Source organism: Cupriavidus gilardii, assembly GCF_013347325.1.
In the GTDB taxonomy this organism is placed as follows: domain Bacteria; phylum Pseudomonadota; class Gammaproteobacteria; order Burkholderiales; family Burkholderiaceae; genus Cupriavidus; species Cupriavidus gilardii.
In genome coordinates this window covers 2,301,029-2,526,813 of the sequence record NZ_CP054626.1, presented here as the reverse complement: position 1 = coordinate 2,526,813, position 225,785 = coordinate 2,301,029, and the positions used below count along the sequence as shown (strand labels likewise).

The 225,785-nt window shown below is 67.8% G+C and carries 196 protein-coding genes and 1 tRNA gene (2 of these 197 running past the window's edge); 87 read left to right on the top strand and 110 right to left on the bottom strand.

All coding sequences use genetic code 11. The features are described from left to right. The 5 genes from FOB47_RS21510 to FOB47_RS21490 form a co-directional block, all read left to right on the top strand. Nucleotides 1-1,994: the 3' portion of an LPS-assembly protein LptD gene (locus FOB47_RS21510; protein WP_174782079.1), read on the top strand. 430 nt of this gene lie to the left of the window's left edge; 1,994 of the gene's 2,424 nt are visible here — the last part of the coding sequence; the start codon falls outside the window, past its left edge; the stop codon is at nt 1,992-1,994. A 9-nt stretch (nt 1,995-2,003) separates the two neighbouring features. Next, nucleotides 2,004-3,509, top strand: coding sequence for a peptidylprolyl isomerase (locus tag FOB47_RS21505; RefSeq protein WP_174782531.1), 1,506 nt, complete (start codon nt 2,004-2,006; stop codon nt 3,507-3,509). A gap of 45 nt (nt 3,510-3,554) precedes the next feature. Continuing rightward, nucleotides 3,555-4,649 (top strand): 4-hydroxythreonine-4-phosphate dehydrogenase PdxA, encoded by a 1,095-nt coding sequence (gene pdxA / locus FOB47_RS21500; protein ID WP_151022260.1) that lies wholly within the window; start codon nt 3,555-3,557, stop codon nt 4,647-4,649. A 10-nt stretch (nt 4,650-4,659) separates the two neighbouring features. After that, nucleotides 4,660-5,472 (top strand): 16S rRNA (adenine(1518)-N(6)/adenine(1519)-N(6))-dimethyltransferase RsmA, encoded by an 813-nt coding sequence (gene rsmA / locus FOB47_RS21495; protein WP_053823188.1) that lies wholly within the window; start codon nt 4,660-4,662, stop codon nt 5,470-5,472. A gap of 205 nt (nt 5,473-5,677) precedes the next feature. Continuing rightward, a complete protein-coding gene (locus tag FOB47_RS21490; protein WP_174782078.1) occupies nt 5,678-6,946 on the top strand; it encodes an ankyrin repeat domain-containing protein in 1,269 nt (422 codons plus the stop codon). Between the two features lie 73 nt (nt 6,947-7,019). Here the strand turns inward: FOB47_RS21490 and gloA are convergent, their stop codons facing one another. The 12 genes from gloA to miaB all read right to left on the bottom strand — a co-directional run bounded on the left by gloA (nt 7,020) and on the right by miaB (nt 20,117). Beyond that, a complete protein-coding gene (gloA, locus tag FOB47_RS21485) occupies nt 7,020-7,427 on the bottom strand; it encodes a lactoylglutathione lyase (RefSeq protein WP_006576854.1) in 408 nt (135 codons plus the stop codon). A gap of 132 nt (nt 7,428-7,559) precedes the next feature. Further along, a complete protein-coding gene (locus FOB47_RS21480) occupies nt 7,560-8,441 on the bottom strand; it encodes a M48 family metallopeptidase (RefSeq protein ID WP_226994762.1) in 882 nt (293 codons plus the stop codon). Beyond that, on the bottom strand, nt 8,438-9,190 hold the full coding sequence (locus FOB47_RS21475) for a lysophospholipid acyltransferase family protein (RefSeq protein ID WP_053822377.1): 753 nt from the start codon (nt 9,188-9,190) through the stop codon (nt 8,438-8,440). The genes FOB47_RS21480 and FOB47_RS21475 overlap by 4 nt, the downstream gene beginning before the upstream one ends. Next, nucleotides 9,187-9,840: a D-glycero-beta-D-manno-heptose 1,7-bisphosphate 7-phosphatase gene (gmhB, locus tag FOB47_RS21470; RefSeq protein ID WP_174782077.1), complete on the bottom strand. Its 654-nt coding sequence runs from the start codon at nt 9,838-9,840 to the stop codon at nt 9,187-9,189. Before gmhB ends, FOB47_RS21475 begins: the two co-directional genes overlap by 4 nt. 67 nt (nt 9,841-9,907) lie before the next feature. Then, nucleotides 9,908-12,031, bottom strand: coding sequence for a glycine--tRNA ligase subunit beta (glyS, locus tag FOB47_RS21465; protein WP_053822376.1), 2,124 nt, complete (start codon nt 12,029-12,031; stop codon nt 9,908-9,910). 64 nt (nt 12,032-12,095) lie between these two features. Continuing rightward, nucleotides 12,096-12,689 (bottom strand): hypothetical protein, encoded by a 594-nt coding sequence (locus tag FOB47_RS21460; RefSeq protein ID WP_174782076.1) that lies wholly within the window; start codon nt 12,687-12,689, stop codon nt 12,096-12,098. Next, nucleotides 12,686-13,660 carry a glycine--tRNA ligase subunit alpha gene (glyQ, locus tag FOB47_RS21455; RefSeq protein WP_174782075.1) on the bottom strand — a complete coding sequence of 325 codons (975 nt, stop codon included), beginning with the start codon at nt 13,658-13,660 and terminating at the stop codon, nt 12,686-12,688. The genes FOB47_RS21460 and glyQ overlap by 4 nt, the downstream gene beginning before the upstream one ends. 434 nt (nt 13,661-14,094) lie before the next feature. Continuing rightward, nucleotides 14,095-15,777 (bottom strand): apolipoprotein N-acyltransferase, encoded by a 1,683-nt coding sequence (lnt, locus tag FOB47_RS21450; protein ID WP_174782074.1) that lies wholly within the window; start codon nt 15,775-15,777, stop codon nt 14,095-14,097. Then, nucleotides 15,774-16,646, bottom strand: coding sequence for an HlyC/CorC family transporter (locus FOB47_RS21445; RefSeq protein ID WP_174782073.1), 873 nt, complete (start codon nt 16,644-16,646; stop codon nt 15,774-15,776). Before FOB47_RS21445 ends, lnt begins: the two co-directional genes overlap by 4 nt. A 232-nt stretch (nt 16,647-16,878) precedes the next feature. Beyond that, nucleotides 16,879-17,625 carry an rRNA maturation RNase YbeY gene (gene ybeY / locus FOB47_RS21440; RefSeq protein ID WP_053823186.1) on the bottom strand — a complete coding sequence of 249 codons (747 nt, stop codon included), beginning with the start codon at nt 17,623-17,625 and terminating at the stop codon, nt 16,879-16,881. Nucleotides 17,626-17,641: 16 nt separating this feature from the next. Continuing rightward, nucleotides 17,642-18,637, bottom strand: coding sequence for a PhoH family protein (locus tag FOB47_RS21435; protein ID WP_053822372.1), 996 nt, complete (start codon nt 18,635-18,637; stop codon nt 17,642-17,644). A gap of 67 nt (nt 18,638-18,704) precedes the next feature. Next, complete coding sequence (gene miaB / locus FOB47_RS21430; protein WP_174782072.1) at nt 18,705-20,117, bottom strand: tRNA (N6-isopentenyl adenosine(37)-C2)-methylthiotransferase MiaB; 1,413 nt, start codon at nt 20,115-20,117, stop codon at nt 18,705-18,707. A 343-nt stretch (nt 20,118-20,460) separates the two neighbouring features. Between miaB and FOB47_RS21425 the strand changes: the two genes are divergently transcribed. Both FOB47_RS21425 and FOB47_RS21420 read left to right on the top strand, forming a co-directional pair. Continuing rightward, a complete protein-coding gene (locus tag FOB47_RS21425) occupies nt 20,461-21,999 on the top strand; it encodes a DEAD/DEAH box helicase (RefSeq protein ID WP_174782071.1) in 1,539 nt (512 codons plus the stop codon). Nucleotides 22,000-22,030: 31 nt separating this feature from the next. After that, on the top strand, nt 22,031-23,062 hold the full coding sequence (locus tag FOB47_RS21420; RefSeq protein WP_170266009.1) for a serine/threonine protein kinase: 1,032 nt from the start codon (nt 22,031-22,033) through the stop codon (nt 23,060-23,062). A gap of 123 nt (nt 23,063-23,185) precedes the next feature. Here the strand turns inward: FOB47_RS21420 and FOB47_RS21415 are convergent, their stop codons facing one another. Together FOB47_RS21415 and FOB47_RS21410 are read right to left on the bottom strand one after the other, a co-directional pair. Continuing rightward, nucleotides 23,186-23,623, bottom strand: coding sequence for a universal stress protein (locus FOB47_RS21415; RefSeq protein ID WP_006579090.1), 438 nt, complete (start codon nt 23,621-23,623; stop codon nt 23,186-23,188). Between the two features lie 298 nt (nt 23,624-23,921). Then, nucleotides 23,922-24,185: a hypothetical protein gene (locus tag FOB47_RS21410; RefSeq protein WP_174782070.1), complete on the bottom strand. Its 264-nt coding sequence runs from the start codon at nt 24,183-24,185 to the stop codon at nt 23,922-23,924. A gap of 337 nt (nt 24,186-24,522) precedes the next feature. Between FOB47_RS21410 and FOB47_RS21405 the strand changes: the two genes are divergently transcribed. Further along, nucleotides 24,523-25,557, top strand: a complete 1,035-nt coding sequence (locus tag FOB47_RS21405) for a helix-turn-helix transcriptional regulator (protein ID WP_174782069.1) — start codon at nt 24,523-24,525, stop codon at nt 25,555-25,557. A gap of 117 nt (nt 25,558-25,674) precedes the next feature. On the opposite strand, the gene FOB47_RS21400 is transcribed toward FOB47_RS21405, so the two are convergent. The 5 genes from FOB47_RS21400 to FOB47_RS21380 all read right to left on the bottom strand — a co-directional run bounded on the left by FOB47_RS21400 (nt 25,675) and on the right by FOB47_RS21380 (nt 30,575). Next, nucleotides 25,675-25,751: transfer RNA gene (locus FOB47_RS21400), tRNA-Met, on the bottom strand. A gap of 148 nt (nt 25,752-25,899) precedes the next feature. Continuing rightward, on the bottom strand, nt 25,900-27,600 hold the full coding sequence (locus FOB47_RS21395) for an MFS transporter (protein ID WP_174782068.1): 1,701 nt from the start codon (nt 27,598-27,600) through the stop codon (nt 25,900-25,902). A gap of 288 nt (nt 27,601-27,888) precedes the next feature. Further along, on the bottom strand, nt 27,889-28,209 hold the full coding sequence (locus tag FOB47_RS21390; RefSeq protein ID WP_174782067.1) for a DUF4212 domain-containing protein: 321 nt from the start codon (nt 28,207-28,209) through the stop codon (nt 27,889-27,891). After that, the gene (locus FOB47_RS21385) at nt 28,206-29,777 is read right to left on the bottom strand and encodes a sensor histidine kinase (RefSeq protein WP_053822366.1); all 1,572 of its coding nucleotides are present in this window, start codon (nt 29,775-29,777) and stop codon (nt 28,206-28,208) included. Before FOB47_RS21385 ends, FOB47_RS21390 begins: the two co-directional genes overlap by 4 nt. A 105-nt stretch (nt 29,778-29,882) precedes the next feature. Then, nucleotides 29,883-30,575, bottom strand: a complete 693-nt coding sequence (locus tag FOB47_RS21380; protein WP_053822365.1) for a response regulator — start codon at nt 30,573-30,575, stop codon at nt 29,883-29,885. 404 nt (nt 30,576-30,979) lie between these two features. On the opposite strand from FOB47_RS21380, the gene recA reads away from it, so the two are divergent. The 9 genes from recA (at nt 30,980) to FOB47_RS21335 (ending at nt 40,687) form a co-directional block, all read left to right on the top strand. Continuing rightward, a complete protein-coding gene (recA, locus tag FOB47_RS21375) occupies nt 30,980-32,032 on the top strand; it encodes a recombinase RecA (protein WP_006576703.1) in 1,053 nt (350 codons plus the stop codon). Nucleotides 32,033-32,206: 174 nt separating this feature from the next. Further along, nucleotides 32,207-32,674 carry a recombination regulator RecX gene (recX, locus tag FOB47_RS21370; RefSeq protein ID WP_053822364.1) on the top strand — a complete coding sequence of 156 codons (468 nt, stop codon included), beginning with the start codon at nt 32,207-32,209 and terminating at the stop codon, nt 32,672-32,674. A 248-nt stretch (nt 32,675-32,922) separates the two neighbouring features. Then, nucleotides 32,923-33,615, top strand: a complete 693-nt coding sequence (locus tag FOB47_RS21365) for a DUF2889 domain-containing protein (RefSeq protein ID WP_053822363.1) — start codon at nt 32,923-32,925, stop codon at nt 33,613-33,615. Nucleotides 33,616-33,717: 102 nt separating this feature from the next. Further along, nucleotides 33,718-34,884 carry an ADP-forming succinate--CoA ligase subunit beta gene (gene sucC, locus FOB47_RS21360; protein ID WP_053822362.1) on the top strand — a complete coding sequence of 389 codons (1,167 nt, stop codon included), beginning with the start codon at nt 33,718-33,720 and terminating at the stop codon, nt 34,882-34,884. Nucleotides 34,885-34,957: 73 nt separating this feature from the next. Continuing rightward, nucleotides 34,958-35,839 carry a succinate--CoA ligase subunit alpha gene (sucD, locus tag FOB47_RS21355; RefSeq protein WP_006576698.1) on the top strand — a complete coding sequence of 294 codons (882 nt, stop codon included), beginning with the start codon at nt 34,958-34,960 and terminating at the stop codon, nt 35,837-35,839. A gap of 310 nt (nt 35,840-36,149) precedes the next feature. Beyond that, entirely contained in the window at nt 36,150-36,845 is a 696-nt protein-coding gene (locus FOB47_RS21350) for a TerC family protein (protein WP_174782066.1), read from the top strand. 223 nt (nt 36,846-37,068) lie between these two features. After that, nucleotides 37,069-37,617: a pilin gene (locus FOB47_RS26305; RefSeq protein WP_174782065.1), complete on the top strand. Its 549-nt coding sequence runs from the start codon at nt 37,069-37,071 to the stop codon at nt 37,615-37,617. A gap of 160 nt (nt 37,618-37,777) precedes the next feature. Then, complete coding sequence (locus tag FOB47_RS21340; protein ID WP_174782530.1) at nt 37,778-39,568, top strand: PglL family O-oligosaccharyltransferase; 1,791 nt, start codon at nt 37,778-37,780, stop codon at nt 39,566-39,568. A gap of 159 nt (nt 39,569-39,727) precedes the next feature. After that, on the top strand, nt 39,728-40,687 hold the full coding sequence (locus tag FOB47_RS21335) for a hypothetical protein (RefSeq protein WP_174782064.1): 960 nt from the start codon (nt 39,728-39,730) through the stop codon (nt 40,685-40,687). A 127-nt stretch (nt 40,688-40,814) separates the two neighbouring features. Here the strand turns inward: FOB47_RS21335 and moaC are convergent, their stop codons facing one another. Then, entirely contained in the window at nt 40,815-41,291 is a 477-nt protein-coding gene (moaC, locus tag FOB47_RS21330) for a cyclic pyranopterin monophosphate synthase MoaC (RefSeq protein WP_174782063.1), read from the bottom strand. A 305-nt stretch (nt 41,292-41,596) separates the two neighbouring features. Here moaC and FOB47_RS21325 point away from each other — a divergent pair, with 305 nt between their 5' ends. Continuing rightward, complete coding sequence (locus FOB47_RS21325; protein WP_174782062.1) at nt 41,597-43,252, top strand: beta-barrel assembly-enhancing protease; 1,656 nt, start codon at nt 41,597-41,599, stop codon at nt 43,250-43,252. 42 nt (nt 43,253-43,294) lie between these two features. On the opposite strand, the gene FOB47_RS21320 is transcribed toward FOB47_RS21325, so the two are convergent. The 6 genes from FOB47_RS21320 to FOB47_RS21295 form a co-directional block, all read right to left on the bottom strand. Continuing rightward, nucleotides 43,295-43,903, bottom strand: coding sequence for a DUF2946 family protein (locus tag FOB47_RS21320; protein ID WP_174782061.1), 609 nt, complete (start codon nt 43,901-43,903; stop codon nt 43,295-43,297). A gap of 89 nt (nt 43,904-43,992) precedes the next feature. After that, the gene (locus FOB47_RS21315; RefSeq protein ID WP_244959488.1) at nt 43,993-44,985 is read right to left on the bottom strand and encodes a YheT family hydrolase; all 993 of its coding nucleotides are present in this window, start codon (nt 44,983-44,985) and stop codon (nt 43,993-43,995) included. Between the two features lie 120 nt (nt 44,986-45,105). After that, nucleotides 45,106-45,546 carry a YybH family protein gene (locus FOB47_RS21310; RefSeq protein WP_174782059.1) on the bottom strand — a complete coding sequence of 147 codons (441 nt, stop codon included), beginning with the start codon at nt 45,544-45,546 and terminating at the stop codon, nt 45,106-45,108. A 170-nt stretch (nt 45,547-45,716) separates the two neighbouring features. Then, on the bottom strand, nt 45,717-46,739 hold the full coding sequence (waaF, locus tag FOB47_RS21305; protein ID WP_053822356.1) for a lipopolysaccharide heptosyltransferase II: 1,023 nt from the start codon (nt 46,737-46,739) through the stop codon (nt 45,717-45,719). A 127-nt stretch (nt 46,740-46,866) separates the two neighbouring features. Further along, a complete protein-coding gene (locus tag FOB47_RS21300; protein WP_053822355.1) occupies nt 46,867-47,061 on the bottom strand; it encodes a zinc-finger domain-containing protein in 195 nt (64 codons plus the stop codon). Between the two features lie 84 nt (nt 47,062-47,145). Continuing rightward, entirely contained in the window at nt 47,146-48,066 is a 921-nt protein-coding gene (locus FOB47_RS21295; RefSeq protein WP_174782058.1) for a branched-chain amino acid transaminase, read from the bottom strand. Between the two features lie 302 nt (nt 48,067-48,368). Here FOB47_RS21295 and FOB47_RS21290 point away from each other — a divergent pair, with 302 nt between their 5' ends. After that, complete coding sequence (locus tag FOB47_RS21290) at nt 48,369-49,388, top strand: Bug family tripartite tricarboxylate transporter substrate binding protein (protein ID WP_082371531.1); 1,020 nt, start codon at nt 48,369-48,371, stop codon at nt 49,386-49,388. Between the two features lie 57 nt (nt 49,389-49,445). On the opposite strand, the gene FOB47_RS21285 is transcribed toward FOB47_RS21290, so the two are convergent. After that, nucleotides 49,446-50,201 carry an SDR family NAD(P)-dependent oxidoreductase gene (locus FOB47_RS21285; protein WP_053822353.1) on the bottom strand — a complete coding sequence of 252 codons (756 nt, stop codon included), beginning with the start codon at nt 50,199-50,201 and terminating at the stop codon, nt 49,446-49,448. A 143-nt stretch (nt 50,202-50,344) separates the two neighbouring features. On the opposite strand from FOB47_RS21285, the gene FOB47_RS21280 reads away from it, so the two are divergent. From FOB47_RS21280 to FOB47_RS21270, 3 genes are all read left to right on the top strand, one after another. Then, complete coding sequence (locus tag FOB47_RS21280) at nt 50,345-51,295, top strand: AraC family transcriptional regulator (RefSeq protein WP_174782057.1); 951 nt, start codon at nt 50,345-50,347, stop codon at nt 51,293-51,295. Between the two features lie 137 nt (nt 51,296-51,432). After that, complete coding sequence (locus tag FOB47_RS21275) at nt 51,433-52,326, top strand: AzlC family ABC transporter permease (protein ID WP_053822351.1); 894 nt, start codon at nt 51,433-51,435, stop codon at nt 52,324-52,326. Beyond that, a complete protein-coding gene (locus tag FOB47_RS21270) occupies nt 52,323-52,646 on the top strand; it encodes an AzlD domain-containing protein (RefSeq protein ID WP_053822350.1) in 324 nt (107 codons plus the stop codon). Before FOB47_RS21275 ends, FOB47_RS21270 begins: the two co-directional genes overlap by 4 nt. A 3-nt stretch (nt 52,647-52,649) precedes the next feature. Here FOB47_RS21270 and FOB47_RS21265 read toward each other — a convergent pair whose 3' ends face one another. After that, nucleotides 52,650-53,810, bottom strand: a complete 1,161-nt coding sequence (locus FOB47_RS21265; RefSeq protein ID WP_174782056.1) for a helix-turn-helix transcriptional regulator — start codon at nt 53,808-53,810, stop codon at nt 52,650-52,652. Between the two features lie 404 nt (nt 53,811-54,214). Between FOB47_RS21265 and FOB47_RS21260 the strand changes: the two genes are divergently transcribed. The 8 genes from FOB47_RS21260 (at nt 54,215) to FOB47_RS21225 (ending at nt 62,236) form a co-directional block, all read left to right on the top strand. Then, nucleotides 54,215-55,411: a phosphoglycerate kinase gene (locus tag FOB47_RS21260; protein WP_174782055.1), complete on the top strand. Its 1,197-nt coding sequence runs from the start codon at nt 54,215-54,217 to the stop codon at nt 55,409-55,411. Between the two features lie 83 nt (nt 55,412-55,494). After that, nucleotides 55,495-56,931: a pyruvate kinase gene (pyk, locus tag FOB47_RS21255; RefSeq protein WP_053822347.1), complete on the top strand. Its 1,437-nt coding sequence runs from the start codon at nt 55,495-55,497 to the stop codon at nt 56,929-56,931. Between the two features lie 11 nt (nt 56,932-56,942). Further along, nucleotides 56,943-57,089 (top strand): hypothetical protein, encoded by a 147-nt coding sequence (locus FOB47_RS21250; RefSeq protein WP_174782054.1) that lies wholly within the window; start codon nt 56,943-56,945, stop codon nt 57,087-57,089. Between the two features lie 79 nt (nt 57,090-57,168). Further along, entirely contained in the window at nt 57,169-58,233 is a 1,065-nt protein-coding gene (gene fba, locus FOB47_RS21245; RefSeq protein ID WP_174782053.1) for a class II fructose-bisphosphate aldolase, read from the top strand. A 164-nt stretch (nt 58,234-58,397) separates the two neighbouring features. Next, nucleotides 58,398-59,306, top strand: coding sequence for a phosphoribosylaminoimidazolesuccinocarboxamide synthase (locus tag FOB47_RS21240; RefSeq protein WP_174782052.1), 909 nt, complete (start codon nt 58,398-58,400; stop codon nt 59,304-59,306). 40 nt (nt 59,307-59,346) lie between these two features. Then, a complete protein-coding gene (purE, locus tag FOB47_RS21235; protein ID WP_151022272.1) occupies nt 59,347-59,844 on the top strand; it encodes a 5-(carboxyamino)imidazole ribonucleotide mutase in 498 nt (165 codons plus the stop codon). A 108-nt stretch (nt 59,845-59,952) separates the two neighbouring features. Beyond that, nucleotides 59,953-61,197 (top strand): 5-(carboxyamino)imidazole ribonucleotide synthase, encoded by a 1,245-nt coding sequence (locus tag FOB47_RS21230; protein ID WP_174782051.1) that lies wholly within the window; start codon nt 59,953-59,955, stop codon nt 61,195-61,197. A 61-nt stretch (nt 61,198-61,258) separates the two neighbouring features. Then, nucleotides 61,259-62,236: an L-threonylcarbamoyladenylate synthase gene (locus FOB47_RS21225; RefSeq protein ID WP_053823178.1), complete on the top strand. Its 978-nt coding sequence runs from the start codon at nt 61,259-61,261 to the stop codon at nt 62,234-62,236. 12 nt (nt 62,237-62,248) lie between these two features. On the opposite strand, the gene dacB is transcribed toward FOB47_RS21225, so the two are convergent. The 8 genes from dacB to FOB47_RS21185 form a co-directional block, all read right to left on the bottom strand. Next, the gene (dacB, locus tag FOB47_RS21220; protein WP_174782050.1) at nt 62,249-63,859 is read right to left on the bottom strand and encodes a D-alanyl-D-alanine carboxypeptidase/D-alanyl-D-alanine endopeptidase; all 1,611 of its coding nucleotides are present in this window, start codon (nt 63,857-63,859) and stop codon (nt 62,249-62,251) included. 99 nt (nt 63,860-63,958) lie between these two features. Then, on the bottom strand, nt 63,959-64,903 hold the full coding sequence (locus FOB47_RS21215) for a hypothetical protein (protein ID WP_174782049.1): 945 nt from the start codon (nt 64,901-64,903) through the stop codon (nt 63,959-63,961). A gap of 88 nt (nt 64,904-64,991) precedes the next feature. Next, the gene (locus FOB47_RS21210; protein WP_174782048.1) at nt 64,992-66,428 is read right to left on the bottom strand and encodes a hypothetical protein; all 1,437 of its coding nucleotides are present in this window, start codon (nt 66,426-66,428) and stop codon (nt 64,992-64,994) included. 366 nt (nt 66,429-66,794) lie between these two features. Further along, the gene (locus tag FOB47_RS21205) at nt 66,795-67,334 is read right to left on the bottom strand and encodes a MarR family winged helix-turn-helix transcriptional regulator (RefSeq protein ID WP_174782047.1); all 540 of its coding nucleotides are present in this window, start codon (nt 67,332-67,334) and stop codon (nt 66,795-66,797) included. A gap of 35 nt (nt 67,335-67,369) precedes the next feature. Next, nucleotides 67,370-67,879 carry a DUF3237 domain-containing protein gene (locus FOB47_RS21200; protein ID WP_174782046.1) on the bottom strand — a complete coding sequence of 170 codons (510 nt, stop codon included), beginning with the start codon at nt 67,877-67,879 and terminating at the stop codon, nt 67,370-67,372. After that, the gene (locus FOB47_RS21195) at nt 67,876-69,036 is read right to left on the bottom strand and encodes an ABC transporter substrate-binding protein (protein ID WP_151022283.1); all 1,161 of its coding nucleotides are present in this window, start codon (nt 69,034-69,036) and stop codon (nt 67,876-67,878) included. Before FOB47_RS21195 ends, FOB47_RS21200 begins: the two co-directional genes overlap by 4 nt. A gap of 34 nt (nt 69,037-69,070) precedes the next feature. Then, a complete protein-coding gene (locus FOB47_RS21190) occupies nt 69,071-70,333 on the bottom strand; it encodes a flavin-dependent oxidoreductase (RefSeq protein ID WP_053822338.1) in 1,263 nt (420 codons plus the stop codon). Between the two features lie 144 nt (nt 70,334-70,477). Further along, nucleotides 70,478-71,209: a hypothetical protein gene (locus tag FOB47_RS21185; RefSeq protein WP_174782045.1), complete on the bottom strand. Its 732-nt coding sequence runs from the start codon at nt 71,207-71,209 to the stop codon at nt 70,478-70,480. Between the two features lie 192 nt (nt 71,210-71,401). Between FOB47_RS21185 and FOB47_RS21180 the strand changes: the two genes are divergently transcribed. Then, nucleotides 71,402-71,614, top strand: coding sequence for a glycine zipper 2TM domain-containing protein (locus FOB47_RS21180; RefSeq protein WP_006579879.1), 213 nt, complete (start codon nt 71,402-71,404; stop codon nt 71,612-71,614). A 130-nt stretch (nt 71,615-71,744) separates the two neighbouring features. Here FOB47_RS21180 and FOB47_RS21175 read toward each other — a convergent pair whose 3' ends face one another. Next, nucleotides 71,745-72,197, bottom strand: a complete 453-nt coding sequence (locus tag FOB47_RS21175; protein WP_174782044.1) for a PACE efflux transporter — start codon at nt 72,195-72,197, stop codon at nt 71,745-71,747. A gap of 149 nt (nt 72,198-72,346) precedes the next feature. On the opposite strand from FOB47_RS21175, the gene FOB47_RS21170 reads away from it, so the two are divergent. Next, entirely contained in the window at nt 72,347-73,261 is a 915-nt protein-coding gene (locus FOB47_RS21170; RefSeq protein ID WP_053822335.1) for a LysR family transcriptional regulator, read from the top strand. A gap of 36 nt (nt 73,262-73,297) precedes the next feature. Here the strand turns inward: FOB47_RS21170 and FOB47_RS21165 are convergent, their stop codons facing one another. The 4 genes from FOB47_RS21165 to FOB47_RS21150 are packed head-to-tail and all read right to left on the bottom strand — an operon-like array spanning nt 73,298 to nt 82,857. Continuing rightward, nucleotides 73,298-74,764: an efflux transporter outer membrane subunit gene (locus FOB47_RS21165; RefSeq protein WP_174782043.1), complete on the bottom strand. Its 1,467-nt coding sequence runs from the start codon at nt 74,762-74,764 to the stop codon at nt 73,298-73,300. A 2-nt stretch (nt 74,765-74,766) separates the two neighbouring features. After that, on the bottom strand, nt 74,767-78,108 hold the full coding sequence (locus tag FOB47_RS21160) for an efflux RND transporter permease subunit (RefSeq protein WP_174782042.1): 3,342 nt from the start codon (nt 78,106-78,108) through the stop codon (nt 74,767-74,769). Continuing rightward, nucleotides 78,105-81,263, bottom strand: coding sequence for an MdtB/MuxB family multidrug efflux RND transporter permease subunit (locus tag FOB47_RS21155; RefSeq protein WP_174782041.1), 3,159 nt, complete (start codon nt 81,261-81,263; stop codon nt 78,105-78,107). Before FOB47_RS21155 ends, FOB47_RS21160 begins: the two co-directional genes overlap by 4 nt. A gap of 31 nt (nt 81,264-81,294) precedes the next feature. Further along, the gene (locus FOB47_RS21150; protein WP_244959356.1) at nt 81,295-82,857 is read right to left on the bottom strand and encodes an MdtA/MuxA family multidrug efflux RND transporter periplasmic adaptor subunit; all 1,563 of its coding nucleotides are present in this window, start codon (nt 82,855-82,857) and stop codon (nt 81,295-81,297) included. Nucleotides 82,858-83,140: 283 nt separating this feature from the next. Between FOB47_RS21150 and FOB47_RS21145 the strand changes: the two genes are divergently transcribed. Beyond that, entirely contained in the window at nt 83,141-83,881 is a 741-nt protein-coding gene (locus FOB47_RS21145) for a response regulator (protein ID WP_174782040.1), read from the top strand. Then, entirely contained in the window at nt 83,878-85,155 is a 1,278-nt protein-coding gene (locus tag FOB47_RS21140) for an ATP-binding protein (RefSeq protein WP_053822331.1), read from the top strand. The genes FOB47_RS21145 and FOB47_RS21140 overlap by 4 nt, the downstream gene beginning before the upstream one ends. A gap of 53 nt (nt 85,156-85,208) precedes the next feature. On the opposite strand, the gene plsY is transcribed toward FOB47_RS21140, so the two are convergent. The 6 genes from plsY to FOB47_RS21110 form a co-directional block, all read right to left on the bottom strand. Beyond that, a complete protein-coding gene (gene plsY, locus FOB47_RS21135; RefSeq protein ID WP_174782039.1) occupies nt 85,209-85,832 on the bottom strand; it encodes a glycerol-3-phosphate 1-O-acyltransferase PlsY in 624 nt (207 codons plus the stop codon). A 168-nt stretch (nt 85,833-86,000) separates the two neighbouring features. Beyond that, nucleotides 86,001-86,495 carry a Cys-tRNA(Pro) deacylase gene (gene ybaK / locus FOB47_RS21130; protein ID WP_006579148.1) on the bottom strand — a complete coding sequence of 165 codons (495 nt, stop codon included), beginning with the start codon at nt 86,493-86,495 and terminating at the stop codon, nt 86,001-86,003. Nucleotides 86,496-86,512: 17 nt separating this feature from the next. Continuing rightward, nucleotides 86,513-87,409: a site-specific tyrosine recombinase XerD gene (gene xerD, locus FOB47_RS21125; protein ID WP_174782527.1), complete on the bottom strand. Its 897-nt coding sequence runs from the start codon at nt 87,407-87,409 to the stop codon at nt 86,513-86,515. A gap of 92 nt (nt 87,410-87,501) precedes the next feature. After that, nucleotides 87,502-88,050 (bottom strand): methylated-DNA--[protein]-cysteine S-methyltransferase, encoded by a 549-nt coding sequence (locus FOB47_RS21120; RefSeq protein ID WP_244959355.1) that lies wholly within the window; start codon nt 88,048-88,050, stop codon nt 87,502-87,504. A gap of 165 nt (nt 88,051-88,215) precedes the next feature. After that, nucleotides 88,216-89,187 carry a tripartite tricarboxylate transporter substrate binding protein BugE gene (locus FOB47_RS21115; protein WP_053822329.1) on the bottom strand — a complete coding sequence of 324 codons (972 nt, stop codon included), beginning with the start codon at nt 89,185-89,187 and terminating at the stop codon, nt 88,216-88,218. A gap of 112 nt (nt 89,188-89,299) precedes the next feature. Next, nucleotides 89,300-89,941, bottom strand: a complete 642-nt coding sequence (locus FOB47_RS21110) for a chalcone isomerase family protein (protein WP_174782038.1) — start codon at nt 89,939-89,941, stop codon at nt 89,300-89,302. A gap of 237 nt (nt 89,942-90,178) precedes the next feature. On the opposite strand from FOB47_RS21110, the gene FOB47_RS21105 reads away from it, so the two are divergent. Continuing rightward, nucleotides 90,179-91,072: an AEC family transporter gene (locus FOB47_RS21105; protein ID WP_174782037.1), complete on the top strand. Its 894-nt coding sequence runs from the start codon at nt 90,179-90,181 to the stop codon at nt 91,070-91,072. 70 nt (nt 91,073-91,142) lie between these two features. On the opposite strand, the gene queG is transcribed toward FOB47_RS21105, so the two are convergent. Next, nucleotides 91,143-92,351, bottom strand: a complete 1,209-nt coding sequence (gene queG, locus FOB47_RS21100) for a tRNA epoxyqueuosine(34) reductase QueG (protein WP_174782036.1) — start codon at nt 92,349-92,351, stop codon at nt 91,143-91,145. 16 nt (nt 92,352-92,367) lie between these two features. On the opposite strand from queG, the gene tsaE reads away from it, so the two are divergent. Both tsaE and FOB47_RS21090 read left to right on the top strand, forming a co-directional pair. Further along, nucleotides 92,368-92,880, top strand: a complete 513-nt coding sequence (gene tsaE / locus FOB47_RS21095) for a tRNA (adenosine(37)-N6)-threonylcarbamoyltransferase complex ATPase subunit type 1 TsaE (RefSeq protein ID WP_174782035.1) — start codon at nt 92,368-92,370, stop codon at nt 92,878-92,880. After that, nucleotides 92,874-94,394, top strand: coding sequence for an N-acetylmuramoyl-L-alanine amidase (locus tag FOB47_RS21090; RefSeq protein ID WP_174782034.1), 1,521 nt, complete (start codon nt 92,874-92,876; stop codon nt 94,392-94,394). The genes tsaE and FOB47_RS21090 overlap by 7 nt, the downstream gene beginning before the upstream one ends. 172 nt (nt 94,395-94,566) lie before the next feature. On the opposite strand, the gene FOB47_RS21085 is transcribed toward FOB47_RS21090, so the two are convergent. Then, entirely contained in the window at nt 94,567-95,586 is a 1,020-nt protein-coding gene (locus FOB47_RS21085; RefSeq protein ID WP_053822324.1) for a bile acid:sodium symporter family protein, read from the bottom strand. A gap of 163 nt (nt 95,587-95,749) precedes the next feature. Here FOB47_RS21085 and FOB47_RS21080 point away from each other — a divergent pair, with 163 nt between their 5' ends. Beyond that, a complete protein-coding gene (locus FOB47_RS21080; protein WP_053822323.1) occupies nt 95,750-96,643 on the top strand; it encodes a LysR family transcriptional regulator in 894 nt (297 codons plus the stop codon). 250 nt (nt 96,644-96,893) lie between these two features. On the opposite strand, the gene ggt is transcribed toward FOB47_RS21080, so the two are convergent. Beyond that, on the bottom strand, nt 96,894-98,819 hold the full coding sequence (ggt, locus tag FOB47_RS21075; protein WP_174782033.1) for a gamma-glutamyltransferase: 1,926 nt from the start codon (nt 98,817-98,819) through the stop codon (nt 96,894-96,896). Nucleotides 98,820-98,975: 156 nt separating this feature from the next. Next, complete coding sequence (locus tag FOB47_RS21070) at nt 98,976-99,734, bottom strand: 3-hydroxyacyl-CoA dehydrogenase (protein ID WP_174782032.1); 759 nt, start codon at nt 99,732-99,734, stop codon at nt 98,976-98,978. Between the two features lie 350 nt (nt 99,735-100,084). Here FOB47_RS21070 and FOB47_RS21065 point away from each other — a divergent pair, with 350 nt between their 5' ends. Then, nucleotides 100,085-101,812: a hypothetical protein gene (locus FOB47_RS21065; RefSeq protein ID WP_174782031.1), complete on the top strand. Its 1,728-nt coding sequence runs from the start codon at nt 100,085-100,087 to the stop codon at nt 101,810-101,812. Between the two features lie 75 nt (nt 101,813-101,887). Here FOB47_RS21065 and adk read toward each other — a convergent pair whose 3' ends face one another. The 6 genes from adk to FOB47_RS21035 all read right to left on the bottom strand — a co-directional run bounded on the left by adk (nt 101,888) and on the right by FOB47_RS21035 (nt 106,288). Beyond that, nucleotides 101,888-102,553: an adenylate kinase gene (gene adk, locus FOB47_RS21060; RefSeq protein WP_053822320.1), complete on the bottom strand. Its 666-nt coding sequence runs from the start codon at nt 102,551-102,553 to the stop codon at nt 101,888-101,890. 344 nt (nt 102,554-102,897) lie between these two features. Beyond that, nucleotides 102,898-103,707: a 3-deoxy-manno-octulosonate cytidylyltransferase gene (kdsB, locus tag FOB47_RS21055; RefSeq protein ID WP_174782030.1), complete on the bottom strand. Its 810-nt coding sequence runs from the start codon at nt 103,705-103,707 to the stop codon at nt 102,898-102,900. An 11-nt stretch (nt 103,708-103,718) separates the two neighbouring features. Further along, complete coding sequence (locus FOB47_RS21050; protein ID WP_006579104.1) at nt 103,719-103,907, bottom strand: Trm112 family protein; 189 nt, start codon at nt 103,905-103,907, stop codon at nt 103,719-103,721. Beyond that, nucleotides 103,888-105,003: a tetraacyldisaccharide 4'-kinase gene (gene lpxK, locus FOB47_RS21045; RefSeq protein ID WP_174782029.1), complete on the bottom strand. Its 1,116-nt coding sequence runs from the start codon at nt 105,001-105,003 to the stop codon at nt 103,888-103,890. Before lpxK ends, FOB47_RS21050 begins: the two co-directional genes overlap by 20 nt. A 220-nt stretch (nt 105,004-105,223) precedes the next feature. Further along, nucleotides 105,224-105,652, bottom strand: coding sequence for an ExbD/TolR family protein (locus FOB47_RS21040; protein WP_174782028.1), 429 nt, complete (start codon nt 105,650-105,652; stop codon nt 105,224-105,226). A 15-nt stretch (nt 105,653-105,667) separates the two neighbouring features. After that, nucleotides 105,668-106,288, bottom strand: a complete 621-nt coding sequence (locus FOB47_RS21035) for a MotA/TolQ/ExbB proton channel family protein (protein WP_174782027.1) — start codon at nt 106,286-106,288, stop codon at nt 105,668-105,670. Nucleotides 106,289-107,251: 963 nt separating this feature from the next. On the opposite strand from FOB47_RS21035, the gene xseA reads away from it, so the two are divergent. Together xseA and FOB47_RS21025 are read left to right on the top strand one after the other, a co-directional pair. Next, nucleotides 107,252-108,637, top strand: a complete 1,386-nt coding sequence (gene xseA, locus FOB47_RS21030) for an exodeoxyribonuclease VII large subunit (RefSeq protein ID WP_174782026.1) — start codon at nt 107,252-107,254, stop codon at nt 108,635-108,637. A 207-nt stretch (nt 108,638-108,844) separates the two neighbouring features. After that, complete coding sequence (locus tag FOB47_RS21025) at nt 108,845-109,426, top strand: superoxide dismutase (protein ID WP_053822315.1); 582 nt, start codon at nt 108,845-108,847, stop codon at nt 109,424-109,426. Between the two features lie 166 nt (nt 109,427-109,592). Here FOB47_RS21025 and FOB47_RS21020 read toward each other — a convergent pair whose 3' ends face one another. Both FOB47_RS21020 and FOB47_RS21015 read right to left on the bottom strand, forming a co-directional pair. Next, nucleotides 109,593-110,615, bottom strand: coding sequence for a tripartite tricarboxylate transporter substrate binding protein (locus tag FOB47_RS21020; protein ID WP_174782025.1), 1,023 nt, complete (start codon nt 110,613-110,615; stop codon nt 109,593-109,595). Nucleotides 110,616-110,820: 205 nt separating this feature from the next. Continuing rightward, nucleotides 110,821-111,735 (bottom strand): LysR family transcriptional regulator, encoded by a 915-nt coding sequence (locus FOB47_RS21015; protein ID WP_174782024.1) that lies wholly within the window; start codon nt 111,733-111,735, stop codon nt 110,821-110,823. Between the two features lie 258 nt (nt 111,736-111,993). Here FOB47_RS21015 and FOB47_RS21010 point away from each other — a divergent pair, with 258 nt between their 5' ends. After that, the gene (locus FOB47_RS21010) at nt 111,994-113,988 is read left to right on the top strand and encodes an aconitase family protein (protein ID WP_174782023.1); all 1,995 of its coding nucleotides are present in this window, start codon (nt 111,994-111,996) and stop codon (nt 113,986-113,988) included. A 156-nt stretch (nt 113,989-114,144) separates the two neighbouring features. Here the strand turns inward: FOB47_RS21010 and FOB47_RS21005 are convergent, their stop codons facing one another. After that, the gene (locus FOB47_RS21005; protein ID WP_174782022.1) at nt 114,145-117,765 is read right to left on the bottom strand and encodes an indolepyruvate ferredoxin oxidoreductase family protein; all 3,621 of its coding nucleotides are present in this window, start codon (nt 117,763-117,765) and stop codon (nt 114,145-114,147) included. 180 nt (nt 117,766-117,945) lie between these two features. Between FOB47_RS21005 and FOB47_RS21000 the strand changes: the two genes are divergently transcribed. After that, the gene (locus tag FOB47_RS21000) at nt 117,946-118,938 is read left to right on the top strand and encodes a LysR substrate-binding domain-containing protein (RefSeq protein WP_244959354.1); all 993 of its coding nucleotides are present in this window, start codon (nt 117,946-117,948) and stop codon (nt 118,936-118,938) included. Nucleotides 118,939-119,069: 131 nt separating this feature from the next. Next, entirely contained in the window at nt 119,070-119,999 is a 930-nt protein-coding gene (ppk2, locus tag FOB47_RS20995; RefSeq protein ID WP_053822312.1) for a polyphosphate kinase 2, read from the top strand. A 15-nt stretch (nt 120,000-120,014) separates the two neighbouring features. Here the strand turns inward: ppk2 and FOB47_RS20990 are convergent, their stop codons facing one another. After that, entirely contained in the window at nt 120,015-121,106 is a 1,092-nt protein-coding gene (locus FOB47_RS20990) for a substrate-binding domain-containing protein (protein ID WP_174782021.1), read from the bottom strand. A 120-nt stretch (nt 121,107-121,226) separates the two neighbouring features. Here FOB47_RS20990 and FOB47_RS20985 point away from each other — a divergent pair, with 120 nt between their 5' ends. The 5 genes from FOB47_RS20985 (at nt 121,227) to FOB47_RS20965 (ending at nt 127,485) form a co-directional block, all read left to right on the top strand. Further along, nucleotides 121,227-121,817, top strand: a complete 591-nt coding sequence (locus tag FOB47_RS20985) for a formate dehydrogenase subunit gamma (RefSeq protein ID WP_390884844.1) — start codon at nt 121,227-121,229, stop codon at nt 121,815-121,817. Further along, on the top strand, nt 121,814-123,409 hold the full coding sequence (locus tag FOB47_RS20980) for a formate dehydrogenase beta subunit (protein ID WP_244959353.1): 1,596 nt from the start codon (nt 121,814-121,816) through the stop codon (nt 123,407-123,409). Before FOB47_RS20985 ends, FOB47_RS20980 begins: the two co-directional genes overlap by 4 nt. A gap of 17 nt (nt 123,410-123,426) precedes the next feature. Continuing rightward, nucleotides 123,427-126,351 carry a formate dehydrogenase subunit alpha gene (gene fdhF / locus FOB47_RS20975; RefSeq protein ID WP_390884843.1) on the top strand — a complete coding sequence of 975 codons (2,925 nt, stop codon included), beginning with the start codon at nt 123,427-123,429 and terminating at the stop codon, nt 126,349-126,351. Between the two features lie 103 nt (nt 126,352-126,454). Next, a complete protein-coding gene (gene fdhD / locus FOB47_RS20970; protein WP_174782523.1) occupies nt 126,455-127,261 on the top strand; it encodes a formate dehydrogenase accessory sulfurtransferase FdhD in 807 nt (268 codons plus the stop codon). A gap of 2 nt (nt 127,262-127,263) precedes the next feature. Beyond that, nucleotides 127,264-127,485 carry a formate dehydrogenase subunit delta gene (locus FOB47_RS20965; protein WP_053822308.1) on the top strand — a complete coding sequence of 74 codons (222 nt, stop codon included), beginning with the start codon at nt 127,264-127,266 and terminating at the stop codon, nt 127,483-127,485. Nucleotides 127,486-127,541: 56 nt separating this feature from the next. Here FOB47_RS20965 and FOB47_RS20960 read toward each other — a convergent pair whose 3' ends face one another. The 5 genes from FOB47_RS20960 to FOB47_RS20940 form a co-directional block, all read right to left on the bottom strand. After that, nucleotides 127,542-127,856 (bottom strand): HigA family addiction module antitoxin, encoded by a 315-nt coding sequence (locus FOB47_RS20960; protein ID WP_174782522.1) that lies wholly within the window; start codon nt 127,854-127,856, stop codon nt 127,542-127,544. 31 nt (nt 127,857-127,887) lie between these two features. Further along, nucleotides 127,888-128,169 (bottom strand): type II toxin-antitoxin system RelE/ParE family toxin, encoded by a 282-nt coding sequence (locus tag FOB47_RS20955; protein WP_082371643.1) that lies wholly within the window; start codon nt 128,167-128,169, stop codon nt 127,888-127,890. Between the two features lie 143 nt (nt 128,170-128,312). Continuing rightward, a complete protein-coding gene (locus FOB47_RS20950) occupies nt 128,313-128,780 on the bottom strand; it encodes an MgtC/SapB family protein (RefSeq protein ID WP_053822307.1) in 468 nt (155 codons plus the stop codon). Nucleotides 128,781-128,932: 152 nt separating this feature from the next. Then, entirely contained in the window at nt 128,933-129,628 is a 696-nt protein-coding gene (locus tag FOB47_RS20945; protein WP_174782019.1) for a transglycosylase domain-containing protein, read from the bottom strand. Between the two features lie 313 nt (nt 129,629-129,941). Next, nucleotides 129,942-131,078 carry an HPP family protein gene (locus FOB47_RS20940; protein WP_174782018.1) on the bottom strand — a complete coding sequence of 379 codons (1,137 nt, stop codon included), beginning with the start codon at nt 131,076-131,078 and terminating at the stop codon, nt 129,942-129,944. A gap of 181 nt (nt 131,079-131,259) precedes the next feature. Here FOB47_RS20940 and FOB47_RS20935 point away from each other — a divergent pair, with 181 nt between their 5' ends. Next, nucleotides 131,260-132,078 carry a TOBE domain-containing protein gene (locus FOB47_RS20935; protein ID WP_053822305.1) on the top strand — a complete coding sequence of 273 codons (819 nt, stop codon included), beginning with the start codon at nt 131,260-131,262 and terminating at the stop codon, nt 132,076-132,078. Nucleotides 132,079-132,174: 96 nt separating this feature from the next. Here the strand turns inward: FOB47_RS20935 and FOB47_RS20930 are convergent, their stop codons facing one another. The 5 genes from FOB47_RS20930 to FOB47_RS20910 all read right to left on the bottom strand — a co-directional run bounded on the left by FOB47_RS20930 (nt 132,175) and on the right by FOB47_RS20910 (nt 136,161). Next, complete coding sequence (locus FOB47_RS20930; protein WP_174782017.1) at nt 132,175-132,852, bottom strand: sulfate/molybdate ABC transporter ATP-binding protein; 678 nt, start codon at nt 132,850-132,852, stop codon at nt 132,175-132,177. Between the two features lie 71 nt (nt 132,853-132,923). Continuing rightward, a complete protein-coding gene (gene modB / locus FOB47_RS20925) occupies nt 132,924-133,595 on the bottom strand; it encodes a molybdate ABC transporter permease subunit (protein WP_174782016.1) in 672 nt (223 codons plus the stop codon). A gap of 22 nt (nt 133,596-133,617) precedes the next feature. Further along, complete coding sequence (modA, locus tag FOB47_RS20920; protein WP_174782015.1) at nt 133,618-134,430, bottom strand: molybdate ABC transporter substrate-binding protein; 813 nt, start codon at nt 134,428-134,430, stop codon at nt 133,618-133,620. 187 nt (nt 134,431-134,617) lie between these two features. Further along, complete coding sequence (locus FOB47_RS20915) at nt 134,618-135,118, bottom strand: helix-turn-helix transcriptional regulator (RefSeq protein ID WP_053822302.1); 501 nt, start codon at nt 135,116-135,118, stop codon at nt 134,618-134,620. Between the two features lie 101 nt (nt 135,119-135,219). Beyond that, on the bottom strand, nt 135,220-136,161 hold the full coding sequence (locus FOB47_RS20910) for a 2-hydroxyacid dehydrogenase (RefSeq protein WP_053822301.1): 942 nt from the start codon (nt 136,159-136,161) through the stop codon (nt 135,220-135,222). Between the two features lie 208 nt (nt 136,162-136,369). On the opposite strand from FOB47_RS20910, the gene FOB47_RS20905 reads away from it, so the two are divergent. Then, complete coding sequence (locus FOB47_RS20905) at nt 136,370-136,882, top strand: nucleoside 2-deoxyribosyltransferase (protein WP_174782014.1); 513 nt, start codon at nt 136,370-136,372, stop codon at nt 136,880-136,882. A gap of 13 nt (nt 136,883-136,895) precedes the next feature. Here the strand turns inward: FOB47_RS20905 and FOB47_RS20900 are convergent, their stop codons facing one another. The 5 genes from FOB47_RS20900 to FOB47_RS20880 form a co-directional block, all read right to left on the bottom strand. After that, nucleotides 136,896-137,654, bottom strand: coding sequence for a PqiC family protein (locus tag FOB47_RS20900; protein ID WP_390884841.1), 759 nt, complete (start codon nt 137,652-137,654; stop codon nt 136,896-136,898). Next, complete coding sequence (locus FOB47_RS20895; RefSeq protein WP_174782013.1) at nt 137,651-139,288, bottom strand: PqiB family protein; 1,638 nt, start codon at nt 139,286-139,288, stop codon at nt 137,651-137,653. Before FOB47_RS20895 ends, FOB47_RS20900 begins: the two co-directional genes overlap by 4 nt. Nucleotides 139,289-139,384: 96 nt before the next feature. After that, nucleotides 139,385-140,185: a paraquat-inducible protein A gene (locus FOB47_RS20890; RefSeq protein ID WP_174782012.1), complete on the bottom strand. Its 801-nt coding sequence runs from the start codon at nt 140,183-140,185 to the stop codon at nt 139,385-139,387. Then, nucleotides 140,182-140,841 carry a paraquat-inducible protein A gene (locus FOB47_RS20885; RefSeq protein WP_053823167.1) on the bottom strand — a complete coding sequence of 220 codons (660 nt, stop codon included), beginning with the start codon at nt 140,839-140,841 and terminating at the stop codon, nt 140,182-140,184. The genes FOB47_RS20890 and FOB47_RS20885 overlap by 4 nt, the downstream gene beginning before the upstream one ends. 183 nt (nt 140,842-141,024) lie before the next feature. Then, nucleotides 141,025-141,447 (bottom strand): Lrp/AsnC family transcriptional regulator, encoded by a 423-nt coding sequence (locus tag FOB47_RS20880; protein ID WP_053822298.1) that lies wholly within the window; start codon nt 141,445-141,447, stop codon nt 141,025-141,027. Nucleotides 141,448-141,621: 174 nt separating this feature from the next. Between FOB47_RS20880 and FOB47_RS20875 the strand changes: the two genes are divergently transcribed. Beyond that, the gene (locus FOB47_RS20875) at nt 141,622-142,542 is read left to right on the top strand and encodes a dimethylarginine dimethylaminohydrolase family protein (RefSeq protein ID WP_174782011.1); all 921 of its coding nucleotides are present in this window, start codon (nt 141,622-141,624) and stop codon (nt 142,540-142,542) included. A gap of 41 nt (nt 142,543-142,583) precedes the next feature. Beyond that, a complete protein-coding gene (locus FOB47_RS20870; protein WP_174782010.1) occupies nt 142,584-143,660 on the top strand; it encodes an ornithine cyclodeaminase in 1,077 nt (358 codons plus the stop codon). On the opposite strand, the gene FOB47_RS20865 is transcribed toward FOB47_RS20870, so the two are convergent. After that, on the bottom strand, nt 143,657-143,965 hold the full coding sequence (locus tag FOB47_RS20865) for a hypothetical protein (protein ID WP_053822295.1): 309 nt from the start codon (nt 143,963-143,965) through the stop codon (nt 143,657-143,659). The genes FOB47_RS20870 and FOB47_RS20865 overlap by 4 nt on opposite strands. A gap of 571 nt (nt 143,966-144,536) precedes the next feature. Between FOB47_RS20865 and FOB47_RS20860 the strand changes: the two genes are divergently transcribed. From FOB47_RS20860 to FOB47_RS20790, 15 genes are all read left to right on the top strand, one after another. Continuing rightward, nucleotides 144,537-145,463, top strand: a complete 927-nt coding sequence (locus FOB47_RS20860) for a KpsF/GutQ family sugar-phosphate isomerase (protein ID WP_217488927.1) — start codon at nt 144,537-144,539, stop codon at nt 145,461-145,463. After that, the gene (locus FOB47_RS20855; RefSeq protein ID WP_174782008.1) at nt 145,460-146,254 is read left to right on the top strand and encodes an ABC transporter permease; all 795 of its coding nucleotides are present in this window, start codon (nt 145,460-145,462) and stop codon (nt 146,252-146,254) included. Before FOB47_RS20860 ends, FOB47_RS20855 begins: the two co-directional genes overlap by 4 nt. After that, on the top strand, nt 146,251-146,913 hold the full coding sequence (locus FOB47_RS20850; protein WP_174782007.1) for an ABC transporter ATP-binding protein: 663 nt from the start codon (nt 146,251-146,253) through the stop codon (nt 146,911-146,913). The genes FOB47_RS20855 and FOB47_RS20850 overlap by 4 nt, the downstream gene beginning before the upstream one ends. Further along, entirely contained in the window at nt 146,910-148,001 is a 1,092-nt protein-coding gene (locus tag FOB47_RS20845) for a KpsE/RkpR family capsule polysaccharide export protein (protein ID WP_174782006.1), read from the top strand. Before FOB47_RS20850 ends, FOB47_RS20845 begins: the two co-directional genes overlap by 4 nt. 194 nt (nt 148,002-148,195) lie before the next feature. Continuing rightward, complete coding sequence (locus FOB47_RS20840) at nt 148,196-149,833, top strand: polysaccharide biosynthesis/export family protein (RefSeq protein WP_420839252.1); 1,638 nt, start codon at nt 148,196-148,198, stop codon at nt 149,831-149,833. A 41-nt stretch (nt 149,834-149,874) separates the two neighbouring features. Then, complete coding sequence (locus FOB47_RS20835) at nt 149,875-151,872, top strand: capsular polysaccharide biosynthesis protein (RefSeq protein WP_174782005.1); 1,998 nt, start codon at nt 149,875-149,877, stop codon at nt 151,870-151,872. A gap of 77 nt (nt 151,873-151,949) precedes the next feature. Next, a complete protein-coding gene (locus FOB47_RS20830) occupies nt 151,950-153,392 on the top strand; it encodes a capsule biosynthesis protein (RefSeq protein ID WP_244959351.1) in 1,443 nt (480 codons plus the stop codon). A gap of 138 nt (nt 153,393-153,530) precedes the next feature. Continuing rightward, nucleotides 153,531-155,213, top strand: a complete 1,683-nt coding sequence (locus FOB47_RS20825; protein ID WP_174782004.1) for a hypothetical protein — start codon at nt 153,531-153,533, stop codon at nt 155,211-155,213. Beyond that, complete coding sequence (locus FOB47_RS20820; protein WP_174782003.1) at nt 155,210-156,964, top strand: FkbM family methyltransferase; 1,755 nt, start codon at nt 155,210-155,212, stop codon at nt 156,962-156,964. Before FOB47_RS20825 ends, FOB47_RS20820 begins: the two co-directional genes overlap by 4 nt. 151 nt (nt 156,965-157,115) lie before the next feature. Further along, the gene (locus tag FOB47_RS20815) at nt 157,116-159,158 is read left to right on the top strand and encodes a glycosyltransferase family 2 protein (protein WP_174782002.1); all 2,043 of its coding nucleotides are present in this window, start codon (nt 157,116-157,118) and stop codon (nt 159,156-159,158) included. 6 nt (nt 159,159-159,164) lie between these two features. Then, a complete protein-coding gene (gene glf / locus FOB47_RS20810) occupies nt 159,165-160,259 on the top strand; it encodes a UDP-galactopyranose mutase (protein ID WP_174782001.1) in 1,095 nt (364 codons plus the stop codon). A gap of 110 nt (nt 160,260-160,369) precedes the next feature. Then, nucleotides 160,370-161,239, top strand: a complete 870-nt coding sequence (gene galU, locus FOB47_RS20805; protein ID WP_174782518.1) for a UTP--glucose-1-phosphate uridylyltransferase GalU — start codon at nt 160,370-160,372, stop codon at nt 161,237-161,239. Nucleotides 161,240-161,288: 49 nt separating this feature from the next. Next, nucleotides 161,289-162,458: a nucleotide sugar dehydrogenase gene (locus FOB47_RS20800; protein ID WP_174782000.1), complete on the top strand. Its 1,170-nt coding sequence runs from the start codon at nt 161,289-161,291 to the stop codon at nt 162,456-162,458. Nucleotides 162,459-162,649: 191 nt separating this feature from the next. Further along, a complete protein-coding gene (locus FOB47_RS20795; protein ID WP_174781999.1) occupies nt 162,650-163,918 on the top strand; it encodes a glycosyltransferase family 2 protein in 1,269 nt (422 codons plus the stop codon). Nucleotides 163,919-163,965: 47 nt separating this feature from the next. After that, complete coding sequence (locus tag FOB47_RS20790) at nt 163,966-164,634, top strand: acyltransferase (protein WP_174781998.1); 669 nt, start codon at nt 163,966-163,968, stop codon at nt 164,632-164,634. Nucleotides 164,635-164,876: 242 nt separating this feature from the next. Here FOB47_RS20790 and FOB47_RS20785 read toward each other — a convergent pair whose 3' ends face one another. The 5 genes from FOB47_RS20785 to FOB47_RS20765 form a co-directional block, all read right to left on the bottom strand. Then, a complete protein-coding gene (locus tag FOB47_RS20785; RefSeq protein WP_174781997.1) occupies nt 164,877-165,632 on the bottom strand; it encodes a CatB-related O-acetyltransferase in 756 nt (251 codons plus the stop codon). A 508-nt stretch (nt 165,633-166,140) separates the two neighbouring features. Continuing rightward, nucleotides 166,141-167,469 carry a sigma-54-dependent transcriptional regulator gene (locus tag FOB47_RS20780; RefSeq protein WP_174781996.1) on the bottom strand — a complete coding sequence of 443 codons (1,329 nt, stop codon included), beginning with the start codon at nt 167,467-167,469 and terminating at the stop codon, nt 166,141-166,143. Continuing rightward, the gene (locus FOB47_RS20775) at nt 167,450-169,411 is read right to left on the bottom strand and encodes a sensor histidine kinase (RefSeq protein ID WP_244959350.1); all 1,962 of its coding nucleotides are present in this window, start codon (nt 169,409-169,411) and stop codon (nt 167,450-167,452) included. Before FOB47_RS20775 ends, FOB47_RS20780 begins: the two co-directional genes overlap by 20 nt. Nucleotides 169,412-169,647: 236 nt before the next feature. After that, a complete protein-coding gene (locus FOB47_RS20770; protein WP_053822287.1) occupies nt 169,648-170,958 on the bottom strand; it encodes a dicarboxylate/amino acid:cation symporter in 1,311 nt (436 codons plus the stop codon). Between the two features lie 418 nt (nt 170,959-171,376). Next, the gene (locus tag FOB47_RS20765) at nt 171,377-171,889 is read right to left on the bottom strand and encodes a cupin domain-containing protein (protein ID WP_053822286.1); all 513 of its coding nucleotides are present in this window, start codon (nt 171,887-171,889) and stop codon (nt 171,377-171,379) included. Nucleotides 171,890-172,218: 329 nt separating this feature from the next. Between FOB47_RS20765 and FOB47_RS20760 the strand changes: the two genes are divergently transcribed. Then, the gene (locus FOB47_RS20760; protein ID WP_174781995.1) at nt 172,219-174,015 is read left to right on the top strand and encodes a hypothetical protein; all 1,797 of its coding nucleotides are present in this window, start codon (nt 172,219-172,221) and stop codon (nt 174,013-174,015) included. Between the two features lie 28 nt (nt 174,016-174,043). Here the strand turns inward: FOB47_RS20760 and FOB47_RS20755 are convergent, their stop codons facing one another. Continuing rightward, a complete protein-coding gene (locus FOB47_RS20755; RefSeq protein WP_174781994.1) occupies nt 174,044-177,484 on the bottom strand; it encodes a diguanylate cyclase in 3,441 nt (1,146 codons plus the stop codon). A gap of 669 nt (nt 177,485-178,153) precedes the next feature. Here FOB47_RS20755 and FOB47_RS20750 point away from each other — a divergent pair. The 4 genes from FOB47_RS20750 (at nt 178,154) to FOB47_RS20735 (ending at nt 183,022) form a co-directional block, all read left to right on the top strand. Next, the gene (locus tag FOB47_RS20750; RefSeq protein ID WP_053822283.1) at nt 178,154-178,564 is read left to right on the top strand and encodes a hypothetical protein; all 411 of its coding nucleotides are present in this window, start codon (nt 178,154-178,156) and stop codon (nt 178,562-178,564) included. A gap of 266 nt (nt 178,565-178,830) precedes the next feature. Then, nucleotides 178,831-179,964 (top strand): ATP-binding protein, encoded by a 1,134-nt coding sequence (locus FOB47_RS20745; RefSeq protein ID WP_174781993.1) that lies wholly within the window; start codon nt 178,831-178,833, stop codon nt 179,962-179,964. A gap of 315 nt (nt 179,965-180,279) precedes the next feature. After that, a complete protein-coding gene (locus FOB47_RS20740) occupies nt 180,280-180,738 on the top strand; it encodes a (2Fe-2S)-binding protein (protein ID WP_174781992.1) in 459 nt (152 codons plus the stop codon). Between the two features lie 25 nt (nt 180,739-180,763). Next, nucleotides 180,764-183,022, top strand: a complete 2,259-nt coding sequence (locus FOB47_RS20735; RefSeq protein ID WP_390884862.1) for a xanthine dehydrogenase family protein molybdopterin-binding subunit — start codon at nt 180,764-180,766, stop codon at nt 183,020-183,022. Nucleotides 183,023-183,121: 99 nt separating this feature from the next. Here FOB47_RS20735 and FOB47_RS20730 read toward each other — a convergent pair whose 3' ends face one another. Beyond that, nucleotides 183,122-183,652, bottom strand: a complete 531-nt coding sequence (locus tag FOB47_RS20730; RefSeq protein WP_174781990.1) for a hypothetical protein — start codon at nt 183,650-183,652, stop codon at nt 183,122-183,124. 218 nt (nt 183,653-183,870) lie between these two features. Between FOB47_RS20730 and FOB47_RS20725 the strand changes: the two genes are divergently transcribed. From FOB47_RS20725 to groL, 7 genes are all read left to right on the top strand, one after another. Next, nucleotides 183,871-184,161, top strand: coding sequence for a hypothetical protein (locus FOB47_RS20725; protein ID WP_053822278.1), 291 nt, complete (start codon nt 183,871-183,873; stop codon nt 184,159-184,161). A 315-nt stretch (nt 184,162-184,476) separates the two neighbouring features. After that, nucleotides 184,477-186,123, top strand: a complete 1,647-nt coding sequence (locus tag FOB47_RS20720; protein WP_244959349.1) for an alpha-amylase family glycosyl hydrolase — start codon at nt 184,477-184,479, stop codon at nt 186,121-186,123. Between the two features lie 69 nt (nt 186,124-186,192). After that, complete coding sequence (locus tag FOB47_RS20715; RefSeq protein ID WP_174781989.1) at nt 186,193-187,818, top strand: alpha-amylase family protein; 1,626 nt, start codon at nt 186,193-186,195, stop codon at nt 187,816-187,818. Nucleotides 187,819-187,867: 49 nt separating this feature from the next. Further along, nucleotides 187,868-188,266, top strand: coding sequence for a sensory rhodopsin transducer (locus FOB47_RS20710; protein ID WP_053822276.1), 399 nt, complete (start codon nt 187,868-187,870; stop codon nt 188,264-188,266). 40 nt (nt 188,267-188,306) lie between these two features. Further along, nucleotides 188,307-189,284 (top strand): TIGR03885 family FMN-dependent LLM class oxidoreductase, encoded by a 978-nt coding sequence (locus tag FOB47_RS20705; RefSeq protein WP_151023418.1) that lies wholly within the window; start codon nt 188,307-188,309, stop codon nt 189,282-189,284. 347 nt (nt 189,285-189,631) lie between these two features. Further along, complete coding sequence (gene groES, locus FOB47_RS20700; protein WP_006578153.1) at nt 189,632-189,922, top strand: co-chaperone GroES; 291 nt, start codon at nt 189,632-189,634, stop codon at nt 189,920-189,922. 108 nt (nt 189,923-190,030) lie between these two features. Continuing rightward, nucleotides 190,031-191,674, top strand: coding sequence for a chaperonin GroEL (gene groL, locus FOB47_RS20695; protein WP_174781988.1), 1,644 nt, complete (start codon nt 190,031-190,033; stop codon nt 191,672-191,674). Between the two features lie 210 nt (nt 191,675-191,884). Here the strand turns inward: groL and FOB47_RS20690 are convergent, their stop codons facing one another. From FOB47_RS20690 to FOB47_RS20620, 15 genes are all read right to left on the bottom strand, one after another. Then, a complete protein-coding gene (locus tag FOB47_RS20690) occupies nt 191,885-192,685 on the bottom strand; it encodes a metallophosphoesterase (RefSeq protein WP_174781987.1) in 801 nt (266 codons plus the stop codon). 190 nt (nt 192,686-192,875) lie between these two features. Next, the gene (locus tag FOB47_RS20685) at nt 192,876-193,850 is read right to left on the bottom strand and encodes a type II secretion system F family protein (RefSeq protein WP_244959348.1); all 975 of its coding nucleotides are present in this window, start codon (nt 193,848-193,850) and stop codon (nt 192,876-192,878) included. Nucleotides 193,851-193,858: 8 nt separating this feature from the next. Beyond that, nucleotides 193,859-194,872 carry a type II secretion system F family protein gene (locus tag FOB47_RS20680; RefSeq protein WP_053822272.1) on the bottom strand — a complete coding sequence of 338 codons (1,014 nt, stop codon included), beginning with the start codon at nt 194,870-194,872 and terminating at the stop codon, nt 193,859-193,861. A gap of 12 nt (nt 194,873-194,884) precedes the next feature. Beyond that, nucleotides 194,885-196,264 (bottom strand): TadA family conjugal transfer-associated ATPase, encoded by a 1,380-nt coding sequence (locus FOB47_RS20675; protein WP_174781986.1) that lies wholly within the window; start codon nt 196,262-196,264, stop codon nt 194,885-194,887. 111 nt (nt 196,265-196,375) lie between these two features. Beyond that, nucleotides 196,376-197,560, bottom strand: a complete 1,185-nt coding sequence (locus FOB47_RS20670) for a CpaE/TadZ family protein (RefSeq protein WP_174781985.1) — start codon at nt 197,558-197,560, stop codon at nt 196,376-196,378. Nucleotides 197,561-197,621: 61 nt separating this feature from the next. After that, on the bottom strand, nt 197,622-198,092 hold the full coding sequence (locus tag FOB47_RS20665) for a TadE/TadG family type IV pilus assembly protein (RefSeq protein WP_174781984.1): 471 nt from the start codon (nt 198,090-198,092) through the stop codon (nt 197,622-197,624). After that, on the bottom strand, nt 198,089-198,595 hold the full coding sequence (locus FOB47_RS20660) for a TadE/TadG family type IV pilus assembly protein (protein ID WP_174782514.1): 507 nt from the start codon (nt 198,593-198,595) through the stop codon (nt 198,089-198,091). The genes FOB47_RS20665 and FOB47_RS20660 overlap by 4 nt, the downstream gene beginning before the upstream one ends. A gap of 95 nt (nt 198,596-198,690) precedes the next feature. Further along, nucleotides 198,691-199,956 (bottom strand): pilus assembly protein TadG-related protein, encoded by a 1,266-nt coding sequence (locus FOB47_RS20655; protein ID WP_174781983.1) that lies wholly within the window; start codon nt 199,954-199,956, stop codon nt 198,691-198,693. A gap of 56 nt (nt 199,957-200,012) precedes the next feature. After that, nucleotides 200,013-200,354, bottom strand: a complete 342-nt coding sequence (locus FOB47_RS20650) for a hypothetical protein (RefSeq protein ID WP_151023412.1) — start codon at nt 200,352-200,354, stop codon at nt 200,013-200,015. Between the two features lie 21 nt (nt 200,355-200,375). Continuing rightward, nucleotides 200,376-202,292, bottom strand: a complete 1,917-nt coding sequence (locus FOB47_RS20645; protein WP_174781982.1) for a type II and III secretion system protein family protein — start codon at nt 202,290-202,292, stop codon at nt 200,376-200,378. 83 nt (nt 202,293-202,375) lie between these two features. Then, nucleotides 202,376-203,227: a Flp pilus assembly protein CpaB gene (cpaB, locus tag FOB47_RS20640; RefSeq protein ID WP_174781981.1), complete on the bottom strand. Its 852-nt coding sequence runs from the start codon at nt 203,225-203,227 to the stop codon at nt 202,376-202,378. An 87-nt stretch (nt 203,228-203,314) separates the two neighbouring features. Next, nucleotides 203,315-204,778, bottom strand: a complete 1,464-nt coding sequence (locus FOB47_RS20635) for an ATP-binding protein (RefSeq protein ID WP_174781980.1) — start codon at nt 204,776-204,778, stop codon at nt 203,315-203,317. A 25-nt stretch (nt 204,779-204,803) separates the two neighbouring features. Then, nucleotides 204,804-205,343 carry an A24 family peptidase gene (locus FOB47_RS20630; RefSeq protein WP_174781979.1) on the bottom strand — a complete coding sequence of 180 codons (540 nt, stop codon included), beginning with the start codon at nt 205,341-205,343 and terminating at the stop codon, nt 204,804-204,806. A gap of 53 nt (nt 205,344-205,396) precedes the next feature. Continuing rightward, nucleotides 205,397-205,561 (bottom strand): Flp family type IVb pilin, encoded by a 165-nt coding sequence (locus tag FOB47_RS20625; protein ID WP_390884863.1) that lies wholly within the window; start codon nt 205,559-205,561, stop codon nt 205,397-205,399. A 99-nt stretch (nt 205,562-205,660) separates the two neighbouring features. Then, nucleotides 205,661-205,834 carry a Flp family type IVb pilin gene (locus FOB47_RS20620; RefSeq protein WP_006578843.1) on the bottom strand — a complete coding sequence of 58 codons (174 nt, stop codon included), beginning with the start codon at nt 205,832-205,834 and terminating at the stop codon, nt 205,661-205,663. 373 nt (nt 205,835-206,207) lie between these two features. Here FOB47_RS20620 and FOB47_RS20615 point away from each other — a divergent pair, with 373 nt between their 5' ends. From FOB47_RS20615 to FOB47_RS20605, 3 genes are all read left to right on the top strand, one after another. After that, a complete protein-coding gene (locus tag FOB47_RS20615) occupies nt 206,208-206,369 on the top strand; it encodes a hypothetical protein (protein ID WP_174781978.1) in 162 nt (53 codons plus the stop codon). Nucleotides 206,370-207,013: 644 nt separating this feature from the next. After that, nucleotides 207,014-208,366, top strand: a complete 1,353-nt coding sequence (locus FOB47_RS20610) for a glycosyltransferase family 87 protein (RefSeq protein ID WP_174781977.1) — start codon at nt 207,014-207,016, stop codon at nt 208,364-208,366. Between the two features lie 199 nt (nt 208,367-208,565). After that, complete coding sequence (locus tag FOB47_RS20605; protein WP_174781976.1) at nt 208,566-209,609, top strand: glycosyltransferase family 2 protein; 1,044 nt, start codon at nt 208,566-208,568, stop codon at nt 209,607-209,609. Nucleotides 209,610-209,690: 81 nt separating this feature from the next. On the opposite strand, the gene FOB47_RS20600 is transcribed toward FOB47_RS20605, so the two are convergent. The 4 genes from FOB47_RS20600 to FOB47_RS20585 all read right to left on the bottom strand — a co-directional run bounded on the left by FOB47_RS20600 (nt 209,691) and on the right by FOB47_RS20585 (nt 215,863). Further along, a complete protein-coding gene (locus tag FOB47_RS20600; protein WP_151023587.1) occupies nt 209,691-210,479 on the bottom strand; it encodes a class I SAM-dependent methyltransferase in 789 nt (262 codons plus the stop codon). Between the two features lie 9 nt (nt 210,480-210,488). Beyond that, nucleotides 210,489-212,594 (bottom strand): GtrA family protein, encoded by a 2,106-nt coding sequence (locus FOB47_RS20595; protein ID WP_174781975.1) that lies wholly within the window; start codon nt 212,592-212,594, stop codon nt 210,489-210,491. 53 nt (nt 212,595-212,647) lie between these two features. Beyond that, a complete protein-coding gene (locus FOB47_RS20590) occupies nt 212,648-214,024 on the bottom strand; it encodes a sigma-54 dependent transcriptional regulator (RefSeq protein WP_174781974.1) in 1,377 nt (458 codons plus the stop codon). A gap of 906 nt (nt 214,025-214,930) precedes the next feature. Further along, on the bottom strand, nt 214,931-215,863 hold the full coding sequence (locus FOB47_RS20585) for a LysR substrate-binding domain-containing protein (protein WP_174781973.1): 933 nt from the start codon (nt 215,861-215,863) through the stop codon (nt 214,931-214,933). Between the two features lie 134 nt (nt 215,864-215,997). Here FOB47_RS20585 and FOB47_RS20580 point away from each other — a divergent pair, with 134 nt between their 5' ends. After that, nucleotides 215,998-217,263, top strand: a complete 1,266-nt coding sequence (locus tag FOB47_RS20580; protein WP_053822258.1) for an MFS transporter — start codon at nt 215,998-216,000, stop codon at nt 217,261-217,263. A gap of 14 nt (nt 217,264-217,277) precedes the next feature. On the opposite strand, the gene FOB47_RS20575 is transcribed toward FOB47_RS20580, so the two are convergent. The 4 genes from FOB47_RS20575 to hemL all read right to left on the bottom strand — a co-directional run bounded on the left by FOB47_RS20575 (nt 217,278) and on the right by hemL (nt 220,791). Further along, the gene (locus FOB47_RS20575; RefSeq protein WP_174781972.1) at nt 217,278-217,799 is read right to left on the bottom strand and encodes a TPM domain-containing protein; all 522 of its coding nucleotides are present in this window, start codon (nt 217,797-217,799) and stop codon (nt 217,278-217,280) included. A gap of 12 nt (nt 217,800-217,811) precedes the next feature. Next, a complete protein-coding gene (locus FOB47_RS20570) occupies nt 217,812-218,633 on the bottom strand; it encodes a TPM domain-containing protein (RefSeq protein WP_174782513.1) in 822 nt (273 codons plus the stop codon). A 110-nt stretch (nt 218,634-218,743) separates the two neighbouring features. Then, nucleotides 218,744-219,388 (bottom strand): LemA family protein, encoded by a 645-nt coding sequence (locus FOB47_RS20565; RefSeq protein ID WP_053822254.1) that lies wholly within the window; start codon nt 219,386-219,388, stop codon nt 218,744-218,746. 110 nt (nt 219,389-219,498) lie between these two features. Then, on the bottom strand, nt 219,499-220,791 hold the full coding sequence (hemL, locus tag FOB47_RS20560) for a glutamate-1-semialdehyde 2,1-aminomutase (protein ID WP_174781971.1): 1,293 nt from the start codon (nt 220,789-220,791) through the stop codon (nt 219,499-219,501). A gap of 212 nt (nt 220,792-221,003) precedes the next feature. On the opposite strand from hemL, the gene FOB47_RS20555 reads away from it, so the two are divergent. Beyond that, the gene (locus FOB47_RS20555; protein WP_006577065.1) at nt 221,004-221,174 is read left to right on the top strand and encodes a rubredoxin; all 171 of its coding nucleotides are present in this window, start codon (nt 221,004-221,006) and stop codon (nt 221,172-221,174) included. A 112-nt stretch (nt 221,175-221,286) separates the two neighbouring features. Here the strand turns inward: FOB47_RS20555 and FOB47_RS20550 are convergent, their stop codons facing one another. Then, on the bottom strand, nt 221,287-221,529 hold the full coding sequence (locus FOB47_RS20550; protein WP_006577064.1) for a hypothetical protein: 243 nt from the start codon (nt 221,527-221,529) through the stop codon (nt 221,287-221,289). Beyond that, on the bottom strand, nt 221,522-222,958 hold the full coding sequence (locus FOB47_RS20545; RefSeq protein WP_053823161.1) for an aldehyde dehydrogenase family protein: 1,437 nt from the start codon (nt 222,956-222,958) through the stop codon (nt 221,522-221,524). Before FOB47_RS20545 ends, FOB47_RS20550 begins: the two co-directional genes overlap by 8 nt. 206 nt (nt 222,959-223,164) lie before the next feature. Between FOB47_RS20545 and ppa the strand changes: the two genes are divergently transcribed. After that, entirely contained in the window at nt 223,165-223,692 is a 528-nt protein-coding gene (ppa, locus tag FOB47_RS20540; protein ID WP_006577062.1) for an inorganic diphosphatase, read from the top strand. Nucleotides 223,693-223,734: 42 nt separating this feature from the next. On the opposite strand, the gene FOB47_RS20535 is transcribed toward ppa, so the two are convergent. Further along, nucleotides 223,735-225,330 carry an ankyrin repeat domain-containing protein gene (locus FOB47_RS20535; RefSeq protein ID WP_174781970.1) on the bottom strand — a complete coding sequence of 532 codons (1,596 nt, stop codon included), beginning with the start codon at nt 225,328-225,330 and terminating at the stop codon, nt 223,735-223,737. Between the two features lie 291 nt (nt 225,331-225,621). Here FOB47_RS20535 and FOB47_RS20530 point away from each other — a divergent pair, with 291 nt between their 5' ends. After that, nucleotides 225,622-225,785, top strand: partial view of a DUF294 nucleotidyltransferase-like domain-containing protein gene (locus tag FOB47_RS20530; protein WP_174781969.1) — the beginning only. 5,200 nt of this gene lie beyond the right edge of the window; 164 of the gene's 5,364 nt are visible here — the first part of the coding sequence; its start codon is at nt 225,622-225,624; its stop codon lies beyond the right edge, outside the window.

Here is a 225,785-nt window from a genome sequence, read left to right as displayed (position 1 = left end):
CGACCGGCAACGTCCGGCTCTCGCGCGAAGGCACGCTGGCGGTCGGCCCCGAGGCGAAGCTGCGCGTCGAGGCCAACGAAGGCTACATGCTGTCGCCGGACTATTACTTCCAGCAGACCGGCGGTTCGGGCACGGCCGAGCGCATCGACTTCCTGAACAAGAACGAGAGCACCATCCAGCGCGCCACCTATACCACCTGTTCGCCGGACAACGCGGACTGGTATTTCAGCGCGCGCCAGCTCGATCTGGACAGCGACCGTCAGGTCGGCACCGCGCACGGCGCCGTGCTGCGCTTCTTCGACGTGCCGATCCTGGCGGCGCCGGCGGTGACCTTCCCGCTGACCGACGAGCGCCGCAGCGGCTTCCTGGCGCCGCTGATGGCCTACAGCTCCCGTTCGGGTTTCGACCTGACGGTGCCGTACTACTTCAATATCGCGCCGAACCGCGACCTGACGCTGTATCCGCGCGTGATGAGCGAACGGGGCGTGCAGCTGGGCGGCGACTTCCGCTATATCGGCAACGGCTATGCGGGCCGCATCCGCGGCGAGTTCCTGCCGAACGACCAGAAGACCAACTCGGACCGCTGGCTGTACTCGATCCAGCATACGCAGAACCTGGCCAAGGGCCTGAACGCCTATGTGAACCTGAACCGGGTATCGGACGACCGCTATCCGGACGACCTGACGCGCACGGTCGCGCAGTCGACGCTGCGGCAGTACACGCAGGAGGGCGGGGTCACCTACAACTGGCAGGACTTCTCGCTGCTGGCGCGGGTGCAGACCTTCCAGACGCTGGCGCCGAGCCAGCCGACCTACGAGCGCGTGCCGCAGTTGAACGGCAAGTTCACGCGCTACAACTGGGGCGGCTTCGACGTGCAGATCGAGGCCGACTACACGCGCTTCCGCATCCCGCTGACGACCACCGGCTTCCAGCAGCCGCAGGGCGAGCGCGTGTTCATCCAGCCGTCGATCAGCTATCCGATCGTGCGCCCGGGCTGGTTCGTGACGCCCAAGGTCATGTTCAACGCGGCCCAGTACCAGATGGAGCCGTCGACCAACACGCCGGGGGCCAACAACACGCTGACGCGCTCGGTGCCGACCTTCAGCATCGACAGCGGCATGACGTTCGAGCGCGACGCGCCGACCATCAGCCGGCTGTTCGGCACCAGGTACCTGCAGACGCTGGAGCCGCGGCTGTTCTACGTCTACACGCCGTTCCGCGACCAGAGCGCGTTCCCGCTGTTCGACACGGTGCAGTCGGACTTCGGCTACGGCCAGATCTTCAGCGAGAATCCGTTTACCGGCTACGACCGCATCGCCGACAACAACAAGCTGACCGCGGGCGTGACCACCCGACTGATCGAGTCCGAGACGGGCATCGAACGCTTCCGTGGTACGCTGGCGCAACGCTTCGACATGAGCGGCCAACGCGTGCAGTTGACCGGCACGCTCGACGATGCGGAGAAGGGCTACTCGGACCTGCTGGGCGCCACCACCATCCAGCTGTTCCGCGGCTACTACATCAATGCCGGGATGCAGTACAACCCGGAAAACGACCGGGTGATCCAGTCGAACATCGCGTTCGCGTGGCGGCCGGAGCCGCGCAAGCTGCTGAACGTCGGCTACCGCTACCGTCGTCCGACCACGGTCACCGACAATACCGCGATCGACCAGTTCGAGATCTCGAGCCAGTGGCCGATCACGCGGCGGACCTACGGCATCGGACGTGTCGCCTACGACATGAGCGCGAACCAGCTGGTCGATACGCTGCTGGGGCTCGAATATGCCGCCGACTGCTGGGTCGGCCGGGTCGCCTACCAGCGATTCCGCAATACCACGCAGGGCTACACCGGCCGCGTGTTTCTGCAGGTGGAGTTCCGCGGCCTGTCGAAGATCGGCTCCAATCCGCTGGATATCATGAGGTTGAACGTGCCTGGCTACGAGCCTGTCTCGGCCGCGCCGATCCCTCAGACCCAGTTCGACCATTACGAATGACGGACCATGATGAAGCGTCAAGCAGTCTCCGTATTTTCCGTTACCGCGGCATCGTCGCGGCGTTCGCGCGGCATCGTGCTGTCCGCATTGCTCGCCTGCGTGGCCGTTCCGGCGGCCGCGCAGCTGAAGGCCCCCGGTGCGTCGGGCTCCACGCCGCGCGCCAGCGGCATCTTCGTGCCACAGGGTTCGCAGGCCACGCCGCCGACCTCCCCGACCCAGCCGCGCCTGGGCTCGGGCCAGCGCACCGGCCGCTCGCAGCTGGTCGACGAGGTGGTGGCGATCGTCAACAACACCGTGATCACGCGGCGCGAGCTGCTCGATAGCGCCGACGAGATCGAGAACCAGCTGCGCTCCGCCGGCCGTCCGATTCCGCCGCGCGAAGAACTGCTCGGCGAAGTGCTGGAGCGGCTGGTGATGGAGCGGGTGCAGACCCAGGCCGCGCAGGACGCCGGCATCCGCGTGACCGATCAGGAGGTCGACCGCGCGATCGAGTCGGTCGCGCAGCAGAACCGCATCAGCGTGGCCGATCTGCGTGCGCAGGTCGACCGCAGCGGCATGACCTGGGACAAGTACCGCAGCGAGCTGCGCAAGCAGGTGCAGGTGATCCGGCTGCGCGAGCGCGAGGTCGACTCCAAGGTGCAGGTGTTCGACGGCGAGATCGACAACTATCTGGCCGCGCGCGCCGCACGCAGCGGCGCCGCGCCGGCCGGCGAAGCGCAGTACGACGTCGCGCAGATCTTCGTGCGCGTGCCCGAAGGCGCCAGCGAGGCGCAGAAGGCGCAACTGCGCGCCAAGGCCGAGGGGCTGCTGAAGCAGGCCCAGGGCGGCGCGGACTTCGCGCAGCTGGCGCAGAACAATTCGGACGGCGCCGAGGGTGCCAAGGGCGGTTCGCTCGGCTATCGCGAGATCGGCCGCCTGCCCGCGCAGTTCGCCAATGCCGTGCTGGATCTGCAGCCGGGCAAGGTGGTACCGGAGGTCGTCGAAAGCCCGGCCGGGTTCCATGTGCTGAAGCTCGCCGGCAAGCGCACCGCGCCCGCCGGCGGCGATGTCGCGCCCAGCCGCATCACGCAGACGCAGGTGCGCCATATCCTGATCCGCACCGGCCCGAACATGCCCGAGGCCGAGGCGCGCCGCCAGCTGTCGACGCTGCGCGACCGCATCCAGCACGGCACCAGCTTCGCCGATATCGCCAAGCGCTATTCGCAGGACGGTTCGGCGCAGAACGGCGGCGAACTCGGCTGGGTGTCGCCGGGCGAGCTGGTCCCCGAGTTCGAGCAGGCGATGAACCGCCTGCGCCCGGGTGAAGTGTCCGAGCCGGTCACCAGCCAGTTCGGCGTGCACCTGATCCAGGTCGACAACCGCCGCGAGGTCGAGGTGTCGCCGGAGAAGCAGCGCGACTTCGCCCGCGCCGAGGTGCGCGAGCAGAAGCTGCGCGCCGCCTACGAGGATTGGCTGCGCCAGTTGCGCGAGGCCGCCTATGTCGAATACCGGACCAACCGCGAGGCGACCCGCTAAGGTATCCAGCGAAGGACCCGCCACGGGAACCGTATCGCCACCACGATGACCGCGCCGTCTGCCACATCTTCCCCGCCAACGGTTTCCGCGCATCCGGCCGCGTCGCTGCCGATCGCGATCACGACCGGCGAGCCGGCCGGCATCGGTCCGGACATCACGATCCGGGCGGTGCTGGAGCTGGCGGGCGGGAAGGCGGGCCCGCGCTTCCATGTGCTCGGCGACGCGCGGCTGCTGGCCGAACGCGCCGCGGTGCTCGGATTGGCGCAGGCATGGCAGGACAAGCTCGTTGCGGGCGAGGTCGTCGTCGACGATATTCCGCTGGCGGTGCCATGCCAGCCCGGCGTGCTCGACGCGCGCAACGGACGCCATGTGCTGGCGCTGCTCGATGCGGCGCTGGCCGGCCTGCAGCCGCAGCCGGGGCAGACCGCCCGCTATGCGGCGGTGGTCACCGCACCGGTGCAGAAGAGCACCATCAATGACGCCGGTGTACCGTTCACCGGCCATACCGAATATCTGGCCGAGCGGGCCGGTGTCGCGCGCGTGGTGATGATGCTGGCCGGCCCGCAGCCCGCGCATGCCAATGCGATGCTGCGCGTGGCGCTGGCCACCACCCATCTGCCGCTGCGCGACGTGGCCGATGCGCTCGACGTGCCGATGCTGCTCGAGACGCTGACGATCGTCGACACCGATCTGCGGCGGCGCTTCGGCCTGGCCCATCCCCGCATCCTGGTGACGGGACTGAATCCGCATGCCGGCGAGAGCGGACACCTCGGCCGCGAGGAGATCGACATCATCGCGCCGGCGCTGACGAAGGCACGCGAGGCGGGCATCGACGCGCGCGGCCCCTATCCGGCCGACACGCTGTTCCAGCCCCGGCTGCTGCGCGATGCCGACTGCGTACTGGCGATGTACCATGACCAGGGCCTGGCGCCGCTGAAATACGGCACCTTCGGCCATGGTGTCAATATCACGCTCGGCCTGCCGTTCATCCGCACCTCGGTCGATCACGGCACCGCGCTCGATCTGGCCGCCACGGGCCGCGCCGAACACGGCAGCATGATCGAGGCGATCCGCTGCGCGATCGGCATGGTCGGCCATGCCGGGCGCGACCTGCCTGGCGGCTCGCCGGCCGGACACTGAAGAGACATCGATGCGTTCCCCTGTGCACCAGGGCCATACGGCCCGCAAGCGATTCGGCCAGAACTTCCTGGTCGACGACAGCATCATTCATGGCATCGTCAATGCCATCGACCCGCACGCCGGCGACCTGGTCGTCGAGATCGGTCCCGGCCTCGGCGCGCTGACCGAGCCGCTGCTGGAGCGGCTCGATCATCTGCACGTGGTCGAACTGGACCGCGATCTGGTCGAACGGCTGCGCCGCCGCTATGGCGACCGCATGACGATCCACGCCGGCGATGCGCTGGCCTTCGATTTCGACCAGCTGAAGCAGCCCGGACGCCCGCTTCGCATCGTCGGCAATCTGCCGTACAACATCTCGAGCCCGCTGCTGTTCCATCTGATGGAGTTCGCCGATCACGTGCGCGACCAGCATTTCATGCTGCAGAAGGAGGTGGTCGAGCGGATGGTGGCCGAGCCCGGCAGCAAGGCCTTCGGCCGGCTGTCGATCATGCTGCAGGTCCGCTACCACATGGAATACGTGCTGGACGTGCCGCCGGAGTCGTTCAATCCGCCGCCCAAGGTCGATTCCGCGGTGGTGCGCATGATTCCGTGGCCGCGCCACGAGGACGGCCGGCTGCGCTCGCCGTACGCCGCGTGCGACATGACGGTGCTGGGCGACCTGGTCACCGCGGCGTTTTCGCAGCGCCGCAAGGTGCTGCGCAACACGCTGTCGATGCTGCGCGATCATGTCGACTTCGACGCGATCGGCTTCGACCTGGGCCGCCGCGCCGAAGAGGTGCCGGTGGCCGAGTACGTCGAGCTGGCCAATCGCATCGGCGGGTAAGCCCGATTTTTCTTCCCTTTCCTTCCCTCTGCGGGCCGCGGCAGTCGGCACACGGTGTCGGCACACTGTGTCCGCGCACTGTGTCGCCGGCCTGCGCAAGAACTCCACCCGAATGCTAAAGCGCGCCTTCCGGCGCGGATGAGAATCGCGCCGCGACCGGCCCAGGGCCGCGTCGCCCGATCTCTCAACCGCAAAGGAGCGCAGCATGCATGCTAGCCGTATCACGAGCCAGGTCCCGCTGTTCCAGTCCGGCCCCGTACCCGACACCGTTCACGGCGCGCGCCGCGCCACAGGCGATGAATGCACCGGCAGCGCCGGCCCCCACCACGCAGGCCGCGAACTGGCGCTGGCGCTGCGGCGCCACGACGGCCCGGCGGTGCGCGAGTGGCTTCAGCGCGAACCGGCCGCCATCCGCTGGCGCGACGAGCAGGGCAACACACCGTTGCACACGGCGATCCAGTCGCGTTGCGAACCGGCGCTGATCAATACGCTGCTCGCCCATCGGGCCGATCCCGCCATCGCCAATTGCGACGGCGACACCTGCATGCACCTGGCGCTGGGTCTGCGTCCGACCATGCCCGCGGTGGTGCAGTCGTTGCTGGACCACGGGCGCTGGTACGGCGGCGGCATCGGGCTCGGCGCCCTCGGCAAGCCGAACCGGCACGGCAGGAGCGCGCTGGAGCTCGGCAAGGACGTGGGGGGCGCGCCGGCGCTCGGCCATGCGGCGATCCTGCCGGCGCTGGAAGACGCCCTGGTCGACTGGATGAATGGATTTCGGACCAGCGTGCTGTCAGGAATCGAGGCCGACGATGCGGCCGCCGTGCGGCACCTGGTGACCAACGCCGACTGGAGCCTCGACATGCCGATCAAGGACGGGCTGGACCTGTTGCAGCTGGCCTTGCGCAACAAGGCGCCGCGCGTGGCCTGCGCGCTGATCGACCTGGCGGCGGCGGTCGACAACCGCGCCGTGCTCGAACAAGCGGAGCCCGCCATGGGCATGACGCCGTTGATGACCGCGATAGCGCTCGGCGCGGACGCGCCGTTCGCGCGCTTGCTGCTCCATGGCGTTCCCGTCGATGCCCGGGGCCCACTAGGCATCACGGCGCTGCATCTGGCCGCCGCGTTGGGCCAGCTGCGTGCCGTGCAGCAGTTGGTGGCCTACGGCGCCGACCCGGATGTCCGCGACGATGCCGGCACCTCGCCGATGATGGTGGCGGCGTCGGACGGATACCTGGACATCGTCAAGAGCTTGCGCGATGCCGGCGGCAACATCAATGGCCGCGATACGCTGGGCCGCACGCCACTGATGTACGCGCATATGAGCGACCAGCCGCCGGGCTTCATCTTCAAGATCATCGTGGCGGGGGCGCGGACCGACATGGTGGACGGCAATGGCGCCACCGTCAGGGACTATCAGCTCGAAAGCAACATGCGTCGCGTGGCGAAGGGCGAGAGCGTTTGCACCATCCTTTGAGGCCGCGCGTCGCCGCGGTGCGCGGACGGCGCAGCCCCGGGGCCTTGGGGCCCTGGGGCCCCGGGGCAGCCCGTCAGGGCCGGCTGGCGTCGCGCGTCGAGTTGCGCTCGATCAGCTCGATCTTGTAGCCGTCCGGGTCTTCGACGAAGGCGATCACCGTGGTGCCGCCCTTCACGGGGCCCGCCTCGCGCGTGACCTTGCCGCCGGCCGCGCGGATGCGTTCGCAGGCGCCGGCGGCATCATCCGTTTCCAGCGCGATGTGGCCGTAGGCGGTGCCCATCTCGTACTTGTCGACGCCGTAGTTGTAGGTCAGTTCCAGCACCGCGGTTTCGCTCTCGGGGCCGTAGCCGACGAAGGCGAGCCGGTACTTGTATTCGGGATTGTCGCTCTCGCGCAGCAGTTGCATGCCGAGCACGCGGGTGTAGAAATCGATCGAGCGCTGCAGGTCGCCGACACGGAGCATGGTGTGGAGGAGTCGCATGATGAGCCTCTGTTGGGGTGTTCTATTGACGTCTTGTAGGGGTACTGCAGGGTGCCGCAGGGAGTGCGGCAAAGGCGTTAGTGTAGAACGGATCGGCGCAGCGATCCGGGGGGCGCCGCCGGTGCCGCCGCGTCAGAATGCCGGCAACGCTTCGGGCGGATGGCTGCGCAACTGCGCGCGGGCGTCGCGGAACTCGGGGAAGATCGACGCCACCGTGTCCCAGAAACGCGGGCTGTGGTTCATTTCCTTCAGATGCGCCAGCTCGTGCGCGGCCACATAGTCGATCACCGACAGCGGGAAATGCATCAGCCGCCAGCTCAGCCGGATCTTGCCGTCCGAGGTGCAGCTGCCCCAGCGCGTATTGGCCGAGCTCAGCGCGAAGGCGCGGTGGCGCACGCCGAGCTTTTCCGCATAGATATCGAGCCGTTCGGCCAGCAGCCGCTTGGCCTGGTGCTGCAGCCAGGCTTGCACGCGGTCCTTGATCTGTTGCTCGTCGGCCTGCTCGGGCAGCGCCAGATGCAGCACGCGAGCCTGCCCATCGAACAGCAGCGTACCGGTCGGCGAATCGAGCCGCAGCGTGATCGGCTTGCCGAGGAAGGGCAGCGTCGCGCCGTCGCGCCACTGCACCGCGGGCAGCACGCGCTGCGCATCGCGCTGCTGCCATTCGGCCAGCTTGCCGAAGATCCAGCGCTGCTTCTCGGCGATCGCCGCTTCGATGTCGGCGATGGTGACCCAGCGCGGCGCGGTGATCGACAGCCCGCGATCGTCGATGACGAAGCCGATGGTGCGCCGGGACGAACGCTTCAGCGTGTAGTGCAGCGGACGTTCGCCAAGCCGCAGCAGCCGGGCGTTGGGCTGCGGCGCCGGCCACGTTGCCGTGGCCGGGCCGGCCGACGTGGTGCCGTCCAGCGCGCTGGCCGCCGGCCGCGCGCCGGCCGTGCCGGCGCCGGAGTCCATCAGCGGCAGCTCCATCTGGCCATCCGCGGGTTCCGGGGCGCGGCGGGCCGGCTTCATGCAGGCTGCCCTCGCAGATAGCTCTCCGGATCGATGCGGCGCATGTCGCGCTCGATCCATTGCTCGACCTCCTGGTTCAGCAGGTCGGCGGTCTTGTGGGCCGACGACAGCGGCGGGCCGATCGAGATCGTGATGGTGCCGGGGTACTTCAGGAACGAGTTGCGCGGCCACAGGCGCCCGGAATTGACCGCGATCGGAATCACCGAGGCGCCGGTCTCGACCGCCAGCCGGGCTCCGCCGCTCTTGTAGCGCGGGTTTTCCATGCCGGCCGGGGTGCGCGTGCCTTCCGGGAACATGATGATCCAGGCCCCCTCGGCGAGCCGCTCGCGGCCCTGGCGCACGGCCGAGGCGAACGCCCGCGAACCGTCCTTGCGGTTGATATGGACCATCTTCAGCATGCCCAGCGCCCAGCCGAAGAACGGCACGAACAGCAGCTCGCGCTTGAAGACGAAACACAGCGGCTTGGGCATCGTCGCCACCAGCGCCACGGTTTCCCACGCCGACTGGTGCTTGGACAGCAGCACCACCGGCTTGTCGATCATGGCCTGCAGGTGCTCGCCGCCTTCGATGCGGTAGCGGATGCCGCAGATCAGCCGGGCGGCGCCGATCACCAGCTTTGGCCAGCCGCGCACGAAGCGGTAGCGCCGGTTGGCGCTCATGAAGGGGAAGGCCAGGAAGCAGGCGCAGGCATAGGGGGGCGTCAGTACCAGCAGGTACAACGCGAACAGCAGGGAGCGTAGAAAGATCATCGAGGGTTCGTCGAGTCAACCGGTGACGTGGCGCGGCCCGCAGTTGCCACAGGTGCCGCACCCGCATGCGATGCCGCCGCGGCGCCGTGCTTCGCGCCATCGCCTTCCAGCAGCCAGCGCGAGAACGCGCGCAGATCGTCGTGGACCAGCGTGCCGGGCGGCAGGCCACCCTTGGCCAGCGTGCCTTCGCCCTTGCCGGTGCGCACCAGGTGCGGCGTGCAGCCGAGGGCGACGCCGGCCTCCAGGTCGCGCAGCGAATCGCCGACGATCGGCACGCCGCGCAGCTCGATGCCGAAGCGCTGCGCCGCCTGCTGGATCAGGCCGGGTTTGGGTTTGCGGCAGTCGCACGCGTCCGCGGCGGTGTGCGGGCAGAAGAAGATCGCCTCGACGCGGCCGCCGAGGCGGGCCAGCGCCTTGTACATCTTCTCGTGCATCGCGTTCAGCGCGCTCATCTCGAACAGGCCGCGGCCGATGCCCGACTGGTTGCTGGCGACCACGACGCGGTAGCCGGCCTCGTTCAGCGCGGCGATCGCTTCCAGGCTGCCGGGGATCGGAATCCATTCGTCCGGCGTCTTGATGAACTGGTCGCTGTCGAGGTTGATGACCCCATCGCGGTCCAGGATCACGAATTTGGGCGGTGTCTGCGGCATGGCGGCGCTTCGGTAACGGGTACGGTCGGTGCGGCTTGTGCGGTGCGTCCGTGCAAGGCGGCGAGGGTCAGGCGGCCAGCTTCGAGATGTCCGCGACGCGGTTGGCCAGCGCATGCAGCGAGGCCAGCAGGGCGAGGCGGTTGGCGCGCAGCTGCGCGTCCTCGGCCATCACCATCACGCCGTCGAAGAAGCGGTCCACCGCGTCGCGCAGCCGGGCCAGGTCGCGCAACGCGGCGGTGAAGTCGCCGCGTGCGAACGCCGCCTCGACCTCCGGCCGCACGCTGTCGATGGCGGCATGCAGCGCGCCCTCCGCGTCTTCCTGGAACAGCGCCGGCGCGACCTCGCCGACGGCCTCGGTATTCTTGCGCAGGATATTGGTGATCCGCTTGTTGGCGGCCGCCAGCGCGTCCGCCTCGGGCAGCGCGGCGAAGGTGCGCACCGCTTCCATGCGGCCGAGGATGTCGTCGAGCCGCTGCGGGCGCAGGCTGACCACCGCCTCCACCTCGTTGGTGGTGTAGCCCTTGTCCTTCAGATAGCCGCGCAGACGGTCGTACAGGAAGTCGGTGATGTCCTCGCGCGCCGGCTTGACCGCCGGCACGCCGGCGAAGGCCTGCTCGGTCAGCGCCAGCAGCGCGTCGATGCCCAGCGGCAGCGGCGTCTCGACCAGCATGCGCAGGATGCCCAGCGCATGGCGGCGCAGCGCGAACGGGTCCTTCTCGCCGGTCGGCTGCAGGCCGATGCCCCAGATGCCGACCAGCGTCTCGAGCTTGTCGGCCAGCGCCACCGCGATGCTGACCGGGTTCGACGGCAGCGCATCGCCGGCAAAGCGCGGACGGTAGTGTTCGGAGCAGGCCAGCGCGACTTCCTCGGCTTCGTCGTCGTGGCGCGCGTAGTAAGTCCCCATCGTGCCCTGCAGTTCGGGGAATTCGCCGACCATGTCGGTCAGCAGGTCGGCCTTGGCCAGTTCCGCGCCGCGCATTGCGGCCGCCTTGTCGACCGGCACGCCGGCCGTGGCCAGCGCGTCGGCGATATGGCCGGCGATCTGCTGCAGCCGCTGCACGCGGTCCAGCTGGGTGCCGATCTTGTTGTGATAGACCACGTTGGCGAGCTGCGGCACGCGCGAGGCCAGCGTCTTCTTGCGGTCCTGGTCGAAGAAGAACTTGGCATCGGCCAGGCGCGGGCGCACCACGCGCTCGTTGCCGCCGATGATCGACTGCGGCGTGTCGGTGGCCAGGTTCGACACGATCAGGAAGCGGTTGCGCAGCTGGCCGTTGGCGTCGGTCAGCGCGAAGTACTTCTGGTTGGTCTGCATCGTCAGGATCAGGCATTCCTGCGGCACGGCGAGGAAGGCCTCCTCGAAATGGCAGGCATAGACCACCGGCCATTCGACCAGCGCGTTGACCTCGTCGAGCAGCGCTTCGGGCATGATCACGCGATCGGCGCCGGCGGCGGCCAGCAGCCCTTCGCGGATGCGCTCGCGCCGCTGCGCATAGCTGGCCAGCACCTTGCCCTGGTCCTCCAGCACGGCGGCGTAGCGCTCGGCGTGCGGGATGTCGATCTCGCCGGCGGACAGGAAGCGGTGGCCCAGCGTGCGTCGGCCCGCCGCCAGCCCCAGCGCCGAGACGGGCACGACCTTGTCGCCATGCAGCGCGATCAGCCGGTGGGCCGGGCGCACGAAGTTGACGGTGCTGCCGTCCGGGCGCTGGTAGCTCATCACCTTCGGGATCGGCAGCTTGCCGATGGTTTCGTCCAGCGCGGCCTGCAGGCCCTCGGCCAGCACCGCGCCGCGCGCGGTGTAGCGGTAGAACAGCGCCTCGGCCTTGCCGTCGGAGGCGCGCTCCAGCGTCTGCCAGTCGATCGCGTCGACGCCGACCGATTTGGCCAGCGCGGCCAGCTTCTTGGCCAGCGGCGCGGTCGGCTCGCCGGCCGCGTCGAGCGCCACCGACACCGGCAACACCTTCTCGCGCTGCTCGCGGTCCGGGGCGCTTTCGCGCACGCCGCTGATCCGCGCGGCCAGGCGGCGCGGCGTGGCGTACGGCGTCACCGTGCTGCCGTCATCGAGCAGGCCGCGTTCGGCGAGGCCGGCGAACAGGCCCTGGGCAAAGGCCTCGCCCAGGCGCGCCAGCGCCTTCGGCGGCAGCTCTTCGGTGAACAGTTCGATCAGCAGCGAATCGGTCAGGGGTTGCGACATGAATCGGTTCCAACGGGTTGTGGCGCACGCCGGCATCGGCGGCGCCGGAAAGGTTCAGCGGCGCTCAACAGCGCGGTTCGACGCCGGACAGCAGCCATAGCCCATGCTGCTGGCGAAACTGCAGCGTGGTCGAGCGGCAGGCGGACTGGGTGCTGCCGGCCAGCTTCTCGCTGTTGGCGGAGAAGCGCGCATACAGGCGGTGATGGCGGCGATCGTAGCGGATCTCGTCGATGCGGCCGCCGATCCAGAAGTCGATCCGCGGCGGCAGCTGCGAGGCCGAATGGTAGGTGCGCACCAGGCGCCGTTGCCGGCCGTTGCGGTGTACGGTCTCGACCCAGGTCAGCGGGTAGCGGATCGCGCTCTCGTAGGCGCGCAGCGGCACGCGCCGCCAGCCCAGGTCCCTGGACCCGGACAGGTCGCACGACATCGAGCGCACCAGCTGCGTCCACTGGTCGATCGCGTTGGCGCTCGGCTGCAGATGCTTGTTGATGGCCTGCTGCAGCGCCTGCGAATCGCCTTCGCAGACGTTGGCCTGCTCGGCCGATGGGTAGAGCACCTGCGAGGCCTGGGCATAGGCCGACGGCACGATGGCGTGCGCGCCGCCCGTGGCGGCCACCGCCAGCGCGCTGCACAGCGCACGGCGTGCCATCGAGTTCATGCGGCGGCCTCGATGGTGCCGGTGGGGGCCTCGGCGCCAGCCGGCGCGCACATCGGGAAGCCCAGCGCCTCCCGCGAATCGTAGTAGGCCTGCGCGACCAGCCGCGACAGATTGCGGATGCGGCCGATGTAGGCGGCGCGCTCGGTCACCGAGATCGCGCCGCGCGCGTCCAGCAGGTTGAAGGTGTGGGCGGCCTTGAGTACCTGTTCGTAGGCCGGCAGCGCCAGCTTGACGCTTGCCGCCTGTGCCGCGTTACCCTCGGCACCGACGCCCATCAGCCGCTTGGCCTCGCCCTCGTGCTCGGCGAAATGGCGGAACAGGATGTCGGTATTGCTCTGTTCGAAGTTGTAGGTCGACTGTTCGACCTCGTTCTGGTGGTAGACGTCCCCATAGGTCAGACGGCGCGTCTTGCCGTTCTCTTCCCACTCGGTCCAGACCAGGTCGTAGACGTTCTCGACGCCCTGCAGATACATCGCGAGGCGCTCGATGCCGTAGGTGATCTCGCCGGTGATCGGCTTGCAATCGATGCCGCCGACCTGCTGGAAGTAGGTGAACTGGGTCACCTCCATGCCGTTGAGCCAGACCTCCCAGCCCAGGCCCCAGGCGCCCAGCGTCGGGTTTTCCCAGTCGTCCTCGACGAAGCGGATGTCGTTCTGCTTCAGGTCCAGGCCCAGCGCCTCGAGCGAGCCCAGGTAGAGCTCGAGGATGTTCTCCGGCGCGGGCTTGAGCACGACCTGGTACTGGTAATAGTGCTGCAGCCGGTTCGGGTTCTCGCCATAGCGGCCGTCCTTCGGGCGGCGCGACGGTTGCACATAGGCGGCGCGCCACGGCTCGGGGCCGATCGCGCGCAGGAAGGTATGCACGTGCGAGGTACCGGCGCCAACCTCCAGATCGATGGGTTGCAACAGCGCGCATCCTTGCCGGTCCCAGTAGGACTGCAAGGTCAGGATCATTTGTTGGAAGGTCAGCATAACGAAGACGACGGATCGCGGAGTGTTGGCCCGGCGGCGGGCCACCGAAGCGGAAGCGGGCGGGGACGGCGGCCGGGCCGGCCGGTCCCGCCGTTGCCAAACCCAGAATTCTAGCGGTTTTTTGCCCGGCAGCCGCCGACGGGGAGGGGCAGGCAGCTGGACGAGGACCTCGGGTAAATCCCGAGGGATCTCAAGTTCCGCAAGGGCCTGCCGTTATCGATTTTTGTATACATTATTGAAAAGCTGTTCGACAGAGGCAGCGGGCGGCGCCGTGCAGGCAGCCGCCGGCGCCAACACCACGGGGACAAACATCATGTCGCTTCTCTCGCGCAAACCCTATCTGGTCGCCCTGGCGGTGATGGCAGCGGCTGCTGCGGTATCGATCGTCGCCAGCGTGATCCAGTAAGGCTCGGCCGCCCAGGCCGGCGAAACGCTCAGGCGCCGGCGCCGCGCCGGCGCGACGCCGCGCGCCAGGCCACCACCAGCAGCACCAGCAGGCAGCCGAGCACCGCCGGTACATTGCCGACCCGCACATAGGGCGTCAGCCCGCGCGTGCCCTGCACCCGCGCGCTCAGCGTGCCGGTGGTGAAGGTCGCCAGCCGCGCCGGCACGCTGCCGTCGGGTGCGACCACCGCCGTCATGCCGGTATTGGTCGAGCGCAGCATCGGCCGGCGCGTCTCGAGCGCGCGCATCCGGGAGATCTGCAGGTGCTGGTCCAGCGCGATGGTGTCGCCGAACCAGGCCAGATTGGTGACGTTGACCAGCACATTGGCCGGCTCCCGCTGGCCACGCAGCGTGCGCGCGATTTCCTCGCCGAACAGATCCTCGTAGCAGATATTGGGCGCGACCAGCACGCCGCGCACCGGCAGCGGCGCCTGCGCAAGCCCGCCGCGGCGGAAGTCCCCCAGCGGCATCTTCATCATGTCGACGAACCAGCGGAAGCCCCAGGGGATGAACTCGCCGAACGGCACCAGGTGGTGCTTGTCGTAGCGGTACAGCCCCTTCATCTCGGGGCCGATGCCGAACACGCTGTTGGTGAAGTCGACCGGGGAGTCGGTGCCGGCGGCGCCGAACAGCAGCGCGGTGCCGGTGCGGACGCTGAACTGCCGCAGCGCCAGCGCGATTTCCGGCGGCATGTCCTGCAGGATCAGCGGAAACGCGGTCTCCGGCGTGACCACCAGGTCGGCCGGGGCGGCGGTGATCATGTCGCGGTACAGCGCATTGGAGCGGGCGATGCCGGCGGCCTCGAACTTGATGTCCTGCGGCACGTTGCCCTGCAGCAGCCGCACCGACAGCGGCGCGCCGACCGGCTCGGTCCAGGCGCGGCCGGCCAGCAGCCAGCCCGCGCCGAGCAGCACCGCCAGGCCCAGCGGGACCGCGAGCGTTGCCGACAGCGCGGCGGGGCGACCGCCCGCCGGCATATCGGGCAATTTCGCCGATGCCGGCCGCGCGATGCGCGCCAGCGCGGCGAGCCAGGCCGCGCAGACCGCGGCCAACGCGCCGACCCCGTAGACGCCCAGCAGCGGCGCGTAGCCGGCCAGCGGCCCGTCGGTATGCGCATAGCCGCTGCCCAGCCACGGGAAACCGGTGAAGATCACGCCGCGCAGCCATTCGGTCAGGCCCCAGGCGGCACCGAACGCCAGCGGCGCGGCCACCAGGCCAAACCAGCCGGCGCAACTGCCCGAAGCGGCCGAAGCGAAGCGCCGCGGCGCGGTGGCGCGATGCCACGCGGCGGCCGCCAGCGCGGGATAGAGCGCCAGGTAGCCGGAGAACAGCAGCACCGCGAGCGCGGCCATCCAGGCCGGCATCTCGCCGTAGACATGCATGCTGATATAGAGCCACCAGATGCCGGACAGGAACCAGCCCAGCCCGAAGGCGTAGCCCAGCGCGGCGGCATCGCGCACGCGGCGGGTGTCGAACAGCAGTGCGGCCAGTCCCGCCAGCGCCAGCAGCTGCAGCCACCACCAGTCGCGCGGCGCGAAGGCCTGGGTATGGGCGACGCCAAGCACGCCGGCCAGCAGCAGGCGGCCCCAGCGCGCGGGGCGGCGGCGGGTGTCGGTCAGCGGTGTCTCGAGTTCGGCGGCGGCGCCGTTCCAGCCCTGCGCCAGCCGCTTCATGCGTTGGCCACGGCGTCGGTGACGGCGGCCGCTTCGCGCCGGACCAGCAGCAGATGCAGCTGGCGCGCGTCGGCGCGCAGCACCTCGAAGCGCAGCGGCGGCAGCGTGATGATTTCCCCGCGGTGCGGCACGTGGCCGACGTGGTTGGTCAGCAGGCCGCCGACCGTATCGACGTCGTCGTCGGGGAACTGGGTGCCGAAGGCCTCGTTGAACTGCTCGATCTCGGTCAGCCCGTGCACGCGCCAGCTGCCGTCGGGCAGCGGCACGATATTGTCGTCATCCTCGTCGAGATCGAATTCGTCCTCGATGTCGCCGACGATCTGTTCCAGCACGTCCTCGATCGTGACCAGCCCGGCGACACCGCCGTACTCGTCGACCACGATCGCGATGTGATTGCGGTTGTTGCGGAATTCGCGCAGCAGGATGTTCAGGCGCTTGGACTCGGGGATGAACACCGCGGGCCGCAGCATCTCGCGCAGGTCGAACTCGCTGTCGGTGTAGTAGCGCAGCAGGTCCTTGGCGAGCAGGATGCCGATGATGTTGTCGCGGCTGCCTTCGTAGACCGGGAAGCGCGAGTGCGCCGTCTCCTGCATGAAGGGAATGAAGGCTTCCGGCGCATCGGCGATATTGACCGCGTCCATCTGGGCGCGAGGCACCATGATGTCGCGCGCGGTCAATTCCGAGACCTGGAACACGCCTTCGATCATCGACAGCGACTCCGCGTCGATCAGATTGCGGGCGTGGGCATCCTGGAGGACTTCGAGCAATTCGGCCCGCGATTCGGGCTCGGGAGAAATCAGATCGCTCAGTCGTTCGAGCAGGGACCGGGGCCGGTCGACTGGTTTCGAACTAGGGTAAGGGTCGTTCATGGCGCAAGGTGCGCGTGGTGGATACCGGAGCAAGCATACACCAATTGTTTTTCGGTTCTGACCGCGGTGGCCGCGGGCCGGCGCCGCCTGGCCGGTCGAATGCGGCGCTGGCGCCGCACCTGACTGTTTTCTTCCCCGTCGCGCTTGCGGGGGACGGAGCGGGGGAGAGAGCCGGGGAGAGAGCCGGGGAGAGGGCAAGCGGGGCCGCCCGCCGATCCCCCTCGCTGATCGTTCAGTGCCCCAGACGCGGGCCGCGGTCGTCGCGGTACGGGTCGGCAAAGCCCAGCGCCAGCAGCGTTTCGGTCTCGATGGCCTCCATCTCCTCTGCCTCCGCGTCGTCCTCGTGCTCGTAGCCCTGCGCGTGCAGCGCGCCGTGCACCAGCAGATGCGCGTAATGGGCCTCGAGCGGCTTGCGCTGCTCGCGCGCCTCGCGCTCGACCACCGGGCAGCACAGCACGATGTCGGCGGTGACCGGGTCGTCCTCGTGCTCGGCATACGCGAAGGTCAGCACATTGGTCGCATAGTCCTTGCCGCGAAAGCCGCGGTTCAGCGCGCGGCCCTCGTCCTCGCCGACGAAGCGTACGGTCAGCTGGGCGTCGGCGAACAGCGCCGAGCGCAGCCACGTCTGCAGACGCGCGCGCGGCGGCAGGCCGCGCCGGCCGCGGATGCCGTCGCCGTACTGCACGTCCAGCGTCAGTTCGGGCGGCGTGGCCGGCGTGCCGGTGGTGGTCAGCTGCGGCGTGGCGGTGACCGCCACCGCCAGCGCATCGTGGCTGTCGGGCCGGGCCAGCAGGCCGGCGCGCTGGCGCGGGTCGCTGTGCTCGGCCAGCAGCGACACCACGCCGTCGGCGGCCTGCGACAGGTCCACGGTCAGGCTGCGGCCGTCGGGCAGCTGCACGCGCAGCGCGTGCGCGGCGCTCTTGCGGGCCCGGCCTTCGCCGTCGAACAGGATCAGGCTGGGGGCGGCGCTGGGAGCCATCTTCTTGCTGGTCAAATCAGGTGTCCTTGTGCTGGGCGTGGTATTCGTCGTAGGCCTCGACGATGCGCGCCACCAGCGGATGGCGCACTACGTCGATGCTGGTAAAGCGGGTCGCGGCGACGCCGCGCACGTCGCGCAGCACGTGCTGGGCTTCGATCAGGCCGCTCTTCTGGCCGCGCGGCAGGTCGATCTGCGTGGTGTCGCCGGTGATCACCGCCTTGGAGCCGAAGCCGATCCGGGTCAGGAACATCTTCATCTGCTCCGGCGTGGTGTTCTGGGCCTCGTCCAGGATGATGAAGGCGTGGTTCAGCGTGCGGCCCCGCATATAGGCGAGTGGCGCGATCTCGATCATCTGGCGCTCGAACATCTTCTGCGTGCGGTCGAAGCCGAGCAGGTCGTACAGCGCGTCATACAGCGGGCGCAGATACGGATCGACCTTCTGCGCCAGATCGCCCGGCAGAAAGCCCAGCCGCTCGCCGGCCTCGACCGCGGGACGCGTCAGCACGATGCGCTTGACCGCGTCGCGTTCGAGCGCATCGACCGCGCAGGCCACCGCCAGATAGGTCTTGCCGGTGCCTGCCGGGCCGATGCCCAGGGTCAGGTCGTGCGCGACGATATTGCGCAGGTAGTCGCGCTGCGCCGCGGTGCGGCCGACCAGGCCGGTGCGGCGCGTATGCAGCACCGGCGATTCGTCGTCGGCATCGCCCCCCGCGTCGTTGTCCGCGCCCGGCGGGCCGGCGACATGCGCGGCGTACTGGCGCGTTTCGATCAGGCCGAGCTGCACGTCGTCGATCGACAGCGGCGTGCGGGCCTGGTTGTAGAAGCGCTCCAGCGCGGCGGCGGCCTCGTTGGCGTTGGCGCCGCGCACCGTCATCTTGTGGCCGCGCCGCTGGATCGTGACGTCCAGCGCCTGTTCGACCTGGCGCAGGTTTTCGTCCAGCGGACCGCACAGGTTCTGCAGCCGGGCGTTGTCGTCCTTGGGCGCCACGAATTCGGCGGAAGGAATTTTCATCGGGAGAGCGCTCCGTTGTTGTTCGTCGTCGGCCGTCGGCGGGCGCGCGGCGTGCCGGGGGTCCCGCTTAACCGCGCACCAGGATCTCGCCGCGCAGCGAATGCGGGAAGGCCTCGGTGATCGTGACCTCGACCATCTGGCCGATCAGCCGGTCGCGGCTCGCCTGCGGCACGCCGGGCAGCGCGAAATTGACCACGCGGTTGTTCTCGGTGCGGCCGTGCAGCTCGTTCGGGTCCTTGCGCGCCGGGCCTTCGACCAGGATGCGCTGCACCGTGCCGACCATGCCGCGGCTGATGCGCTGCACGTTCTCCTCGATGGTCGCCTGCAGCCTTTGCAGCCGGCGCAGCTTGACCTCGTGCGGCGTGTCGTCGTGCAGGTTGGCCGCGGGCGTGCCGGGGCGCGGGCTGAAGATGAACGAGAACGAGGTGTCGTAGCCGATCTCCTCGACCATCGCCATCAGCTTGTCGAAGTCGGCGTCGGTCTCGCCGGGAAAGCCGACGATGAAGTCCGACGACATCGACATGGTCGGCCGGATCGCGCGCAGCTTGCGGATGATGCTCTTGTATTCGAGCACGCTGTAGCCGCGCTTCATCGCCATCAGGATGCGGTCCGAGGCGTGCTGCACCGGCAGGTGCAGATGGTCGACCAGCTTGGGCACGCGCGCGTAGATGTCGATCAGCCGCGCGGTGAATTCCTTCGGATGGCTGGTGGTATAGCGGATCCGCTCGATGCCCGGGATCTCCGCCACATACTCGATCAGCAGCGCGAAATCGGCGATCTCGCTGGTGTCGCCCATGCGGCCGCGGTAGGCGTTGACGTTCTGGCCCAGCAGCGTGACCTCGCGCACGCCCTGGTCGGCCAGGCCCGCGATCTCGGCCAGCACGTCGTCGAACGGGCGCGAGACCTCCTCGCCGCGGGTGTAGGGCACCACGCAGTAGCTGCAGTACTTCGAGCAGCCTTCCATGATCGAGACGAAGGCGCTCGGGCCTTCGACGCGCGCGGGCGGCAGATGGTCGAACTTCTCGATCTCGGGGAACGAGATGTCGACCTGCGATTGGCCGCTCTGGCGGCGGCGCGCGATCATGTCGGGCAACCGGTGCAGCGTCTGCGGGCCGAACACGACGTCGACATACGGCGCGCGCGAGACGATGGCCGCGCCTTCCTGGCTGGCCACGCAGCCGCCGACGCCGATCACCAGGTCGGGTTTGGCGGCCTTCAGCGCCTTCATCCGCCCCAGTTCCGAGAACACCTTCTCCTGCGCCTTCTCGCGGACCGAGCAGGTATTGAACAGGATCACGTCGGCGTCTTCGGGATTGTCGGTCTTCTCCAGGCCCTGGCTGGCGTGCAGTACGTCGACCATCTTGTCGGAGTCGTACTCGTTCATCTGGCAGCCGTAGGTCTTGACGAAGACCTTCTTGACGGGCGTGGCGGGGGCGGCCGCAGGCTGGGTGGCCTCGGCGGCTTGGGGACGTGGATTCATGGTGCCGATCTCAGTGGTTGACCTGGGGGCATCGGATGCTTCAGGGGGCGGAACATGGCCTGCCGCGGGGGCCGGCGCCGGGCGCGCGGGCGGGCGGGGGCAGGGCAGGCGGGACAGCCCGCTATTCTACCCGCTCGGCTCATGGGGCGTCCGGTGCGAATGCGCCGAGGCTGATACACTACGGGCCTTCCGAACCTGGAGGCGGAGGCAGTCGTTCCGCTTCCCCGGCACCCCGCGTCCCGCCCATGCAGGCGATGACGGCGGCAGCCGGCCAGTCGCCACAATCCATGCCGGCCCCGACGATTGGCGCATCCGTGCGCAAGGGGCGGCCGAAACGAATTCCATGTCTTTTTCAGAACTAGGCTTGTCTGACAAGCTTGTCCGCGCCGTGGCGGAGCAGGGCTATACCACGCCCACGCCGATCCAGGCGCAAGCCATTCCCGCGATCCTGAAGGGCGGCGACCTGCTCGCCGGCGCCCAGACCGGTACCGGCAAGACCGCCGGTTTCACGCTGCCGATGCTGCAACTGCTGTCGCGCGCCGAGCCGCCGGCCCGCGGCGAACGGCCCCGCATCCGCGCGCTGGTGCTGACGCCGACGCGCGAACTGGCCGCGCAGGTCGAAGAAAGCGTGCGCAACTACGGCAAGTACCTGCGCCTGCGTTCGATGGTGATGTTCGGCGGCGTTGGCATCCACCCGCAGATCGACCAGCTCAAGCGCGGCGTCGATATCGTGGTGGCCACGCCCGGCCGTCTGCTGGACCACGTGGGCCAGCGCACGATCGATCTGTCGCATGTCGAGATGCTGGTGCTGGACGAGGCCGACCGCATGCTGGACATGGGCTTCATCCATGACATCCGCAAGATCCTGAACGTGCTGCCGCCCAAGCGGCAGAACCTGCTGTTCTCGGCGACCTTCTCCGACGAGATCCGCGCGCTGGCCGACCGCCTGCTCGACAATCCGGCCTCGATCGAGGTCGCGCGCCGCAACACCACGGCCGAGACCGTGGCGCAGCGCGTCTATGCGGTCGATCGCGAGCGCAAGCGCGAACTGCTGGCGCACCTGGTGCGCGAGCACGACTGGCACCAGGTGCTGGTCTTCACCCGCACCAAGCACGGCGCCAACCGGCTGGCCGAGCAGCTGAGCAAGGAAGGCCTGTCGGCGCTGGCGATCCACGGCAACAAGAGCCAGTCGGCGCGCACGCGTGCGCTGTCCGAGTTCAAGGCCGGCACGCTGCGGCTGCTGGTGGCGACCGACATCGCCGCGCGCGGCATCGATATCGACCAGCTGCCCCATGTGGTCAACTTCGACCTGCCGAACGTGCCGGAAGACTATGTGCACCGGATCGGCCGTACCGGCCGCGCCGGCGCCGAGGGCGAGGCGGTGTCGCTGGTCTGCGTCGACGAGCATGGCCTGTTGCGCGACATCGAGCGCTTGATCAAGCGCAAGCTCGAGCAGATCGTGCTGCCGGGCTTCGAGCCGGATCCGACCATCGCGCCCGAGCCGATCCAGAAGGGCCGCCAGGCGCGCGGCCAGAATGGCGGCGGCGGACGGGGGCGTTCGCAGGGTGCCGGCAATCCTGGCGGTAATGGTGCCGGTAAGGGCTCAGGCGCACCGTCGGGCGAGCGCCGTACGGAAGCGCGGCCGCCGCGCCAGCCGCGTTCCCCGCGTCCGCAGGAAGCAGGCGTTGCGCCGCAGCGCAACGGCAAGCCCGGCGGCCAGGCCAATGGCCAGGTGAAGGGCCCCGGCCGCCCGGCCGGCAATGGCGAACGTGCGCAGGCCGCGCCGCGCCCGGCGTCCGAGTCGAACGGTCCGTCGCGCAACCGCCGCCCCGGCCCGCAGGCGGCATTGCTCGGCGGACAGCGTTCGCGGCAGGGGTCCTGACGCGCGCGGTGTCCTAAGCTAGCGCTTAGCCATGGTGACGTCGCCCGATCCCGCCGCCTCGCCGGACATTCCGTTCGCGGGGCTGACGCCCGACCTGATCCTCGATGCGCTCGAGGCGGCCGGCTTCATGCCGGACGGCCGGCTGCTGGCGCTGAACAGCTACGAGAATCGGGTCTGGCAGGCCGGGGTCGAGGACGGCGCGCCACTGGTGATGAAGTTCTACCGTCCCGGACGCTGGAGCGACGCCGCCATCCTCGAGGAACATGCCTTCGTGCGGCAGCTCGCCGAGGCCGAGATCCCCGCCGTGCCGCCGCTCGAGTGCGGCGGCAGCACGCTGCTGTCGCATGCGGGCTTTCGCTTCGCGGTGTTCCCGCGCTGCGGCGGCCGCGAGCCCGAGCTCAATCGCGCCGATACGCTGACCTGGCTGGGCCGATTCATCGGCCGCATCCATGCCGTGGGCGCGACCCGGCCCTATCTTCATCGGCCCGCGCTCGATGTCGAGACCTTCGGCGTGGCGCCGCGCGACTGGCTGCTGGCGCAGGACTGCATCCCGGCCGATCTGCGGCCGGCCTGGCAGGCCGCCGCCGATCTCGCCATCGATGGCGTGCGGCGCTGCTACGAGCGCGCGGGCGACGTGGCGATGCTGCGGCTGCATGGCGACTGCCATCGCGGCAACCTGTTGTGGATCGACGCGGATCAGGCCCGCGGCGGCAGCGCCGGTCCGCATTTCGTCGACTTCGACGACAGCCGGACCGGCCCCGCGGTACAGGACCTGTGGATGCTGCTGGAGGGAGACCGCGCCGCGATGCAGAGCCAGTTGGCCGATATCGTGGCCGGCTACGAGGACTTCGCCGAATTCCCGACGCGCGAACTGCATCTGGTCGAGGCGCTGCGCACGCTGCGCCTGCTGCACTACAGCGCCTGGCTGGCGAGCCGCTGGAACGATCCGGCCTTTCCGGCCGCGTTTCCGTGGTTCGGCACGGCGCGCTACTGGCAGGACCGCATCCTCGAACTGCGCGAACAGATCGCGCTGATGGACGAGCCGCCGCTGTGGTCGGCTTGATCGCGGCTTGATCCCGAGTTGATCGCGAGTTGATCGGCCGGGCTGCCGATCGTCCCGGGCGCGACCGCGGCGCTCGTCACACTGTGGGCCTGGAATGGCCCGCATCATCAGGCCATCACACCATCACGCCTTCTCCGGCGCCTTTACCAGGATCACCGGGCACGACGCATGCGCCACCACGCGGCCGGCGACCGAGCCGAGCACCGCGTCGAAGAACGATCCGCGGCCATGGGTGCCGATCACGATCGCATCGGCGTTGACCGATTTGGCCAGCGCCACGATCCGGTCCGGCGGAAAGCCGCTCAGCGCATGCTTTTCCACGCGCAGCTGCGCGGCGGCCAGGATGTCGCAGACCGAGCGCATCGCCTTTTCGCTCTCCTCCCGATGCCAGTCGTCGATCGCGTCCTTGCTGACGAAGGCGCGGACCTGTCCGGTGACCTCCGGGGCGACGTGCACCACATGCACGGTCCGTTCGCCCTGCAGCAGCTTCCCTTCGGCGATAAAGCGGGCGGCGGCGTCGCTGAAGGCGGAGCCGTCAGTGGCGAGCACGATATGGGTCATGGCGAGGGTTCTCCTATCAGGGGCCTTGCAGGCGTTGTCGACGGCCAGGCGGTTCGGCGTTGCCGTGCCTGGCTGAATTCATGATGGCAGCTAGGCGGCGATCTCGCCATGATTCCGGTCAAAAACTCGGCACTTCGCCGAATTGCATGCCTGATCCTGCACTTACTGCGACAGCAGCATCCCCGTAAAGGTCACTAGCCAGCCACTGGCGAGGCAGGCGCCGATCCACGCCGCCACGATCAGTGCATTGTCTCGAACGCTCATCGCTCGCTCCTTCGCTTCGTCACAACGTGCCGGCTCATTCGCCGATCGGAGCGGGGTAATCGCCGCGGGTGCTGGTACGTGCGCCCTCGCTGTAGACGTCGTGCGTGCGGGCGCCGTCCCCGTAGACGTTGAAGGCGCGCCCGCCGTCGGCGAAGCGGTCCGTCGAGCGGAACGTGTAGCCATAGTCGTCGCCGGCATGCGATCCGCGCACCGGCGCGGCGAACACGCTGTTCAGCGACAGCAGCGCGGTACCGGCGATGGCGGCGCTGAGAACCAGGCGGGTGGTGGTGATCTTCATGATTTTCTCCATTTGTTGAATTTTTAAGAATCGTTTTGCGGCGGGATGTCGTCAGCCGATGTGAGAAGAATAGGCTCACATCCGGGCAGCGACGCGACGCTGCCTCGTATCAGTTATTCAAAGTTTTTAACAATGCGAATGCTTGTGCTGCACCGGCCTGGGCCTTGCCCACTCCGCGTGCCGGCGGGCATCGCATAGGCTGTTGCTCGCACTTTCGTTTCGGAGGGCCGAAGTGCGTGCCGGGAACCGTCGTTCCTTGTCCATTTCCTTCATTTCCGGACGCCCCGCTTGATAGGCTTCGCTCTCCCCACGGATGACCAACCTCTGATTGCGCTTTATGGCCCAACAGTTCGATTCGCAACTCGACGTTTCCATTCTTTCCGTCCTGCTTGACGACGGTGGTCCCCGCCGCTGGATGAGCGCCGAGGACGTGGCGCACGGCCTTGCCGCCCTCGGCGTCGCCGAGCCGCCCGCCGAGGTGCTGCAGCAGCGGCTGGTGCTGTTGCTCGCCGACGGCTCGGCGGAGTGCCGCGCGCAAGGGCGCGGCCTGATGTGGCGCCGCGCCGAAGGCGCCGGCCGGATGCTGTCCAACGCCGGCACCTGGCTCAGCGACGAGGAGGCGCTGGCCCTGCAGGTGCTGAAACGGTTCGCCGGCCGCCAGATCACCTCGGTGATGGCGACCCTGCTGCGGCCGTTGTTCGATGCCGCCGAGTCGCAACTGCGCCGGCGCAGCGGCGAGGGCGGCACCGGGCGGATCGCCTGGCATCGCAAGGTATCGGTGGTCGAGCGCAGTTCGCCGCTGGTGCCGCCGCGGCTGCGCGAGGTCGTGCTGCTGCCGGTGCTGACGGCGGTCTTCGAGGAGCGCTGCCTGGAGGTCGTCTACCGGCCGCGCTTCGAACCGGAGAGCAAGCGCGTGCTGATGCCGCTCGGCGTGGTCGAGAAGGCCGGCATGGTCTATCTGGGCGGACTGGAAGACGAAGAGCCGGCACCGCAATGCCTGCGGCTGGACCGCGTCCACGCGGCGCACGCGTTGAAGGAGCGCTTCATCTATCCCGACCATTTCTCGCTGGCCGACTACGTCGAAGAGGCAGCCGAATTCGGGCTGCACGGCGACGGCAATATCAAGCTGGCGGTGCGCTTTGCCAAGGGCTGCGGCGACATCGTGCGCGACGCGCCGATGGCGCCCGATCAGACCGAGGAGATCGGCCCCGACGGTTCGCTGGTGGTTCGCTGCACGGTGGAGATGGCCGATTGGCTGGTGCGCTGGCTGCGCTCGTTCGGGCCGCAGGTCGAGGTGCTGGAGCCGGTGGCGCTGCGCCGCGCGCTGGCGCTCGAGGTCAAGTCGATGGCGCGGGCTTACTGCCGGAACTGAGGACGGAACTGGGGGGCGGGTGGTGGGGAGGGGTTCCCGAGAGGAGCCCCGATCGGGACCCTGGAGGGCGGCGCCAAAACAAAAAGGGGTCAGCTTGCGCTGACCCCTTCGAAATACTGGTGGCGAATCAGGGACTCGAACCCCGGACCTGCGGATTATGATTCCGTCGCTCTAACCGACTGAGCTAATTCGCCGACGAAGACCGCCATTATACGGGCCGCTGGATCGCTGTCAACACTTTTGTGCGGTCCACGGGTATCCGGATGCCAAAAAAAAACCGGCGGCCCTGGCCGACCGCCGGTTTCGCCGCCGGCCCCCGGGCCGGCGTGGCGCGGTCGAAGATCAGTCGTGCGCGTAGATATCGACGTCCTTGGTCTCGCGGATGAACAGCGAGCCGATCACCAGCGTGATGCCGGCGATCACGATCGGGTACCACAGGCCGTAGTAGATGTTGCCGTTCTGCGCGACCAGGGCGAACGAGATGGTCGGCAGCATGCCGCCGAACCAGCCGTTGCCGATGTGGTAGGGCAGGGACATCGAGGTGTAGCGGATGCGGGTCGGGAACAGCTCGACCAGCATCGCGGCGATCGGACCGTAGACCATGGTCACGTAGATCACCAGGATCACCAGGATCACCAGCACCATCACCGTGTTCATCTCGGCGGGATCGGCCTTGGTCGGATAGCCGGCGGCCGTCATGGCCGAGGCGACCTCCTTCTTGAAGGCATCGATCTTCGCCTTGCTGTCCGGATCGAAGCTGTGTCCCTGCGGCACCAGCGAGGCGTTGAAGGCCTGGATCTCGCGATCGCCGATCTTGACGGTGGCGGTGGTGCCGGCCGGCGCCTCGACGACTTCATAGCTTGCCGACGACTGCGCCAGCGTGCGCTTGGCGATGTCGCAGGAGCTGCGGAAGTCGATCTCGCGCGCGATCGGGCTGCCCTGGAACGAGCACTGCTTCGGATCGGCGGTGACGACGATCTGGGCCGACTGCTGGGCGCGTTCGAGCGCCGGGTTGGCGTAGTGGGTCAGCGCCTTGAACAGCGGGAAGTAGGTCAGCATCGCCAGCGCGCAGCCGGCCATGATGATCCACTTGCGGCCGATCTTGTCCGACAGCGCGCCGAAGAACACGAAGAACGGCGTACCGATCACCAGCGCGCCGGCGATCAGCAGGTTCGCGGTCTTGGCGTCGACCTTCAGCACCTGGGTCAGGAAGAACAGCGCGTAGAACTGGCCGGTGTACCAGACCACGGCCTGGCCGGCGGTCAGGCCCACCAGCGCCAGGATCACGATCTTCAGGTTGCGCCATTGCGCGAACGATTCCGTCAGCGGCGCCTTCGACGTCTTGCCCTCGGACTTCATCCGCTGGAACGCCGGCGATTCGGCCATCGACAGCCGGATGTAGACCGACATGCCGAGCAGCACGATCGACAGCAGGAACGGGATGCGCCAGCCCCAGACCTCGAAGTCGGGACCCGTCAGCTGACGGCACACCAGGATCACGATCAGCGACATGAACAGGCCGAGCGTCGCCGTGGTCTGGATCCAGGACGTGTACGAGCCGCGCTTGCCGTGCGGCGCGTGTTCGGCGACGTAGGTCGCCGCACCGCCGTACTCGCCGCCGAGCGCCAGGCCCTGCAGCATCCGCAGCGCGATCAGGATCACCGGTGCGGCCCAGCCGATGGTGGCGTAGCTGGGCAGCAGGCCGACGATGAAGGTCGACACGCCCATGATCAGGATCGTCACCAGGAACGTGTACTTGCGACCGATCATGTCGCCGAGCCGGCCGAACACCAGCGCGCCGAACGGCCGCACGATGAAGCCGGCGGCAAAGGCGAGCAGCGCGAAGATGAAGGCCGAGGTCGGATCGAGGCCGGCGAAGAACTGCTTGGCGATGATCGCCGCCAGCGAACCGTACAGATAAAAGTCGTACCACTCGAACACGGTGCCGAGCGACGAGGCGAGAATGACCTTCCTCTCCTCGCGCGTCATCGGCGCATTCTGCGCACTGCCTCCCGGCACTGCGACATTCTGGGCGTTAGCCATCTTGTCTCCTCCTACTGTTCAGGGGTCCTTTCGCACGGCCGCGCTACGCGGGCGGCAACGCCGCGTACCGGCGGAGGCCGTCGAATGTGTGTGGATTCTGGGAGGCGAAACTTACGGCGTTCTGACAGGGAAGGGCGCGCGGGGGCCCTTATTGCTCGGGGTATACGCTAGCGCCGCGCGGCGATTGGGCTCGCCTTGCCACGGCCGGTGCGATGCTGCGATGCGGGATGGCAGGGCGCGCGAGGGGGCGGCGATCCGCGCTGCGCGCGGCAGCAGGCACGGCGGCGTTCAGCGGTGCCGCGCAGCATCGCCATCGTCGGCGTGCGCGGCATCGTCGGCGGGCTCGCCGATCTCGCGGTCGGCGCGGTTCATGCGCCAGGCGTAGGCGGCGGCCATCAGCACGTACAGGATCAGCAAGCCTTGCGCGCCGGCCCAGAACGAGAAGGGCCAGCCGAAGAAGTCGAAGCGCAGTTCGCGCGCGAACCAGCTGACGCCGAACGTGCCGGCAAACCACAGCGCGAGCAGTACCGCGGTCCAGCGCAGGTTGGTGCGCCAGGCGGCCGCGGCGCGCTGCTGGCGCGCGAGCCGGACCGGATCGGGCGCGTTCATGCCGCCTCCCCGGGCGCCGGACGCCGCAGCGTGACGCGCAGCCGTGCACCGGCCAGGCGCGGCTGCTGCTGGTAGACGTGGTCCTCGATGGCGACGTCGCCGCCGTGCTGCTGCACGATCTCGCGCACGATCGCCAGGCCCAGCCCGCTGCCCTCGGTGCTGGTGCCCAGCACGCGATAGAAGCGCTCCATCACGTGCGGCCGCTCGGCCGGCGGAATGCCGGGCCCGGTATCCTCGACGTCCAGATAGGCGAACGGCTCGAACGGATCGGCGCTGACCCGCACGGTGGCGTGGCCTCCCGGCGGCGTGTAGCGGATCGCGTTGTCGAGCAGGTTGTTCAGCATCTCCGTCAGCATCAGGCGATTGCCCCGGACCATCACCGGATGGTCGGACGCATCGAGGCCGAGGTCGATGCGCTTGGCCCAGGCCTGCGGCAGCCAGTCCTTGACCACCTCGCGCGCCAGCGCGGCCAGGTCGAGCGGCGCCATATTGCCGCTGCCGGCGAAGTTCTCCATGCGTGCCAGCGACAGCAGCTGCGTGACCAGATGCGCGGTGCGCTGCGAGCTGCCGGCGATCTGCGCCAGCGACTTGCGCAGTTCCTCCGGCGACTGCTCCCGCTGCGCCAGTTCGGCCTGCATGCGCAGCCCGGCCAGCGGGGTCTTCATCTGGTGCGCGGCATCGGCGATGAAGCGCTTCTGCGTCTGCACCGATTGATCGAGCCGCTCGAGCAGTTCGTTGAACGAGGCGACCAGCGGCGTGATCTCCTGCGGCGCGGCCTGTTCGTCGATCGGGCTGGTGTCGCCAGGATTGCGCGCGCGGATGCGCTGCTGGATCGCGGTCAGCGGCGCCAGCCCGCGCGACAGCCCGAACCACACCAGCAGCACCGCCAGCGGCAGGATCACGAACTGCGGCAGGATCACGCCCTTGATGATCTCGTTGGCCAGCCGCGCGCGCTTGTCGAGCGTCTCGGCGACCTGTACCAGCACCGGATGGCCGCCCGGCACCGCCGGCATCTCGACGTAGGTATACGCCACGCGCACGTCGTTGCCGGCGACCTGATCGTCGCGCAGCGACACCAGTCCGGCGTGGCCGCGGTCCTCCTCGACCGGCAGCGGCAGGTCGCGATCGCCCGCCACCAGCTCGCCGCGTGTGCCGACCACCTGGTAGTAGACCGCGTCGGTCTCGTCCGCGCGCAGGATCTCGCGGGCCGACAGCGGCAGCTGCAGCGTCACGCCGCCGTTGACCTCGCGCACCTGCTGCGACAGCACGATCGCGCTCGATTCGAGCGCGCGATCGTAAGGCCCGTTGGCGATCGACTTGGCGACCAGATAGGTCACCGCGATGCTCAGCGGCCACAGCAGCAGCAGCGGTGCCAGCATCCAGTCGAGGATCTCGCCGAACAGCGAGCGCGGCGACGCGTGCGCGGCGTCGTCTTCCAGATGGGGCAGCGCGTCGGCCAGCATCTCGTCGCTGACCTCGTCCTCGGCGCGGGGTGCGGAGCCGGCGCGGCGGCGGGCGTCGGTTGGCGCCGGCGACGGGCGTTTCCAGGGCAGGCGCAGCGGATACATGCGAAGGGCGGGAGCGATGAGAGCGGCCGGTGGCGGGTCAGGGTGGCAGGGAAGGCCGCGGCGTCGCCGGCGTCCGTGTCGGTGTTCGCGGCGGCGTCAGCGCAGTCAGGGATGCGCTGACGCCGGGGCCGGCTGGTATTTCTCCAGGCAGTAGCCGAGCCCGCGCACGGTGGCGATGCGGATGCCGCCGACCTCGATCTTCTTGCGCAGCCGGTGCACGTAGACCTCGATCGCATTGTTGCTGACCTCCTCGCCCCATTCGCACAGATGGTCGACCAGCTGCTCCTTCGACACCAGCCGGCCGGAGCGCGTCAGCAGGATCTCCAGCAGGCCGACCTCGCGGGCCGACAGGTCCAGCATCTGGTCGTTCAGATAGGCGATGCGGCCGACCTGGTCGAACGCGAGCGGGCCGTGCCGCATCAGCGTCGCGCCGCCGCCGGTGCCGCGCCGCACCAGCGCGCGCACGCGCGCCTCGAGTTCGGACAGCGCGAAGGGCTTGGCCATATAGTCGTCGGCGCCCAGGTCCAGGCCCTTGACCCGCTCGTCGACGCTGTCGGCCGCGGTCAGGATCAGCACCGGCACCATCGCGCCGCGGGCGCGCAGCCGCTTGAGCACCTCGAGCCCAGGCATGCGGGGCAGCCCCAGATCGAGAATCACCAGGTCGTAGGCCTGCGTCGACAGCGCCGAATCGGCTTCCATGCCGTTGGCCACATGATCGACCGCATAGCCGGAATGGCGCAGGGAACGGGTCAGGCCGTCGGCCAGCACGTCGTCGTCTTCGGCAATCAGAATGCGCATGGTGGTCTCCCCTGGCCTGGCGGGTGGGCGCTGGCGGGCGCCGCTCCCCCTGTCGTCCCGATCGGCATGCGCACTATGGAATGAAATGGGGCTTGCCAAGCATACTGTTTTTTTATACAGTACCCGCTGATTCCAGGCGGGCGCATGGGGCTGGATCGCAACCGAGGCCACGCGTCGGAGATCGCGCCGGTCAACCGGGCATTTTTGAGCCGATGCTGATTCACGGCTGCCATGCTCCGCCTCTAGAATGCGTTGCCGCAGCGCGCTCCGACGATGCAGACCGCCGGGGTGGCGCGGGTCGGGCGCGTGGGTCTGCGTAACGAGTGGCCGCACAATATCGGCTTCGAATAGCAGGCGGCGCGCCGCATGCGGCCTATTTATACACCATTGACGGAAGGACGACCATGGATGACGGCAAGAAGGCAGCTGGCGTGAGCGCCGAGAAGCAGAAGGCGCTGGCGGCCGCGCTGGCGCAGATCGAGAAGCAGTTCGGCAAGGGCTCGATCATGCGGATGGGCGATGGCGAGGTCGAGCAGGATATCCAGGTGGTGTCGACCGGCTCGCTGGGCCTGGATGTCGCGCTGGGCGTCGGCGGCCTGCCGCGCGGCCGGGTCGTCGAGATCTACGGCCCGGAATCGTCGGGCAAGACCACGCTGACGCTGCAGGTGGTCGCCGAGATGCAGAAGCTGGGCGGCACCTGCGCGTTCGTCGATGCCGAGCACGCGCTGGACGTCAACTACGCGAGCAAGCTGGGCGTCAACGTCGGCGACCTGCTGATCTCGCAGCCGGACACCGGCGAACAGGCGCTGGAAATCACCGACGCGCTGGTGCGCTCCGGCTCGGTCGACCTGATCGTGATCGACTCGGTCGCGGCGCTGGTGCCGCGGGCCGAAATCGAAGGCGAGATGGGCGACGCGCTGCCGGGCCTGCAGGCCCGCCTGATGAGCCAGGCGCTGCGCAAGCTGACCGGCACCATCAAGCGCACCAACTGCCTGGTGATCTTCATCAACCAGATCCGCATGAAGATCGGCGTGATGTTCGGCTCGCCGGAAACCACCACGGGCGGTAACGCGCTGAAGTTCTACGCCTCGGTCCGCCTCGACATCCGCCGCATCGGCTCGATCAAGAAGGGCGACGACGTGATCGGCAACGAGACCAAGGTCAAGGTGGTCAAGAACAAGGTGTCGCCGCCGTTCCGCGAGGCCTTCTTCGACATCCTGTACGGCCAGGGCATCTCGCGCCAGGGCGAGATCATCGACCTCGGCGTGGACGCCAAGATCGTCGAGAAGTCGGGCGCCTGGTACAGCTACAACGGCGAGAAGATCGGCCAGGGCAAGGACAATGCGCGCGAATTCCTGCGCGAGAATCCCGATATCGCCAACGAAATCGAGAACAAGGTCCGCGCCGCCCTCGGCGTGGTGCCGATGAACGGCACGCCGGCGCTGGCGGAAGAGTAAGCGGGTTGATGATGTTCTCCCTCTCCCCCTCAGGGGGGAGGGTCGGGGAGAGCGGGTGGTTTCAACCCGCGGCCGCATGCCAGGCGCCGCTTGCCTTTCTCCCCACCCCTCTCCCGCAAGCGGGAGGGGGAGTCTGCCCAGCATCGCGATCGCGCTACATCCCAAGCCGTCTTCATGCCCCGTCCCCCGCTGTCCCTGAAAGCGCGCGCGGTCGGCTACCTGTCGCGCCGCGAGCATAGCCGCGCAGAGCTGGCGCGCAAGCTGGCGCCGCATGCCGAGTCGCCGGAGGAACTGGAGCGCCTGCTCGATACGCTCGAGCGCGAGAACTGGCTGTCCAACGCCCGCTTTGCCGAGAGCCTGGTGCACCGGCGCGCCAGCCGCTATGGCGCTTCCCGCGTCATGCAGGAAGCCCGCACGCACCAGCTCGACGGCGAGCAACTGGCCGACCTGCAGCAGCAGCTGCGCGCCACGGAACTGGAGCGCGCGCGAGAGGTCTGGCGCAAGCGCTTTGGCGTGGCGCCGGCCACGCCGGAGGAAAAGGCCAAACAGCTGCGCTTCCTGACGGCGCGCGGCTTTTCCCAGGCGGCGATCAGCCGGGTGATCCGCGACGCCGATCTGCCGCCGGACGAGCAGCCCGAGTGAGATGGTTCGAATGAACGGCGTGCCGGATCGGCCCAGAGGCGGAGTGTGATGCAGACGCCCCGGTAGTCCGATCATCCGCGCCGACAATCCGGGCCGACACTGCACACATCCGGGTATTCCCGGCCAATGTGGCTCGGCATGTTAAACTCCACGAGTTTTCCGCAAGCGCGCCGCGAATTCGTGCGCCCGCAGCAAATCGTCTTCAGACGCCGGTTCCACCGCGTCTTCCCTTGTCACAGCCTGGTGCCATGCCGCTTTCCGCCCCCGTCAATCGCGCCCTGCGTCATCGCCGCGCCATCACGGCCGAGGCGTATCTCCGCGAAGACGGCCTGTGGGACATCGAGGCCCGGCTCACCGACACCAAGCCCCGCGACATTCCGCTGGCCGGCGGCGGCGTGCGGCCGATCGGCCAGCCGCTGCACGACCTGTGGCTGCGCGTGACCATCGACCTGCGCATGAACGTGGTCGACGCCGAGGCCTGCTCGGACTGGGTTCCCTATCCCGGCCACTGCGACACCATCGGCCCGGCCTACCGCCAGCTGATCGGCCTGAACCTGATGAAGGGCTTTCGCAAGGCCGTGCGCGAGCGCCTGGGCGGCGTGGCCGGCTGCACCCATCTGACCGAGCTGGCCGGGATCCTGCCGACGACGGCAATCCAGGCCTTTGCTGGCGACGTCTTCAAGATTCGCGACGGCGCCAGCGACGACAGCAATCCCGAACCGCCCTACCAGCTGCATGGCTGCCATGCGCTGCATTTCGAAGGGGAAGTGGTTCGCCAGTTTTACCCGCGCTGGTACGGACACCAGCCGAAACCGAGAGTCCGGGCCGATGCGCCCGCGGCCTCGCCGCCGCAGTCACCGCCGCAGTCACCGCAATCCGCGCAGGCGATTCCCGACGACGACGGCGCCGCCTCGCACCGGTCCACCGGAACCTCCGGGTGAGATGCCGGGGTCCCCACCGAGATCTCGACCTCTCCCGCTTCATCACCACGCTTTACTACCCGGCTTTTCTACCCATTTACGCCTACCCGAAAGGAAACACGCATGAATATCCATGAGTACCAAGGCAAGGAAATCCTGCGCAAATACAATGTGCCGGTTCCGCGCGGTATCCCCGCATTCTCGGTCGAAGAAGCGCTGAAGGCGGCCGAACAGCTTGGCGGCCCGGTGTGGGTCGTCAAGGCGCAGATTCACGCCGGCGGCCGCGGCAAGGGTGGCGGCGTCAAGGTGGCCAAGAGCCTGGACGAGGTCAAGACCTATGCCAGCAACATCCTGGGCATGCAGCTGGTCACGCACCAGACCGGTCCGGAGGGCAAGAAGGTCAATCGCCTGCTGATCGAAGAAGGCGCCGACATCAAGAAGGAACTGTACGTCAGCCTGGTCGTCGACCGCGTGTCGCAGAAGGTCGCGCTGATGGCCTCGAGCGAAGGCGGCATGGACATCGAGGAAGTCGCCGCGCAGACGCCCGAGAAGATCCACACGCTGATCATCGAGCCGTCGATCGGCCTGACCGACAAGGACGCGGACGACATCGCCCGCAAGATCGGCGTGCCCGACGCCAGCGTGCCGCAAGCGCGCCAGGCGCTGCAGGGGCTGTACAAGGCGTTCTGGGACACCGACGCCTCGCTGGCCGAAATCAACCCGATGATCCTGACCGGCGACGGCAAGGTGATCGCGCTCGATGCCAAGTTCAACTTCGATTCGAACGCGCTGTTCCGCCACCCGGAAATCGTCGCCTACCGCGACCTGGACGAAGAAGATCCGGCTGAAATCGAAGCCTCGAAGTTCGACCTGGCCTACATCTCGCTCGACGGCAATATCGGCTGCCTGGTCAACGGCGCCGGCCTGGCGATGGCCACCATGGACACCATCAAGCTGTTCGGCGGCGAGCCGGCCAACTTCCTCGACGTGGGCGGCGGCGCCACCACCGAGAAGGTGACCGAGGCCTTCAAGCTGATGCTGAAGAACCCGAACGTGCAGGCCATCCTGGTCAACATCTTCGGCGGCATCATGCGCTGCGACGTGATCGCCGAAGGCGTGATCTCGGCCTCGAAGGCGGTGCAGCTCGGCGTGCCGCTGGTCGTCCGCATGAAGGGCACCAACGAAGACCTCGGCAAGAAGATGCTGGCCGAGTCGGGCCTGCCGATCATCTCCGCCGACACCATGGAAGAAGCGGCCCAGAAGGTGGTGGCCGCGGCCGCGGGCAAGTAAGCCAGACGCGAAACCGAAAGCGAGTGGCGTGGCGCCGTGCGCCCGCCGCGACAGCCAAGCAAAGGATTACAGCATGTCGATTCTGATCAACAAAGACACCAAGGTCATCACCCAAGGTATTACCGGCAAGACCGGCCAGTTCCACACCCGTGGCTGCCGCGACTACGCCAACGGCAAGAACGCGTTCGTTGCCGGCGTGAACCCGAAGAAGGCCGGCGAGGACTTCGAGGGCATTCCGATCTACGCCAGCGTCAAGGAAGCCAAGCAGCAGACCGGCGCGACCGTGTCGGTGATCTACGTTCCGCCCGCAGGCGCCGCCGCCGCGATCTGGGAAGCCGTCGACGCCGACCTGGACCTGGTGGTCTGCATCACCGAAGGCATCCCCGTGCGCGACATGATGGAAGTCAAGGACCGCATGCGCCGCGAAAACAAGAAGACGCTGCTGCTCGGACCGAACTGCCCGGGCCTGATCACGCCGGACGAAATCAAGATCGGCATCATGCCGGGCCACATCCACAAGAAGGGCCGCATCGGCGTGGTGTCGCGCTCGGGCACGCTGACCTATGAAGCCGTGGGCCAGCTGACCGCACTGGGCCTGGGCCAGTCGTCGGCCGTCGGCATCGGTGGTGACCCGATCAACGGTCTGAAGCACATCGACGTGATGAAGATGTTCAACGACGATCCGGATACGGATGCCGTCGTGATGATCGGCGAGATCGGCGGTCCGGACGAGGCCAACGCGGCCTACTGGATCAAGGACAACATGAAGAAGCCGGTGGTCGGCTTCATCGCCGGCGTCACGGCGCCTCCGGGCAAGCGCATGGGCCACGCCGGCGCGCTGATCTCGGGCGGTGCCGACACGGCGCAGGCCAAGCTGGAGATCATGGAGTCCTGCGGTATCAAGGTCACCAAGAACCCGTCGGAAATGGGCCGTCTGCTCAAGTCGATCCTGTAATACGGATCGGGACCGGTCCCGCCGGTCCGATCGGGGGCGCCGCATGCGACGGCGGTGCCCCAAAGACAATGCCCTCGCTCTCTGCGAGGGCATTGTCGTTTTGGCACCACTGGAGCAGCCAATAGATCATTTTCTGATGTATTTGCCGGTTTATTGAAATCAAAACGAAAGGTTGCTGCGGTACATCTCCATGTCTTGGGCGTCAGACATCCGAAACGCCGCAGTCGCGCCGTGCGCAGACCCCCCGCGCAGACGTCCCTGACACCCCGTCTTCATTCCAATTCCAATATCGACTTCGAGGAGCCACGCAGTGGAATTGCTGTCGTCCACCACGTTCTGGATCGCACTGGGATCCATCATCCTGACCAATATCGTGCTGTCCGGCGACAACGCCGTCGTGATCGCGCTGGCCTCGCGCAACCTGCCGCCGGCGCAGCAGAAGCGCGCGATCTTCTGGGGCAGCGCCGCCGCGATCATCATGCGCGTGGTGCTGACCGTCGCCGCGGTCAAGCTGCTGAGCCTGCCGTACCTGAAGATCGTCGGCGCGATCCTGCTGGTCTATATCGGCGTGCAGTTGCTGACCGGCGATGACGACGAGGAAGGCCATGACGCCAAGGACAATATCTGGGCCGCGATCCGCACCATCCTGATCGCGGACCTGGTGATGTCGCTGGACAACGTGGTGGCAGTCGCCGCCGCGGCCCAGAAGGGGCCCGACGGCAGCCAGCTGCTGCTGCTGGTGGTCGGCCTTGGTCTGTCGATTCCGCTGATCGTGTTCGGCAGCACGCTGCTGCTGAAGGTGATGGAACGCTTCCCGGTGATCATCGTCGCCGGTGCCGCACTGCTCGGCTATCTGGCCGGCGAGATGCTGGTCAGCGATCCGGTCGACGCCGCCTGGTTCGAAGTCCATGTGCCGCATGCCCACCTGGTGTTCGGCGCGGTTGGCGCGATCCTGGTGGTCGTGATCGGCAAGCTGATGCAGAAGCGCGGCGCGCGGACCGCCTGAGGTCGCGCGCGGCCGCGTTGCCCCGCGGGGGGACGCGGCCATGCGAAACGAGCCCGGCACGCCTTGGCGTTGCCGGGCTTTTTTCATCGGCGCACTTGCCGGAAGCGATCCGTGCGCGCCAGCGTTCGGGCCAACGCCACGATGCCAAATTTTGTGAACGTCCAGCGCAGCGCGGTCGGCCGGCTCGATACTGTCGGCCTTCGTACCGTTCGGGAGCCGCTCCATGCCAGTCGCCGCTCGCTCGCCGCAGGGCTGCCACGCCCATCGCACGCATGGCGCGCATCGCGTGCATCGCGTGCATCGTGTGCCGCGGGCCTTCACGTTGATCGAACTGATGGTGGTGGTCGCCATCATCGGCATCCTCGCCGCGATCGCGGTGCCGCAATATCGGGACGATACAATTCGGGCCAGGCTGTCGAGCGTGCTGACGGCGGCCGCGCCGCTGAAGATGGCGGTCAGCCTGTGCGCGCAGGAAGCGGGCGGCGTGCTGGACGATTGCAATGGCGACAATCCCGCCGCGGCGATCCCGCCGTTTGCACCGAACCGCGAGATTGCGCAGGCCTTCGTCAGCGGCCCCGGCGTGATCACGCTGACGCTCGCCGCCAGCGGACTGGGCGCCGGGGTCGACGGCAGGGACATCACGCTGCGGCCATCGGTCAACGCGACTTCGGTCAGTTGGGAGATCGCCACCACGATCGAGAACGCGGTCGCCAGGCAGTATGTCCTCAGGAACAGCCAGTCGCCGGCCGATACATCGCAGGCGAGGGCGTAGTCGGGTAGCGGCGCGGGTGTCATCGTGGACGGCGCCAACCAGGCCCGGCTGCGCAACGATCATCCTGGCGACGCGCCCATGGGCACGTCGCCTTCGTCGGGAATCGAATGTGAATTTGCGCAGGAACATTGCGCTGGAGTGCGCGTGCCCGCTGATGGCGATGGCCGTCGCGTTGCCGCCGCTAGTGTCAAGACACACGTTGCCGCTGGCGACCTTCTACGGCGAGTGGGCGTCCGCGCTGGCTTTCGTCGTGCTGTTGCTGTGGTCCGCCACGTTGCGTCCCACGGCGCCGGCCACGGCCGACGCCACAGCTGTCGGGCCCAGTGGCGTCCCGCTGGTGACCGCATTCTGCCTGTGGCTGATCGCGCTGGGCGCCGGCGCGACGCTGGCGGGCCAGCCGGACGTGACCGGCAGCCGCGGCCTGACGTTGGCCGCCTTGCTGCTCGCCACCGGCGCCATCTGGGCCGGCCATCGCTATCGCCGCGCGCTCGACGCCGACGCGGTGCTGACCGCGTTCGCCACGGCCTGGCTGGCGGCGGGGCTGTTCGGCACGCTGGCCCAGTGGGTGCAATTGTTCCGTCTCGAGGGTGACAGCTTCGGGCTGGTGTCCGACTATTTCTACGACACCAATCGCCGGCTGTGGGGCAACCTGAATCAGCCCAACCACCAGGCAACCGTGCATGGGCTGGCGCTGGCCGCGTCGGTCTGGCTGGCCTCGCGCGGCAAGCTGCGCGCGCTGCCCTGGCTCGTTGCGGTGGCGCTGATCGAGAGCGGCGTCGTGCTGTCCGGCTCGCGCACCGGCGTGCTCCATGTGGGGCTGGCCGCCTGCTATGCGCTGGTCGCAGCCTGGCTGGCGCGTTCCGCGCAGGACCAAAGGCCGGCGTCGACGTCCGGCCGCGGGAGCCTGCGCGCCCCGGCCGGGCTGGTGTGCGCCGCCGCGGCGCTGGTCGCGATGCTGATGCTGCTGCAGCCGTCAATCAAGGCGGCGGGGCAGGCGTTCGGCTGGTCGCTGTTCGACACCATGGCGCAACTGCAGGCCGGCGACCAGATCTCCGCACGCGGCGCGCTGTGGTCGCACGCGTGGGCGATGTTCGTCGCGCATCCGTGGTTCGGGGTCGGCTGGGGCGAATTCGGCTGGGCACAGTTCGAACAGCTGGCGCGGCTCGGCATCGTCGTCGAGATGTCGCTGCACGCGCACAACGCCGTGCTGGATCTGCTGGCCAAGACCGGCATCGTCGGCACCGCCGGCGTCGCGCTGTTCCTCGCCGCGTGGCTGTGGCGCGTGGTGCGCGCGCGGCTGTGGCGGGCGGATACGGCCGAACGCGCCCGCACCGCGGCGGCGCTGACCTGGCTGGCGATGCTGTGCGCGCATTCGATGCTCGAGTACCCGCTGCACTACCTGTATTTCTTGCTGCCTTTCTGTTTCCTGCTGGGATGGCTCGAGCCGGCCGCGCTGACGGTGGGCCGGATGCCGCGCGCGCTGGCAACGGCAGCCACCGCGGCGGTCGGCTTGGCCGCCGCCCTGGTGCTTGCGACCATGTGGCAGGACTACCGCCGCGTCGAGGCGCGCGAGTACGCCAGTTCGACGCGGGTCGACACCTTGCCGGCGCCGAGCCTGTGGTTCGGCCAGCACGCCGAGGCCCACCGGGCCGAGCTGGCGCCGCTGACCGCCGACGGCGCCGATGCCTGGCTGCCGGCCCATATTGCGGCGATCCACCTGTTGCCGACGCCGACAATGATCGCGCGCGGCGCCTGGCTGCTGGCGCTGAACGGCGAGCCGGAACGGGGCCGCCAATGGCTGGAGCGGTTGCGTTACTACTACCGGGGCGACGAGGCCGAGCAGTTCGCGCGGGTCGCCGGCTATTGCGACGGCGTCGACGCCGCCCGCCGTCCCCAGCCATTCTGCGAGTGGGTCCGGCAACGCCGTGCCGCCGGACCGATACCGCGGTAGGGCGGTAGCCGGAAGGGGGAATGACGCGCTGCGGCAAGCGATGGAGGCTGTCGTTTCCATGGAAGCGCGGCCCTGCGGCATTTCATCCCTCGGCACGATTTGTCACGCCAGTTCCGGCCCATAGACTCGCCCGGTGCCTGTGTCACACGGGAGAGACGAATGCGGACTGGCAAGCGCAGGATCCTGACGGCGGCTGTCCTCGGGCTGATCGCCATCATCACCACCGAGGTGCTGGCGCGCGCCGGCCTTGGGCTGGGCGATCCGCCGCTGTACCAGGCCGATCCGGACATCGAGTATCTGCTCAAGCCCAACCAGCGGGTGAAGCGCTTCGGCCATCGCTATGTGGTCAACCGCTTCGGCATGCGCTCCGAAGATTTCGAGCCGAAAAAGCGCGCTCCCGGCGAGCGGCGCGTGCTGGTGTTCGGCGATTCGGTCGTCAACGGCGGCGCGCAGGTCGACCAGGGCCGCTTGGCCACCGAGCAACTGCGCGCGCGGCTGGGGCAGGACGGCAAGGTCGCGACCGTCGGCAACGTCGCCGCGTTCAGTTGGGGGCCGGGCAACTGGCTGGCCTATGCGCGGCGCTTCGGGTTTCTCGACGCCGATACCGCGATCATCGTCGTCAACGGCGCCGACTATGGCGATGTGCCGACCTTTGCGCCGCTGCGGCAGGACACCCACCCGTCGCAGCCGCCGCTGTCGGCGCTGGTGGAGGGCGCCACCCGCTATCTGCCCGCCTATCTGGGACTGGACCAATCGTCGGGACCGCCGCGCGAATCGACGGACGCCGACCGCGCCGCCTCGCTGCGCGACCTGGCCGAACTGATCGTGATGGCCAAACGCGCCGGCCTGCAGGTCCGGCTGGTGCAGCACTACGAGCGCGACGAACTGGACGGCGCGGGCCTGCCCGCCGGCCTGGAGGCCTTCTCGCGGCTGTGCGAGGAATACGAGGTGCCGATCGTCAGCATGCGCGACGCCGAGCGCCGGGCGCGCGACGTGGCCTATCTCGACGAGATCCACCTGAGTCCGGAAGGGCAGGACCTGCTCGCCGACGCGCTGCTGGCCGCGGCCAATCTGCCGGCCGGCGGCCGCAACGTCGCCGCTTCCGGCCTGCACCACTAGCGCCGCGGCGCGGCGCGCATGCCCGGGGCACGACTGCGCGCGATGCCGCGCGCCGACCCGTACCGTCCTGACGCCTCCTGACGCCTCCTGACGCCCTTACGGGTTCTTGCCGCGCCTCACCGGCTCTTCACTGCGCCACCCAATCCCCCGACTTGCCGCCATGCTTCTCCAGCAGGCGGATGTCGCCCATCACCATGCCGCGGTCGGCGGCCTTGCACATGTCATAGATCGTCAGCAGCGCGACCTGCACGCCGGTCAGCGCTTCCATTTCGACGCCGGTCTGTCCGCGCGTCTCGGCGCGCACGGTGCAGCGCACGGTGCTGGCGGCCTCGTCGAGCGCGAAGTCGAGCGCGACCTTGGTCAGCGCCAGCGGATGGCACAGCGGAATCAGGTCGGCGGTGCGCTTGGTGGCCATGATGCCGGCGATGCGGGCGATGCCGAGCACGTCGCCCTTTTTCGCGGTGCCGTCGCGCACCAGCGTGAAGGTCTGCGGCGCCATCGCGATGGTGCCGGTGGCGATCGCCACGCGGTGGGTGGCGTCCTTGCCGCCGACATCCACCATGTGTGCCTGGCCGGCGGTATCGAAGTGAGTGAGCTTGCTCATGGTTGGCGTCGCATGGTTCGGGGTTGAAGCGAGAGAGGACCGAAGGAAACGAGGGAAACCGAGGGAAATCTGGAAGGGCTGGACAGCGCGGCAGGCGCGCCGGCCGGCGCGGAACGGTCGCGCCAGGCCGCTATCATAGCAACATGCTGATTTTCCGCCCCGTCGCCCGGCCAGCTCCGCCCGCCGATGCTTGCGCCGATGTTCGCGCCGATGTTCGCGCTGCCGGTCGCCGGCTCCAGGCGCCCGCATCGCCTCGTGTCGAGCCCCGCCATGCCGCGCTGCGTCGCCCGCTGGCCGCGCTGCTGATGCTGGCGCTTGCCACGCCCGCCTGGCCCCAGTCCGCTTCGTCGCCGGCAGGCAAGGCGGTGCCGTCGATCGCGCCGACGCTGCCGGGTTTGGGCGGCGACGCCAGCGATCAGGTCTACGACAACCTGAACCGCAGCGTGAAGGCGGGACAGCGGTCCGACTTCGGCCTGCGCAGCGGCAATCCGGTGGTCGAGAGCAACGGCATCCAGTTGCCGGACATGGGCGATCCTTCGACCGCGGCGCTGTCGCCGGACATGGAGAAGCGGCTGGGCGACCGCATCATGCGCGATATCCGCCGCGATCCGCAGTACGTCACCGACGCGTTGCTGGCCGACTATCTGAACGCGCTCGGCTACAAGCTGATCCAGGCCGCGCGCCGCCAGAATCTGGCCGGCACCACCGGCGGCGGCACCTTCGCGACGGGCTTCGAGCTGTTCGCCGTGCGCGACCGGACCATCAACGCGTTTGCGCTGCCCGGCGGCTATATCGGCGTGCATACCGGCCTGCTGGTGCAGTCGGAGACCGAGTCGGAACTGGCGTCGGTGCTCGGCCACGAGATCGGCCACGTTACGCAGCGCCATATCGCGCGCGGCATCACCAGCCAGGATCAGTCGATGTGGATCGCACTGGCCTCGATGGTGCTGGCCGGGCTGGCGGCGACCCGCAGCCCCGACGCCGCCGCGGCGCTGGCGATGGGCGGGCAGGGCGCGGCGTTGGCCAACCAGCTGTCGTTCTCGCGGGGCGCCGAGCGCGAGGCCGACCGGGTCGGCTTCCAGATCCTGTCGGCCGCGGGCTTCGATCCGCAGGGCATGCCGGACTTCTTCCGCCGTCTGCAGCGCGTCACCGGCATCTCGGAGAGCTCGGTGCCGTCCTATGTGCGTACCCACCCGCTGACCTCCGAGCGGATCGCCGACATGCAGGACCGCGCCAGCCATCTTCCGGTGCGCAAGGTCGGCAGCACGCCCGAGTACGAGTTCGCGCGGGTGCGCGCGCGCATCCTGCAGGAAGCGAATCCCACCGACATCCAGAACGCGCGCGCCGGGCTCCAGGCGCAGCTGTCCAGCGCGTCGCCGATGCGGCTGCCGGCAATTCACTACGGCATCGCCTTCGCCGAGCAGCGGCTGGGCCGGCTGGTGCAGGCCGAGCAGGCGCTGGCCGAGGCGCGCCGGCTGTACGGCAATATCCCGGGCGCGTCATCTGGCAGCCCGATGCTGGACGTGATGGCGATCGAACTGGCGCGCGCGCAGGGCCGCGTGCCGGACGCGGTCCGCCAGGCGCTGGCCTCGATGAAGACCTTCCCGCTGTCGCACGCGGTCGCGCTGTCGTATGCGGAGACGCTGCTGGGCGCCGGCCGTGCCGACGAGCTGGTGACCTTCCTGCGTTCGCGCACCCGCGAGGAAAGCGCGCGCGCCGAGTGGTGGGAACTGCTGGCGCGCGCCTACGCGGCGCAGGGCAAGCGCGTGCAGCAGCATCAGGCGCTGGCCGAGAAATACGCGCGCGACGGCGCCTATCAGGCCGCGATCGAACAGCTGCAGATCGCGCGCAAGGCCGGCGATGGCGACTTCTATACGCTGTCCGAGGTCGATGCGCGGCTGCACCAGCTCGAGCGCCAGTATCGGGAAGAGCGTCAGGACAACAAGGGCATCCCGAACTGAGCCGCCGCGGCTGTCCGTCCGGGCACGCGCCGGCGAGCGCCGTCAGCTGGCCGGCTGCTGCTGCTGCTGCTGATCCTGCTGCGGCGCCGGCCGCGGCTGCCGCACGAAGCCGAAGCGCCGCGGCACCTCGGCCTCGCCGATCGGCTCGATCGGCAGATCGCGGCCACCGAAATGAAACACGCCAAGGTCCGTGCCGCAGGCCTCGCCGTGCCAGTCGCAACTGCCGCTGAACGCGTCGAGATCGTGGTCGTGCAGCAGCGCCGCGTGCACACCGGCTTCCCCGTCGATCTCGCCGGCCAGCACCACATTGCCGTGCTCGTCGGCATGGCAGCAGCGGGGCGTGAAGGCCCGTTGCGACGTGGTATGGAACTGGCCCTCGTGCAGGCGCACCACCCACGGCGCGTAGGCCAGTTCGACGAACACGCGCTGCGGCCCGTTCTGAAAGAACCACGCGCCTTGCTCGTCGCGCAGGTAGTTGCGTTCGATGAAGCCGGCCAGCGCCGGATGCCGCAGCGGATCGCCGGACAGGCCATGCTGCTGCGCGTATTCGTTGCGGATCCGCCATTGGCCGCGCCGGTCCAGCGCGAGCCAGCCATAGCAGTAGGGGACATTGGGCCAGCGGGCCATCGCCTGCTTGACGATCTCGTCCATGCTCGTCTCCTGTTGAACGGCTTGCGCGCACCGCATCTCGCGGGACGCGCGGTACATCCCCGGGGATGCCGATTCCAGCGTAGAACCTGTCAGCCCAGGCTATCGAAGAATCGCAGCACCCGCGCCGGCAGCCAGTCGACATGGCCGCCGCCCGGCAGCAGCGACGACAGCGGCAGATGGCGCCGCCAGTCGCGCGGCGGCGCCAGAAATCCCACATGTCCGCCATGCTCGGGCTGGTCCAGCAAGACCTGTCCGCTGACGTCCCCAGGGCCGGGCAGATAGCGCGCCGGCAGGAAGGGATCGTTGCGCGCGTTCAGCACCAGCGTGGGCACCGCGATATGGCGCAGCACCGGCTTGCTGGCGGCGCGCGCCCAGTAGTCGTCGGTATCGCGAAAGCCGTGCAGCGGGGCCGTGACCACGTTGTCGAAGGCATAGAGGTCGCGGCTGGCGAGCAGCGCGGCGCGGTCGAACAGGCCGGGATACTGGGCCAGCTTGTCCAGCGACTTGCGCTTGAGCGTCTGCAGGAACATCTGCGTATAGACGCGGTTGAAGCCGCGCGCCAGCGCCGCACCGCCGCCCGCCAGGTCGAGCGGCGCGGACACCGAGGCGGCCCCGGCCAGGAAGCCGGCGCTGGACTGCGCCTCGCCCAGATAGCGCAGCAGCGCATTGCCGCCGAGCGAGATGCCGAGCACGTACAGCCGCCGGCCGCCGCCCGCATGCCGCTGCGCGAGCCGCCGCAGCACCCAGTCGATCTCTTCGTAGTCGCCGGAATGGTAGAAGCGCGGCGCCAGGTTCAGCTCGCCGGAGCAGCCGCGGAAATGCGGGATCACGCCCTGCCAGCCCCGCTCGCGCAGCGCCGCCATCATCGCCTGCGCGTAGTGGCTGCTCGAGTTGCCCTCCAGCCCATGGAACAGCACCAGCAGCGGGGCGCCGGGCGCGACCGGATGCGTGCTCCAGTCCAGGTCGATGAAGTCGCCGTCGGGCGTGTCCCAGCGTTCGCGGCGGAAGCTCACGCGCGGCCGGCGCGTCAGCCGGGCCGGGATGATGGTCTGGCTATGGCCGCCGCGCAGCCACCATGGCATGCGCGCGTGGGCGTCGAAACCGTGCGGGTCGGCCAGCAGCGAGGGCGGATGCGGGATCAGGTCGGCGGGGCGGGACATGTCGGCGAGCGCGGTCCGATGCCGGGCGCTTCCCGGGTCGGTTCAGTGCAGGGCCTGCTTGGCGGTCGCGGTCGAGATCGTGACCTGCGCGGCGTTGGCCGGGCTGCAATGGATATGGGCGAGGCGCCAGCCCTCGTGGTTCTGCAGCAGCACGTAGGTGGTGTGCACGTACAGGTCGGCCTCGACGCGATCGGTGGCGAAGCGCAGCGCCTCGGTGACGTCGAAGATCGAGACGCCCAGCGTCGAATGGCTGCTGCTCTCGAGCACGTCGATCAGCACCGGCTGGCGGTCCAGCAGCTGCAGGAAGGCCTGGCGCAGATGATCGTGGCCGATCAGCCGCTGGCCGTCGGGCATCACGCAGGTGATCGAATCCTCGTCCAGCCACAGCTTCAGCGCGCCATCGGCATCGCGCAGCTTCAATGCCTCGCGAAAGGCTTCCAGGATGTCTTCGGCGGAATCGAACAGGCGGGCGAAGCGAGGCATGGCGGGATCGGTCGGTGGGCCCCGCCGGCAGGCCGGGCCATGAATCGAAGCCGTCCCAGTCGCCGTGTCGGTCGATCTGTGCGGGACGGCCATCGCGGGTCAATCGGTCAATCGGCGGCGCGCCGGTCGCGCCTGTGGCGCGGCGTCGGCGCGCGGCGTTCGCTACGGAATCAGGGCCGGTGCAGCAGCTTGCGCAACTCCACGAACACCATTTCCGGCTCGATTTCCCTGAGGCAGCGCAGATGGCCGAGCGGACATTCGCGCTGGAAACAGGGGCTGCACTCGAGCTGGAGCCACATGATACTCGCTGCCTGTGACAGCGGGGGCGTATGGCGCGGATCGCTGGAGCCGAATACCGCGACCTGGGGGCGGTTCAGGGCCGCCGTCACGTGCATCAGGCCGGAGTCGTTGCAGACCGCCGCCTCCGACAGCGCCAGCAGGTCGACCGCATCGTCCAGCGAGGTCTGGCCGCACAGATTGCGCACAAACGGCGCCGCGGCGCAGATCTCGGCGGCGATCTCGCTGTCCTTGGCCGAGCCCAGCGTCACGATCTGCGCGTACGGGTACGAACGGCGCAGCATCTGCGCCAGCTCGGCGAAATGCGCGGCCGGCCAGCGCTTGGCCGGACCGTATTCGGCGCCGGGGCAGAACGCGATCAGCCGGGTTTGCGGCGCGATGTCGAAACGCTCGGCGGTCTTGACCACGCGCGCCGGATCGACCCGCAGCCGCGGCTCGGGCAGCGCCTCGGGCAGTCGCGCGCCGGGCTTGAGCGCCAGCCGCGCGTAGTGCTCGACCATCGGCGGACGCTTGTCCTTCGGCGGATTGGCATGCCGGATGTTCAGCAGGCCGAAGCGCGCCTCGCCGCGATAGCCCACGCGCAGCGGAATGCCGGCCAGCCACGGGATCAGCGCGGACTTCAGCGAGTTGGGCAGCACGTAGGCGACGTCGTAGCCTTCGTTCTTCAACTGCTGCGCGAACATCAGCCGCGCCGACAGCTGCAGCTTGCCGTGCGCCAGGTCGCTGGGAAACACGCGCCCGATCTCGGGCATGCGCGCGAGGACGGGCGCGACCCATTTCGGCGCGAGCGCATCGATGGCCAGACGCGGATGGCGTTGCTTGAGCAGCGCGAACAGCGGCTGCGCCATCAGGGCGTCGCCGATCCAGTTGGGCGCGATGACGAGGGCTTTGTTCATAAGCAAGGCGCCGCCAAGCCGCCCCACGGGTTGGCGGGGCGGCAGAGCGGCGAGAGCGAAACGGGGCGTTCGGCGCCGGCGGCGGCCGCATCAGCGTGGCCGCCGCCGGGAACGGACGAGCGGACGATCAGTGGTGGCCCTTGATCACGGTGCCCGGCTTGAGCTGGTAGACGGTGCCGCAGTACGGGCACTTGGCCTGGCCGGTGTCCGCCACATCGAGGAATACGCGCGGATGGTAGTTCCAGGTCGGCGTATTGGGCGTGGGGCAGTGCAGCGGAAGGTCTTCGGCGCCGATTTCGACGACGTTTGCGGTTTGCGTCATGGTGTTGCGGGGTCAGTCTTGTCAGAGGAGGGTTCTGGCTCGTGCTGCGAAGGCCCGGCGGCGAAGGCAGCCGGGCCGCCGGCTTCAGACCAGGGTCAGCCAGTGCTGGTATTTCTCGTTGGTACCGCCGACGGCGGCGAAGAATGCATCCTGGATCTGCTTGGTGATCGGCCCGCGGCGGCCTTCGCCGATGACGCGGTCGTCGAGCTCGCGGATCGGCGTGACTTCGGCCGCGGTGCCGGTGAAGAAGGCCTCGTCGGCGCAGTACACCTCGTCGCGGGTGATGCGCTTCTCGCGCACTTCGATGCCCAGGTCGCGCGCGATCGTCAGCGTCGCGTCGCGGGTGATGCCGTCCAGGCAGGAGGCGAGGTCGGGAGTGTAGATCACGCCGTTGCGGACGATGAAGACGTTCTCGCCGGAGCCTTCGCTGACATAGCCGTCGGTGTCGAGCAGCAGCGCCTCGTCGTAGCCCAGGCTCGTCGCCTCCTGGTTGGCCAGGATCGAGTTGATGTAGTAGCCGCTGGCCTTGGCGCGCACCAGCGACACGTTGACGTGATGGCGGGTGAAGGACGAGGTCTTGACGCGGATGCCGCGCTCCATGCCTTCCTCGCCCAGATAGGCGCCCCAGGGCCAGGCGGCGATGGCCACGTGAATGGTGTTGCCGCGCGCGGAGACGCCGAGCTTTTCCGAGCCGATCCAGACCAGCGGGCGGATATAGCAGGACTCGAGCTGGTTGGCCTTGACCACCTCGCGCTGCGCCGCCTCCAGGGTCGCCTGGTCGAACGGGATGTCCATCTGGAAGATCTTGGCGGAGTTGAACAGCCGGCGAGTGTGCTCCTTGAGGCGGAAGATCGCGGTGCCGGCCGGCGTCTTGTAGGCGCGCACGCCCTCGAATACGCCCATGCCGTAGTGCAGGGTATGGGTCAGCACGTGGATCCTGGCGTCGCGCCAATCGATCAACTTGCCATCCATCCAGATCTTTCCGTCACGATCGGCCATCGACATGCTCGTCTCCCGCAAAAACGTCAAAAAGGTGCAAAGGCGACATTGTAAGCCCCGGCACACCCCGTGCCAACGCGGCGCGGGGGCAAGGAAGCGGCGGGGAAGCGGGCGCCAGGCCAACGATGGTGGGGGGCGGCCAGCGGTCGGGCCCCGCTTATATCGTCACGGCATACGCTCAAGCGAACTCAATCGTTTGGAAAGTGGCGATTCGTTGGTATCGTACTTGCTTTGGAATCCGGGCCCCGCCGCACATGCCCGCCAGGGACCGCACCTTCCCGTTCTGGTTTTTTCGACTTTCCGCCGCCATGACCCGCACTTCGACCCGCCGCCTCGTGACCCGTCTTGCCGCCACCCTGGCCAGCCTGGGCAGCCTCGCCTGCCTGTCGTTGGCACCGTCCGCGCACGCCCAGGGCCCGGGCAACTGGCCCGACAACAAGCCGATCACGATCCTGATGGGCTTCACCGCCGGCTCGGGCGTCGACATGGTCGGCCGCACGCTGCAGGACTCGCTGCAGAAGTCGCTGAAGACCACGATCCTGTACGACTACCGGCCGGGCGCCGGCGGCAACGTCGCCTCGGAAGTGGTCGCCCACGCCAGGCCGGACGGCTACACGCTGCTGCTGGGCACCGCCGCGACCCATGGCATCAACCCGGCGTTGTACAAGAACCTGCCGTTCGACGCCGAGGCCGACTTCACGCCGATCGCCCCGCTGGTCGAGGTCTCCAACGTGCTGACCGTCAATCCGGCGGTGCTCGACGTCAAGTCCGTCAAGGAATTCATCGAGAAGGTCAAGGCCAACCCGGGCAAGTACAACTACGCGTCCACCGGCAACGGCACCGGCACCCACCTGGCCTTCGCGGAGTTCAACGCGCGCGCCGGCCTGGACATGGTCCACGTGCCGTACAAGGGCGGCCCCGACGCGCTGCAGGCCGTGCTCAAGGGCGAGGTCTGCTGCATCTTCAACCAGGTGCAGAGCGTGCTGCCGCAATACCGCGCCGGCAAGGTCAGGCTGCTCGGCGTGACCACCGCCAAGCGCGTGCCCGTGATCCCCGATGTGCCGACCATCGCCGAGAGCGGCGTGCCCAGCTACAACAGCACGATCTGGTTCGGCTTCTTCGGTCCCAAGGGCCTGGACCCGCAGATCGCCCGCAAGGTCAACGAGGCCGTGCGCGTCGCGCTGGAAAACCCGGCGGTGCGCCAGAAGCTGGTCGACGCGGGCAACACGCCGCGCGTCGAAACCGTCGATCAGTTCCGCGCCACGGTCAAGGCCGACCGCCAGAAGTGGGCGAACGTCGTCAAGACGGTGGGCGCGTCGATCGATTGAGACCGGCCGGGCGGCACCGCCGCCAGCAGGCCCAGGCCATTATCCGGGGCGGCCGCCTCAGATTCCCTGACCGCCCGACACCTCGATCCGCTGGGCGTTGACCCAGCGGTGGCTCTCCGACAGCAGGCTTGCGATCATCGGGCCGATATCGTCCGGCACGCCGGCCCGGCCAAGGGCCGTCATTTCCGCGAACAGCTTGTTGATCTCCGGATTGTCGCGGACGGCGCCGCCGCCGAAGTCCGTTTCGATCGCGCCCGGGGCCACGGTATTGACCGCGATGCCGCGCGCGCCCAATTCCTTCGCCATATACCGCGTCAGCACTTCCACCGCGCCCTTGACCGCCGCGTACGCCGCGTAGCCGGGGAACGAGACCCGCGTCAGCCCGCTGGACAGGTTGACGATGCGTCCGCCGTCGCCGATCAGCGGCAGCAGCGTCTGCGTCAGGAAAAAGACGCCCTTGAAGTGCACATTGACCAGCGCGTCGAACTGCGTTTCCGTGGTGTCGGCGATCAGCGCGTGGTCGCCGTGGCCGGCGTTGTTGACCAGATGATCGAAGGTGTCGCGCTGCCAGGTCTCGCGCAGCGCCACGCGCAGCGCTTGCGCGAACGCGGCGAAGCTGCCGGCGTCGCCGGTGTCGAGCTGCAGCGCGCGGGCCTTGCGGCCCATGGCCTCGATTTCGGCGACGACGGCGTTCGCCTCGTCGGCACGGCGTTGGTAGGTCACGATGACGTCCCCGCCGCTGCGGGCGATGCTGAGGGCGGTGGCTCGGCCCAGCCCGCGGCTGGCGCCTGTCACGAGGGCAATGCTGGTCATGGCGAGAACTCCTGTGGTTCGGTTGGTGGTGCTTCGAATTATTGGAGTTCGCGGCTCGATAGTCTTTGTCAATTCCTCCCGCTTTCTTGCCTGAATCTCCGAGCCGGTTCGCCATCGCGGCACAGCAACGCTATGCTGCGGGCATGAACGCCGAGCTGCTCGATGCCGTCCGCCGCTACACGGACGCCTATGCCGATCCCGACGGCCTGGCCCAGACGCCGGTGCCGGGCCTGACCACGATCCGGGCGACCTCGCCCAGCGGCCTGGTCCATGCGATCGCGCGGCCGCTGGTCTGTCTGGTGCTTCAGGGCAGCAAGCAGGTCACCATCGGCACGCAGACCTTCACCTTCGAGGCGGGCGATTCGCTGCTGATTACCGCCGACGTGCCGACCGTCAGCCAGGTCACCCGGGCCAGCCGCGAAGCGCCCTATCTGTCGCTGGTGCTGGACCTCGAGCCGGCCGTGATCGCGGAGCTCGCAATCCAGATGCAGACGCTGCCGCCGGCGGACGGCCTGGCGGTGCGCTACCAGCCGACCGATGCGGAGGTCGCCGACGCCGCGCTGCGGCTGATGCGGCTGGTCGAGCGGCCGGAAGCGGTTCCGGTGCTGCACGCGCAGCGCGTTCGTGAGCTGCATTACTGGCTGCTGGCCGGCCGGCATGGTGCGGCGATCCGCGAACTGGGATGGCCCGAAGGCAATGCGCGCCGTGTGGCACGCGCCGTGGCGGTGCTGCGCGAGGACTTCACGAAGCCATTGCCGATGGAGCGGCTGGCCGCGGCCGCCGGCATGAGCCCGTCGTCGTTCTACCAACACTTCCGCACTGTCACGTCGCTGTCGCCGTTGCAGTTCCAGAAGCAGCTGCGGCTGATCGAAGCACGCCGGCTGATGCTGGCCGACGGCCTGACGGCCAGCAGCGCGGCCTTTGCCGTCGGTTACGAGAGCGTGCCGCAGTTCACGCGGGAATACCGGCGGCTGTTTGGCGCGCCACCGGCGCGGGATGCGGAGGCGATGCGCGCGGCGCTGCCGGCGGCCGTCGCCGGACCGTCAGTCGAACCGTCGGCCGAACACAGCGCTGGCGGCGTTGCCGGGATTTAAGCGGCCACTTACCCAATGGTCGCCAGGCACTATAATGGCGCCTTACCCGCCGCGCTCGCGGCGGGGTGTCCGGCGATGCCGGCGCGGCGCGTGGATCGCCGTCGCGCGATCGGCCGGATCCTCACCGCATCCGCTCCATGACTTCCCCTCGGCCCCCGGCCTGGTTGCGCCTTTGGCATCGTGCCACGCAAGGCGTCCTGCATCATTTGTGGACCCGCTTCCCACCCGCCGAGCGCACCGGCTTCCTGGCCGGCGCCCGGCGTTTCGCGCCCTCGCTGCCGGCCACGTTCTCGTGGGGGCTGGTGACCGGCGTCGCGATGAGCAAGTCGGTGATGACGGTGCCCGAGGCGATCGGCATGAGCCTGCTGGTCTATGCCGGCTCGGCCCAGCTGGCGGTGCTGCCGCTGTTCGCCGCCGGCATGCCGCTGTGGACGATCTGGCTGACCGCGGCCGTGGTCAATCTGCGCTTCGTGATCTTCAGCGCCGCGCTGCAGCCGCATTTCAGCTATCTGCCGCTGTGGCGGCGGACGGTGCTGGGGTCGTTCAACGGCGACCTGCATTTCGTCTTCTTCATGCAGCGCTACCAGACGCCGGGCTACGAGCCGGGCAAGGAAGGCTATTTCTGGGGCATGGCGCTGGTCAACTTCGTGATGTGGCAGGTGTCGTCGCTGGCGGGCATCCTGCTGGCGAGCCTGTTCCCCGACAGCTGGGGGCTGGCGCTGGCCGGCACGCTGGCGCTGATTCCGGTGATGGTGTCGACGATCAATTCGCGCTCGACGCTGATGGCGGTCGCGGTGTCCGCGGTGCTGGCGCTGTTCTTCTTCGAGCTGCCATACCGGCTCGGGCTGGTGGTGGCGGTAGCCGGGGCGATCGCGGCCGGCATGGCCAGCGACCAGATGGCGGCCCGGGCCACGCTGCGCGGCATCGAACGCAAGCGGCGACGGATCAAGGCCGCCGGCACGCGCCACGTCGACAACAACGCTGGCAGTCAGGCCAGCCATGCCGCTTCGTCGGCGGAGGACCGGGCATGAGCCATGGGCAGATCTGGATCGCGCTGATCGGCATGGCGGTGGTGACCATCGTCACGCGCGCGCTGTTCCTGATGGCGGGCGAGCACGTCAGCCTGCCGGACCGGCTGCAGCGGGCGCTGCGCTACGCGCCCGCCGCCGCGCTGGCGGCCATCATCCTGCCGGACCTGATGACCTGGCAGGGCCATTTCACCGTCGGCCTGGAAAACTACAAGCTGATCGCCGGCGTCGCCGCCGCGGCGTTCTATCTGGCCACCCGCAAGATGCTCGGCATGATCGCGGTCGGCATGGCGGTCTACACCGCGTTGCGGCTGCTGGCCTGACCGTCAGGACACGCGGTCCGCTGCGGCCGCCGGCGCCTTCAGCGTGGCGCTTAGCTGGGTCAGCAGGTGCGACAGCTGGGCCTGGCTGTTGGTGCCGGTCTTGATGAACACCGACTTCAGCTGGGTCCGGCTGGTTTCGCGGCCGATCTGCAACTGCTCGCAGGCCTCGGGCAGCCCGATGCCGGTGGTCAGCAGCGTCGCCAGCCGCATCTCGGCCGGCGTCAGTCCGTAAAGGTCGCGCAGCACCTGCGGCAGCAGCGGCGAACTGCTGCGGGCGTCGTGGATCGCGACCAGCGCGGCCGGCTGCTGCCCGGCCTGGCCGAGCGCGTGCGACGGCGGCAGCGGCAGCACGACGACCTGCGCGCGAGCGCCCTGGCGCGATTGCGCGATCGCCGCCTGGGCCGGCACCGGTGCGTTGGCATCGCACGCGGCGCGCACCATCGCGGCAAACGGACGCGACAGCGTCCATTCGTCGCCCCCGCCTGTGCCCGTACCCGTGCGCGGAGCGGCGGGGTTTGGCACCAGCCGGCGCACCCAGGCCTCGCCCTCGCCGTTGTGCAGCAGCACGCGCGCGTCCGCGGTGAAGACGATCACGCCGAATGCGAGCTCGTCCAGCAACTGCATCGACAGCCGCTGCAGCGCGGTCAGCGTGCTGGTGCGTTCGCGCAGCGCCATCGCCTGCCGGATGTGAGGAATTGCCCAGTCCAGCGCGCGCGCGTCCTCGGGCGCGAACAGCGGGCCGTCCAGTGGCCGCTGCAGCGAGAAAAAGACCTCGTAATAGGGCTGGCGATCGACCAGGCAAGCCATCACCGAGCCCATGCCGTAGCGATGCAGGAAGTCGCCGTAGAAAGGGTGCCGCGAGAGGGTGCCGACACCGAGCTCGCGCGCGTCGATGTACCAGCCGCCGAGCGGCATCCGCGGCGTAAACGGGCGCCCCGGGTCGAGCGCCTGAAAGGTCTGCTGGTAGGCCTCGGCCAGTCCTTCGACCGGATTGGCCAGCTCGGCCACCGACATGCGGTTGCTGCGCTTGTCCAGCACGACCATGCCCATCTGGGTGCTGCCGCTGGCACGGCGCAGGTTCTGCAGGCTGCGCTGCCACGCCTGCGGATCGACGATGCCCTCGTAGAGCCCGCGGATGGTGTCGTGGATGTCGCTATCGTTCATTGCCGCCTCCGCATGATCGACCCGATGGAGCGGCAGGCGGCGGGCGGCACATGCAAGGCTGGCGCCGCCCATGGTTGGCGCCATGGACTTTCCCTTGGTTCATCGACTTCCCCTGGTTCCGACGACAAAGTCAATCGCTGCCGGGCTCTTGTGATGACCCGGTCGGCTTTCCAACGTCTTGTTTCTTCTTGATTGGATTGGACGGCTTCTCGAGGGCAGCGCGCCGGGGGCGTCTGCGGTGGCCGAGCAGCTATGGTACGGCTTTGCCGCGGGGTCGTCAGCAGGATGTGATGAGGGTTTCACCTGCCTTTGTGCGCCGGGCGTCGCAACCCCGTTGCAATTGCGCAAAAGGGGGTCCCCCTTCAGGTAAAATGCCGGTTTTTCCGATCTTTCCCGCAAGAGCCATGACCTCTGTCCTGCGTCTATCCGACCTGATTTCCCAAGGCAAACTGTCCGGCAAGCGTGTGTTCATCCGCGCCGACCTCAACGTGCCGCAGGACGACGCCGGCAATATCACCGAGGACACCCGCATCCGCGCCTCCGTGCCCGCGATCCAGGCCTGCCTGGACGCCGGCGCCGCCGTGATGGTGACCTCCCACCTGGGCCGCCCGACCGAGGGCGAGTTCAAGCCGGCCGATTCGCTGGCGCCGATCGGCAAGCGCCTGTCGGAACTGCTGGGCAAGGACGTCAAGCTGGTGCAGAACTGGGTCGACGGGGTCGAGGTCGCGCCCGGCCAGGCGGTGCTGCTCGAGAACTGCCGCGTCAACAAGGGCGAGAAGAAGAACAGCGACGAGCTGGCGCAGAAGATGGCCAGGCTCTGCGACATCTACGTCAACGACGCCTTCGGCACCGCGCATCGCGCGGAGGCCACCACCCATGGCATCGCCAAATACGCGCCGATCGCCTGCGCCGGCCCGCTGCTGGCCGCCGAGATCGACGCGCTGGGCAAGGCGCTGGGCCAGCCGGCCCGGCCGCTGGTGGCGATCGTCGCAGGCTCGAAGGTCTCGACCAAGCTGACCATCCTGAAGTCGCTGGCCGACAAGGTCGACAACCTGGTGGTCGGCGGCGGCATCGCCAACACCTTCATGCTGGCCGCCGGACTGAAGATCGGCAAGTCGCTGGCCGAGCCGGATCTGGCCGCCGAAGCCAGGGCCATCATCGACATCATGGCCGCGCGCGGCGCCTCGGTGCCGATCCCGGTCGACGTGGTCTGCGCCAAGGAGTTCAGCGCCAGCGCCGCGGCCACGGTCAAGGACGTCAAGGACGTGGCCGACGACGACATGATCCTCGACATCGGTCCGCGCACCGCGGCGATGCTGGCCGCGCAGCTGAAGGCGGCCGGCACCATCGTCTGGAACGGTCCGGTCGGCGTGTTCGAATTCGACCAGTTCGGCAACGGCACCAAGGTGCTGGCCGAGGCGATCGCCGAATCGAAGGCCTTCTCGATCGCCGGCGGCGGCGACACGCTGGCCGCGATCGCCAAGTACGGCATCGCCGACCGCGTCGGCTATATCTCGACCGGCGGCGGCGCCTTCCTCGAATTCCTCGAAGGCAAGAAGCTGCCGGCCTTCGAAGTCCTGGAGCAGCGCGCCGCGGGCTGACCCCACAGGCCCCGTCGTCTGCCGGCCGCCGCAGCGGCGAGCGCCGGCGGACGGCCGCGACACCCCAAGGACAAGGAAACCAGATGACCCGTTCGACCAAGATCGTCGCCACCATCGGCCCCGCTTCCAGCACGCTCGAGATGCTGACCCGCATGATTGCGGCCGGGGTCGACGTGGTGCGGCTCAATTTCTCGCACGGCACCGCCGAGGACCACCTCGAGCGCGCGCGCCTGGTGCGCGAGGCGGCCCAGGCCTGCGGCCGCGAGGTGGCGATCATGGCCGACCTGCAGGGGCCGAAGATCCGCGTCGGCAAGTTCGAGCACGGCAAGGTCACACTGAAGGCCGGCGACCCGTTCGTGCTCGACGCCAACTGCCAGCTCGGCAACCAGGAGCGCGCCGGCCTCGATTACCGCGACCTGCCGCGCGATGTCGGTCCCGGCGATCTGCTGCTGCTCAATGACGGACTGATCGTGCTGGTGGTCGACCGTGTGATCGGCAACGAGATCTTCACCACCGTCAAGGTCGGCGGCGACCTGTCCAACAACAAGGGCATCAACCGCCAGGGCGGCGGCCTGTCGGCGCCAGCGCTGACGGCCAAGGACATGGAAGACATCAAGACCGCGATGGCGCTGGGCGCCGACTATATCGCGGTCAGCTTTCCGAAGAACGCCACCGACATGGAGATGGCGCGCCAGCTCGCCGCGGTGGCGGGCCAGCAGTTCGGCCACAAGGCGCGGATGATCGCCAAGATCGAGCGTGCCGAGGCGATCCGGCCGGGCGTGCTCGAGGAAATCCTCGCCGCCTCGGACGGCATCATGGTGGCGCGCGGCGACCTGGCCGTGGAAGTGGGCAACGCCGCGGTGCCGGCGCTGCAGAAACGGATGATCCGGCTCGCGCGCGAGGCCAACAAGCTGACCATCACGGCCACGCAGATGATGGAAAGCATGATCGTCAATCCGGTGCCGACCCGCGCCGAGGTGTCGGACGTGGCCAACGCCGTGCTCGACGGCACCGACGCGGTGATGCTGTCGGCCGAGACCGCCGCCGGCCGCTATCCGGTCGAGACCGTCGAGGCGATGGCCGCGGTCTGCGTCGAGGCCGAGAAGTCCGAGGTGGTCCAGCTCGACACCGATTTCCTGAACCAGACCTTCACGCGGATCGACCAGTCGATTGCGATGGGCGCGCTGTTCACCGCCTATCATCTGCAAGTGAAGGCCATTGCCGCGCTGACCGATTCGGGTGCGACCGCGTTGTGGATGAGCCGTCACCGCATCCATGTGCCGATCTACGCGATGACGCCGAACCTGGCCTCGCAGCGCAAGATGCAGCTGTACCGCAACGTGGTGGCGCTGCCGCTGGAATCGAGCAGCGACCGCGATACCGCGCTGGAACAGGCCGAGGAGCTGCTGCTCGCCAAGGGCGTGGTGCAGCGCGGCGATTTCATCGTGCTGACGATCGGCGAGCCGATGGGGCAGCCGGGCGGCACCAATACGCTGAAGATCGTCCGGGTCGGCCTGTGATGCGGATCCTCATGCTGGCGATCGAGCCGGAGGCGATGCCGATGACGCAGACGATGACGCAGACGATGACGCAGACGATGACCCGAACGATGGCGCCGGGCACGGTGCGCTGGGGAACACAGCCCGGTGCCGCGGTCCACGGAAACTTGCCACGATAGCGGCGGACCGGAGCGACAGCCCGGCAGCCTGAAGAACATCCCGATACCGAGAACCCCATTCTTTTCTTAGGAGTCTGACATGCCACTCGTTTCGATGCGCCAGTTGCTCGACCACGCCGCCGAGAACGGCTACGGTCTGCCGGCATTCAACGTCAACAACCTGGAGCAGGTCCAGGCCATCATGCAGGCGGCCGACGAAGTGAATGCGCCGGTGATCATGCAGGCTTCCGCCGGCGCGCGCAAATACGCGGGCGAACACTTCCTGCGCCACCTGATCGAGGCCGCGGTCGAAGCCTATCCGCATATCCCGGTCGTGATGCACCAGGACCACGGCCAGTCGCCGGCGATCTGCCAGGGTGCGATCGACCTGGGCTTCTCGTCGGTGATGATGGACGGTTCGCTGCGCGAAGACGGCAAGACCCCGGCCGAATACGACTACAACATCGAGGTGACCCGCAAGGTCGTCGAGATGGCCCACGCGGTTGGCGTGACCGTCGAGGGCGAACTGGGCTGCCTGGGCTCGCTCGAAACCGGTGAGGCCGGCGAGGAAGACGGCATCGGCGCCGAAGGCAAGCTCGACCACTCGATGCTGCTGACCGACCCCGAGCAGGCCGCCGACTTCGTCAAGGCGACCCAGCTGGACGCGCTGGCGATCGCCATCGGCACCTCGCACGGCGCGTACAAGTTCACCCGCAAGCCGACCGGCGACATCCTGGCGATCAGCCGCATCAAGGAAATCCACGCCCGCATCCCCAATACCCACCTGGTGATGCACGGCTCGTCGTCGGTGCCGCAGGAACTGCTGGAGGAAATCCGCAAGTTCGGCGGCGACATGAAGGAAACCTACGGCGTGCCGGTCGAGGAAATCCAGGAAGCGATCAAGTACGGCGTGCGCAAGATCAATATCGATACCGATATCCGTCTGGCCATGACCGGCGCGATCCGCCGCTTCTTCGTCGAGAACCCGAGCAAGTTCGATCCGCGCGAATACCTGAAGCCGGCCCGCGAGGCCGCCAAGCAGGTGTGCAAGGCGCGCTATGTCGCGTTCGGCTGCGAAGGCCAGGCCGGCAAGATCAAGCCGATCGCGCTGAAGGAGATCGCCGAGCAGTACAAGTCGGGCAAGCTGGCCCAGGTGGTGCAGTAAGCGGTGCAGTAAGCCGTCGCGGCCCGGCCTCCCGCGTTGCACGCATCCGGGGGCAGGGCCATGGCCGACGCCATGGCGTGGCCAATGATTCGACCGATGGGGCTTCGCCACTGCACGAAGCCCCTCATTGTTTCTCCCTCTCTCCGGCTCGCCGACCTATTTCTATGTCTGACGCTCTCTATCAGTCCTCCATCCGCTCGCTGCCGCTGCTCGGCCATGGCAAGGTGCGCGACAACTATGCCGTCGGCGACGACAAGCTGCTGATCGTGACGACCGATCGCCTGTCGGCGTTCGACGTGATCCTCGGCGAGCCGATCCCGGGCAAGGGCCGCGTGCTGAACCAGATGGCCAACTTCTGGTTCCAGAAGCTGGCGCATATCGTGCCGAACCACGAGACCGGCATCGCACCCGAGACCGTGGTGCAGCCGGACGAAGTGGCGCAGGTGCGCGGCCGCGCGGTGGTGGTCAAGCGTCTGAAGCCGATCCTGGTCGAGGCCGTGGTGCGCGGCTATCTGGCCGGTTCGGGCTGGAAGGACTACCAGGCGACCGGCCGCGTCTGCGGCATCGCGCTGCCGGCCGGCCTGCAGAACGCGCAGAAGCTGCCCGAGCCGATCTTCACGCCGGCGGCCAAGGCCGAGATGGGCGAGCACGACGAGAACATCAGCTTCGCCGAGGTCGAGGCGCGCATCGGCAAGGAACTGGCCGCGCAGATGCGCGACATCTCGATCCGCCTGTACAAGGAAGCGGCCGACTACGCCGCCACGCGCGGCATCATCATCGCCGACACCAAGTTCGAGTTCGGCCTGGACGAGAATGGCACGCTGACCCTGATGGACGAGGTGCTGACCGCCGATTCGTCGCGCTTCTGGCCGGCCGACTCGTATCAGGTGGGCACCAACCCGCCGTCGTTCGACAAGCAGTTCGTGCGCGACTGGCTCGAGGCGGTGCGCATCGACGGCAAGCCGTGGCCCAAGACCGCGCCGGCGCCGGCCCTGCCGGCCGACGTGGTGGAGAAGACCGCGGCCAAGTACCGCGAGGCGCTGACCCGGCTGACCGGGCAGGAACTGCAATAACCGGGCGGCCGCGCGCACGCCACGCAAGCGAGGATTGGAAGTGAGCCAGACAAACAAGCCGCTGGTCGGCGTCGTGATGGGCAGCAGCTCGGACTGGGACGTGATGCAGCACGCGGTGGCGATGCTGAAGGATTTCGGCGTTCCGTTCGAGGCGCAGGTCGTATCGGCGCACCGGATGGCCGACGAGATGTTCCGCTACGCCGAGACCGCGCGTGCGCGTGGACTGCGCGCGATCATCGCTGGCGCCGGCGGGGCCGCGCACCTGCCGGGCATGATCGCCGCCAAGACCATCGTGCCGGTGTTCGGCGTGCCGGTGCCGTCCAAATACCTGCGCGGCGAGGATTCGCTGCTGTCGATCGTGCAGATGCCCAAGGGCGTGCCGGTCGCCACCTTCGCGATCGGCGAGGCGGGCGCGGCCAATGCCGCGCTGCATGCGATCGCGACGCTGGCCACCACCGACGACGCGCTGGCCGCGGCGCTGGACGCCTTCCGCACGCGCCAGACCGAAGCGGCGCGCGCGATGACGTTGCCGCTGTGACCGGCTACGCCGATTCGCTTCACTGTTTCACTGTTTCACTGATTTGCTGATTCGCCCCCGCGGCCGTCGCCGGCGGCCGCAAACCGTTCCCCTGGAATCCCGACGAGCATGCCCACCGATATCCATCCCCATCTGATCGAAGCGCACACGCCCGAGTCGCGCGCCGAATTCGGCGTCGGCGGCCCGAACGCGCCGATCCTGCCCGGCGCCTGGCTCGGCATGCTCGGCGGCGGCCAGCTGGGCCGGATGTTCACCCACGCCGCGCAGGCGATGGGCTACAAGGTCTGCGTGCTCGACCCCGACCAGGACAGCCCGGCCGGCGCGGTTGCCGACAGGCATATCTGCGCGGCCTATACCGACGAGGCGGCGCTGGCCGAGATGGCAAAGCTGTGCCAGGCGGTCTCCACCGAATTCGAGAACGTGCCGTCGATGTCGCTGGAGCGGCTCGAGCAGCTCGGCGCCTTTGTTGCGCCGCGCGGCCATTGCGTGTCGATCGCGCAGAACCGCATCGGCGAGAAGAAGTTCTTCGCCGCCTGCGCCGAGCGCACCGGCGTGTCGCCGGCCCCGCACTGGGTGATCCAGCACGATGCCGATATCGACCAGCTGCCCGAGCAGCTGCTGCCGGGCATCCTGAAGACCGCGCGCATGGGCTACGACGGCAAGGGCCAGGCCCGCGTCAAGACCCGCGACGACGTGCGTGCCGCCTGGAACGCGATGCAGCATGTGCCGTGCGTGCTCGAGCAGATGCTCCCGCTGGCCTATGAGGTGTCGGTGCTGGCCGCGCGCGGTGCCGATGGCTCGACCGCGACCTGGCCGCTGGCCGAGAACGTCCATCGCGACGGCATCCTGTTCTCGACGGTGATGCCGTCGCGCCAGGTGTCGGCCGAGATCGCGGACCGTGCCCGTGCCGCCGCCGCGATCATCGCCGGCGAGATGGGCTATGTCGGCGTGCTGTGCATCGAATTCTTCGTGCTCAAGGACGGCAGCCTGGTCGCCAACGAGATGGCGCCGCGCCCGCACAACTCCGGCCATATCACGATGGATGCGTGCGAAACCAGTCAGTTCGAGCAGCAGGTGCGGGCGATGGCCCGGCTGCCGCTGGGCAGCACGCGCCAGCATTCGGCCGGCAAGATGCTGAACCTGCTGGGCGACGTCTGGTACGAATACGGGCTCGAGCGCGAGCCGGCCTGGGATGCCGTGGTGGGACAGCCGGGTGCCAAGCTGCATCTGTACGGCAAGAGCGATGCGCGGCCCGGACGCAAGATGGGTCACGTCAACTGCGTCGGCGAGCGCGCCGAAGACGCGCAGCGCGCCTTCGACGCGGCGCTGCAGTTGCTGCATATCGCGCCCTGATGTCCGCACAGTCTTTCCGCACAGCGTGATGACGATGGCCGCCGCTTCCCATCCTTCCCGGATGCCGACCGCCGCCGAACTCGACGAGGCCGCGCGCCTGCTAGAGGCCGGGCAGCTGGTCGCGTTTCCGACCGAAACCGTCTACGGCCTCGGCGCCGATGCCGAGAACCCCGAGGCGGTGGCGCGGATCTTCGCGGCCAAGGGACGGCCGTCCAACCATCCGATCATCGTCCATGTGGTCGACGGCGCCGACATCGGCCATTGGACCGACGACGTGCCCGAGGCCGCGCAGCGCCTGATCGACGCCTTCTGGCCGGGACCGCTGACGCTGATTCTGAAGCGTGCGTCGCATATCCCGGCCGACGTGGCCGGCGGCCAGGACAGCATCGGCCTGCGCTGTCCGTCGCATCCGGTCGCGCAGGCGCTGCTGTCGCGCTTCAAGCGCGGCCGCGGCGGCATCGCCGCCCCTTCGGCCAACAAGTTCGGGCAGGTCAGCCCGACCACCGCGCAGCATGTGCGCGAGGAATTCGGCGACAGCGTCTATGTGCTCGAGGGCGATGGCGTCGAGGTCGGCATCGAATCGACGATCGTCGACCTGTCGCGGCTGGACCAGGGCGTCGGCCCGGTGCTGCTGCGGCCGGGCGCGATCACGCCGGCGATGATGGCCGATGTGCTGGGCGTCGCGCCGCTGCCGCCGGATGCCGCGGCACCGCGGGCCTCCGGCACACTGAAGGCGCACTACGCGCCCCGCACGCCGCTGTATCTGGCCGATGCGCGCGCACTGGCGCGCGATCTCGCGACGCTGCCGGCCGATGCGCGCGTGGCCTGGGTCTCCGCCGCGCCGGCGGACGATCCCCGTTGTGTCTGGGTGCAGGCCCCGGCGGACGCCAGATCGTATGCCCGGGAACTCTACCGGCTGCTGCGCCGGCTCGACAAGGAAGGCTACGCACGGCTGTACGTCGAGCCGCTGCCCGAGGGGCATGAGTGGGCTGGCGTGCGGGACCGGCTGCAGCGCGCCGCCGCGGCGTTCCAGGACTGAACGCCCGGGCCGCTATTCTGCAGCCGCTGCGGCTGCGGCGGCCGACACCGGCGCGCCGCGATAGACCCATTCGAGCAGGGCGTCATGCGCCTGCTGCGCCTGCGCGGCGTTCGGGTGGTTGATCAGGCTGACCACCACGTAGCGCTTGCCATCGGCTGCATCGACATAGCCGGCGATGGCGCGCACATCCGCCAACGTACCCGTCTTCAGATAGCCATGGCCGGCGGCGCTGCTGCGCGTCAGCCGGTTCCGCAACGTGCCGTCGACGCCAAGGACCGGCAGCGAGTCGACGAAGATCGGCGCCGCCTCGCTGGCCAGTGCCTGTTGCAGCAGGCGGGCCAGATCGTAGGCGCTGATGCGCTCCTGCCGCGACAAGCCCGAGCCGTTGTCCAGCATCAGGCCCGGCATCTCCAGCCCCTGATGCGACAGCCAGCGGCGGATCACCGCCGCCGAACGCCGGGTGTTCGCGGGGCCGCGGCGATCGATCTCCGCGCCGATGGTCAGGAACAGCTGGCGCGCCATCACGTTGTTCGAATACTTGTTGATGTCGCGGACGATGTCGGCCAGCGGCAGGCCATGGTGGCGCGTCAGCCGGAAGGCGGGCCGCGGCACGCTGCCGCGCCGGATCGCCGGTGGCTTCGCGAAGGTGCCGCCGGCCGCCAGCCATTGCGCGACAAAGCCGCCGCCGATGAAGTCGTCGTGACTGAGCGCGGCGAAGTTCAGTACCTGCTCGCCGCAATCGGCCGAATAGCTGCCGTCGAACGAGGCCACCACGGTACCGTCCGTCTGCGGGGACAGCGTGGGCGTCGCGCCGGCGCGCCAGTCGCCGCAGCGGCCGTTGGTCAGCGCCAGCCGGTTGTCCAGCCGCAGCTGCGCCAGCGGCGGCATCACGGAGACCCCGACCGTTTGCGTGGCGGCATCCGGGGTCAGCGTGAACGACAGCGTCTTGAACGAATAGAGCAGCGCGTCGGGCGCCACGTTGTAGGCGCGATGGGTCTCGCCGTCGATGGTGCCGCCGTTGTCCAGCCCATTGTCGAAGTAGCTGCGATCGAGCACCACGTCGCCGGCGATGGTCGTCACGCCGGCGCGCCGCGCTTCGGCCACCAGCTTGGCCATCTCCTCCGGCACCAGCTTGGGGTCGCCCTGACCGCGCAGATAGACGTTGCCGACGACGCCGTCGGCCCCCGGCTCGCGGTCCGCATAGAGCGAGGTCTGCCAGCGGTAGCTGGGCCCCAGCAGCTGCAGGCCGGCGAAGGTCGTGATCAGCTTCATCGTCGAAGCCGGGTTCATCGGGGTCTGGGCGTTCCAGCTGACGGTCGCGGCCGGGGCGCCTTGCCGGACGATGTAGAAGCTGGCCGCGGAAAGCGGTACGCCCGCCTGCCGCAAGCCGAGCAGCACCGACGCCGGCAGGCCCGTTTGATCCTGTGACAGGGACAGCAGCCGGGCATGGGAGGGCACTGCCTTTGTCGATGGCGATTGCCGCGATGCCTTCGCGGCGGCGGCTTTTGGCTTGGACCGCTTGGGGGCGGCTTCGGAATTGGCAGCGGGACCGAATGCCAGCGCAAACGCCAGCAATGGCACCATGCTGCGGGCGAGAAGGGGGCGAGCAGGCATGGGCAGCATGGTACCGTAGTCGTCTGCAACGATGCGACCCGATGCCAGCTTCGGCTGCTCATCGTCGCGAGGAAACGCTGTCAGGTCCCGGCTTCCTGTCGTTGGCCGTCAGAGCTGGCGAAACAGCTGAAACAGCCAGATTCGCTGGTCGTCCCGCGTGTGACCCCACTTTGCCGCAGGACGAACACGGACGCGGGCCGATGACGCCGACGCTGTTGACTGACAGCTGGCGGAAGGACGTCCCGGGCTGCCGAAGGCGGTCCGGTAGAGGGCGCCATCCCGCGCGTTGCGGTTGAAATCGATGATTCGCAGGTCCATCGCGCCATAGAACCGCTTCATCATTTGCGCAAGAGCCGCGGAGTCGGCTCTTGAGCAATGGTAGGCCGCTTCGCGATCGGCGAATCCATCGAGGATCAGAAAGCGGCCGAAGCAGTCCCGATCGCACAACTGATCAAAAGCCAGTCCGAGCAGTCCACGTTCACCGAGCGCGGGCGCGATGCGAAGCAGGACGATATCGAGTTCGGAAACATGGTTGAACGCGTGCTCGTCGGCGTACGGCCGCAGCATGTTCCGATGTTCGGCCAGCTCGCCTTCGCTGAGCAACGGAAAGCGGCGCGAAAACGAGAACGTCAGCGTGTCCTTTTCGCACAGCAGATGGACGAAGGAAGGACACATGGCGTTGTAGATCCGTGGCGTCACCATTCCCAACTCCACCAGATATCGCGCGGCATTGCGGATGCCATCGATTGGGGCGCTCGTCACCTGGTCGAATACCTTCGCCAGGCCCACCAACTGGCCGGCTGTCTTTCCCGAGCGGATACCTGCCTGCAGGAAGGACCGCAGGCGGTCCGGCGAACGCTCGAAGTACTGGAAGAGCGGGCGCAGTGGCCCGTCGCAAACCAGCATCTCGAATTCATGCGTGGTATCCATCAACGCAAGCGCGGCGCCCGGATCGGCATCGATGACCGCGAGCTTCAGTTCCGTCGGCAGGGCGCCCAGATATCCGGGGGGCGGCATGGCCGTGTGCGTGGATCCCGTCGGTACCAATGACATATGCAGTTCCTCCCAGGTTGGAATCAAGGATTGCCCCGATATCGCCGTGGACCCGATCCGGGCTGCCGTTCGGTGCCCTCGTCGCTGCTCAGCCGCGGCCCGCGGGCGGATCGCCGGGTACCGGAACGTTGCTGCCGGCCGGCTTCTCGTCAAACACAAAATCCTGTGGATTGCCCGACTGCGCCAACCGGTCGACTTCGGGCGCGAACATTTCGGCGCACGCTGCAAGGATGGAGAGCGTTGCGTTGAACGTAAGCGACGTGACCTTGATGTTCCGGCCTTCCAACGCGAAGGTCGCGACGGCCTGAAGACCGGCGTCTTCCGGCGCCAACATGATTTCGCCGGCCCCCAGCGGCATGATGTACAAGGCGTTGAGGCCGAGTTCGGGCGCCGGCTGGTACAGCTTGTAGGTGATCGTGCCGCCGATGGCCCTTCCGCTTTCGTCGCATGCAATCTGCACGAGGTTGATCTTTTGCCCCGCGGCAGTGCTGAACGCTTCGGAAAGTCCGATGGCCCTGGCCAGCACAGTCATCGCCGCGTTCTCCACCGCATTGCGAGGGCGCTGCGTGATCAGATATAGCAGCGCATTGAACGTGTCGTCGTTGCCATCCGCGGCAGCGCGGATCTTGTTGATCGCGATGTCGATGGCCCCAGGGAGACGCTTGTCGATCTCCCTCTGCTGCTGCTCCGCGGGAAGCGCGGCCAGCCCGTCACGGAAGCCCGGCGGAATCAAGCGCTCGTTGGCTATCTCGCACGGATACACCAGTTCCGACTGATCCCTCGGAAGGTCGGCGTGCAGCTGAGTGGTGATATCGCGCTGCCATTCCGCCCTTTGCTGCGTGACGTCGCCTGCAAACCGATTCAGCGACATCTGCCGCTCGAGAAATTCCTGCAGATCCTTCGTGGTTCGGAGGGTCGCATTCCGCATCAACGCAGGCGCCAATTCGTCGTTGAACCGGGCCTCCAGGGCCCTGGCCTGCTCCAGCGATTGCCGGAGGGCGCCGGACACGTCGCCGTTCGCTCGTTCGAAGCCCTCGTGAGCGGAGGCGGCCTGACAGAGCTTGTGGATCAGATAACCGCCACCTGCGGCGCCGCCGGCAGCGAGCGCTCCGAGCAGTGCGAGGCCCAGGGGAGGGCAGGCGACCGTGACGACCAGCATCGCCAGCGCGCTGACGATGCCGGCGATCCCGATCAACACGATTGCCCTGGTGCCAGGGGCTTCGTTGTCCGGATAATCCCGAACGCTCGTGGCCAGCTGATCGAGATCGGCCAGCGCTTCGCCGACCGACTGCGCACACTGCTTGATATCGGCACGCAGCCGCAACAACTCCTGAGGGGAGATGCGTACGTCGTGCCCTTGCTGCAGATCCCAGGCTTCGATGCGCGCGGCGGCCGACTGCGCCTTCGCGATCTTCTTGCCGCATCGCGTCGCGGTGCTCAGGATCTCGTCCTTGCGGCTGGTATCCGCCAGCGAATGCACCGCGTTGGTCAGCTTCTGCCAGGCGGAATCGAGCAGATCGACCACGCGGGGCGCCGGCTGGTTGCGGACGGCATCGGCGGATGGCGCTGGTTCCGCGCGATGGGCGGCCACCACGGTGACGCCGGCCGGTCGGATGTCTTGCGGCGGCTGGGGTTGGACTTCGGTGTGGTTCGGAAGACCGGCCTCAAGGGAAGCGGCGGGATGTACGGCAGGGGCTGCGGCAGGATGTGCCGCAGGATCTGCGGCAGGGCGAGACGGGGCAAAGATGCGGAGCATGTCGGCGCGGTGGTGGGGTGGAGAAGGCCAACGACGGACGGCCACGTTGGCTGGAGCTTCAGGACAGCGAAGCGTACCCACCGCACTGCGGCGACGCTATTCAAATCATGGCGGCCGCTAAAGGATTTGCTACGCTCAGGCGAGCTGCGCCAGCAGCGCTCTCAACGTCTGCTGTTCCTGCGCCGACAGCGCGCGCGCCATCTTCGCGTCATGTTCGCAAACGGCCTCGGTCGCGGCCTCCAGCGTGCGGCGGCCGGCCGCCGTCAACACCAGGCTGAACGCGCGGCGATCGTTTTCCGCCGGCCGTCGCGCCACCAGCTTCATCTCTTCCAGCGCATCGACCAGCAGCACGGCTCCCGAACGTGCAATGCCCATGATCCTGGCCAGGTCGGTCAGCTTCAGGTCCGGGTTGCGCGAGATCAGGACCAGCGCAGAAAAGCGTGGCGGCGTGATGTTCCACGGCGCCAGCGATCGCACGAAGTCCTCGTAGAGCCGGATCTGCGCACGGCGGATCGCGTAGCCGATCAGGTTGTCCAGCACCCCATAGTCGACGTCCGGCAGATGCGGGTCGAAGCCTCCGGCTTCGGTGGCGGGGTCGGGCGCGAGCGTATCGCGGGTCTTGCGCGGGGAGCGGGAAGATGGGGACGAGGGTGAGGAGCGTGACGAAGCGGACATGGGCAGGGGATGGCGGCGCGCAGGCCGCCATCCGTTCAGGCGACGCGGAAGTATCGCATCTGCACGCGGTCCGGGAAACGCGCGCCGGTCGCGACAAAGGTGTGTTGCATCAGCCAGCGGTAGGCCGGTGCCTGCGTCTCGAAGCGGGGCGCGGTGCGGAAGTAGACCAGCGAGGGATCGACCGTCTCGCCGGCGGACAGGCGCGCCAGCACATCGGCGGAACCGCTGCGCAGGCCCGCGTTCACGATGTAGATCCGGGCGCCGTCGTCGGTCTGCAGCACGTAGCGCGCCTCGATCTCCGCGACCGTGACGCCGTCGCCCAGGTCCGGACGCACCAGCTGGAAGTCGGCGCCGCCGGGCAGCACGCGGCCGCGCAGCAGCGGGCCGTCGACGACGCCATCGAGAATCGGAATCACGCGCCGCTGCCCGACCGCGCTGGCGCCGACTTCGATCGCCGGATCGAGCCGGAAGCTGAAGTCGGCGACGTGCTCGAGCTTCGGCGTCGGCAAGCCGGGCAGGCCAGGCAACGTCGATTCGGCCGTCATTTCAGCAGCTTCCAGTTGCCGTTGTCGATGGTCAGCATCACGCGGCCGCGCTGGTCGAAACCGAAGTGGTCCTGGCTGGTGTAATTGAGCACGCCATGCGAGACCACGATCTCGCGCTCGCTCTCGAGCGCCGCCTTCAACGCCGCGCGGAATTCCGGCGTGCCTGGCCTGGCGCGCTTGAGCGCGACCGGCACGATCCGTTGCAGCACCAGCCCCGCATCGTAGGGATGCGCGCCGAACTGCGTGCGGCTTTCCGCGCCATATTGCTTCTCGTAGCGGCTGACATAGTCCAGGCCCGGCTTCTTCGGTGCGCTGTCGGCGGCCAGTTGCTCGGGCACGATCACCGGACCGGCCGGCAGGATGGCGCCGTCGACCGCCTTGCCGCCGATGCGGATCAGGTCCTTGGTGGCCGCGCCGTGCGTGTGGTAGATCGGCCCGCGATAGCCGCGCTCGCGCAGCGTCGTGTGGGGCAGCGCGGCCCCGGTGCCGGCGCCGGCGATCAGCATCGCATCGGGGCGCGCCGAGATCAGCTTCAGCGTTTGCGCGGTGACCGCGGTGTCCGAGCGCGCGTAGCGTTCGGTGGCGACGATGCGGATGCCGTTGGCGGCCGCGGCCGTGGTGAATTCCTTCAGCCAGGTCTCGCCATAGGCGTCGGCAAAGCCGATGAAGCCGATGGTCTTGACGCCGTTGGCCTTGGCGGTTGCCGCGACGGCTTCGGCCATCAGCTTGATCGGCTGGGCCAGCCGGTAGGTCCATTCGCCGCGGCCGGGCTTGAGCTCGATCGGCGAGAACGCCAGCTGCACGGTCTTGCTCTCGTCGGCGACTTCGGCGATCGCGATCGACGGCGCCACCGCCGACGAGCCGAGGATGATGTCGACCTTGTCCTCGCTGACGAAGCGGCGCGCCACCTTGGTGGCCTGGGTCGGATCGGAGCCGTCGTCGAGCACGACATATCGGATCGTTTCGCCGGCGATCTGCTGTGGCAGCAGTCCCAGCGACTGCTTCTGCGGAATGCCGAGCGAGGCCGAGGGCCCGGTCGACGAGATGCTGACGCCGACGGTGACGTCGGCCAGCGCGGCGCCGGACATCGAGGCGGCGGTCAGCGTCAATGCCAGTGCCGAGGCCAGGCGCGCGAGCGCGGTGCGGCGAAGTGTCATGGCTTGTCTCCCTTTCTTGTGATGGTGCGGGCGGTCAGCGTGTGCCGCCCTGCACGGACTGCCGGTCGAATCCGGCCAGCTGCTTGTAGCGCAATGCGATCGCCTCCAGCTCGGCGTGTGGAATCACCTGCTCGATATCGGTGAAGCCCTGCGGCGCGCGCAACTCGGCCAGCTGCATGACCTGCTCGGGGCCGTTGAGCCGGTTGCGCAGCACGATGCCGGCGGTGCGCGGCAGCCGTTCCGCCTCGTATTCGCGCAGCGCGTAGCCGGTATCGGGCGTGCCGAGCAGGCAGTCGACCAGATGGCGGGCATCGACGATCGCCTGTGCGCTGCCGTTCGAGCCGATCGGGTACATCGGGTGCGCGGCGTCGCCGAGCAGCGTGACGCGATCGAAGGTCCAGCGCGGCAGCGGATCCTTGTCGACCATCGGGAATTCGTAGATCGCCGCGGCGCCGTCGATCAGCGACGGAATGTCGATCCAGTCCCAGCGCCAGCCGGCGAAGGCCTCGCGGAACACCGACTTGTCGACCTGCCGGTTCCAGTCGCTGCGCGGCGGCGTGTCCGACGCGTCGTCCGGCACGCGCAGCTCGGCGATCCAGTTGATCAGCGAGCGGCCCTGCCGGCGCAGCGGCTCGGAGATCGGATAGGCGACGAACTTCTGGTCCTGATGGCCGGCCATGAACATCGAGCGGCCGTCCAGATAAGGCGGCGCCTCGGTGACCGCGCGCCACAGCATCCGCCGCGAAAAACGCGGGTCGTCGCCGCTGGGATAGAACTGCCGCCGGACCGCCGAATGGATGCCGTCGGCGCCGACCAGCACATCGGCGCTGGCCGGCACCTGCGCGCCGTCCGCGCGCCGCCGCAGCGTGAATTGCACCGGCGACCCGGGCCGCGCGCCGGTGTCGTGCACCGCCTCGAAGGCGTGGCCGGTATGGACGCGATCGGCGCCCAGCCGCTCGACCGCGGTCCGATACAGCAGCATCTGCAGCTCGCCGCGGTGGACCGAGAACTGCGGATAGGGATAGCCGGCGGCAAGCCCGCGCGGCTCATGCCAGATCCGTTGGCCGAACTTGTTGTAGTAGGACAGCGAACTCGTTTCGATCGCGATCTGCGCGAGCGCCGGCTGCAGGCCGAGTTCGGCGAGTTCGCGGACCGCATGGGGCAGCAGGTTGATGCCGACGCCGAGCGGCTTCAGGGATTCGCTGGCTTCCCAGACTTCGGCGTCGATGCCGTGGCGATGGCACAGCAGCGCGAGCGTCAGCCCGCCGATGCCGCCGCCTGCGATGGCGATGCGCATGGTGTCTCCTGTGGCGGACCTGCGCGCGATGGGCGGTCCGCTCCTTGTCTTGACGTCCGTTCGACGTTCGTTCGACGAATTGTTATGGAGTATAACTAAATCGCCGGACTGCGCAAGCGCGGGTCGGCACGAGTGCCTGCGGGCTTATTTCCCCCAGCTCGGCGACAGCAGCCGCAACCCGACCGACACGAAGCGCGTCTCGCGCGGCTGGTTCAGCTGGGTGCCCCAGGTCATGTCGACCTGCACGCGTTGCGGCACGATCCACACCCGTGCGCCGAGCTGGATCCATGGGCGGTCCCCGCTCTCGCCGAAGCTCTCGGCGATCATGGCCCAGCGCTGGCTGATCGCCGCCTCGCCGGCCACGCCCCAGGTCATGCGGGTCTGCCGTTCGGCGCGGTCGTGCGTGGCGCCGACGTTCGCATGCAGCAGCAGGCGATCGTCGCGCATCGACACCGTCAGCGGCAGATTCAGGTAGAGCCCGCCCGGCGTCCTGCGCCGCTCCGCCTTCGGGTATTCCGTCATGCCGACCGTCAGCGCGACGCCGTAGCCGTTGGTCTCGACCGGCTTGAGCACCGTCTTGCCCTGCAATTGCAGATCGGTGATCGCGTTGCCTGGTCCGTCGCCGTATCGCTGCACCGAACCGCCGAACGTCCATTCGAAGTTGCCGGTGAAGTTGCAGCCCGGCAGCGCCCACCGTTCGGTCCCGTCGCGATTGAAGCGCAGCCACGATTCGAGCTGGCACGATTGCGGGTCGACGATGCGCGCATCGTCGGTGACGAGCGGCCGCGCCGCCCATGCGTACGGGGTCAGACAGAGCAGCAGCGTTGCCGCGAAGGCGCGGCGCAGGCAGGAGAGGCGGGCGGAAATCGGCAGCATGGGTTGGCTCGCAATGGCGCCCGAAGTCTAACGCGCACCAATGACAAGGTGTCGCGAAGATGCGTGCCGACGAGCATGGTGCGCCCACCGATGTCGGATTTATCTGACACCGGCATAGGTGGTCGCCGTCTGCCGGCCGTGCGCGATCGCCTGCACAATCGGACTACCTCTCGCCCGTACAAGGAGCTTTCGATGCGTACCCTTACCCTGTCGTTCGCGCTGGCCACGCTGCTCGCCACCGCGGGCTGCGCCGACATGACCGCCAAGCAGCGCAACACCGCCATCGGCGCGGGCGTGGGCGGGGTCGCGGGCGCGACCTTGATCGGCGGACCGGGCGCCACGCTGGGCGGCGCCGCGCTGGGCGGTGTGGTCGGCAACGTGCTGACCGACGACAAGAAGAAGTAGGAAGCAGGGATCGCGCAAAGGCGCCGAAAACCGCGCCACCGCAGCGCGCGGATTGGCGGCACCAAAGCAGGACGCCCCGGCCGATGGCCGGGGCGTCGCCGTTCATGCCGCCTGTTTTGGCCGGGCCCGGTCAGGCCGGCTCGCTTCCAGACGCCTCGGCGGCGACCGAGCGGCCCGGCACCGGAAACACGATGTCGTAGGCCCAGTTGTAGACGAAGGTATAGACCACGTAGAAGCCGGCCACCGCCAGGTCCATCAGCAGCGCATCGAGCAGGCTGATCTTCAGGTACCACGCCACCGACGGCAGGAACACGATCAGCAGGCCCAGCTCGAACAGCAGCGCATGGCCGACGCGCACCGCCGGCGACTTGCGCACCGAGCCGGTCAGCCGGACCATGGTCTTGTCGAACATCAGGTTGTAGACGTAGTTCCAGACCGCGGCGATCAGCGAGGCGACCGCGGCGATCACGCCCATCTGGTACAGGGCGTAGCCGAACACCCAGCTGCCCAGCGGCGCGAAGATCAGCAGGCCGATCAGTTCGAAGCCAACGGTGTGACGGATCCGGTCCAGCGTACCGCGCATTGTGTCGCTCCATCGATGACAATGGCGCTCAGTCTATCGGAAGGGCAAGTAGATACAAGTTGGGAAGTATCGGATATTCCGATGGATCGCCGGAGTGTGGCACCATGGGGCCCTGACCCCGATCGCATGCGCCCAGCGCCAGTACTCCCATGAGCCTGTCCCTCGAACAACTGCAAGCCTTCGTCGCCGCGGCCGAGACCGGCTCGTTCTCCGCCGCGGCGCGCCGCCTCGGCAAGGCCCAGTCGGTGGTCAGCACCGCCGTCTCCAATCTCGAGATCGATCTGGACAATGCGCTGTTCGACCGCGGCGGACGCTATCCCACGCTGACGCCGGCGGGCGAGCGCCTGCTGGTCGAGGCTCGCGTGATCCTGGAGCGCTGCGAGCATTTCCGCGGCGTCGCCAAGAGCCTGGGCGAGGGCGTCGAAAGCCGGCTGGTGCTGGCCGTCGACGAGCTGTATCCCGAAGAGACGCTGGGCGTGCTGCTGGAGGAGTTTTCCCACCGGTTTCCCGCGGTCGAGCTCGAGCTGCTGTTTCCGGTGATGGAGGACGTCAGCCGGCTGGTGCTGGAGGGCGGCGCCGACCTCGGCCTGATGTGGCGGCAGGAGGTGTTGCCGCCCGCGCTGGCCTTCCGCGGGCTGGGCTGGGTGCCGATGCAGATCATCTGCGCGCCCGATCACCCGCTGGCGGCGCAGCAGCGGGTCGGCTGGGAAGAGCTCAAGCGCCATCGGCAGCTGATGGTGGCGGTGCGCAGCGACAGCGAAGAAAAGATGCGCCTGCGCGTGGCGGCCGAGGTCTGGTGGGTCGAGAGCCACTGGGTCATCGTCGAGCTGGTCAAGCGCGAACTGGGCTGGGCCTTCGTGCCGTGGCACGTCGCCGCCAACTCGCCGGCCGCCGCGCAGCTGGTTTCACCGGAGCTGGACTTCGACGACCAGGACTGGCCGGTGGCGATGGAGCTGGTCTGGCACAAGCAGCGCCCGCTCGGCAAGGCGGGCGCCTGGCTGCAGGAGCGGGTCAGCCACCAGCCGCTGCCGCAGCCGGCGCCGCGGCGGCGCAGCAGCGGTTGATTCGGCGAGGGCGGCGGCAGATCACCGCCGCGGCGCCTAGCGCGACACCGCAGCTCCTGCCTCGGATCCCGTCGCCACCGCCGTCCCGGGGCCCTGCCATCCCCCGCCCAGCGCCTTGATCAACACCACGCTGGCACTGAGCTGCCGGCCGGCGATCGACAGCGCGGTGCGCTCGGCGGTATAGGCCGCGGTCTGCGCCGTCAGCACGTCGAGCAGGCCCGCGGTGCCTGCGCGATAGCGGTTGTTGACCAGCGACAGCGCCTCGCGCGCCGAGCGCAGCGCCTCGTTCTGTACCACCGCTTCCTGCTCGAGCAGGCGCGCCGCGGCCAGGTTGTCTTCGACCTCCTGGAAGGCCGTCAGCACCGTCTGCCGATAGTTGGCCACGGTCTGGTCGTAGACCGCGATGGCCTGTTCCTTGGCCGCGCTGCGCGCGCCGCCGTCGAACAGCGTCAGCGCCAGTTCCGGCCCGATCGACCAGATCCGGTTCGGCAGCGACAGCCAGCGCTCGAGCGAGCTCGACGTGAAGCCGCCCGCGGCCGACAGGCTCAGCGTCGGGTAATACGCGGCCTGCGCCACGCCGATCTGCGCGTTGGCGGCGGCGACGCGGCGCTCCGCCGCGCTGATGTCGGGGCGGCGCTCCAGCAGCTGCGACGGCACGGCCACCGGCACGCGCGGCACCGTCTCGGCAAAGTCGATCGGTGCCAGCGAGAACGCGGCCGGCGGCTGCCCGGTCAGCACCGCGATCGCATGCTCGTACTGCGCGCGTTCGATCTGGATGTCGATCAGCTGTGCCTGCGCGCTCTTGAGCTGCGTCTCGGACTGCAGCACGTCCGAGCGTTGCGCGATGCCGGCCTGGTACTGGTTGCGCACCAGCTGCAGCGATTTTTCGTAATCGGCGACGGTCCGCTGCAGCAGCGCCTGCTGCGCATCGGCGACGCGCAGCAGGAAATAGGTCTGCGCCAGCGTGGCCTGCGTCGACAGCAGCGTCGAGGCAAGGTCCGCCTCGCTCGCCTGTGCGCTCGCTTCGCTGCTTTCGACCTGGCGCCGCACCCGGCCCCACAGGTCCAGCTCCCAGCTGGCCGACAGCGTCGCGGTCTGTCCGCTGCTGATGTTGCCGTTGCCGCTGCGCGAGCGGTCCACGCTGGCCTGGGCGCCGACCACCGGGAAGTAGCCGGCGCGTGCCGCGCGCAGGATCGCGGTGGCTTGCCGGTACTGGGCCTCGGCGGCGGCGATGGTCTGGTTGGAGATCTTCACGCGCGCCATCAGCGCGTCGAGCTGCGGATCGCCGAACACGGTCCACCAGTCGCCGCGCTGGCTCGCGTCGGCCGGCTCGGCGGGCTTCCATTGGCCCCATTCGGCCGGCGCTTCCTTGAAGGCGGGCGTTACCGGCGCTTCGGGCCGCTGGTAGTCGGGACCGACCGCGCAGGCGCCAAGCAGCAGCGCGCAGGCCATCACGACGCAGCGGGGCAGGGAGGAGGGGCGGGTCATCGCTTTCTGGGTCATCGTCACGAATCGAGTCCGGCAGGCGTGGGCGCGGACGGCGCGCCGCCGCCGCCGTTGCCACGGCTGTTGCGGTGGGCCTGCCGGCGGTTGCGCCACGCCTGCCACTTCAGGCGCCAGCGGTCCAGCGTCAGGTAGACCACCGGCGTGGTGTACAGGGTCAGCAGCTGGCTGACCAGCAGGCCGCCGACGATCGAGATGCCGAGCGGCGCGCGCAGCTCCGCGCCGTCGCCGCGGCCGAGCGCCAGCGGCACCGCGCCGAGCAGCGCCGCCATCGTCGTCATCATGATCGGGCGGAAGCGCAGCAGGCAGGCCTGATAGATCGCCTCGCGCGGCGTCAGCCCTTCGCGCCGTTCGGCATCGATCGCGAAGTCGATCATCATGATCGCGTTCTTCTTGACGATGCCGATCAGCAGGATCACGCCGATCAGCGCGATCACGCTGAACTCGGTGCCCGAGGCCAGCAGTGCCAGCAGCGCGCCGACGCCGGCCGACGGCAGCGTCGACAGGATCGTCAGCGGGTGCACATAGCTTTCGTACAGCACGCCCAGCACGATGTAGATCGTGATCAGCGCCGCCAGGATCAGGATCGGCTGGCTGCGCAGCGACTCCTGGAAGGCGCTGGCGGTGCCGGCGAAATTGGCCTGCAGCGATTCGGGCGCGCCGATCCGCGCCATTTCATGCTGGATGCGCTCGGTGGCCTGCGACAGCGACACGCCCTCGGCCAGGTTGAACGAGATCGTCGACGCGGCGAACTGGCCCTGGTGGTTGACCCCGAGCGGCGTATTGGTCGGCACCACGCGCGCGAACGCGGACAGCGGCACCCGATTGCCGGCGCCGGTGACCACATAGATGTCCTTCAGCGCGTTCGGCCCCTGCAGGTACTCCTGGCTCAGCTCCATCACCACGCGATACTGGTTCAGCGGATGGTAGATCGTCGACACCAGCCGCTGGCCGAAGGCGTCGTTCAACAGCGAATCGACCTGCTGCATCGTGACGCCGAGCCGCGACGCGGTATCGCGATCGACGATCACCGAGGTCTGCAGGCCCTTGTCGTTGGTGTCGGTGTCGATGTCCTCGAGCTCCTTCAGGTTCGACAGCGCATTGCGGACCTTGGGCTCCCACGCGCGCAGCACCTCGAGGTCGTCCGAGCGCAGCGTGAACTGGTATTGCGAACTGCTCTGCCGGCCGCCGATGCGGATGTCCTGCACCGGCACCAGGAACAGGCTCGCGCCGGGCTCCTTGGCCAGCTTGCCGCGCAGCCGCGCGATCACCTCGTTGGCGGTCTCGGTGCGCTCCGACAGCGGCTTGAGCGTGACGAACATCTGCCCGGTATTGCGCTGCGAGCCGCCGGTAAAGCCGGTCACGTTGACCACCGCGGGGTCGGACTGCACGATGCGGATGAAGCTGTCGAGCTTCTGGCGCATCGCCTGGAACGAGGTGGCCTGGTCCGCGCGGATGAAGCCGATCAGCCGGCCGGTGTCCTGCTGCGGGAAAAAGCCCTTCGGCACGATCACGTAGAGCCAGACGTTCAGGCCGATCGTCACCAGCAGGATCAGCCAGACCAGCCGGCTGTGCCGCAGCGCGACCGACAGCGAGCGCGCATAGCGCGCGTTGATCCAGCCGAACACGCGCTCGCTGGCGCGATACCAGCGGCCGGGCGGGCGCTGGTGCCGCGGCTCGCGCAGCAGCCGCGCGCACATCATCGGCGTGGTCGTCAGCGAGACCACCAGCGACACCAGGATCGCCACCGACAGCGTGATCGCGAACTCCTGGAACAGCCGGCCGATGATGCCGCCCATCAGCAGCAGCGGAATGAACACCGCGATCAGCGACAGGCTCATCGAGATCACGGTAAAGCCCACCTCGCGCGCGCCGCGCAGCGCCGCCTGCACCGGCCGCATGCCGGCCTCCAGATGGCGCGAGATGTTCTCCAGCACGACGATCGCATCGTCGACGACGAAGCCGGTGGCGATCGTCAGCGCCATCAGCGACAGGTTGTTCAGCGAGAAGCCGGCCAGGTACATCACGGTGAAGGTGCCGATCAGCGACACCGGCACCGCGACGCTGGGGATCAGCGTGGCGCGCACGTTGCGCAGGAACAGGAACACCACCATGATCACCAGCGCGACCGAGATGATCAGCGTGTGCTCGACCTCGCGCAGCGACGCGCGGATGGTCGGCGTGCGGTCCATCATCACGTCCATCGAGATCGCGGCCGGGATCATCTGGCGCAGCGTCGGCAGCATCTCGTTGACGCGATCGACGGTCTCGATGATGTTGGCGCCGGGCGAGCGGTTCAGCACCAGCAGCACCGAGGGCTCGCCGTTGGCCGAGCCGGCGTTGCGCACGTCCTGCACCGAATCGGTCACGGTGGCGACATCGGACAGCCGCACCGGCACCGCGAAGGAATTGGGGCCTCTGGTTGCCGCATTGCTGCCGGCCGCGTTGTTGACCGTGGTGGTCGTCGTGCCGCCCGCGGTCACCGTGGTCGTGGTCACGCCGTTGACGGTGGTGGTGCGCACCGTGCCGCCCGAGGTCGCGCTCGACGTGCTGGCGATCAGCGCGCCGGCGGTGGTGGTCGAATAGCTGCCCGGCGTCGCATAGCGGATGATCAGCGGCATGTAGTCTTCCGCCTTCATCGCCTGGTCGTTGGCATAGATCTGCCAGGCCTTGCTGTCGTTCTCGACCACGCCCAGCGTCCGGTTCGCATTGGTCGCGCTGATCGCGTTGCGCACGTCGGACAGCGCGATGCCGTACTTGTTCAGCGCGGTGGGATTGAGCGACACCCGCACCGCCGGCAGCGAGGCGCCGCCGATCGTCACCTGGCCGACGCCCTCGATCTGCGACAGCTTCTGCGCGAGGATGGTCGAGGCGGCGTCGTACAGCTGGCCGCGCGTCATCGTCGGCGAGGTCAGCGCGATGATCATGATCGGCGCGTCCGACGGATTGACCTTGCGGTAGGTCGGATTGCCCGGCAGGCTGCTCGGCAGCGTCGCGCGCGAGGCGTTGATCGCCGCCTGCACGTCGCGCGCGGCGCCGTCGATGTCGCGCGACAGGTCGAACTGCAGCACGATCCGCGTGGAGCCCAGCGAGCTGCTCGAGGTGATCTCGTTGACGCCGGCGATCGAGCCGAGCGCGCGCTCCAGCGGCGTCGCCACGGTGGCGGCCATGGTCTCCGGGCTCGCGCCCGGGAGCGACGCCGACACCGAGATGGTCGGATAGTCGACCTGCGGCAGCGGCGACACCGGCAGCATCCGCAGCGCGGCCAGCCCCGCCAGCAGGATGCCCAGCGTCAGCAGCGCGGTCGCGACCGGCCGGTGGATGAAGATGGCCGACAGGTTCATGGCGCCCTCGGCGGCTCGGTACCCGGCGTGCCGCCGGGGCCGAAGTCCGCGTCCCGATCGGCGTCCGGATCGCCGAAGCGGCGGCGCCGCCAGCCCTTGAGCCGGCCGGCGACCCGGTCGAACGCCAGGTAGATCACCGGCGTGGTGAACAGCGTCAGCACCTGGCTGACCAGCAGCCCGCCGACCATCGTGATGCCCAGCGGCCGGCGCAGCTCCGAACCGATGCCGGTGCCCAGCATCATCGGCAGCGCGGCCAGCAGCGCCGCCATCGTCGTCATCAGGATCGGCCGGAAGCGCAGCAGGCAGGCCTCGAAGATCGCGTCGCGCGGCGCCATGCCGCGTTCGCGCTCGGCCTCGAGCGCGAAGTCGATCATCATGATCGCGTTCTTCTTGACGATGCCGATCAGCAGGATGATGCCGATGATCGCGATGATGCCCAGGTCATGGCCGGCCAGCAGCAGCGCCAGCAGCGCGCCGACGCCGGCCGACGGCAGCGTCGACAGGATCGTCACCGGATGGATCGTGCTCTCGTACAGCACGCCGAGCACGATGTACATCGTGACCACCGCGGCCAAAATCAGCCACAGCGTGTTCGACAGCGACGCGCTGAACGCCAGCGCCGCGCCCTGGAACGTGGTCTGCATCGAGATCGGCAGGCCGATCTCCTGCTCGACCTGCTTGATCTTGTCGACGGCGTGGCCCAGCGACGCGCCCTGCGCCAGGTTGAACGAGATCGTCGCAGCCGGGAACTGGCCCTGGTGGTTGATCACCAGCGGCCCGGTGCGCTCGCTGATGCGGGCGAAGGCGCCCAGCGGCACCTGTCCGCCGGACGAGGAGGGCAGCCGCAGCTCGGCCACCGCCTGCGGGTTGTCGCGGAATTCCGGCATGGCCTCCAGCACCACGCGGTACTGGCTCGACTGCGTGAAGATCGTCGACACCAGCCGCTGGCCGTAGGCGCTGTACAGCGCGCTGTCGATCACCGCGGTGGTGATGCCGAAGCGGGCCGCCGCGTCGCGGTCGATGTCGACGTAGACGCGCAGGCCGTTGTTCTGCTGGTCGGTGGCGACGTCGCGGAATTCGGGTTCCTCCTTCAGCCGCTCGACCAGCTTCGGCACCCAGGTCGCCAGCGTCTGCGGGTCGGGGTCTTCGACCGTGAACTGGTATTGCGTGCGCGAGACCCGGTCCTCGATGGTCAGGTCCTGCACCGGCTGCATGTACAGCGAGACGCCGCCCATCTCTTCCACCGCGGCCTGCAGCCGCTCGGCGACCGTCGCGATGTCGTCGCGCTCGCCCTTGGGCTTCAGGTTGATCAGCATGCGGCCGGCGTTCATCGTGGTGTTGGTGCCGTCGACGCCGATGAAGGCGGACACGCTCTGCACCGCCGGATCCTTCAGCACGACTTCCGACACCGCGCGCTGCTTCTGCGACATCGCCTGGAACGAGATGCTCTGCGAGGCTTCGGTGACGCCCTGGATCACGCCGGTGTCCTGCACCGGGAAGAAGCCCTTCGGAATCGCCAGGTACAGCACCACGGTCAGCGCCAGCGTGCCGATCGCGACCAGCAGCGTCGCGCGCTGCCGGCCCAGCACCCAGTGCAGGGCGCGGCCGTAGCGCTCGATCACGCGGTCGAAGAAGGCGCCGGTGGCGCGGTGAAAGCGCGGCAGCTGGTCCTCGGGCACGTGGCGCAGCATCCGGGCGCACATCATCGGCGTCAGCGTCAGCGAGACCACCGCCGAGATCAGGATCGACACCGCCAGCGTGACCGCGAACTCGCGGAACAGCCGGCCGACCACATCGCCCATGAACAGCAGCGGGATCAGCACCGCCACCAGCGAGAACGTCAGCGAGATGATGGTGAAGCCGATCTGCTTCGAGCCCTTGAGCGCGGCCGCCATCGGCGATTCGCCCTTCTCGATGTAGCGCATGATGTTTTCGATCATCACGATGGCGTCGTCGACGACGAAGCCGGTCGCGATGGTCAGCGCCATCAGCGTCAGGTTGTTGATCGAGAAGCCGGCCAGGTACATCACGCCGAACGTGCCGACCAGCGACAGCGGCACCGCCACGCCGGGAATCACCGTCGCCGGCACGTTGCGCAGGAACAGGAAGATCACCATCACCACCAGCGCGATCGCCAGCAGCAGTTCGATCTCGACGTCGTGCACCGAGGCGCGGATCGTGGTGGTGCGGTCGGTCAGCACCTCGGCCTTGACCGAGGCCGGCAGCGAGGCCTGCAGCTGCGGCAGCATCGTCTTGATGCGGTCGACCACGGCGATCACGTTGGCGCCGGGCTGGCGCTGGATGTTGACGACGATGGCCGGCTTGCCGTTGGCCCACGCGGCCAGCCGCGAGTTTTCCGGGCCGTCGACGATGGTGGCCACGTCGGTGATGCGGATCGGCGCGCCGTTCTGGTAGCCGATGATGATCTGGCGGTATTCGTCGGCCGAGCGCAGCTGGTCGTTGGCGTCGATGGTCGAGGCGCGCGCCGGGCCGTCGAAGCTGCCTTTGGCGCCGTTGACGTTGGCCGCGCCGATCGCGGTGCGCAGGTCGTCGATCGACATGCCGAGCGCGGCCAGCGCGGCCGGATTGGCCTGGATGCGCACGGCGGGGCGCTGGCCGCCGCTGATGGTGACCAGACCCACGCCCTGGATCTGCGAGATCTTCTGCGCCACGCGCGTATCGACCAGGTCCTGCAGCTTGGGCAGCGGCAGCGTGTCCGAGGTCATCGCCAGCGTCAGGATCGGCGCGTCGGCGGGGTTGACCTTGCTGTAGACCGGCGGCATCGGCAGGTCGCCCGGCAGCAGGTTGCTGCCGGCGTTGATGGCGGCCTGCACCTCCTGCTCGGCGACGTCGAGCGGCAGCGTCAGATCGAACTGCAGCGTGATCACCGACGCGCCGCCGGACGAGGACGACGACATCTGCTTGAGCCCGGGCATCTGGCCAAACTGGCGCTCCAGCGGTGCGGTCACCGCCGAGGTCATCACGTCGGGGCTGGCGCCCGGATACAGCGTGGTGACCTGGATGGTCGGGTAGTCGACCTCGGGCAGCGCCGACAACGGCAGCATCCGGTAGGCGACCAGCCCGGACAGCAGGATCGCGAGCATCAGCAGCGCGGTGGCGACCGGCCGCTCGATGAATAGGCGTGACGGGTTCATGCAGCGTCCTCGGTACGGCTACGGCGCGGGCTCATTGGCGCGGTGCCGGCGCGGCGGCGGAGGCCGAGGCCGCGGACGGGCTCGCGGATGGCGCGGCGCCGGCGGCCGGCGCGCTGGCGCCGTCCTGCGGACGCGGACCGCGCGGTCCGGCGGCCTCCGGGCCCGAGGCGCCGCCGGCACGAAGTCGGCGGCCACGCGCGCGCGGCTCGCTGGCCGGCGCCACCGCCGCGGCGCGCGCCGCCGGATCGACGGTCTGCACCGTCATGCCTTCGCGCAGCCGGTCTGCGCCGTCGACCACCACGCGCTGGCCGGCCTGCACGCCGCGCAGCACGGCGGTCTGCTCGCCGTCGCTCGGTCCCAGCGCGACGGTCTGCACCTTGACCTTGTTCTGCTGGTCGACCACGTAGACGAAGGTGCCCTGCTGGCCGCGCTGGATCGCCGCGACCGGCACCACGGTGGCGCCGGGCAGCGTATCGACCCGCATCCGCACATTGACGAACTGGTTCGGGAACAGCATGCCGTCGTCGTTGCGGAACACCGCCTTGAGCCGCACCGTGCCGGTGGTGGTATCGATCTGGTTGTCGGTGGTCAGCAGCGTGCCGTCGGCCAGCTTGTTGCGCGCCTGGCGGTCCCAGGCCTGTACCGGCAGCGTCTGGCCGGCGTTCAGTTGCCTGAGCACGCTGGGCAGGTTGTCCTCCGGGATCGAGAACAGCACGGCGATCGGCTGGATCTGCGTGATCAGCGCGATGCCGTTGGCATCCGAGGTGCTGACGATATTGCCCGGGTCGACCTGGCGCAGGCCGATGCGGCCCGAGGTCGGCGCCTTGATGCGGGTGTAGCCCAGCTGCAGGCGCGCGTTGTCGACATTGGCCTGGTCGGTCTTGACCACGCCCTCGTACTGGCGCACCAGCGCGTCCTGCGTGTCGACCTGCTGCTTGGCGATCGAATCCTGCGCCAGCAGCGTGCGATAGCGCTGCTGGTCGATGCGCGCGTTCTGCAGCAGCGCCTGGTCGCGCGCCAGCTGGCCCAGCGCCTGGTCGAGCGCGGCCTGGAACGGACGCGGATCGATCTCGGCCAGCAGGTCGCCGGCCTTGACCATCTGGCCCTCCTTGAACAGCACGCGCAGCAGCGGGCCGGAGACCTGCGCGCGCACCGTGACGTTGGCGACCGGGGTCACGTTGCCCAGGCCATTGAGCACCACGTCCATATCGCGCTGCACGACCGGGCTGACCACCACCGGCGCGGCCGGGCCGCTCATGCCGCGGCCGGGACCCCCTGGGCCGCCCGGTCCGCCGGGGATGCGGCCGCCGGGGCCTGGCTGGCCCGCTTGGCCGGCATCGGACGCGCCGCGCTGGCTGTACCAGTACCAGCCGCCGCCGGCCAGCAGCAGCACCAGCAGGCCGGCGATCCAGGCGCCGCGCCGGCCGCGCCGGGGCGAGCCGGGGGCAGGCCGGACGGGGTCGCGGCCGCGATGCGGGCCGGAGCCGGAACCTTCAGCGGGCCGGCCGGCGGGCGCCTCGGTGGAGGCATCGATCGGATGATCCTCGCCGTGGGTCGTGGGTTTGGCGGGCGGATTGGAGTCGGGATTGGCCATGCACTGGGTCCTGAAGCGGTCCTGAAGCGGGGTCCTGCGCACGCTCGGTGCGCGGCCCTTCTGATCGATGGAAAGACGCAGAAGTATGCCGCAACGGTCAGGGCCGGCTCCGGATGCGGAGCGGGCCCCACCTGCGGCGACGTGGCAAGGATACGGCGTGAGGCGGGGCAGACCTATGTCGGCACGGAAGGGCTTTATTACAGATAATTACCAGCGCCCCCGGTGTAACTTGCCGAAACAACATTGCGGCGGCCCGGCCGGCGTGCCTGTTTATCATCCGGCTATGCGATCCAATCAGCCCACCCAGATCCTGGTCGTCGACGACGATCCCGACTTGCGCGACCTGCTGCGCGAATACCTGACCCAGCAAGGCTTCGCCGTTTCCGTGCTGCACGACGGCGACGGCCTGCAGGCCCGCCTCGAGCGCGAGCGTCCGGCGCTGATCGTGCTCGATCTGATGATGCCAAAGGTCGACGGCCTGACCGCGCTGCGCAAGCTGCGCGCGCGCAACGACGATATCCCGGTGATCCTGCTGACCGCGCGCAGCGACGAGATCGACCGCATCGTCGGCCTCGAGATCGGCGCCGACGATTACCTCGGCAAGCCGTTCTCGCCGCGCGAGCTGCTGGCCCGGATCAACGCGGTGCTGCGCCGCAAGCTGGCGCGTCCGGCGGCGGCTCCCGAAGACCGCGACAGCGTCAGCTTCGGCCCGTTCAAGGTCGACTTCCGCCAGCGCACGCTGGTGCGGTCCGGCCAGACGCTGCCGATCAGCGACACCGAATTCGCGCTGCTGAAGCTGCTGCTGATGCATCCGCTCGAGGTGCTGTCGCGCGAGCGCATCGTCGAACTGATGTACGGCGCGGCCAGCGGCGTCAGCGACCGCGGTATCGACGTGCAGATCTGGCGCCTGCGCCGGCTGCTCGACGAGGACGCGCAGCGGCCGCGCTATATCCAGACGGTGCGCGGGCGGGGCTACACCTTCGTGCCCGACGAGGCCGATCACGCGGACCAGGCCGCCTCATGAAGCTGCGCATCGACACGCTGTTCGGCCGCATGGCGCTGCTGATCGCAGCGGTGCTGGTGATCAGCCATTTCTCGTGGCTGGCGATCCTGCGAATGGATCGGCGCGAGCAGCGGATGGAATATTCGGTCGAGCAGATGCTGTTCCAGCTCGACAGCATCCAGCGCGCGCTCGACGCCAGGCCGCCGGCGAAGCTGCCGAGCCTGGTCGAGGTCGCCGGCGAGGCGAGTGCCGAGGAACATGCGCGCGCGCCGACCGACCGCTCGCGCCGGCTGGTCGAACGTTTCTCCGGCCGGCTGCCGCCCGGCACCCAGGTGCGTATCGAGGACGAGGACACGCCGCGCATCTGGATCAAGCTGCCGACGCGCCAGGACTGGATCGCGATGCCGATCCTGTGGGTCCATAACCCGCCGCTGGACAACCGCTTGATCCCCGGCGCGATGCTGGTGGTAAGCGTGGCGATCGTGTTCGCGCTGCTGGTCGCCTGGCAGATCCAGCGGCCGGTGCGCGAGATGGCCAATGCCGCCGGGCAGCTGTCGCGCCAGCAGCCGGTGACGCCGCTGCGCGAGCGCGGCCCGCTGGAGCTGCGCCAGCTGATCGAGCGCTTCAACAAGATGGTGGCGGACCTGGCGCGTATCGATCAGGAGCGCAACACGATGCTGGCCGGCATCGCGCACGACCTGAAGACGCCGCTGGCGCGGCTGCGGCTGCGCGCCGAGATGCTGGCCGATCCAAAGGCGGCGGCGGGCGTGACGCGCGACGTGGAGTCGATGTCGGCGATCGTCGAGCAGTTCCTCGCCTTTGCGCAGAGCGCCGAGCCGACGGCGCGCCCGGTGCCGGTCGATCGCCGCATGGCGGAACTGGCGGCCTCGCTCGCCGAGCAGGAGCGGCCGGTCGACCTGTCTCTGGAGGCCGGCGAGGGCTTCCGCATGATCGCCACGCAGCTCGATCGGATCGTCGGCAACCTGGTCGACAATGCCTACCACTACGGCGCGCCGCCGGTCAGCATCCGCACCGCGCGCGTGGCGGACGGCTGGCAGCTGGTGGTCGAGGACGCGGGCAGCGGCATTCCGGAGGACGCCTTCGACAAGGTCACGCTGCCGTTCGTGCGGCTGGACCCGGCCCGCGGCGGCAATGCGCATTCGGGTCTGGGGCTGGCGATCGTCGACCGGCTGGTGCGCCAGTCCGGCGGCCGGCTGACGCTGGGCAACCGGCCCGAGGGCGGCCTGCGCGTCGAGATGGTGTTCCCGTTCGCGCAGCTGGCCAAGGCGGCGTAAGACAGGGACGTCAAGCAGGGACGTCAAGCGCCTGCCGGCCGCGAAGCCGCAGCTTACTGCTGCGGCTTTTTCTTTTCGCCGATGCGGCTCTCCTGCCCCGACAGCAGCTTGGCGATGTTCTGGCGATGGCGCAGGATCAGCAGCGCGCTGATGGCGACGATCGCCGCTGCCATCACGTCGATCCCGAACATCAGCACGTAGAAGAAGGGCGCGAAGATCGCCGACACCAGCGCGGCCAGCGACGAGTAGCGGAAGAAGAAGGCGATGATCAGCCAGGTCGCCAGCGTGCCCAGGCCCAGCCAAGGGTGGATCGCGAACAGGATGCCGGCCGCGGTCGCCACGCCCTTGCCGCCCGCGAAGCGGTGGAACACCGGGAACAGGTGGCCGAGGAACACCGCCACCGCGACCAGCGCGATGCCGGTCTGGTCGACGCCGTAGTCGGGACCGAGGCGCTGCGCCAGCCAGACCGCCAGCCAGCCCTTGAGCCCGTCGCCCAGCAGCGTCAGCAGCGCCGCCTTCTTGTTGCCGGTGCGCAGCACGTTGGTCGCGCCCGGATTGCCCGAGCCGTAGGAATGCGGATCGGGCAGTCCCATCGTCTTGCTGACCACGACAGCGAAGGAGATCGAACCGATCAGATAGGCGAGCAGGGCAAAGACGAGATTGGCGAGATTGGCCATGGGCGGGGTTCGGAAAAGCAGCGGAAAGGCGGGGAGAACCGGAACGGTCGCAAAAAACTGGCGCGATTGTAGCGCGCCGGCGTGACGCTCACGACCGTGATTACCCGGGCATGAACCAGCGCACAGGCCAGGGCACAGAAGAGGGCACAGAAGAGGGCACCGCGCTGTTCAGCCCTCCGCCAGCCCGCATTGCACCGGCCTGGCGCCCAGCAGCGCGGTCAGCACGGCCGGCTCGATGCTGACCAGATAGCCGCGCCGGCCGCCATTGATATAGATGCGCTCGAGCGCCAGCACACCCTCCTCGACATAGACCGGCATGCGCTTGCGCGTGCCGAACGGCGAGGTGCCGCCGACCAGGTAGCCACTGTGGCGCTGCGCGACCTCGGGCTTGCACGGCTGCACGCTCTTGCAGCCGATCTGCCGCGCCAGGTTCTTGGTCGACACGGTGCGGTCGCCATGCATCAGCACGATCAGCGGCTGTGCCTTGTCGTCTTCCATCACCAGCGTCTTGACCACGTGATGCTCGTCGACGCCGAGCTGCTTCGCCGATTCCTCGGTGCCGCCGTGCTCGACATAGTCATACGGGTGCTCGCCGAAGGCGATGCCATGCTGGCGCAGCATCTGCGTGGCCGGCGTTTCGGAGATATGTCTGGTCTTTGCCATGGAGTTTGCTCGCGCGGTCAGCCGCGCGGATGATGCTGCTGATGCAGGACACGCAGCCGTTCGCGCGCGACGTGCGTGTAGATCTGCGTGGTCGAGATATCGGCATGGCCAAGCAGCAGCTGCACCACGCGCAGGTCGGCGCCGTGGTTCAGCAGATGCGTCGCAAACGCATGGCGCAGCGTATGCGGCGACAGCGGGGCGTGGATCTCGGCCTGGCGCGCATAGCGCTTGATCAGGTACCAGAAGGCCTGGCGCGTCATCGCCTCGCCGCGCTGGGTCACGAACAGCGCGTCGCTGCCGCGTTGGCCCAGCAGCGCGGGACGGGCACTGGCCAGATAGCGGCGCAGCCAGACGCCGGCCTCGGCGCCGAACGGCACCAGCCGTTCCTTGTTGCCCTTGCCGCTGACCACACGCGCCACGCCCTCGTTCAGGCCGATTTCGACCGTCTTCATCTGCGTCAGCTCGGATACGCGCAGGCCGCTGGCGTACATCAGCTCCAGCATCGTGCGGTCGCGCAGGCCGAGCGGCGTGTCGATGTCCGGCGCCTGCAGCAGCGCCTCGACCTGGGCCTCGCTCAGCGTCTTCGGAAAGCGCGGGGGCTGCTTGGCGGCGCGCAGCAGCAGGCAGGGGTCGGCCTGGACCAGATGCTCGCGCAGCGCCCAGCGGTAGAAGCGCCGGAATACCGCGAGCCGCCGGTTCGCCGACGACTCCCGCGTGTCCGGATGGCGCGCGGCGAAGTAGCCGGACAGCGCGCCGTCGTCGGCCGCCAGCAGCGCCACGCCGCGCTCGCCGCGCAGCCAGCGCGCCAGCAGCGCGAGATCGCGACGGTAGGCGTCGATGGTGTTGCGCGCGAGTCCGTCTTCGAGCCACAGCGCGTCGCAGAAGCGGTCGACCAGCGTCAGGTCCGCGGCGATGTCCGCTTCGCGCTGCGCATCGCCATCGTCGGCGCGGTCGTCAAGCGGCGCAGGCTGGTCCGCCAGCGCCGCCCTGCTGTCGTGCGCCGCGTTCACAGCAGCATCACCCGCTCGTGGCGCAGCAGCCAGCGTTTGACTTCGAGATGGAAGCCGTCCTCGCCGTGATGCGCGAAGCCGCCCAGGCCCTTGGCGCCGACCACGCGATGGCAGGGCACCACCAGCGGGAACGGGTTGTCGCCGCAGGCCTGGCCCACCGCGCGCGCGGTGCCGCCGACATTGGCCGCCAGTTCGCCATAGGTCGCGGTGCGGCCGCACCGCACCGCGCGGATCGCCTGCCAGACGCGGCGCTGGAACTCGGTGCCGGTGCCCGCCAGCGGCACGTCGAGCGGCGCGTCGGGATCGGCGTAGTAGGCCTCCAGCTGCGCCGCCAGCTGCCGGATCGGCGGCAGGTCGGCGCCGCGCAGCGCGAAACGCTCGGGCAGGAAGTGGATCGCGTGGATGCACTGCGCATCGGCACGCACGCCGATGCGGCCGAATGGCGCGGCCAGGATGGCATCGAAGCGGGCGGCGAGCCTGGCGTCGCGATCGGGCTGGAGCGAGGCCGGAGGAGAATCCGTCGACGGATTCGGATGGAGCTGCATGGGCGGGACAACGGTCGATCCGGATACCGGATTCTAGTGCGTCGGGCGCGAGGGGCGAAAAAAAACCGCGACGAGTGCGCGGCTGCCTTTGCCGAGGCTTCGGGGAGAACTCCCTCTCCCGCAAGCGGGAGAGGGGCGTACTGCCAAGGGCGACCTATTGGCCCATCACTGCTCGAGCTTGATGTTCTGCACCTTGACCAGGTTGCGCATCTTGTCGAACTCCTTCTTGATCTCGGCGGCGTGCTGCGCCGGCGAGTTGCCCGACGGCTCGGCGCCGGCGGCGATCAGGCGTTCGCGGAAGCCCTTGTCCTGCAGCGCCTTGACGGCGGCCTCGTTCAGCTTCTTGATGATGTCGTCGGGCGTGCCGGCCGGCGCCACCAGGCCGTACCAGGCCGGATCGTTCGGCTCCTTCAGGCCCATTTCGCCGAAGGTCGGCACGTTGGGCAGCGAGTCCAGGCGCTTCTCGGCGGCCACCACGATCGGGCGCAGCTTGCCGGCCTTGATGTGCGGCATCGATGAGGGCAGGTTGTCGACCATGATCGGCACCTGGCCGGCCAGCACGTCGTTCAGCGCCGGGCCCGCGCCGCGGTAGGGGATATGGACCATGAAGGTCTTGGTCGAGACCTTGAACTGCTCGCCCAGCATATGGCCGAAGCCGCAGGTGCCCGACGACGCGTACGAGTACTTGCCCGGGTTGGCCTTCAGCGCGGCCAGGAATTCCTTGTAGTCCTTGGCCGGGAAGTTCGGGTTGACCGCGATCACGTTGGCGACGTTGGCCAGGTTCGTGATGGGCTTGAAGTCCTTGATCGGGTCGTACGACAGCTTCGGATTGCAGGCGGGGTTGACCGCCATCGTCGACACCGTCGAGATGCCGATCGTGTAGCCGTCCGGCGCCGCCTTGGCGATCGCGTCGGCGCCGATCGAGCCGCCGCCACCGGCGCGGTTCTCGACCACCACCGGCTGGCCCAGGATCTTGCTCATCTGGTCGGCCGCGCCGCGGCCGACGATGTCGGTGGTGCCGCCCGGGGCGAACGGAATGATCAGCTTGATCGGCTTGCTCGGATAGTTGCTCTGTGCCTGTGCCAGCGAGGCGCAGGCGGCCAGACCCAGGGCCAGGGCAATGTGTTTGCTTTGCATGAGATCGTGTCTCCCGTCGTGAAGCCGGACGGAGAGTGTCCGTCCAGAACTGAAAATGCCGGCCAGGGACCCGGTAGGGCCCGCCACGCCGGCGCGATGCATCGGCGGCCGGTCAGCCGCCGAGCAGGCCACGCTTCAGATCGCGATCGACCGGGCGTTCGCCCAGGAAGATACGCAGCACGGCCTGGTAGAAATCCTCGCCGGGGATCGGTTTGCCGCGCGGCGTACCATTGACGGCGATCACCGTGCCGCTGTCCGGCGTGTAGTCGAAGTCGATCACGTCGCCCTTGCGCGCGGTGCCGACCTGGTTCATCGCCTGCTCCAGCTGGTGCAGGCGATCGGCGAACTTCTCCAGCTGCGCCTCGTTGTGGTTCTCGCGCATGCCTTCGTTCAGCGCCTTGACGAAGGTGCTCGATTCCACCTCGCGCAGCGGCCGGATCTGCAGCCGCTTCGGACCCTTGGCGCCCAGCACCACGGCGGCGTTGCGCACCTTCTCCGGCAGATACAGCGCGGCCACATAGCCCTTGACGATGAACACCGAACGCAGGCCGGCGCCGTTGAGCTGCAGTTCCTTGCCGCCGAGGCGGGTCGCCTCGTCCAGCCGCACGCCCTCGATCTCGATCGCGCTCGCCGCCGCCGGCAGCGCGCCCGCCACGGCCACGCAGCAGATCGCCAGCCACTGACGCAGGCGGCGTGCGGTCCGTGCGGTCCGGTCCAGCGGAGCGCGGGCGGAAGGGGGGCGGGGGGCAGGCATGGCGGGGCGGTACATCGAGGACGGAATGGGAAGCGGAATGAGATCGACGGAGATGCCGGAGCGTGCCATCTTCCGGGTTTTCTGAAACAATACCAATCCGTATCTGCCCTAGGGCGCACTCCGGGCCGCCTCGGCGCGCTGCTGGAACGCCGTCCGCGCGGGCTTCGGCCATCGTTCCTGCCATCTTCCTGACATCCTCCGACGCGCCCCCGCGTCCCCGACAACAACAAGACGCCGATGTCGCCTGCCCTGCTGATGGTGCCCGATTTCAGCCTGATCCTGATCGGCTGGCTGCTGGTGCGCTATACCTCGTTCGATCGCGGTTTCTGGTCCGGCGTCGAACGCCTGGTCTACTTCGTGCTGTTCCCCGCGCTGCTGCTGCAGGCGACCAACAGCGCGGTATTCGATTTCTCGACCACCTCGGCGATGCTCGGGCTGGCGGTGCTGACCACGGTGTTCGGCATGGCCGCCGGCTACGCGGTCAAATGGGTGCTGCGGCCCGACCCGGTCGATTTCGCCTCGGGCCTGCAGACCGCGTTCCGCTTCAATTCATATATCGCGCTGGCGCTGGCGTCGCGCCTCGGCGGCAGCGAAGGGCTGGCGATGATGGCGGTGATCGTCGGCTGCGTGGTGCCGATGTGCAATGTGGCCGCCGTCTGGGCGCTGGCGCGGCACGGCGAGGCGCGGCTGTGGCGCGAGCTGGCGCGCAATCCGCTGATCCTGGCGACCGCCGGCGGGTTGATCACCAACCTGCTCGGGCTGCATCCGCCCGAGGTCCTGGGCATGACGCTGGCCCGGCTGGGCTCGGCGTCGACCGCGCTCGGCCTGATGACGGTCGGCGCGGGCCTGCAGATGCGCGGCGCGGTCGGCACGGTCGGGCCGGTGGCCTGGTGGACCGGGGTCAAGCTGCTGGCGATGCCGGCCTTCGCCTGGGCCGTCGGCCGGCATCTGCCGCTGTCGCCGCTGCAATTGCAGATCGCGGTGCTCTATGCCGCGATGCCGACCGCGTCGAGCGCCTATATCCTCGCGGTCCGCATGGGCGGCAACGGGCCGATGGTGGCCGCGGCGATTTCCGCGATGACGGTGTCGGCGATCTTTACCGCGCCGTTGTGGTTGGCGCTGGTCAGCTAGGCGGCTGCAGGCGAGGCTGCTACCCCGACCGCGGCTGCGGCTGCCACCGGGGCGGCGGCCGTGGCCGCTGCTACCGCGGCCGTGGCTGCGGCGACTGCGGCCGCTGCGCGAGCGCCCAGGCGACGTGCTCGCGCACCAGCGCCGACGGATGTTCGGCGCGCGCCAGCAGGGCCGCGCGAATGCGCCCGGCCTGCGCCGGCGCGCCGGCTCCGCGCAGCGCATTGCCCAGCCCCACGGCCAGATTGCGCAGCCAGCGTTCGTGGCCGATGCGCCGGATCGGACTGCCTTCGAGACGCCGATTGAATTCTTCCTCGCTCCAGCCGAACAGCTCGATCATGTCCGGCGCATCGAAGCCGTTGCGCACGGCGAAGTCGGGCAGCGTCGCGCGGTGCGCGAACTTGTTCCACGGACAGGCCAGCTGGCAGTCGTCGCAGCCATAGACCCGATTGCCCATCGGCGCGCGCAGTTCCTCGGGAATCGCGCCCTTGTGCTCGATCGTGAGGTACGAGATGCAGCGGCGCGCATCGAGCCGGTACGGGCCGACGATGGCCTGGGTCGGGCAGATGTCGATGCAGCGGCGGCACTGGCCGCAATGCGCGGAGGCGGGCGGGTCGACCGGCAGCGGCAGATCGACCAGGATCTCGCCGAGGAAGAACATCGAGCCGCCGTCGCGGTCCAGCAGCAGCGTGTGTTTGCCGCGCCAGCCCAGGCCGCCCTGGCCGGCCAGCGCGACTTCCATCACCGGTGCCGAGTCGGTGAAGACGCGATAGCCGAACGGGCCGATCGCGCTTTCGATGCGGCCGGCCAGCTGCTGCAGGCGCGTGCGCAGCACCTTGTGATAGTCGCGGCCGCGGGCGTACAGCGAGATCGTGGCCGCGGTGCCGCCGCCCTCGACCTGCGCCAGCCGCGCGAACTCGCGCCCGCGCCAGTCGTTGCCATCGCCGTCGTCTTCGTCATGGGTGGAAGCGGGCAGATAAGGCATGCGCGCGACGATCGCGCGCACCGTGCCGGGCACCAGTTCGGCCGGCCGCGCGCGCTTGAGCCCATGGTTCGCCATATAATCCATGTCGCCATGGCAACCCTGCGCCAGCCATTCGAGCAGACCCGCTTCGGCATGGCCCAGGTCCACGTCGGCGACGCGCACGTCGTCGAAGCCGAGCGCCGCGCCCCAGGCGCGAATCTGCGCGACCAGCGCATGCGGATCCGCGCCGGTGGCGTGCTGCGCCGCTGGCGTCCCGCTGAGAACGGCGTCAGGCGCCTGTGCTGCTCGGTCGATCATTCCTGAATTGTACGCAATGCCCCTGCTCGAAGAACGCACCGTGATCCTGCCCGACGAAGCGGCCACCGACCGCCTCGGCGCGGCGCTCGCCGGCGCGGTGCGCGCCTTGCCGCCGCAGACGGTGCATGTTCAGCTGTCGGGCGATCTCGGCGCGGGCAAGACCACGCTGTCGCGCGCGGTGCTGCGCGCGCTCGGCCATGCGGGCAAGGTCCGCAGCCCGACCTACACGCTGTGCGAGCCATACCAGGTCGCGCGCGCCGACGGTTCGCCGCTGACCGTCTATCACTTCGATCTCTATCGCTTCGCCGATCCCGAGGAATGGCTCGACGCGGGATTTCGCGACTGTTTTGCCGAGCCCGCCTTCAATCTGGTCGAGTGGCCGGAGAAGGCCGCGTCGCTGCTTGGGGAACCCGACCTGCACCTGTTGCTCCAATCGGACACCTCGCCCAGCGATGAGGCCGCCGATCGGCGAGTCGCGATCCTGCGGGCCTATACTCCAACCGGACTTCTCCTGCTGCACGCATGCTGATCAAGCGCCTCGCCACCGACCGTCCCGATGAACTGCTGCTCGCCCGCCGCAAATGGCTGGCGCAATGCCTGAAAGCCGGCGCCGGAACGATCGTGCTGACGCTCGCGGGTCCGCAGATCGCGGCCGGCGCCGGCATCGTCGCGGTACGGGTCTGGCCGGCCGAGGACTATACGCGCGTGACGATCGAATCGGACGAGCGACTCGCCGCGGTCCACACGATGGTGCGCAATCCCGATCGGCTGGTGGTCGATATCGATGGCCTGGACCTGTCGCCGACGCTGCGCGAGCTCGTCGCCAAGATCACGCCCAACGATCCGTATATCCAGTCCGTCCGCGTGGGCCAGAACCGGCCGCGCGTGGTCCGGCTGGTGTTCGACCTGAAGGAAGACATCTCGCCGCAGGTGTTCACGCTGGGGCCGATCGGCCAGTACCGCAACCGGCTGGTGTTCGATCTGTACCCGGTCAATCCGCCCGATCCGTTGTGGAAGCTGGTGCGCGAGACCGAGGACAAGCAGCGCCGCTTCGCCTCGACGCCGGCCACCGACAGCGCCGACAGCGTGGCCGGCGCGCCGCCGAGCAGCGAAGAGGACGCGATCGCCGCGCTGGTGCGCCAGTTCGAAGACCAGGCGAAGACGCCGGCCACGCCGCCGCTGCCCGCCAATCCGCCGGTCGCCGCCACCAGACCGAAGCCGCCCGCCGGCTCGCCGGCGACCCAGCCGCCGCAGCCTCAGGCGCCGCTCGCACAGGACAAGCCGGGCAAGAACGATCCGGCCGACGATCCCGCGCCGTCGCGCTTCAAGATGCGCCGGCTGCTGACGGTCGCGATCGACCCCGGCCATGGCGGCGAGGACCCGGGCGCGATCGGCGCCGCCGGCTCGCGCGAGAAGGACGTGGTGCTGCAGATCGCCAAGCGTCTGCGCGCCAAGATCGATGCGCAGCCCAATATGCGGGCGATGATGACGCGCGACGCCGACTTCTTCGTGCCGCTGAACGTGCGCGTGCAGAAGGCGCGCCGCGTCAAGGCCGACCTGTTCGTGTCGATCCACGCGGACGCCTTCGTCAAGCCGGAGGCGCGCGGCGCCTCGGTGTTCGCGCTGTCCGAGCGCGGCGCGTCGAGCTCGGCCGCGCGCTGGCTGGCCAACAAGGAAAACGCGGCCGACCTGATCGGCGGCGCCAACATGAACAACAAGGACGCGCAGGTCGCGCGCGTGCTGCTGGATCTGTCGACTACCGCGCAGATCAACGACAGCCTGCGCGTCGGCAAGGCGGTGCTGTCAGAGATCGGCGGCATGCATCAGCTGCACAAGGCCCATGTCGAGCAGGCCGGCTTCGCCGTGCTGAAGGCGCCCGACATCCCGTCGATCCTGATCGAGACCGCCTTCATCAGCAACCCGGAAGAAGAGCGCAAGCTCAACGACGAGGCCCACCAGGAGCAGCTGGCCAACGCGATCCTGCGCGGCATCCGCGGCTACTTCGCGCGCAATCCGCCGCTGTCGCGCAGCCCGTCGGTGTAAGGGCGCCTCGCCATCGGCGCCACGATCCAAAGAAAAGGCCGGCAAATCGCCGGCCTTTCTTGTTCGATGGCAACGCTTGTCGTCCTTGCGAAGGCGGGAACCCCGGTGGCTTCTCGGGACGCCGGCGTCCCGCTTGCGCGGAAACGGCACCAGGCGGTGCCGACGTTCCCGGTCAGGCCCGCGCGACCGCGCCTTCGATCTGCTCGCGGTTGGCGTAGCGCGAGGCCATCACCGAGCATACGATCAGCTGCAGCTGGTGGTAGACCATCAGCGGCAGCACCAGCAGGCCCAGCGCCGGATGGCCGGCGAACAGGATCTTGGCCATCGGGATGCCGTTGGCCAGGCTCTTCTTCGAGCCGCAGAACACCGCGGTGATCTCGTCCTCGATCGCGAAACCCAGCCGGCGTGCGACGAAGGTGGTGGTGGCCAGGATCGCGAACAGCAGCACCGCCGCCAGCGCCATCACGGAGGCGATGGTCTGCCAGCTGTACTGGTGCCACAGGCCTTCGGCGGTGGCGTCGCAGAACGACGAGTAGACGATCAGCACGATCACGCCGCGGTCGATCTTGCTGGTGATGGCCTTGTGCCGGCCCAGCCAGGCGCCGATCACCGGACGCGCCAGCTGGCCCAGCGCGAACGGCAGCAGCAGTTGCAGCGCCACGCCGGTCAGCGCCTTGCCCAGCGGCATCGATGCGCCGCTGGCGCTGATCACCAGGCCCATCAGCAGCGGGGTCAGCGCCATGCCGATCAGTCCGGAGATGGTCGCGTTGAAGATCGCGCCGGGCACGTTGCCGCGCGCCATCGAGGTCATCGCCACCGACGACGAGACCGTCGACGGCAGCGCGCACAGGAAGAACACGCCAAGCAGCAGGTCGGCCGGCAGCTGGTCGTGCAACGCGAACATCAGCGCCGCGCCGATCAGCGGGAACACGACATAGGTGAAGACCTGCACGAAGGTATGCAGGCGCCAGTGCTTCGCACCGGCGACCAGCTTGTCGCGCGACAGCGCGGCACCGTGCAGGAAGAACACCAGCGCGACGCCGAGGCTGGTCACCAGCCCGAGATGCAGGGGACCGTCGCCGGTGCCGAGTTCCGGCGCGGCCAGCGCCACAGCGATCGCGGCCAGCATGATCAGCACGAAGCCGTCGATCAGATCGTAGAGTTTCTTGAAGGGATTCAGCAGGAAGGACATGACTGCGTGGACTGAAGCGCACCGGAGCGGCGCGCCGGGACGGATGGGTTAAAAAGAAAAGGAATAGCCAGAAACCGGTGGAATCAGGGTTAACGCTGGTATTGGACGACAGTCCTGTCTAGAATGCAAATTCATTTGTCGTATTCATTGATATGGTTGACGCATGAATTACACGTTGCGGCAGTTGCGGGTCTTCCTGGCGGTGGCCTCGCACGGCAGTTTCAGCCGCGCCGCCGACGCGGTCGGACTGACCCAGCCGGCGGTCAGCCGGGGCGTGGCCGAGCTGGAGGAGGCGCTCGGATTGCGGCTGCTGGACCGCACCACGCGTGAGGTGGTGCTGACCGATGCCGGCCAGGCGCTGGTGCCCGCGCTGGAACGGTTGCTCGGCCAGCTCGACGACACGCTGGAGGAGACGCGGCAGCTGGGCGAGCGCTACCGCGGCAGGGTGGTGATCGCCAGCGCCCCGACGATCTCGGCGCGGCTGATGCCGCTCTATGTGGCCGCCTGCGCCCGGCAATATCCGGAGGTCCGGCTGTCGGTGCGCGACAACGTGCAGGCGGACGGGCTCGAGCAGATCCGTGCCGGCGCGGTCGATTTCGGCGTGCTGATCGACCCGCTGGCCAGCGAAGGGCTGGAAACCGTGCCGCTGGGCACCGATCCGTTCTGCTTTGTCTGCCGCGACGACGATCCGTTGGCAAAACGCGACACGGTGTCGTGGTCCGCGCTCGATGGCGTACCGCTGGTGCTGCTGGATTTCGCCTCCGGCAGCCGCCCGCTGATCGATCGCGTGTTCGCGATGCATGGCGTGACGCCGCGCGTCGTGCAGGAGCTGGGCCACTCGGCCAGCGTGTTCGGCATGGTGCAGGCCGGCATCGGCGCGTCGGTGCTGCCGTCGTTCTCGCTGCCGCTGCCGGCCGCGTCGAATCTGGTCTGGCGTCCGCTGGTGCCGCAGGAGCAGCGGCGCATCGTGATGGTCCGCCGCGAGGACCGCTCGCTGTCACCGGCGGCGGCGGCGGTGTGGGAGATGGTCAGGACGATGCCGATTCCGGCGGCTTGAGGTTTGCTGGCGGGCGGCGGGAAACCACCCCTCTCCCCCGAGGGGGAGAGGGAGAACACAATCGGGGACGGCTGGCGGCGCTGGTTTTCTCCCCTCTCCCGCGTGCGCGATGTACAGAAGGGAGGGAGAACACAATCGGGGACGGCTGGCGACGCCGGTTTTCGCCCCTCTCCCGCTTGCGGGAGAGGGGCGGGGGAGAGGGCAGCGGCGGCCGTCATGCCACCGCCGCCGCCATCGCCCTCAATCCTCCTCAATCCCCCATCGCGACCCCTTCCCGCCGCGGATCGGCGCCGCCGAACCACATCGGCTTGCCGTTGACGCGCACGCGCATGATGCCCTGCAGGCCCGAGGTCTGGTCCATTACGCGCACGTCATGCCCGCGCGCCTTCAGCCCTTCGACCAAGGCGTCCGACACCCGCCCCTTCTCCAGCTCGGTCGGGCCGTTGCGCGAGCCCACGTTCGGCAGCGAGATCGCCTGCTGCACGTTGAGCCCCCAGTCCAGCGTGCCGACCAGCGTCTTGGCCACGTAGTTGATGATGGCCGAGCCGCCGGGCGAGCCGGCGGTCATCACCAGCTCGCGGGTTTGCCGGTCGAACACCAGCGTCGGCGCCATCGACGAGCGCGGCCGCTTGCCCGGCTGCACGCGGTTGGCGACCGGCTTGCCGTCTTCCTCGGCGACGAAGGAGAAGTCAGTCAGCTGATTGTTCAGCAGGAAGCCGCGCACCATCTGGCGCGAGCCGAACTGGTCCTCGATCGTGGTGGTCATCGACAGCGCATTGCCGTAGCGGTCGACCACCGAGATGTGCGAGGTCGACGGAAATTCCGGCGCGCGGTCGCGGCCCAGCGCCACCGTGGCGCCGGCCGGCGTGCCGGCGCTGGCCTTGCCCATGCTGCGCTCGCCGATCAGCACGGCGCGGCTGGCGAGATAGCGCGGATCGACCAGGCTGCGCCAGTCGCCGCCGGGCAGCGGCACGAAGTCGGTATCGGCGACGTACTGATTGCGGTCGGCGTAGGCCAGCCGGCCGGCCTCGGCGAACAGATGCGCGCCCTCGACCGAGGGCTCCAGTCCGACGTCATTGCGCTGAGGCCTGGCCGCCGCGATCTGCCGCGCCGGCGGCAGCGCCTGCAGGATGCCCAGCATCTGCGCGACCGCGATGCCGCCCGACGACGGCGGCGGCATGCCGCAGACGGTCCAGCGGCGATAGTCGGTGCAGATCGGCTGCCGCACCTTCGGCCGGTAGTCGGCGATGTCCCTGGCGGTCAGCAAGCCGGGATTGGTCGGATGCGAGCGGACCTTGGCGGCGATATCGCGGGCGACATCGCCGCGGTAGAAGGCATCGGCGCCGCGTGCGGCGACGCTGCGCAGCACCGCTGCCAGCTCGGGATTGCGCAGCACGGTGCCAGCGGCCTTGGGCGTGCCGTCGGCGTTGTAGAAGTAGGCGCGCGCGGTCGGATCCTTCATCAGGTCCTGGTCCTGCGCGATGATCGTCGCCAGCCGCGGGCTGATCGCGAAGCCCTGCTCGGCGAGCCGGATCGCCGGCTCGAACAGCCGCCGCCAGGGCAGCTTGCCGTGCTGCCGATGCGCGAGCTCGAGCATCCGCAGCACGCCGGGCGCGCCGACCGAGCGGCCGCCGACCAGCCCCTGGCGGAACGGCATCACCTTGCCGTCCGGGCCGTAGAACAGCCGCTCGGTGGCCGCCGCGGGCGCGGTCTCGCGGCCGTCGTAGGCCTGCACCTGCTTGCCGTCGAAATGCATCAGGAAGGCGCCGCCGCCGATGCCGGACGAATTCGGTTCGACCAGATTGAGCACCATCTGCGTGGCGATCGCCGCATCGATCGCGGTGCCGCCGGCCTTCAGCATGTCGTAGCCGGCCTGGGTGGCGAGCGGATTGGCGGCGGCCACCATGAACGAGCTGGCGGTCCAGCCTGGCTTGTCGGTCCAGCCGGAGGCGCCTTCGGGCGCCGGGGGAAGGGCGGTGGTGCCCGGGGCGGGGGTGCTGGCGGCGGGGGTGGCCGGGGCCGGCGCCGCCGTGGTGCCGGCGTCCTTGCCGCCCTGCGGGGCCGCGCAGGCCGCCAGCAGCAGCGCGGCCAGCGTGCCGGCCAGCCTGGCCGTCGGTGACCATCCGTTGACGGCGGCGGTGGAAAGGAACGGCGGAACCGGCGAACGTGGCGGCATGCTGCACTCCCTTTGAGGCCTATGAGGTACAGCGATTGTAGTCACTGCTGCCCATCGCCGTGCCATGGACAGCACAATCGGCCTCGCGCTGCCGTTTGTCGGCGGCCGTCAAGGGCGGCCGGGCCGCCGGGCCGCCATTGTACGGAGAGTGCCGGCTTACTTCGGTTGCATCCGGATCGCGCCATCGAGCCGGATCACCTCGCCGTTGAGCATGGTGTTGCCGATGATCGCCTGCACCAGTTGCGCGTACTCCGCCGGGCGGCCCAGCCGCGGCGGGAACGGCACCATCTTGCCGAGCGCATCCTGCACCTCCTGCGGCATGCCGAGCAGCATCGGCGTCTCGAAGATGCCGGGGGCGATCGTCATGCAGCGCACGCCATCGCGCGACAGATCGCGCGCCACCGCCAGCGTCATGCCGACCACGCCGCCTTTCGATGCGGCGTAGGCGGCCTGGCCGATCTGGCCGTCGAAGGCGGCCACCGAGGCGGTGTTGACGATGATGCCGCGCTCGCCGCCATCGTCCGGGGTGTTCTGCACCATCGCCGCGGCGGCCAGCCGGATCATGTTGAAGGTGCCGATCAGGTTGATGCGGATGGTCTTCTCGAAGGCGTCCAGCGGATGCGGGCCATTCTTGCCGACGGTCTTGTTGGCGGTCGCGATGCCGGCACAGTTGATCAGCCCCGCCAGCCGTCCCAGGCCCACCGCGGCATCGACGACGGCCTGGCCGTCGGCTTCCGAGGTCACGTCGCAGCGGACGAAGCGGCCGCCCAGCTCTTCGGCCAGCGCGGTGCCGGCGGCCTCGTTCAGGTCCGCGATGACGACCTTGCCGCCCTGTTCGGCCAGCATGCGGGCCGTGCCCGCGCCCAGGCCGGAAGCGCCGCCGGTGACGATGAATACGTTGTCTCGGATCTGCATCGATTGTCTCCTCGGGGTTGGCAGCGCCGGTCGACACCGCGCCGGCGCATGAAGATGAAGAACGAACGGCGAATATAACGTTTACGTAAACGTCAAGCATTGCGCCGTATTGTAAAGGCCCGCGCGGCGCGCCGATAGCGCTCACGAGAATCGTAAGCCCGCAACCATTCGCGCCAGATGTCAGGACCCCATCTGGCTAGAGTGCGCTCACGTCACACCTCGGGAGTCCCGCCGTGAGCGAGTTCCATGCTGGCTGGATGCGCAGCCGCCCATCGACGCCAACGCTGGATGGGGCCGAGCCTGGGCTCCATTGCGGGCCCCACCGCGGGCTCCACTGCGCCCGGAAGGCGGTGCACTGGACGCCGGGCGCCGGTGCCATCCGACTCGATCTGGCCGAGCCGCAGGGAACATTCGGCGCCGTGCGGCAGTTCATCCGCGATCTGCGCGTGGGCCGGCCAACCTTGCGGCTGGATACGACGGGCATCTCGCTGATGTCTTCCGCCGTGCAGGAGGCCGAGCCGCTGTTCGAGGCGGCCGACGCGATTTCTCCGGACCTGGTCCAGGCCAGCGACGTACTGCCGGCGGGCGACGCGGTCCTTGGCGTGGTCGACCTGGTCAGGACGGCGGCTGGCAAGGTCCGGACCGCGCAACAGCTCCGCGCCTCGGAGCCGGGCTACCGCCGCGCGGTCGCCGCGCTGGCTCGAACGCGCCTGCCGGAACACGTCGAGCGGCGCAAGACCGCGCTGAAGGCGGCGCGCCATTGGATCAGCGCCTGCCTGTCAACCCCGGCCCGGCACGATGGCACGCCGGCACCGGCCCTTGCCGCACACCGGCTGCCGCGGCACGGCGCCGCCTATCTTCCCGACACGTTCCGCCAGGCGCTGACCGCCGGCAACGGCGATGCCGTCGCGCTGGGACAGGCCGCCATGGACGTGATCGACCGCGAACTCGCCTTGATCGACGGGCAACGCGACGCCATGCTGCGGCAACATGGCGCCGATCTTCTTGGCCACGACGCCGTCACGCGAAGCGATCGTCGCGCCACGCGGCGACTGCGCGGCAGTGCCATTGCCTGCCTCCGCGACAGCAGCCTGCAGGCGCTGCGCGTCGGCTACGAAACCAGTCCGATCCCGGCGTCCGGGTGGGAGGCGCCGCTGGATCTCGGGCTGATTCCCGGCGACATGCTGTCGCTCGGCCTCGGCGCGGCGATTGGCCTGGCCCAGGTCGGTTGCGGGATCGGCGAACTGGCGGAGGCGCGGCGGCATGATGCCACGCTGCGGAAGGTGGACGCGGCGATCCGCGACAATCTGCGCCGACTGTCGGCCGATCCCGTGCGGCGCAGGCGGCTGCAATCGCCCGCCGCGACCGAGGCGCTGCACTGGTTCGCCCGCGGACAACGTCGCTGGCGCGAGCGTGCGCGCGGGCTGGCGCGCCGGGCCGCTGTCCGCATTGCCTATGGCGTCGGCACCGTGCTGCTGTCGGGCGCCGGCATGGCAACGATGGTGGTAGCCGGCACGGCGGCACTGGCGACCCCGGCAGCGCCGCTGCTGGTCGCGCTCGGCGGTGTGCTCGGCGGCGCCTGGTTCCTGTTCACGTTGATCCGCATCGCGATGCGGTTCGCACGCCGCCGTGCCGATATGTGGGAGCGCGAACGGTTGGCACACGCGATCCGAAGCGGCGCCGCGCGTGGCCTGTGCGCGGACACGCTGGCCCAGTGCAGCCTGGCGCAGCTCGAGGCCTTGCGGCACGCAAGCCAGGCGCTGTCCGGCAATCGCCATTGGCAGGCCGCCGTGCTGGCGCGACGGTTGCTGATCGACGATCCAGCCGGCAACACCGCTGGCAACTCCGCCGGCAAGATCGCCGGAAAGGCTGCCCGGCTCGAGGCCTCGGCCCTGCTGCAGGCACTGGGCATGTCCAGGATGTCCACCACGCTGCTGAAACACGCCGGCTTCGAGCTGGCCTATCGCACGATCTTCCATCATCTGCATGGCGATGGCGCGCAGGCGGCCTGGCACGACGGGACCTTTCATCGCGTGCAGGCATCCGGCGTGGCGCGCGTGCCCGCGACCGGCGGCTGACCTCGTGCAACGGCAATGAAAAAGGCGGCCAATGGCCGCCTTTGCGCTTTCCCGATCGGGCAGGGCTTCGGTGACTTACTTCAGCGCCTCGAACACGCGCGCCGTGATTTCGTCGACCGAACCGACGCCGCTGATCTTGCGATACTGCGGCGGCGCGACGCTCGCGCCAGGCGCGCCCTTGGCGGCCCAGTCCGAGTAGTAGTCGACCAGCGGACGGGTTTGCTGCGCGTAGACATCGAGACGTTTGCGCACGGTCTCTTCCTTGTCGTCGTCGCGCTGGATCAGCGGCTCGCCGGTTTCGTCGTCGACGCCGGGGGTCTTGGGCGGGTTGTACTTCAGGTGATAGGTACGGCCCGAGGCGGCATGCACACGGCGGCCGCTCATCCGTTCGATGATCGCGTCGAACGGCACGTCGATTTCCAGCACGTAGTCGATCGGCACGCCGGCTTCCTTCATCGCCTCGGCTTGCGGAATCGTGCGCGGAAAGCCGTCGAACAGATAGCCGTTGCGGCAATCGTCCTGCTTCAGGCGGTCCTTGACCAGGCCGATGATGATGTCGTCGGAGACCAGACCGCCCGCGTCCATCACCTTCTTCGCCTCGATGCCCAGCGCAGTGCCGGCCTTGACCGCGGCGCGCAGCATGTCGCCTGTGGAGATCTGCGGGATGCCGAACTTCTCGCAGATGAACTTGGCTTGCGTGCCTTTGCCGGCGCCGGGGGCGCCCAACAGGATCAAACGCATTTACGGGTCCTCAGAGTTTTGAATCCGGTATGGCGGGGGAATGGAAGGAGGGTAACGCCGAAACTTGACGTGTGGCTTACCGCGCGATGGTCAGGCACGCAGGCGCCGCCATGGCTGGTGACCGGCGCGGTCCGCATGCGGTTCGCATGGGCGCAAGCCGGACGGCTCATTCTTCATCTCCCCACCGAGCTTGCGTCGTCGCCCGCATTGACGGCGACAGCGGCTCTTTATTGGCGAGCATTATGCCACGAGGCAGCCGGGAATCGGCCTGCCGCGGCGGTCAACGGTGTGTAAACCGGAGCGGGCGAATGGCCCGCTCCGTGCGGGATTGCGCCGGTCTGCGCTCAGCGGCCGATGGGCGCCGAGGTCTCGGACCACACCGCGCGCACGCGCTCCAGATCCGCGGGCGTATCGACGCCTGGGGCAGGCGCGGCGTCGGTGGCGAGCACCGCGATGCGTTCGCCATGCCACATCGCACGCAGCTGTTCGAGCGCTTCGGTCTGCTCGACCGGCGCGGCGGCCAGCGCCGGAAAGCGGCGCAGGAAGCCGGCGCGATAGGCGTACAGGCCGATATGGCGCAGCACCGGCATGTCGGGCAGCGGCACCTGCGCGCTGGCGGCAGGGGCCGACGGCACGCCGGACCAGGCATCGCGCGCCCAGGGAATCGGCGCGCGCGAGAAATACAGCGCCCGGCCGGCGCTGTCGCACACGACCTTGACCACATTGGGATTGAAGACCTCGCCGATCTCGTGCAGCGGATGGGCAGCCGTGGCGATCGCGCAGTCGGGATGCGCGGCCAGATGCCCGGCCACCGCGTCGATCAGCGCCGGCGCGATCAGCGGTTCGTCGCCTTGCACGTTGACCACGATCGCATCGTCGTCCAGCGACAGCAGCGTGGCGACCTCGGACAGCCGGTCGGTGCCGGTGGCATGGTCGGTGCGCGTCAGCAGCGCTTCGATGCCATGCTCGGCGCAGGCGGCACGCACGCTGTCCGCATCGGTGGCGACCACGGTGCGCCGTGCCGACGAGGTGCGGGCGCGCTCGGCGACGCGCACGATCATCGGCTTGCCGGCGATATCGGCCAGCGGCTTGTTGGGAAGACGCGTCGACGCGAGCCGCGCGGGAATGACGACGGTGAAATCGGCGAGCGACATCGAGCCAGGCCTCAGGTCGGATCGATGGCGCGGCCCGGTACCGACTGGCGGGCCTCGTCGGCCAGCATCACCGGAATGCCGTCGCGGATCGGATAGGCCAGCTTGTCGGCATGGCAGATCAGTTCCTGCGCGGCGCGGTCGTATTCGAGCTTGCCCTTGCACAGCGGGCAAACCAGGATTTCAAGCAGCCGGTTGTCCATCTTGGTGTTCCTTGGTGTGGCTGGCCGCGGCGGCAGCGGCGCCGGTGGCCGCGGTCGGCGCTGCCTGGCAGCGCGCGATGACCGTGCGGCGAATTCGATCGATCAGGCCCGGATCGATCACGGGCCTGGTGGGGACGACCCAGATGCGCGGGTCGAGCGGCTCGCGAAGCCGGTCGCATTTTACGGCATCCTTCTCGGTGATCAGGATCGCCTCGGCCGCCTGCGCGGCCGGATGGTCGACGAACGGGTCCTCGGCGAAATCGTAGTGGTCCGGCAGCGGCAGCGTATCGGGCTGCAGGCCCGCGCCGCGCAGGCTGGCGAAGAAGCGTTCGGGGTTGCCGATGCCCGCCGCGGCCAGCACGCGCCGTCCCGCGAAGGTCGACAGCGGCCGCACCATGGTCGGGTCGGCGAGCTGCCAGGCCTGTTCGAGCTCGAGCCGCATGCCGTAGACCTCGGGCCGGTCCGGCGTCGCGCGGAAATATGGATCGTTGATCAGCGTGGCATCGCGGCGCCGCGACAGCGGCTCGCGCAGCGGGCCCGCCGGCAGCAGCCAGCCATTGCCGCCCATGCGGCCGTCGAACATCACGATCTCGAAGTCGCGCTGCAAGCGGTAATGCTGCAGGCCGTCGTCGAGCAGCAGCACGTTGATGCCCGGATGCGAGACCAGCATCGCCTGCGCGCAGGCCACGCGGTCCGGAAAGACCCAGACCGGCACGTCGGTCGAGCGCGCGATCAGCAGCGGTTCGTCGCCGACGTCCTCGGCCTTCGAGGTCGCCTTGACGCGGCGCGGCCGCTCCAGCTTGACGCCATAGCCGCGCGACACCACGCCGGGACGCAGCCCGGCCTCGCACAGCGCGTCGGCCAGCGCGATCACCGCCGGCGTCTTGCCGGTGCCGCCCACCGTCACGTTGCCGACCACGACCACCGGCATTGGCAGCCGCGTCGACTTGAACCAGCCGCGCCGGTACGCCAGCCGCCGCAGGGCGCTGATCGCACCGAACACGCCGGCGAACGGCAGCATCAGCCAGGCAAACCAGCCGCGGCGTTGCCACTGGCGGGTAACGAAGTCGGACAGCAGATGGCGGGGAGCGGGCATGGGCAGAAGGAGAGCGGTTTTCGCCAGAGTCTATCGTGTCGCGGTGGGGCGGCATGGTAGTGCGCCCCTGTCCCGCTTGCGGGACAGAGGTTGGGGAAGGGGGCAAGCGGCACTTGCCGTGTCACCGCTGCTTGACGCCACCCCTTCTCCCCGACCCTCTCCCCTGAGGGGAGAGGGAGAACGCAATCGAACCTGACTGGCGCTGGTCGGAGGCCGGCGCCTACCGCGTCCCGCCGCTCTGCGTCGCGAACGTCAGCCGCGACAGCCCGGCAATCCGCGCGGCTTCCATCACGTTGACCACCGACTGGTGGCTGGCCTGCGCATCGGCGCTGACGACCAGTACCGGCGCCTGCGCCGCCGCGGTGCCGGCCAGCGCGCGCAGCCGCTCGGTCAGGCCGGCGACGTCGCGCACGCCGACACGTTCCTTGTCGATCGCGTATTCGCCGCTGGCCGACACCGACACCACGATTTCGCGCGGCCGCTGCTGCGAACTTTCCGCCTCGGCGGTCGGCAGCTGGATGCGCAGCTCGGTGTAGCGCGAATAGGTAGTCGTGATCATCAGGAAGATCAGGATCACCAGCAGCACGTCGATCAGCGGGATCAGATTGATCTCGGGCTCGTCGCGCCTGGCACGGGTACGGAATCGCATGGCCTGCATCCGCCTTCAAGCGCGCCGCTGCGGCAGGATCGCGTCGAGGAACGTGGCCGCGCGCGATTCCAGCTCGGCCACGTAGTCGTCGACGCGCCGGCGGAAATAGCGCCAGAAGATCAGCGCCGGGATCGCGACCATCAGGCCGAAGGCGGTGTTGTACAGCGCCACCGAGATGCCGTGCGCCAGTTGTTCGGGATTGGCGCCGGTGCCGCCCTGGCTGCCGAAGATCTCGATCATGCCGATCACGGTGCCGAGCAGACCCATCAGTGGCGCGACCGAAGCGATCGTGCCCAGGGCATTCAGATAGCGTTCGAGCTCGTGCGCGACCGCGCGGCCGGCTTCCTCGACCGCGTCCTTGGCGGCGTCGCGCGACGTGTCGGGCTGGGCGATCACGTGCCGCAGTCCGGCTGCCAGCACGCGGCCCAGCGGCGAATCGCGTTCGAGCGAATCGACCACGTCCGGCGTCGCGCGCCGTTGCCGCGCGACCGTCAGCGCCTGGTCGTACAGCCTGGCCGGCAGCACCTTGCTGCGCTTCAGGCTCAGCGAACGTTCGACGATCAAGGCCAGCGCAATGACAGAGGCCGCCAGCAACGGCCAGATTGGCCAACCGGCCGCTTCAATGATGGAAAACACAAGGACACCCCGAGTCGCCGGCGCAAAGGGAAGGGACTGTGGCAGGCCGGCGTAAAAAAACAGGCGCCACTCTAACGCGCGGTCCCCGGCGCGGCAAGCCGACAGGGCGGACGCGATCCACTTTCAGACATGTCCACACCCGACAGGGACAGTGCTGTGGATCGATTGTGGAAAGCGGGCGGACAGGCGTGCCAAGTCCTTGATTGCAAAGGGCGAACACCGTCCTGCTTAAAAAATGGGCAGAAGGGCCGGCAGGCCCGGCAGGCCGTCGGACACGCCGGTAACGGCGCATCGCCGTCATTGCGTCGCGCGGCTTTCCACACCGCAGCGGGACAGGATTGTGGAACAGGTGTGGAAAGACGCCTGACAAGCGCCCCAAGTCCTTGATCCACAAGCGATTATCTTGGGCTGCCTAAAAATTGTGCAACCGTGTCCAAACGGCTCGCCGCGTCGGTATCGAGCAACGGAAATCCAAAAGTCGACCTCTTTCCACATCCCAGCGGGACAGCGTTGTGGAGCGCCTGTGGATAAGCCCGGGAGAAGCGGGACAAGGGCTTGATCTGTAAGGCAATTCCCCGGGCTGCCTAAAAAAGCGGCAATGCCGCAAGCTGCCAGAGGCGTCGCTTTCCCGTTCACGTGGTTTGCATTTCGGTGCGCGCGCGACGTTTCGTCCACCGCGCTGCGTGTGCGCCCGCACGGTCGGTGTTACCGCGCTGTAGTTGTCCAGAGTTCCTGTGGATAACTTTGTGAACAAGCTGGTGTGGACAAATGGTAAGTGATTGACGCGTAAGAGAAATTCTTACATTGCTTAAAAAGTGATGTCCGGGAAAGTCATTAAGAATCAAAGGCTTGTGTCAAGCCCCACGAAACACGGGCCGTTTCAGGCACCCTACAGCGAAGGGCTTGACAGAGCGGTTATGCTGTGGACATGTCCATCTGACGCCGCTTCGGAGGCGATTTGCCATGTCTGAACCATTCTCGTTTCCGCCTTCGCCAGTCACCCGGACGGCACCCGGCGGGCGCGAAGTGATCCCGGTCGGCGAACTGAACCATGCGATCGCATCGGTACTCGAACGCAACTTTCCGTTGGCCTGGGTGCGCGGAGAAATTTCCAACCTGACGCGCGCGTCGAGCGGGCACTGGTATTTCTCGCTGAAGGATGCGCGTGCGCAGATCCGCTGCGTGATGTTTCGCGGACGAAACCAGCATGTCGACTTTCCGGTGCGCGAAGGCGAGGCCGTCGAAGTGCGTGCGCTGGTGTCGATGTACGAGGCGCGCGGCGAGGTCCAGCTCAATGTCGAAGCGATGCGGCGCGCCGGCGTCGGCAATCTGTACGAGGCCTTTCTGCGGCTGAAGGACAAGCTCGCACGCGATGGTCTGTTCGATCCCGCACGCAAGCGTCCGATTCCGTCCCATCCGCACACGATCGGTGTCGTCACGTCGTTGCAGGCCGCGGCGCTGCGCGATGTGCTGACGACCTTGCGCCGGCGCGCGCCGCATATCCAGGTGCTGGTCTATCCGGTGCCGGTGCAGGGCGCGGGCGCCGCCGACAAGATCGCGGCGATGCTCGACACGGTCAGCGCGCGGGCCGAGTGCGACGTGGTGATCCTGTGCCGCGGCGGCGGCAGCATCGAGGACCTGTGGTCGTTCAACGAGGAAGTGGTTGCCCATGCCGTCGCCCGCTGCACGCTGCCGGTGGTCTGCGGCGTCGGCCACGAAACCGACTTCACCATTGCCGACTTCGTCGCCGACGTGCGCGCGCCGACGCCGACCGGCGCGGCGGAGCTGGTCAGCCCGGATCGCGCGCATCTGCTGGCGCAGGCCGCGCGTGCGCGCGACGCGCTCGGCCAATGCATGCGCCGCCAGCTCGAGCGGCGCGCCCAACATCTGGACTGGCTGGCGCGGCGCGTGCGCAGCCCGCAGGCGCAACTGCAGGAGCGGCGCGGACAGCTCGACAACCTCGCGCGACATCTGCGCGCGGCATGGCGCGACAACCTGGTGGCGCGCCGCCATCGGCTGCAGCTGTGGTCGATGCGCTGGCGCGCGCAACGTCCCGACGCAAGCGCAGGGCAAGCGGAACTTGCCCGACTGGTGACACGGATGCACGCCGCCAGCGAACGCCAGCACGAACGTGCCGCGCAGCGCCTGCATCGCGCCGCCGGTGCGCTCGAACTGCTGGCGCCGCAACGCACGCTCGAACGCGGCTATGCAGTGCTGCTGGACCCGCGCGGCAAGGCGCTGCGGGCCCCTTCGGAGTTGCGCGCCGGCGGCCGCCTCGAGGTCCATCTGGCCGAGGGCGTGGCCGATATCGGCATCGCCAGCGTGCAGGCCAAACTGCTCGATCTATAGGGCCTTCGGCAGGCGCCTGCGTGGGCCCATCGACGCGCGCCGCATCGTCGCGGCATCGGTTGCGAAACGGGGCCGCAGGGCCCGCCCGGCGGGGGGCCGTGGCCGCATACTGCCGCGCCCCGAAGGGGCTTTGCCGCTCGTTTGCGCCACTATGGCAAGTCACCTACAATCGGTGTCTCCCGTCCCACAACCCACAGAGACAGAACAATGGAACATACTCTCCCCCCGCTGCCGTACCCCCATGATGCGCTGGCCCCGCATATGTCCAAGGAGACCTTGGAGTTCCATCACGACAAGCATCATCAGACGTACGTCACCAATCTGAACAATCTGATCAAGGGCACGGAATTCGAGAACGCGACCCTCGAAGAGATCGTCAAGAAGTCCTCCGGCGGCATCTTCAACAACGCCGCCCAGGTGTGGAACCACACCTTCTTCTGGAACTGCCTGAAGCCGCAAGGCGGCGGTCAGCCGACCGGCCCGCTGGCCGACGCGATCAACGCCAAGTGGGGCTCGTTCGACAAGTTCAAGGAAGAGTTCACCAAGACCGCGGTCGGTACCTTCGGTTCGGGCTGGGCCTGGCTGGTCAAGAAGGCCGACGGTTCGCTGGACCTGGTGTCGACCTCGAACGCCGCCACCCCGCTGACCACCGACGCCAAGCCGCTGCTGACCTGCGACGTGTGGGAGCACGCCTACTACATCGACTACCGCAATGCCCGTCCGAAGTTCGTCGAGGCATTCTGGAACGTCGTGAACTGGGACTTCGTCAGCAAGAACTTCGCTGGCTGATCGACGACAGCGCGACTGTCCTTCGACGTGGCAAGGCCCTCCAACTGGAGGGCCTTGTTTTTTGCTGGACGCCGTTCGACGACGGCGCTGTGGTTGCCGCGAAAGCGGGAATCCAGCGTCTTCGAAAGCCACTGGGTCCCCGCCTTCGGGGGACGACATGCCTGGGTCAGTTCAGGCTCGCGCCCGACTGCTTGACGATGCGCGCGTGCTTGTCCAGCTCGCTCTGGAAGAACGGCGCCGCCTGCTCCGGCGTGCTGCCGATGATCACCAGGCCCTGCGCGGCCAGATTCTGCTGCACCGGCTTTTCATCGAGCGCGGCCTTGATCCTTGCCTGCAGGTCGGCCGCCTTGTCCTTCGCCAGGCCGGCCGGGCCGACGATCGCCAGCCAGGCGTCGAAGCTGTAGCGGGGCAGGCCGGACTCGGCCAGCGACGGCACGTCGGGCAGCATCGGAATGCGTTTCGGCGTCGATACCGCGATGGCCTTGAGCTTGCCGGCCTTCAGCTGCGGCAGCACGGCGGGCACCGTCAGGAAACCCATCTGCACCTGTCCGCCGAGCAGGTCGGTGGTGTAGTTGCCGGCGCCCTTGTACGGCACGTGGCGGACCTGGACCTTGGCCTCGCTGGCGAACAGTTCCGCGGCCAGATGCAGCACGGTGCCGTTGCCGGACGAGCCGTAGTTCAGCTGGTCGGGCTTGCTCCTGAGCAGCGCGATCAGCTCCTGCACGTTGTTGGCCGGCACCGAGGGATTGACCACCAGCACCAGCGGCAGCGTGCCGATCACCGTGATCGGCGTGATGTCGCGCAGCGAGTCGAACGGCATCGCGCGGTAGATCGCGGGATTGATCACGTGGTTCGACGACACCAGGCCCAGCGTCAGCCCGTCCTTGGGCGCGCGCACGATCTGCTGCGTGCCCGGGATGCCGCCGGCGCCGGCGATGTTCTCGATCACGATCGGATGGCCGAGCTGGCGGCCCATCGATTCGCTGAGCGCACGCGCCACCGCGTCGGCCTGCGAGCCCGGCTGGGTCGGCACGATCAGCCGCAGCGGCTTGCCGTCGGCCGATTGCGCGCTGGCCGGCGCGGCCACCGACGCGGCGGCGATCGTCAGGGCCACGGTCAGCGCAGCGGTGCGGCGAAGGGGAAGGAAGGCGTGGCGCAGGCGGCCGACGGTGCGAAGGATGAGGGGCATGCTGTCTCCGTTGTCGCGTGGCGGGAACCTGTCGACGGTTCCTCTGCGCGCCAGTCTAGAGCGGCCAGCCTGCGGGAAAGAAATGCTGTTGCGACGGACCGGGTATCGCGTTCCGCGATATCGGTCCACAGAACGCCATCGGGGGCAACGGAAGTCAGCCGCGCTCGGACGTCAGCCGCCCTCGGAAGTCAGCCGCCCTCGGAAGTCAGCCGCCCTCGGACGGCCCCGCCGGCGGCTCGGCCCGCAACGCCGCGATCAGCGCTTCCACCGCCCGCAGCCGCGGCGTCTTGCGCGGCGCGTAGACGCGCAGTTCGCGCTGCCGCCACGGCTCGTCCAGCGGCACGCGCACGAAGCCGCGTGTGCCGGCATAGGCCGTGGTCGCGCTATGCGGAATCACCGCCAGGCCCAGCCCCGCCTCGACCATCCGGCAGGCGGCCTCGAAGCTCGACACCGCCACGCTTTGCCGCATCGGCAGGCCCGCTTCGGCGGCGCGATCGCGCAGCTCGGTATCGAGCGCCCCGCCTTGCTGCACGATCACCAGCGGATAGTGCAGGACCTCGGCGTAGCGCAGTCCCGTGCGCGCCGCCAGCGCATGGCCGGCCGGCAGCAGCACCATCAGCGGGTCCTGCGCGAAGTGCCACGATTCGAGCCCGCGCGCGCCGTCGATCGCCACGCCGACGCCGACGTCGGCATGATCGGCGAGGCAGGCGCGCAGCGTCTCGCTGGTGGAGCGCTCGTGCAACGCGATATCGACGTGCGGATGGCTGGCGCGGAAGGCGTGCAGCCGCTCGGGCAGGAAGCCGACGATCGACGACGGGCTGGCCGACAGACGCACGGTGCCGGCCACCTGATCGCCGAGGTCCTGCACCTCGCGGGCGAACGCGGCGATGTCCTCGTTCAGCTTGCGGCCCAGTTCGAGCGCACGCACGCCGGCCTCGGTCAGCGCCACGCCGGATGGCGAGCGCACCAGCAGCGTCACGCCCAGGCTGCGTTCAAGGTCGGCGATCCGGCGGCTCAGCGCCGATTGCGCGATGTGTTCGGTTTCCGCGGCGCGCTTGATGGAACCCTCCCGCGCGGCGGCGAGAAAAAGTTGGATGCTGACGGGGTCGATGCGGTGCATGAGCGGTGTATGGAAGCGGGGCTTCGTATCGGACGGCCGGCGCAAGTGTCCCGCAAAACGGCCGCGTGGGACAAGGCGACCGGCCCGGCACGGCATTGTCTGCCGGGCCTGACCGCAGGTTTACCCGGATATCTCTGCCGCAGATAGCCCCGATGCCGCATCGGCGCTTGGCCGTCGCGCGGCGCAGCGCGTAGATTCGGTGATTTTCGGCACTACGTACTGTGCTGGTGCTTACCGACAAGACCGGAGAAGACCCCGATGGACCGCCTGCAGATCGATGGCCGCATTCTGTTTCTTGCCGATTGCCCGCGGACCATCGAACGGCAGTTGCGCGGCGAGGTGCTGACGCTGGAGCAGGCCGGCGCGCTGCGCGACGATGTCTCGACCGACGAGATCACGCCGGTACCGATCCTGACCCATTTCGACGACAAGCTCGGGCGCTATCCCTATACCGGCTTTCGCGCGGGGGGCGCCCAGCCGATCGGCGCCGATGCGATCCGGCAGGGCGGCTTCGCCGTGACCGTCGCCGGCAACCGCTACGGCAAGGGCTCGTCGCGCGAGCACAGCCCGGCGGCCGAGAAGCTGGCCGGCATCCGGCTGGTGATTGCCCGCAGCTTCGAGCGGATCTACCGGCAGAACGCCGACAATATCGGCCTGCTGACATCGACCGACTTCGGCCTGATTCCCCGGCTGCAGGCTGGCGAGGCGATTCCCCTCGAGGAACTGCTGGCCGGCCGCGATGCACTGGCGGCGCAGATCCTGCGCGAGGGCGGCCTGCTGCGCTTCGGCCAGCGGCATCTGCGGGGCCTCGCCGGAGACGGCGCGCCAGCGGTGCGGCCCACGCAGCCAACGCAGCCGGCCGCGGATCGGCCGCGCACGCTGTTCGAGAAGATCGTCGCCCGCCATGCGATCGCGACCGAAGTCACGCCGGCCGAACCCGCTCCGGGCGACGGCATCTTCGTGCGAGCCGACTGGCGCTTCATCCACGAGTACTACACCGGCATGGCGGCCCATATGCTGCATGCCGCGCTGGGCCGGCCGCTGGCATTGCACGCGCCCGAGCGCGTCGTCGTGTTCGAGGACCACACCTCGTATGTCGAGCAAAGCCCGGCCCATCTGCGCGGCGGCCTGGTGCGGAACGTCATGCAGATGCGCGACGCCCAGCGGCGTTTCGTCGCGGACTACGCGCTGCGCGTCCATCGGACGTTGACCGAGGACGAGGCGCTGCGCGACGACGGCAGCAATGTCGCCGGCATCTCGCACGCGATGATGGCCGAGCATTACGCGCTGCCGGGGCAGCTGGTGGTCGGTACCGACTCGCACACGCCGCACAGCGGCGCGCTCGGCTGCGTGGCGTTCGGCGTGGGCACGACCGACATGGCCAACGCCTTCGTGACCGGCGCGGTCCGCATGACCTTGCCCGCTTCGTTGCGCGTCGTCCTCGACGGCGCGCTGCCGGCCGGCGTCACGGCCAAGGACGTGGTGCTGCATCTGCTGGCCTTGCCGGCGATCCGCGGCGGCACGGGCGTCGGCAAGGTGTTCGAGTTCACCGGTCCGGTGGTGTCGGCGCTGTCGACCGACGAGCGGGCGACGCTGACCAATATGTGCGCCGAGCTCGGCGGCTTCACCGGCATCGTCGCGCCCGATGCGGAGACGGTGCGCTTCCTGAAGGACCGGCGCGGCATCGATTTCACGGTCGAGCCGTGGATGCATAGCGACGACGGCGCCGACTATGCCGCGACGATCCACGTCGATTGCAGCGGCCTTGCGCCGATGGTGGCGCGGCCGGGCGATCCCGGCAACGGCCTGGCGCTGTCCGATCTGAACGAGCCGGTACGGATCGACATCGCCTACGGCGGCTCGTGCACGGCCGGCAAGCGCGAGGACTTCGATCACTATCATGCGGTGCTGCGCTGGGCCGCCGAGCGCGGGCTGCGGGTGCCGGCCGGCGTCACGCTGTATCTGCAGTTCGGCACGACGGCGGTGCGCGACTACTGCATCGCGCAGGGCTATCTGGAGGCGTTCGACGCGGTCGGCGCGACGATCCTGCAGCCTTCCTGCGGCGCCTGCGCGAACTGCGGGCCGGGTTCGTCGACGGCGGCCGAGCAGGTCACGGTCAGCTCGATCAATCGCAATTTCCCGGGCCGTTCGGGGCCAGGGCAGGTGTGGCTGGCCAGCCCGCCGACGGTGGCGGCCAGCGCGATTGCGGGGCGGCTGCTGTCGTTCGATGATTTGCGGGCGCAGTTCGGCTAGCCGCGGCGCACGGGGTCGCGGCGCACGGCGTAACAGGCCGCCTCCAATCGCCGACAAACACGGTCGTCCCCGCGAAGGCGGAGACCCAGTGGCGTTGAAAGACGCTGGGTTCCCGCGTTCGCGGGAACGACCATCTTGGGCCTCAGGGCATCCGCATCAGGCCGCCACGCGCTGGCCGTCGGCAACAACGCCACCGCGATAACGCGCCATCAGCTCGGCGCGCCGCTGCGCCGCCTTGCGCATGCTCGCTTCCTTGACCGGCCCGAAGCCGCGGATATCGTCGGGCAGGTTGGCAAGGGCCAGGGCGGTGTCGAAACGATCGGCATCCAGGCTGCGCGCGAACTCGTCGACCATCGCCAGATACTCGTCCACCAGCCGCCGTTCCTCGCGGCGCTCGGCCGTGCGCCCGAAGGGGTCGAGCGGCGTGCCACGCAGTCCCTTGAGTTTTGCCAGCAGCTTGAACAGCGTCATCGTACGCGGGCCGAAGCGACGCTTGACCGGGCGTCCGTTGCGCGTCTCGCCCGACAGCAGCGGCGGCGCCAGCCAGAAGTTCAGCTGATAGTCGCGGCCGGGCTCGCCGTCGAACTGCGCGCGCAGCTTGTCGAGGAAGGCCGGATCGGCGTACAGCCGCGCGACCTCGTATTCGTCCTTGTAGGCCATCAGCTTGGCCAGGTTGCGCGCAACGGCCCCGGTCAGCGGCAGCTTGCGGTCGGCGCCGAGCGCCAGCTCCGCCTGCCGTACCTTGTCGACGGCGGCCAGATAGCGCGCGGCATAGGCGTCGTTCTGGTAGGCGCGCAGCAGCGCGGCGCGGTCCTGGATCAACCGGTCGAGCGTCTGCGGAAGCGCCAGCACCTGCGTCGATGCCGCCCCGGTCTGGCGCGAAACGTTGCCGCTGCCGCCGAGCGCCGCGCTTACCGCCGTCTCGCCTCGATGCGCCAGCGCGCGGCCCCAGCCGAAGGCCAGCAGGTTCTTCTGCACGGCGACGCCGTTCAGCGTGATCGCGCGCGTCAGCGCCGCCAGCGACAGCGGCACCCAGCCGCGCTGCCACGCGAAGCCAAGCAGCAGCGGATTGGCGAAGATCGCATCGCCAAGCAGCCTGACGGCCCATGCGTTCGCGTCGAGGAAGGCGCAAGCCTCGCCGACGTTGTCGCGCAGGTCCTGCTCGGCCGAGGCGCCGGGGAAGCGCCATTTCGGGTTGGCAATCAGATCGGCGGTCGGCGTGCGCGCGCTGTTGATGGCCGCGGCGGTCACGTCGCGCCGGACCTTGGACAGCACCTCGGCCGAGGCCGACACGATCGCATCGCAGCCGATCACCAGCCGCGCCTCGCCGGTGGCGACGCGCGTGGCATGCAGCCCCTGCGGCGTGGCGGCGATCTGCACATGGCTGAGCACCGCGCCGCCCTTCTGCGCGAGGCCTGCCATGTCGAGCACCGTGACGCCCTTGCCTTCGAGATGCGGGGCCATGCCGAGGATGCCGCCGATCGTCACCACGCCGGTGCCGCCCACGCCGGTCACGACGATGCCGTAGGCCCGTTCCAGCGCCGGCAGCGTCGGCAAGGGCAGGGCGTCCAGATCGATCGCGTCCGACTTTCCACCCGGGGTTCCGGCGGCCGCCGGCTTGCGCACCTGCGCACCCTCGGCCGTCACGAAGCTCGGACAGAAGCCGTTCAGGCACGAGAAGTCCTTGTTGCACGACGACTGGTTGATCTTGCGCTTGGTGCCCAGCTCGGTTTCCAGCGGTTCGACCGACAGGCAGTTCGACTGCACCGAGCAGTCGCCGCAGCCTTCGCAGACCGCGTCGTGGATGAAGGCGCGCCGCGCCGGATCGGGATAGTCGCCGCGCTTGCGCCGGCGGCGCTTCTCGGTCGCGCAGGTCTGGTCGTAGATCAGCACGGTGACGCCCGGCGTGTCGCGCAGGCGCCGCTGCACGTCGTCGAGCTGGTCGCGGTGATGCACGGCGATGCCGACTGGCAGCCCGCCGCCGCCGGCGTACTTGTCGGGTTCGTCGGTGACGACGACGATCTCGCGCGCGCCTTCGGCCAGCACCTGATGCGCGATGCGCGGCACGGTCAGCACGCCGTCGACCGGCTGGCCGCCGGTCATCGCCACCGCGTCGTTGAACAGCACCTTGTAGGTGATATTGGCCTTCGCCGCGATCGCCGCGCGGATCGCCAGCAGCCCCGAATGGAAGTAGGTGCCGTCGCCCAGATTGACGAACACGTGCTTCTCGTCGGTGAAGTGCATCTGGCCGGTCCACGCCACGCCTTCGCCGCCCATCTGGCTGAAGGTGTCGGTATTGCGGTCCATCCACATCGCCATGTAGTGGCAGCCGATGCCGGCCAGCGCGCGCGAGCCCTCGGGCACGCGCGTCGACGTGTTGTGCGGGCAGCCCGAGCAGAACCAGGGCTTGCGCTCGACCGACAGCCGCGGGCGCGACGCGTCGCGCTCCTTGGCCTCGATCAGCGCGACGCGCGCCGCGATGCGCGCGCGCACGTCGTCGGGCAGCGCGGCCTTGTCGAGCCGGCGCGCGATCGCCTTGGCGATGATCGCCGGCGACAGCTCGTAGTGCGCGGGCAGCAGCCAGCTGCCGCGCGGCACCGACCATTCGCCGCCCTCGTTGTCGCGCTCGTCGAACTTGCCGAACACGCGCGGGCGCACGTCGTCGCGCCAGTTGTACAGCTCTTCCTTCAACGCGTATTCGAGGATCTGGCGCTTTTCCTCGACCACCAGGATCTCGTCGAGACCGGTGGCGAACTCGCGCGCGTCCTGCGCGTCGAGCGGCCACACGCAGCCGACCTTCATCACGCGGATGCCGATGCAGGCGCAGGTGTCATCGTCCAGGCCGAGGTCGGCCAGTGCCTGACGCACATCGAGATAGGCCTTGCCCGCGGTCATGATGCCGAAGCGCGCCCGCGGCGAATCGACGACCACGCGGTTCAGCCTGTTGGCGCGCACATAGGCCAGCGCCGCGTACCACTTGTGGTCCAGCAGCCGCGCTTCCTGCGCCAGCGGCGGATCGGGCCAGCGGATATTGAGCCCGCCCTCGGGCATCGTGAAATCCTGCGGCAACACCACCTGGACGCGGTCCGGGTCGATCTCGACCGAGGCGCTCGACTCGACCACGTCGGTGACGCACTTCATCGCCACCCACAGGCCCGAATAGCGGCTCATCGCCCAGCCATGCAGGCCATAGTCCAGGTATTCCTGCACGGTGGACGGGTACAGCACCGGAATGCCGGCGGCGATCAGCACGTGCTCCGACTGGTGCGCGACCGAGGAGGACTTGGCGGCATGGTCGTCGCCGGCCAGCAGCAGCACGCCGCCATGGGGCGCGGAGCCGGCGGAGTTGGCGTGCTTGAGCACGTCGATCGAGCGGTCGACGCCCGGTCCCTTGCCGTACCACATCGAGAACACGCCGTCGCGCTTCGCCCCCGGGAACAGGTTGACCTGCTGCGTGCCCCAGACCGCGGTGGCCGCCAGGTCCTCGTTCAGCCCGGGCTGGAACACCACGTCGCTGCCCGCCAGATGGGCCTTCGCCTGCCACAGCGCCTGGTCCAGCCCGCCCAGCGGCGAGCCGCGGTAGCCGGACACATAGCCGGCGGTATTGAGCCCGGCCGCGCGGTCGCGCGCCTTCTGCAGCATCGGCAGGCGCACCAGCGCCTGGGTGCCGCTCAGATAGACGCGGCCCTTGTCCACGGTGTACTTGTCGTCGAGGCTGACGTTGGCCAGCGCGTCGGCGAGGGCCTGTTGCTGCGCGGGCGAGAGCGGGCTGTTCATGGGGGTGTCTCCGGCTGATGGCGATATCTCGCCGGCGAGGTCGGGCGGTATCGTTCGGTATGCGGTTCGGTGCGCGCATTCGATCTGCGGGTCTGCGCGTTCTGGTATGCCGAACGAGTGTAGGAAAGCGCTTCGCTATCGTAAAATCACAAATTCAGAGCGCTGATATTTGGAAATCGCATGGCCGCCAGACCGCCCTCTCCCTCGCTTCCGACCGCCGTGACCCGCGGTGCGTCCCGCGACGCCAAGACGCGTCCGGCGCCGCTCGCCCGCGACATCACGCTGCGGCAGCTGCGTTATTTCCAGGCGGCCGCCGAGACCGGCCAGTTCTCGATGGCGGCCACGCGCGAGCACGTATCGCAGTCGGCCATCACCAATGCGGTGCTGGCGCTGGAGCAGCGCCTGGCCGTGCGGCTGTTCGACCGCCTGCCGCACGGCGTCGCGCTGACGGCCGAAGGGCACCGGCTGCTGCAGCGCGTGGCGGGCATTCTCGATTCGGTCGAGGACATGCTGCGCGAACCGTCGCTGCAGGGGCCGGGGCAGCAGGGCACGGTGTCGTTCGCCGCCTCGTACACGGTGCTGGGCTATCTGCTGCCGGCCTTGCTGGCGCGCTTTCGTTCGCACTATCCGGATATCGTGTTCGACCTGCGCGACCTCGATCGCGTCGAGATCGAGGAGGCGGTGCTGTCCGGCGAGATCGAGCTGGGCGTGGTGCTGCTGTCGAACGTCACGCGAGCGCAGCGCTTCGCGCACCGCACGCTGATCCGCTCGCGCCGGCAGCTGTGGGCCGCGCCGGGCCATCCGCTGATGCAGGGCGGCGCGCCGACGCTGAAGGAGGTGGCGGCGCACCCGTACATCCTGCTGACCGTCGACGAGGGCGAGACCTCGACGCTGCGCTACTGGAAGAGCAAGCGGCTGGCGCCGGACATCGCATTCCGCACCACGTCGATGGAGGCGCTGCGCGGGCTGGTGGCCCACGGCTTCGGTGTCACGGTGCTGTCGGACATGGTGTTCCGTCCGTGGTCGCTGGAGGGCAAGGAGATCGAGGCCCGGCCGCTGGCCGACGCCGTGCCGGACATGGAGGTCGGGCTGATCTGGCGGCGCGACGAGCCGCTGAGCGAGCCCGCGCAGCTGCTGCGGGATTTTCTGGTCTACGCTTGTGGAGCGCCGTGACAGCGTCCCGGCTAGCGCTTTCACGGCTTTGACATACCGGGCCGCTACGCTGGCGAACCGCCCGGCCACGGGCGCGGGCCGGGCTGCTGGCGTAGCGTCGTGCAGCACGATGGAGCGTGAAGGAGCGTGAAATGACCCCGAGCGAAGAGGAACTGGTACGCCGTATTCACCGCGAGGTGGCGGACCACTACGATGAGGAATTCGAGCTCGCGCTCGAGGATGGCGACGCGCAGGCGCTGCTCGATTCCGACTCGCTGCCCGGCGGCGCGGTCGACCGCGAAGCGCGCCGGCACTATTTCAAGGAACTGTTCCGTCTGCAGGGCGAGCTGGTCAAGCTGCAGAGCTGGGTGGTCGCCACCGGCCAGAAGATCGTCATCGTGTTCGAAGGGCGCGATGCCGCCGGCAAGGGCGGCGTGATCAAGCGCATCACGCAGCGGCTCAATCCGCGCGTCTGCCGCGTGGCCGCGCTGCCCGCGCCGAACGACCGCGAACGCACGCAGTGGTATTTCCAGCGCTATGTCTCGCATCTGCCCGCGGCCGGCGAGATCGTGCTGTTCGATCGCAGCTGGTACAACCGCGCAGGCGTCGAGCGGGTGATGGGCTTCTGCACCGACGAGCAGTACGAGGAGTTCTTCCGCTCCGTGCCCGAGTTCGAGAAGATGCTGGTGCGTTCCGGCATCCGGCTGATCAAGTATTGGTTCTCGATCTCGGACGAGGAACAGGAGCTGCGCTTCCTGTCGCGGATCCACGATCCGCTGAAGCAATGGAAGCTCAGTCCGATGGACCTCGAATCGCGCCGCCGCTGGGAGGCCTATACCAAGGCCAAGGAAATCATGCTGGCGCGCACGCATATCCCCGAGGCGCGCTGGTGGGTCGTGCATGCCGACGACAAGAAGGTTGCGCGGCTGAACTGCATCCACCATCTGCTGACGCTGATTCCCTATCGCGAGATCGAGCAGCCGGAAATCGTGCTGCCCGAACGCCAGCGCAGCCACGACTACGCACGCCAGCCGGTGCCCGACGAGATGTGGGTGCCGCAGGTCTACGGATCGCTCGGTTGAGCGCTGGCTCGAGCGCTAGCGCGGACGCTGCAGCTCGGGAAAGGCCTGCTGCAGCGTCAGCACGGTGCCGGTCAGCGTCGCGTCGTAGCCCGGCAGCGCATCGACGCGCTCGCGAAAGCCGCCGCTGGTCAGCGCGGCCACTGCATCGGCCAGCATCGGGCTCTGCAGCCGTTCGCGTTCGATCGCGAAGAAATAGCGTTCCTTGAGCACCGGCACGAACTCGAGTCCGAAGCGGCGCGCCGCCGTTTCGACGCCGAAGCCGACATCGGCCATGCCGCTGCCGATATACGCCGCGACCGCGGCATGGGTGAATTCGCCGTTGCTGTAGCCTTCGATCCGCGCGGGGTCGATGCCTCGTGCGCGCAGGATCAGGTCGAGCAGCAGGCGGGTGCCGGAACCGACCTGGCGGTTGACGAAGCGCACGTCCGGCCGCAGCAGGTCATCCAGCCGCGTGATTGCCTTCGGATTGCCGCGTGCGACGAACAGGCCCTGCGTGCGCACCGCCAGATGGATCAGGCAATGCCGCTCGGGATGCAGCCAGTGCGCGAAGCGCTCGAACGTCTCGGCCTCGAACTCGCCGATCGGCACATGAAAGCCGGCGATATCGCAGTCGCCGGCGGCCAGCGCGGCCACCGCTTCCAGGCTGCCGCAGTACTTCAGGTCATGGCGGACCTTGTGCTCGTCGAGAAAGTCGCGCAGCGCGGCGACCGCGAAGCCGTGGCTGGCATGCAGCCGCAGCGCGCTGACCGAGGCGTCGAGCACCTTCTTCAGTTCGATCTCCAGTTCCGATGCGAGGCTCTCCAGCGTCGGCGACAGCCGTGCGCCGATACGCTTGCTGGCCCAGACCAGCTGCTGCGACAGCGGCGTCAGCACGCTGCCGCGGCCGCGGCGCTTGTCGATCAACGGGCCGCCGAACAGCGACTGCGCATCTTCGAGCAGGCCCCAGGCATAGCGATATGACAGCCCGATCGCCTCGCACGATTGGCGGATGCTGCCGGTGCGTTCGATCTGGGCGAGCAGCGTGACCAGCCGCGAGACATCGAGCGGCGGGGCCCCGTTGCTGTCGTCGCGCACCTGCAGGTGCGGCTGGATGGCAATTCTCAACATAGGCGAAAAATAGCATATTGCCGCTCGCGTGCGCGCTGCCTATAGTCCCGGCATGGCAAAAAACCCCGGGGATTGGGCGTCATTGGGCGCACGAGGCGGCCGGGATGGAGTCCCGACAATATGCAAAAAATAGCCTATATGGAAGGCGCGGCATCCGAAAGCGCGGCTACGAAGGCGCCGGATGCCGAGGCCGCCGATCGCATCGCGGCGATCCTGCGCGCCCGCCAGCACCAGCCCGGCGCCTTGCTGCCGATCCTGCACGACGTCCAGGACGCCCTCGGCTTCGTCCCCCCGGATGCGGTGCCCGCGATCGCGCAGGCGCTGAACCTGTCCCGCGCCGAAGTCCATGGCGTGATCAGCTTCTACCACCATTTCCGCGACCGGCCCGCCGGGCGGCACGTGCTGCAGCTGTGCCGCGCCGAGGCCTGCCAGGCGGTCGGCGCGGATGCGCTGGCCGACCATGCGCAGCGCGAGCTCGGCTGCGGCTGGCACCAGACCAGCGCGGACGGCGCCATCACGCTGGAGCCGGTCTATTGCCTGGGCCAGTGCGCGGTGGGGCCGGCGCTGATGGCCGGCACCGAACTGCATGGCGGCGTGACACCGGCGCGGCTCGATGCCTTGCTGACCGCGCTGCGGCAGGGCGATGCCGGCTACGACGATGCGCGGCAAGACCGGGCTGCCTCCATGTCCGACGACGAGGTGAGCCGATGAACACGACATCGATGCCGATGACCGTCGCGCCGGTGACGGTGTTCGTCCCGCGCGACTCGACCGCGCTCGCCATGGGCGCCGAAGCGGTGGCGCGGGCGATCGCTGCGGAAGCCGGGGCGCGCGGCGAGCCGGTCCGTCTCGTGCGCAACGGCTCGCGCGGGATGTTCTGGCTCGAACCGCTGGTCGAGGTACAGACGCCGGCCGGGCGCATCGCCTACGGGCCGGTCACCGCCGCGGACGTGCCCGCGCTGTTCGACGCCGGCCTGCTGCGCGGCGGCAACCATCCGTTGTGTCACGGCATGACCGAATCGATTCCGTTCCTGCGCGAGCAGGAGCGGCTGACCTTCGTCCGCATGGGCGTCACCGATCCGCTGTCGCTCGACGACTATCTGGCGCACGGCGGCTATCGCGGCCTGACGCGTGCGCTGGCGATGAGCGGCGCCGACATCGTGCGCGAAGTCACCGAGTCGGGCCTGCGCGGCCGCGGCGGCGCGGCCTTTCCGACCGGCATCAAGTGGAACACGGTGCTGAAGGCGGACAGCGCCGTCAAATACGTGGTCTGCAATGCCGACGAAGGCGACTCCGGCACGTTCTCCGACCGCATGGTGATGGAGGGCGATCCCTTCATGCTGATCGAGGGCATGACGATTGCCGGGCTGGCGGTCGGCGCCGAACAAGGCTACGTCTACGTGCGCTCGGAATATCCGCATGCGATTGCGGTGCTCGAACGTGCGATCGCCATCGCCACGTCGGCTGGCTGGCTCGGCGGCGATATCCGCGGCAGCGGCCGCCGCTTTGCGCTGGAGGTGCGCAAGGGCGCGGGCGCCTATGTCTGCGGCGAGGAAACCGCGCTGCTGGAAAGCCTCGAGGGGCGCCGCGGCATGGTGCGCGCCAAGCCGCCGCTGCCGGCGATCCAGGGCCTGTTCGGCCGTCCCACGATCATCAACAACGTGATCTCGCTGGCGACCGTGCCGGTAATTCTTGCCGAGGGAGCGCAGCACTATCGCGACTTCGGCATGGGCCGCTCGCGCGGCACGCTGCCGTTCCAGCTGGCCGGCAATATCGCGCGCGGCGGCCTGGTCGAGAAGGCGTTCGGCGTCACGCTGCGCGAGCTGCTGTACGACTACGGCGGCGGCGCGCGCAGCGGCCGGCCATTGCGCGCGGTACAGGTCGGCGGCCCGCTTGGCGCCTATCTGAACGAAGCGCGCTGGGACGTACCGCTCGACTACGAGGCCTATGCCGGGTTCGGCGGCGTGGTCGGCCACGGCGGCATCGTGGCGTTCGACGACACCGTCGACATGGCGCGGCAGGCGCGCTATGCGATGGAATTCTGCGCGGTCGAGTCCTGCGGCAAATGCACGCCGTGCCGGATCGGCTCGACCCGCGGCGTCGAGGTCATCGACAGGCTGATGGCCCAGCCCGACCCCGCGCAGCGCACGCAGCAGGTGCGGCTGGTGCGCGATCTGTGCGACACGATGCTGCACGGCTCGCTTTGCGCGATGGGCGGCATGACGCCGTATCCGGTGCTGTCGGCGCTCGACGGCTTTCCCGAGGACTTCGGCCTGCCGCCGTTGCCGGCGCGGGCCGCATGAGCCCCGCCCGAGCTTGCATGCCATCCTCGCCCGCTAACCCGACCCCGCGGAGTTCGACCTTGCATCCCCATCACGATATCGATTACGGCACGCCGCGGCGCGAGGCCGAACAAACTGTCACGCTGGAAATCGACGGCGTCGCCGTCACCGTGCCCGCCGGCACCTCGGTGATGCGCGCCGCGGTCGAGGCCGGCGTCCATGTGCCCAAGCTGTGCGCCACCGACAGCCTCGAGCCGTTCGGCTCTTGCCGGCTGTGCCTGGTCGAGATCGAAGGGCGGCGCGGCTATCCCGCGTCATGCACCACGCCCGCCGAGCCCGGCATGAAGGTGCGCACGCAGACCGGCAAGCTCGCCGAGATCCGTCGCGGCGTGATGGAGCTGTATATCTCGGACCATCCGCTCGATTGCCTGACGTGCCCGACCAATGGCAACTGCGAACTGCAGGACATGGCCGGCGCGGTCGGGCTGCGCGAGGTCCGCTACGGCGACAATGGCGCCAGCCATCTCGATGCAGTCAAGGACCAGTCGAACCCGTACTTCGAGTACGACCCGTCGAAATGCATCGTCTGCAACCGCTGCGTGCGCGCCTGCGAGGAAACGCAGGGCACCTTCGCGCTGACGATCAGCGGGCGCGGCTTCGATTCGCGCGTGACGGCGGGGCAGGGCGAGTCCTTCATGGAGTCGGACTGCGTGTCGTGCGGCGCCTGCGTGCAGGCCTGTCCGACCGCGACGCTGACCGAGACCTCGCTGATCCGCATGGGCCAGCCCGAGCACAGCGTGGTGACCACCTGTGCCTACTGCGGCGTCGGCTGCGCCTTCAAGGCCGAGATGAAGGGCAACGAGGTGGTGCGCATGGTGCCGTACAAGGACGGCCAGGCCAACGAGGGCCATGCCTGCGTCAAGGGCCGCTTTGCCTGGGGCTACGCCACGCACCAGGACCGCATCCTGAAGCCGATGATCCGCGCCAGCATCCAGGACCCGTGGCGCGAGGTGTCATGGGAGGAGGCGATCGGCTACGCCGCCGCGCAGTTCCGCCGCATCCAGCAAAAGCATGGCCGCGACGCGGTCGGCGGCATCGTGTCGTCGCGCTGTACCAACGAGGAAGGCTATCTGGTGCAGAAGCTGGTGCGCGCGGCCTTCGGCAACAACAACGTCGACACCTGCGCGCGCGTCTGCCACTCGCCGACGGGCTATGGCCTGAAGCAGACCCTCGGCGAGTCGGCCGGCACGCAGACCTTCCGTTCGGTCGAGCGGTCGGACGTAATCCTGGTGATCGGCGCCAATCCGACCGACGGCCATCCGGTATTCGGCTCGCGGCTGAAGAAGCGGCTGCGCGCCGGCGCCCGCCTGATCGTGATCGATCCGCGCCGCATCGATCTGGTCAGGTCGCCGCACGTGCGTGCCGACTACCATCTGCAGCTGCGCCCCGGCAGCAATGTCGCGGTGCTGACCGCGATGGCGCATGTGATCGTCACCGAGGGGCTGCTGGCCGAGGACTTCATCGCCGAGCGCTGCGAATCGAGGGCGTTCGGCCTGTGGCGCGAATTCGTCGCGCGGCCCGAGAACTCGCCCGAGGCGATGGCCGAGGTCACCGGCGTGCCGGCCGAGCAGCTGCGCGGCGCCGCGCGCCTGTACGCGACCGGCGGCAATGCCGCGATCTACTACGGGCTGGGCGTCACCGAGCACGCACAAGGTTCGACCGCGGTGATGGCGATCGCCAACCTGGCGATGGCGACCGGCAACATCGGCCGCGAGGGCGTCGGCGTCAATCCGCTGCGCGGGCAGAACAATGTGCAGGGGTCCTGCGATATCGGATCGTTCCCGCACGAGCTGCCGGGCTACCGGCATGTGTCCGATTCGACCACGCGCGGCCTGTTCGAGCAGGCGTGGAACGTCGAGATCAGCCCGGAGCCGGGCCTGCGCATTCCCAATATGTTCGAGGCCGCGCTGGGCGGCAGCTTCAAGGGCCTGTACTGCCAGGGCGAGGACATCGTCCAGTCCGATCCGAACACGCAGCACGTGGCCGAGGCGCTGTCGTCGATGGAATGCATCGTGGTGCAGGACATCTTCCTGAACGAGACCGCCAAGTACGCGCACGTGTTCCTGCCCGGCTCGTCGTTCCTCGAGAAGGACGGCACCTTCACCAACGCCGAGCGCCGCATCTCGCGCGTGCGCAAGGTGATGCCGCCCAGGGCCGGCTATGCCGACTGGGAGGTCACGATGCTGCTGTCGAACGCGCTCGGCTATCCGATGGACTATCGTCATCCGTCCGAGATCATGGACGAGATCGCGCGGCTGACGCCGACGTTCGCCGGCGTCAGCTACGCGAAGCTCGACGAGCTCGGCAGCATCCAGTGGCCGTGCAATGCGCAGGCGCCGGCCGGCACGCCGATCATGCACGTCGACACCTTCGTGCGCGGCAAGGGCAAGTTCATCATCACGCAGTTCGTGCCGACCGAGGAAAAGGTCAACCGGCGCTTCCCGCTGATCCTGACCACCGGCCGCATCCTGTCGCAGTACAACGTCGGCGCGCAGACGCGGCGCACCGACAACGTGCGCTGGCACGACGAGGACCGGCTCGAGATCCATCCGCACGATGCGCAGGAGCGCGGCATCGCCGACGGCGACTGGGTCGGCATCGTCAGCCGCGCCGGCGAGACGGTGCTGCGCGCGCGGGTCAGCGAGCGCATGCAGCCGGGCGTGGTCTACACGACGTTCCACTTCCCCGAGTCGGGCGCCAACGTGATCACCACCGACAACTCGGACTGGGCCACCAACTGCCCCGAATACAAGGTCACCGCGGTGCAGGTGCTGCCGGTCGCGCAGCCGTCCGAATGGCAGCGGCGCTATCGGGACTTCCATGACGAGCAGTTGCGGCTGTTGCGGGCGGCGAATGCGGTGGCGGAGGACGAGAAGGCGGAGGCCGGCCATGCTGGTCTGTGAGCGCGGCGTGGTCGCGCGCGATGAGTCCGGTCCGTACCGCGCCGATCGGTACGAGGCTGGTCCAAACGAGGCCTGTCCATACGAGCGCGACGGCGATCCGCCGATGCCGTACGCCACGGTCGAGGTCGCGCGCTGCGAAGGCGGGGGCGGCGACATGGCGCTCGCCTTCGACGATGTCGCCGAAGAAGTTCCTGTCGCGCTCGAATACAACGGCATCTCGCACGCGGTGATGCTGGCTACGCCGGCCGATCTCGAGGATTTCGCGGTCGGCTTCAGCCTGACCGAAGGCATCGTCGCGAACGCGCGCGACGTGTTCGAGATCGACACGCAGGCCGGCGAGCAAGGGATCGCGCTGCAGATGCGCATCGCCGGCGATGCCTTCGCGCGGATGAAGACGCGGCGCCGCGCGATGACGGGCCGCACCGGCTGCGGGCTGTGCGGCGTCGAATCGCTGTCGCAGGTGGCGCGCATGCCGGCGCCGGTCGCGAGCACCGCGCGCTTCGACGGCGCCGCGCTGCATCGGGGCTTTGCCGAACTGCAGCGGCGGCAGGCGCTGCTGTGCCATACCGGCGCGACCCACGCGGCCGCGTGGCTGCGCCCCGATGGCAGCGTGGTGCTGGTGCGCGAGGACGTCGGCCGCCACAACGCGCTCGACAAGCTGATCGGCGCGCTGGCGCGCAGCGGCGAGCCGGTCGCCGACGGCGCGGCGCTGGTCACCAGCCGCGCCAGCTACGAGATGGTGCTCAAGGCGGCCAGCGCCGGCATCGGGATACTGGCCGCCGTCTCGGGACCCACCGCGATGGCGGTCCGGCTGGCCGAACAGGCCGGCGTCACGCTGGCCGGGTTCGTGCGCCCCGGCCGCCATGTCGTCTACACCCATTCCGCGCGGCTGCTGCCGCCACGCTGCTGATCATGAACCTCGACAACCTGGTCAAGATGGCCAACCAGATCGGAACCTTCTTCGCCGCGATGCCCGACCGCGACGAGGCGCTGGCCGACATCGCCACCCACCTGCGCCGCTTCTGGGCACCACCGATGCGCCGAGCCTTGCTCGAGGGCGTCGACAACGGCCAGGCGGAGGCGGTCGCGCCAATCGTGCGCGCGGCGCTGGAGCGGCATCGGGAGCGGCTGTAAGGCGTTGCCCCGCGTGGTGCACCGGGATTGCGGTCAGCCAATCCAGCGCGAGGCCGCTACGCCGCCTTGGCCTTGCGCGGCGCGACTTCGGAGCGAATGGCGTCGCCGACCTGCTGTTCGGCGGTCTTGAGATCGTAGGCCTGCTGAAGGTTCAACCAGGTTTCGGCGTCACCACCAAAATAGCGCGCCAAACGCAGAGCGATCTCGCTGGTCACGCCGGCATTGCCCCGGACGATCGCGTCGATCTGCGCGGTGTCGACATGCAATTCCTTCGCCAGTTCCGCGATCGATAGATCGAGCGGCACCAGATACTCCTCGCGCAGGATCTCGCCCGGATGAACCGGGCGCATGCCGTTGTGAAAACGCGCCATAGCGAACTCCTCGCCAACGTTGTTGTTGAACTCAATCATGGTAGTCCACAATTTCTACGCACTGTGGACCTTCGGAGGTCCAGAGGAAACAAATCCGCCATTGGGCGTTCACCCTGATGCTGTACTGGCCCCGTCGATTGCCCGAGAGGATTTCCAGCCGATTGCCTGGCGGAGCCATTAACGAGGCCAGTGTGGTGGCGGACTCCAACATCTGCAGTTTGCGTTCCGCAACTGCGTGGATGTTGGTAAAACGTGCAACGCGCTTGCCTTCAAAGAGGGCTCGCGTGTCCATGCATCGGAATGATTGGATCATTGGCGCGCTCACAATCGACGTCATGTCGAGCGCGCAGCGTATCTAGATCCGTATCGCCGGTCCTTCCGAATCCGGCGACTCTATAGGATCTCAGACTAGCCCACCATAGTAGTGAGATTCGAGGACACCGACGATGAAGAGTCCTACTTCACCCGCTGCAGAATCTCCAAAATCACCAGCGTAAAAATCGTCGCGAGCAGCGCGGTCGCTTCGCGCCCCATGCCCGCGGCGACGCCGATGGCGGACACCATCCAGATGCTGGCGGCGGTGGTCAGGCCCTTGATGCTCTCTTCGCTGTTGAGCTTGATGATGGCGCCGGCGCCGAGGAAGCCGATGCCCGAGGCGATGCCCTGCAGCACGCGGCTCATGTCGGCCAGCGGCACGCCGGCCTGCAGCGGCACCAGCACGAACATCGCGGAGCCCAGCGCGACCAGCATATGGGTGCGCAGGCCGGCCGCCTTGCCGGCGGCTTCGCGTTCGTAGCCGATCATTGCGCCGAGCAGCATCGCCATGCCGAGCCGGACCACGACCCGGGTCGCTTCCTCGATGTCGGGAATGTCGGCGAACTCCGTCCGCAGCGCGCTCAGCATGTCTGACCAGATGCCATCCATCGTTGCCTCCCCGAGAGTCCGCCGTCGCGGCGTGGTGTGCGGGCTCGGCGCAGGCGGAACCCGGCTGCCAGCAGCCTAGCACGGGTAAGTCGCGCGGCGCAGTCGGTTCGGCACTGACATGGCCCGGCCGAACGGGGCCTGTCGATGGGGGGCTAACGCAGCCGCAGCGGTTCGAGCAGCGCGGCGTCGTACTGGTGCCGGTCGATGCGGCCCAATTCCAGCATCCGCAGCAGGATATAGGCTTGCCGCTGGCGCGCGCGGCGGGGATTGACGACCGGGTTGTTGGCCGACGGCGCCTTCGGCAGGCCGGCCAGCATCGCGGACTCGGCCAGCGTCAGCTCGGCCAGCGGCTTGCCGAAATAGGTGCGCGCGGCCTGCGCGAAGCCGTACGCCCCTTCGCCGAGATAGACCTTGTTCATGTACAGCTCGAGGATCTCGTCCTTGCTGAACGCGCCCTCGATGCGGTAGGCCAGCAGCGCCTCGTACAGCTTGCGGGTATAGGTCTTCTCACGCGACAGGAAGAAATTGCGCGCGACCTGCATCGTGATGGTCGATGCGCCCTGCGACAGGTCATCCGACAGATTGGCCACGCCGGCACGGATCACGCCGACGTAGTCGATGCCGTCATGCAGATAGAAGCGTTCGTCTTCGATCGCGACCACCGCTTGCGTCAGCGCGGGCGGCATCTTGTCCAGCGGCACGTAGCCGGCCGAGTGGCGGAACGCCGCGATGGCGTCGAGCGGGGGCAGTTGCCGGCTGGCGACCACCACTGCAAGCGTGGCCAGCAGCGCGCAGGTTGCCAGCACGAGGACGAACAAGCCGAGGAGGTGCGACCAGAGACGATTCATGGGCCGCTATTTTGCCAGTGTTGGGTGGCAGAGCCGTGATGGCGGGATTGGGCCGTATCGGTGAGGGGCACGCCGTTTGCCCTCTCCCCCAGCCGCTCTCCCGCGAGCGGGAGAGGGGAGCGGGATGCCGCAAGCGCGTTCGCGATCGCTGTGGCGCCCGCTTGCCGGTGGTGTTCTCCCTCTCCCGCTTGCAGGAGAGCGGAGCGTGTCGTCGCGGATTGGAGCGACGACGTGTGGAGCTTGCCCGTGGTGTTCTCCTCTCCCGCCTGCGGGAGAGGGCCGGGGAGAGGGCACACGGCCCCCGATCGACCCGTCACCGCTTCAACAGCGCCGCCAGCAGGTCCGACTGCGTGATCAGCCCGAGCAGTCGCCGTTGCTCGTCGACCACCGGCATCAGGTGCCAGCCGCCGTCGGACATCGCGCCCGCCAGCTCGACGATGGGCTGGTCGGGGCGCGCGGTCGGCAGTTCGGTCAGCATCGCGTCGCGCACCAGGCCATCCGGCCGGCGTTGGCCTTTGGCGGGATCGCCGACGAACAGGTCCGGCAGCGTGACCAGGCCGACCAGCCGGCGCTGGCGCGGCGATACCACCGGCAGCGCCTGCAGCCGGTGGCGCGTCAGCAGCGTCCATGCCTCGCCGATGCGCTGGTCGGCGTGGACCGCCACCACATCGCGCGACATGATGTCGCCGCAGCGGATGTCGCCGAAGCGGCGTCCGAACGCGCGCAGCTCGGCCGCGACCAGGATCTCTTCGAGGTCGTCGCGGTCGACGTCGAGGAATTCGCCGCGCGCCGCCAGCACGTCGTCGAGGTCTGCGCGCGTGAAGCCGACGCGCTGGCCCGGGGGCGGATCGCTGGTGCCATGCCCAGGCACCGGGGGCGGTGGCCGATGCGGATAGCGGCGGCCGGTCAGGTTGTTGAACGACAGCGCGATCAGCAGCATCAGCATCGAATTGAGCGCGACCGGGAACAGCACGAAGGCATAGCCGAGCTTGGCGACCGCCGGGCCGCCGAACACCGCCGTGATCGCGACCGCGCCGGCCGGCGGATGCACGCAGTGCAGATGGAACATCAGCCCGATCGCCACCGCCACCGCGACGGCCGCGGCCAGCCCCGGGTCCGGAATCCAGCGCGCGCAGGTCACGCCCACCAGCGCCGCCAGCAGGTTCCCGCCGATCACCGACCACGGCTGCGCCAGCGGGCTGGACGGCACCGCGAACAGCAGCACCGCGGAGGCGCCCATCGGTGCGATGAACCAGGGGTTGTGCCCGCCCAGCATATGGCGGCTGATCCACTCCGTGCACGCCAAGGCGAGAATCGCGCCAATACAGCCCTTGATCCGTTCGCGGCTGCTTGCCGCCACCGGCATCGGGACAAAGGCGGCCAGCCAGCCGCGCCAGCGCAACCGGACTTCGCCGGCCAGGGCAAGGAGGGGAGAGGTTCGGGAGGACATGAAGACGCCGGCGCGTGCCGCGACGCAGCAAAAAAAGCGTCGCGCAAAAAAGCCGTCAATGTATCACGTGATGACATACTTTGCCGGCGGCGCCCCGCGCCAGGGCCCGGGCCGGGGGGCGGCGCGGTAACATAGCGCCGTTCCGATACCGATACGCCGCCCCGTGGCGGCGCCATGCCTCATGCTCGAACTTCAGGGCGCGATCTGGTTTCGCGCCGGCAGCCAGGACCTCGGCGGCAAGGACCGCATCGCGCTGCTCGCCGCGATCGCCGAACATGGCTCGATCACCGCGGCCGCCAAGGCGGTCGGGCTCAGTTACAAGGCGGCGTGGGACGCGGTCGATGCGATGAACAACAGCGCCGGCGAGCCGCTGGTGGTGCGCGCCGCCGGCGGCAAGGGCGGCGGCGGCACGATGCTGACGCCGCGCGGCGAAGGGCTGGTGCGCACCTATCGCGCGCTCGAGGCCGAGCACCGCGCCTTCGTCGCGCAGCTGTCGCGCGTCAGCGAGCAGCTCGACGCGACGGCGGCCGACGCGCTGCAACACGATATCCATCTGATCCGGCGACTGATGATCAAGACCAGTGCACGCAACCGGCTGTTCGGCACCGTGACCCGGGTGCGGACCGGCGCGGTCAACGACGAGGTCACGCTGGCGCTGGCCGGCGGGCAACAGGTGGTTGCCACGGTCACGCACGAGAGCGTCGAGACGCTGGGCCTGGCGCCGGGCAGCGAGGCGTTCGCGCTGGTCAAGGCCTCATCGGTGATGATCGGCGTGCCGTCGCCCGGCCTGCGGCTGTCCGCGCGCAATCAGCTGCCAGGCACGGTGGCGCGCATCGTGCCCGGGGCAGTCAATGCAGAGGTCGTGCTGGCGCTCGATGGCGGCGCGACGATCGCGGCCATCGTCACCCATGCCGGGCTCGACGAGCTTGGCCTGACCGAGGGCGCGCCGGCGCTGGCGATCTTCAAGGCGTCGAGCGTGATCCTGGGGACGATGGACTGAGGCCAACGGCTTTGCTCCGCTCGCCCCCGTGAAGGGGGAGGGGGGAACACCGCGGGGCGTGGTCAAGCGCGGGGCACGCCGATTTGAACAGGCGGGCTATCGTCCCGCCGCCCCATAAATCCGCCCATCGCGGATCTCCATCACATGGTCGGCCAGCGCCGCGACATCGTCGGGATCGTGCGAGATCACCAGCATCGGCACTTCCAGGCTCGTCTGCAGCGCGCGCAGTTCGGCCCGCATGCGGGCACGCAGCGCCGGATCGAGGGCCGAGAACGGTTCGTCGAGCAGCACGATATCGGGCCGGGTCGCCAGCGCCCGCGCCAGCGCCACGCGCTGCTTCTGCCCGCCCGAAATCTCCGCCGGATAGTGCCCGCGAATCTCCTGCAGGCCGAAGGCGTCGAGCCAGCGTTCGGCATCGTCGTGGCTCTTGCCGCGCGGCGGATTGCGCCAGCCGCGCGCGAGCCCGAAGGCCACGTTCTGCGCGACGGTCAGGTGCGGGAACAGCGCGTAGTCCTGGAACAGATAGGCGACGCGCCGTTGCTGCGGCGGCACGTCGATCCCCGCCGCTGCGTCGAACAGCGTGCGCTCGCCGAGCACGATGCGTCCGCGCTCGGGCCGCAGCAAACCGGCGATCGCGCGCAGCGTCAGCGTCTTGCCGGCGCCCGACGGACCGAACAGCGCGATGCGGCGGCTGGCGGACGAAAAGCCGATATCGAGCGCGAAATGCCGGTCGGCGGTATCGAGCCGCTTGCTGACCTGGACCTGCAGCGTCATGGGGTTCGCAGAAGGATTCACAGCCGGGGGCGCAGGCAGCGGGACAGGCATGGCGTCGTCCATTCGGCGATTCAGCGCACCGGCTGCCGCGTGCCCGGCACCAGGCGGCCGGCGATGACCAGCAGCACCACGCAGGTCAGCGAGGTCACCAGCACCAGCAGGTTGGCGGTATTGTCATCGCCGGCCTGCACCGCCTCGTAGATTGCCACCGACAGCGTCTGCGTGCGGCCGGGCAGATTGCCTGCGACCATCAGCGTCGCGCCGAACTCGCCCAGCGCGCGAGCGAAGGCAAGCAGTACGCCGGCGGCGATGCCGCGCACCGCCAGCGGCAGCGTCACGCGAAAGACGATGCCGGTCTCGCTGACGCCGAGCACGCGTGCGGCATGCTCGAGCTGCGGATCGACACCCTCGATCGCCGCGCGCGCGGACTTGAGCACCAGCGGAAAGGCGACGATGGTCGCGGCCAGCACCGCGCCCTGCCAGGTGAAGACCAGCTCGATGCCGAGCGACGACAGCCATTCGCCGAACACGCCGCGGCGTCCGACCAGCACCAGCAGGTAATAGCCGAGCACGGTCGGCGGCAGCACCAGCGGCAGCGTCAGCACGGCGTCGACCAGATCGCGCAGCGGCGAGCGCCAGCGCGACAGCGCCACCGCGGCGGCAACGCCAAGCACCGCATTGATCGCGGTGGCCCAGCCCGCGACCTTCAGCGACAGTGCCAGCGGGACCCAGACCGATTCCATCGATGGACAGGCGAGGCCGGGTTCAGCGCGTCCGGAAGCCGTGGCGCGCGAGCAGCGCCTGGCCTTCGGCGGACAACACGAAGTCGACGAAGCGCGCGGCCTCGTCCTTCTGGCGCGAGCGGGCGGTCACGGCGATCGGATAGGTGACGGCCGTGCGCGTCGGCACCTGCGCGACGACGCGGACCCTCGATGGCATCACGGCCGCATCGGTGGCGAAAACGAAGCCTGCATCGACTTCGCCGCGCGCCACATAGTCGAGCGCCTGCCGCACGTTCTGCGCGGGCACGCCCTTGGCCGAGACGGCCTGCCACAGCCGCGCATCCTCCAGCGCATCGCGCGTATAGCGGCCAACCGGCACCGAGGCCGGGTTGCCGAAGGCCACGCGCCGCACGTCGTCGCGCAGCAGGTCGCGCGGCGAGGCGAGCTTCAGCGCGCTGTCGGCCGGCGCGATCAGCACCAGCGCATTGGCGGCGAAGTCGCGGCGCGAGCCCGGCACGATCATGTGTTCGGCCTGCGCCTTGTCCATCGCCTGCTGGTCCGCCGAGGCAAACACGTCGGCCGGCGCGCCCTGCACGATCTGCTGCATCAGCACATCCGAGGCGCCGAAATTGAGCACGAGCTTCGTTCCGGGATGCGCCTGCTCATAGGCGGCGGCGACGGCGCGGAGGGCATTGGTCAGGCTCGCCGCTGCCGAGACCACCAGTTCGGCGGCCGCCGCCGGCCGGACCGGCAGCATCGCCAGCATGGCCAGTGCCGCCGCGGCGAAGGTGCGCGCCAGGCGCGAGCGCGCGCGCAGCGGGGCGATGGCAAGGGCGGGAGAACGGCGAGCAGGCATGGCAGCTGGTTCCGGGATACCGGGATTCAGGATTCGGTAAGGACAGCGCGCCGCCCATGGAAGGCGCCGCGCCGCGGCGAAGGGGCGCCGCAGGGGGACACCCGAGTCACATCGAGCGCAATATACGGCGGTATATAACGACGCGTCAATGGACCCTGGCGCAGGGCAGCCGATACCGGCGATACCCTCAGGGCACCTCGGGCACCAGCAGATCTTCGAGGAAGTAGGCCGCCAGTTCGTGCCGGCCGCGCAGGCCGGCCTTGGCGTAGATGTTGGTCGCGTGCTGGCGCACGGTCTTCGGCTTGCTGTCGCGCACGCCGGCGATCTCTTCGAGGGACAGCCCCTTGATCAGCAGGTAGGCGACCTCGCGCTCGCTGACGGTCAGGTTCCAGCGGTCGAACTGGCTGCTGATCGCATGCCGCATCTGCAGGCCGGCCTGATGGGCGGCCGCGTCGCGTTGCGCCAGCGTCCGCTCGGCCTCGCCCAGCGAGGCGCGCAGCTGGCGGATCTCCTGGTCGGTGCGCAGCCGCTCGCGCGCCAGCACGAACACGCCGGCCAGCGTGATCGAGGTGCCGATGGAATCCACGATGACGTGCTGCAGGCCTTCGGCCTCGTTGTAGTCGAACACCAGGTCGAAGCAGGCGTACAGCGCGATAAAGACGAACAGGTAGAGAAAATGCCGTGGCATGGCTGGCGCGAGGGCAAGGCGTGGTAGCGGAAATCGCGCGGCGCGGCGTTCGCAAGGAACGCCGCGCCGCGGCTTGTGACAGGGCAGCCCGTCGGGGACGCTTACAGGATCGGCGTCAGCACCTTGCCGGTATCGAGGAAGGCGCGCAGATTGTCGAGCATCAGCGCCTGCATCGCGCCGCGCGTCTCGACCGTGCCGCTGGCCATATGCGGGGCCAGCACGACGTTGTCCAGTTCGGTCAGCGCGGGCGGCACACGCGGCTCGTCACGGAACACGTCGAGCCCGGCGGCGCCGAGGCGGCCATCGCGCAGCGCTTCGACCATCGCGTCCTCGTCGATCACGCTGCCGCGCGCGACATTGACCAGCACGCCCTTCGGCCCGAGCGCCTCGATGACCTGGCGCGACACCAGCCCTTCGGTTTCCGGGCCGCCGACGCAGGTCACGACCAGGAAGTCCGCCCACGCGGCCAGTGCCAGCAGGTCGGGCTCATGGCGCCACGGCGCGCCCTCGCGCGGACGCCGGTTGTTGTAGGCGACTTCCATGTCGAAACCCTGCGCGCGCCGCGCGACCTTCTCGCCGATGCGGCCCAGGCCCAGGATGCCCAGGCGCTTGCCGGACACACGGCTGGTCAGCGGGAACGGGCCCTGGTGCCAGCGGCCGGCGCGCACGAAACGGTCCCCGTGCGAGATGCCGCGGGCGGCATCGATCATCAGGCCGAAGGCGAGGTCGGCCACGCAATCGTTGAGCACGTCGGGCGTGTTGCTGACCTGGATGCCGCGCGCGCGGGCCGCGTCCAGCGCGATGCTGTCGTAGCCGACGCCGAAGCTGACGATCGCCGCCAGTTGCGGCAGTGCGTCGATGACCGCGGCGCTGCAGCCGTGCCGCGCCGAGGTCACGACCACGCGTGCCTGCGCGCCGTGCTCGCGCAGCCAGGCGGGCCAGTCGTCCTGCTCCCACAGCGCGGCCGCACCGTGTTGTTGCTGCAGCGTGGCGTTCAGGTGCGGCGCGAGCGGGCCGATCTGGATCAGGTCGATGGCAGGCATAGTCAGCTTCTTGTTAAGGGCAAGGCGGGAAAAAGACAGCAAAGTGTATCCTGCCGGACGGCGTCTTGTCCGTGCCGGCGGTCGCGGGGCACGGCCACGATGTCGTTCCGGCGAAGGCGGCAACCCAGCGTCTTCACGAGCCACTGGGTCCCCGCGTTCGCGGGAACGACGACGTTTTTCCACCTCGCCAATCTGGAATCCGGACACCATGCCCACCGTCTACCTCGCCGGCCCCGATGTGTTTCGCCCCGATGCGTTGGCCCATGGCCAGACGCTGAAGGCACTGTGCGCGCAGCACGGCTTTACCGGCCTGTTTCCGCTGGACCATCAGCTGCCGGCCGGCCTCGCCGGCGAGGCGGCGGCGCGCTGGATCTACCAGGCCAATGCCGCGCTGATCCGCCGCGCCGATCTGGTGATGGCCAACCTGGACGACTTTCGCGGGCCGGGAGAGCCGGATTCCGGCACGGCCTTCGAGGTGGGCTTTGCGGTGGCGCTGGGCAAGCCGGTGTGGGCCTATACCGGCGATCCGGGCACCATCGTCGAGCGCGCCACGGCAGGTCATGACGCCGAGGGCAGGCCGCTCGACGCGCGCGGCTTTCATGTCGAGGACTTCGGGCTCGGCAAGAACCTGATGCTGGCCTGCTCGGTGCAGCTGGTGCAGGGCGGGCCCGCGCAGTGCCTGGCGGCAATGGCGGCGGCGCGCGCCGGCGCCCAGGACTGAAGGCGCGGAAGTCTTAAGGCCGGCGGCCGACCGTCGCCGGCTCCGTCCGCAACGATTCCACGCCGGCGGCGATCTGCGTGGCGGTATCGGCCACCACCTGCCGCATCGCCGCGACCACGCCGGCAACATCGTCGCCGCTGCCGGTGGCGGGCAGTTCGGCCTGCGTGCGGCCGGCCAGCGTACGCCCATCGGGCAGGCGGCGCACGGTCCAGTTGACTGTCGCGCCGACGCGCGCGCCCGGCTGCGCATCGAGCCGCACCACCTCGGTGGTGATCCGGTACAGCGGCTGCACGCCGCTCAATCCCTGCTGATAGACGTCGACCGCGCCCAGCACGATCTGCAGGCGCTGCGACAGCGCATCGCGCCATTCGTCGGGCAGCGGCGCCGACCAGCGCGCCATGTCGAGCGGCGTCACGCGGCCATCCGGTCCGCCGATCACGATCTGCTGGCGATTGAGCCGTTCCGGCACGCGCGCCGGCGCCACCTCGATCCACAGTGGCTGGCTGGCGGTGCCTGTCCCCACACCTGTGCCGTTGCCCGTGCCGGCGCTGGTGCCTGTGCCCGTGCCCGTGCCCGTGGGCGAGGTGGGGCCGCTGACTACCGTGGTGGCGGGCAATGCAGCGCCGGCCGCAGCGGCGTCGCCGCCGTGCGCGAGGGTGTAATAGCGCGGCTCCGACGACGACGCGCAGCCGCCGAGCAGCAGCGTGCCGGCGCAGGCCGTGGCGAACATCGCGGCGCGCAGCCGGCGGGACAGGATTAGCGGGCCCTTCATCGTTGAGTCTCCGTCTTGCCGCGCAGCAGCGCTTCGGGATGGCGTTCGAGATAGTCGGTCAGCGTGCGCAGCGAGATCGCGGTGCGGGTCAGTTCCTGCAGCATGCGGCGCGTGTCCTGCTGCAGCGGCGCGTCGGACGACAGCGTGCCGTTGGCCGACTGGATCGTGCGGCGCGCGTCCTGCAGGGCCGCCAGCACTTCCGGCGCGACGTCGCCCTGCAGCTGCGCGACCAGCTTGTCGGCGCCGGCCAGCGTGGTGTTCAGCTGCGCCACGGTCTTGCGCAGATCCTGACCGATCTGGTCGAACGGCACCTTCTCGATCTTGCCGACGATGCTGCCCAGCTTGGCCTGCAGTTCGTCAAGCGCGCCTGGCATGGTCGGCAGCTCGGCCAGTGCCGTATCGGCCGGCGGCTTGACCGGCTTGGCGTTGGGGAAGAAGTCGAGCGCCACATACAGCTGGCCGGTCAGCAGGTTGCCGGTGCGCAGCTGCGCGCGCAGGCCGCGCTCGATCAGCCCCAGCATCAGCTGGCGCGCACGTTCGCGGTCGGCCAGGTCGCGCTCGCGGAAGCCCATCCGCGACGGATAGAGCTCGACCACGACCGGCAGCCGGAACGACTTGGTCTCGCGCACGTAGTCGATGCCGATCGACCGTACCTGCCCGACCACCACGCCGCGGAAGTCCACCGGCGCGCCCGGGGCGAGGCCCCGCACCGATTGCTCGAAGTTCAGCACCGCCAGCGTCGGCGCCAGCTCCTCCGGCTCCTTCATCGCGTCGGCCTGGTCGCCGGCCAGCAGGAACTGCGTGTTCTCCTTGGCGGCCTCGGTCACGTGCGAGTTGGGCGGCGCCTGGAAGGCAACCCCGCCCAGCAGCATCGTCACCAGCGACTGCGTATTGAGCTTGAAGCCACCCGCATCGAGCTTCAGGTCGACGCCGCTGGCGTGCCAGAAGCGCGTGTCCGCGGTGACCAGTTCGTCGTAAGGCTTGTTGATGAAGACCCGCAGCGTGATGTCGCGCCCGGCCGGTTCGAGCTGATAGGCGACCACCTGGCCCACCTGCACGCGCCGGTAGTACACCGGCGAGCCGATGTCGAGCGAGCCGAGGTCGGCGGCCCGCAGCACGAACTGCTTGCCGGACGAGTCGGTGGTGACGACCGGCGGCGTTTCCAGGCCGACGAACTCGCGCTGGGTTTCCTCGGACTTGCCGGCATCGACGCCGACATAGGAGCCGGACAGCAGCGTCTCCAGTCCCGACACGCCGCTGACGGCCAGCCGCGGGCGCACCACCCAGAAGCGCGTGTCCTTGACGGCGAAGTTCTCCGCGTCCTTGGACAGGTCGATGGTCGCGACCACATGCGAGCGGTCCGGCGCCAGCCGCACCTGCTTGACCAGGCCGATATCGACGTCCTTGTAGCGCACCGGCGTCTTGCCCGGCGCCAGCCCTTCGGCGGTGCGGAAGGTCACCTGGATCTCGGGGCCGCGCTGCGACAGCGTATGGAACAGCAGCGACAGCCCGACCACGGCGGCGACGATGGGAATCAGCCAGACCACCGACGGCAGCCAGCGCGCGCGGCGCCGGCGCGCCGGCTCCGGAGGCTGCGGCGGAGGAGGGGAGGAGAGGTTGTCCGGATCGGGCATCGATAAAAGTCCAGCGTACGTCGGTGTTCGGTATCGGTATTCGGTTTCGGGAATCGGTTCGGGCGGCTGCCCCGGTCTCCGCGTCTGCGCCGGCGCTCAGTCGGCCCGTGCCGGGGCGGGGGCGGCGCCGGCGGGCGCGTTCAGGCGCGCGTGATCGTCAGCGTGATCGTGAGCGTGATCGTGCGCATCCCACAGCAGCCGCGGGTCGAACGACAGCGAGGCCAGCATCGTCAGCACCACCACCATGCCGAACGCCGCCGCGCCGGTGCCCGGGTCGACCTGCGCCAGCGCGCCGGCGCGCACCAGCGAGGCCAGCAGCGCCACCACGAAGATATCGAGCATCGACCAGCGGCCGATCAGCTCGACCAGTCCGTACAGCTTGGTCTGCTGCCGCAGCCGCCAGGTCGAGCGCAGATGCACCGACAGCAGCAGGAAGGTCAGGATCATCATCTTCAGCAGCGGCACCACGATGCTGGCGATCAGCACCACGATGGCGAGCATGCGCGAGCCCGACAGCCACAGATAGATGATCCCCGACAGGATCGTGTCCTCCTGCGTGCCGAGGATCGAGCGGGTGATCATGATCGGCAGCACGTTGGCCGGAATGTACAGAATGTAGGCCGCCAGCAGAAAGGCCCAGGTGCGCGACAGGCTGGCCGGCTTGCGATGATGCAGCGTCGCGCCGCAGCGGCGGCACGGCTGTCCTTCCTGGTCCAGCGGACTGAGCGCGTCGCAGGCGTGGCAGGACAGCAGGCCCATCGACGTCGCGGTGGGCACCTCCGGCAGCGGCGTGCGTTCGTCGTCGTCGGCCAGCTCCTGCACCACGCCGGCGACCACCTCGCGCGAGCGGCGCAGCGCGCGCTGGCGCGCCGAGGGTTTGGGATCGGCGGGGCTCATCGCTGGCCGGCCTCCTGGCGCCGTTCGGCATGGCGCCACAGGTCGCGCGGATCGTAGGTCAGCATCGTCGCCAGCACGATCACCAGCGCGCCGAACGACCACAGCGCGATGCCGGGCAGCACCTGCGCCATCGTCGACAGCTTCACCAGCGTGACCAGCACGCCCATCATGAAGACCTCGAGCATGCCCCAGGGGCGGGTCTGGCGGATGCCGCGCATGATCCGTTCGAAGCCGGGTGGCACGTTGCCGCGCATCAGCGGGACCAGCAGATAGGCCATCATCAGCATTTCTGTCAGCGGGAACACGATGGTGGTGGCGAACACCAGCAGCGCCACCAGCGTCATGTTGTCGGCATGCAGCGCCTGCACCGCGCCCCACAGCGTGGTCTGGGTGCGCACGCCTTGCAGGTCCATCTCGACGATCGGATAGGCGTTGGACACGACGAACAGGATCAGCGCGGTCAGCACCAGCGGCAGCAGCCGCCGGTAGGCGCGCCGGCTCTCGTGGTACAGCTCGCCGCCGCAGCGCAGGCACTGGGCGCGCTCGCCAGGGCCGAGCACCAGGCGGCGGTAGACCGCGTCGCAATACTCGCAGGCCACCAGCCGGTCCAGCTCCGCGCGGTCGGTGACGGCAGGGCCCGGCGGGACCCGCTCCATCGACTTCTCAACCGGATTGCCGGACGTCATTCGAACAGATCTCCAACGACCCGCCCGGGGGGCGGGAAACACGTCAATATATCGGAATTTGGTGGTGCGGCTTTTGAATCACTGCTTGTGCGGGGGTGGTCGGCGGGGGAGAGGGCAAGCGGCATTCGCCATCCCGACAGCTTCCGGTCGGCCTCACAGCTTGTACGTCGACAGCAGGATGCTCGTCTCCGTCGCCGCGATCCCCTCGATCAGCCGGATGCGGTCCAGCGTCCGGTCGAACGCCTCCAGCGTGTCGGCGCGCAGCTCCGCGATGATGTCCCAGCGCCCATTGGTCGTATGCAGCGTCTGCACGTTCGGCTCGCCCCGCAGCGCCTGCAGCACCTTGCCGATGCGGTTGCCTTCCACCGCAATCGTCGTCAGTGCCCGGATGCGATGCGGCTCCGCTTCGGGCTTGAGCCGCACGGTATAGCCGACGATCACGCCGGCCTCCTGCAGCTTGTCGATCCGGTTCTGCACGGTGGCGCGCGACAGCCGCAGCGCCTTGGCCAGCGCGGTGGTCGGGGTGCGCGCATTGTCGCGCAGCAGCGCCAGCAACTGGCGGTCGATGTCGTCCATGGCGGCTCGCTGGTGATGCGGGATCAGGGAGTTGGCATAACGCCAGCCCGTGCCGGCATTCTGTCATGGTCACCGCGCTTTTTGCGCAGTTTGTGCGCTATTCGCTGGCGTCCATGTGCACCACAATCCATTTCGACAGCAACTGACAACAACCCGAAATGGAAGGAGCGCGGCGTGATCACCGAACCCACCATCCTGCTTGTCGAGCCGACCCACTACGACGTGTCGTACAGCATCAATCCGTGGATGGACCCGCTGCGCTGGGCCGCCGATCCCCATGGCATGCACCGGGGCGCGCTGCGGGCGTTCGCCGAACTGCGTGACGCGCTGCAAGCGGCGGGCTTCGCGCTCGAGATCGTGGCGGGCGAGCCCGGCCTGCCCGACATGGTGTTTCCGGCCAATGCCGCGGTGGTGCTCGACGGGCGCGCGCTGCTGGCGCGCTTCCGCTACCCGCAGCGGCAGGGCGAGGAAGCGCCGTTCGCCCGGATCTTCGCCGGACTGCGCGAGCGCGGCCTGCTCGACGAGGTCGCGACGCTCGCCGACGGCTGCTACCAGGAGGGCGCGGGCGACTGCATCTGGGATGCGGTGCGCGGCCACTTCTGGGCCGGCTTCGGGCCGCGTTCGGCACGCTGCGCAGCCGATGCGGTCGGCGCCTATTTCGGCCGCGAAGTCGTTGCGCTGGAACTGGCCACCGCGCAGAGCTACCACCTGGACGTCTGCTTCTGCCCGCTGGCCGGTGGCGAGATCCTGTACTACCCGCCGGCCTTCACCGAGGCCGCGCTGCGCGAGCTGCACGCGCGCCTGCCAGCCAGCCAGCGCATCGAGGCCAGCGCCGACGACCTGCGGCATTTCAGCGTCAACGCCGTCAATCTGCACGACCGCATCGTGATGGCGCGCACCACCCCGCGGCTGCGCGACGCCCTTGGCAAGCGCGGCTATCGCGTGCACGAGGTCGATCTCGCGCCGTTCATGCTGTCGGGCGGCGGCGCCTACTGCATGACGCTGCGGCTCGATCGCAGCACCAGCATGCGGCAAGGGAGCGGCATGGCCGGCGACGCAGCAGCCGGCGGGCAGCCCGCCGTCGCGGCGGCCTGACGCGCGAACACCGCTTCAGACGAGACGAAGAGGAGACGACGATGAAGGAGACCGCGATGACCCGCTTCCTGGACGCGACCGCGGTGGCGGCGCTGGTGCGCAGCATCGGCGTGCCGACAGCACTGCGGCAGCTGGCCGAACACGTGCGGCAGGACTTCCTGCGCTGGCACCGCTTCGAGAAGTCCGCCCGCCTCGCCAGCCATTCCGCGGTCGGCGTGATCGAGCTGATGCCGGTCACTGACGGCGAGCAGTACGCCTTCAAGTACGTCAACGGCCATCCGCGCAACGCCGCGCATGCGATGCCGACCGTGATGGCGTTCGGCGCGCTGGCCGAGGTGTCGACCGGTTTTCCGGTGCTGCTGGCCGACATGACGCTGGCCACCGCGCTGCGCACCGCGGCAACCTCGGCGGTGGCAGCCAGGGCGATGGCACCGCACGGCACCACGACGATGGCGCTGATCGGCAACGGCGCGCAGGCCGAATTCCAGGTGCTGGCCTTTCACGCGATGCTCGGTGTGCGCGAGATCCGCGCCTACGACGTCGATCCGGCGGCGACCGCCAAGCTGCAACGCAACCTGGCGGGCCTGACCGATACCGGCGCGCTGCGCATCCTTCCAATGGCGTCGGTCGACGAGGCACTGGCCGGCGCGCACATTGTCTCCACCGTGACTGCAGACAAGACCCGCGCGACGATCGTGCGCGACGAGCAGATCGCCCCGGGCGTGCATATCAACGCGGTAGGCGGCGACTGTCCCGGCAAGACCGAACTCGACCCGTTGCTGCTGCGGCGCGCGCGCGTCGCGGTGGAATACGAGCCGCAGTCTCGGCTCGAAGGCGAGATCCAGCAGATGCCGGCCGATTTCCCGGTCATCGAACTGTGGCGCATATTGAGCGGCGAGGTCCCGGGCCGCACCGCGGTCGAGGACGTCACGCTGTTCGATTCGGTCGGTTTCGCGCTGGAAGACTATTCGACGCTGCGCTGGCTGCATGCCGCCGCCTGCGCGCGCCATGCGGGGCGCTTCGTCGAGCTGGTGGCGACGCCGGACGATACGCGCGATCTGTACGGCTGGCTGATGCGGCAGGATGAGATCGAAGGCGGCCGAAGAGTGGCCGCCTAAACCCACACCGCCGGATGGCGCATCAACCGCTGCACCCGCACGAAGGCCTCGACTTCCTCGTCGGTGGGCGCCTTCAGGAACACCATGATGCCCCAGCGCTGCAAGGTCTCGGCCATGGCGCGCGCGGCCTCGTCGGGCGCGACGACGGCGAACAGCACGTGGCGTGCGGTGCAGAACGATTGCAGCTTCTCGAGCGGCTCGAGGTCGCTTTCGCGCAGGCGCTCGACCTGGCACAGCACCAGCGTCGGATGGGAATCGCCGGCGCCCATATAGGTGATCAGGGTCGCCTTGCCGCGCGTCAGCACGGTCCTCTCGAACGGCGACCGGGCATTTGCCGCTCCGGCACAGGATCTGGGATCGGGCTTCATGGCGGGGCTTCCTGGCAGTAAGTGCCGGACCCAGGTGGACGGACATCGCCCGCGTGTTCCGGCGCGCCGTAATGGGCGGCGCTTTTGCCGGGAGTATGGGGAGCCGCCAGGCGCGACGTCTGTTGGATAGGCGACATAGGCCGGGGCCGACTTCCGGAAAGGAACACAGCGTCCGTCTGGCCGCTGCTCGGTCGTTACATTGGCCCCAGTGCTGATATGCGTCGGGCCTACCGAAGGAGGATTGACTCGTCTTGTTGCCAGAGGATCGCCTAATAAGTCACAAATTTCCGGGGCGTTGTCTGAAGTTGGCAACGTGATCGCGAATTTATGCTGTTACTTTCTGTTGCCTTTCAAGTGAGCTTGCCTTTACCATTGCCGACTTTGAAAAGTAAATAAGCGCTGAAAAAGGCGCAAGCTACTGAATAAAAAGTAACAAATGGATACAGCGGTCAATTCGGAACGGGTCAGGGAGGACGCCGTCGCGGGGCAGATACAGTCTGCCGCCGGGATGTGCCGGGAAGTCATTCAAGAGCAGGCGGCTGCACTTGAGGCGCTGGCCGAGTCGTTGGGGCGGGAGGTCGATACCGCCATCGATTTGATCCTGCGTTGCCGCGGCCGCTTGATCATCAGCGGCATGGGCAAGTCGGGACTGGTCGGCCGCAAGATGGCAGCCACGTTCAGCTCGACCGGCACGCCGAGCTATTTCCTGCATCCCGGCGAAGCACTGCATGGCGATCTGGGCGTGATCCGCCACGACGACATCGTGGTGTTGATCTCCAACAGCGGGGAAACCGAGGAAATCCTGCGCCTGCTGCCCTCGCTGCAGGACTTCGGCAACGCCATCATCGGCATCAGCGGTCGCCAGGACAGCACGCTGGCCCGGAACAGCACCGTCTTCCTGCATTTGCCGATGGAGCGCGAGGTGTGCCCGAACAACCTGGCGCCGACCACCTCGACGTTGCTGACCATGGCATTGGGCGACGCGCTGGCCGTCACGCTGATCAAGCGGCGCGGCTTCAAGCCGCTGGACTTTGCGCGCTTCCACCCGGGCGGCAGCCTGGGCCGCAAGCTGCTGACGCGCGTGCGCGACGTCATGCACAAGCGGGTGCCCGTGGTCGCGCCCGATGCCCCGCTGCGCGAGGCCATCGACGCGATGACCAGCGGACGGCTCGGACTTGCGGTTGTCCTGAATAACGGCGAGCTCGCCGGCATCTTTACCGACGGCGACCTGCGCCGCGCGATCGAGCGGGATGCCACGGCGCTGAGCCACCCGGTAGGCGACTTCATGACGCCCACCCCCATCACCATCCAAGCGGATGCTCGTCTTTCGGACGCAGAGGACCTGATGCGCGAGCGCAATGTGCGCGCGCTGGTCGTGCTCGATGCCGAAGACCAGGTTGCAGGCGTACTGGACATCTTCGACAACCTGCAATGAGCTCGGCGGGCGTTCGCTCGGAGTTTTCCGTAGCGCTATCGGTTTGGCGCGCGCTGTTCCTGCGCGAGGCCAGCGCGCGCCTGGCCACCGGCCGGGCCGCGTGGCTGTGGATCTTGCTCGAACCGGCCGTTCATCTGATTTTCCTGATGGTGCTGTTCGGCGTGATCCGGCACCGGCTGATGGCCGGCGGCGTCAATGCCGAGGTCTTCATCCTGGTCGGCGTATGGGGCTTCTTCCTGGTACGCAACGTGGCCGGCCGAGGCATGGAAGCCGTGAATGCCAACGCGGCGCTGTTCGCCTACCGGCAAGTGCGGCCGGTCGATACCGTGCTGGTCAGGGCCGGGCTCGAAGCGTTTCTGTACGCCATCGTCTGGTTCGCGCTGCTCGGAGGACTGGCGCTGTTCGGCATCGATGTCGCGCCCGCCGATCCGATCCAGGTGATGGTGGCCGCGGTACTGCTGTGGTTGCTGGGCTTGGGCATGGCGCTGGTTTTTTCGGTAATCGGTGCGCTGCTGCCCGAAGCCGGCAAGATCGTGAAGCTGGCTTTCACGCCGCTGTATTTCCTGTCCGCGGTGATGTATCCGATCGGCAGCGTGCCGCGCCCGGTGCGTGACTGGCTGCTGCTCAATCCCATCGTGTATGGACTCGAATCGATGCGGGGCGGCTACTTCGCCGGCTACCACGGCGAGACCCATATCAGCCTGGGATACCTGGGCTTCGTCGTGCTGGCCCTGCTGTTTCTCGGCCTGGCCCTGCACACCCGTTTTGCGCGACGGCTGGTGGCGCAATGATCCGGGTCAATGACGTCTACAAGCGCTACCGCAATCATCATGGATCGCAGTGGGTGCTCAAGGGTATCTCCGTCGATATTCCGGCGCAGGCCCGTATTGCGTTGATCGGCGCCAATGGCGCGGGCAAATCGACGCTGCTGCGGCTGATCGGCGGGATCGACCAACCCAATCGCGGGTCGATCCAGCGCAATTGCCGCGTGTCGTGGCCCCTCGGATTGACCGGTGGTTTCCAGGGCTCGCTCAGCGGCCGGCAGAACACCAAGTTCGTCGCCCGTATTCACGGCGCACATCGACAACTTGAAGAAACGCTGGAATTCGTCCGCGACTTCTCCGAACTCGGTGAAGCGTTCGACGATCCCGTCAAAACCTATTCCTCCGGCATGCGCTCGCGCCTGGCGTTCGCGATGTCGATGGCATTCCATTTCGATACCTATCTGGTCGACGAACTGACCGCAGTGGGCGATGCCGCCTTCAAGCGGAAATCGCAGAAGGCATTCCAGGACCTCGCCGGCCGCGCCGGCCTGGTGATGGTCTCGCACAGCGAATCGACGCTGCGCAATTTCTGCGATTCCGCGATCTGGCTGCACGGCGGCCACGCTCACTGGTTCGATACCGTCGACGAGGCGCTGGCCCGTTATCGGGAAAGCATTCAAGCATGAAAACCCTACTGAAAACGAGCCGGCTGTGGCAAGCCGCAGCGGCCCTCTGCGTGCTCGCCGCCCTCTATTGGGGGCTGATCGCTTCGGACCGCTACGTGTCCGAAGCCAAGGTCGTCGTCGAGCGCAGCGATGCCATTGGCGCGAACACCAGCGATTTCGCCTCGCTGCTGATCGGCAATACCGCGCCGCAGGACCTGCTGCTGCTGCGCGAGTACCTGCTGTCGGTCGACATGCTGCAACTGCTCGATTCGCGCCTGAACCTGCGCGAGCACTACAGCACCGGCGGCCGCGATCCACTGTCGCGCATGTGGTTCAGGGACGCGTCGCTCGAGCGCTTCCATGCCCACTACCTGAAGCGGGTCAACGTCGAGTACGACGATTATTCGCGCGTGCTGGTGATCCAGGCCCAGGCCTATACGCCGGAGATGGCGCGCAATATCGCTGAGGCGATGGTGCGCGAGGGCGAGCGCTTCATGAACGAGATGACCCACCGGATCGCCAGCGATCAGGTCGTCTATATCGAGAAGCAGGTGCAGGCGCAGGGCGAACGCGCCAAGGAAGCCCGCCAGGCGCTGCTGGCCTATCAGAACGCCAACGGCCTGGTATCGCCGCGTGGCGATATCGAAAGCTTGTCCAGCGTCGTCGCCAGCGCCGAAGCCGAGCTCGCCGAACTGAAAGTCCGCCGCGCCTCGCTGAAGGACGTGTTCACGCCGCAGTCCTCCACGATCGTGCAGATCGACGCCCAGATTGCCGCCGTCGAGCGGGAAATCGCTTCCCAGCGCGACCGCATGGTGTCGACCAAGGGCAAGCGCGGCCTGAACCGCGTGATCGAAGAACAGGAGCGTCTGCAGCTCGCCGCGGAATTCTCGCAAGACCTCTACAAGACGGCCCTCGGCGCGCTGGAGAAGGCGCGTATCGAGGCGACCCGCAAGCTCAAGAACGTGGCCGTGGTGCAGCAACCCACGATGCCGGAGTTCCCCCTGCAGCCACGGCGCATCTACAACATCGTCGTCTTCGTGCTGATGACCCTGATGCTGGCCGGTGTGGTCCAGCTGTTGCGCGCCATCGTCAAGGACCACCGGGATTAAGCATGTTTCGGACTATCGTTTCTCTATCCGCGCTGGTCGCTGCCCTGATGGGCGGTATCGGTATTGCCCACGCGCAGACGCGTTCCACTGATCCGGCCGTCGAGGCCGCCGAGGGCGTGACCCGCGGTTATGGCACCCAGCGCGCCCGCACCGCGCCTGCGGCTTCGTACTCGACCAATATGTCGACGATGTCGATGCAGGGCGGAATCGCCGCTCCCGGTGCCGGCGGTATTCAAGGCGCCGCAATGCAGCCCGGCGCCGCGGTGGGCGAGCCACGCGTGCCCGCTTTCGATTCGGCCGGCCAGGCGGCCGGCCTGCCGCAGCAAGCGGACTACAGCGCCAACCTGACCAGCGACGTGTTCGGCGCCAATCTGTTTACCGGTGCCTTCAGCCGCGACAGCGCCTCGATCTTCAATCCCAGCCACGTGGTGTCGGTCGGCGACCGGATCCAATTGCGCATGTGGAACGGCTACAACGTCGATACCGTGCTGACTGTCGATGCCGGCGGCAATATCCTGCTGCCCGAAGTCGGCCCGTTCCGCGTGCAGGGCATCACCAACGAGAACCTGCAGGGCGCCATCACCGGCGCGCTGCGCAAGGCGTTCGCCCGCAATGTTTCGATCTACGCCAGTCTGCTGGCCGCGCAACCGGTGCGTGTCTACGTGACCGGGGCGGTCTACCGGCCCGGCCTGTACACCGGCACCTCCAGCGACAGCATCCTGCGCTATCTGGACCAGGCGGGCGGCATCGATCCCGAGCGTGGCTCGTTTCTGGACGTCGCCGTCAAGCGAGGCACGCAAACGCTGGCCGTCGTCAACCTGTATGACTTCCTGCTCAAAGGCGAACTGGCCTCGCGCCAGCTGAACAACGGTGACGTGATCTTCGTGCAGCCGCGCAAGAACACCGTCAAGGTCAGCGGACTGGCGGAGAACGCCAAGCGCTTCGAATTCATGGGCAGCGCGACGACGCTGCAGCAGATCGCCAGCATGGCCAAGCCGCTGCCGCAGTCGACCAATGTCCGCGTCGTTCGCAATACCGGCACCGTCCGCAACACCGAGTACTACCCGCTGGCGCAGGCGCCGAACGTCCAGATCAAGGACGGCGATGAGGTCGAATTCACCGCCGACAAGCGCCCCGGCACGATCACGGTCCGCGTCGAAGGCGAGCATCTCGGCCCGCAGGAGTTCGTGCTGCCGTACGGCAGCCGCGTCGGGCAGCTGCTGAGCCAGATCCAGATGACGCCGCAGTCGGATCCGAACAGCATCCAGATGTTCCGCACCAGCGTGAAGGAACGGCAGAAGCTGTTGCTGCATACCGCGCTGCGCAGCCTGGAATCGAGCGTGCTGACCGCGCGCTCCGGCACCGCCGAAGAAGCCCAACTGCGCAAGGAAGAAGCAGGGCTGGTGCTCCAGTGGGTCGAACGCGCCCGCAAGATCGAGCCGACCGGCCAGACGCTGATCGCCAAGTCCGCCAACCGCGACGACCTGCTGCTGGAGAACGGCGACATCCTGCGCGTACCGATCAAGGACGGCCTGGTGGTCGTCAACGGTGAAGTGCTGTTCCCGAACGCCATCGCCTTCGACAAGGGCATGGACCTCGAGGACTACATCCAACAGGCGGGCGGCTATTCGCAAAACGCCGATACGTCGCGCGTGATCATCGCGCACCGCGACGGCAGCTTCTCCGATGGCAAGCGCGATCCGGAGATCAAGGCAGGGGATGAGATCTTGGTATTGCCGAAGGTCGACTTCAAGTCGCGGCAATTCGCCAAGGATGTGTTCCAGATTCTTTATCAGATTGCGATTAGTGCGAAGGTGGTGTTGGGACTTTAATCCTGCGCCGCCAGACTGGCGAATTTACTGGGAACACATTCATGCTCGGCGTGCTATCGCGCGGGATTTACCGAATTCCGCACCTCTCGTCGTTCCTCGCTGAAGAGGTGAAGATGCTGCGCGGGCCGTACTTCGATCCACAGGTCAATGGCGTCGTGGCTTGGGGGCGCCGGCCTAGCGCCAGGCGGGCAGAGGAATACGTGCGCAAGCATGGAGGTCGCTTGCTGCGGCTGGAGGATGGATTCGTTCGGTCGGTGTCGCCAGGCGCCGGCGCGGCTTCTTGCTCGATGGTGATCGATGACATCGGCATCTATTACGACGCGACCGCACCGTCCCTCTTCGAGCACTTGGCGTTGCAACCCCTTAGCGCGGCAGAAGCATCGCGAACCGATGCATTACTAAAAGCATGGCGCGAGGCGGGAATCTCGAAATACAACCACGCCCGTGAGCCGATATCGCTGCCGGTAAAGCCCTATGTGGTTGTAGTGGATCAGACACTTAACGACGCTTCCGTCCGCTTCGGAATGGCCGATGCAGGCAACTTCGCCAAAATGCTCGAGGCTGCGCTAGACCAATATCCGGACTGCGAGGTTATTGTCAAAGTGCACCCTGAAGTGGCACTGGGGCGAAAGCTCGGGTACCTGAGCTCAACACTGGCAAAGGCGAAGCATCCGAGGATACACCGGATGTCAGAGGACGTTCACGTGGTCCCTCTCCTGCGTCACGCAACTGCGGTTTTTGCGGTCACATCACAGGTCGGCTTTGAAGCGTTGCTCCACGGTTGTCGTGTGCATACCTTCGGTGCCTCTTTCTACGCGGGATGGGGTCTCACAGAGGATCTCCTGCCTCCACCTGCGCGCCGTACGCCCATTTCGCTTTCGCAACTGGCTTACGCTGCATTGGTGCGCTACACCCGCTACGTAGACCCATTTAGTGGTGCCCCTTGGGAGGTGGAGGACGCGATTGCCTACCTTGCGTTGCAACGAGAACTGCGCGGACAGTTTCCAAAATCGGTCCACGCCGTTGGATTCTCCCGTTGGAAGCGTCCAATCTTGAAAAGCTTTCTTCAGGGCAGCGACGTAAAGTTCCACCGAAAGGTCGATAGCGTCCCGCCAGGCGCGACTGTTCTGCGATGGGGGAGAGGCCATGGCGATCCAGCCCCGCGGGACCTCTCAATCGTGACGGTAGAGGATGGATTTTTGCGTTCCGTGGGACTTGGCGCCCATCTCGTTCGGCCTTTGTCTTGGGTATTCGATCGTAGCGGGATCTACTACGACGCGACAACGCAATCCGACCTCGAGTCCCTGCTTTCCCACGCCGTCTTTGACGCGCCAATATTGCAGCGCGCACGAGCTTTACGCGAGTCAATCGTGCGGGCCGGGCTCACCAAGTACAACGTAGGTAATGGCGAATGGGAAAGGCCGTCCGCCGAACATTCGGTGGTACTTGTATCCGGCCAGGTCGAAACCGACGCGTCGCTCCGCTACGGCGCGACGGGGATACGAACAAATCGTGAACTGCTCTTGGCCGCCAGGGCCATCGAGCCCGATGCCTATCTCGTCTATAAACCGCACCCCGACGTAATCGCCGGATTGAGGGGCTGTCGTTCAAAGGAACTCGCATTGCGGGAGTTGTGCGACGAGTTGGTTACCGACTATCCGATGCACCAGCTCATCGATGCGGTGGACCGGGTTCACGTAGTGACTTCGCTCACCGGCTTCGAAGCATTGCTGCGGGGCAAGCCTGTTACAACGCATGGCGCGCCGTTCTACTCGGGTTGGGGTTTGACGCACGACCGCGTTCCAGTGATTCGGCGTAAGCGTCGACTGAGTCTCGACATGCTGGTGGCGGGCGCTTTGATTCTGTATCCCAGATACGTACTCGGTAGTGTCGCGGGTGGATTCGCGACTGCCGAGCAAGCCGTCGACTACATGCTCGCATGGAAAGCCAAAGGCAGCATCGACAGTCGTATAGGGTGGCGCAAATTCGTTCAACCGCTGATGCGCCACTGGGCTAGGCCGGCTCGGCGAGAAGCATGAGACGGCTGCCGCGGACGATGAGGACTCCCGGATTGATTTCTCCGGTATTGCTATGACGCGGACGAAGGAGCGGGACAATGTTGATTCTTAAGGAGAGCCAGCTTCATAGCCGAGGCTCTTGCTCGCCGTCATTGGAGGATGAGGGCGCTGCACGGCGCTCGTCCCCGTCAGATGGACTTGGCGCAACGGGGCGCATGGGCTTTCATCGCTTGTTGCAATATAAGCACGTCCTTTTGCTACAAGGTCCCAATGGCCCCTTCTTTGCCCGTCTTCGGAATTACCTTCAGGCGGCTGGCCGAGCTGTGACGAAAGTCAACTTCAACGCTGGAGACGACCTCTTCTATAGGGGCGGTACGGTCGTGCGTTTCAAAGAACCGATGCCCGAGTGGGACGTGTTCTTGCGGCGACTAATATTGGACCGCCAGGTCGACGCTGTAGTCGTGTTTGGCAGTAGCCGGCGCCATCACCGCATCGCAGCCCGCGTGGCCAGTGAGCTAGGTATTGCATTTTGGGTTTTTGAAGAGGGTTACGTTCGTCCGGATTACATTACTCTTGAAGCAAACGGAGTGAATGCCGATTCGCCGCTCGTCAAGCTGAGTCTGGATCAGATTCCCGAAGTACCGCGACCTTTGAGACGACAGAGGTTCGAAAATACGTTCCGCAAGATGGCGTGGCACTCATTCCTTTATTTTGCCGCTGGCGTAGTGGGGCAGAAGGCATACCCACATTATCGCCACCATAAGCCGTTTGGTCTTCATGAGGCGGCTCAGTGGATCCGGGCGGGCGTTCGAAGGGTACTGTATGCCCAGAAAGAGCGAGATTCAATTAAACGCTTGCTTGCTGATGATCACCCGCCATTCTTCCTCGTTGCATTGCAGGTGTACAACGACAGCCAGATTCGCGTCCATAGTCCGTGGAAGCGGATGGACGACTTTATCGAATGGGTGGTCTATTCCTTTGCGAACTATGCACCGTCCGATGCAATTCTGGTGGTAAAACACCATCCGATGGACCGAGGGCATACGAACTATGCGGTGACTATTGCCAATTGCGCAGCCAGATTCGGCGCGATCGGTCGCGTGCTGTATTTGCACGATGCACACTTGCCCTCGCTTCTTCATCACTGTCGTGGTCTTGTGACGGTCAATTCGACCGCCGGTTTGCAAGCACTCTATCACCGCGTGCCTGTCATTGCGCTTGGCCGCTGCTTCTATGCGAAAGCTGGACTGACGTACCAGGGATCCATTGATGCGTTCTGGACGGACTGCCCACCAGTCGATACACGGGCATTCACACGATTTAGAAATAACCTGATCCATTCGTCGCAGATCAATTCGTCATTTTATGCAGACACTTACCTGATTGACGTGGATGCTGAGCCATCCGGAGTCCGGCGATTTTACCTTAAGTGGTTTTGCGCGCTTTGCTTAATCGTCGGCGATCTCCTCGGCACGAATCAGACGGCTTTATTGCCGTTGAAGCAGTTTACTAGTGGCTTAATCAATGTGTTCCGGGGCTGAGCTTGTGTTGATCATGAAAACGAGTGGGCCACGCTTCTGTCAAAACAACCTGGCGGCTAAGCTATGAACAAAATTCTTATCGTGGGTCATCCCACATCACGCTATCGATACGTGGAAAGCGTCCTAAATGAATGTGGAATGAAACAGGCATCCCGTTCACGGCGAGAGGAGTTGCTGCCGGCTGATATCGACGCAATACTGATAAGCGCGCACGGTGCAGAAGAGCATTCCCCCCTAGGTTCGCGTGAGGCGCTCGGCCAAATAGAGGTTGGACCAGTTTGGCATGGCATGGCATTAGACCTGATGCTCGGTAACCTCGAGCACCCTGTATGGGGGTGGGCAGACCCGCTCGCAATACGCCTGCTGGAATACTGGAAATCGTTGGATCCCAGCATCGCATTTGTCCTGGTATACGACTCTCCTCGCACGCTGCTGACTCGAGAGGTCGAAGCCTGTGCGGACCTTTCAAGCACCAAGCTTCAAGAGCGGGTTGATGGCTGGTGCAACTATAACGAAGAACTCCTGCGCTTCTATCACCGTAACGCAGACCGGGCGCTGCTGGTACACGCGCAGCAGGTGGAGCGCTCGGTCAGTCGCTATGTTCAACAGGTCCGGGCGAGAATCGGGGCCCCTTTGCATGTACCTGCCGCCCTGGACGATGACGGCGCCAGATCGCTAATGTTTGCGCTGACGACGGGCGATGGTCGCCATGAGCTTTCACACTCGCTGCAGGTCGTACCGGGAAGCAACGCTACGCCGCCGGAGGCGTTGAGTGAGTTCCTAGCGGAGACCGCGATCCGAGGGTTTCCGAGGGCCAATGAACTATATGACGAGCTTCAGTCGATGGCCTCGTTGCCTCTTGTCGCGACCGAATCTGTAGGGGTGGACGTATTGGGCGCTTGGCGCGCTTTGGTAAAGGTTCAAGCTGAAGCGCACGAACATTGCAAGACATTGGATTGTCTTCGGTATGAACTCGATAAGAGCCTTGAGTACAACCGCCAGTACTCGCAGCGGATTGAAGCTCTGACGGCTGTCGAACAACTTGCCGCGAGCCGACTCGGCGAGCTTGAACGCGCGCGAGAGGAGCTCTCAGAGCAAAGGGAGCTTCTCAAGGCCACAACGAAGGAGTTGGATCGCGTGAAGTTGGAGCGAGATCGCCGACTGCGGGTCGAGGAAGAATACTCTGCGTTGACTGCAAAATTGCACGACACTCAGGATGAGCTCGAACAAAGGGTGATGGAGTTGGAGCGGCAATCTACTGTCATTGACGGATTGCAGAATGCGCTCCAGAAGGCGAATTCCCAAAGCCAAATGCAATCATCTCGCCTGGAGGCGCGCAGTCAGGATCTCCTTCGCCAAAATGAGGCGCTTCTAGCGCAGCTCCACCGGACACAGGAAGACCTCGAACGAAACTACTTGGAATACCAGGCTCTGAAGGCGGCATCGAAGAACCCCTCAAAGCCAAAGAAGCAGACCTACTTTGGGGCGGGAGAACGAATAAAGCGCCAATTAACCTACCGCTTGGGAGCTACCATGATCCAGCACTCTCGATCCATCGGTGGGTGGATTTCTATGCCATGGGCTTTGGTTCGTGAAACCCAGCGTTTCCGTGCTGAGCGACTAGCGATGGCCAGCACCAAGCTTCCGAAGCTGTCTGAATACAGCGATGCCAAGGATGCGGAACGAGTGAGGAGGCACCTGTCCTATCGACTTGGACAAGTTCTTCTCGATCACATTCGTTCTCCAATTCGGTGGCCTCGGTTGCCGTTTGCCATTCGCACCGAGGTACGCGCATTTAGGACTGAAAAGGCCGCTCAATGACAAATCGCATCCCACAAGCTACAACCGTACTGTCATGGCTGCAGCACCTTCACATATTGATGCCGCCCAAGGGCGTGCTGTACGTTGGTGCGGGAGCGGGAAGGGGTGAGTTGATGGATTGGCTCCGTCACGCCCGCGTTCCGAACGTCGTCTTAGTAGAGGGGGACGATGCACGATTCTCCCAACTTCAGCAAGGCGTAAAGGATCAATCCGGGTGGGTCTGCAAGAAGGAAGTTGTAGCTGCTGCCGATGGCCACCGTTCTTTCTATCGTGCCAGCCTCGCATCTGAGAGTGGTCTGCTGCCACCGGAAGCGATGATTGGCCTATGGCCAAATATCGAAACTGTTGATAGTGAGGTTCGTGCAACGGTAACGTTAGCGCGGGTGCATGCACAATCGACCCCCAGGGCAACATGGCTAATCGTCGACTGTCTGCCGGTACTTCCCCTTATCAAGGGAGATGGCGAATCAGCTGGTGCTTGGGACGTGATCGTGTTGCGCGTTTTGCTGGGTACGAACAGCCCGGTTATCGATGGTGCAGGCGAAGGGGAAGTATCGGACGAACTCGAGACACGGGGCTATCTGCATCTCGGGACCTATGCTGGGCGCCACCCGGCAATCGCGCATGCATTGTGGGTGCGAGACGTCGAGGCATCGGAGCGTGTCCATCGGTTCAAATCGGCGGACCTCGAAAAGAAGGTGGCAGAAGAGGTAGCGCGTTTCAACCAGGTCACCGCTCAACTAAACCGCCAAATCGACGAAATTCGGAAGGATGGAGTTGAGACGGCACAAGCAACTCTTCGTGAGTACGAGCGCCGGCTCGAGGAATTGCGCACATCGAGCGAGCGCTGGATCAGCGAGGTCAGTGCTCATAAAAAGAAGATTGAGGAAATCACCCAGCAAAAAATCGCAGCCGAGCGACGGGTGATGGAGCTCACGAGCCAGATAGAGGAGCTCAACAAGAGCAACCTCGCTAAAGGCAGTGCTTCGAATAGTGAGCGGAAATTCAGTAGCGATGCAGAGATCGACGATATGTTGGTGGATATTGCGCCCTTCTTCTACGGGCGATCACTAACCTATGTCGATGTTGGGGCCTTCGTCGGTGAGGTGTTCCTGAAGCTAAGTAGTGCCAAAGAAATAAAGATTCGCGAGGCGCATCTATTTGAACCGAATCCAGCGAGCTTCGTGAAGCTGAAGGATAACGTCAAAGACGTGAAAGCCTCCTCGCTTCACTGCTACAACATCGGCATCTCCTCCGAATCCCGCACGCACACTTTCTTGGCGGCGAATTCGATGACAAAGGTCATCGATGAAATAGTGGACGATAGAGATGTTAGCGGCGCCTTCAGGGTGGCATGCCGACCATTAGATGATTTTCTGGAGGTTGTTACCGACAGACATATCGATATTCTAAAGATCGACGTCGAAGGTAAGGAGCTGGACATCATTGCCGGTGCCAAAGAGATTTTGAGGCGGCAGGCGGTCGATTTTATTTACATTGAGCTCGGATTGAACCTGCATGGTACGCAGCAAACATATTTGGGCGATGTAGACCGGGTTCTCCAGGAATTTGGTTATCGCATCTTCAAGATCTATGAGCAAAAGAACGAATGGCAGAAGGACTCGCCACTACTTCGTAGGTGCAATGTTGCCTATATGAGTGCCAAGTTCGCGGATGCAAATCCACTCAGCGCGGTCTTGGAAATACACAAGCTACGTAAAGAAATAGAAGTATTAAAACAGAAGGGTTGATCGTTTGCTGTGGTGCTAAGCGATCAGGGTTGCTGCTTCCAGTCATCGGCGATGGACCCGCCAAGGGGAAGCACGCCGTCGGAAGGAAACCATGCGGGTTGGCGCTCTATATATGTGCTTTCAAATCGCAGTCGAACATAAATAACGAAGAATGAGTATCCGTCAGGGAAATAAGTTTTTTAGAGAAGGGCGATACGCCGACGCCATTCGGGAGTATCAGAAGATCAATCGGGACAGCCCGCTCTATGTGCATGCGGAGGCGAACATCGCGAGAGCATTGTTCCATTCCAAGAGCTCGGACGCATTCGAAAAAAGAATCCCCCAATCGACCGCTGATGCGGACATATGCGAACCGGCGGCTCCGCTAGTTTCGATCATCATGCCCGTTTTTAACGTGGCGCCGTATCTCGACGCAAGCCTCCTAACCGTTCTTTCTCAAGAGCTGAAGGATTTCGAGCTTATCATTGTGAATGATGCGTCGACAGACAATAGCGCAAACATCATTCAAATGTATGCGAGTATGGACCCCCGTGTCCGGGTCGTACATCTACAGTACAACACGCTAGGTGGCGCCGGCATACCGAGTAATGTTGGCATGAAGCTGGCGCGAGGCCGATACATTGGCTTCGTAGACAGTGATGATTGGGTTACACCGAACGGATTCAGGGAGCTCGTCGAATGCGCGCAAGAGAGTGACGCCGATGTAGTCATCGGTGATTTCTGTACGTTTATTGAAGATTCACGAGAGGTTAGCGTTGCTTACGACAAGAAGTCTTGGGCAGCACTTCCCATTAATAAGGTTATATCCGCTTCTACATATCCGGATCTGCTGAGGTTATCGCCAGTCCCATGGCGGAAGCTTTACAAGCGTACCTTTGTCGAAAAAAATCATACCTATTATCCAGAAGGTGATTATTTCTACGAGGACAACCCGCTGCACTGGTTTGTGCTCTCCCGAGCTGAGCGCGTCGTTCTTACCGACGCCGTAATTAGCTACCATCGAATGGCCCGCGAAGGTCAGACAATGAGTTCAGCCAGCTATAAGCTGGCTGCGATGTGTTCCCACGTAAATACGATCGCACGCCATCTCAGCAAGCCGGATGTGGCTTGCCAGCAGGCGCTGGTCGACGAGTTTTACGACTATTGCTATAGATCAAGCTGGGTAGTAGATAGACAGGAAAATGGCGCGGTCAGATCTCTTGTCGCGAAGCGTCTTTCGAATATTTTCCAGCGGCATTGTAATAAGATGCCACCCGCAAAATTGCGAGAAAACTTCAAGGGACGATTTAATAACTATCAGGCCGCTTATCCAAGCGTCGACCTGACCGTCGTAATCCCAGCACACAATTGTGCGGACCTCATATCGGAAACTGTCGCCTCTCTGTACCAATTGAATGACATATCGTTCAATGTGCTGATAATTGATGACGGCTCTACTGACGGAACATTTGAGGTCTGCGATGAGCTGTCGCGCCGATACGCCGGCCTGCATGTATTTCAGCAGGGGAATAAGGGCGCCGGTCGTGCGCGAAACGCCCTTATTCCACTCTGCACGGGCCTGTATACGTACTTTCTTGATGCGGACGACGTGATCGATGCTCGCAATCTGAGTGCCGCAGTAAAGGCGGCGAAAAGCGAGAACAGTGATTTACATTTCTTTAAATACCGAATCGAATACTTCGATGCGAAAAAATCACGAGGTATGTTTGACGCTGATGAAGGGCTGTGGAAAGAGCTTAAGTCTGCGGTGACACACGACGATAGAAGAAATATAGTTGCGGGACTAATAAATTATCCGTGGAATCGGATTATAAAAACCGACTTCCTGCACGATGAGAATATCTTTTTTGGGCCCACGGTCGTCCACAACGACATACCGTACCACTGGCACAGCGTGGTCGCCGCGGAGAAGATTACCTACACGGATGAGCCGGTATGCACTCATCGGAAGTTTGAGTCACGCGAACAGATCACCAATATTACCGATCGAAGAAGGATGATGGTGTTTGAAGCTTTGCGTGTCACACAAGCAAGCATGGAGAAGTATGCACAGTTTTCGGACTTGATCCCTAAATGGATCCGGTTTTCTGAGCATTTGATTGATTGGGCCGAACGACGCATTCCGAAAGATGCATTGGTCGAGTACGCCGAAAGAGCGGAATCATTCAAGCGGTCGTTGCCAGTAAGGAAGTGATAAAATATGTATGATTTTTTGGTAGTAGGTGCCGGTATGTTCGGCGCGACGTTTGCGAGACTGGCCAAGGATGCTGGTAAGCGCTGCCTTGTTATTGATAAGCGCACGCATATTGGTGGAAACTGTTATACCGAGGAGCGTGAGAGCATCCACGTTCATGTTTACGGGCCTCACATTTTTCACTGCAACGACGACAGAATTTGGGCGTTTGTCAACCGGTTCGCGAAGTTCAACAATTTTCGGAATAGCCCGGTTGCGATGCACGAAGGCCGCGCATTTTCGTTGCCGTTCAATATGTACACTTTCAATCAAATGTGGGGTGTGACCACACCAGAGGCGGCACGAGAGAAGATAGAATCGCAGCGATTGAAGCTCGATTCGGAGCCTCGGAACCTCGAGGAGCAAGCGCTTTCTCTCGTTGGCCCGGATATATATCACGCGTTGATTCGGGATTACACGCGCAAGCAGTGGCAGAGGGAGCCTCGAGAATTGCCGGCTTCGATCATTAAGCGCCTGCCGGTTCGCTTTACTTGGAATAATAATTATTTTAATGACAAGTATCAAGGGATTCCAGTCGGTGGCTATACCGCGATGTTCGGCGCAATGCTGGAGGATATAGAAGTAAAGACAGGTGTCGACTATTTTAACGAGCGCGCGCACTGGAACGGCCTCGCGAAAACGGTTGTCTTTACCGGTCGAATTGATGAGTTTTACGATTATCGATTTGGCGAGCTCGAATACAGAACACTTCGATTTGAATCGGAGACTTTCGATGTGGACAACTATCAGGGTAATGCCGTAGTTAACTATACGGATGCGTCGGTGCCCTGGACACGAATTATTGAGCATAAGCACTTCGAGCCCGGGAATGCGTCAGCTAAGACTATTGTCACGCGGGAGATACCGGATAAATGGTCGCGCGACAAGGTTCCCTATTACCCTATCGGCGATGAAAGGAATATCTCAACGTTCCGGAAATACCGGAACCTTGCGGAAGATGAGCGGGGCGTTATTTTTGGCGGACGGCTCTCAGAGTACATGTACTATGACATGCACCAGGTCATAGGGTCGGCAATGGCCTGCTTCCGAAAAATAATCTAAAAACTGGGAAGAATCGTTTTCGCGTAACGACATGTTTGTTCCAGATAGGCCACTACATTAAACGGTGCAGTGGCTGGTCTGAAGGCTCTTTTGAAGAGATTGAAGAAGCAATGATAAAAAAAGCAGTATTTCCAATTGCAGGCTTGGGGACGCGATTCCTGCCTGCTACCAAGGCGTCGCCAAAAGAAATGCTTGCCGTGGTCGACAAGCCGCTGATTCAGTACGCAGTCGAGGAAGCATACGCGGCCGGTATTCGCCAAATGATTTTTGTGACTGGACGCACCAAGCGGAGTGTTGAGGACCATTTCGATACGGCATATGAGTTGGAGACTGAACTGGAGGCTGCTGGTAAGCACGAACTGCTGGCGCTAGCTCGATCGATCGCGCCTGACGACATGAGCTGTGTGTACGTCAGGCAGCCGCGAGCCCTAGGCTTGGGGCATGCGGTCCTCTGCGCAGAGGAGTTGGTTGGGCAGGAACCATTTGCGGTGATCTTGGCAGACGACTTGATGGTCGGTACCCCTCCCGTAATGGCTCAGATGGTGCAACAGTACGGAGCGTGGCGAGCTAGCGTTCTTGCAGTGCAAGACGTTCCGCGCCAGCATTCCAGAAAGTACGGAATCGTGTCCGGCGCAGAGATTGGCAGAGAGCTAGTTGACGTGACCGGAATTATTGAAAAGCCGGAGCCCGAGCATGCACCAACTACGCTGGCGGTCGCGGGCCGCTATATCCTGACGCCCGGCATATTTGCCGAACTTAAGGCGGTGCAGCGGGGCGTGGGTGGAGAAATTCAGCTTACTGACGGTATAGCGCGGCTGCTGAGGAGAGAAAAGGTGTTTGCATATCGCTATGCAGGTACCCGATACGATTGTGGAAGCAAGTTGGGATTCCTACAAGCTACGGTGGATTTGGGGATCCGACATGCAGAGGTTGGTGCGCAGTACAGTGAATGGTTGAAGTTGCGCTTCAATGCAAAATAGCGCTGATCTCTAATTGCTAGCGATCGCGAACGTTTCAGAATGTTTTAGAATGAAAATCACTATTGTCGGTACCGGCTATGTGGGTCTGTCGAACGCTGTGCTACTGGCACAGAATCATGAGGTCGTGGCACTGGATATTGATCCGGAGAGGGTAGGCAAGATCAATGACAGAATCTCTCCAATCGCTGACCCGGATATAGAGAGATATTTGAGAGGAGGTACGTTGTCGCTTCGCGCGACGCTCGACAAGCGGCAGGCATATCAACGCGCCGACTTCGTGCTCATTGCTACACCCACCGATTATGATCCACAGACTAACTACTTCAATACGCGTTCCGTGGAGGAGGTGATTCGAGACGTTATCATCTTTAATCCGAACGCCGTGATGGTAATCAAGTCGACCGTGCCGGTGGGGTTCACAAGCCGTATTCGCAAAGAGCTGTGTTGCGACAATGTAATATTTTCTCCCGAGTTTTTGCGTGAAGGGAAGGCACTGCACGACAATTTGTTTCCAAGTCGCATTGTCGTCGGGGAGCGCTCCAGGCGGGCGAAGGTGTTTGCAGAAATGCTTCTTCAAGGTGCAATCAAGAAGGATGCGCCGGTTCTCTTTACGGAGAGTACGGAAGCGGAGGCAATCAAGCTGTTTGCCAATACTTATCTCGCGATGAGGGTGGCCTACTTTAATGAGCTTGATACCTATGCGGCCGTCCACGGTTTGAATGCGGTGCAAATTATCAATGGCGTATGTATGGACCCGCGAATCGGCGCTCACTACAACAACCCTTCTTTCGGATATGGCGGTTATTGTCTGCCCAAGGATACGAAGCAGCTATTGGCGAACTATAAGGATGTTCCGCAGAATCTGATTCATGCCATTGTCGAAGCAAACCGGACACGGAAGGACTTTGTGGCGGAAGATATCCTTGCACGCAAACCGAAGGTTGTCGGAATCTATCGCTTGATCATGAAGGCCGGATCCGATAACTTCCGGGCCTCTTCGGTGCAAGGGATAATGAAGCGAATTAAAGCTAAAGGCGTGAAAGTAATCGTATACGAACCGGTGCTTAAGGAATCGCACTTCTTTCATTCCGAGGTAGTCAACGATATTTTGGCATTCAAAGAACAGGCAGACGTGATTGTTGCAAACAGGCTCACCGAAGAGCTTTGTGATGTTCGGGAGCGAGTCTACACCCGGGATCTATTCGGCGGAGATTTCTGAGTGGATTTGCAATGTTGAGCTATATTCTTCCGCATTGGCATGTGCGGCGAGGCCAATTTGCTCACGCACTTGCGCGAGCGAGGCGGGGCAGGCGGCCTGCGGAGGCTTGGCGCGTGTGGGCCTATTATCGACTCAACATGTACGCAACTGTGGCGACCCTGGACTGTCGGCAACAAGACTGGCGGACGTCCGTGGCGAAAGCGGTCGCCTTTGCAGCATGCGGACGCTATGCAGAGGCGGAGACAGTAGTTCGCAAAATATTATTTCGGCCCGAGTGGATCGTTCATCGCCTGACGCTGGCGAAGGCGATGGCCGCCTTTATGCCAGAGCTGGCCCTTCGCATTCTCGAAGGCATGCATGCGCCCGCAGCGTTCCGGGCGGCATTGTTATTAAGTGTAGGGGATAACAAGGACGCACAGCGTGTTATTGACGCTGTGCTCAACCCAGCGGAAATTGCGACTGACCCGGAGCTTCATCTTTATCGTGCAAATGTGCATCGTGGACCGCCACGCGATCAACTTGGACGGTTGAATGCTTTTCTATTAGCTCGCGAAGTTCCGGCAGTTGAGCTCATTGATGATACATTGCCACCCTCGCCTTGTAACGTCCGATGTGCCTCATCAGTAAGTCCTGTGGACGGCCCCCTAGTGAGTGTCCTCATGACAACTTACAAGACTGCAGAGCGAGTGGATAGTGCGATTAGGTCCATATTGGGGCAAAGTTATAAGAATATCGAGTTAATAGCCGTTGATGACGGAAGCGAAGACCATACCCCGGTTGTCTTACAGAAGTGGGCCGACAAAGATCGTCGCGTCAAAGTTCTTCGCCTGCAGCGAAACGTAGGAACGTACGTTGCAAAGAACGTAGGATTAAAGCTAGCTCGCGGCGAATTCGTTACCTGCCATGATTCGGATGATTGGTCTCACCCGCTTAAGATTGAGCGCCAAGTGAAACCTTTATTGAAGAACCACCGGCTGATTGGTACGACATCACACTGGTTGCGGATGACGGATGACGGATTTTACTATGCCCGTGCAGTGTACCCACTGATGCGCCTGAATTTGTCCTCGTTACTTTTTCGCCGCGAAGAGGTTCTTTCATATGCTGGGATATGGGATGGCGTGCGAACAGGGGCTGATAGTGAATTTGCTGCCCGATTGCGACTAGTATTCGGTAACGACTCAGTGTACGCAGTACGTCAACCTCTAGCACTCGGCTCGCATAGGCAGGGTTCCCTAATGACAGCACCGTCGACCGGCTATTCCAGCAAAGCCGGGGCTGCGCAGCGATTGAAGTACTGGGAAGAATGGTCGCATTGGCATATTGAGACCCTGCGAGTGCAGGACAGGCCGCGTTTGAGTTCGGAACTTTATAGTGAAAAAGCAAACCTGTCGAAAAATGTGCCGCGCGAAGTGGCGGAGCTACTTTCCGACATGATGACACATAGGCAGTTATGCTGAATGCCCCGTTAGCGAATATTGTTCAATCAAGTCTGGAATAGATGCTTATGGTTGATCTGGAGCTAGGGCGATGCATCTATAGAATGGTGCGTGATAATGGCGACGTTGTGGAGAATCCACGAATAGATGGCTTGGAGGTTATTTTCCAAGGCCGCCTTGGAGGGGTCGTCGAGATTGATGAGGGGTCAGTATTTCGGAATACAAAGATTGTTGCTGGCGGTATGGCAAGAATAGTAGTAAAAAGAACTCATGAAAAAGGTATAAAAAATACAAAAATAGAAACCGCATGTCTGTGCAAGGTCAAGGAATTGTATATCGATAGCGGTTGCTCTATCGAAGGAGCCCGCTTTGCCCTCCTTGATGACGAGAATTTGAGCGTGAAAATTGGCAAGGACTGTATGTTGAGTTCCAATATCTTGTTTCGCGCTGCGGATGGTCATACACTTTTTGATGTTGGAAGCGGCGATGTTATCAATAGGTCGCGTCCGATAAAAATTGGGGATCACGTTTGGATAGGGGCGGGTGCGACTTTTTTGAAGGGTGCTGAGGTCGCGAGTAATGTAATTATAGGCGCCAATTCAATTGTATCGAAGAGCTACCTGGAGGAAAACGTCGCGCTGGCTGGCGCGCCTGCCAGGGTTGTAAAGCGAAATGTTGGTTGGAGCCGCTCACGGATCCCCGAGTATGAGCGTCAACGGCGCGTAAATATTCAGTGAGCGTTCGCTGGAAAACTGACTACTTACAGCTGGCTGGTTGCCGATCTAACTTTCGCCGTCGTGTCGCGAGGACTCCGCGACCGTTACCCATAGACGAGCGGAAACCGGTGACGCTCTCCGAGTGCTTGCCGACGTGCTCGGCGGTGAGCGGGCAGTGGAGCGATTGCTGACACTGTTCACAACGCTGGCTTTGCCTGCCAGTTCGCTTACGACGCGCGGAACGCTCCGTGCGTCGTATTTGATCAGAGTTCCCGGATTTCATTGTCTTTAATTTCAACGCGAGGTGGCCTCCATACCTCGAGGTCGCCACTGTCTTTCAAGCGCAGAAACTCCCTCAGAAACTCTTCGGGATTGTTCATGTTGAGATGTTTAAAGCCTTTCGGGTGATAGCTCCACCATTGGCATTCCAGGAAGCCTTGGATGATCTCATCGGGGAAGCGGTACCGAATGATCTTCGCCGGATTGCCGCCTACAACGGCGTACGGAGGGATATCCTTCGTTACTACAGCGCCCATCGCTACTACAGCGCCATGGCCGACTGTTATGCCGCCTTTGAATAGCGCATTGGCCCCGATCCAAACGTCGTGGCCAACGGTGACCATTCCGTACGACCGAGTGAATGGCTGCTGAGCTCCTGTATAACGTAGTTCCTCGGGCATGTTGTCGAGGTAGTATTGGTGGTAGTGGAACGGATTCGTCGTTACGGCATGCATCGGATGATTGCCATTCGCGACGGAAACGTTTCGCGCAATACTGCAATAGCGCCCGGTCCTCATATGAAGTAGATCGCCGCCTCCCTCAACCACGTGCGTCATGGCGCCCAGACTCATGATTAGGCCGGGCGGGTGGCGAGTGTAGGCCTCGGTAACCGTACCCGTTGGCTTATATCGAAGCACCTCGCCAATGCGGAAGCGAACCCTCGTGGCCATTGCATTCCGCTCAATCAGATGCTTGTCAAAGAGCTCGAACAAGCGCTGGTCTATAGTGATGCGTCCCATGATATGTACTAGTGCGACGTTGTTGGATCCGCGATCGCTTGGTGGATCTGAAGATGGCGGATCCATATATCTTCGAGGGTGAGGGTGGGCCTCGATTTCCTTCGGCCTTAGGAGGCACAGCCTCGCGAGATTGCGTGAGGCGGCCGCGATGCCCCCGCGCTCTGACGGAAGGCCCGGCTCCGTTCCCTTCGTTTGATGTTATTCATCGACGCCTCTGTTTGCTGGGCGGCATTATAAGGGGCAGGGCGGATGCCACCGGATCACACAGCACTATCGGCGCCTACCGTATGAATCTCTCCACTGGTACTACGCTCGCCTGCTTTACCGTGAATCTGTCGCTCAACCGATTACCGGCCGTTTGGGTAATGCCGTCGGCCTTAGCGGCGATTCCGTCGGGCGCAGGTATAGGGGCGTCCAACAGACAGTGCCGACGCTCGGTGCTTAAGTCGACGGAACATGCGTTTCCCTAGCGTGCTACTTGTTCTCAGGGTGACACTGGGACGTGGACTCAAAGCCCGTACTTCCTCACCTTGTCAAACAACGTAGTCTTGGCCACCCCCAACGCCTCACTAGCCCGGCTCAGATTCCCCTCATTCCTCCGCAGCGCATCCGCAATCAACGCCCGCTCGAACTGCTCCACCGCCTGCGCCAGCGGCAACAGCGCCGGTTCGTCGGTGCCCTGTTCGGGATTGCATCCCAGCCCCAGCACATGTCGTTCGGCGAGATTGCGCAGCTCGCGCACGTTGCCGGGCCACGGATAGGCGACCAGGCGGGCCAGCTCGGCGGGGGACGCCGGCCGCGCATCGCGCTCGAAGCGGAGCGCTGCCTGTGCGACGAAGTGGTCGAACAGCAGCGGCACGTCCTCACGCCGCTCGCGCAGCGGCGGCAGTTCCAGCGTGATCACGTTGAGGCGGTAGTAGAGGTCGGCGCGGAACTGGCCGGCGTCGGACAGCGCCTTCAGGTCGGCCTTGGTCGCCGCGACCACGCGCGCGTCGACCGGCACCGGTGTGTTGGAGCCGAGCCGTTCGACCACGCGTTCCTGCAGCACGCGCAGCAGCTTGATCTGCATCGACATCGGCATGCTCTCGATCTCGTCGAGGAACAGCGTGCCGCCCTCGGCGTGTTCGATCTTGCCGATGCGCCGCTTCGCCGCGCCGGTGAAGGAGCCGGCCTCGTGCCCGAAGATCTCGCTTTCGAACAGTTGCTCGGGCAATCCGCCGCAATTGATCGGCACGAAGTTGCGCGCGTGGCGGGTGCTGGCGTCGTGCAGGCAACGCGCCACCAGTTCCTTGCCGGTGCCGGTCTCGCCGTGGATCAGCACGTTGGCGCTGGTGTCGGCGAGATCCGCGATCAGCCGGCGCAGCCGTTCCATTGCCGGCGACACGCCGATCAAGCGCGCCTCGAGCCGTTCGCGGCCCGCCAGCCGGTCGCGCAGTTCGGCGACTTCGAGCGCGAGCCGGCGCTGTTCGAGCGCGCGGCGCGCGACCTCGACCAGCCGCTCGGGGGCGAACGGCTTTTCCAGGAAGTCGTAGGCGCCTTGCTTCATCGCCTGCACCGCGAGGCCGACGTCGCCATGGCCGGTGATCATCATCACCGGCAGCGCGGCATCGCGCGCCTTCAGCTGCGTCAGCAGCGCCATGCCGTCGATGCCGGGCAGCCGGATGTCGGTGACGACGATGCCGGGAAAGTGCGGGGCCACCGTTTGCAGCGCGGCCTCGGCGGTGCCGACGGCGCGGGTGGCGATGCCTTCCAGGCGCAGCGCCTGTTCGCAGCCGAGCCGGACGTCCGGATCGTCCTCGACGATCAGCACCGACAGATCATTGAGCTTGGGCGCCATCGTGCGTCTCCTTGCCGGCCATCGGCAGCACCATCGTGAAGCAGGCGCCGCCGTCGGGGTGATTGCTGGCGACCAGCGTGCCGCCGTATTCGTCGAGGATGCCGGCGGACAGCGTCAGGCCCAGGCCCAGTCCCTGTCCCGCCGGCTTGGTCGTGAAGAACGGTTCGAACAGCCGAGAGAACGCTTCCTCGGACAGGCCCGGCCCGTTGTCGCGGATCGTGCAGCGGACCATGCCTTCGGCCACCGCCGCGCGCAGCTCCAGCCGGGGCGGCCGCTGCGCCGGCTCTGCCGCCATCGCGTCGAGCGCATTGCCGATCAGATTGACCAGCACCTGTTCGAGCCGGTTCGGATCGCAGGCGACCGCCAGCGTGCGGTCGACATCGCGGACGATCTCCGGCCGCACCGCCTGTACGCGTGTCTCCAGCAGGAACAGCGCGTTGTCGATCGCATCGGCCAGCAGCGCGCTGCCCTTGCCGTTGCGGCCGGGCTTGCGGGCGAACGACTTCAGCGCGCCGGTGATGCGGCCCATCTTTTCGACCAGGCCGATGATGGTGCCGAGGTTGTCCTGGGCCGTGGCGAGGTCGCCGCGCGCCAGGAATTTCTGCGTATTGCCCGACAGCGTGCGCAGCGCGGCCAGCGGCTGGTTCAGTTCGTGCGCGATGCCGGTGGACATCTGTCCTACCGCGGCCAGCTTGCCGGCCTGCAGCAGGCCGTCCTGCGCCTGGCGCAACTCGCGCTCGGTGCGGATCCGTTCGGCGATCTCGGTCTGCAGCAGATGGTTGGCGCTGGTCAGGTCGGCGGTCCGTTCGGCGACCTTGCGTTCGAGCTCGCTGTTGGCAGCCTCGAGCGCGGCGCGCGCGGCCAGCCGCTCGCTGACGATGCGCCGGCGCACGTTCCAGGCGGCGCCCAGCAGCAGCACGAAGGCGGTCAGCACCCCGCACAGCGCGGCGGTGTTCAGCGCGGCCATGCGCGCCTGCGAGGTATCGGTCAGCAGCGTCAGCTGCCATTCGGTGCCGGGCAGCATCGCGTTCTGTTCGAGCATCGATGGGCCGCGGCGCATGCGCACCAGCGCGTCGCCGTTGTTCATGGCCCGCACCCGGGTGAATTCGAGCCGCTCTAGCGGCGCGCGGTTGTACTGCAGGCTGCGGTTCAGCCGCTCGCGCTGCGCGGCGCTCAACTCGCGGCGGGCACGCAGCTTCCACGACGGCTCGGAGGCGAGGATTACCACGCCGTTCTCGTCGGACAGCAGCATCTGCATGTCGGCGCTCTGCCAGCGCTGCTCCAGCGGCTCGAGCCCGACCTTGACCACCGCGACGCCGCTGGGGCGCTGGCCGTTGCCGTTGCCCAATGGCGCCGACAGGTAGTAGCCCGATTCGTCGCGCGTGGTGCCGACACCGTAGAAGCGGCCGAGCTGGCCGTCGATCGCGGCCTGGAAGTAGGGGCGGAAGCTCAGGTCTTCGCCCAGATAGCTGTCGGGGCGCTGCCAGTTGCTGGTGGCGCGCACCCGCCCCTGGCGGTCGAGCACGAACACGGCGAGCGTGCCGGCGCGCGCATTGACGGCTGCCAGATGCGCGTTGGCCGCGGCAACGCGGGCGGGGTCGTCGGGGCGGGCCAGCAGTGCGCTGATTTCGTCGTCCAGCGACAGCAGGCTCGGCACGAAGTCGTAGCGGGCCAGTTCGCTCGACAGCGCCTGGCCGTACAGGCGCAGTTGCACCTGGCCGCGTTCGGCCTGTCGGGCCAGCGCGGCGTCGAAGGTATAGCGGTAGCCCAGCCAGCCTGCCAGGCCGACCAGACCGGCCAGCGCCAGCAGCGCAAGCAGCTGCGCGGCGGCGGCGAGACCGCGCTGGCGGCGGGGCGGACGAGGCGGCGAGGAGGGGGCTGGGCGGGAAGGGGGGGAAGACACGGCGGAGGACTGGCGGTTCGGCATTGCGGTTATCTGCATGCGCTCTCTTTTATCACACCCGGTGAGCCAGCTCGGGTGCTCGGCATCGGTTCCGCTCTCCACTTGTGGGAGAGGGGTAGGGCAGAGGGGAGAAAACCTGGGACTGACGTCCGGGTGGAACAGGGTGAGACCCCCGAATGGGGTGAGACCCCCGAATGCCATCGCCAATGAAAAAGGCCCGGCCGCCGGATTGGCGGTCGGGCCCCTGGCACGCCCTGAAGAAACAAGCAGGGAGGCTACTTGCTCGCCAGGACCTGGACGGGTGCCAGGTCGGTAGCGCCGTCTTCAGCGGTGTCGTCCGCTTCTTCCGGCACCGGCGCGCCGATCGCGCCTTCGCTTTTGGCGACGACGGTCGTGGCAATGGCGTTACCGAGCACGTTGGTGACGGTACGGCCCATATCGAGCACATGGTCGATGCCCAGCACCAGCAGGATGCCGGCCTCAGGCAGGCCGAACATCGGCAACACGGCGGCGACCACCACCAGCGAGGCGCGCGGCACGCCGGCGATGCCCTTGCTGGTGACCAGCAGCACCAGCAGCATCGTGATCTGCTGGGTCAGTGTCAGCTCGATGCCATAGACCTGCGCGACGAACAGCGCCGCGAACGAGGTGTACATGATCGAGCCGTCGAGGTTGAACGAGTAGCCGAGCGGCAGCACGAAATTGGTGATGCGCTCCTTGACGCCGAAGCGGGTCAGCTGGTCGATCACCTTCGGATAGGCCGACTCGCTGCTGGCGGTGGCAAAGCCGATCATCAGCGGCGCGCGCAGCGTCTTGAGCAGGCGGAACACGTCGCGGCCGAGGAATAGATAGCCGCCGAAGATCAGCGCGGCCCACAGCAGCGCCAGCGACAGGTACAGGCTGCCGAGCAGCTTGGCGTAGACGGTCAGCACGCCCAGGCCTTCGGCGGTGATCACCGCGGCGATGGCGCCGAACACGCCGACCGGGGCGAACGCCATCACATAGTTGGTGACCTTCAGCATCACCTTGGCCAGGCCCTCGATCGCGGCCAGCAGCGGCTTGCCGGGACCGTCCTTGACCGCGCCCAGCGCAAAGCCGAAGAACAGCGAGAACACCACGATCTGCAGGATCTCGTTGCTCGCCATCGCCTCGGCGATGCTCTTCGGGAACATGTGGGTGACGAAGTCGCGCAGGTTCAGCGCGCCGGTCTTCAGGTTCGAGGTGGCGTCGGCGGGCGGCAGCGGCAGGTTCATGCCATGGCCCGGCGTCAGCAGGTTGGCCATCACCAGGCCCAGCAGCAGCGAGGTCACCGAGGCGATCACGAACCAGCCCATCGCCTTCATGCCGATCCGGCCCACCGCCTTGCCGTCGCCCATGCTGGCGATGCCGCTGACCAGCGTGGCGAACACCAGCGGGCCGATGATCATCTTGATCATCCGCAGGAACACGTCGGTCAGGATCGACAGATGACCGGCGATCGATTTGGCCGCGGCCGCGTCGGGCGCGAGGTGGTGCGCGGCGGTGCCGGCCAGCAGGCCGAGCAGCATGGCGAACAGGATCAGGGTAGGCAGTCGGTTCAGTTTCATCGTGATTCAAACCTGAGGCGTCCGGCGCGGGCCGGACAGCTTGGGAAACGAAAGACGCGCAAGGCGGCGCACCGCCCCGCACAGGTCGGCGGACGCCGAGGCGCCCGCGGCAACGCGCGCCCGCTTCAGGGCAGCGGGCGCGGACGCGGTCGAGAACGCTGTGTGGGCCAGGCGGGCAGGGTGGGGGCAGCCATGTCGTTTCCTCCATCGTTGTGGCGCAGCCGGGTGGCAGCGGCGCTATAGATGGGGGCCCTAGTTCGCACGTGGCGTGCCAGCTTGCGAAGGCGGAGGGCGCCTTGCAAGTGCTTGAAACGAAAAGAAAAAGTTCGAGGCTTCGGCGACAGCGTTCGGATTTCCGGCAGCGCGTGCAGTCGGCGTGTTCGGATTTCCGAACGGCGCGCCCGTCGCCCCCGATGCCTCAGGGCGACGACGACATCCCGGCGTCGCGGCCCGGGCGCCGCCACGCGCCGCCGGCCGGTCTCAGCGCGCGGGCCCGTTCCAGCAGCCGATCGAGCGCCCGCGTGGCCAAGCGCAGCGGCCACGGCACCTCGCGCCGGCAGAAGGCGATCTTGCGCACATGGCGGTCGACCTCCCACAGCCACGTCGTATGGGCCGGGAAATGTCCCACGTCGCCGGCGCGCAGCGTGCGGACCTGTCCGCCGGGGCTGGTCACGCGCACCTCGCCGTCGAGAATCAGCACGGTCTCCTCGACGCTGAAGCGCCAGGCGAAGGCGCCGGCGCTGCATTCCCACAGATGCGTGGAGGCCAGTCCGTCGCGCGCCATCGCATGCGTGGCGGCGCGCGCGTGCGGCTGGCCGGCGCGCACCCAGCCCGGTTCGATCGGACAGTCCTCCAGCGTCATGGCGTCGACGCGGCTGAACACGCCTTCGATGCGCGCGTCGTGCGCGGCGGCGGATCTGCGTGGCGGCATGGCGCGGTCTCCTGTCTGTAGCGGTAGCGCGCAAGGGCGCGGGACGGGGCTTGACCCAGCGTAGCGAGGCCGCATCCCCGGTCTCTGTGCGTTCACGCACGATGCCATCCCGCCGTGGCGGACCAAGATCGAGCCGAGGTTCTTCCGATTCGCTTGCCCGGAAACTAAAGAAGCACGCATTCCGCGTGACTTTTGCAGTTGCACACGTCGTACATTCCCGCCATCCGAGTTCGATAGTGCGCCGCACCATGCGGTGCCTCGGTCTTGTGTCTGCAGTGTATTTGCGACGTGTCGCCTGCCGACGCCGGCGCCCGTTGCGGGGAACCATCATGCCTCCAACCGGTTTTGCATCCTCCTTTGCGGGTTCCGCGCCGACCACGCCATGGCGTCAGAGCGCGCTGCCGCCGTCCCCGCCAGCCGGCAAGGTCGGCGCCGGCGCCATGTTGCTTGGCGGCGTGGTGTGCCGCATCACCGTCCACAAGGCGAAGCGGCCGTTCTCCGGGCTCGGCAAGCTCGAAGCTGCGCTCTACCCGATCTGGGGCGCGGTTGCGGCCGCGGTGGCCTCTACGCGCGCCGCGCAACTGCCCGCGCTGCTGCGCGACGGCGTGCCTCCAGGTTTCTCCACGCTGAGCGTTCGGATCGGCGCCGCGATGCCGCTGCTGGCGGCGGTGGAGATCGGCGTGGCGATCCGGCGATTCCGCTCGGTGCTCGCCAAGCGCAGCCTCCTGGATGCGCGCCTGCGGCAGACGTTCGCCGAACACAAGCTCTGCGAAGCGGCGTTGCGCCGGCGGCTGGCATCGCGCACCGAAGCCGCGCTGCCTGCCGAGCGCGCGATGCGGCGCCAGCAGCGGCAGGCACTGCGCGACGAAGGCTACCTCGACGCCTTCCTCATGCATCGTCACACGCGGGCCGAGCGCGGCGACTGCGGCGGCAAGCTGTTCCACCGCGGCTTGACGCTGGCGCGCGACGGCATCGTGCAAAGCGGCGCGGCGGGGTTCTCCGCGATCCAGACGCTCGGCCACCTGTTTCCGTTGATCGCGACCGCCTTGCCCTGGACGGGTATCGCAGGATGCGCGGCGTCGATGGCCATGTCGGCGGCGCATGTCGTCACCGGGGTCATGCAGCTGCGCGACAGCGGCAAGCAGCGCGCGGCGTTGCATCGGCGGCGCGAGCTGCTGCGGCGTTCCCCGCTCGCGGCCGCGCTGGCCGGCCTCGAGCACAACGGCGCGGCGGCGACCGTCTGCAAGGCGCAGCCGCTGTCGAGGCGGCAGCAGGCCATCGTCGGCGAGGCGGACTCCGAGTCGCTGCAGCAGACGGCGGCGTTCTATCGCACCGCGATGCAGTACTGCGACGGCCGGCTCGGCAAGGCCATCGACAATGCCAACCGGGAGGGCCGCAACGCGAAGTTTCGGATCGCTTACGGCGCCGGCACGCTGGCGGTCAACGGCACGGTGCTCGGCCTGACGGTGGCCGCGCTGACCACGTTGACCGCGGCCACGGCCGGCATGGGGCTGGCGGTGGTCGGCGGGGTTCTCGGCGTGTGCTGGCTCGTCTTCGCGGTGTCCAAGATGTATCGGTGGTACAAGGACCGGCGCGAGTTGCAGGCGGCCGCGCGGACGGCCCGGCGGACGCTGCGGCCCGCCGGCGGCAACGACGCCGCCGCCGCCAAGGCGATCGGCACGGCCTGCGCGCAGATCGATGCCGGCAACGCCGACGCGCATCGTCATCTGATCGCGATGCGTGTGATGCAGCATCTGCAGGCGCGCGGTTCCGCGCAAGCGCTGGCCGAGCGCAGCCTGGCGCGCGCGCTGATGCGCACGCTCGGAGCCGATGCCGAAGTCGTGGCCGCGATCGAGGCCGCGCAGACCCCCGAGCAATGCCGGCTGGCGCTGAAGCTGGTGCAGCGCCATCTCGACGGACGCTGCATCGATCCGGCGCGCGCGCAGCAGGCCGCGCCGGTGCGCGAAGCCGACGGCGCGTCGGAATCGTCGGAGTCGGTGGAGTCGGTGGAGTCGTTGGAGGAGACGCAGTGCGACGCAGGACACGCTGCGCGGCAGGACGACGCCCGCACGCCGCTGTTGCGCCGGCTGGCAGACGGCGCCATTGCCGCTGCCAGCCACGGCTGAACCGCCGGGGCAGCGGCGGCAAGCTGCGCTATCTCGGCTGGCGCTGCGCCGTCTCGCCTGGCGTGCCGCTGGCGCAGCGCGCCAGGTAGTCCTCCAGCGGCATCGGCCGTCCGATTGCATAGCCCTGCGCATAGTCGACGCCGATCTCGCGCAGCACGTCCAGCGTCGCTTCGTCCTCGACCGACTCGGCCACGGTGTGGATGCCGAGCCGGTGGCCGATGTCGTTGATCGAGCTGACGATCTCCCGATCGACGGCGCTGCTGGCCAGATGGCGGATGAAGCTGCCGTCGATCTTCAGGTAGTCGACCGGGAACTGCTTCAGATAGGCAAACGACGACAGGCCGGCGCCGAAGTCGTCCAGCGCCATCGTGCAGCCGGCCTTGCGCATCTCGGCGACCAGCCGGTTGGCCGCCGCCATGTTGTTGATCAGCGCGGTCTCGGTGATCTCCAGGCGGATGCGGCTGGCCGGCAGCACCGAGTTCGACAGCTCGGCATGCAGGAAGGGCAGCAGGAAGGGCTCGCCCAGCGAATTGGCCGACAGGTTGATCGACACCGACAGCCCCGGCACCGCCAGCAGCCGCGCGCCGAAATCGCGCAGCACATGCTGGATGACCCAGCGGTCCACATGGCCCATCAGGTCGTAGCGCTCGGCCGCCGGAATGAAGGCGCCAGGCATCACCAGGCTGCCGTGCTCGTCGACCATGCGGACCAGGATCTCGATATGCGATGCGGGCGGCGATGCCGGCGATGACGCAGGCAATGCTGCCGGCGGCGTCGATCCGGACCCCGGCGCCAGCGCGCGGATCTCCTGCGCGAACAGCCGGAAGCGGTTGGCCTCCAGCGCCGAATGGATGCCCGCGGCGACCTGCAGCTCGCGATGGTGGCGGCGCGCGTCGCTCTCGTCGCGGCGATAGACCGAGACGCGGTTGCGGCCCGCGGCCTTGGCGGCGTAGCACGCCACGTCGGCACGGCTCATCAGCTCGCCCAGCGGCGGCGCCTCGCGGTCGATCGCGGTGATGCCGACGCTGGCGCCGACGTCGTAGACCCGGCCTTCCCACGGGAAACGGCGCGCACGGATCGCGTCGATGACCTTCAGGCAGACGCGCTCGCCCTGGTCCACCGAGCAGTTGCGCAGCAGCAGCGCGAATTCGTCGCCGCCGAGCCGCGCCAGCAGGTCGTTGGGCCGCACCTGGCTGCGGATCACGTGACCCAGCTCCCGCAGCAGCACGTCGCCGGCGGCATGGCCCGCGGTGTCGTTGACGATCTTGAAGCGGTCCAGATCGATGAAGCACAGCGCATGGTGCTGGTCGAACTCGCGCGCGGACTCGCAGGCCTCGCGCAGGCGCTGCTCGAACCAGATGCGATTGGGCAGCCCGGTCAGCGCGTCGTGCATCGCCGAATGCGCGAGCTTGCGCTGCAGCGCGCGGGCGGCCGTGATGTCCTGGAACACCAGCACCGCGCCGATCACGTCGCCGCGCGGCGTCAGCACCGGCGCGGCGGAGTCCTGCACGTCGTGGCGCTCGCCGTGGCGGCTGATCAGCACCGCGCCGTCCTCCAGATAGACCGGCCGCAGCGTCTGCAGGCACTTGGCGACCGGGCAGGCAATCGGCTGGCCGCTGGTTTCGTCGACGACGTGAAAGACCGTGGCCAGCGGCCGGCCGTCGGCCTCGGCCATGGTCCAGCCAGTCAGCTGCTCGGCGATCGGATTGATGAAGGTGATGCGCAGCGAGGCATCGGTGCAGATCACCGCGTCGCCGATCGATCGCAACGTGATATGCAGCCGCTCCTTCTCCTCGAACAGCGCCTCGGTCAGGCGGCGGTGCTCGGTGATGTCCCAGTTGGTGCCGACCATCGACAGGGCCGTGCCATCGTCGGCGCGCGAGACCACCGCCATCGCGCGGATATGCCGCACCTGGCCGTCGGGCCGCAGGATCCGGTACTCGGTATCGAAGGGCTGCGCGCCCTTGACGGCCTGACGCATCTCGTGCCGGGCGCGCGCCACGTCGTCGGGATGCACCAGCGCGATCCAGCCGTCGAGGTCCGGCGCGCCATCGGCGGCGGCGGTGCCATGCAGCGCGTGCATGCGGCGGTCCCAGGACAACGTGCCGGCGGCGATGTCCCATTCCCAGATGCCGACCCGGCCCGCCTCGACCGCCAGTTCGGTGCGCCGCGACAGCGCCTCGAGCCGCTGCTGCGCCAGCTTGTGTTCGTGGATATCCTCGACCTGCGCGATGAAATGCAGCGGCGCGCCGCTGGCCTCGTCGCGCACCAGCGACACCGCCAGCAGCGTCCAGATGAAGTTGCCATCCTTGCGCCGGTAGCGCTTCTCCATGCGGTAGCTGTCGATGTCGCCGGCGACCAGCCGATCGAGCTGCGCCAGATCGGCAGCCAGGTCGTCCGGGTGCGTGATCTGCTGGAACGGGATGCGGCTGAGTTCGGTCGCGCTGTAGCCGAACAGCTCGCAGATCGCGCGGTTGACCTGCTGCCAGCGGCCATCGACGCTGACCAGCGCCATGCCGATCGCCGAATGGTGCATCGCCTGGCGGAAGCGCCGTTCGCTGCCGCGCAGCTCGCTGCGGTCGCGCCGATTCTGCTCGCTCAGATAGGCAATGCAGACCGGGAACACCAGGATCAGGCTGGTCGACAGCTTCATCGCGTGGGTGAGGAACTGCGGCGCGTCGACCAGCCCGGCCTGTGCGGCGGCCAGTCCCAGCATCACCGTGACCAGCATCGACAGCAGCGTCAGCAATGCGGTGGCGAACGGGTTGGTAAACAGCGCGGCGACCACCAGCGGCAGCGACAGCACGCCGAACGGATCGTGCGTTTGCACCACCGCGAGGCCGCCGACGGTGGCGGTCAACAGCAGCAGCCCGGCCACGCGCGGCAGCCGCGTGCGTGGAAACGTGTCGCGCAGACGCTCGCGCGAGTAGGTGACCGACAGCGGCACCAGCATCAGCATGCCCATCGCGTCGGCACTCCACCAGGTCGACCAGATGCCGGCGAAGGGCTGGCCGTAGGCGATCGAGATTGCGGCGGCGCCGATGGTAGCGCCGATCACCGGGGCCAGCGTGCAGGTCGCGCCCAGCATCAGCGCGAAGCGGGCCAGCGGCACCGCGCTGGCCCGGCCGATGCCGCCGCTGATGCTCGGTGCCAGCCACGCGACGAACAGGATCTCCGCGATATTGGAAGCGCCCAGCACCAGCGCGAGCCACCAGGGGTCGCCGAACATCGCATTGGCGGCAATGCCCGCCACCAGCATGCCGGCCAGCATCCAGGCGCGCTCGCGCGGCGGCTGGTGCAGCGTCACGCCGGCGCCGAAGGCCGTAGCCAGCCAGACGATGGCGGCATTGCCCGGATAGCGCGTCAGCGCGATGCCGGCGACGGCCAGCAGGAAGAACAGCGCGGACGCAAGCGAGACGCGCTGCCAGCGGGGCAGGGCGGGCAGGGTCGGTTCCGGATCGGACGTCATGGGAGCGTGGGTTGGCGCATGGCGTGGTGCCGGCGGCGGGCGGACAAGGTGCGGGGCCAGGGGTGTCCCCCGCCATGCGGCGCGGTGCCGGGCAATAGGGGACCATGCCGGACGCGGGTCCGGCAGCATCGGGCGACTATAGCGTCAGGCCGATGTCGGCCAAGCGCCGATAAGGCGCAAAGTCGGGGCGCATTTGGGGATGGCGTTGGGCGGCGTTTTGAGGTAGGCGGGCCTGGTAGTGCGGCGATTGCGGGGTTTGGGGCACGGATTGAGGCGCGGATTGAGGCGCGGATTGGGGCGGGGATTGGGGCGGGGATTGGGGCGGGGATTGGGGCGGGGATTGGGGTGGGGATTGGGGTGGGGATTGGGGCGGGGATTGGGGCGGGGATTGGGGCGGGGATTGGGGCGGGGATTGGGGCGGGGATTGGGGTGGGGATTGGGGGTGGGGATTGGTGCGGCGTTTGGCGTGGGGATTGGTGCGGCGTTTGGCGTGGGGATTGGTGCGGCGTTTGGCGTGGGGATTGGTGCGGCGTTTGGGCGGAGATTGGCGCGGCGATTACCTCGCAGGTCATCGCATTGCGCACGGCCGGCGACGATGATGAAGCCATCGCAACCGCTTCCTCTTTTTCTTCCCTTCGCCTTTCCCCCTGAACCCTACGGAGATCGACCATGCAAACCGTCCAACCGACCCGCCTGCTGCGCCATGTCCTTCTCGCCGACGCCATCGTCAGCGGCCTGATGGGCCTGCTGATGGTGTTCGACGCCAACGTGCTGTCGAACTGGTTCGCCATTCCGGCGTCCTGGCTGCGCTATGCCGGCCTGGTGCTGCTGCCCTATGCCGCGATCGTCGGCCTGCTGTCGACGCGCAATCCGATGCCGCGCGCGCTGGTGCTGGCCGTGATCGTCTGCAATGCACTGTGGGCCATCGACTGCATGCTGCTGCTGGTCACCGGCTGGCTGTCGCCGACCTGGCTCGGCAGCGCCTTCGTGCTGCTGCAGGCCTGGGGCGTGGCGGTGTTCGCCTGCCTGCAATGGGTCGGCCTGCGCCGCGCGCAGGGCCGGCGCAGCGCGATGGCCTGAGCGCTGCGGCTTGACGCCTTGCCCACGCCGCCCGCCGATGCGGGCGGTTTTTATTTTTGCCCCCGCTCAATTCGCCATCGAGTTGCCCTCTGGCCAGGCCCAACACGAGTGAGGGGCCAGCAGTCCAGACGGCGGTTGCGGCGTTCCCCGTTCGGCGCACCTTGCCATCTGGAGCCGATCGACTATTGCGCATCGCGCCCGGAATTATCCATAATTATCCGGTGTCGGTATAATTATACGAATCGCGTATAATTTGGTGTAATGCCATGAAGCTCACGGACCTCTGGCACTTTCCTCGGCCTCAACTCGCCCGGTCATATCTTGCGGCCCTGAACGCGGGAATCCTTGCCTCGTTGACCATCTTCGCGCCACGGCGTACGGGGAAGACCGTGTTCCTGCGGCATGACTTGACCCCGGCCGCGGAGAAGGATGGCTACCTTGTCGTTTATGTGGATCTCTGGCAGACCAGGCAGACTCCGGGTGCCGCACTATTGCATGCCCTGGAGACTGCCAAGACGTCGAGGACGTTCGCCGGCAGGCTGAAGGCGAAACTATCGCCTTCGATCAAGTCCATCAAGGGGAGGGCATCCGTCGGCGCCGGATCGGTCGAAGGGACGATCGAGTTGGGCGACGAGAAGGGGCGGCTGGCCGTCGACATGGCGCTGCGACTCGATGACCTGCTTGGCCGCCTGACAAACGATAGCCAGGTTCTGTTGCTGATCGACGAGGCCCAGTCTCTGGGGCGCAGTGAGGAGGGCGAGGATCTGGCGCGTGCCCTGCGCACGGCCCTGACGAAGTACAACAAACGGCTCCGCGTTGTGTTCACCGGCTCGTCCCGCACCCAACTGGGTCACGTCTTTACCGATACGCGGGCTCCGCTCTACTCGGCCGGCCACCCGCTCCAGGACTTTCCGCTGTTGGACGATGATTTTGTGGAGTTCGTTGCCAAGCAGTTTGCCGCCTCCACGGGCCGCACATTCGATCTGAAAAAGGCGAAGGCAGCGTTCAAGCAGTTCCATCAGCGCCCCGAGCCCCTGCTCGAAGTCGCCGTGACGCTCATGATGCAGCCGAAGATGAGCTTCGCCAAGGCGGTCGCCCTGCAACTGGAGAAGCTGGCGCTGGCCGAGAATCACGAGGCTACGTGGGCTAAGCTGACCGCCCTGGAACGCCTTCTGGTGGCGGAGTTTGCGAACAACCCGGCCGTCAAGCCTTTCGCTCGCTCGCTGCTCGCAGCCTTCAGGGAGCAACTTGGAATCGAGGTCCTTGGCGCTGCGCACGTGCAGAAGGCGCTCGCACGCCTTGATGAGAAGGGCGTCGTGTCAAAGTCGCCTCGCGGCTCGTACGAATTCGAGAACGAGAACTTTGGCGCCTGGGTTCGGAACCTGGCGGATGCTCCCTAGTTGGCGCAATAGCCTTCGCGCATCCGTACATGCCCTTGGCAGCTGCGAGGATTGACGCGGCCATCGCACGCACGAAGGCTTCGCGGGCGGGCCCCCAGCGGCCTTGGCGGCCCGAACGCTCAATCTGACACCAGACTGTCATCAACCTTGCACCGCGCTGACGGCAACGTGACGGCAACGATCCGGGGACAAACAAACGCGCGGCTTTGCACTATGCTTGCCTGGTTTTCGCGCCCCCGGCATTCCGCCCCCTGTCGCGGCGCGCGTCGCTGACAGTCCGGAAAAGGGGGGGCGGCACGACAAGGAACGATCCCCATGACGATGCTGGAAATCAACGGCAAGCCGATGCAGGTGGACGCCGATCCGAGCACGCCGCTGCTGTGGGCGCTGCGCGATCAGCTGCAGATGACCGGCACCAAGTTCGGCTGCGGCATCGCGGCCTGCGGCGCCTGCACGGTACACATGAACGGCCAGCCGATCCGCGCGTGCGTGACGCCGATCTCCGCGCTGCAGGGCGCGCGTATCACGACGATCGAAGGCGCCGGCACCGACAAGGTCGGCCGCGCGGTGCTCGATGCCTGGGTCAGGAACGACGTATCGCAGTGCGGCTATTGCCAGAACGGGCAGGTGATGAGCGCGATCGGGCTGCTGCGCAACAAGCGCAAGCCGACCGATGCCGATATCGATCAGGCGATGGCCGGCAACCTGTGCCGCTGCGGCACCTATCAACGGATCCGCGCCGCCATCAAGGACGCGGCGCGCACGCTGGGCTGATCCGGGGCCGGGAGACATCATGCAAATGCAACGACTTGGAGCGCGGATTGCCGCGCTATCCGGCGCCGCCGCCTCGGGCTCGCACGATGCGCCGGCAGCCGGCATCGACCGGCGCACCTTCCTGAAGCTGACCGGCATCGCGGGCGGCGGACTGGCGCTGGGCATCGTGCCGCCGGGCGCGGCCCACGCCGAGGAGGCTGCGGCAGCCGTGCCCGCCGCCAAGGGTCCGGCCGCCGCGCCACAGGCCTTCATCGTGATCGCGCCCGACAACACCGTGACGATCGCCGTCAACCGGCTTGAATTCGGCCAGGGCGTGCATACCGCGCTGCCGATGATGTTGGCCGAGGACCTCGACGTCGACTGGCGCAACGTCCGCGCGGTGCTGGCCCCGGCCGGCGATCCGTACAAGGATCCGGCGATGGGGATTCAGATGACCGGCGGCTCGACCGCGGTCAAGCACTCGTACCAGCAGTATCGCGAGCTCGGTGCCCGCGCCCGCGCGATGCTGATCGCCGCGGCAGCGCAGCGGTGGGCGGTCGAGCCGTCGGCGTGCACCACCGCGAATGGCGTGGTCACGGCCGGCAACCGCCGCGCGACCTATGGCGAGCTCGCGCAGGCCGCGATGGAGATGCCGGTGCCGCAGCAGGTCACGCTGAAGGATCCGTCGCGCTTCGCGCTGATCGGCAAGCCGACGCCGCGGCTGGATACGCGCGGCAAGCTCGACGGCTCGGTCGGCTTCGGCATCGATACGCAGCTCGACAACCTGCGGGTCGCCGTGGTCGCGCGGCCGCCGCGCTTTGGCGGCAAGGTGCGCCGCTTCAATGCCGAGGCGGCGCGCGCGATCCAGGGGGTAGTCGAGGTGTTCGAGGTGCCGACCGATGGCGGCGGCACTGGCGTTGCCGTGGTCGCCACCGGCTATTGGCCCGCGAAGCAGGGGCGCGATGCGCTGCAGGCCGAATGGGACGACAGCGGCTCGACGGTATCGAGCGCGGCGCTGTACGAGGAATACGCCAAGCTGGCGCGCCAGCCAGGCAGGACGCCGCGCGCCGATGCTTTCGACCTGGCCGGGGCCGTGCGCACCGTCGAGGCCGAGTACCGCTTCCCCTATCTGGCGCACGCGCCGATGGAGCCGCTGAACTGCACGATGCAGGCTGAGGTGGCCGGCGGCAAGCCGGCCCGCGTCAAGGTCTGGGCCGGCACGCAGTTCCAGACCGTCGACCACGGCGCGCTGGCCAAGGCCTTCGGCCTGCCGCCCGAACAGGTGTCGGTGGTCACGATGATGGCCGGCGGCGGCTTCGGCCGGCGCGCGGTGCCGACCTCCGACTATCTGGTCGAAGCCGCGCAGCTGATGCGCGCCTGGGTCGCCAAGGGCCATCGCGAGCCGGTCAAGGTCATCTGGAGCCGCGAGGACGATATCCGCGGTGGCTACTACCGGCCGCTGCATCTGCACCATGCGCGCATCGGCATCGATGCGCAGGGCAAGGTGCTGGGCTGGGAGCACGCAATCGTCGGCCAGTCGCTGACGATGGGCTCGCCGTTCGAGGCCTTCCTGGTCAAGGACGGCGTCGACCATACGATGACCGAGGGCATCGTCGATCATGACTATGGCTTCCCGCTGCGGCTGTCGGTCCATCACCCGAAGGTGCAGGTGCCGGTGCTGTGGTGGCGCTCGGTCGGCCATACGCACACCGCGTTCGTCAAGGAGACGCTGATCGACGAACTGGCGACGGTGGCCAAGCAGGACCCGGTCGCCTACCGACTCGCCCGGCTCGATCCGGTCAAGGGCGCGCGGCAGCGCGCGGCGCTGCAGCTGGCGGTCGAGAAGTCCGGCTACGGCAAGCGCAGGCTGCCGGCGGGCCGCGCCTGGGGCGTCGCCGTGCACCAGTCCTTCGATTCGGCGGTGGCCTATGTGGTCGAGGTCTCGCTGCGCAACGGGCAGCCGCATGTCCATCGCGTGACCGCCGGCGTGCATGCGAACCGCGTGATCAACCCGCTGTCGGCAAGCGCGCAGATCGAGGGCGGTTGCGTGTTCGGGCTGGCGATGATCCGGCCGGGCTTCGCGATCGAGATCGACAACGGCGCGGTCAGGAACAGCAATTTCGGCGACTTCCCGCCGGTGCGCATCAACGATGCGCCGCCGGTCGAGGTGCACTTCGTGCCGTCCGACGATCCGCCTACCGGGCTCGGCGAGCCCGGCGTACCGGTGATCGCGCCGGCGGTCGCCAACGCGGTGTTCAAGCTGACCGGCAAGCGCCAGCGGCAGTTGCCGTTCGTGATGGCGTAGAGGTGACGTAGATCGCGGCGGCAGCGTCGCCGATGTGAAAAGCGGCCGGCCCTGCTGAGGGACGGCCGCTTTCGTTTTGCGCGCGGCGGAGCGCTGGCCTTACAGCGCCAGGTAATGCGCCATCAGGCGCGGCATCGACATCAGCCGCACCGTTGGCGCGCCATTCGTGTCGGGCAGGGCGACGCGAATCAGGCCGGACTCGTGCGCCGACAGCCCGCCCTGGCGTGCGGCCGGGGTGCGCCGCGTCAGCGAGATCGAACCCGACACCGCGCGCTGCCCGCCGGCCGCATCGTCGAAGACCAGCGGCTGCGGCGTGTCGATCTCGACCGCCATGCTCATGCCGCGCAGCTTCAGCGCGGCCTTGCCCGAGCCGGAGCCGAAGTCGCTGCTGGCATCGAGCCGCACCTGCATGCCCTGCGTCATCGTGGTGGCACTGCTGCCGGGCCGCGTCATCATGAAGTACTGGCTGTCGGTGCGCACCAGCGGCGTCGTGCCGGCCAGCAGCGGTCCGCTGGCGCTGACCGGATCGCCGAAGGCCAGCCAGTCGGTCCACATGCCGGCCGCCTGCAGCAGCGGCTCGGTTGCGCCCGGGCGCGACAGCGCGATGCGCGCTGTCCTGCCTTGATTCATTTCCCTTCTCCCGTCCAAGGCATCGATGCGCGCCCGTTGGCAGCGACGGCCCGATGCCGGCCCGTTGTTGTGTATGGCTCTGGTATGGCTCTGTGGCCGGCGCGCGCCGCAATATCGCCGCGCCGCGCTCTGGCGCCGCGTAGGCTAGCACAGCAGCTGCGTGTGTCATCCCCCGAACGTGGCTTGCCATTGCAGGATGTGGCGCCTAATGTACGGACATGGACCCGAAGCAGGAAGCCACCCTGAGCTATGCCCTGCTGGCCGATCCGGCGCGCGCCGACATCTGCCGCGCGCTGCTGGAGGCCGGCGACGTGTGCGTGCCGGCCGCCGACGTGGCCGCCGCCGCGGGCCTGACCCTGCGTCGCGCGGGGCGGATCTTCCAGGAACTGCTGCAGGCCGACATCGTGGCGCTGACCGTGCAGGACCGGCAGGTCTGCTACAGCCTGAAGGCACGCCGCGAGATACGGCAGGCCCTCGGGTATATCGAGGACTCGGGGCTGTTGTCCTAGCGTCCTGCGTTACCAGGGCGCCGCCGCGCGGCCAGCTTCTCTGCTCCCAGCCTCCTGGCTTGCCCCCGGGCACTCTTTTCGCTTCCCCACCACCGCGCCGACCCCCGTGTCGGAAAAAATTACCGCGGCCGCGCAGGATTTGCGCATCGTTGCTGCGGCGGCGCCGTGCCCATGTCGGTTCGACATCGGACGACACCATGGACGACACCATGGACGACACCATGGACGACACCATGGACGACACCACCGATGCCGCCAAACGGGCATGGAAGCTGCATCGGCGGGCGGATGACAACCGTCTTCGCCCGCGAGCCCATGAATGTGAATGTCCGTGCCACCGCACCGGCCGGTGCCATGCCCGGCCCACCGCCCGATCCCTCGCAGGCCGTCGAAGCGACGCGCGACACCTCGGTCTGGTGGAAGAGCGCCGTGGTCTACCAGATCTACCCGCGCTCGTTCGCCGATGCGAATGGCGACGGCGTCGGCGACCTGGCCGGCATCATCGAGCGGCTCGACCATGTGCGCGCGCTCGGCGCCGACACGATCTGGCTCTCGCCGATCTATCGCTCGCCGATGGCCGATGCGGGCTATGACATCAGCGACTACTGCGACGTCGATCCGGTGTTCGGCTCGCTGGCCGATGCCGACCGGCTGATCGGCGAGGCCCACGCGCGCGGCCTGCGCGTGCTGCTCGACTTCGTGCCGAACCACACCTCGGACCAGCACCCGTGGTTCATCGAATCGCGCTCGTCGCGCGACAACCCGAAGCGCGACTGGTACATCTGGCGCGACCAGCCCAACGACTGGCGCGCGGCGCTGGGCGCCGGCAGCGCATGGACATGGGACGAGGCCACCGGCCAGTACTACCTGCATCTGTTCCTGCCGCAACAGCCGGACCTGAACTGGCGCAATCCCGAGGTCGTGCAGGCGATGCACGGCGTGCTGCGTTTCTGGCTCGACCGCGGCGTCGACGGCTTTCGCATCGACGTCGCGCATTGCACCGGCAAGGACCCGACCTTCGCCGATCATCCGCGCTGCCTGGCCGGCGAGCCGCTGGCCGACTTCAACGACGATCCCTACAGCCACGAGGTGCTGCGCGGCATCCGCAAGCTGGTCGACAGCTATCCCGGCGACCGCGTGCTGGTCGGCGAGGTCAATATCCGCTCGACCGCCACCGTGGTGCAGTACTACGGCGCCGGCGACGAGCTGCACATGTCGTTCAACTTTCCACCGCTCGATGCGCCGTGGGACCCGGTGGTGTTCCGCACCTGCATCCGCGAGGTCGATGCGCTGCTGCAGCCGGCCGAGGCTTGGCCGACCTGGGTGCTGTCGAACCACGACAACGAGCGCCATCGCACGCGCTACGGCGGCTCGATGCGCCGCGCGCGTGCCGCGGCGGTGATGCTGCTGACCCTGCGCGGCACGCCGTTCATCTTCCAGGGCGAGGAGCTGGGGCTGGAGGACGTGGTGGTCGAAGCGGGGCAGCGCGTCGATCCGGGCGGGCGCGACGGTCCGCGTGGACCGATCCCCTGGGACTTCGCGCCGCCGCATGGCTGGCGCGCGGCGCGGACCTGGCTGCCGTTCCCGCCCGAGGCCGCCACGCTGTCGGTGCAGTCGCAATGGTCGCAGCCCTCGTCGATGCTGCATCTGTACCGTACGCTGATCGCCGCGCGCCGCGCGAGCCCGGCGCTGCGGCTGGGCATTTGGGAGGAATTGCCGTCGCCGCCCGAGGTGCTGGCCTATCGCCGTCGGCATGGCGAGGACGAGCGCGTGGTCTGCATCAACTTTGCTGAGCGGCCGCTGCCGGTCGATCTCGACGGCGACTGGCGCGTCGCGATCGACAGCCTGCCCGAAGGGGCGGATCGGCGTTTCGACGGCATGCTGCAGCCCGAGCAGGCCGTGCTGCTGGAGCCGCTGTCGCTGGCGACGCGATCGCAGCGCTCGCAGCCATCGCAACCGTGAGCGTGCCAGTCGGCGCGGCGCGGCACGCTGCGCCCGCCGCCGCCGTTCAATCGTCAGGAGGGAGGACCCATGCGTTCGCTGTGGTACCGCAATGCGATCATCTACCAGATCGACGTCAGCGTATTTCGCGACGGCAATAACGACGGATGGGGCGATCTCCAGGGTCTGACGGCGCATCTCGAATACCTGCGCGGGCTCGGCGTGACCTGCATCTGGCTGTCGCCGTTCTACCAGTCGCCGTTTCGCGATGGCGGCTACGACATCACCGACCACCTCGCCGTCGATCCGCGCTTCGGCAATCTGGCCGACATGGTGGCGCTGCTGGAGAAGGCCGAGGAGCTCGGTATCCGCGTGATGGTGGAGCTGGTGGCGCACCACACGTCCGATCAGCACCGCTGGTTCCAGGAAGCGCGGCGCGACCGCAATTCGCCGTACCGCGACTACTACGTCTGGGCGGACGAACCGGTGGAGACCGACGTCAAGCCGATCTTCCCGACCGTCGAGGACAGCGTCTGGACCTGGGACGAGGAAGCGGGCCAATACTATCGGCATGCCTTCTATTCGCACCAGCCCGATCTGAACATCGCCAACCCGGCGGTGCGCACCGAGATCGAGGAGATCATGTCGTTCTGGCTGCGGCTCGGCGTATCGGGCTTCCGCATCGATGCGGCGGGGCACATGATCGACGGGGCCAAGGAAGCGGACCCGCGCGACGACGGCTTCTGGCTGCTGAACGACCTGCGCGCGTTCGCCACGCTGCGCCGCTCCGACGCGGTGCTGCTCGGCGAGGTCGACGTGCCGGCCGCGGACTACGCGCGCTATTTCGGCAAGGGCCATCGGCTGACGCTGGTGTCGAACTTCTTCCTGAACAACTTCCTGTTCCTGGCGCTTGCGCGGCAACAGGCCGAGCCGATCGAGCGCGCGCTGCGCGATCAGCCCGACCCGCCCGAGCGCGCGCAGTACGCGGTATGGGTGCGCAATCACGACGAGCTCGATCTGGAGCGGCTCAGCGAGGCGGAGCGCGAGGAGGTGATGCAGCGCTTCGCGCCGGACGAGAACATGCGGGTCTACAACCGCGGCATCCGCCGCCGGCTGCCGCCGATGCTCGATGGCGACCAGCGCCGCATCGCGCAGGTCCATGCGCTGCTGTTCTCGCTGCCCGGCACGCCGATCCTGCGCTACGGCGAGGAGATCGGCATGGGCGAGGACCTGTCGCTGAAGGAGCGCCACGCGGTGCGCACGGCGATGCAATGGTCCGACGAGGTCAATGGCGGCTTCTCGCCCGCCGATCCCGCATCGCTGCCGGTGCCGGTGATCCGCGAGGGCCCGTTCGGCTACGGCGAGGTCAATATCTACGACCAAACGCTGCGCGACGATTCGCTGCTGGCCAAGACCGGCAAGATGATCCGCGCGCGCCTCGGCATGCCCGAGATCGGCTATGGCGAATGCACGGTGATGGAGGTCGGCTGCCCGTCGGTGCTGGCGCTGCGGCACGAGCTGGACGGGCAGGTGGTGTTCACCTTCGCCAATCTGTCGGACAAGGACGTCGAGGTGAAGCTGCCCGACGTCGAGGTCGGCGAGCTGCGCGACATGCTGGTCGATGGCCCGTATCCGCCGGCGCAGACCGCGCATACGCTGAAGCTGCGTGCCTACGGCTACCGGTGGCTGCGGCAGCGGCCATGCTTCGGGCCGTGATCGGGAGCATGCGTTCGGGCAAGGACAGCGACAACCAAGGAGAAACGCGATGGAAGCGATCGGACAACGGCGCTGGGTCATTGCGGAAGGCTATCTGCCGCCGACCGACCCTGCCGCCAGCCGGCAATTGAACAGCCACGAGGCGGCCTGCCTGCTCAATACCGGCGATGCTCCGGCCCATGTCACGGTGACGATCTTCTATGCGGATCGCGAGCCCGTCGGTCCGTACCGGCTGACGGTGCCGGCGCGGCGCACGCTGCATCTGCGCTTCAACGATCTGCACGACCCCGAGCCGATCCCCGAGGACACCGACTACGCCAGCGTGATCGAGTCCGATGTGCCGATCGTCGTGCAGCACACCCGGCTCGATTCGCGCCAGGCCGCGCTCGCGCTGATGACGACGCTGGCCTATCCGGTCCCGGCCTCGGTGTCCGCCGCGTCCGGCTGACCGCGGCGCACCCGATCCCCATCCCGCCCAGGAGTCCGCCATGCCCTTGATCGGTTATCACGCCTCGCACGAACAGTTCTCGCCAGGCGATCTGCTGCGCTATGCGCGCGCCGCGCAGCTGGCCGGCTTTACCGCGCTCAGCAGCTCCGACCACTTCCATCCGTGGAGCGAGCGGCAAGGGGAGAGCGGCCATTCCTGGTCGTGGCTCGGCGCCGCGATGGCGACCGTCGACCTGCCGACGGGCGTGGTCGCCTGCCCGTTCGGGCGCTACCACCCGGCCGTGGTGGCCCAGGCCGCGGCGACGCTGGAGGCCATGTTCCCGGGCCGCTTCTGGATCGCGCTGGGCACCGGCGAGGCGCTGAACGAACACATCACCGGCCGGCCGTGGCCGCCCAAGCCCGAGCGGCAGGCGATGCTGTCCGAATCGGTGGAGGTGATGCGCGCGCTGTGGCGCGGCGAGGAGGTGACGCACCGGGGCAGCATCGTCGTCGATCGCGCCCGGCTGTACACGCTGCCGCAGCGTCCGCCGCCGATCTTCGCCGCGGCGCTGACCGAGCAGACCGCGCGCTGGGCGGGGCAGTGGGCCGACGGCCTGATCACGATCTCGGCGCCGCGCGAGACCATGCGCGCGGTCATCGACGCCTTCCGCGAGGGCGGCGGCGGAGGCAAACCGGTGCATATTCAGGCCAAGATCGCCTACGCCGACCCCACGCAGGGCGACGAGGCCGCGCGCCGCATGGCCTACGAGCAGTGGCGCACCAATGTGTTCGACAGCGAGACCGCGGCAAACCTGGCGACCCCGGCCGAGTTCGATGCCCGCGCCGGCACCGTGTCCCCGGACGACATCGAGCGCGCGGTCCGGATCTCCTGCGACGCCGCGCAGCAGGCCGCCTGGCTTGCCGAAGACCTGGCGATGGGCGCCGACGCGGTCTTCCTGCACAACGTCTGCGGCAACCAGCAGGCCTGGCTCGACGCCTGCGCGCAGACGGTGCTGCCGCAGTTGCGGGGCGGCGCCTGAGCCTGGCTGCGTCCCCCCGCAAGGCGGGGGCGGTCCGCCGTCGCGACAGACGTTCGGGGCAGCAGGCGACATCCGCCTGAAAAATTACCGGCCGCACAATACAAGAGACAATGCCCGCCCGGCCTTGCTCGGCGCGGGGCCGCGGCAAACTGCCTTCCTTTATACGGGTAAACCCGTATTCAGACCTCGTCTTGAAAACCCGAAACCCCGTCCCTATAATTAGCACTCGCCGGACGTGAGTGCTAACAGCGTGCTGTAACCTGCATCCGGCGGCCGATTTCAAGGGCCCCCGCAGTTCCGCGGCGGCCACTTTGCAAATAAATGCTCACTTGTACTAAGGAGTCCGTATGAATCTGCGTCCTTTGCACGACCGCGTGATCGTCAAGCGTCTGGACAACGAAACCAAGACCGCTTCCGGCATCGTGATTCCCGACAATGCTGCCGAGAAGCCCGATCAGGGCGAAGTGCTGGCCATCGGCCCGGGCAAGAAGGATGACAAGGGGGCGTCGATCGCCCTCGACGTCAAGGTGGGTGACCGCGTGCTGTTCGGCAAGTACGCCGGCCAGACCGTGAAGGTGGATGGCCAGGAACTGCTGGTCATGCGCGAAGAAGACATCATGGCGGTCATCAACAAGTGATGTCGCTGTCCGGGCGCCGCGCGTCCGGAACCCCCGGGGCGCACGGTTCCGCCGCTGCGGCGATCGCGCCCGGGACTTTTCCCGTACAGAATTCTGGAGATCTAGAACATGGCAGCTAAAGACGTAGTGTTCGGCGACAGCGCTCGCCACAAGATGGTCGAAGGCGTGAACATCCTGGCCAACGCGGTCAAGGTGACCCTGGGTCCGAAGGGCCGCAACGTGGTGCTCGAGCGCAGCTTCGGCGGCCCGACCGTGACCAAGGACGGCGTGTCGGTCGCCAAGGAAATCGAGCTGAAGGACAAGCTGCAGAACATGGGCGCCCAGATGGTCAAGGAAGTCGCTTCCAAGACCAGCGACAACGCCGGTGACGGTACCACCACTGCGACCGTGCTGGCCCAGTCGATCGTGCGCGAAGGCATGAAGTACGTTGCCGCCGGCATGAACCCGATGGATCTGAAGCGCGGCATCGACAAGGCCGTTGGCGCCGCCGTCGAAGAGCTGAAGAAGCTGAGCAAGCCGACCACGACCAGCAAGGAAATCGCCCAGGTTGGCGCGATCTCGGCCAACAGCGACGAAGTGATCGGCAAGCTGATCGCCGAGGCGATGGACAAGGTCGGCAAGGAGGGCGTGATCACCGTCGAAGACGGCAAGTCGCTGGCCGACGAGCTGGAAGTCGTCGAGGGCATGCAGTTCGACCGCGGCTACCTGTCGCCGTACTTCATCAACAACCCGGACAAGCAAGTCGTCCAGCTCGACAACCCGTTCGTGCTGCTGTTCGACAAGAAGATCTCGAACATCCGCGACCTGCTGCCGGTGCTGGAGCAAGTGGCCAAGTCGAGCCGTCCGCTGCTGATCATCGCCGAAGACGTCGAAGGCGAAGCGCTGGCGACCCTGGTGGTCAACAACATCCGTGGCATCCTCAAGACCGCCGCCGTCAAGGCGCCTGGCTTCGGCGACCGCCGCAAGGCCATGCTGGAAGACATCGCCATCCTGACCGGCGGCACCGTGATCGCCGAGGAAGTCGGCCTGACGCTGGAAAAGGCCACGCTGCAAGACCTGGGTCAAGCCAAGCGTGTCGAGATCGGCAAGGAAAACACCATCATCATCGACGGTGCCGGTGACGCCGCCGCGATCGAAGGCCGCGTCAAGCAGATCCGCGCCCAGATCGAGGAAGCGACCTCGGACTACGACCGCGAGAAGCTGCAAGAGCGCGTGGCCAAGCTGGCCGGCGGTGTTGCGGTGATCAAGGTTGGCGCTGCCACCGAAGTCGAAATGAAGGAAAAGAAGGCTCGCGTCGAAGACGCGCTGCACGCCACCCGCGCTGCCGTTGAAGAAGGCATCGTTCCGGGCGGTGGTGTGGCCCTGCTGCGTGCCCGCGCCGCGATCGCCAGCCTGAGCGGCGACAACCCCGACCAGAACGCCGGCATCAAGATCGTGCTGCGCGCCATGGAAGAGCCGCTGCGCCAGATCGTGCTGAACGCCGGTGAAGAAGCTTCGGTCGTCGTCGCCAAGGTCATCGAAGGCAACGGCAACTTCGGCTACAACGCCGCCAGCGGCGAGTACGGCGACCTGGTCGAGATGGGCGTGCTGGACCCGACCAAGGTGACCCGCACCGCGCTGCAAAACGCCGCTTCGGTCGCGTCGCTGATGCTGACCACCGACTGCGCGATCGCCGAAACGCCGAAGGAAGAGTCGGCGCCGGCAATGCCGGGCGGCATGGGTGGCATGGGTGGCATGGACGGCATGATGTAATCACGCCGGCCGTCGGCTTCGGCCGACTGCCCTGACTGCCGAGACGGCGTGAGTCGTCGCTTCAGTCGAAACCCCCACGGGTGCAAGCCCGTGGGGGTTTTTTGTTTTGGGCTCGCGGTGGGGCGCTTTCGGGCGATGGGTTTCTCCCCTCTCCCGCTTGCGGGAGAGGGGGGGAGAGGGGAACCAAACCACCGGAGGAAGGGACAGCGCTCAAACCTCGACCACATACCCCCAATCGAACTTCGCGTTCTCCAGCGCCCCGTCGCCGCGCCGTACATAGCCGCGCGGGTTGCAGACGACGCGCGCGCCGTCGACGCGGTAGTCGAAGCTGGTGTGGGTATGGCCGTGGATCCACAGGTCGGCGCGCTGGACCAGGTCGGGCCGGCGCGAGATGAAGCCGGCCGACGCGAGATCGTGCGCATAGCGCGGGTCGAGGCTGCCCAGGTCCGGCGCATGGTGGGTGACGACCACGGTCGCGCCGTCGAACGGCTTTTCCAGCTCGCCGGCGAGCCACGCGGACTCGGCCCGGTGCCGCGCCAGCGCATCGGCCGGCGTGAAGCGCCGCAGGCCGCCTTCACCATCATCGCCGCCTTCTTCCACCGAGATCAGCCGATGGTCGAGCATCACCTTGGCGCAGGCCTGCATCGCGTCGTCGATGCGCTCGCGGCCGAACAGCGCGTAGTCGGCCCACCAGGTCGTGCCGAGCACGCGGACCGGCGCCTGGCCCGGCAGTTCGAACACAGCCACGCCTGCGGTCAGCAGATGCACCTGCGGATGCGCGGCCGCGGCGGCGGCCAGTTGCGCATCGACCCGCGTGAAGGTGCTGTCGTAGTACTCGTGGTTGCCGGGCACATAGACGATCGGCCCGCGCAGATGCCGTGCGGCCCAATCGATGCCGTCGCGGCCGTTGGCGATGTCTCCGGCCAGTACGACCACGTCGGCGTCGCAGTCGGGGACCGATTCGGGGGTATGGTGTTCCAGATGCAGATCGCTCAGAACGCGTAGCTTCATGCCGCCTCCAGCTGGCCTCCAGACGGGCCTGTGCCATCGGAGTGTTCAGCATGCGGCGGGGACGGTCAAGTGCGGGCATCGCCGACCGGCACGGCGAGCGGACGCACCAGCGAAAAAGGCCCGGACGAATCCGGGCGAAGGCTGTCCGCGTTGCCTGGGTGTGATGGCGGGCAGCCGAGGGACTTGCGGGTCAGCCGCCCTGTCCGGTCATCGTCGGCAGCAGCACCCGCACGATCTGGATAAAGGCCGGCCCCAGCAGCACCACCAGCAGCGACGGGAAGATCAGGAAGATCAGCGGGAACAGCAGCTTCAGCGCGATCTTGGCCGCCTGCTCTTCTGCCAGCATCCGCCGCTTGGTGCGCAGCATGTCGGACAGCACGCGCAGCGATTCGCCCAGGCTGGTGCCGAACCGGTCGGCCTGCACCAGCATCGCGGCGAAGCGCTCGACGTCGTCGACACCGGTGCGCAGCGCCAGGTTGGACAGCGCCTTCTCCTTCGAGAAGCCCGAGCGCATCTCCAGCAGCATCAGCTCGAGCTCGTTGGCCAGCACCGGGCAGCGCAGCGACAGCTCGCCGGCGACCCGCATCAGCGCCGCATCGAGACCGAGCCCGGCCTCGACGCAGACCGTCAGCAGGTCGATCGCATCGGGAAACTCCTCGAACACGGCGCGCTTGCGCTGGGCGATCCTGCGCGCCAGCACCGCGTTGGGCAGGTAGTAGCCGACCGCGCAGATCGCGATCAGCAGCACCGCCAGCAGTGCGCCGTCGCTGGCCAGCGGCGTGCCGACGGTCGCCACCAGCGCCGCCAGCGGCAGTGCCAGCGCGAGCACGGTCTTGGCGGCGAAGTACAGCGTCGGGGCGGTGGTGCCGCGCCAGCCGGCGTTCATGAAGCGCACGCGCAGCGCGGAATTCTCCCAGCCTTCCCTGGGCAGCGCGAAGCGCGACACCGGCCTGGCCCATTCGCCGAGCCGCGCGCTCCAGTCGCTGCCGGCCTGCCCCGCGCCCGACGCGGCGGCTGGTCCCGCGGTGCCGCCGCCGCCAAGCCGCTCGAGCCGCGCGCGCAGCCGGTTCGGCGCACACACCAGCATCAGCCCGAGCGCCGCGCCGAACGCGGCGATGAATACCAGGCCGAGCAACAGCCATTGTTGTGTCTGCATGGCTTCCATGATTCCTCCTATACCCGGATACGGATGATCCTGCGCATCCACAACACCCCGAGCGCCATCATGACCAGCGCCGTGCCCGCCATGCGGATGCCGGCCGGGTCCTGCCACAGCACGTCGAGAAAGCCCGGGTTCAGCACCGAGATCAGCCCGGCCGTGCCGAACGGCAGCAGGCCGAGGATCCACGCCGACAGCCGGCCTTCCGCGGACAGCACGCGGATCTTGTCGAACAGCTTGAGCCGCTCGCGCACCAGCCGGCTGATGGTGTCGAGCACCTCGGCCAGGTTGCCGCCGCTTTCGCGCTGGATCAGCACGGCGATCACGAAGTAGCGCAGGTCGCCGACCGGCACCCGTATCGCCAGGCTGGTCAGCGCATCGTCGAGCGAGACGCCGTAGTTGATCTCTTCGAAGGCGAGCCGGAATTCGGGCCCGAGCGGAGCCTTCATTTCCTGGCCGACGGTGCCGAGCGCGCCTGCGAACGAGTGCCCGGCGCGCAGCGACCGGCTGATCATGTCGATGGCATCGGGCAATTGCGCCTCCATGCGCTTCAGCCGCCGTTGCCGTTGCGCCAGCGTACGCAGCACGGGAAGCGTCGCGGCCAGCAGCGCGCCGGCGGCGGCCAGCCAGAACGGCAGCGGCAGCAGCGACAGCACGGCGAAGGCGATCAGCAGGCTGGCGGCGCTGAAGCCCAGCAGCTGGCCGACCGACCAGGTGCTGCCCGACTGCTGCAGCCAGCGGTCCAGCGCGGCCACGCGCGGCACCCGCATCAGCAGGCGCTGCATCCGCGGGCTGCCGGCCAGCATCCGCTCCTTCAGGATCGACATCTGCTCGCGGCCGATCTGGCCGCCGGCCGACAGCGCGCGGATACGCGCGTCGATGCGCCGTGCCGATGCGCCATGATGGCTGCTCCACCACAGGTAGACGGCTTCGATGGCGAGCACGACGGCAATGAACAGCAACACGCCGAAGGCGTACAGCGCGTAGTGTCCCAGCTGTCCCAACTGTGCGAATTGACCGAGGTTCATGATCGCTCTCCGTCAGGCCGCCATGCCCTGGATGTCGAAGCGCCGCGACGGATCGTAGGTCTCGTCCGGCAGCGCGACGCCGTAGACGCGCAGCCGCTCGGCAAACTTCGGATAGACGCCGGTCGCGCGGAAATGGCCGCGCACGGTCCCGTCCTGGCCGACGCCCGTACGGTGGAACGTGAAGATCTCCTGCATGTTGATGACGTCGCCCTCCATGCCGGTGATCTCCTGGATGCTGACGATCTTGCGGCTGCCGTCGCTGAGCCGCGCCGCCTGCACGATCACCGTGATCGCCGATGCGATCTGGTGGCGGATCGCCTTCGGCGGCACGTTCATGCCGGCCATGCTGACCATGTTCTCGAGCCGCGTCAGCGCATCGCGCGGCGTGTTGGCGTGGATCGTGGTGAGCGAGCCCTCGTGGCCGGTGTTCATCGCATTGAGCATGTCCAGCGCCTCGGCGCCGCGCACTTCGCCGAGGATGATCCGGTCGGGCCGCATCCGCAGCGCATTGCGGACCAGCGAGCGCTGGGTGATCTCGCCCTTGCCCTCGATATTGGGAGGGCGCGTCTCCAGCCGCAGCACATGGGGTTGCCGCAATTGCAGTTCGGCGGCGTCCTCGATGGTGACCACGCGCTCGTCGAGCGGGATGAAGCCGGACACGATGTTCAGCAGCGTGGTCTTGCCGCTGCCGGTGCCGCCCGACACCAGCAGATTGACCTTGGCGTGCGCCAGCGCCTGCAGCAGCTGGGCCATCGGCGGCGTCAGGCTCTGGTACACGACCAGGTCGGCGACCTGCAGCGGATTGACGGCGAAACGGCGGATCGACAGCAGCGGACCGTCGATTGCGGACGGCGGGATGATCGCGTTGACGCGCGAGCCGTCAGGCAGGCGCGCATCGACCATCGGGCTGGTTTCGTCGATGCGGCGCCCGACGCGCGACACGATCTTCTCGATGACCTTCATCAGGTGCGCGTCGTCGTAGAACACGATGTCGGTCAGTTCCAGCTTGCCGCGGCGCTCGACATAGGTCTGGCGTGCGGTATTGACCAGGATGTCGGACACGGTGGGATCGCGCAGCAGCGGCTCGAGCGGGCCGAAGCCGAACATCTCGTCGTAGATCTCGCCGATCAGCAGGCGGCGCTCGGCGTCGTTGAGCAGCACCTTGCCCTCGTCGACGATCGCGCCGACCAGCAGGCCGATCTCGTGCCGGACCTGATCGGACGGAATATGCGCAAGCCGCTCCAGCTCGACGCGCTCGAGCACGGCCTCGTGCACGGTGCGCTTGAGCGCGCGATAACCGCCGCCGCCGGACAGCGCGGTGGCAGGATGGCCGTTGACGGACAGGGCGGCAAAGTCCGGGCTGGCGTTCGACAGTTGTTCGCGGATCGACATGGCGGTCTCCGGCTCGAGGGAAGGTTGGCGTGCGGGCGCAGGGGTGGGCGCGGACTTGTTGGCGTAATGCCGTATTGGTGTATTGGCGTGCTGGCGGCGCAACGGCGCTGCTCATGCCGCCTTGACCCGCAGCAGCAGCCGGCGCAGCGACGAGGGCTCGCTGCCCCCCTGCGGTTCCGGTTCCGTGGCGGCCAGCTGCGCGGCCAGCGACTGCAGCGCCCGCGCGATGGCGCTGCGCCGGTGCATCGCCAGCACCGCCTCGCCGTGGCTGATCGCCGCGGCGACCGTCGCCGCATCCTCGGGCAGGGCGTGCCAGACCGGGCTGCCGCAGATCTGCTCGAGCGAGGTGCGCTCCAGCTCGTTGCGGCGATCGTCGCGGTTCAGCAGCACGCGGATCTTGTCGTCGGGGTAGTGCAGCGCCCGCAGGATGTCGAGCAGGCGCCGGCCGGTGCGTGCGTAGGCGATGGTCGGCTGCAGCACCACGCCGATGCGGTCGCTGCGGTCGAGCACGCCGATCGACACCGGATCGATCGCCTGGCCGGCATCGACCAGCACGAAGTCATAGTGCGGCAGCGCCAGCGACAGGATCCATTCGACCTGCTCCTTGCGCACCGACGCCGCCTTGATCGGATCGGCCGCGCCGGCCAGCACGTCGAAGCCGTCGGCTACCGGCGTCAGGCATGCTTCGAGGAAGGCCGCGTCCATGCGGTCGATCTGCGCGCAGACGTCGGGCAGCGTCGCCGGCGGCGTACGGTCGCAGATCGTGTGCACCAGATCGCCGAACTGGCGGTTCAGGTCCAGCACCAGCACGCGCCTGCCCTGCGCGGCCAGCGCATGGCCGAGGTTGGCGGTCAGGAAGGTCACGCCGGCGCCGCCCTTGCACGACAGCAGCGACACCAGCCGCGCGGCGCGGCGGCGCCGCTGGGTGCCGGCAGCCTGCAGCCGGCGCAGCGCGTCGCCGAGCTGACCCTGCTCCAGCGGCCATGCCAGCACGTCGCGGATGCCGGTGCGCAGCGCCTTGATCAGCAGCTCGGGGTCGACCGCGTCGGTGATCAGGATGCAGGGCAGCTCGGGATGCTGCTGCCGCATCGCCTCGATGCCCTGCATCTGCGCCGGTCCCATGTTGCCGTGCGCGATCACCAGCATGTCGGCCAGCGCCAGCTGGCTCGCATGCGATGCGATGCGGGCCGGCGCCTCGGTCAGCGCCAGCGTCTGGAACGATCCGCACTGGGTGCACAGCCGCGCGATCTCGGCCAGCCGGTCGGTTTGCTCGGAGGCGATCAGAATCGTCAGCATGACGGCTTCTCCTGTTCGTTGTTCTGTGCGCCGCGACGGGCGCCGCGAAGCGTTGCCATGTTCAGCTGCAGACCGGCCCGCCGGTCGCGCTGTTCATGCTTTCGCGCGACAGCGTGGTGGCAAAGGGCGGCACCGGCAGCGCCATCGGAATCATCGGCACCAGCGTCTGCACGGTCAGGCCGGTGACGCTGACGGTCACGCTGGCGCAGCTGGCGCGCGCGGTATCGGGATCGCTGTCGCAGCCGGCGGGCTCGTAGACCAGCGCGATGTTCGACGGCGCCAGCTGCGGCATCAGCGTCGCCATGCGCGTCTTGATGATCGCGGCATTGGCATCGCAGACCACCGCCATGCGCGCGCCCCAGCGCGTCGCCTCGCTGGCGGTGTTCCAGTGGAACAGCACGCGCGCCATCTCGACCACGCCGATCAGCAGCGTGAAGAACAGCATCGCGACGATCGCGAACTCGACCACGGTGGCGCCGCGCTGGCGCGCGCGCCGCATGCGCGTGGCGCGGGGGAGGAGGGCGGGGTTCATAGCACTTGCCTCATCACGGTCATCACATCGGAGAACACCAGTCCGCCGACATCGATCAGCGGCTGGATCGGCGAGTAGGCAAAGCCGGTGATCTTGACCGCCACCAGGTTGACCGTGCCGGCCGGCACGCCGGCACCGGCGCCGTTGTCGTAGGTATTGACGTTGGCGAAGGTCATGCCCGGACAGCCCGCCGCGTCGACGCGGTCGCAGATCACCACCATCGCGGTACTGAGTCCGCCGACCAGCGGAGCACCGGTGCAGCCGGTATTGCCATGGACCGCCATGCATTTGGCCTGCGCGGCCGGATAGCCGGCGTCGTCGGGCGAGAACTGCGACAGGTAGCGCGTGGCGCCGCGCGTGGCCTTGGTCAGCGCGTCGTACTGGTAGATCGCGCGGCCGAACTCGGCGACGCCGCACAGCATCAGCAGCAGCGGGATCAGCAGGATCGCGAACTCGACCGCGGCCACGCCGCGCTGGCGTTCGCGCGCGCCGGCGCGACGCAGCGCGAGCCGGTGATGGCGCGCGGCAGTGCCGCTGGCGGAGCGGGGGATCGGCGTCGTCACGATGGCCTCCTGTCGCTTGTCGATGCGGCCGGCCGCTACTGCACCAGCACCGGCACCAGCGGGCCGGGCCCGCTGCCCAGGCCCGGGATGCCCTGCGTCGCGCACGGGCTGCCCAGCGAGCTCGACGCGCCCCGGTATTCGAGCCGCACCGAGTTGATGTTGCCGCCCCATTGCATCGGCTCGATCATCAGCAGGCAGGCCCATTCGAGTACGCTGGCCTTGTGCGTGCCGGACACCGCGAAGCCGCTGCAGTCGACCACCGGAGCCAGCACCATGCGCCGGTCGGCGCCGCCCTGATGCGCGGCGGTGCCGGACGGCGAGCCCTTGGTATCGATCATCGCGACGCTGTCGCCCTGGTACGGCGCGTAGGCCTTGCGCCTGGCGGTGAAGTCCGGATAGGCGTTGGCCTTGGCGGGCCAGGTGGTGTCGTTGTACGCATGGCCGGTGAAGTCGGGCACGCCGACCACCTTGCCGGCCTTGACGATGCCGAAGCGGCTGTTCCACTCGTCCGCCAGCGACGACTTGTTGCCGGTGGTGCCGATCTCGGTGCCGAGCGCCGGCAGGTTGCATTGGCCCGAGCCCTTCAGCTGTTCGGCCAGGCTCTTGGTGCCGCTGCCGCCGCCGAGATCGGCCCAGCCGAAATTGCCGCCGCCATACTCGCCCTTGTTGCCCGCATCGAGCTTCGAAATCAGCCACTGGCCCACGGTGTAGGGCGGCTCCGGCGGACTGATGGTGTCCGGCTTGCAGATGAATACCGGGATCGCGCACGCGGTCTGCGCGGCGCCGACGGTGGCCACGGCGAACGACGACACGGTGCTGGGACCGACGTTGCCGCCGGGCAGCAGGTTCAGCACCTGGGCGAACCAGTTGGCGATGCCTGCGCGCGAGACCGCGCACTTGACGTACTTGATGGTATCGAGCGCGTACGGCACGCTGCTCTTCGGATAGAACGGGTTGGCCAGTGCGTCGCTGTAGGTGACGCTGCTGTCCGCGGCGAACTGCACCGATTCGCTCTGGAACAGCGCCAGATTGCGATAGCCGGCGGTGATGCCGGCGGCCTCGGACACCGCCAGCGGCGTGGCGCCGGTCAGGTCGCGCGCCGCCGCCAGCGCACAGGCGTCGGCGCCGTTCTGCAGCTCGCTCTTGGCCACGTAGAGCTTGCCGAGGTCGAGCGCCAGCCCGAGAAAGCCCACCATCGCGACCAGCGCCAATGCGACGACGATCGCGACGGCGCCTTGCTGGCGCCGCAGCGTCGCTGCCCGCCGGCGTGGATGCGGTCTCGCTGTGTTCGGCTGCATCATGGCTGTCTCCCTGGCCTGGCGAATTGGATCGCTCCGCTGCATCGCGCCGCCGCGCGTCAGCGCGTGCCGATGCCGCCCGACATGCCGATGCCGCCCTGCATGCCGGCGCCGTTGCCATGGGCGCCGCCGGGCGACAGCCGCTGCAGCGAGCGGTCGTAGTTGCCCATCGCCGCGACGGCGGCCTTGCCGTCGACGCCGGTCAGGGAAGGCAAGCCGGCTGGCGCGTTCGGGTTGATGATCTGGGCCTGCTTGACCGCATGGACCGACTGTCCGAAGCGGCTGTCCCAGACCGGCGTGGTGCTGATGCAGGCGGCCAGCAGCGGTGCGGCGAGCAGGGCAGCGAGCCCGGCGCGTACGCGCGACGATGGCGAAGGCTTGTGGATGGCGTGCTTGTTCATGGCGTTCTCCTGACGGTGCGCTCAGTTCAGGGCGGCGGGCTTGCCGTCCGCGCTCGCGGGCGTTGCCGCACGGGCACGGGCGAGCCGCGCGGCGGTCGCCTCGATCCGGGCGATCCGCTGGGCCTGCGACTCCTCGCGCGCCGCCGGTGCGGCAGCGCTTGCGACGGACGGCGCCGCGGATGGCGTGGTACGCGAGGCCGATGTTTCCGCCGCCGTGGGCGCTTCCGCGAGCGGCCGGCCTACCGGCAGCGCGGTGCGCGGCACCGGGGAAGGGGAGGCCGGCGCAGAGGACGGGGGCGGCGCCAGCGTGGCCGGTTGCGGCGCGGTGCGAGGGGCCGGCGCTTGCGGCGCCGGTGCGGGCGATTGCGGTGCGGCCGGCGCGGGCTTGCCGGTGGAGCCCTCCATATTGCCGAGCAGGTACAGCTCGAGCGGATTCGGCGTCGAGAAGCTGTCGGTCGGCAGCGGGGCGCCCGCTTGCTGCATCGGCTGCACCAGCCGCGGCGTAATGATGAAGATCAGCTCCGACATGTCCTGCTGGAACGACGTGCTGCGGAACAGCGCACCGAGCACGGGCACTTCGCCGGCACCGGGCAGCGCCTTCAGCGCGCCGCGCGCGTTGTTTTGCAGCAGCCCGCCGATGGCGAAGCTCTCGCCGTCGCGCATCTGCACGGTGGTGGACGCGCGCCGCGTGGTGATCACCGGCAGGATCGTCTGGCCCGTCAACGTCGCGCCGGTCACGGTGGCACCGGTCGGCGACAGCTCGGAGACTTCCGGCGCGACCTTCAGGTTGATGCGGCCGTTGGCCAGCACGGTCGGCGTGAACTTCAGCCCCACGCCGAACTCCTCTTCCTGCAGCGTGATGGTCGGCACGCCGCCCACTACGGCGTTGCTCTGCGCCACCGGGATATAGATCTTGCCGCCGGCGAGGAAGCTGGCCTCCTGCCCGCTCAGGGTGACCAGGTTCGGCTCGGCGAGGATCTTGACCAGCGAGTCGTTCTTCTGCGCATCGATCGCGATGTCCAGCGGCAGGTTGTTGGCCTTGCTGCCGAAGATGGCGGTGCGCGAGCCGGTCAGCAGCGAAGTGACCAGACCCCCAGTCCACGAGCCGATGCCGCCCTGCAGGTTCAGCTGCGAGCCGAGCTGGTTCAGCAGCGTCTTCGAGACTTCGGCGACCTTGACCTCGAGCATCACCTGCTGCGGCGTGTCGACGCTCAGCATGTTCAGCACGCCGCCGTTCTTCGCCTCCTTGTCGCCCTGCGCGACCGTGGCATAGGCGCGGGCGATCTCGACCGCCTGCTGGGCCGCCTGCGCGCTCGACACGCTGCCGGTCAGCACCAGGTTGTCGGCCGCGGTGGCGACGCGGATGCCGCGCTCGGTGGGCATCAGCTGTGCCAGCGAACCCTGCAGGCCGCCGGCATCGACGTTGACCGCGATATTGATCACGCTGCAGGCGCCGCTGCGACCCTGCACGATCATGTTGGTGGTGCCCAGGCTGCGGCCGAGCACGTACATCGTCTGCGGCGACACCATGGTCGCCTGCACGACCTCGGGGTTGCCGACGGTCCGGTTGCGCACCGGCTCGGGCAGCGGGATCAGCGTCGACTTGCCGATCGGCACCACCACATGGCTTTCCTCGCGTACCGCGCCGCTGCAGTTCGGCCCGCGCGTGTCGGCGGCGGGCACCGGTGCGCGCGCCGGCGCCATGCTGATGGTCATCTGCATCGGCGCGCCGGACGCTGCGGCCGCGCCGGCATTGCCGGCCGGGCGGGCCCCGGCCGCGGGCGCCGTGCCCTTGGCAACCGCGCCGGCCTCGGCCGCCGGCTGCGCGCCGGCACTGCCCGCATTGCCGGCAAGCGCCAGCAGCAGGCACGCCGTGCCGGCCCCGCCCAGCGTGCGCGCGTTGCGCGCGCCGTCCCTCTGCTTATGGTTCGTTTTCATATCTCCCCCCGGAGAGAATTGGTGCTGCGTGATTCGCGGCATGCCCAGTCATGCCGTGGCCGTGCTGCCCGAGACCTTCGGCGTCAGAAACATTCGAGACTGCCCTGCACGCCGGACAACACGCCGATGCAGTGGCCGGCGCGGGCCGGCGCCGCCGGACGCGGGCGCACCGGTGCGCTGACCTTGACCGGCTTGAGCGGCGCCGGCGCCGGTGCGGCGGCGGGCGCGCCCAGCAGCGTGGTCTTGGTGGCGCCGTCGGTGTCGACCGCGGCCAGGTCGACCTGATTGCGCAGCACCAGCGACAGCGTGCCCACGCTGCGCGCGACGTCGAGCTTCTCGGCCTGTTCGGGCGTGACCTCCAGCGTCACCGCGTTGACCACCTTCGGCTGGGTATCGTCCCGGCTCACCTGCTGCGCAACCGCGAGCACCAGGATCTTCTCCAGCACGATCTTGGAGATGCTGGCGTCGCCGCTGCCCCCGCCATTGCGCCTGGCGTCGGCCGCGGTGTTGACGATCACATCGACCAGATTGCCCGGCAGCGCGAAGCCGGCCACACCGACCACATCGTTGACCCGCACCGTGATCGCGCGCTTGCCTTCGCCGATCACCGCCGACAGGCCGCCCTTGGTGCCCTGCGGCGCGAGCTTGGCCTCGAGCACCGGTTCGCCGCGCAGCACGCTGGTGCGCGCCACGCGGCCCTGCAGCAGCGCGGCGTTGGTGAAGGCGCCGGGCGGCACGCTGGCGCTGGGCCAGCTGACCAGCCGCAGGTTTTCCGGGCCGATCGGCTGGCCCAGGTTGATGTCGCTGGCGGCGACCACCACCTGCGCGACCGAGTTCGACGACTGCTGCATCAGCCAGCGCGAGGCCGCGACCACGGCCGCGACCCCCGCGGCCAGTGCGACCAGAAGCATCAACATTGCCCTTGCGTTTTTCATGGAAGCTCTCCCCTGAGGTTGCCCTCGTTTCCCTCGTTCTTTCCGCCGTTCCGCCGTTCCATCGTTCCGTCGTTGCGCGCGGCGCAGCTATCGCGGCGCCACGCGCGCGCCGCTGCGCCAGCGCATGCCATCGCCGATCTCGCGGCCGAAATACGCGTGCCACGCGCGCCGCAGCGCTTCCTCGCTGACGTGCGGCGGGTCGCCGTGATAGCGCCGCGCCGAGTCCACCAGCTTCAGCAGATCGCCCGGGATGCAGGCCAGCAGCGGGATGCCGTCGGCCAGATGCAGGCCCTCGAGCAGGAAGCGGAACACGTCGTCGGCGTGCTGCAGGCCGAGCGCGCGGGCGGCGCGCGCGTAGACCTCGCGGTAGTCGTCCTCGGCAAGCGGCCCGATGAACAGCTTGCTGCCGAGCCGGCGCAGGAAGGCGTCGTCGCCGAGGGCGCTCAGATCCAGGTTGGTCGAGAACACCGGCCACACGTCGAACGGCACCGAGAAGCGCACGCCGCTGTGCAGCGTGAACATGTCGATGCCGCGGTCCAGCGGCACGATCCAGCGGTTCAGCAGTTCGCTGACGCCGACCAGCTGGCGGCCCAGGTCGTCGACGATGTAGACGCCGTTGTTGGCCTTCATGTGCGGTGGCGCCTGGTAGTAGCCGGCGACCGCGTCATAGCGCAGGTCCAGCATGTCCAGCGTCAGCTCGCCGCCGGTCAGCACGGCGGGGCGGTGGCACAGGATCCAGCGCCGGTCCGCGCCGCGGCGCCAGCCGGGATTGCCGCCCTCGTCGAAGGGGACGTGCACCAGCGGATCGAACACCTGGATGATTTCGCCGGCGACGGTGATCGCGTGCGGCACCGGCACCGCGCCGGGCATCAGCTCGCGCAGCCGGCGCGCCAGGAAGGTCTTGCCGCTGCCCGGCGGACCGTACAGCAGCAGCGCGGTGCTCGAGTTCAGCGCGATACCGGCCTCGTCGACGATATGGGGCGGCGCCACCAGGTCGCCGAGCGCGGCGGCCACATCGGCCTTCGACACGCTGGCGTGGCGCACCGAGTGGTGCCGCACCGCCTCCAGATAGGCGTCGAGCGTCACCGGCGCCGGGCCCGCATAGCTGCAGCGCGCCGCGAACTCGGCGGCGCGCGCATGGCCGGCATCGGTCAGCCGGTAGCGCACGTCGAGGTCGCTGGCGCCCCGATGCGCGACCTCCAGCAGCCTCTCGCGCACGCAGGCGGTCGCGATCTCGCCGATCACCGAGCCGGGCAGGCGCAGCGTCTCGGCCAGCTGCAGCAGCGTGACGTTGCGGTACAGATAGGCCGCCTTCATCAGCAGGGTGCCCAGCATCGTGATGTCGATGCCCGTATCGGCAACGGTGCGCGGGGCCACATGCCACGGTTGCGGCTGGGCACACTCGGTGGCGCATTCGGTGGCGTATTCCGTGGCGCATTCCGCGGCGGCGATGGCCGGCGCGCGCGAGTGGCCATGGCCGCCGGCATTGGCCGCGGCATTGGCGACGCCCGGCAGACCGTGTATCGGCGCGTTCGGTGTTTGCTCGATCATGGGATCCCCCGCTCTGTGCTGGTGGCTATGCCGACGCGAACAGCATCGCGATCGTGCCGGCGGCGATGGCCACGCCGTAGGGCATCGCGCCGACCGACACCGACGCGTCGAGTGCCGCGGGCTTGCGCCGGTCCGGATTGAACGCGCCGGGCGCCAGCACGATCCGCACCACGTTCTCGCGCAACTGGCGCAGATTGCCGTGCCACAGCGTCCAGCCCAGTGCCCAGGCGCCGCCCAGCACGAAGGCCGTCAGCGCGATGTCGAAGGCCATGCCCGCGCCCAGCCAGGCGCCGACCGCGGCCATCAGCTTGACGTCGCCGGCGGCCATGCCGCGCAGCAGATAGATCGGCAGGAACATCGCCAGCCCCGTCAGCCAGCCGGTGGCCCAGGCGAGCGCACCGGCGCCGAGGCCGGACAGCGCCAGCTGTACCGGCAGCGCCAGCAGCCAGGCGCCGAAGGTCAGCCAGTTGGGAATGCGGCGGCACTGCAGGTCGCTGGCCGCGGCGGCCAGCACCAGCAGCATCGCGGCGGGTCCGATCATCGTGGCGAGATGCGGGTTCGGCATGGCGGGCTCCGGTCGCGCGGTGCAGGGCGTTGGGTCGGGGCAGGGCCGTATCGTCAGAACGAGGACGCGACCTTGTCGAAGATATTGCTCAGGGTCTCGCCGACGGCCTTGACCGAGACGATGATCACCAGCGCGATCAGCATCGCGATCAGTGCGTACTCGATGCTGGTGACCGCGTGATCGTCGTCGACGAAGCCGCGGATGGAATTCGCTTGCACGCGCATCGGTGTCTCCAGTAGGTGGCGCAGGCCCGCGGAGCCGGAACGCCGGCCTCCGCGGGTATCGATCGCGCCGAGCGCATCGGCGCGTGCCTCGGCTTACTTCAGTGCGGACTGCACCTTGTCGAACACGGCGCTCAGGTTCTGTCCGACCAGCTTGACGCCGGCGATGATCACGATGGCGATCAGCGCGGCAATCAGGCCGTACTCGATGGCGGTGACGCCGTCATCGTCCTGGGCGAACAGCTTGGCTTGTTGAATCAGGTCTTGCATGGCTCTCTCCTTCGGTTGGAATGCAGGGCACGACTTGCGTTGAACTGCTGCGGTTGAACTGCTGCGGTTGAACTGCGGGGGGGGCGAGGCGCGCGGGGGACCGCAGGCGGCGCAGGCATCGAAGGGCCAGCGGCCGTGTCCGCCGCCGTGTCGAGGCGGACGGCTGTCGCGGCGGCCGCCGTGGTGACCTTCCGCTTCCCCCGCCGCCGGGCGGCGCACGCGGCGGTGCGTGTGCTCGCGCCGTGCATGGCGCGGCGTGGCATGCGGCGGTGCCGAGGCCTCGCCGCGGCGCGAGCAGTGCGACAGCGGCGCGCGATGCGGACGCGATCCCCGCGAGGCGGGGCGCTGCGTGAGGCGATGCGGATTGGTCAGCATGATCGGTGTCCTGTCGCTGTGCGGTGCGTCTGCGGTCGAGGTCGCTCGCGTCGCCGCCGCCTGGTTCGCTTTGCGGTTCGGGCGGCGGTTGCGGGCGGCGTTGTCGCCGGCTGCCTTGTCGCTGGCTGCCTTGTCGCCGGCCGCCTTGTCGCCGGCATAAGGCAAGAGCTTTGCCAGCCCGCCGCAATGCCTTGCGCCACAAGGCCGTGCGGTCAGCCGGCGCTTGGCGGCAGGCCGGCGGCAGGGGTGCGAACCGGCGATCGTTTCCGGGCGGAAACGCCGGGCGATGGTGTGGCACGCGGGCGTGGCGAGGTGGGGGCGCGGTGGGGGTGTGGTGGAGCCGCGCTGGTCCCGTGATTCCGGCGGCGGTCCTCGCCGCAATGGATGAGGCCGGCCATCCGGCGCCGACGTGGTCTGGTGCACGCGCAGGCAGGGCTCATCCTTTTGTACGAGAGCGGCGCGGTCGCGCATTGCCGCCGCGCTCATCCATCTGGCGCGGGTCTTCCGCGCCGGTGCCGTGTTTCCCGTTTGAAACGTTGCCGCTCGGCGCCGCGCCGGCCGCGCGGCGCCATGGCCGTCGATCCGCGGCATGGTGACGACGCGCAAAGCGGCGCCGCGCGCGGCAATCGCGGCCGACGCTGCGCCCGCAACCTTCGTGCTTCCGCGCGGAAACGTCGGCGCACGCAGCCCCCGCGCCGCCATCGTTGCGCCGGCGGGCCCGCCTTGCGCCGCGCACAGCGTCTGATAGAACGAAGGGCAAGGCGACCGCATGTCGCCGTGTTCGATGCCGACGAGAGCGACCCGATGACCGTTTCCCCCGTTTCGATTGCCGCCACACCGCAGGGCGCTCGCGCGCATTGGCTGACGCTGGAGCGCATGCGGCTGTATGCGGGTGCGATGCTGATCGCGCAGCTGTCGATCGTCTGTGCGTGGGCGTGGATCACGCAGGGCTTCACGCTGGAGACGATCGTTCGGCCCGGTGCCGACTTCTCGGTGTTCTGGAGCGCGTCGCATCTGCTGCGCGGTGCCGGGGCGCTCGCGGTCTACGACTACGCGCAGCTGCAGCCGGTGATCGCCGCGCATGGCTCGGTGCCGCCCGATTCGGGCTTCTATCTGCCCTGGCTCTATCCGCCGACTTTCCTGTGGGTGGTGCTGCCGCTGTCGCTGTTGCCGTTCGCTGCCAGCTATTTCGCCTTCATCGGCCTGTCGGCAGCCGGCTATCTCGCGGCGCTGTTGCGCATGACCGCGCTGGCGGCGCCGCCAACGGCGGCGCGCGGCGCGGTGCTGCTGTCGCTGCTGGCGTTTCCCGGCCTGTTCCTGGCGGCGACCATCGGCCAGAACGCGTTGCTGACCGCGGCGCTCGCCGCATGGGCGCTGGTACTGCTGCCGCGCCGGCCGGTGCTGGCCGGTGTGCTGATCGGCCTGCTGGCGATCAAGCCGCAGCTGGCGCTGATGTTTCCGGTGGCATTGATTGCCGGACGCGAATGGCGGGCGCTGGCCGCCGCCGCGCTGACCGCGGCGACGCTGGCGGCGGCCAGCATCGCCGCGTTCGGCTGGCAGACGGTGCCGGCCTTCGTCAGCGCGACCGCGCAGGTCGCCGACATGCTGATTCACGAAGGCATCCGTGCCTGGTACGTCAGCCCGACGCTGCTGGCCTCGGTGCGGCTTGCCGGCGGCGCGCCGGCGCTGGCCTACGCGCTGCAGGCAGTGCTGACGCTGGCGACGATCGGCGCGCTGGCCTGCGTATGGCGCCGCCAGCGCAACACCGGACTGCGAACCGCCGCGCTGGCGTTGGCGGCGATGCTGGCCACGCCGTATCTCTGGTACTACGAGCTGGCGTGGCTGGGCATGGCGGTGGCGGGGCTCGCGGTGGAAGGCGTGCGGCGCGGCTGGATGCCGGGGGAGCGTCTGCTGCTGGTCGCGCTGTGGTGCATGCCGCTGCTGATGTTCGCCAATGCGCTGGCGCAGCAGTGGCAGGGCGGGGTTCAGCTGCTGGCGCTCGGCATGGCCGCCGTATTGCGCCGCGCGTGGCGGGCCGGCTCCGGGGACGCTGACAGTGTGCCCGCCGATGTCGCCACCGATGTCGCGGCCGATGTCGCGGCCGATGTCGCGGCCGATGTCGGCACGCACAAGGGGAACGGACATGTCACGACATGACAGGATCGGCGGCGCGAGCGCGCGCCGCCGCGACCCTGCTGGAGCGGGGAGGAGAACCGCCGGGGGCGCCGGGGAGGGCGCCCCCAAAGGCGGCTTGCATGCTGCTGCGGAGGACGGCAGGTGGTGCGCCTCATCTGCCGGCTCGGATGCCGATGCCGCGGGCGATGCACCGCCCAGCGCTTCCTTCGCTTCCCCGTTGATGGCGTCCCGCGACCGCCGGACCCCATGGCAGCGCGATACCCGCCTGCTGTCGCTGGTCGCGCCCTGCTACAACGAGAGCGACGCGATCGCGCCGTTCTTCTCGCGCGTGATCCCGGCGCTCGAAGCGATCCCCGGCATCCGCTTCGAGATCGTCTGCGTCAACGATGGCAGCGGCGACGACACGCTGCCGCGGCTGCTGGCGCAGGCCCGCGCCGATCCGCGCATCCGCGTGATCGACCTGACCCGCAACTTCGGCAAGGAGGCCGCCCTGACCGCGGGCATCGACGAGGCGTTCGGCGACGCGGTGGTGCCGATCGATGTCGATCTGCAGGACCCGCCCGAACTGATCGGCGAGATGGTGGCGCGCTGGCGCGAGGGCGCCGAGGTCGTGCTGGCCCAGCGCGTCGACCGCGCCTGCGATTCGTGGCTCAAGCGCGTGACCGCCGGCGCCTACTACCGGCTGCACAACCGCATGTCGGAACTGCGGCTGCCGGAAAACGTGGGCGACTTCCGCCTGATGGACCGCGCGGTCGTCAACGCGCTGAAGAGCCTGCCCGAGCGGCGCCGCTTCATGAAGGGGCTGTTCGCCTGGGTCGGCTTCCATACGGTGACCCTGCCGTACACGCGCGAGCCGCGCAGCGCCGGCCAGTCCAGGTTCTCCGGCTGGCGGCTGTGGAACTTCGCGCTCGAGGGCATCACCAGCTTCAGCACGGTGCCGCTGCGCAGCTGGACCTATATCGGCCTGGCGGTCGCCTTCGCCGCCTTCTGCTATGGCTCCTTCATCATCGGGCGCACGCTGTGGCTCGGTGTCGACGTGCCGGGCTACGCCTCCTTGCTGTCCGCGCTGCTGTTCTTCGGCGGACTGCAACTGATCGGCGTCGGCGTGGTCGGCGAATACGTCGGCCGCATCTATCACGAGACCAAGGGCCGTCCGATCTATCTGGTGCGCCGGCGTTACCAGGAGCGTCCCGCCACGCAGGGGATCGGCGGCCGCCGCGTGATCGAGCTGTCCGCGGTGCAGCGCGGCGCGCGCACGCGCTGACGCTTGGCCCCATCGCATCAGCGCCAATTGCGCCGCGGCAGGCGACGGCCGCGGCGTTTTCCTTGCGGCGGCGGTCGTCCGCTAGACCGCGCGCGCCACCGCCAGCAGCGATACCCCGAACGGCAAGGTGCCATGCCGCAGCCAGAGCCGCTCGCTGCGAAACAGCGCGTACAGCAGTGCGTTCAGCAACGCGGGCGGCATCGCGGTGCCGCTCGAGCCGCCGGCTTCGCCCGGTACGCCGTGGTCGGGCACGCGCGCATGCAACTGGTCGCGCAACTGGTCGCGCAGGCGGTCGTGCCAGCGCGCCGCCACCGCCAGGGGAAACAGCACGGTGTTGAAGTAGGTCAGCGTTTCCACGCGCAGCCCCGCGTCACCGAGACGCGTGCTCAGCGCGGTACGGCGATAGCGGCGTTGGTGGTGCAGGAAGACGTCATGCCGGCTCCATAGCCAGGGATGCGCCGGCACGGTGATCAGCGCCGCGCCGCCGGGCCGCAGCAGCGAACGTATCGCCAGCAGCGCGCCGGCATCGTCGGCGATGTGCTCCAGGCAGTCGAGCAGGCAGACCAGATCGAAGCTGCCCGGGCGGTACGGCATCGCGTCGGGACAGCGGCCGTCGGCGATCGCATAGCGGCCGGCGGTCTTGGCCACGGCCAGCCGTCGCGCCATCGCGTCCATTTCCAGGCCGCTGACCGTGCCGAAGCGCGCCAGCATGTCGAGATTGCCGCCGGTGCCGGCGCCGATCTCGAGGATGGCGGCGCCCGGCGGCAGCGCCAGCTGCGCGAGCACCGTGGCGACGATGTCGCGGCGCGCGCGGAACCACCAGTGATCGGCTTCGGTCTGCGCCATTTCGAGATAGGCTTGCGGCGACATGGTGGTCTCCTAGGGAAGGGGCCTCTCGGCGGACGGCGGGCAATCGCGCGTGGCGTACAGCGACCAGTGCCCGGCCGAGCGCACCGGTTCGACACGGCAGTCCGCCGTGGCGAAAAAGCCCGCGGGCAGCGGCATCGCGCGCCGCACGAACAGATAGCGATAGCGGCCGGCGCGATGGCGCTGCCAGTCGAAGCTGGCCGGGAAGGCGTTGTCGAGCATCTCGGCGGGGCCAAGGGCCGGCGCATGGCCGCCGCGATAGCGGACGATCTGCGGCAGGAACCAGGCGAAGTTGAAATCGACCAGCCCCTGCCGCCGGGCCTGGTACCACAGCGGGAAGTGCTGATAGGCGCCGGGATGCGCGGCGGCCGTGCTGCCGGCGTCGAATATCAGCATCAGCGCGCGCTGGCCAGGCGCGGCCGCGGCCAGCACCGCGTCGAAATCGCGCGTCTCGTCGGCGAAGGCCAGCGCGCGCTGCGCCTGCCAGCCCAGGTGCAGCGCGCACGCCGCGCACAGCGCGGCCGCGCACCAACGCGCGCGCATCGCGCGCGTCGGGCCGGCGGTGCCGGCCGGCATCGCGAACAGCAACGCATAGCAGGGCAGCAGCAGGATGCCGAAGCGCTGGAACAGGAAGGCGGTGCGCATCGCGTAGTGCGGCACGCACAGCCAGATCAGCAGCACGGCGGCGAGGGGCAGCCACGCGTGCGGCAGATGCCAGCGCGGCCGCAGGCCCATCGCCCAGGGCGCGGCCAGCATCAGCAGCGTGGCCAGTGCGAACGGCAGATGCGTCGACCACGCGCCCCAGGGCGACACCAGCAGCAGCGGCAACCGCATCCAGTCCCAGCGCCATTCGATGGCAGGCCATGCGTAGTCGAGCGTGGCTTCGAGCCGGTGCGCGTGGCCGGCGTACAGCAGCGCGAGCAGCGCCAGCAGCGCGTAGGGCAGCAGCGCGAGCCGCACGATGCGCGGCGTCGGTGGCGCCGGCCGCGAGCCGTCATCGCGGGCGGAACCGAACAGCGCACAGGCGGCGCCCACCGCGCAGGCGAACAGGAACACCAGCCCATGCGCGACGAACAGCAGCGCGCCGGCGAGCACGATCGCGGCGGCCGTTCGCAGCGTCGGCGCACCTGCGTGGCGCCATGCGGGCAGCAGGAACAGCAGGCCCAGCGGCACCGCCAGCAGAAAGGTCAGGAAGCCCCATTCATAGGCGAAGCCGAAGAACCCCGGCACGAACAGCCAGTCGAGCCGCGCATCGGCACCGATGCGCCGGCGCAGCGCGATACCGGCGGCGACACAGGCAAGGTAGGCCAGCGACAGCAGCAGCTTCAGCGCGGCCGCCACCGGCATCCACCACGACAGCGCCAGCGCCGCGCCATAGCCGAGCAGATAGGGCGTGAACGGATTGATGCGCAGCTCCTGCCGCCATGGCGAGGTGCCGGCCAGCAGCTCGCGCAGCACGGCAACCTGGCCGGCGTGCTGCGGCAGGTCGATCATCGCGGGATACGGTGCGAGCCAGGGGAGCGTGGCGCCGGCGGCGACGACGAGAAGCAGCGGCAGCCGGTTGGCAATGGCGCGAAGGCGAGCGGTGCCGGTGCGGCGAACGCCTGCTGCCCTCTGCCCCAGCCCATTTCCTGCTTGCGGGAGAGGGCCGGGGAGAGAGTCGGGGAGAGGGCCGGGCGCTTGCCTGTCCGCCGGCGTCTGCCCCGGCATCCGCGCCTCGCGGAACGCCCAATGCCGCGCGCCCAGATACGTCAGCACGGTATAGACCGCCATGCCGCCGCATTGCGCGAGCAGGCTGCGCGGCCCCAGCACGCCGGACAACGTCAGCACCGTCGCCAGATTCGCCGCGTAGCCGAGCGCGCAAACGATGCCGAACCGCCACAGGCTGGCCGGCACATCGCCGCGATGCGCGAACGTCCAGCGCCGGTTCAGCGCGAAGCTCCACAGGAAGCCCACCGCATAGCCCGCTGCGTTGGCCGCGGCCGGAGGCCAGTCCAGCCCGCGCAGCGCGAGCCAGATCGCGGCGAAGCCGAGCGCGGAATTGCTGGCGCCGACCAGCAGGTAGCGCAGGCCGGTATGGCGGACGGCGGCGTGCGGCCGCGTGGTGGCGGATGGCATGCGGGGCAGCCTCGAGGCTCGATCGGGTAACGGGCGCGATGGCGGGAGGGCGCTCAGCCCTCGCGCGCCACCAGTCCGATGTCCTGCCGGCGTACCTGCAGCTTGTAGTCGCGCATCAGCCGGAACAGCGTCACGCGCGATACGCCGAGTTCGGCGGCGACGTCGATCAGCCGCTCGTGATGGCGCTGCAGCGCTTCTCGGATCGCGTTGCACTCGGCGGCCTCGCGCACCGCGGCCAGCGTGCAGGGATGCGTCTCGGCGGGCGGCTGCAGGTCCAGATCGGCGGGACGGATCACGCCGCCCTCGCACATCGCCGCGGCATGGCGAATGCGGTTGATCAGCTCGCGCACATTGCCCGGCCACCGGTGCACGGCCATCGCCCGCATCGCCGAGTTCGAAAAACCTTTGATGCGCGCCGGCGACTGCCGCCGGATCTCGGCCAGGACATGCTCGGCCAGCAGCACGATGTCGCTGCCGCGCTCGCGCAGCGCGGGCTGGCGGATGCGCAGCACGCACAGCCGGTGATACAGGTCCTGGCGGAAACGGCCGGCGGCCACGGCGGCCTCGAGGTCGACGTGCGTCGCCGACACGATGCGCGCATCGACGGCGACCGACTCGGTGCCGCCCAGCCGCTCGATGCAGCCGGTCTCGAGAAAGCGCAGCAGGCTGGTCTGGCTCTCGAGCGGCATGTCGCCGATCTCGTCGAGAAACAGCGTGCCGCCCTGCGCCAGCTCGATGCGGCCGGGTTTGCGCTTGAGCGCGCCGGTGAATGCGCCGCGCTCGTAGCCGAACAGTTCGGACTGCAGCAGCGCGGGCGGGATCGCGGCGCAGTTCAGCGCGACGAAGGGCTGCGCGGCACGCGCCGAGGCGCGATGAATCGCCTGCGCGGCGAGTTCCTTGCCGGTCCCCGATTCGCCGCCGATCAGCACCGGCGCATCCCAGCGCGCGACCTTGGCGATGCCGCGGAACAGCGTCTGCATCGCCTCGCATTCGCCGACCATGCCCGCCGGACCCACCGCACGCGCATTCGGCGACGCGCTGTCCTGGCGCAGCTGCACCATGCCCCAGCCGTGGCCCAGCCGCTGCGCCAGCGTCACCGATTCGAACGGGGCGGTCAGATAGTCGATGAAATACAGCCCCAGCAGCCGGCGCGCGGTCGGGGTCAGGCGGTCGCGGCAGTCGACCATCGCGATCCACGCGATGTTGGGCTGCGCGAACCAGGGCTCGAGCGCCTCCAGTTCGACGTCGTCGATCTCGCCGGTCAAATCGAGCAGGCCGGCGATCGGCTGCTCGTCGAGCGGGTGCGCCTGGACCTCGTGCGCATCGGTGGCGAACAGCAGCTTCCAGCCACGCTGGCTGAGGAAGCGGCAAAGATTGGCCTCGTGGTGCTGCGATACGAACAGCAGCGGGCGGGTGATGGAGCCGCTCATGATGATTCCCCCGGATTCTTCTTATTGCCGAGGCAGACGCGGGAAAGGTCCCGCGCCCGCCACGGTGCCGGCCGGCGGCAAGCCGTCCCAGACAGACGCGCCTGTCGCCGTTCCCCGCTTGCGCGGAAGACGCCCATCCCCAACCAGGCAATGAGCAGATCCTCCCATTGCCCGGCCGCTGCTTCGAAATGACCAGTGGCCAGTGGCGCATCGCCTGTGTTGTGGCGCCGGGCATGGCGGTCGTGGTGCCGCCTTGGCTTGCCCGGCGTGGCGGCGTGCCTTGCATGAGGCCGCACGCGTTTTGTAACGACTCACTCAGCGACGAGCGTGCCACGCGATATAAGCTGTTGATTTTTATTGCGTTTATTTCGGTGCACTTGTTACATCGGCGAAATCTTGTAACACGATGTATCCGACCTGGAACGAGGGCCAGCCGCGAGGCGATGCACTCCAATGCATAAGCCGCGAAGGATGAGGCGAACGATTCTTATTCTTCGCCCAAAAAGTGGCGCACGAGGCCGTTTTTACGGGGTGCATGGCGAATGACTTCATCCGCACTGGCAGCGGGGAAGGGTTTTCTCCGATGTGACAGCGGGCGCGATCGGTGTGCCAAACGGTTGCATTTGCTTTACACCGCTGCGCCACTGGTGAAACGGCGACGCCGGACGCTGCATGCGGCACGTCTTCGCGGCATCGTCCGGATGGGCGGTCCTTGCATGGCGGCGGCAGGGAAAGGAAGGGGCGCCGGCTGCCTCTGGCCGGCATCCATGCCAGCCCGACTCATCCGTTTGGCGTAGGCGGCGCGCCTACGAGGCCGAGGGAACACGGCCGGCCAAAGTGTTCAGGTTCTGAAACATCGCGACGCCGAAGGGTTACCTGATGCCCTTCGGGCGATACGCCGCTGTGTCAGTCCACCGCACCGGCGTCGGCACCGGCATCGGGCAGGCGCGATGCCTCGATCTGCTGGCGCAGCCACCCATGCATGCGCCGGATCGCGCTTTCGTGCGGATGGCCTTCGCGCCAGATCATCCAGTACTGCAGCGTCGACGGAATCCGCGTGGCGCCGATCTGCACCAGCGCGCCGCTGACCAGGTAGTCGTGCGCCAGCAGCGCGCGCGCCGTCGCCACGCCGACGCCGGCGACCGCCGACTGCAGCAGCATGCCGGCATCCTGGAAGATCGGCCCGCGCTCCGGCTCGTGGGTCGGCAGGCCGGCTTGCTCCAGCCAGTCGCGCCAGGAGCGCAGCGCGAAGCGCAGCATCGGCAGGCGCGGCAGGTCGGCCACCGTGAAGCCGGGATAGCGGGCCAGCAGCGCGGGGCTGGCCACCGCGATCACGGTGTCCTCGATCAGCCGGTGGCATTCGAAGCCGGGCAGATCGACGCGCTGGTGCCAGATGCCGACGTCGACCGAATACGGGTCCGGCGGCGGGATTTCGGTGTGCAGCCGCAGGTGCACGTCGAGCATCGGCATCGCCTCGTACAGGCTCGGCAGCCGGCGGATCAGCCAGGCGTTGGCCAGGTCCGCCATCACGCTGACCTCGAGCCGGACCGCGGGCTGCTCGCCCTGGCCGCCGGCCTCGTTCAGCGCCTGCTGCAGGCCGTCGAGCGCCGCGCGGACCCGCTCGGCCAGCCGGGTGCCGACGCTGGTCGGCAGCATGCGGGCGCCGGCCCGCTGGAACAGCTTGGTGCCCAGGCTCTGCTCCAGCGCGCGCACATGGTGGCTGATCGCGCTGTGCGTCAGCGCCAGCTCCTCGGCGGCGCGCGAGAAGCTGCGATGGCGCGCCGCCGCCTCCAGCGCGCGCAGCGCCTGCAGCGGGGGAAGATGCGGGACCTGGGCCATGGGGTCGATGGAAGGACGAGCAGGCAAGAGATGGAGGAAGCGCCACAATCGGACGCCGGCCGTCAAATTGTACTCACAATCCGGGCGGGAATTCTTCGTTGGTGCGGGCAAGCCGGAGCGCGGACAATCCGCGCATGACCACCGCAACGCTTTCTCCCTCCGGACTTCCCGCCGCGGCCCGCGGCCTGCGCTGGCGCGTGCTGGCGATCTTCTCGCTCGGCTTCTTCGTTTCCTACGTCTACCGCGGCGTCAATTTCGGCTTCGCGCCGTATCTGTCGCGCGAGCTGGGGCTGTCGGCCGGCGACCTCGGCCTGCTGACCAGCTGCTACTTCCTCGGCTTTGCCTGCGCGCAACTGCCGGCCGGCCTGCTGCTGGACCGTTTCGGCCCGCGCCGTACCGAGGCTGCGCTGCTGCTGGTGGCGGCGGCCGGTACGCTGCTGTTCGCGCTGGGCGAGGGCATGGCGGCGCTGGCGGCCGGCCGCATGCTGATCGGCGTCGGCGTGTCGGTCTGTCTGGGCGCCGCGATCCAGGCGCTGTCGATGTGGTTTCCGCTGTCGCGCATGCCGCTGCTCAATGGGCTGGTGATGGCGATCGGCGGCCTCGGCGCGGTGGTCGTCGGTACGCCGCTCGACTGGCTGTTGTCGCTGGTCGACTGGCGCACGGTCTGCATGGGGCTGGGCGGCGTCACGCTGGCGATGGCGCTGCTGCTGTGGTTCGGTGCGCCCGAGGCCGCGCGGCCCGGCGCGCGCGAAAGCCTCGGCGCGCAATGGCGCGGCACCGTCGCGATCCTGCGCAGCGCGCCGTTCTGGCGCGTGGTGCCGCTGACACTGCTGAACCAGGGCGTGTTCCTGGCGGTGCAGAGCCTGTGGGTCGGCGCCTTCCTGCGCGATGTCGGCGGCGTTGGGCCGGGCGAGGCCGCGCGACTGGTCTCGCTGATCGGCTTTGCGATGATGGGCGGCTGCGTGGCGACAGGCTGGGCAGCGCGTCATCTGGAGCGGCTCGGCCTGAGCCTCTATGCGTTCGCCGGAGCCGGCATGACGATGTTCATCGTGGTGCAGGCGCTGCTGATGGCCGGCGCGCCGCTGCCGGCGTGGCTGCTGTGGGCGGGCTACGGCGTGTTCGGCTCGAGCGGCATCCTGACCTACGCGGTGCTGGCGCGGCAGTTCGACGGCGCGATGATCGGGCGTGCGACCACCGCGTTGACGCTGACCGTCTTCCTGGCGATTTTCGTCTGCCAGCTCGGCATCGGCATGGTGCTGGACCTGTGGCCGGCGGTGCAGGGCCGCTATCCGGTGCGCGCCCATCTGGCCGCCTGGGCGGTGCTGGTCGGATTGCAGGTGCTGGCGGCGATCTGGTACTGGATGGGCGCGCGGCGGCATCGCGGCGCGCCCGCGCCCTAGCAGGGCGGGCCGCGCTACAGCACGATCGGCCGGTCGTCGAGCTCGTTCGGATTGCCGTCGCCGTGCTGCGGGAAATGCCGGGCCAGCAGCGCGTGGACCTGCGCCACCGTGGCCAGCACCGGTTCGATCGACAGGTCGGCGGCCAGGCCGTGCGCCAACGACTGGCACAGCGCGGCCCAGGTCTCGTGCGCGACGCGCGCATCGATGCCGCGGTCGGCCAGCAGCTCGACCGCGTGATCGGCCAGGTTGATATAGAGCAGCACGCCGGTGTGGTCGGCGGTGTCCCAGACCTCGAGCGCGGCGAACAGCGCGCGGGCGCGCTCGCGCGGCGTCACGCCGGCCCAGGCCTGCGTCGCCGGCAGGCTCGATTCGATCACCACGCGCACTTCGCCGCGGTGCTGGCGTTCGCCGTCGCGCACGGCGCGTTGCAGCCGCGCCAGCGCATCGGGCGGGAAGTGCCGGTGCGCAAACGAGACCGGGGTCAGCGCGTGGCGCAGTGCGCGCCGCAGTCCGCGGGAAGGTGAACGGGTGGGCATGATGTCGTTCCCTTACCAGTTGCCGGAGGCGCCGCCGCCATCGAAGCCGCCGCCGCCGCCACCGCCGAAGCCGCCACCGCCACCGCCACCGAAGCCGCCCCCACCGAAACCGCCGCCGCCGGGATGGCGGCCCCAGCCGCCTCCGAGGCCCCCGAGTCCGCCCAGGCCTCCCAGCGTGCCGGCGGCCGAGTCCCAGCCGCGTCGGCCGACCACGATCTGGCGCCGGCGTCCGCGCGTGGCGGAGAACAGGAAGAAGGCGATGATCAGCAGCGGGAACAGCACCGGCAGCCAGTCGCCGATGCCGCCTTGCTGCGCCTGCCGGCGCGCCTGCGGGCCCGGCAGCGCCTCCTTGTCGATGGTCGCCTGGATCGCCGAGATGCCGGCCGCCAGGCCGCCATAGAAATCGTTCTGGCGGAAATGCGGCGCCATGATGTCCTGCAGGATCCGTTTGGACATCGCATCGGTCAGCGAGCCCTGCACGCCGCGGCCCACTTCGAGCCGCATCTTGCGCAGCCCGGGCGGATTGTCCTTGGCGATCAGCACGATCACGCCATCGTCGATGCCCTGGCGGCCGGCACGCCAGGCGTCGGCCACGCGGATGCCGTAGGCATCGATCGTTTCCGGATCGGTGGTCGGCACCATCAGCACGAAGATCTGGCTGCCGCGCGTGCGCTCGTATTCGGCCAGCACGTTTTCCAGCGCGCTGCGCTGCGCCGGCGCCAGCGTGCCGGTCAGGTCGGTGACGCGTTGCGTCAGCGCGGGCACGGCGACAAAGCCGTCGCCCTGCGCCTGCGCCGCGCCGGATGCGCCGAGCAGCATCGCCAGCGCGAGCATCGGCGCAAGCACCGGCATCAGCATCGGCATCAGCATCGGCATCAGCATCGACGCCGGCGATGCGCGCAGCCAGCGCCGGAGTCCTGCGGCGAAGATCATCGGCACGAGAATCAGAACTTGACCGCGGGTGGGGTCGAGATCGCCTTCTCGTTCTCGACGGTGAACGACGGCTTGACCTCGTAGTTGAAGATCATCGCGGTCAGATTGGTCGGGAAGCTGCGCGCCAGCACGTTGTAGTCGCGCACCGCGGCGATATAGCGCTGGCGCGCGACCGTGATGCGGTTCTCCGTTCCTTCCAGCTGCGATTGCAGGTCGCGGAAGGCGGCGTCGGCCTTCAGCTGCGGGTAGTTCTCGGCCACCGCCAGCAGCCGCGACAGCGCGCCGCTCAGTTCGCCCTGTGCCTGCTGGAAGCGCTGGAAGGCCTGCGGATCGTTCAGCGTCTCGGGCGTGACCTGGATGCTGGTCGCGGTGGCGCGGGCCTTGGTCACCGCCTCGAGCGTCTCGCGCTCATGCGAGGCGTAGCCCTTGACGGTATTGACGAGGTTCGGGATCAGATCGGCACGGCGCTGGTACTGGTTGACGACCTCGCCCCAGGCTGCCTTGACGGCTTCGTCCTTGGCCTGGAAGTCGTTGTAGCCGCAGGCGCTCAGCAGGCTCGCGAGCCAGGCCAGCAGCAGCCAGCGCAGCGGACGCAGCGACGACAGGGAAGACCGCGACGAGGCGAAGGTCGGCGACGAAGAAAGGAAGGCGCGCATCGGAAAACTCCGTGGATCATCGGAACGCCAGCAGTGTAGCGCACCAGCCGCTTGAAGGATCCACGGAGCCGGCCGTGGGGCAGGGCCCTCGGGTACCGCCTTCGGGGCCCTTACAGCGCGGCGAAGGCCCGGCGCGCGGCCTCGAAGGTCGCCTCGAGGATCGCGTCGTTATGCTGCGCGCCGACGAAGCCCGCCTCGAAGGCGGACGGTGCCAGGTAGACGCCGTTGTCGAGCATCGCGTGGAAGAAGCGGTTGAAGCGTGCGGTATCGCATTGCGTGACCTCGGCAAAGCTGGCCGGCACGCTCTCGCGGAAATACAGCCCGAACATGCCGCCTACCGAATCCGCGGCGAACGGCACGCCCGCCGCGCGCGCGGCCTCGGCCAGGCCATCGGTCAGCTTGCGGGTCTGGGCGGCCAGCCGGTCGTGGAAGCGTGGCGCCTGGATCAGCTTCAGCGTCGCCATGCCGGCCGCGACGGCCAGCGGGTTGCCCGACAGCGTGCCGGCCTGGTAGACGCCGCCCAGCGGCGCCAGCCTGGCCATGATGTCGCGCCGGCCGCCGAACGCCGCCGCCGGCATGCCGCCGCCGATCACCTTGCCCAGGCAGGTCATGTCCGGCGTGATGCCGTAGTGCGCCTGCGCGCCGCCCAGCGCGACACGAAAGCCCGTCATCACCTCGTCGAAGATCAGCACCGCGCCGTCGGCGCTGCACAGCTTGCGCATCGTCTGCAGGAAGGCATCGCTGGCGCGCACCAGGTTCATGTTGCCGGCCACCGGCTCGACGATCACCGCGGCGATCTCGCCGGCGTGGGTGGCGAAGGCCTGTTCGAGCTGCTCGACGTTGTTGTACTCGAGCACCATCGTGTGGCGCGTGACGTCGGCCGGCACCCCCGCCGACGACGGCGCGTTCTGCGTGGTGTCGGCAAAGGTCAGCAGGCCCGAGCCGGCCTTGACCAGCAGGCTGTCGGCATGGCCGTGATAGCAGCCCTCGAACTTGATGATCAGATCGCGCCCGGTGAAGCCGCGCGCCAGCCGCAGCGCGCTCATCGTCGCTTCGGTGCCCGACGACACCAGCCGCACCTGCTCGATCGACGGCACCAGCTTGCAGATTTCCTCGGCCATCTCGATCTCGGCCTCGGTCGGCGCGCCGAACGAGAAGCTGCCGGCAGCGACCTGCTGCACCGCGCGCACCACGTCGGGGTGCGCATGGCCGACGATCATCGGGCCCCACGAGCCGATGTAGTCGATATAGCGCTGGCCATCCGCGTCCCACATATAGGGGCCTTCGGCGCGCGCGATGAAGCGCGGCGTGCCGCCGACCGAGCGGAACGCCCGCACCGGCGAATTGACGCCGCCGGGAATGGTGTGCTGGGCGCGGTCGAAAAGCTGCTGGTTTCGTGACATGTCGTGATCTGCCTGGAAGAGGAGGGGAGTGGCGCTGCCGGGGAGAGGCGGGCGGACGCCAATTGGCGCGAACCGTATGCGATCGGCTGCAATCCGCGTCAATCGCCATCGATTTCGGCGCCAAAACCGCAATGCCGCCGGGATGCCGGTGGCGCGCCGCGCGTCGATTCGGTACCATCTGCGCTGAATTTTAATCGAGACGTCACCACCCTATGGAATACAAGACCTGGATGTGCCTGATTTGCGGATGGATCTACGATGAAGCCGCCGGCGCGCCCGAAGACGGCATCCCGCCCGGAACGAAATGGGAGGATGTGCCGATCAACTGGACCTGCCCCGAATGCGGCGCCCGCAAGGAAGACTTCGAGATGGTGGCGATCTGAGGGAAGCTCGACGTTCCCGCGTCTGATATTCGTCCGGTATTTCGCACGCATCCCCGCACAAGAAAAACCAGCCGGCGGCGGCCATCGCCGCCACCGTCCGGCCGCGCCCGGCCTAGCCCGAGAACGGCCCACGCCCCCGCAGGGCATTGGCCACCATCATCAGCGCCAGCAGAAACGGCAGCGCCACATAGAGGCACCAGTGGACCCGGTCGCCGATCGTTTCGCCCCATTTGCGCTTGAACACCTGCAGCCGCGGCATGCCGGACGGATTGGTCGCGCGCTTGTGGTTGACGTGCCAGGCCATCCAGAAAAAGAAGATGGCGAAGGCGACCGAGAGGAAATTGATGTTACCCATGGTGGATGGCGATGGTTTTGAGGGTGGTGAAGCCGTATAGCGCCTCGAAACCCTTTTCGCGGCCGTGGCCCGACTGTCCGGAGCCGCCGAACGGCAATTCGACGCCGCCGCCGGCGCCATAGTTGTTGATGAAGACCTGGCCCGCGCGCACCTTGCGGGCCAGCCGCAGCTGGCGCGCGCCGTCGCGCGTCCAGATGCCGGCCACCAGCCCATAGGGCGTGCCGTTGGCCAGCGCGATCGCATCCTGCTCGTCGTCGAAGGGCATCGCCGCCAGCAGCGGGCCGAATACCTCCTCCTGCGCCAGCCGGTGCGTCGCCGGCACGTCGCGCAGCAGCATCGGCACCTGGTAGTAGCCGGTCTCCGGCGCCTCGGCGACGATCTGGCCCTGCGCCATCACCGGGATGCCGGCGTGCTGCGCGTCGGAGACGAAGTCCCAGACCCGCTGCTGCTGCTTGCGGCTGATCAGCGGTCCGCATTCGAGGTCCTGCTCGGCGGGGCCGACCCGCAGCGACTCGAACACCATCGCCAGCCGGTCCAGCAGCGCGTCGTACAGCGGCCGCTCGACCAGCAGCCGGCTGCCGGCCGAGCAGGTCTGCCCGGCGTTCTGCACGATGCCGCGCACCACGACCGGCACCAGCGCATCGACATCGGCGTCCGCGAACACGATCTGCGGCGACTTGCCGCCCAGCTCCAGCGTGACCGGCACATGGTTCTCGGCCGCCATCTGCGCCACCATCCTGCCGGTTTGCGGCGAGCCGGTGAACGACAGGTGGTCGATGCCGGGATGGCGCGCCAGCGCCGCGCCGGCCTCGTGGCCATAGCCGGTCACCACGTTCAGCGCGCCCTCGGGCAGGCCGACTTCGGCGGCCAGTTCCGCCACGCGCAGCAGCGACAGGCAGGCGTCCTCGGCGGGCTTGACCACGCAGGCGTTGCCGGCGGCCAGCGCCGCGCCGACGCTGCGTCCGAAGATCTGCAGCGGATAGTTCCACGGCACGATGTGGCCGGTGACGCCGTGCGGCTCGCGCACGGTCAGCACCGTATAGCCGTTCTGATACGGGATGGTCTGGCCGTGCAGCTTGTCGGCCGCGCCGGCGTAGAACTCGAAATAGCGGGCGATCGCGCGCGCGTCGGCGTGGGCCTGGCTCAGCGGCTTGCCGGTGTCGCGCGCCTCGAGCGCGGCCAGTTCGGCCTCGTGCTCGGCGAGCTTGCGCGCCAGGTCGGTCAGCAGCCGGCCGCGCTCGGCGGCGGACAGCGCGCCCCAGGCGCCATCGAAGGCCTGGCGGGCGGCATAGACCGCGGCATTGATATCGGTCGCGTTGCCGCGCGCGATCTCGGCGAAGGGCGCGCCGGTGGAGGGATCGAACACCTTGATGCGCATGCCGGAATCCGGCGCCATCAGGCGGTTGGCAACGAAGTGCTGGGCGTGCATCGTCATGCTCCGGCTGAAATTCCAAGCCGGCATTATCGCCCAGCCGGGCCGCGCGACCGCAACGTGCGATGCCGGCGAGGGCCGCCGCAGGCCGCCTCCCGCGTGCCGTCCGCCTGTCAGTTCCGGGTCAGACCGAGCCGCTATAATGCCGGCCATCGTCAAACCTTGGCCAAATACCGGCCGAACACAGGCATCTGGAGAACCGCATGAGCTTCAATCTCGTCCCGCCGGGCAAGGACATCCCGAACGACTTCAACGTGATCATCGAGATCTCGGCCCAGAGCGATCCGGTCAAGTACGAGGCCGACAAGGAAACCGGCCTGCTGTTCGTCGACCGCTTCATCGGCACCGGCATGCGCTACCCGGCCAACTACGGCTTCATTCCGCAGACGCTGTCGGGCGACGGCGACCCCGTGGACGTGCTGGTGATCACCCCGTTCCCGATCCTTGCCGGCGCGGTGGTGCGCTGCCGCGCGCTGGGCATGCTGAAGATGACCGACGAAGCCGGCGTCGACGCCAAGCTGGTTGCGGTGCCGGTCGACAAGCTGTCGCCGGCCACGGCCTACATGAAGGGCCTGTCGGACGTGCCGCAGAACACGCTGGACCAGATCAAGCACTTCTTCGAGAACTACAAGGCGCTCGAGGCCGGCAAGTGGGTCAAGGTCGAAGGCTGGGGCGGCATCGAGGAAGCGCACAAGGAAATCACCGACGGCGTGGCGAACTACAAGAAGTAAGCCCGCCCTGTTCAGGCTGCGCGCTCTCCCGGCGCGCGGCGATCAGAACCATTGCCGCAGGCGCCGCAGCGCCGGCGGCAGACGCGGCACCGGCCTCGCCTTCGAGGTCAGGTCCGCGGCAGCGGCCGCCGTTGCCGCCCGCTGCTCCGCCTTCCCTTTCATTCCTTCCCCTGCCGTTGCCCCGTCGGCGCCCATCGCGGCTGCGTTGACCGCGGCATGGACTCGGGCATCCACGGCCGGCACCGTCTGCGCCAGCGCGGCCCGCAGCGGCGCCCCGCAGGCTTGCGCGACCGCGGTCTCGCCGACCATCCCGCCTTGCTGCAATTGCCGGCGCTCGTCCGCGTCGAGCCACAGGCCGGCGTCGAGGAAGGCCCGCATCGCCTCGACCCGTCCCGCCCTGCAGGCCTCGAAGATCGGCCGCTCTCCCGCGCCGTTGCGCGCCTGCGGGTCGGCGCCGAGCGCGAGCAGCAGCGACACGGTGGCGGCATGGCCCGCGGCGGCGGCCGCATGCAGCGGCGTGCGCTGCTGCCGGTCGCGCTCGGCCAGGCTCGCGCCCTGTTCCAGCAACCAGCCGATCGCCGCGCGGTTGCCGTGATAGGCGGCCTCGTTCAGCGCGCTGCGTCCATTGTCGTCGCGCGCCAAGGGATCGGCGCCCTGGATCTTCAGCCACGCCAGCAGCGTGCGCGTGCGTTCGCCGTGGTCCTCGTGCGTGGCCAGCTGCATCGGCAGGCGGCCGGCCTCGGTGCGCCGGTGCGGATCGGCGCCAAGCTTCAACAGCGATACCGCGAGCGCGAATTCGTGATGCTCGCAGGCGAGATGGAAGGCGGTGCGGCCGTCGAGGCCGGGACGGTCGACAAATGCCAGGCGCTCGCCTGGCGGGACCGTCTGCACCACCGCCAGAACCACATCGAGCCGGCCCTCGCGACAGGCCTGCAGCCAACCCTGGTGCAGACCCGCATCGACCACGCCGGCATGGCGCTCGCCGCGCAGCCGCGCTACCGCCTGCGCGATGCGCGCCTGCTGCTCGACCGTAGGCAGGTTCAACGCATCGAGCTGCTCCTTCAGCTCGTACAGCATCGCTTCAAGCGCGCTCCACTCGTGCTCGAGGTCCGCGCGCAACGCTGCCCACCTCCGCGGCGGTCCGAACGCGAAGCGCCGGTGCACGGCCATCTCGTCGTCCAGGCGTTGGCCGAAGCGCGCGACGCGGCGTGCCAGTTCGCCGGCGTCGAGCGGGACAAGGCCACTGCCGTCCTCGGCCACCACCCGGGCGATCTTCGTATCCGGCATGCGGGCTTCGATGGTCTCGCGATAGCGCGCCGCGATCGTCGCGGCCAGCGCGTCCAGTTCGGCGAGGTAGCGCTGCGTCAAGGCCTGCTGCGCCTGCTCGGTCCGGTCCGTCTGCTCAGTCTGCTCAGTCTGTTGCGTCTGTTGCGCGCCGATGGCGGCCCCTTCGGCGGCATCGGCATCGCGCAGCAGCGCCAGCTGAAGATGCAGCACCTGCGAGCGCCGGCTCAGCCATCGCTCCAGTTCCTCGATCGGCGACACCACCGGATGATGGGCGATGGCGGCCTGCGCCATCTGCTGCATCAGCGCGTCGGCGCGCGCGCTCAGGGCGTTGTAAGCGGATATGGACAGCATGGCGATCTCCGGCTGAGACGGACGCAATCCGTTGATGCAGTACGTTGGCGCAACAGGTTGGCGCAATACGTTGGCGCAATGCGGGCGCGCGCAACGCGGACGCGACCGAATGGGGTCCGAATCTAACGGGCCATGCGTGCCGCCCTGTCGGAATTGGCATCGTCTCTGTCGCGAATGGTCAGTGCCAACTGGTTGCCGGCGGCGGCATCGCCTACCGTTCGCTGCGCCGCCGGTTCCCGCAGGCCGGCGCAAGCAACGGCAAAAGGAGCCGGTCCGGGAGGGTCCATCGCCATGTTGAGCACCGTCAGCACACGTATCGGCACGCTGGTCCAGCTCGGGGCTGGCCTGGCTCGAGACATCGAGCGCGAGATTCAGAACAACCTGCCGCGCAGCATCCAGCGCGAGCTCCAGCGCGACTTCCCGTGCGACCCGGGCCGCGACAGCGAGCCGCAAGC

What these genes read in the sequence shown, in the direction of transcription:
- pyk (WP_053822347.1), top strand. Translation starts at nt 55,495, where the DNA reads ATGACCCGTTCGACCAAGATCGTCGCCACCATCGGCCCCGCTTCCAGC.
- FOB47_RS20765 (WP_053822286.1), bottom strand. Translation starts at nt 171,889, where the DNA reads ATGCCGCCACGCAGATCCGCCGCCGCGCACGACGCGCGCATCGAAGGC.
- FOB47_RS21365 (WP_053822363.1), top strand. Translation starts at nt 32,923, where the DNA reads ATGCCGCTTTCCGCCCCCGTCAATCGCGCCCTGCGTCATCGCCGCGCC.
- FOB47_RS21340 (WP_174782530.1), top strand. Translation starts at nt 37,778, where the DNA reads ATGGCCGTCGCGTTGCCGCCGCTAGTGTCAAGACACACGTTGCCGCTG.
- FOB47_RS20930 (WP_174782017.1), bottom strand. Translation starts at nt 132,852, where the DNA reads ATGACGCTGCAGGTCCAGGTCAGCAAGCGGCTCGATACCGCCGACCGG.
- modA (WP_174782015.1), bottom strand. Translation starts at nt 134,430, where the DNA reads ATGCCTGCTCGCCGTTCTCCCGCCCTTGCCATCGCCCCGCTGCGCGCG.
- FOB47_RS20850 (WP_174782007.1), top strand. Translation starts at nt 146,251, where the DNA reads ATGATCCGGGTCAATGACGTCTACAAGCGCTACCGCAATCATCATGGA.
- FOB47_RS20870 (WP_174782010.1), top strand. Translation starts at nt 142,584, where the DNA reads ATGAAGGAGACCGCGATGACCCGCTTCCTGGACGCGACCGCGGTGGCG.
- FOB47_RS20835 (WP_174782005.1), top strand. Translation starts at nt 149,875, where the DNA reads ATGCTCGGCGTGCTATCGCGCGGGATTTACCGAATTCCGCACCTCTCG.
- lpxK (WP_174782029.1), bottom strand. Translation starts at nt 105,003, where the DNA reads ATGCCCGCTCCCCGCCATCTGCTGTCCGACTTCGTTACCCGCCAGTGG.
- tsaE (WP_174782035.1), top strand. Translation starts at nt 92,368, where the DNA reads ATGCCCCTGCTCGAAGAACGCACCGTGATCCTGCCCGACGAAGCGGCC.
- FOB47_RS21025 (WP_053822315.1), top strand. Translation starts at nt 108,845, where the DNA reads ATGGAACATACTCTCCCCCCGCTGCCGTACCCCCATGATGCGCTGGCC.
- FOB47_RS20670 (WP_174781985.1), bottom strand. Translation starts at nt 197,560, where the DNA reads ATGCTGACGATTCTGATCGCCTCCGAGCAAACCGACCGGCTGGCCGAG.
- FOB47_RS20755 (WP_174781994.1), bottom strand. Translation starts at nt 177,484, where the DNA reads ATGACGTCCGATCCGGAACCGACCCTGCCCGCCCTGCCCCGCTGGCAG.
- FOB47_RS20650 (WP_151023412.1), bottom strand. Translation starts at nt 200,354, where the DNA reads ATGAACAAGCACGCCATCCACAAGCCTTCGCCATCGTCGCGCGTACGC.
- FOB47_RS21080 (WP_053822323.1), top strand. Translation starts at nt 95,750, where the DNA reads ATGAATTACACGTTGCGGCAGTTGCGGGTCTTCCTGGCGGTGGCCTCG.
- FOB47_RS20840 (WP_420839252.1), top strand. Translation starts at nt 148,196, where the DNA reads ATGCAGGGCGGAATCGCCGCTCCCGGTGCCGGCGGTATTCAAGGCGCC.
- FOB47_RS20705 (WP_151023418.1), top strand. Translation starts at nt 188,307, where the DNA reads ATGCCCTTGATCGGTTATCACGCCTCGCACGAACAGTTCTCGCCAGGC.
- FOB47_RS21410 (WP_174782070.1), bottom strand. Translation starts at nt 24,185, where the DNA reads ATGAAGATCACCACCACCCGCCTGGTTCTCAGCGCCGCCATCGCCGGT.
- FOB47_RS26305 (WP_174782065.1), top strand. Translation starts at nt 37,069, where the DNA reads ATGCCAGTCGCCGCTCGCTCGCCGCAGGGCTGCCACGCCCATCGCACG.
- FOB47_RS20895 (WP_174782013.1), bottom strand. Translation starts at nt 139,288, where the DNA reads ATGCCCGATCCGGACAACCTCTCCTCCCCTCCTCCGCCGCAGCCTCCG.
- FOB47_RS21020 (WP_174782025.1), bottom strand. Translation starts at nt 110,615, where the DNA reads ATGCCCCTCATCCTTCGCACCGTCGGCCGCCTGCGCCACGCCTTCCTT.
- gmhB (WP_174782077.1), bottom strand. Translation starts at nt 9,840, where the DNA reads ATGCCGCAGACACCGCCCAAATTCGTGATCCTGGACCGCGATGGGGTC.
- FOB47_RS20545 (WP_053823161.1), bottom strand. Translation starts at nt 222,958, where the DNA reads ATGCACGCCCAGCACTTCGTTGCCAACCGCCTGATGGCGCCGGATTCC.
- FOB47_RS20775 (WP_244959350.1), bottom strand. Translation starts at nt 169,411, where the DNA reads ATGCAGATAACCGCAATGCCGAACCGCCAGTCCTCCGCCGTGTCTTCC.
- sucD (WP_006576698.1), top strand. Translation starts at nt 34,958, where the DNA reads ATGTCGATTCTGATCAACAAAGACACCAAGGTCATCACCCAAGGTATT.
- FOB47_RS21320 (WP_174782061.1), bottom strand. Translation starts at nt 43,903, where the DNA reads ATGGACGAGATCGTCAAGCAGGCGATGGCCCGCTGGCCCAATGTCCCC.
- gloA (WP_006576854.1), bottom strand. Translation starts at nt 7,427, where the DNA reads ATGCGACTCCTCCACACCATGCTCCGTGTCGGCGACCTGCAGCGCTCG.
- FOB47_RS20630 (WP_174781979.1), bottom strand. Translation starts at nt 205,343, where the DNA reads ATGCCGAACCCGCATCTCGCCACGATGATCGGACCCGCCGCGATGCTG.
- FOB47_RS21415 (WP_006579090.1), bottom strand. Translation starts at nt 23,623, where the DNA reads ATGACCCATATCGTGCTCGCCACTGACGGCTCCGCCTTCAGCGACGCC.
- FOB47_RS21285 (WP_053822353.1), bottom strand. Translation starts at nt 50,201, where the DNA reads ATGACCAGCATTGCCCTCGTGACAGGCGCCAGCCGCGGGCTGGGCCGA.
- FOB47_RS21310 (WP_174782059.1), bottom strand. Translation starts at nt 45,546, where the DNA reads ATGCCTCGCTTCGCCCGCCTGTTCGATTCCGCCGAAGACATCCTGGAA.
- FOB47_RS20590 (WP_174781974.1), bottom strand. Translation starts at nt 214,024, where the DNA reads ATGAGCGGCTCCATCACCCGCCCGCTGCTGTTCGTATCGCAGCACCAC.
- FOB47_RS21205 (WP_174782047.1), bottom strand. Translation starts at nt 67,334, where the DNA reads ATGTCCGCTTCGTCACGCTCCTCACCCTCGTCCCCATCTTCCCGCTCC.
- ybeY (WP_053823186.1), bottom strand. Translation starts at nt 17,625, where the DNA reads ATGGCTCCCAGCGCCGCCCCCAGCCTGATCCTGTTCGACGGCGAAGGC.
- FOB47_RS21325 (WP_174782062.1), top strand. Translation starts at nt 41,597, where the DNA reads ATGCTGGCGCTTGCCACGCCCGCCTGGCCCCAGTCCGCTTCGTCGCCG.
- FOB47_RS20820 (WP_174782003.1), top strand. Translation starts at nt 155,210, where the DNA reads ATGACAAATCGCATCCCACAAGCTACAACCGTACTGTCATGGCTGCAG.
- groES (WP_006578153.1), top strand. Translation starts at nt 189,632, where the DNA reads ATGAATCTGCGTCCTTTGCACGACCGCGTGATCGTCAAGCGTCTGGAC.
- ppa (WP_006577062.1), top strand. Translation starts at nt 223,165, where the DNA reads ATGAGCTTCAATCTCGTCCCGCCGGGCAAGGACATCCCGAACGACTTC.
- FOB47_RS20950 (WP_053822307.1), bottom strand. Translation starts at nt 128,780, where the DNA reads ATGGATGGCATCTGGTCAGACATGCTGAGCGCGCTGCGGACGGAGTTC.
- FOB47_RS21225 (WP_053823178.1), top strand. Translation starts at nt 61,259, where the DNA reads ATGCCGACCGCCGCCGAACTCGACGAGGCCGCGCGCCTGCTAGAGGCC.
- FOB47_RS21050 (WP_006579104.1), bottom strand. Translation starts at nt 103,907, where the DNA reads ATGGACAACCGGCTGCTTGAAATCCTGGTTTGCCCGCTGTGCAAGGGC.
- miaB (WP_174782072.1), bottom strand. Translation starts at nt 20,117, where the DNA reads ATGAATCCACGTCCCCAAGCCGCCGAGGCCACCCAGCCTGCGGCCGCC.
- FOB47_RS21240 (WP_174782052.1), top strand. Translation starts at nt 58,398, where the DNA reads ATGTCTGACGCTCTCTATCAGTCCTCCATCCGCTCGCTGCCGCTGCTC.
- FOB47_RS21180 (WP_006579879.1), top strand. Translation starts at nt 71,402, where the DNA reads ATGCGTACCCTTACCCTGTCGTTCGCGCTGGCCACGCTGCTCGCCACC.
- FOB47_RS20750 (WP_053822283.1), top strand. Translation starts at nt 178,154, where the DNA reads ATGCAAACCGTCCAACCGACCCGCCTGCTGCGCCATGTCCTTCTCGCC.
- kdsB (WP_174782030.1), bottom strand. Translation starts at nt 103,707, where the DNA reads ATGTCGCTCGCCGATTTCACCGTCGTCATTCCCGCGCGGCTCGCGTCG.
- FOB47_RS21230 (WP_174782051.1), top strand. Translation starts at nt 59,953, where the DNA reads ATGCCCACCGATATCCATCCCCATCTGATCGAAGCGCACACGCCCGAG.
- FOB47_RS21380 (WP_053822365.1), bottom strand. Translation starts at nt 30,575, where the DNA reads ATGCGCATTCTGATTGCCGAAGACGACGACGTGCTGGCCGACGGCCTG.
- recX (WP_053822364.1), top strand. Translation starts at nt 32,207, where the DNA reads ATGCCCCGTCCCCCGCTGTCCCTGAAAGCGCGCGCGGTCGGCTACCTG.
- FOB47_RS21005 (WP_174782022.1), bottom strand. Translation starts at nt 117,765, where the DNA reads ATGAACAGCCCGCTCTCGCCCGCGCAGCAACAGGCCCTCGCCGACGCG.
- xseA (WP_174782026.1), top strand. Translation starts at nt 107,252, where the DNA reads ATGTCTGAACCATTCTCGTTTCCGCCTTCGCCAGTCACCCGGACGGCA.
- FOB47_RS21295 (WP_174782058.1), bottom strand. Translation starts at nt 48,066, where the DNA reads ATGTCGATGGCCGATCGTGACGGAAAGATCTGGATGGATGGCAAGTTG.
- FOB47_RS20580 (WP_053822258.1), top strand. Translation starts at nt 215,998, where the DNA reads ATGACCACCGCAACGCTTTCTCCCTCCGGACTTCCCGCCGCGGCCCGC.
- ggt (WP_174782033.1), bottom strand. Translation starts at nt 98,819, where the DNA reads ATGCCGCCACGTTCGCCGGTTCCGCCGTTCCTTTCCACCGCCGCCGTC.
- FOB47_RS20550 (WP_006577064.1), bottom strand. Translation starts at nt 221,529, where the DNA reads ATGGGTAACATCAATTTCCTCTCGGTCGCCTTCGCCATCTTCTTTTTC.
- FOB47_RS21070 (WP_174782032.1), bottom strand. Translation starts at nt 99,734, where the DNA reads ATGCAGATCCGAGACAACGTATTCATCGTCACCGGCGGCGCTTCCGGC.
- fba (WP_174782053.1), top strand. Translation starts at nt 57,169, where the DNA reads ATGCCACTCGTTTCGATGCGCCAGTTGCTCGACCACGCCGCCGAGAAC.
- FOB47_RS20825 (WP_174782004.1), top strand. Translation starts at nt 153,531, where the DNA reads ATGAAACAGGCATCCCGTTCACGGCGAGAGGAGTTGCTGCCGGCTGAT.
- FOB47_RS20960 (WP_174782522.1), bottom strand. Translation starts at nt 127,856, where the DNA reads ATGGCGCGTTTTCACAACGGCATGCGCCCGGTTCATCCGGGCGAGATC.
- FOB47_RS20730 (WP_174781990.1), bottom strand. Translation starts at nt 183,652, where the DNA reads ATGAATCAAGGCAGGACAGCGCGCATCGCGCTGTCGCGCCCGGGCGCA.
- FOB47_RS21315 (WP_244959488.1), bottom strand. Translation starts at nt 44,985, where the DNA reads ATGCCATGGTGGCTGCGCGGCGGCCATAGCCAGACCATCATCCCGGCC.
- FOB47_RS21385 (WP_053822366.1), bottom strand. Translation starts at nt 29,777, where the DNA reads ATGTATCCGCTGCGCCTGCCCTGGAAACGCCCGTCGCCGGCGCCAACC.
- galU (WP_174782518.1), top strand. Translation starts at nt 160,370, where the DNA reads ATGATAAAAAAAGCAGTATTTCCAATTGCAGGCTTGGGGACGCGATTC.
- FOB47_RS21200 (WP_174782046.1), bottom strand. Translation starts at nt 67,879, where the DNA reads ATGACGGCCGAATCGACGTTGCCTGGCCTGCCCGGCTTGCCGACGCCG.
- groL (WP_174781988.1), top strand. Translation starts at nt 190,031, where the DNA reads ATGGCAGCTAAAGACGTAGTGTTCGGCGACAGCGCTCGCCACAAGATG.
- waaF (WP_053822356.1), bottom strand. Translation starts at nt 46,739, where the DNA reads ATGAACAAAGCCCTCGTCATCGCGCCCAACTGGATCGGCGACGCCCTG.
- FOB47_RS21195 (WP_151022283.1), bottom strand. Translation starts at nt 69,036, where the DNA reads ATGACACTTCGCCGCACCGCGCTCGCGCGCCTGGCCTCGGCACTGGCA.
- rsmA (WP_053823188.1), top strand. Translation starts at nt 4,660, where the DNA reads ATGCGTTCCCCTGTGCACCAGGGCCATACGGCCCGCAAGCGATTCGGC.
- FOB47_RS21090 (WP_174782034.1), top strand. Translation starts at nt 92,874, where the DNA reads ATGCTGATCAAGCGCCTCGCCACCGACCGTCCCGATGAACTGCTGCTC.
- FOB47_RS20980 (WP_244959353.1), top strand. Translation starts at nt 121,814, where the DNA reads ATGAACACGACATCGATGCCGATGACCGTCGCGCCGGTGACGGTGTTC.
- FOB47_RS21490 (WP_174782078.1), top strand. Translation starts at nt 5,678, where the DNA reads ATGCATGCTAGCCGTATCACGAGCCAGGTCCCGCTGTTCCAGTCCGGC.
- FOB47_RS20710 (WP_053822276.1), top strand. Translation starts at nt 187,868, where the DNA reads ATGGAAGCGATCGGACAACGGCGCTGGGTCATTGCGGAAGGCTATCTG.
- FOB47_RS21175 (WP_174782044.1), bottom strand. Translation starts at nt 72,197, where the DNA reads ATGCGCGGTACGCTGGACCGGATCCGTCACACCGTTGGCTTCGAACTG.
- FOB47_RS20585 (WP_174781973.1), bottom strand. Translation starts at nt 215,863, where the DNA reads ATGGCCCAGGTCCCGCATCTTCCCCCGCTGCAGGCGCTGCGCGCGCTG.
- FOB47_RS20565 (WP_053822254.1), bottom strand. Translation starts at nt 219,388, where the DNA reads ATGCGCGCCTTCCTTTCTTCGTCGCCGACCTTCGCCTCGTCGCGGTCT.
- FOB47_RS20885 (WP_053823167.1), bottom strand. Translation starts at nt 140,841, where the DNA reads ATGGAGCGGGTCCCGCCGGGCCCTGCCGTCACCGACCGCGCGGAGCTG.
- FOB47_RS20600 (WP_151023587.1), bottom strand. Translation starts at nt 210,479, where the DNA reads ATGTCGCCGCAAGCCTATCTCGAAATGGCGCAGACCGAAGCCGATCAC.
- FOB47_RS20860 (WP_217488927.1), top strand. Translation starts at nt 144,537, where the DNA reads ATGTGCCGGGAAGTCATTCAAGAGCAGGCGGCTGCACTTGAGGCGCTG.
- FOB47_RS20680 (WP_053822272.1), bottom strand. Translation starts at nt 194,872, where the DNA reads ATGAACCTCGGTCAATTCGCACAGTTGGGACAGCTGGGACACTACGCG.
- FOB47_RS21250 (WP_174782054.1), top strand. Translation starts at nt 56,943, where the DNA reads ATGCTGGCGATCGAGCCGGAGGCGATGCCGATGACGCAGACGATGACG.
- FOB47_RS20635 (WP_174781980.1), bottom strand. Translation starts at nt 204,778, where the DNA reads ATGATCGAGCAAACACCGAACGCGCCGATACACGGTCTGCCGGGCGTC.
- FOB47_RS21300 (WP_053822355.1), bottom strand. Translation starts at nt 47,061, where the DNA reads ATGACGCAAACCGCAAACGTCGTCGAAATCGGCGCCGAAGACCTTCCG.
- FOB47_RS20890 (WP_174782012.1), bottom strand. Translation starts at nt 140,185, where the DNA reads ATGAGCCCCGCCGATCCCAAACCCTCGGCGCGCCAGCGCGCGCTGCGC.
- ybaK (WP_006579148.1), bottom strand. Translation starts at nt 86,495, where the DNA reads ATGGCAAAGACCAGACATATCTCCGAAACGCCGGCCACGCAGATGCTG.
- recA (WP_006576703.1), top strand. Translation starts at nt 30,980, where the DNA reads ATGGATGACGGCAAGAAGGCAGCTGGCGTGAGCGCCGAGAAGCAGAAG.
- FOB47_RS20880 (WP_053822298.1), bottom strand. Translation starts at nt 141,447, where the DNA reads ATGGACGACATCGACCGCCAGTTGCTGGCGCTGCTGCGCGACAATGCG.
- fdhF (WP_390884843.1), top strand. Translation starts at nt 123,427, where the DNA reads ATGCCATCCTCGCCCGCTAACCCGACCCCGCGGAGTTCGACCTTGCAT.
- FOB47_RS21145 (WP_174782040.1), top strand. Translation starts at nt 83,141, where the DNA reads ATGCGATCCAATCAGCCCACCCAGATCCTGGTCGTCGACGACGATCCC.
- FOB47_RS21015 (WP_174782024.1), bottom strand. Translation starts at nt 111,735, where the DNA reads ATGCACCGCATCGACCCCGTCAGCATCCAACTTTTTCTCGCCGCCGCG.
- FOB47_RS21435 (WP_053822372.1), bottom strand. Translation starts at nt 18,637, where the DNA reads ATGAAAATTCCTTCCGCCGAATTCGTGGCGCCCAAGGACGACAACGCC.
- FOB47_RS21155 (WP_174782041.1), bottom strand. Translation starts at nt 81,263, where the DNA reads ATGAACCCGTCACGCCTATTCATCGAGCGGCCGGTCGCCACCGCGCTG.
- FOB47_RS21185 (WP_174782045.1), bottom strand. Translation starts at nt 71,209, where the DNA reads ATGCTGCCGATTTCCGCCCGCCTCTCCTGCCTGCGCCGCGCCTTCGCG.
- FOB47_RS21460 (WP_174782076.1), bottom strand. Translation starts at nt 12,689, where the DNA reads ATGAACTCGATGGCACGCCGTGCGCTGTGCAGCGCGCTGGCGGTGGCC.
- FOB47_RS21120 (WP_244959355.1), bottom strand. Translation starts at nt 88,050, where the DNA reads ATGCAGCTCCATCCGAATCCGTCGACGGATTCTCCTCCGGCCTCGCTC.
- modB (WP_174782016.1), bottom strand. Translation starts at nt 133,595, where the DNA reads ATGGAATCGGTCTGGGTCCCGCTGGCACTGTCGCTGAAGGTCGCGGGC.
- FOB47_RS20655 (WP_174781983.1), bottom strand. Translation starts at nt 199,956, where the DNA reads ATGATGCAGCCGAACACAGCGAGACCGCATCCACGCCGGCGGGCAGCG.
- FOB47_RS20910 (WP_053822301.1), bottom strand. Translation starts at nt 136,161, where the DNA reads ATGCCTGCCATCGACCTGATCCAGATCGGCCCGCTCGCGCCGCACCTG.
- FOB47_RS21505 (WP_174782531.1), top strand. Translation starts at nt 2,004, where the DNA reads ATGAAGCGTCAAGCAGTCTCCGTATTTTCCGTTACCGCGGCATCGTCG.
- FOB47_RS21165 (WP_174782043.1), bottom strand. Translation starts at nt 74,764, where the DNA reads ATGACCCAGAAAGCGATGACCCGCCCCTCCTCCCTGCCCCGCTGCGTC.
- FOB47_RS21140 (WP_053822331.1), top strand. Translation starts at nt 83,878, where the DNA reads ATGAAGCTGCGCATCGACACGCTGTTCGGCCGCATGGCGCTGCTGATC.
- FOB47_RS20845 (WP_174782006.1), top strand. Translation starts at nt 146,910, where the DNA reads ATGAAAACCCTACTGAAAACGAGCCGGCTGTGGCAAGCCGCAGCGGCC.
- FOB47_RS21480 (WP_226994762.1), bottom strand. Translation starts at nt 8,441, where the DNA reads ATGAAGCCGGCCCGCCGCGCCCCGGAACCCGCGGATGGCCAGATGGAG.
- FOB47_RS21425 (WP_174782071.1), top strand. Translation starts at nt 20,461, where the DNA reads ATGTCTTTTTCAGAACTAGGCTTGTCTGACAAGCTTGTCCGCGCCGTG.
- FOB47_RS20945 (WP_174782019.1), bottom strand. Translation starts at nt 129,628, where the DNA reads ATGAATCGTCTCTGGTCGCACCTCCTCGGCTTGTTCGTCCTCGTGCTG.
- FOB47_RS20965 (WP_053822308.1), top strand. Translation starts at nt 127,264, where the DNA reads ATGAACCTCGACAACCTGGTCAAGATGGCCAACCAGATCGGAACCTTC.
- FOB47_RS20770 (WP_053822287.1), bottom strand. Translation starts at nt 170,958, where the DNA reads ATGAAACTGAACCGACTGCCTACCCTGATCCTGTTCGCCATGCTGCTC.
- FOB47_RS21280 (WP_174782057.1), top strand. Translation starts at nt 50,345, where the DNA reads ATGAACGCCGAGCTGCTCGATGCCGTCCGCCGCTACACGGACGCCTAT.
- moaC (WP_174782063.1), bottom strand. Translation starts at nt 41,291, where the DNA reads ATGAGCAAGCTCACTCACTTCGATACCGCCGGCCAGGCACACATGGTG.
- FOB47_RS20535 (WP_174781970.1), bottom strand. Translation starts at nt 225,330, where the DNA reads ATGCTGTCCATATCCGCTTACAACGCCCTGAGCGCGCGCGCCGACGCG.
- FOB47_RS20645 (WP_174781982.1), bottom strand. Translation starts at nt 202,292, where the DNA reads ATGAAAACGAACCATAAGCAGAGGGACGGCGCGCGCAACGCGCGCACG.
- FOB47_RS21010 (WP_174782023.1), top strand. Translation starts at nt 111,994, where the DNA reads ATGGACCGCCTGCAGATCGATGGCCGCATTCTGTTTCTTGCCGATTGC.
- FOB47_RS21335 (WP_174782064.1), top strand. Translation starts at nt 39,728, where the DNA reads ATGCGGACTGGCAAGCGCAGGATCCTGACGGCGGCTGTCCTCGGGCTG.
- FOB47_RS20905 (WP_174782014.1), top strand. Translation starts at nt 136,370, where the DNA reads ATGCCCACCGTCTACCTCGCCGGCCCCGATGTGTTTCGCCCCGATGCG.
- FOB47_RS20610 (WP_174781977.1), top strand. Translation starts at nt 207,014, where the DNA reads ATGACCGTTTCCCCCGTTTCGATTGCCGCCACACCGCAGGGCGCTCGC.
- FOB47_RS20935 (WP_053822305.1), top strand. Translation starts at nt 131,260, where the DNA reads ATGCTCGAACTTCAGGGCGCGATCTGGTTTCGCGCCGGCAGCCAGGAC.
- hemL (WP_174781971.1), bottom strand. Translation starts at nt 220,791, where the DNA reads ATGTCACGAAACCAGCAGCTTTTCGACCGCGCCCAGCACACCATTCCC.
- FOB47_RS20570 (WP_174782513.1), bottom strand. Translation starts at nt 218,633, where the DNA reads ATGCTCGCGCTGGCGATGCTGCTCGGCGCATCCGGCGCGGCGCAGGCG.
- sucC (WP_053822362.1), top strand. Translation starts at nt 33,718, where the DNA reads ATGAATATCCATGAGTACCAAGGCAAGGAAATCCTGCGCAAATACAAT.
- FOB47_RS21405 (WP_174782069.1), top strand. Translation starts at nt 24,523, where the DNA reads ATGGCCCAACAGTTCGATTCGCAACTCGACGTTTCCATTCTTTCCGTC.
- queG (WP_174782036.1), bottom strand. Translation starts at nt 92,351, where the DNA reads ATGATCGACCGAGCAGCACAGGCGCCTGACGCCGTTCTCAGCGGGACG.
- FOB47_RS20715 (WP_174781989.1), top strand. Translation starts at nt 186,193, where the DNA reads ATGCGTTCGCTGTGGTACCGCAATGCGATCATCTACCAGATCGACGTC.
- FOB47_RS21160 (WP_174782042.1), bottom strand. Translation starts at nt 78,108, where the DNA reads ATGAACCTGTCGGCCATCTTCATCCACCGGCCGGTCGCGACCGCGCTG.
- FOB47_RS21000 (WP_244959354.1), top strand. Translation starts at nt 117,946, where the DNA reads ATGGCCGCCAGACCGCCCTCTCCCTCGCTTCCGACCGCCGTGACCCGC.
- FOB47_RS20780 (WP_174781996.1), bottom strand. Translation starts at nt 167,469, where the DNA reads ATGGCGCCCAAGCTCAATGATCTGTCGGTGCTGATCGTCGAGGACGAT.
- FOB47_RS21390 (WP_174782067.1), bottom strand. Translation starts at nt 28,209, where the DNA reads ATGAACGCGCCCGATCCGGTCCGGCTCGCGCGCCAGCAGCGCGCCGCG.
- FOB47_RS20815 (WP_174782002.1), top strand. Translation starts at nt 157,116, where the DNA reads ATGAGTATCCGTCAGGGAAATAAGTTTTTTAGAGAAGGGCGATACGCC.
- FOB47_RS21105 (WP_174782037.1), top strand. Translation starts at nt 90,179, where the DNA reads ATGTCGCCTGCCCTGCTGATGGTGCCCGATTTCAGCCTGATCCTGATC.
- FOB47_RS20745 (WP_174781993.1), top strand. Translation starts at nt 178,831, where the DNA reads ATGAAGCTCACGGACCTCTGGCACTTTCCTCGGCCTCAACTCGCCCGG.
- FOB47_RS20575 (WP_174781972.1), bottom strand. Translation starts at nt 217,799, where the DNA reads ATGCCCACCCGTTCACCTTCCCGCGGACTGCGGCGCGCACTGCGCCAC.
- FOB47_RS21040 (WP_174782028.1), bottom strand. Translation starts at nt 105,652, where the DNA reads ATGCGATTCCGTACCCGTGCCAGGCGCGACGAGCCCGAGATCAATCTG.
- FOB47_RS20915 (WP_053822302.1), bottom strand. Translation starts at nt 135,118, where the DNA reads ATGCCACGGCATTTTCTCTACCTGTTCGTCTTTATCGCGCTGTACGCC.
- pdxA (WP_151022260.1), top strand. Translation starts at nt 3,555, where the DNA reads ATGACCGCGCCGTCTGCCACATCTTCCCCGCCAACGGTTTCCGCGCAT.
- FOB47_RS21275 (WP_053822351.1), top strand. Translation starts at nt 51,433, where the DNA reads ATGACTTCCCCTCGGCCCCCGGCCTGGTTGCGCCTTTGGCATCGTGCC.
- FOB47_RS21085 (WP_053822324.1), bottom strand. Translation starts at nt 95,586, where the DNA reads ATGTCCTTCCTGCTGAATCCCTTCAAGAAACTCTACGATCTGATCGAC.
- FOB47_RS20855 (WP_174782008.1), top strand. Translation starts at nt 145,460, where the DNA reads ATGAGCTCGGCGGGCGTTCGCTCGGAGTTTTCCGTAGCGCTATCGGTT.
- FOB47_RS21475 (WP_053822377.1), bottom strand. Translation starts at nt 9,190, where the DNA reads ATGATCTTTCTACGCTCCCTGCTGTTCGCGTTGTACCTGCTGGTACTG.
- lnt (WP_174782074.1), bottom strand. Translation starts at nt 15,777, where the DNA reads ATGAAGCGGCTGGCGCAGGGCTGGAACGGCGCCGCCGCCGAACTCGAG.
- FOB47_RS21150 (WP_244959356.1), bottom strand. Translation starts at nt 82,857, where the DNA reads ATGGCCAATCCCGACTCCAATCCGCCCGCCAAACCCACGACCCACGGC.
- FOB47_RS20690 (WP_174781987.1), bottom strand. Translation starts at nt 192,685, where the DNA reads ATGAAGCTACGCGTTCTGAGCGATCTGCATCTGGAACACCATACCCCC.
- FOB47_RS20735 (WP_390884862.1), top strand. Translation starts at nt 180,764, where the DNA reads ATGCAACGACTTGGAGCGCGGATTGCCGCGCTATCCGGCGCCGCCGCC.
- FOB47_RS21260 (WP_174782055.1), top strand. Translation starts at nt 54,215, where the DNA reads ATGACCTCTGTCCTGCGTCTATCCGACCTGATTTCCCAAGGCAAACTG.
- FOB47_RS20940 (WP_174782018.1), bottom strand. Translation starts at nt 131,078, where the DNA reads ATGTCCTCCCGAACCTCTCCCCTCCTTGCCCTGGCCGGCGAAGTCCGG.
- FOB47_RS21445 (WP_174782073.1), bottom strand. Translation starts at nt 16,646, where the DNA reads ATGAACGACCCTTACCCTAGTTCGAAACCAGTCGACCGGCCCCGGTCC.
- fdhD (WP_174782523.1), top strand. Translation starts at nt 126,455, where the DNA reads ATGCCGTACGCCACGGTCGAGGTCGCGCGCTGCGAAGGCGGGGGCGGC.
- FOB47_RS20740 (WP_174781992.1), top strand. Translation starts at nt 180,280, where the DNA reads ATGACGATGCTGGAAATCAACGGCAAGCCGATGCAGGTGGACGCCGAT.
- FOB47_RS21170 (WP_053822335.1), top strand. Translation starts at nt 72,347, where the DNA reads ATGAGCCTGTCCCTCGAACAACTGCAAGCCTTCGTCGCCGCGGCCGAG.
- adk (WP_053822320.1), bottom strand. Translation starts at nt 102,553, where the DNA reads ATGCGTTTGATCCTGTTGGGCGCCCCCGGCGCCGGCAAAGGCACGCAA.
- FOB47_RS20990 (WP_174782021.1), bottom strand. Translation starts at nt 121,106, where the DNA reads ATGTTGAGAATTGCCATCCAGCCGCACCTGCAGGTGCGCGACGACAGC.
- FOB47_RS20615 (WP_174781978.1), top strand. Translation starts at nt 206,208, where the DNA reads ATGATCGGTGTCCTGTCGCTGTGCGGTGCGTCTGCGGTCGAGGTCGCT.
- FOB47_RS20790 (WP_174781998.1), top strand. Translation starts at nt 163,966, where the DNA reads ATGGTTGATCTGGAGCTAGGGCGATGCATCTATAGAATGGTGCGTGAT.
- glyQ (WP_174782075.1), bottom strand. Translation starts at nt 13,660, where the DNA reads ATGCTGACCTTCCAACAAATGATCCTGACCTTGCAGTCCTACTGGGAC.
- FOB47_RS20555 (WP_006577065.1), top strand. Translation starts at nt 221,004, where the DNA reads ATGGAATACAAGACCTGGATGTGCCTGATTTGCGGATGGATCTACGAT.
- FOB47_RS21215 (WP_174782049.1), bottom strand. Translation starts at nt 64,903, where the DNA reads ATGTCATTGGTACCGACGGGATCCACGCACACGGCCATGCCGCCCCCC.
- FOB47_RS20800 (WP_174782000.1), top strand. Translation starts at nt 161,289, where the DNA reads ATGAAAATCACTATTGTCGGTACCGGCTATGTGGGTCTGTCGAACGCT.
- FOB47_RS20985 (WP_390884844.1), top strand. Translation starts at nt 121,227, where the DNA reads ATGCAAAAAATAGCCTATATGGAAGGCGCGGCATCCGAAAGCGCGGCT.
- FOB47_RS20675 (WP_174781986.1), bottom strand. Translation starts at nt 196,264, where the DNA reads ATGTCGATCCGCGAACAACTGTCGAACGCCAGCCCGGACTTTGCCGCC.
- FOB47_RS20595 (WP_174781975.1), bottom strand. Translation starts at nt 212,594, where the DNA reads ATGCCATCCGCCACCACGCGGCCGCACGCCGCCGTCCGCCATACCGGC.
- FOB47_RS21270 (WP_053822350.1), top strand. Translation starts at nt 52,323, where the DNA reads ATGAGCCATGGGCAGATCTGGATCGCGCTGATCGGCATGGCGGTGGTG.
- glf (WP_174782001.1), top strand. Translation starts at nt 159,165, where the DNA reads ATGTATGATTTTTTGGTAGTAGGTGCCGGTATGTTCGGCGCGACGTTT.
- FOB47_RS20605 (WP_174781976.1), top strand. Translation starts at nt 208,566, where the DNA reads ATGGCGTCCCGCGACCGCCGGACCCCATGGCAGCGCGATACCCGCCTG.
- FOB47_RS21265 (WP_174782056.1), bottom strand. Translation starts at nt 53,810, where the DNA reads ATGAACGATAGCGACATCCACGACACCATCCGCGGGCTCTACGAGGGC.
- FOB47_RS21110 (WP_174782038.1), bottom strand. Translation starts at nt 89,941, where the DNA reads ATGCCTGCCCCCCGCCCCCCTTCCGCCCGCGCTCCGCTGGACCGGACC.
- FOB47_RS20665 (WP_174781984.1), bottom strand. Translation starts at nt 198,092, where the DNA reads ATGAACCCCGCCCTCCTCCCCCGCGCCACGCGCATGCGGCGCGCGCGC.
- FOB47_RS20900 (WP_390884841.1), bottom strand. Translation starts at nt 137,654, where the DNA reads ATGAAGGGCCCGCTAATCCTGTCCCGCCGGCTGCGCGCCGCGATGTTC.
- ppk2 (WP_053822312.1), top strand. Translation starts at nt 119,070, where the DNA reads ATGACCCCGAGCGAAGAGGAACTGGTACGCCGTATTCACCGCGAGGTG.
- FOB47_RS21395 (WP_174782068.1), bottom strand. Translation starts at nt 27,600, where the DNA reads ATGGCTAACGCCCAGAATGTCGCAGTGCCGGGAGGCAGTGCGCAGAAT.
- glyS (WP_053822376.1), bottom strand. Translation starts at nt 12,031, where the DNA reads ATGTCGCAACCCCTGACCGATTCGCTGCTGATCGAACTGTTCACCGAA.
- FOB47_RS20725 (WP_053822278.1), top strand. Translation starts at nt 183,871, where the DNA reads ATGGACCCGAAGCAGGAAGCCACCCTGAGCTATGCCCTGCTGGCCGAT.
- dacB (WP_174782050.1), bottom strand. Translation starts at nt 63,859, where the DNA reads ATGCTGCCCATGCCTGCTCGCCCCCTTCTCGCCCGCAGCATGGTGCCA.
- FOB47_RS21420 (WP_170266009.1), top strand. Translation starts at nt 22,031, where the DNA reads ATGGTGACGTCGCCCGATCCCGCCGCCTCGCCGGACATTCCGTTCGCG.
- FOB47_RS20830 (WP_244959351.1), top strand. Translation starts at nt 151,950, where the DNA reads ATGTTGATTCTTAAGGAGAGCCAGCTTCATAGCCGAGGCTCTTGCTCG.
- FOB47_RS20620 (WP_006578843.1), bottom strand. Translation starts at nt 205,834, where the DNA reads ATGCAAGACCTGATTCAACAAGCCAAGCTGTTCGCCCAGGACGATGAC.
- FOB47_RS20720 (WP_244959349.1), top strand. Translation starts at nt 184,477, where the DNA reads ATGAATGTGAATGTCCGTGCCACCGCACCGGCCGGTGCCATGCCCGGC.
- FOB47_RS21115 (WP_053822329.1), bottom strand. Translation starts at nt 89,187, where the DNA reads ATGCAAAGCAAACACATTGCCCTGGCCCTGGGTCTGGCCGCCTGCGCC.
- FOB47_RS21190 (WP_053822338.1), bottom strand. Translation starts at nt 70,333, where the DNA reads ATGCGCATCGCCATCGCAGGCGGCGGCATCGGCGGGCTGACGCTCGCG.
- FOB47_RS20760 (WP_174781995.1), top strand. Translation starts at nt 172,219, where the DNA reads ATGCCTCCAACCGGTTTTGCATCCTCCTTTGCGGGTTCCGCGCCGACC.
- FOB47_RS20685 (WP_244959348.1), bottom strand. Translation starts at nt 193,850, where the DNA reads ATGGAAGCCATGCAGACACAACAATGGCTGTTGCTCGGCCTGGTATTC.
- cpaB (WP_174781981.1), bottom strand. Translation starts at nt 203,227, where the DNA reads ATGAAAAACGCAAGGGCAATGTTGATGCTTCTGGTCGCACTGGCCGCG.
- FOB47_RS20955 (WP_082371643.1), bottom strand. Translation starts at nt 128,169, where the DNA reads ATGATCCAATCATTCCGATGCATGGACACGCGAGCCCTCTTTGAAGGC.
- FOB47_RS21290 (WP_082371531.1), top strand. Translation starts at nt 48,369, where the DNA reads ATGACCCGCACTTCGACCCGCCGCCTCGTGACCCGTCTTGCCGCCACC.
- plsY (WP_174782039.1), bottom strand. Translation starts at nt 85,832, where the DNA reads ATGGCCAATCTCGCCAATCTCGTCTTTGCCCTGCTCGCCTATCTGATC.
- FOB47_RS20785 (WP_174781997.1), bottom strand. Translation starts at nt 165,632, where the DNA reads ATGGGACGCATCACTATAGACCAGCGCTTGTTCGAGCTCTTTGACAAG.